Source organism: Acidovorax sp. GW458-11-26-14-TSB4, from assembly GCF_059423865.1.
This window is the reverse complement of the sequence record NZ_JBWKYR010000007.1, coordinates 111,581-301,370: the sequence shown is the minus strand read 5'-3', so window position 1 is coordinate 301,370 and position 189,790 is coordinate 111,581. Positions and strand designations below refer to the sequence as shown.

The window sequence follows — 189,790 nt, the reverse complement described above, 5'->3', positions numbered from 1 at the left end:
GCACTAGTTCCGTAGAACTTGGCATTCGCCATCAAACGCCCACGCTTATCGGCTGTATGTTTTTAAGGATCCTTGTAGATCGAAGCCAAGAACCGAAGCTCTTTTTTTCTTCTTTCTACCGACTTAGCTGCGATCAGCTGAGCCTTGAATTCTAGCACGATTTTTTAAGTTTCGTCAAACTTTTTGGAAGTTTTTGAAACCGCTCAGCGCTTTCAACCACCCCAACGCACCCCCAAGATCAACCGCCTTTCGGCAACCCACTCTTGTCAGCGCAGCCTTAGATTGTATACCGAGAAATCGGCGTCTTTTCCAAAACTTCGAAGTTTTTGCAAACTTCCTTCTTCATCTGCCCAGACATCCAAAAGAAGGACCTCCGTGCAGTGAAGCCCTCGACTATAGCACTGTTTTGGGTGCCGAGACAAGAAGCGACGCACTTTCCCGCGAAAGTTGCTCTTCTCTTCTTCAAGGGCACGGCCTCCTCTATATAGACACCGGTGCACGGGGGCGCCCCGCCAAGGTGCCGTGGCCCCATTGCCCCTGCAAAGCACCCTGCCACATGGAAAGTGTGCGCGCCCTCGATAATCCTCCCCCTATGGCACTTATCACTCTATTGGACGCCCAACTCGCATTCGGGCATGTTGCACTGCTGGACCACGCCGGCTTCTCCCTGGAGGCGAACGAACGCGTGGGGTTGATCGGGCGCAACGGCGCCGGCAAATCGTCCATGCTCAAGATCCTGGGCGGCATGGCCAAGCCCGACGACGGGTCGCTGCAGGTGCAGCAGGGCATCCGCATCGCCTTCGTGGCGCAGGAGCCTTCGCTCGACCCCGAGGCCAGCATCTTCAAGGCGGCCTCCGAAGGCCTGCAGGCCGTGATCGCAGTGCGTGACCAGTACCTTTCGGGCGCCGAAGGGCTGGACCTGGATGCGCTGCAGTCCCAGATCGAGGCCTATGACGCCTGGAACTGGGAGCAGCGCGTGGAAGAGACGCTGCAGCGCCTGCACCTGGATCCGGACGCCATTGTCGGCACCCTGTCGGGCGGCACCAAGAAGCGCGTGGCCCTGGCCCAGGCGCTGGTGGCGCGGCCCGATGTGCTGCTGCTCGACGAGCCGACCAACCACCTGGACCTCGATTCCATCGAATGGCTGGAAGACCTGCTGCTGGATTTCCCGGGCAGCGTGGTCACCATCACCCATGACCGGGCCTTCCTGGACCGTGTCGCCACCCGCATTGTGGAGCTGGACCGGGGCCAGCTGCGCTCCTACCCCGGCAACTTTGCCCAGTACCAGATCCAGAAGGAAGAACAGCTGGCGCAGGAGGCGGTGATTGCCGCCAAGGCCGACAAGCTGCTGGCCCAGGAAGAGGTGTGGATACGCAAGGGCGTGGAGGCCCGGCGCACGCGCAGCCAGAGCCGCATCACGCGCCTGGAGCACCTGCGTGCGCGCCGTGAGGCGCGCCGCGACGTGGTGGGCAGCGTGAAGATGGACGTGGCCACGGGCAGCGGCAATGGCTACCAGGGCAAGATCGTGGCCGAGCTCACAGGCGTGGGCAAGTCGTTCGGCGACCGGACCATCGTGAGCAATTTCACCGGGACCATCCTGCGCGGCGACAAGGTCGGCCTGATCGGCCCCAACGGTGCGGGCAAGACCACGCTGCTCAAGATGATCCTGGGCGAGCTGGCGCCGGATACGGGCACCATCCGCCAGGGTGCGAACCTGCAGGTGGCCTATTTCGACCAGATGCGCCATGCGGTGAACCTCGATGCGACGCTGGAGGACTTCATCAGCCCGGGCAGCGAATGGATCGAGATCGGCAACCAGCGCAAGCACGTCAAGAGCTACCTGAGCGATTTCCTGTTCTCGCCGGCACGGGCGCACTCCCCGGTGCGCTCGCTTTCGGGCGGCGAGCGCAACCGCCTGTTGCTGGCGCGCCTGTTCGCCCGGCCCGCCAATGTGCTGGTGCTCGACGAACCGACCAACGACCTGGACATCGACACGCTGGACCTGCTGGAGGAGCTGCTCGAGAACTACGACGGCACGGTGTTCCTCGTGAGCCATGACCGAACCTTCCTGGATAACGTGGTGACCAGCACCATCGCCTCCGAGGGCAATGGCCTGTGGCGCGAGTACGAAGGTGGCGTGCAGGACTGGCTGCTGCAGTCGCGCCGCAGCCGCGCTGCGGCCGCAGCACTGGCCTCGGCCAAGCCTGCGGCATCTGCCAAGGAAGCAGCGGCGGCACCCGCCCCTGCGCCGGCCGCCCCCTCCAAGACCGAGCAGACCTCGCGCAAGAAGCTGTCGTACAAGGAGCAGCGCGAACTCGACACCCTGCCCGGGCACATCGAGGCGCTCGAAAAGGAACAGGCGGAGCTGCAGGCGGTGCTGGCCGACGGCAGCATCTATTCCACCGACGGTGCGCGTGCCGCCAAGCTCACGGCCCGGTCGGCCGAGATCGATGAGGAACTGATGGCAGCCCTGGAGCGCTGGACGGCGCTGTCGGCCTGACCCACAACGCAGAAGCCGAAAACCGCATGGTGTCTAGTGTCCCGAGTTCGAAATTCGTTGCATAAATCTCCCGACAATCGCCGCCATGCGTCGCAAGCAAATGCTCGCCATGCCACCCGGCATGGCTGTGCTTTGCGCCTAGCCTGGCAGCGATTTCGGCAGATTTCTTTCTTCAACGAACTTCCAACCCAGGACACTCACGCGCAACCGGCACGAAGGCCTACCCCAAGCCAGCGCCACCGTGGAACTGGCTTTGCCAGGCCACGGGTGGCGTCCCCTTGAGGGGGATGGCGCGAAGCGCCGCAGGGGGCTTCAGATTCTATGGTGCAGGCGGTCCGTGGCACCGCGCAGGCGCGTGACCAGCGCCGGAGCGATCTGGTTGAGCGGCAGCACCTCGTCGGCAGCACCGTGGGCAATGGCCTCGCGCGGCATGCCGAAGACGATGCAGGTGGCCTCGTCCTGCACGTAGTTGTAGCTGCCCGCGTCCTTCATCTCGCGCATGGCGGCCGCGCCGTCGTTGCCCATGCCGGTGAGCATGATGCCGAAGGCATTGCGCCCAACCACGGCGGCGCAGGATTTGAACAGTACTTCCACCGAAGGCTTGTGGCGGTTGACCGGAGGGCCATCGTCGACCACGGCGACATAGTTGGCGCCGCTGCGCGCCACATGGAACTGCGTGCCGCCCGGTGCGATGTAGGCATGGCCGGGCAGAATACGCTCGCCGTTCACGGCCTCCTTCACCGTGATCTGGCACAGGCCGTTGAGCCGCGCCGCGAAGCTGGTGGTGAAGCCCGGCGGCATGTGCTGGGTGATCACGATGCCCGGCGAATCGGCAGGCATGTGCACCAGCACCTCCTTGATGGCTTCGGTGCCGCCCGTGGAGGCGCCAATGCAGATCAGCTTCTCGGTGGACAGACGGCCGAGCAGGGTGGTCGGTGCCGCCGGGGCGGCCGTGCCGGAGCCGGACGCATGCGGTGCGGCCGAGGCCTCGCGCGGCGCGGCGCGGCGCACCTGGGCCACCGCGGCCACCCGGATCTTGTCCACGATCTGGCTGGCCAGGTCGTTGAGCCCGCTGGCCAGGCCCACCCGGGGCTTGGCCACGAAATCGATGGCCCCGAGTTCCAGGGCCTTCATGGTCACTTCGGCGCCGCGCTCGGTCAGCGTAGAGATCATCACCACCGGCATGGGACGCAGGCGCATCAGCCGGCCCAGGAAGTCGATGCCATCCATGCGCGGCATCTCGACGTCCAGGGTGATCACATCCGGGTTCATCTCCCGGATCATCTCGCGCGCCACCAAGGGGTCGTTGGCCGTGCCGATGCACTCCATGTCCCGCTGCCGGTTGATGATCTCCGACAGCAGACTGCGGACCAGCGCCGAATCGTCCACCACGATCACCCGGATTTTCCTGCTCATTGTTCGCTCAGGCTTTCTTCGTCTTCGTCAATCAATCAAAACAGGTCCACAGAACCACCCGAGGTGCTCTTGGCCACGGTCGCGGCATTTCCACGCACTTCCTGTTCGACCAGGGTCTCGGGATGTGCATGGGCCAGGCGCTTGACCATGGCCTTGCCGGTGACCGGGAAGAACACCACCTTGCGGGGGTAGATGTCCAGCACGTCTTCGGACACGATGGGGATGCGCTCCGTGTGCAGGTAGTTCAGCACGAAGGTGGTGTTGCGCTCGCCCACGTTCATGGTGGTGAAATTGTGCATCACCTGTGCGCCGCCAAAGATCTTGGCCTGCATGGTTTCGCGCCGGGCGCCCAGCTTGAGCATCTCGTTGATCAGCAATTCCATCGCATACGAGCCGTAGCGGCCCGAGGCATCGGCCAGGTCGCCGTCGGGCAGCATGAAGTGGTTCATGCCGCCGATGTGGGCCCGGCTGTCCCACAGGCAGGCTGCGATGCACGAGCCCAGCACGGTCATGATGACCATGCTTTCGTCGGCCACGAAATACTCGCCAGGCAGCACCTTCACGGCGTTGTGCTGGAAATGGTGGTCCAGGTAGAAGAAGGAGGCTTCGCCGGGCTTCCTGGACCGGGCCTTGAGCTCGTTCAGGGAGGACTCGCGCGGCGCGGCACTGGATGCGTAGATGTCCGCACTCAGCGGCGCGATGCGCGGAGCCCGCCGGCGCTCCGGAGCACCCGAGGCAGCACCGGGCGAGAAGGTATTCGGCGTCAGGCCGGATTGGTTATTGGTCATGGGAGCGGCTTGGAACATGTTCCTACGAGCGAACAGAGGGGCGGGTCACCGGCGTTCATAGACCGTCTTGCCACGCAGGGTGAAGAGATCGCGGGATTCGCTGAAATTCTCCGCATGCCCCACGAACAGCATGCCACCGGGTTTGAGCACGCGGTGGATGCGCTCCAGCACCTTGCGCTGCGTTGGTGCATCGAAATAGATCATCACGTTGCGGCAGAAGACCACGTCGAAAGGGTCCTTGAAGGGCCAGTCGTCGCGGATGAGGTTCACGCTCATGAACTCGATCGCACGGCGCAGTTCAGGCTTGGCCCGCACCATGCCGTCGTTGCCGCCCTTGCCCTTGAGGAAGAACTTCTGCAGCCGCTCCGGGCCCAGGCCCTTCAAGTTGTCGAGCCGGTAGACGCCCTGGCCCGCCGTGGCCAGCACCTTGGAGTCGATGTCGCTGGCCGTGAGCTTGAAGGAGGCATTGGCCCCCAGCGCCTCGAAGGCCGTCATGACGATGGAATAAGGCTCCTCCCCGGTGGAGGCCGCGTTGCACCACACCTTCCAGGGCGTGTTGGCCGGCTTGCTGCGCAGCAAGGTGGCGAAGATCTCGAAGTGGTGCTGTTCGCGGAAGAAGGCCGTGAGGTTGGTCGTGAGGGCATTGATGAACTCCTGCCACTCGGGACCGTCGTGCTTCTCCAGCCAGCTCAGGTAGTCATGGAAGCTGTTGTAGCCCGTGTCGCGCAGCCGGCGCGAGAGCCGGCTGTAGACCATGGCGTGCTTGCCGTCGTGCAGGCTGATGCCGGCGCGCTGGTAGATCAGCGACTGCACGCGTGCGAAGTCGGCGTTGGTCCATACGAACTCCCGCCCCTGCGCCAGCGGCCCCGATGGTGCGGGCGCGCTGGCAGCGGCTGCGGCGGCGGCACGCGCGCCGGCCGAGGAAGTACTGGTGGTCTGGGGCATCATTTTGATCATCCGCTCGGAAGTCCATTTCGCTCCAAAAGGCCTGCAGGCCCCTGCCTGCAGTTTGGCTTGCGGCCACCCACCTGGTTCCAGCCGGCTTCGTCAATCGGCCGCTGTCACCAATCCCATGTCCACGCTGGACATCAGCTTCTCGATGTCCAGCAGGATCAGCATGCGCTCACCCACCGAACCCAGCCCCAGGATGCAGCTGTTGTCGATGGCACTTTCGATATCGGGCGCGGCGCGGATGCTCTCGGGCGTGAGTTCCATCACGTCGCTGACCGAGTCCACCACGATGCCCACCACGCGGTTGCGCAGGTTCAGGATGATGACCACCGTGAAGCTGTTGTAGTCCGCCTGCGCGCAGTTGAACTTCAGGCGCATGTCCACGATGGGCACGATGGTGCCGCGCAGGTTGGTCACGCCCTTGATGAACTCGGGCGCGTTGGCAATGCGCGTGGGCGGCTCGTAGCCGCGGATTTCCTGAACCTTCAGGATGTCGATGCCGTACTCTTCCTGGTCCAGCCGGAAGGTCAGGTATTCACGCGCTCCGGTCGGCGCGCTGTCGGCGGTCTTGCCCATCACACTCATGGTGAGTTCTCCTTGTTAGCGGTGACTTTGCATTCCATGAACGCATCGCACCCGAATCAGTGGCGGGCCCGGCGCACCAGGCCGCCCGTGTCCAGAATCAGTGCCACCGTGCCATCGCCCAGGATGGTAGCGCCCGAGACATTGGGCACCTTGCGGTAGTTGGTCTCCAGGTTCTTCACCACCACCTGGTGCTGGCCCAGGAGTTCATCGACCAGCAACGCCACGCGGCTGCCGTCGGCCTCCACCACCACCATGATGTTGCTCGACTTGTTGAGGTCGAAGCGCGGCACCTGGAAGATCTTCTCCAGCGCGATCACGGGCATGTATTCCTCACGCACCTTGACCAGCTGCGAGCCCTGGGCCACCGTGCTGACGTCGCCGGAATTGACCTGGAAGGACTCCACCACCGAGGACAGCGGCAGGATGTAGACCTCGTCGCCCACACCCACCGACATGCCGTCCATGATGGCCAGCGTGAGCGGCAGGCGCACCGAGACCTTCATGCCGTAGCCTTCGGCGGAGTCCACCTCCACCGAGCCGTTCAGGGCCGCGATGTTGCGCTTGACCACGTCCATGCCCACGCCACGGCCCGACACGTCGGTGACCTCTTCAGCGGTGGAGAAGCCGGGCGCGAAGATCAGTTGCCAGACCTCGGCGTCGCTCATCTGGTCGGAGACGTCGAGGCCGCGTTCCTGCGCCTTGCGCAGGATCTTCTCGCGCGACAGGCCCCGGCCGTCGTCGCGCACTTCGATGACGATGGAGCCGCCCTGGTGCGATGCCGACAGGGTGATGGTGCCCAATTCGGGCTTGCCCTTGGCCAGGCGCTCGGCGGGCATCTCGATGCCATGGTCGCAGCTGTTGCGCACCAGGTGGGTCAGCGGGTCGGTGATCTTCTCGACCAGGCCCTTGTCCAGCTCGGTGGCTTCGCCCAGCGTGACCAGTTCGACCTTCTTGCCCAGCTTGTTGGCCAGGTCGCGCAGCATGCGCGGGAAGCGGCTGAAGACGATGGACATGGGGATCATGCGGATCGACATCACCGATTCCTGCAGATCGCGCGTATTGCGGTCCAGGTCGGCCAGGCCGGCCAGCAGTTGCTGGTAGGCGCCGGCGTCCAGGCCGCGGCTGTTCTGCGCCAGCATGGCCTGGGTGATCACGAGCTCGCCCACCAGGTTGATCAGCTGGTCGACCTTGTTGACGGCCACGCGGATCGTCGTGGACTCCATCTGGGCCTGGGTTGCCGCCTTGGGTTCGGCCGCAGCCACGGCCTTGGAGGCCGAGGGCTTGGCCGCCGCTGCGGGCACGGCGCTCGGAGCGCCAGGGGCATCCGAGAAGAAGCCATAGGACACTTCCGCACCACCCGATGGAGGCTCGCTCTCGTGCACCGCATGGTCGGGATCGATATCGGGCGCTGCGGCCGCTGCCGCTCCTGCAGGCGCTTCGTCACCGTCGCTGAAGCGCACCTGCTCCTTGGACACGTGGAACGCGAACAGGTCGAGCAGGTCGTCCGTGGACGAGGTGGTTTCCACCGCGAACAGGCGCACACCCGCCTGGGGGCTGGGCAGGTCGCTGATCGAGCCCAGGCCGGGAATGTCGCGGAACAGCTCCTTGATGGTGTCGGCCTGCTCGGCCCGCTCCAGCGGGCCGATGTGGATCTGCAGCTTGCGCAGCTGCCCAGGAACATGGGCCTTGAGGGCCGGCGCTGGGGCGGCAGCCACCGGTGCCGGCGCCGGCGCGGGGGCCGCAGCGGGGCCGTCTTCCGGCACCACGCCCGCGGCCAGCTCGCTGATGCGCTTGACCAGCGAGGTGGTGGACACGGCCTCGCCCTGCCCGCCCGCCTGGTGGCGCGCCAGCAGGCTGCGCGATGCGTCGGCCGACTCCAGCAGCACATCGACCATTTGCGGGATGGGCTGCAGCTCGTGGCGGCGCAGCCGGTCCAGCAGGGATTCCATCTGGTGCGTCAGCTCGGCCACGTCGGAAAAGCCGAACGTGGCGGCCCCGCCCTTGATCGAATGCGCGCAGCGGAAGATGCCATTGAGCTCTTCATCGTTCGCCGCGCTCAGGTCCAGGTCGAGCAGCATCTGCTCCATCTGGTCGAGGTTTTCGCCAGCCTCTTCAAAAAAGATCTGGTAGAACTGGCTCAGGTCAAAGTCAGCACCGCCGGCCCCTGATCCCTCTTGATAGCTTTCAGCCATAGTCGGCTCCTTTATACGTGGTGGCGCCCGTGCACCCGTTTCAACGGATCACCTTCTGGATGACTTCGATCAAGCGGTTGGGATCGAACGGCTTGACCAGCCAACCGGTGGCACCGGCCGAGCGTCCCGCCTGCTTCATCTGGTCACTCGATTCGGTGGTCAGGATCAGGATGGGGATGGTCTTGAACTTGGGGTGCTCGCGCAGCTTGCGGGTGAGGCCTATGCCATCGAGCCGGGGCATGTTCTGGTCGGCCAGCACCAGGTGGATGTCATGGCTTTCGGCCTTTTCCAGGGCATCTTGCCCGTCCACCGCCTCCACCACGTGGTATCCGGCACCGGTCAAGGTGAAGGACACCATTTTCCGCATGGACGGTGAATCATCTACGGCAAGTATCGATTGCATTTAGGACTCCAACTGACTTGAATATATAGGTGAACCAGCGATGCCAACTTCAGAATAGATCAATAGAACCGGCATCCATCTCGCTTTGCGTGACGGGATTGGGCCGGTCCGGCGCCATTTCGGCAAATGGCGCCGCCTCCTCGCCTTCCTCGTGCCCCATGGCCTCGGAGGCCAGCCGGAACGCACAGCCCTGCAGCACCTTGGTGGTGTGCCATATCAGCTGCGAGGCCATGTCCTGGAACTGCAGTTCCGTGACAGCACTGCGCAACGCAGCACGGGCGGCCTCGAGCTCGGGCGACTCCCCCACGAAGGCATCGTTCAGTACGGCATTGGCCTCGCCAAAGCGCTCCAGCAGGTTGTCCGTGGCATGGTTCAACAAGCCTTCCAGGCGGTGCAGGTCGTGCATGACGACCAGCAGCGAGTCCTGCAGTTCTGCTGCCACCATGACCGGAACCTGAACTGCCGGCCCAGTTGATGTTGATAGCGTAGATTGCATTGTTTCTCCATAGCAACAAGCAGACCAGGGTCCGGGCCACTATTACAGACGGGCTACGCTGGCAGACCCGCCAACCCTTGCAAAAACCCCGACATTGCGTTCTATTGGACGATAGCCTTCTTACCCACCCTACCGGGACAAACACCCGTTGTTTGTTCCAATTTGTATCCTATGATAGCGCTCATATGGTCATGACAGTAGCAGGCCAGCCCTTACGCCTCCTGCACCTGGAGGATTCGCTGGCAGACCATGTTCTGGCCAAGCTCACTTTGCAGCGCGCCAAGCTGCATTGCACCCTCCAGCAGGTCGACACCCTGCAGGAGTTCTGCACTCGCACCAGCAACGAGCCCTTCGATTTGATCCTTGCCGACTACAGACTGCAAGGATTCACTGCGCTCGATGCATGGGAGCATGTGGCTAAATTAGCAACACCTGTACCATTTGTGTTGCTGTCCGGGGCCATTGGCGAGGCTGCCGCCGTGGACGCCATGCGCCTGGGCTTCTCCGACTACCTGCTCAAGGACGACATTTCCCGCCTGCCGCATGTGGTCACGCGGGCCATCGAAGTGCACCAGGCACGCCAGGACCGCGAGCGCGCCGTGGCCGAGCTGGCCGCCTCCCAGCAGCGCCTGGCGGAACTCACCGAGCACCTGCAGACCTCGATCGAGCAGGAACGCGCGTCCATTGCCCGGGAGATCCACGACGACATCGGCGGCGCCCTCACGGCCGTGCGCATCGACATCGCCTGGATCGGGCGGCATGCGCAGGAGGCGGCCATGCAGGAGCATGTGGCCAGTGCCTCGGACATGCTGCAGCATGCCATCGGGGCCAGCCAGCGCATCATGATGAACCTGCGCCCACCCATACTTGAACAAGGGTTGGTGGCTGCCGTACAGTGGCTTGCGACCGGTTTCGAGCGCCGCAACGGCATACGCACCCAGGTGGCGACCAGCAGCGAAGTGATCGACGTGCCGGCCGACGTTCGCCTGGTGGCCTACCGCACCACCCAGGAGGCACTGACCAACGTGGCCAAGTACGCCCAGGCGGACAAGGTGAACATCGAACTGTCCGACCACGAAGGCGTGCTCACCGTGGAAATCGCCGATGATGGCAAGGGTTTCGAGATGGCAGGGCTGGCCGACAAACCCAAGGCCTTCGGCCTCAAGGGCCTGCACGAGCGGGCGCGCACGGTCGGTGGCTGGCTCGACGTGGGCAGCCAGCCCGGCAAGGGCACCTGCCTGACCCTTTCGGTCCCATTGGCTGCAGCGTCGCAGCCCAGCATTACAGGAGATGTCTGGTGATCAATGTCGTTCTGTGTGATGACCATGCCGTGCTCAGGCGCGGCATCCGCGACACGCTCAACGAAGCCACCGACATCAAGGTGACCGGCGAGGCCGGCGGCTATGCCGAACTGCGCGAGGTGCTGCGCAGCGCCCCCTGCGACGTGCTGCTGCTCGACCTGAACATGCCCGGGCGTGGTGGGCTGGAGGTGCTGGCCACCCTGCGTGAAACCCATTCCACCATCAAGGTGCTGGTGGTCTCGATGTACCCCGAGGACCAGTACGCACTGCGCTGCCTCAAGGCGGGTGCGCAGGGCTATGCGAACAAGGCCTCCGACCCGGTGGAGCTGATCAACGCGGTGCGCGTGGTGATGCAGGGCCGCAAGTACCTGACGGCCGAAGTGGCGCAGATGCTGGCCGAAAGCCTGGCCCAGCCGGTGCTGGAGAGCCCGCATGCCACGCTGTCCGAGCGCGAGCTGCAGACGCTGATCAAGATCGCCTCGGGCCGGCGCCTGGCCGACATTGCCGAAGAGCTGATGCTCAGCCCCAAGACCGTGAGCGTGTACCGCTCGCGCGTGCTCGAAAAACTCAAGCTCTCCAACAACGCCGAACTCACCGTCTACGCCATCCGCAACGAGTTGGTGTAAAGCCCCCTGAGTCGCTTTGCGCCATCCCCCGAGGGGGACGCCACCCGTGGCCTGGCAAAGCCAGCTCCACGGTGGCACCGGCTTCGGGCATGCCCGCGTTGCCGCGGCGCCCCTTTGCAGCGGCCATTACCTCTGGCTGGAGAAGAGGTCGATGGACTGCTGCATCAAGGTGAGGATAGGCTGCTCCAGCATGGGCAGGGTGGCGGCGATGCCCAGCAGGCCCACGGTGAGCGTGACCGGAAAGCCGACCGCATAGATGTTCATCTGCGGCGCCACGCGCGAGATGATGCCCATGGCCAGGTTGACGAACAGCAGCAGCGCGATCATCGGCAGGGCGATCCACAGGGCGCTGGAGAACAGCGAGGTGCCCAGCTCATACAGCCGCATCTGGCCGATGGCCTGCAGGAAGTTGCCGTTCACGGGAAAGCGGTCGAAGCTCTTGACCACGGCCATGATGACCAGCAGGTGGCCGTTGATGACGATGAACAGCAGCGTGGCCATGTGGCCGAAGAAGCGCGCCACGGCGCTCACCTGGCCATTGCTGGCCGGGTCGAAGAAGGAGGCGAAGTTCAGGCCCATCTGCAGGCCGATCATTTCACCGGCCAGCTCCACCGAGGCGAACACCAGGCGCACCGCAAACCCGATGGCCAGGCCCACCGCCACCTGCTGGGCCACGGCGCCCAGCGCTTCGCGCCCATTGATGTCGATCACCGGCGGGGTCGGCAGCACGGCCTGGGCGCACACGGCCACGAAGAAGGCCAGTCCGATCTTCACGCGCATGGGAATGGCGCGCATGGAAAACACCGGCGCCACCGAGAACATCGCCAGCACCCGGAGGAAGGGCCACAGGATGGGCGAGATCCAGGCGACGATCTGCGCCTCGGTGAAGGTGATCACGCAAGTACCGGCCGGGCGCTACCCGACCACCGAAGGAATCGCCTCGATGGTGCGGCGGATGAAATCGACCAGCGTGGTGATCATCCAGGGCCCGGCAATGGCGAACACCACCATCGCGGCAATCAGCTTGGGCACGAAGGCCAGCGTGGCTTCGTGGATCTGCGTCACGGCCTGGAAGATGCTCACCACCAGGCCCACGGCCATCACCACCCCGAGCACGGGCATGGCGATCATCAGCAGCAGCGTCAGGGCATCGCGCCCCATGGTCAATACCATTTGTGAAGTCATGGCAATCCTCCCTACGTCACGAAGCTTGCGGCGAGTGAACCGATCAGCAGGTTCCAGCCATCGGCGAGCACGAACAGCATGAGCTTGAACGGCAGCGCCACCAGTACGGGAGAGAGCATCATCATGCCCAGGGACATGAGGATGCTGGAGACCACCATGTCGATCACCAGGAAGGGGATGAAGATCATGAACCCGATCTGGAACGCGGACTTGAGCTCGCTGGTCACGAAGGCCGGCACCAGCACCCGGAACGGCGCACTCTCGGCCGTCACCTCGGGCGCCAGCCGCGCCAGGCGCGCGAACAGCGCGAAGTCCGACTGCCGGGTCTGCTTGAGCATGAACTCGCGCATGGGCGCCTCGGCCCGGTCCACCGCCTGCTCGAAGGTGATGGCGTTGGTGGTGTAGGGCACGTAGGCTTCCTTGTGCACCCGGTCGAAGGTCGGCCCCATGACGAAGAAGGTCAGGAACAGCGACAGCCCGATGATCACCTGGTTGGGCGGGGCCGACTGGGTTCCGATGGCCTGGCGCAGCAGCGACAGCACGATGACGATGCGCGTGAATCCCGTCATCAGCAGCAGGATGGCGGGCAGGAACGACAGCGCCGTGAAGAACAGCAGCGTCTGGATCGGCACCGAGTAGCTCGACCCGCCGCTGCCGGAGCCTATCAGCACGGGCAGCGTTCCCGGCGCCGAAGGCGGCGTGGCGCCCGTCTGGGCCAACGCCGGCACCTGCCAGGCGAGCAGCGCGAACGCGGCCAGCGCAGCGAACCAAGCGGCGCGTGGCGGCAATGCGGGGCGCGGCGAATCAGACATGCGGCTCCTTGCGTGCCCCGGCGGCCGCCATTTCGCGCGCAAAGGCGGAGGCATCCGGCACCACCACCGCCGGCAAGGCGGCCGGGGTACCGGCGGCCGATGGAACGGCCAGCACATGCAGGCAACTGACATTCTGCGCCGTGACACCGAGCACCAGCCAGGTGCGCGCACCCTCGGGGCCCACCTCCACGGTGACCACCCGCTGCTGCGGCCCCACGGCCACGGCCGACAGCACGCGCGATGCCGCCCCGGCCGGCATGCCGGTCGCCGCATGGTGCTGCTGCAGGCGCTTGATGAGCCAGGGCAGGCAGGCCATGGCCCCCACGAACAGAATGACGACGACCAGGGTCTGGGTCATCCCCATGGCATTGCCCCCATCACCCACGGCTCACGCGCCGCAGACGCTCCGAAGGCGTCACCACGTCCGTCAGGCGGATACCGAACTTGTCGTTCACCACCACCACCTCGCCCTGGGCGATCAGGTAGCCATTGACGAGCACATCCATGGGCTCGCCGGCCAGCGCATCGAGTTCGACGACCGAGCCCTGCGCCAATTGCAGGATGTACTTGATCGGCACCTTGGTGCGGCCCAGCTCAACGGACAGCTGGACGGGAATGTCCAGCACCATGTTGATGTCGTTGACGGTGCCATCGCTGTTGCTCGACGATGACGGGCGCACCGGATCGCCGGTCAGGGGGCCGCCCTGCTCCGCATCGCCAGGCTTGTCGTCCGAGGCTTTCTGCTCTTCGAGCGCCTCGGCCCAGCCCGCAAACGGGTCTTCGGCCGCGCCGTCCTTGTTGTTGTCGTCTTCAGTTGACATCTTTTTCTCCCAGCCAGCTCATGTCCGAAGTGCGCAGGCACTCTTCGATGCGGATGGCATATTTCGAATTGTGGGTGCCATACTGGCACTCGAAGATGGGAACACCGCCGATCGACGCGCGGATGCGCGGCTCCCGGTCGAGCTCGATGAAATCACCGGGCTTCATCGCCAGCAGTTGCTCCACCGTGGCATCGGCCTTGGCCAGCTCGGCCACCAGCACCACTTCGGCGGCCTGGATCTCGCGCGTGAGCACCCGCACCCAGCGCCGGTCCACCTCGATGGAGTCGCCCTGCGTCGAGGAGTAGAGCACATCGCGGATAGGCTCCAGCGTGGCGTAGGGCATGCAGATGTGGATGGCGCCCGACAGGTCGCCGATTTCCAGCTGGAACGCGGTGGACACCACGATTTCGCTGGGCGTGGCGATGTTGGCGAACTGCGGCTGCATTTCCGAGCGCTGGTAGTCGAGCTCCAGCGGGTAGATGCCCTGCCAGGCCTTCTTGTACTCGGCGCAGATCACATCGACCAGCCGGTTGATCACGCGCTGCTCGGTGGGCGAGAAATCGCGCCCTTCGATGCGCGTCTGGAACTTGCCCACCCCGCCGTACAGCGTGTCGATGATGCCGAACACCAGGGACGGTTCGCAGACGATCAGGCCGCTGCCGCGCAGCGGGCGGATGGCCACGATGTTGAAGTTGGTCGGCACGGCCAGCTCGCGCAGGAAGGCGCTGTAGCGCTGCACCGACACGGTGCCCACCGAGATCTCGGGGCTGCGGCGGATGAAGTTGAACAGGCCGATGCGGAAATTGCGCGCAAACCGCTCGTTGACGATTTCCATCGTCGGCATGCGGCCGCGAACGATGCGCTCCTGGCTCGAGATGTCGTAGTTGCGTACGGACCCCGACTCGGCCACTTCCTCGACGGACTTCTGGCTCTCGCCCGTGACGCCTTCGAGAAGGGCATCAACCTCTTCCTGCGATAGGAATGAATCACTCATGGCAGGATTGTCCTTGCGTCACTGGATGATGAAGCTGGAGAAAAGAATGCCTTGCACCGGATTTCTCGGCGGCTTGCGCACCGGGCGGTCCTCTTCATCCTCTTCCTCCGAGGCAGCACGCTTGGGACGGTCGCGCGGCACGGTGAAGCCGAGCGGGCGCGACACTTCGCGCAGGATGTCCTTGGCCAGCTTTTCCTTGCCCTCGCGGACCAGCAGCTCCCCGGAAGTGCGCTGCGAGACCAGCAGCAGCACGCTGCTGCGGATGGAAGGCAGGTAGAGCTTGATCTGCTCGGCCGTCTTGGCATCGGCGACCTCGACGGTGATGCCGATCTGCGCGAACCGGTCGCCGCCCGGGTCGGCCAGATTGACCACCATGTTCTCAAGCGGCAGGAACGTAGGGGGTACCTTGGCGGCCGTGTGGGCCGGCTCCGCTGCGGCGCTCTCCTCTTCGCCCTCGGCAGGCTTTTTCTTGCCCATGAAGAAGAAAGCGCCCGCACCTGCGATGGCCAGCACGAGCACCAGCGCGACCACGATGATCAGCATCTTCTTGCTTTTGGGCTTCTCCTTGGCCGGAGCGGCAGCGTTGGCAGACACGTGGCAGGGTCCTTAGGTGGGATTCGGTGGTGGCATCGCGCCAAAGACGGCGTCTTGCCAGCAGACGCTTCACATTGTGGCGCAGCTGCCATCCCAATAATAGCCAGAATACACCCACGAACAGGGTGCTGACGTCGGCAATCCCCGCGCCAGGCAGCAACCCCGTTACACGAAGACGTCCACGGCGCCGTTGCGCGCGCTGCTTGCCGCCAGCCGCTGGCTGACATCCGTGGGGCCCGCCACCAGCACCTGGGCCTGCTGCCCATCACCCGAACGGTCGCGCTGCTGCCCGCCATCGCCCGCCATGGCGTTCTGGCCTGCCGAAGTGCCCACCGTCATGCCCGACAGGACCAGGCCCTCGCCGCGCAGCAGCTCACTGAGCTGTGCCATGCTCTGGTCCAGCATCTCGCGCGTGTGCTCCTGGTCGCTGCGGAAGGTGACATGGGCCTCGTTGCCGGACAGGGCCACGCTCACGGCCAGGGGCTGGCCGTCGCGGTTCAGGGTCAGCTCGGCGTTCTGGGTCTTCTGGTTGGCCCAGTAGGTGACCTGCTCGGCCAGCAGCTCTTCGGCACCGGTCTGTGCCAGTTCATCGAAGCCCGGGGTGTTCGACGTACCATCCACCGAGAAGCTGGGATCGGCACCACCCTCGCCCAGGCCGCCCGATCCGCCATGCCGGGACGACTCGCCGCCGCCCGCATCCGCGCTGCGCGCACCGGGAGCTGCCACGGCCGCCGATGGATCCGGATTGGCCCGCAGGGCTGCGTCCATCCCGGTGGTGGTGCCGCCTTCGCCCGCCGCACGGTGCAGGCCCGGGCCGGGCTCGCGCACGGTGGTGGCCACAGCGCTGGCCAAGGTCGACAGATCGGCCGTGGAGGCGGCCACCTGCTTGGCATCGCTGCCCGCGGCGCGCGCCGACACGGCGCCCACGCCTCCCGCCGCGCCCAGGCCCGCATCGCTGGCACCGCGCTGCAGGGCTGCGCTGTGCATGCGCGAGAACTGGCGCCCGAAACCCAGTGTGGCCGTGGCCGGCTGCGACGCATCCTGGAGACCGCCATCCAGCGCCGCGGTCTGCGGCACCAGGCCATCGGCCGCCGGCAGGCCCTGGCCGGCCATAAGCGGCCCGGCAAGGGCCTGGGCAGCGCCGGCCGAATCGGCCAGCAGGCCTGCGCCCCGCGCCACGCCGGTCTGGCCCAGCAGGCTGACGGTGCTCATGCCCTCTGCGCCCGCTGTGTTGTCGCCGCCCTGTCCCGCCAGGCCCCTCCATTGCTGGGCCGCGCTGTCGCCCGCGACCAGCGCCTGCCAGCCGACCAGGGCCGAGGGATCGACGGCGGTGCCGGAGGCATCGGCAGCACCGGGAGCCGCTGCCAGCGGATCGCCCCCTTCGGCGAACTCCGGGTCCTGCGCGGCCAGCAGTGCCAGAAAGCTGTCTGGCTGCGCTGCCGCCCCGGCGCCATCGTCCGTGATGCCCTTTTGCTGCGCATGGGCGCGCGTGCGGGCGGTCTGCTGGGAAGACTGCGTTCCCTGGTTGCTGGATATGCGTGCCTGTTCCATGGTCAATTCTCCTGCCCTATCGGTCCTGAACTCGGCGGCTGTACTGCATCGCCGCGCGTTCATCGGTTTGTTTCTGCTCCATGCGGGCCTGGGCCTGCTCCAGCTCGCGCCGCCGCTGCTCGACCACCTTGCGCAGGCTGGCCAGGCGGCGCTCGGCGTCCACCAGTCCGCGGCGTGCGTTCTCGACCCGCGCCGCCTGGTCGCCCACCACGCCGGTCTGCAGGCCCGCCGCATGCCCCAGCCGGTCCATGAACTGGTAGTGGTGGTACATCACCTCGGGCTGCACGCGCGTGTCGGCCTGCAGGCCCCAGCGCTGCTCCGTCTCGCGCGCATAGTCCTGCAGCTGGTTGAGCTGGGCCTGGGCCGCCTGCTGCACGGCCAGGGCCTCCTGCAGCACGTGGCGTGCCTCGTCGCGCTTGCGCGAGGCGATCTCCACGGCGACGGTGAGGGCACTGAGGACGGACATGGAGCGGCCTTGGAATGTTGCTTACTGGTCGAGCACGGACGCCATGGCGTTCACGCTCTGGTCCATGGTGGACGCCTCGAACATGTCCTGCTGCAGGAAGGCCGCCATCTGCGGCTGCAGGTGGATGGCTTCGTCCAGCGCCGGGTCGGAGCCGCTCATGTAGGCCCCCACCTGCACCAGGTCGCGGCTCTTCTGGTAGCGCGAGTACACGGCGCGAAAGCGCCGCGCCACGTCGAAATGGCCGCGCGCGACCACGTTGTGCATCACGCGCGATGCCGACTGCTCGATGTCGATGGCCGGGAAGTGTCCCGACTCGGCCAGCGAGCGCGACAGCACGATGTGCCCGTCCAGGATGGCGCGCGCGGCGTCGGCGATCGGGTCCTGCTGGTCATCGCCCTCCGACAGCACCGTGTAGAACGCCGTGATGGAGCCCACGCCGTGCAGGCCGTTGCCGCTGCGCTCCACCAGCGCCGGCAGCTTGGCAAAGCACGATGGCGGGTAGCCCTTGGTGGCCGGCGGCTCGCCGATGGCCAGCGCGATCTCGCGCTGTGCCATGGCGTAGCGGGTCAGCGAATCCATGAGCAGCAGCACATGCTTGCCCTTGTCGCGGAAATGCTCGGCCACCGCGGTGGCATACGCGGCACCCTGCATGCGCAGCAGCGGGGGCGCATCGGCCGGCGCCGCCACCACGACCGAGCGGGCCCGGCCGTCCGCACCCAGGATGTCTTCCACGAATTCCTTGACCTCGCGGCCCCGCTCGCCAATGAGGCCGACCACGATCACGTCGGCACGGGTGTAGCGCGCCATCATGCCCAGCAGCACGCTCTTGCCTACGCCCGAGCCGGCGAACAGGCCCAGCCGCTGGCCGCGCCCCACGGTCAGCAGCGCATTGATGGCGCGCACGCCGGTGTCCAGCGGCAGGCGCACCGGATCCCGGTCCATGGCATTGATCTGGCGCCGGTCCATGGGCTCGGAGACCACGTCCTGCACCGGGCCGCCATGGTCCAGCGGCAGGCCCTGCGGATCGACCACCCGGCCGAGCAGGCCGTCCCCCATGGGCAGGCGCAGCACGCCGGCCTTCTGGGACGGCCGGGAGGCTTCGCCCAGGCGCGGGCTGGCCACGTAGGGGGCGGCAGGCACCACGCTGGCGCCGCTGGACAGGCCGTGGATGTCGCCCGCCGGCATCAGAAAGGCCCGGTCGGCCGAGAATCCGACCACTTCGGCCAGCACCGGCGTGTGGCCTGGCATCTGCACCATGCACTGCGAACCCACGGGCACGCGGATGCCGGAGGCCTCCAGCACCAGGCCGGTCAGCTTGGTCAGGGTGCCGCGCGTCTCCAGCGGCGCGCGGTTGCGCACACGCTCACGCGCATCGTCCATGAACTGCGTCCAGGCGTTGGAGGCGGGGGCATCAACGCTCATCGCCGCTCTCCTGCCAGGGCGACTCCAGCCCCAGCGAGGCGATGGCACGTTCCCAGCGCTTGTCCACGCTGCCATCGACCACCGTGCCGCCCGATTCGACCAGGCAGCCCCCCGCCGGCACGGCCGCATCGGCCACCCACTGGATGGCCGCTCCCAGTTCTTCGCGCAGCGGCTGCTCCACGGCGCCCATGTCCGCCGGATTGAGGCGCACCATGGCAGGACGCCCTTCGGCCACGAGCATGCCCACCGCTTCGCGGACCACGGGCTCCAGCACATCGGGGCTGACCGACAGCTCCCGGCGCACGACTTCGCGGGCGATGTCGCAGGCCAGCGCCAGCACGTCCTGGGCCATGCGCTGCTGCATGGCGGCCAGCGACTCCTCCAGGGACTTCACGACCCCGGCGATGCTCTGGGACATCTCCTGCGCCTGGCCCGCCACATAGTCGTCCATGCGCTGCTGCCATTCGAGCGCCGTGTCGGACTGGCCTTGCGCCAGGCCTTGGGCAAAGGCCGCGTCGCAGGCCTGCTGCACCAGGGCCAGTTGTGCGGCTTCCACCTCCGCGGGATCGGGTGGCGGCGGCTCCGGCTCGGGCAGGACTTCCGGTTCGGGCTCCTCGGGCTCGGAGCCGTCCACGGCGCCGAACTTCCACTGCGTGACCACCCCCACCTCTTCGCTGGGGATGAAGCGCGAGTACGAGCGCTGGCTAGACGAAGGCATCGTCACCACCAGCGGAGATCACGATCTGCCCTTCATCGGAAAGGCGCCGCACCGTCTTGAGGATTTCCTTCTGCTGCGCTTCGACTTCGGACAGCCGCATGGGACCGCGCGACTCGAGGTCGTCGCGCAGCGCCTCGGCGGCACGCGAGGACATGTTGGACAGGAATTTCTCGCGCAACTCGGGCACGGCGCCCTTGAGTGCGACGATGAGCGTCTCGGACGCCACTTCCTTGAGCACGGTCTGGATGGCCTTGTCGTCGAGCTTGAGCACGTCTTCGAAGACGAACATCTTGTCCATGATCTTCTGCGCCAGATCGGGGTCGTAGCCGCGGATGGACTCGATCACCACGCTGTCCATGTTGGAGCCCAGCAGGTTGATGATCTCGGCCGCCGCCTTGACGCCGCCCAGCGAGCTCTTGCGAATCTTGTCGCCACCGGCCAGCACCTTGAACAGCACCTCGTTGAGGTCCTTGAGCGCCGTCGGCTGTATGCCTTCGAGCGTGGCCACGCGCAGCAGGATCTCGCTGCGCTGGCGGTCGGTCAGGTGCATCAGGATGCCCGAGGCCTGCTCGCTGTCCAGGTGCACCAGGATGGCCGCGACGATCTGCGGGTGCTCGTTGCGCAGCAGTTCGGCCACCGACAGCGGGTCCATCCACTTGAGGCTTTCGATGCCCGAGACGTCGCCGCCCTGCAGGATGCGGTCGATCAGCAGCGAGGCCTTGTCGTCCCCCAGGGCGCGCTTGAGCACTGCGCGCACGTAGTTGCCGGTGTCCGACACCAGCAGGCTCTGCGCGGCCGCGGCGTCGGCAAAGCGGTTGATCACGCTGTCCACCTTCTCGCGCGACACCGACTTCATGCGCGCGATGGTCTCGCCCAGCTTCTGCACCTCCTTGGGCGAAAGGTGCTTGAACACTTCGGCGGCTTCCTCCTCGCCGAGGGACATCAGCATGATGGCTGCGTCGTGTAGGCCTTGGTCATCCATGGGGTTTCAAGCGTGAGCGGATACGATGGGATCAGGCATTTTCGCCATTCACCCAGGATTTGAGAATGTTGGCGACGGCCACAGGGTTTTCCTTGGCCAGCACGCGCGCCTCTTCCAGGCGCAACTGCTCTGGCGTGGCCACCACATTCTCGTCCTTCTTGCCCGGGCCTGGCAAAGCCGGGCGGTCGGGTTGCTCGGCCTCGATGGCATCGAGCTGGCCGCCGGCCATGGGCAGTTCGCCGGCCTTGGACTTCTTGTCCTCGGCGCTCGAGCCCTTGAGCGCCGGACGCACCAGGCCCAGCAGCACCATGGCAGCGAACAGCAGGGCACCCACGGGCCAGGCAAAGCTCTTGGCGATGTCGATCACTTCCGGCTGCTTCCACAGCGGGATGTCCGTCGACGAGGCCGCCTCGACCTGGAACGGCGTGTTCATCAGGTTCACCGAGTCGCCGCGCTCGGCATTGAAGCCGATGGTCTCACGCACCAGGGCCTTCATCTGCTCCAGTTGTTCGGGGGTGAGCGCCTTGGTGACGGTCTTGCCCTTTTCCTCGGTGGACTGGTAGTTCACCACCACGGCAGCGTTCAGGCGCTTGACGGCCCAGTTGTTGCCACGCGTGACCCGAACGGTCTTGTCCACTTCGTAGTTGGTGGTGGACTCGCGCTTGCTCGAGGACTCTTCCGAGCCCTGCTGTCCAGCGGCCTGGGGGGCAGGATTGGCACCGTTGATGGGTGCAGCCGAGGGTGCAGGCGGTTGATTGGCAACGGCACCGGGCACGCCCGTGGCGGTCTTCTGGGCCGTACCGGAAGTCTCCAGCATCTGCTGGCTGCGCACGGCCTTGGCATCGGGGGTCTGGTTGGGGCGGAACTGCTCGGACGTGGACTCGGTGCGGCTGAAGTCCAGCTCGGCCGAGACCTGGGCCTTGACGTTGTTGCGGCCGACCACGGGTTCCAGGATCTCCTGGATGCGGCGCGTGAGCTGCTGCTCGATCTGCTGCACATAGAGCAGCTGCTGTGCATCGACCGCATTGGCGGAGGTGCCATCGGGCGACTGCGAAAGCAGCTTGCCGGTGTCGTCGAGCACGCTGACGGCCGAGGGCGCCAGTTCCGGCACGCTGGAGGCCACCAGGTGGACAATGCCGGCGAGCTGGGCCCGGTCCAGGATGCGACCGGGGTGCAGGCTGACCAGCACCGAAGCCGAGGGCTTTTGCTGTTCGCGGAAGAAACCGTTCTGGTTGGGCAGCGCCAGGTGCACGCGGGCGCTCTGCACCGAGGAGAGGGCCTGGATGGAGCGGGTCAGCTCGCCCTCCAGGCCGCGCTGGAAGTTCAGGCGCTCCTGGAACTGGGTCATGCCGAAGCGGTTGGTTTCCATCAGCTCGAAACCGGTCACGGAACCACGGGGCAGGCCCTGGGTGGCCAGGCGCAGGCGCACGTCGTGCACCTTCTCGGCGGGAATCAGGATCGCGCCGCCGCCTTCGGCGTACTTGTAGGGCACGTTCATCGTGGTCAGCTGGGCCACGATGGCGCCGCCATCCTTGTCGTTCAGGTTGGCAAACAGCACCTTGTAGTCGGGCTGGCGGCCCAGCACGATGGCGGCGACGGCCATGGCCACCAGCAGCGCCACGCCCACCCCCAGGCGCATGCGCTGGGCCCGGTCGAGGCTGCTCAGGCGCTGCAGCCAGTTGGGGGTGGCGGCTGGCGCGGCTGTGGGTGCAAGCGGAGCGAGTGGGACTTCGGCAACTGCAGACATCGTGCTTTCCAATAGGTGAGGCCCGGCAACGGACCTTTGGCGTGGGCTCGATTATTTGGCTCAAGTCGCGGCCATGTTCTGCCGATAAGGCGCCCCTTTGACCATCTATTCCCCATGATGCGCCCCGGGCGCCTGGCTACTATCACAGCATCCCCTATTCCCCCAATGGACACTGCCATGGACCTCCGCATACCCAGCTCCACCACCCCCATGACGGGTGCCGGCATGGCGCGCCGCGCTGCGGCCATGCCGCAGGCCGAAGGCAACGATGTGGGTTTTTCAGGCGCGCTCAAGGGGGCCCTGCAGTCCGTCAGCGCCGCCCAGAACAAGTCGGGCGACCTGCAAAAGGAAGTGCAGCTGGAGAACCCCTCGGTCAGTCTGGAAGAGACCATGGTGGCGATCCAGAAGGCCCAGATCGGATTCCAGGCCACCTTGCACGTGCGCAACCGCATGGTGCAGGCCTATACCGACATCATGAACATGCAGGTCTGAAGGCCCCCCTGAGGCGCTGCGCGCCTTCACCCCCCAGCGCGGCGGGGCGGCCCTTGCGCGGGGGCACTGGCCTGGGGCGCGCCCGTTCCATGCGCCTGGGGACCGCGTACAGCGCCACATGGGCCTTGCATCCGGCACGACCGAGCACTCCCCCTATTGGACTTTGACCTCGAGTCAATTCCGCTACTGAAGCAGCATTCGCCACATCCACAAGGCCATTGATCTTGCGGCAGCATTTCCCACCAGGCGCCTTCTGCAGTAGTCAACAGGCAGCAAAAAGCCACCGGCCGTCTTGCGACGTGCGGTGGCTTTTTTCTTCCCGGCAGAAAGCAGGGCCGTGGACGGAGGCGCCGCCCGGCGGCCTCCTTCCTTCTTCACGCCCCGTTCAGTGCATCATCTGCGGCTGGCCTTCGAACAGGTGCTCGAACTGGGCCAGCCAGGGCTCGGCCAGGCAGCGGATCTGGGCGTCGTTGCGCAGGATGCGCTGCATGATGCGGGTCTTTTCGCGGCGGTGCTCGGGCAGCAACTCGTGCTCCTGGGACTTGAAGCGCAGCTGCTCGATCAGCACGGCGCAGGCGCCCTCGTAGCGCACCACGCCATCCCAGTCCTTGAGCTTGGCGGCCTCCAGCATCTTGGCGCTGCTGTCTTCTATGGCTTTGTAGTAATCAATCAGCATGTGGGACATGGTTCATGCCTCCACCAGCACAGGCTGGCCCGAAGCGGTGGCGGCAGCCGGGGCTGCGCCGTTGTTGCTCTTCTTGATCTCGTTCCAGCCCAGGGCGATGGGTTCGATCAGGCGCATGACTTCTTCCATCATGGCGTCGTCGTTGCGGGCGTTGGCCAGGATCAGGCGGCGGATGCAGTAGTCATACAGGGCACCCAGGTTCTCGGCCAGCTCGCCGCCGTCGACCTTGTCCAGGGCCGTGCTCAGGCCCTCTTCGATGATGCGCACGGCCTTGGAGACCGCGTTGCACTTGCCCAGCACGTCGCCGCGGGCCATGGCACCGCGCGCCGTGGCGATGGAGTTCAGAGCGCCTTCATACAGCAGGCTGACCAGCTGGTGCTGGTCAATCGTGTGCATGCTGGTTTCCACATTGATGCGCTGGTAGGCGTTGGCTGCACGGGGATTGTGGGCGCTGAACATGGGATGGTCCTTACGGTGTGATGCTTTATTTATCGGCCGGCGCCGACAAAACTGAAGGCTTTCCGTCAGGTCGACTTGTTCCAGGTGGTCACCTGCTGGGCGATGTAGGCATTGAGCCCGTTCAGCGATGCCATCTGGGTGTCCAGTGCGTTGTAGCGTGCCGTGATGCGCTTCTCGAAGGCATCGATCTTGTCCTGGGCCGTCACCTGGTCCTTGGCATTGCGCTTGAGCGACAGCTGCAGCGTATCGTCCTTGGATTTGAAGAAGCCATTGGTTCCCAGCAGGTCCGTCGTCAGCGCCTTGACGCGCGCCGCAACACCCATGGACGTTCCCGGCCCCGGGTTGCGGAACAGGTTCTTCACGTCTTCCATGTTCTCATTCATGGCCTTGGTGAACTTGGTGGAATCCACGGCCAGGTCACCGCCGCGCTGCAGCGTGATGCCCACGTCCGCCAGGCGCTGGAAGCCGGCCTTGTCGCCCGTGATGGCCTGGATGGCCGAGCGCAGGGAGTTCTGCAGCGCAACGGCCGTCGTATCCCCCTGCAGCAGGCCCGCGCTCTTGTTGGCCGCATCATATTTGGTGGCCTCGTTGAGGATGCTGTTGACCGCGTTGTAGGCGGTCACGAAGTCGGTCACGTTCTTCTGCAGGGCCGTGTTGTCCTTGGCCACGCCGATCTCGATCGGCGCCGTGGTGACCTGTTCGGCCTTGAAGGTGACGCCGGAGATCGTGTTCTCGAAGGTGTTGGTGGCCGAGGACACGGGGATCCCGTTGACCTTCGCCGTGGCGTTGGCCGCCACCTGCGTCACGGTGCTGCCCGCCACCAGGCGCGACAGGCCGGTCGCATCGGTGTTGCCGGCGCTGGCGATGTCCGTGTCGCCGCCTTCCATCACGCTCAGGCGAAAGCCGGACTCCAGGCCCGTGCTCTTGCTGCGCAGCAGCAGGCGCTCCCCCGATGCATCCTTGAGCACCGAGGCCGTGACACCGGCATTGGTGCCGTTGATCTTGCTGGCGATGTCGTTCACGGTATCGCTGGCGGAAATGCTGATGTCCACTGGCGCACCGGCTCCCGGCGTGAAGGAGGCCGGGGTCACGCTCCATTGGCCCAGTTCCAGGCGCAGAGTGCCTGCGCCCAGGGCACCGCCCACGGGCAGCAGAGCCGCCGACGCGGTGGCCTGCGCCTTGGCCAGCCCCTGGACCTCCACACTGAAGGTGGTTGGCAGCGTGCCGCCAATGGCGGTGGCACTCACATACTTGCTGTCGGAAGAGGTCGTGGCAACGGCGTTCCAGCCAGTCACGCTGGTGAGCTTGCCCGCCGCATCGGCGAGCGTCGAGACGAGGGATTTGATCTGGCCGAACGCGGAAATCTTGGTTTCCACCGTGGCTTTCTGGACCTTGAGCGTATCTAGAGGCTTCTCTTCCAGCTTCACCAGCTGGGCGATGATGCTCTTGACATCCAGGCCGCTCGTGGCGAGGCCGGGTGAAGAAATGGTAGCCATGAGATCCTCCTGAACTGGTCAACGGAAATTATGGCGCCGATCCGACGGCCATAACGCCCTTATTCACACCAGGAAACCCGCCAATTCCAGCGCTCCTGGCACGCGCTGCCGGAAGGTGAAAAGGCGGCGACAGAAAAACTGTCGCCGCCCGGGCATTGCGCAGGGCCCCTTCAAGCCCTGCCCGCCATACCTGCGATCAACGCAGCAGGGCCAACACGCCTTGTGGAAGCTGGTTGGCCTGGGCCACCATCGCCGTGCCGGCCTGCTGCAGGATCTGCGAGCGCGACAGGTTGGCGGTTTCCGAAGCGAAGTCGGCATCCAGGATGCGCGAACGGGACGAAGACAGATTCTCCGACGTCACCTGCAGGTTGGCAATCGAGGTTTCGAAGCGCGATTGCAGAGCACCGAGCTTGGCGCGTTCACCGTTGATGTAGGCCAGGCCGGAGTCCACCGTCTTCAGGGCTTCGGTGGCCTTCTTGAACGTGGTCACATCCAGGTTGGCGACTTCCTGCAGATCGGAGGCCGAGTTCGCGGCAGTAGCCGTGCTGAAGGCGTTCGTCGTGGTGGCCACGGTCGAGAAGGACTTGTCGGAGTCCAGCACGACGTAGCCGCTGACGGTCGAGGAATCGGCACCCGATGCGGCAGCCAGGGTGTCGGCCGCACCGATGGCGGTGCCGTCGGCCTGCAGCTTCTGGATGTTGACCGCACCTGCGTTTACGCCAGAGGCTGCACCCTTGTAGATACCAATGTCCTGGCCCGTGGCATTGGTCAGGATGATGCCGTTGTTGGTGGAATTGAGCGACGCGGTCACACCCGTCTTGGACGACTGCTCGTTGATGGCGGAAATGGCATTCGACAGACCATCCGACGTGGCGAGAGCCGTCACGTTGAACGAAATCGACTGGCCCAGGTTCGTGCCCGTGGGCGTGTTGTCCGAGCGCAGTTCGAAGGTGTAGGCGCCCACCGACTCAAAGCTCAGCTGCACTTCCGTGCGGGCGGAGGCCGTCACGCCGGTGTTCGCAGTCTCCTTGTTGATGCTGTCGGCCATGGTCTTGGCCGTATCGGCAGCCGTGATGGTGATGTTCTTGGAGCCCAGGGCGCCGTTCACCGCCAGCGTACCGCCGGTCACGCCGTTGGCACCCCAGGTACCGGCGTTGGCGCCGCTGCCCGAGCCGTTGGCCGAGGTGTTCTGGTTGTTGCCGTAGACGCTGGTGCGCAGGTTGGCCGTGGCGGCCACGATGGTCTGGTTGGCATTGGCGCCGACCTGGAACTGCTGCGTACCGAAGGTGCCGTTGAGCAGCTTGGCGCCGTTGAATTCAGTGGTTTGCGAGATCCGGTCCAGTTCGCTGACCAGTTGGCCCACTTCCTGCTGCAGGGCTTGGCGGTCACCGGCGCTGTTGGAGGCGTTGGCCGATTGCACAGCCAGCTCACGCACACGTTGCAGGATGTCGCCGGAAGCCTTCAGGGCGCCTTCAGCGGTCTGCGCCAGCGAGATGCCGTCGTTCGCATTGCGAACAGCTTGGTTCAGGCCGCGGATCTGGCTGGTGAAGCGCTCGGAAATCGCCAGGCCGGCTGCGTCGTCCTTGGCGCTGTTGATGCGCAGGCCCGACGACAGGCGCTGGATGGAGGTATTGAGGGACGTCTGGCTCATGCCCAGATTGCGCTGGGCCGTCAACGAAGCGACGTTGGTATTGATGGTGGATGCCATGGCAAATCTCCTGAAAAGAACTGACTGAAATGGCGTTGCCGCCAACCTGGTGCCAGGCAAGGCACCCGGCTATACGGTCCACAGCGCCTACATGGCCTTCTGTTGAACGGCGGAGGGCGGTTTGCCTTCCGTTGTGAGTCTTTTCGACGCCGGCCCGGGAAACTTTAGGGCAACACCAAATAAGTCTTTGGCGATGCGACGCTGCAGGCCGTCCAAGGCCGGGCGCGCGGCGTGCGAGGCACTCCGTACGCGCCGTTTCAGTCCCAAACCTGCAAGTTGGCAGGCTTTTTGGCGCTTTATCGGCCCAACACCCCCCGGGGTCCTTGGACACAATTCTTTCATCGTTCCCGAATCGCCTGCCGGACGGTGGTAGTCCCCCTCAGGCACAAATGTCCACTCAAGCCTCAAGGAGCATTCCATGGCAGCCACGATCAACACCAACGTCGCTTCGTTGACGGCCCAGCGCAACCTGGGCATGAGCCAGACCTCGCTCAACACCTCCATCCAGCGCCTGTCGTCGGGCCTGCGCATCAACAGTGCCAAGGACGACGCAGCCGGCCTGGCGATTTCCGAACGCTTCACCAGCCAGATCCGCGGCCTGAACCAGGCGGCGCGCAATGCCAACGACGGCATCTCCCTGGCGCAGGTCACGGAAGGCGCGATGAAAGCCGCGGGCGACATCCTGCAGCGGGTGCGTGAACTGGCCGTGCAATCGGCCAACGCCTCCAACAGCCCCAGCGACCGCCAGGCGCTCAACCAGGAAGTGGGCCAACTGGTCAGCGAACTGGACCGGATCTCGCAAACCACCGAATTCAACGGCGCCAAGCTGCTCAACGGCACGTTTGGTACGCAGCAGTTCCAGGTCGGTGCCAACGCCAACCAGACCATTGTCGCCGCCACGGCCAACCTGCGCACCAGTGTTTACGGCAACAACCAGAACACCTCGGCCAACGGCTCGGGCAGCGGTGCCAACGCCGGCACCTGGGGTGCCAACGGCGTGACCGGCGGAACGCTGGCGGTGAACGGCGCCCTCGGTTCGCGCAACATCACCATCACGGCTGCCGACACGGCCAAGGCGATGGCCGACAACATCAACCTGCAGACCGCGAACACCGGCGTCACCGCCTCTGCCCGCACCGAAGTGGATCTGTCCTTCACTTCCGTGGGCTCCTACACCTTCGAACTGCGTTCGGAGAACGTGCCCACCGCACCCGCGCTCGGCCAGTCGATCTCCTTCAATGTTTCGGCGATCAACACCTCGGATGGCCTGTCCAACGCCATTTCGGCCATCAATGAGCAGTCCGCCAAGACCGGCGTCACCGCCTCGCTGAACGCCACCAGCACAGGGATCGTGCTGACCAATGCGACCGGCCAGGACATCGGTATCTACAAGGGCGCCGCCTCGGGTGCCAATGCCGGCGCCGTCACCATCCAGAAGCTCCAGGCCGACGGAACCGCCGCCGGAGCGGCGGATACCCTGGCCGCGGCGTCGGGTGCCGACAACTCCACCATCAGCGGCTATGTGGTGCTGGACTCCGAAAAGTCCTTCTCCACCACCGCCACAGGCACCAACGCGTTCGACACGGCCACTCCGGCGAACAGCGCCTCGGACCTGCAGGAAGTGGCCAACCTGGACGTGACCACCTTCAAGAAGGCGACCGAAGCCTTGAAGACCGTGGACTCGGCCCTGGCCTACATCAACGGCGAGCGCGCCAAGCTGGGCGCCTTGCAGGCGCGCTTCGAGACGGCCATCGCATCGCTGAACATCACTTCCGAAAACCTGTCCGCCTCGCGCTCGCGCATCCTGGACGCCGACTTTGCGGCGGAAACGGCCAACCTGTCGCGCTCGCAGATCCTGCAGCAGGCCGGCACGGCGATGGTGGCCCAGGCCAACCAGATCCCGCAGGGTGTGCTGAAGCTGCTGCAGTAATTGCCGTAGCGGGCCGCCCCATGGACGCGGCGCCTGTCTGGGCCACGGTGCGCGCATCCTCCATTGGCTAGACTGGCGCCATTCAGATCGCGAAGGACGCACAGTGCACGGCAGAAAAAAAGCCCCGATGGACGGCCGACTGACAGCAGCCCTGGAGGCCAGCGAATGGGACCTTCTGGTGCGGCTGTGCAAACAGATTCTGCGCAAGAATTCGCGCGACCTGCAGGCCACGCGGCTGCTGGGCTATGCGCTGGACTGCCAGGGCAAGGGCGAGGAAGCGATCGAGGTCTACCGCCGTGCCGCGCTGCTGTGGCCGAATGACGCCGAACTGCTGATCAACTACGGCAACGTGCTCCTCAACCACGCCCAGAATGCGCAGGCCTTGCCCATTCTGGAAAAAGTATGCGAGCTCAGGCCCGAAAAGGCCATCTGCTGGCTCAAGCTGTCGCAATGCTGCTACCTGCTCGCCCGGCACGAAGAGGGCTTCAGCGCGGCACAGAAAGCGGCGGCACTGACCACCAACATCCAGGAACGATCGGCCGCCCTGACGCAGACATCCATCCACCGGCGCGAACTGGGACAGGTCCGTGAGGCGGTGCAGGACTGCCTGGCCGCGATTGCGCTCACCCCGACCGAGGTGTCCAACCACACCAACCGGCTGCTGTTCATGCTGGCAGACCCCGGCGCAGATGCGGGCAGCCTGTCCCGCGCGGCCCGCGACTTCGCGGCCGTATTCGAGCCCCCGCTCAAGCCCCAGTGGCCAGACTACGCCGACCGCCGGGGCAACCCCTGGCGCAAACTGCGCATCGGGTTCCTGTCGCCCGACTTTCGGGTCCACTCCGTGATGTACTTCGTGGAGGGCCTGCTGGCGCAACTGGATCGGCGGCAGTTCGAGGTGTTTGCCCTCTCCCTCTTTCCTCGCGATGACCATGTGACCGGGCGCGTGATGCACCACGCGGACCATTTCGTCCGGCTGGCAGGCCTGGGCGCGCAGCAGCAGGCCCAGGCCATCCGCGCCCAGGGCATCGACATCCTGATCGACCTGGCGGGCCACACGGGTTACAACGGGCTGCTGGCCATGGCCCACAAGGCGGCACCGGTGCAGGTATCGTGGCTGGGCTTCCCTGCCACGACCGGGCTCGACGCCCTGGACTACAAGTTCACCGACGAAGTCACCGACCCGCCGGACGCGCAGGAGCAGTACACCGAGCAGCTCTACCGCCTGCCCACCCTGTTCGCCTGCTACCGCCCCATGAGCCGCAACCCGCTGTGGCGCTACCAGCCGCGCTACCTGGTGCGGCCCACGCCGGCGCTGGAAAACGGCTTCGTCACCTTTGGCTCGTGCAACAACCTGGGCAAGCTCACCGATGACGTGCTGGCCCTGTGGGGCCGCATACTGGAGGCCGTGCCCGGATCACGCCTGCTCATCGAGGGCAAGAACCTCAACCGCCCCGATTTCGCCAACGCCTACCGGGAGCGCTGCCGGGGACTGGGACTGGACCCGGAGCGCCTGGAACTGGTGGCCCTGCACAGCGACAACCAGTACCTGACCTACCATCGCATCGATATTGCGCTGGACCCGTTTCCCCTGACGGGCGGCACCACCACCTTCGACGTGCTGTGGATGGGCGTTCCCATTGTCTCGATGGTGGGCCAGAGTTTCAAAAGCCGCATGGGCGTGGGCCTGCTCACCTACCTGGGACGCTCCGACTGGCTGGCCGAGACGGCTGAGGACTATGTCCGCATCGCCTGCGGCCTGGCCGCCGATATCGAGGCCCTGAACACCCTGCGCCTGGGCTTGCGCAGCGAGGTGGAGGCTTCGGCCCTGATGCGCGAGGACATCTTCAACCACCATTTTGGCGAGGGCCTGCGCGCCATGTGGCTGCAGTGGCTGGCCAGCGCCGAGCACCCGGACGATCATGAAGCGCAGGTTCAGGCCATGCAGGGCTGGCTGTCCGATCTGCCACCTGAATGGATGCAGCCTCCGGTGCCCGGAGTCGGCCTGAAACCCGGCCACCGGATCAGCCTGGCCGAGGCGCACCAGCGCCTGCAGGACCTGGTCGAAAAGGCCAAGAGCTCTGCCCGGCCGGCTGTGGCCGCCGAGGCGTCCGGCACCCAGATTTCGGACCGCCACTGGATTGCCGTGACCTCCCTGGCCGAAATCGTGCTGAACGCGGTTCCCAACGACCCCGTGGCGCTGGCCTGCCTCGCGGAGGTCGAGCATGCGCACGGCCACACCGAGTTCGCCGTGACCTACCTGCGGCATGCCACCCAGGCAATGGGGATGGAACCCCTCAAAATCTGAGGGGCCCGCCGGTTCAGGCTTTTCGGCGCAGGAAGCCCTGCGGAGCGACCGTCACCTGCAGGCGCTGCTCCATCTCGGTGTCGATCTCGAACTCGGCATGCCCGGCCAGCCACTGGCGCACCGCCGTCTTGGGGTTGTTGCCCACGTCCCAGGGCCGATCGGCAAAGAAGCGCGGCGGCATGTCCTCGACAAAGGTGTCGAACACCACGCAGTAGCTGCCCGGCGTCACCAGCGGTGCATAGGCCTCCAGCTCGCCCAGCACATGCTCGTGCGTGTGCATGGAATCCAGGCACACCAGGACGCGCTGGTAACCCTTGGCGAAGTCCCGCACCTGCGCCACCACCTCGGGCGCGATGGCCGAACCCTGGACCATGGCGATGCGGCTGGCCATGGGGTGCGCCTCGATGGCGGCGCGGTTGTGCGCACGGATGTCGATATCGATCCCGAGCACCTTGCGCCGGGACACCCGCGGGTCGAGTGTGGTCCCCGCCTCGATGGCATCGCTCATGTCCAGCAGGGCCAGCAGGGAGGCGCTGAGCACCAGGGAGCCACCGTGGGCAATGCCGGTCTCGATGATGAGGTCCGGCCGCACACGCCACACCAGCTCCTGCATGGCCACCATGTCCTGCGGGTACTGGATGATGGGGCGCCCCATCCAGTCGAAGTTGTACACGTACTGCCGCTGCATGGAGGCCTGCAGCCATTGCTGCGACAGCGCCTGGAAAGGGGCATCCGTGCTGTAAGCCTGCAGGCGGGCCTGCCGCTCTTGGTTGAATTGTTCCAAAGGGGTCATGGGCATTGCCTTACTTGATCAACAAACCTTGCCCAGTGGGCATTTCGAGCACACGGTAACCGTACTTGGCAAACCAGGGGTCTTCGGCCAGCTTCTGCGCACGGTAGGCCAGCCAGCCATAGTCGTCCAGGATGAGGACGGCGCCCGGGACCATGCGCTCAAAAAGAACCTCCAGCGCGCCGACCTCCGCATCCGCATTGTTCATGTCCAGGTGCATGAAGGCGATTTTCTGGGGTGCGACGTCTGCCAGCACCTCGGGCACCTTGCCCTGGGTGACGGTGACGTTGTTGAATCCCGAAAAGCGCTCCTTCACCTGCGCATACAGCTGCTTGCTGTGTTCGGGCATCGCATGGTGGGGCAGGGACGGATCGTGATCGAACAGGTCGTACAGATAGTAATGGCGGTCCGGGCGGTTGGCGAAATCCACCGCATCGCACACGATGCGCGCCGTGGTGCCCTTGTAGCAGGCGCACTCCACAAAATCGCCCTCCAGGCGCAAGCCATTGCGCACCCCCCACAGCACAGTGGACATGCGCCAGAGGACCGCTTTTTCGATATCGGTGCTCGCATGGGCTTCAAAGGCCCGCATCAAGGGCTCGTCGTCCAGAAAGCCCAGATTGCGGTGGTAGGTGAAAAGATTGTCGCCCGCGTAGATCCCGCTCTGGCCACTGATTCCATTGATCGACTGCTGGATGCCCTGGATGAAACCCGGCATGTCGCTCAGTCCAAAAAAGGCCGTGCTCAAATGATTCTTCATGGATAACTTCTTTCTATGTGGGTCCATCAATGGCTGTCGTCGCCCCAGACCGGTCGGGCCACCACCCCCAACTCCGCCTGCAGACGCGCCACGCTGATGGGTGCAAACTGCTGCAAGGGCGCACCTTCCTGCACCTCGAAGGCACTGCCATAGTGCTCGCCCAGCCACTCTAGCCACTGGCCATGGCGGGTCTGCCGGCCACTGGCGACGTTGTAGGTCGTGGACCTGCCGTCCAGCGCAATGCGCGGCAGCCAGCGGACCACGTCGTCTATGTGAATGTAGTCCTTGGCGCTGTCCGGGTGGCTGCGCAGCAGCATGGTCCCCTGTTGCGCCTGGCGCACCAGGTCTGCCACCAGGTTGCCCGACTGCGCGTCCATCCCGGGCCCGACGACGTTGGACAGCCGCGCCACGCGCACGCCCGCACGGCCGCTGGCGTGGCACAGGGATTCGCCGGTCAGCTTGGACAGGTTGTACAGATAGGACGGGTCGCCAGGCACCACGCTCAGCGGCGCATCCTCCTCGGTGCTGGCCGCGCCCAGGTAGACGCGGGTGGAGGACAGGTAGAGCAGCGAATCGAACTGTGCCCGCTGGAGCACCTCGGCCAGCAGCCCGACATGGGCCTCCACGGTGTCGAAGGGACGGGTGCGGAAATCGGCCGTGAGCCCCACGCTGTAGATGGCATGGCCCAGTGGCTGGCTGAAGATGTCCGCATCACCCCTGGCAGGCGCCCGGACCGCATGGCCCTGGCCCCTGAGGTGCGCCACCAGGCGGCTGCCAATGTAGCCCGAAGCCCCCAGCACCGTAAAGGCCGTCACGTGCGCGCCCCCACCGCCCGCAGCGGGTGCCCGGCGTACACGGTATACGGTTTCAGCTCTCCACGCACGATGGAGCCGGCCCCGACCACGCAGCCCTGGCGCAGCACGGCCCCGTCCAGCAGCACGCAGTTGGCACCGATCCACACATCGTCCTCGATCACGATGCCGCCCTTGCTGGCCTGAAAGCCCTGCTCGCGGATCAAACGGCCGCGCTCGGCGTAGGCGTGGTTGACCGGGGCAAAGGTGCAGTTGGCCGCGATCGCGACGGAATTGCCCATGCGGATGCCATTGCCCGTGTACAGGACGCAACCGGAATTGATGACCACGTGCTCGCCCAGGACCAGATCGCCGGTGCCACCGGCAGGCTTGACCTTGACGAAGCTGTCGATCACCGAATGCGCACCCACGACGATGCGCGTGCCGCGCACCGAGTCCTCGATGTCGGCCAGGTGCGATACCTTGGCAGTGGCATGGATCTCGATCACACAAACACCTCCATGCGGGGCACCGCCACGGCAAACTGCCCACCCCAGGCGCGGACATAGTCCAGCTGCGCCGTCACCTCGTCGCGCAGGTTCCAGGGCAGTATGAGCACGCGGTCGGGCCGGTGCGCACGCAGGTGCGCCTCGTCCACGATGGGAATGCGGCTGCCCGGCAGGTACTGCCCCTGCTTGGCGGGATTGCGGTCCACCACATAGGGCAGCAGGTCGGCGCGCACGCCGGCAAAATTGAGCAGGGTGTTGCCCTTGGCCGCCGCGCCGTAGGCGCCTACCTTGAGGCCGCGTGCATGGCAGTCGAGCAGGAAGGCCAGCAGTTCGCGCTTGATGCGCAGCGCCTCCTCCTGCAGGCTGCCATAGAACGCGGCGGAGGAGACCCCCGCTGCGGCCTCGCGGGCGAGCAGACTGGCCACCCGTTCATGCGGCCGTGCACCGGCATCGCTGCGCTGCGCGAACACGCGCAGGCTGCCGCCATGGGTGGGCAGCTCCTGCACGTCGGTCACCGTGAGGCCGTTGGCGGCAAAGATGCGCTGCACGGTCATGAGCGACAGGTAGGAGAAATGCTCGTGGTACAGGGTGTCGAACTGGCACTGCTGCACCAGTTGCAGCAGGTGCGGGAACTCGAAGGTGGCCACGCCCTCCGGCTTGAGCAGCACGGCAAAGCCGGCCACGAAGTCGTTGATGTCGGGCACATGGGCCAGCACGTTGTTGGCCACCGTGAGATCGGCGGCATGCCCCTGGGCCACCAGCTCGCGGGCCAATTCCACGCCGAAGAACCGCTCCACGATCTCGATGCCACGGTCCCGTGCCGCGGCGGCCGTGCTGGCCGTGGGCTCCACGCCCAGGCAGGGAATGCCGCGCGCCACCACGTACTGCAGCAGGTAGCCGTCGTTGGCCGCCACCTCCACCACCTGGCTGTGGGCGCCCAGGGACAGGCGCCCGGCCATATCCTCCACATAGGCACTGGCGTGGGCCAGCCAGCTGCTGGAAAACGAGCTGAAGTACGCGTACTCGGCATCGAACAGCGCATCGGCGGCGGCGAACTCCTCGGCCTGCACCAGCCAGCAGTTCTCGCACACCAGCACCCGAAGCGGGTACCAGCGCTCGGGTGCATGCAGCGCCGGCTCGCGCAGGTAGGCGTTGGAGGGAGGGGCGGTGCCCAGGTCTGCCAGGGGCAGGATCACGGGGGCGGCGCAGTGGCGGCATTTCATGGGGCAGGAACTCGCTCAAGGCAGCGACAGCCCGGCGAACGCGGGTGTCAGCAGGGGGTGTTCGGCATCGCGCGGTGAGCGCTCGGCCACGGGCAAGGGCCAGGTGATGGCAAGGCGCGGGTCGAGCGCATCGAGCCCGCCTTCCGCGGCGGGCGCGTACGGGGCGGAGTGCAGGTAGAACATCTCGCAATCATCGGCCAGGGTCTGGAAGCCGTGGGCAAAGCCGGGTGGGATCAGCAGCGCCTGGTGGTTGGCGGCCGACAGTTCGCGGCCGAACCACTGCAGGAAGGTGGGGGAGCCGGCCCGCAGGTCCACCGCCACGTCCCAGACAGCGCCGCGCAGGCAGCTGACCAGCTTGGCCTCGGCCGCAGGCGGGTGCTGGAAATGCAGGCCCCGCACCGTGCCGCGCTGCAGGGTATGGGTATGGTTGATCTGCGCGATGGGCCACGTCCAGCCGGCGGGGGCCAGGTCCTGCGCGCAGAACATGCGTGCCAGGAAGCCCCGGCTGTCCGCCAGCGGCTGGCGCTGCACGCTCACCAGGCCCGCCAGCGGCGTGGTCTCCACGGCAAAGCGGCTCATGGGGTGGCACCCTCCTGGCAAGCTGCCTCGTAGGCGCCGAGGTCGGACAGGCACAGTGTGCGCGCAGAGGCACCGGCATGGAACTCCCGGTACCAGGCCATGGTGCGGCCCACGGCCTCAGGCAGCGCCCAGCAGGGCACCACGCCCAGCCGGCTGCGTGCCAGGGCCGTGTCCAGCGCCAGCAAACCGGCTTCGTGCGGGTGCTTCACGTCGCTCTGGTAGTGCACGGCGGCCTCGGGGTAGGCACCCTGGGCGATCTCGATGACGCGCCCCACGGTGGCGGCCTCGTGGGGCGCAGGTCCGAAGTTGTAGGCCCCGGCCTTCGAAGCGTCTTCCCAGAGCAGTTCGGCCAGCCGCAGATAGGCCGCCAGCGGCTCCAGCACATGCTGCCAGGGGCGTGTGGCATGGGGGTTGCGCAGCACCAGGGTCTGGCCGGCGGACCAGGCCGCCGCGGCATCTGGCAGCAGGCGCTCGGGCGCCCAATCGCCGCCCCCGATCACATTGCCGGCCCGCGCCGTGGCCAGCGCCACGCCCTGCGCGGACAGGAAGGCATCGCGGTAGCTCGCGGCCACGATCTCGGCCGCGGCCTTGCTGGCGCTGTAGGGGTCGTGTCCTCCCAAGGCATCGTCCTCGCGGTAGGGATAGACCCACTCGCGGTTGCGGTAGACCTTGTCGGTGGTCACCACCAGCGCCACGCGCACGCCGGGCAGACCGCGCAAGGCATCAAGCACATGGGCCGTGCCCATGACGTTGGTGGCATAGGTATCGAGCGGCGCGGTGTAGCTGGCGCGCACCAGTGCCTGGGCGGCCAGATGGAGCACGATGTCGGGCCGGGCCGCCTGGACCAGGGCCGCCGTGGTGCCCGCATCGCGCACGTCGCAGGCATGGCTGTCCATGCCGTCGGCCACGCGCGCCAGCGCAAACAGGCTGGGTACGGTGGCCGGTGACAGGGCAATCCCGGTGACCTGGGCGCCCAGGCGCTGCAGCCACAGGGCCAGCCAGCTGCCCTTGAAACCCGTGTGCCCGGTAAGCAACACGCGCTTGCCGCGCCAGAAATGGGGATCGGGCAGGGCCATGCTCACCAGCACTTCCAGGGCGCCCGGCCGCTTTGCCAGAGCTCTTCGAGCAGGTTCTTCTCGCGCAGCGTGTCCATGGGCTGCCAGAAGCCATGGTGCTCGAAGGCCATCAACTCGCCATCGCGCGCCAGGCTCTCCATGGGCGCCATCTCCCAGGGCGTGTTGTCGCCCTCGATGCGGTCCAGCACCGCAGGCGACAGCACGAAGAACCCGCCATTGATCCAGCCGCCGTCGCCGCGCGGCTTCTCGACGAAGCCGCTCACGCCCTGGCCCTTGCCATCGCCGTCACGCACCAGCGCGCCATAGCGGCCGGGCGGCAGCACCGCCGTCACCGTGGCCAGCTTGCCGTGCGCGGCATGGAAGGCGAACTGCGCCGCCATGTCCAGGTCGGCCACCCCGTCGCCGTAGGTGAAGCAGAAGGGCTCTTCGGGCGACAGGTACTCGCGCACGCGCTTGAGCCGCCCGCCGGTCTGCACGGAGGCGCCCGTGTCCACCAGCGTCACGCGCCACGGCTCGGCATGGCGGTGGTGCACTTCCATGCGGTTCTCGGCCATGTCGAAGGTCACGTCCGACATGTGCAGGAAGTAGTTGGCGAAGTACTCCTTGATGATGTAGCCCTTGTAGCCCAGGCAGATGATGAAGTCATTGACGCCATGGGCGGCATAGGTCTTCATGATGTGCCACAGGATGGGTTGCCCGCCGATCTCGATCATGGGCTTGGGCCGCAGGTGCGACTCTTCGGAGATGCGGGTGCCCAGGCCGCCGGCCAGCAGCACGGCTTTCATGGGCGGCGCTCCAGCGCTACGCGGATGTCCGCAAACGGGCCTGTTGTCATGTTTAGATCACCTGTGTCTCGTTGGGATTTGCGGAAACCGCGATTCTCGAAAGCCCCTGGCATCGCGTAGCATAAACACTCCAGGGGCGTGCGAAATCGGGAAAACCGGCGGAAATCCCGCCCAAGCCGGGCAACCGTTGAAGTGGCGGGCGCTTTACCGCTTGCTCGCAGGACTGGTTCGCGCACAATCAGATACAGTGAAACCAGCGATACGGCCCGGTGCCGTGTTTCCACCGCAACCGCCCAGCCCCGCCTGGCGCCCGCCAAAAACAACTGAATCAGCATGTTCGTCATCATTGGCTACGTCGTCAGCATGGTCTGCATCTTCGGCGTGTACATCGTGCACGGCGGGAACATCCAGGTGATCCTGAAGGCCCTGCCCTTCGAGCTCATCACCATCGGCGGCAGCGCGCTGGGCGCCTTCGTGGTGAACAACCAGCCCAAGGTGCTCAAGGCGACCATGAAGGCCGTTCCGGCCGCCTTCAAAGGATCCAAATACACCAAGGCACGCTACATGGAGCTGCTGGCCATGCTCTACGACATCCTGCAAAAGGCCCGCAAGGAAGGCCTGATGGCGATCGAGAAGGACGTGGAAGCCCCCCATGAGTCGGAGATCTTCAAGAAATACCCCACCGTGGGCAGCGACCACCACGTGATCGAGTTCACCACCGACTACCTGCGCATGATGGTCTCGGGCAACCTCAACTCCCACGAGATCGAGGCACTGATGGACAATGAGATCGACACCCACCACCAGGAAGCCCACGCCCCGGTGGCGGCCATTGCCCGCCTGGCTGGCGCCTTGCCGGCCTTCGGCATCGTGGCCGCCGTGCTCGGGGTGGTGAACACCATGGGCTCGGTGGGGCAGCCCCCGTCGGTGCTGGGCGGCATGATCGCTTCGGCCCTGGTGGGCACCTTCCTCGGGATCCTGCTGGCCTACGGCTTCGTGGAACCCCTGGGCGGTCTGATGGAGCAAAAGAGCGAAGATGCGGCCAAGGAATTCCTGTGCATCAAGTCCACGCTGCTGGCCAGCATGCAGGGCTACAACCCCGCCACGGCCATCGAATTCGGCCGCAAGGTCCTGTTCTCCACCGACCGGCCAACCTTCTCCGAACTCGAAGGGCATGTGAAGGGCAAGAAGTAAGCCCCCACTAGCATCATGGCAGAAAAAAAGCTTCAGCCCATCATCATCAAGCGCGTCAAGAAGGGCGGCCATGCCGCCCATGGCGGCGCCTGGAAGATCGCCTATGCCGACTTCGTGACGGCGATGATGGCCTTCTTCCTGCTGATGTGGCTGCTGGGCTCCACCGCCAAGGGCGAACTGCAGGGTATTTCCGCCTACTTCAGCTCCCCCCTGAAGGTGGCAATGACCGGCGGCGATGGTGCCGGCAACAGCTCCAGCGTGATCCCCGGCGGCGGCAACGATCTCTCGAAGGTGCACGGCCAGGTGCGCCGCTCCGACTCCGACCCCGACAACAACCGCAAGGCCAGCATCGACAACGCCCGCGCCGAGCGCGCCAAGCAGGACCAGGAGCGCATCAAGGCGCTGCAGGCCAAGATCGATGCGCTGATCACCGAAAACCCGCGCCTGAACGAATACAAATCGCAGATCCGCATTGACGTCACGCCCGACGGGCTGCAGATCCAGATCGTGGACGACCAGAACCGCCCCATGTTCGACAGCGGCAGCGCCCTGGTGAAGCCCTATATGCGCGACATCCTGCGCGAGATCGGCGCTGCGCTGGGCGGAGTGGAAAACCGCATCAGCCTGGCCGGCCACACCGATGCCGTGCCCTATGGCAACAGCGAGCGCGGCTACAGCAACTGGGAGCTGTCGGCCGACCGGGCCAACGCCTCGCGCCGCGAGCTGGTGTCGGCCGGCATGCCCGACGCCAAGCTGGGCCGCGTGGTGGGCCTGGCCGCCAGCGACCTGCTCGAACCCACGAATCCCCGCGCACCCGCCAATCGCCGTATTACCATCACGGTGCTGACTCGGGAGGCCGAAGAACGTCTCCTGGGCAAGGGGACTCCTGCGGCCAGTGCTCCCGAACTGCCGACGGAAAAGCGCGAAAATCCAACGACTGGCCGGTGAGGCTCGTTACGACTTGTCACCAAACCTGCCACACTTGACAATACAACCAGCCTATTTCGACCGAAAGGGTCCCAAGTGACCACAGCCCTTCGCTTCCTGATCGTTGACGACTTCTCCACCATGCGGCGCATCGTCCGCAATCTGCTCAAGGAGAGCGGATTTGCCGATGCCGACGAGGCCGAGGACGGTGTCGCCGCACTGAACAAACTGCGCAACAGCAAGTTTGATTTCGTGGTGACGGACATCAACATGCCCAACATGAATGGTTTCCAGCTCCTGGCGGAAATCAAGAAAGACGACAAGCTCAAGCACCTTCCGGTGCTGATGGTGACCGCCGAGGCCCGCAAGGAAGACATCGTCGCGGCCGCCCAGGGCGGTGCTGCCGGCTACATCGTCAAGCCCTTCACCAAGGCCACGCTGGAGGAAAAGGTCCTGCTGATCCTCAAGAAAATGGGAATGTGACGCCATGGAAACACCAGACGCCCCCCAGGGTGAACCCACGGCCGATGTTCACCACAAGATCGGCCTGCTGACCCGCCAGCTGCACGACTCGCTCAACGAACTGGGCTACGCCGACAAGCTGCGCGGCTCCATGGGTGAACTGCCGGACGCGCAGAGCCGCCTGTCCTACATCGCCCGCCTCACGGGCGAGGCCGCGGAAAAGGTGCTCAACCGGGTCGAGCAGGCCAAGGCGCAGCATGATTTCATTGCGGCCGAGACGCGCCGTGTCGTGGCCTCGCTGGTGAAAGACCCCGTGGCCGCCGTGGCCAAGGGCGAAATCATGAACTTCCTGACCGACGTGGAGCGCGTCACCATGGAAGCGGATACGCACCTGACCGAAATCATGATGGCGCAGGACTTCCACGACCTCACGGGCCAGGTGATCGCCCGCGTGGTCAATTTGGCCGCCACCATCGAAGAGCAACTGGTGCAGTTGCTGATCCAGACCGCACCGCCCAACGCCCAGGTGCCCTCGGCGCTGGCGGCCGAATCCCCGCGCGAGCACCTCGCCGGCCCCGTGGTGGATCCGGAGAACACCCCGGACATCGTGACCGACCAGTCCCAGGTGGACGATCTGCTGGCCAGCCTGGGCTTCTGATCCATCGTTCCACCGGCGTGGCGCAGCAGCGCCAGCCCATGACCGCGCGCTCTGCGCTGCGCGGCGGTAAGAACCTGTTCTCACAGCTTACAAGGGAAAAGGGGCCTGCAGCCGCCCTTTATCCGTCTTTAGATTTCCGGGTCGCTCACGACAATGGCAGGACACGAGTTGTCACGCCATCATGGAATCCAGCCAAGAAAAAAGCCTACCGGCGTCCGAACGCAAGCTGCAGAAAGCGCGCGAGGACGGACAGGGTGCGCGCTCGCGCGACCTGTCGCACCTGGCCATTCTGGGTGCGGGCGGCGGCGCCATGCTGGTCCTGGCGCCCACGCTCATGGGGCAGCTGCAGCAGGCGCTGGCGCACCAGCTGGTGTTCAACGCCGACACCGTGATGGCGCCCGCCACCATGCTGGACCGCATGCGGACCGTGGTCATCGTGGGCTTGATCGCCAGCACCGTGTTCGCCCTGCTCACCAGTGGCGCCGCCCTGCTCAGCGCCATCGGCGCTGGTGGCTGGATCTTCAGCATGAAGCCCATCAGCCCCCAGTTCAACCGCCTGAACCCCATCTCCGGGTTCACCAACCTGTTCTCCAAGCAGCAGATGGCCAACGTGGCCAAGATGGTCCTGATGACGGCCATCATCTCTGCCGTGGCCTGGCACTACATGTCCGGCAGCATCGAGCGCGTGGCCATGCTGGTGCTGCAGCCCTCGCCCTCCGCGATCCGCCAGATGTCCGAATGGCTGGTCTCCGGCGTCAGCCTGATGCTGCTGGTGGTCTTCATGGCGGCGCTGATCGACGTGCCGCTGCAGGCCTATTTCTTCAAGTCGCGCCTGAAGATGTCGCACGAGGAAGTCAAGCAGGAGCACAAGGAGTCCGACGGCGACCCGCACACCAAGGGCCGCATCCGCCAGAAGCAGCGTGAAATGGCCGATGGCGCGAGCGTGGCCGCCGTTCCCAAGGCGGACTTCGTGGTGATGAACCCCACCCACTATGCCGTGGCGCTGAAGTATGACGACAAGACCATGGCCGCCCCGCAGGTGATTTCGCGCGGCACCGACCTCGTCGCCATGCGCATCCGCGATCTGGCCAAGGCCCATGACGTGCCCGTGCTGCAGTCGCCCATGCTGGCCCGGGCCCTGTACGCCCACGCCGAGATCGACCAGGCCATCCCCGCCACGCTGTACGCCGCCGTGGCCCAGGTGCTGGCCTATGTGTACCGCCTCAAGGCCGCGCTGCGCGGCGAGGGACAGATGCCGGGCGACCTGGTCGAGCCCTACGTCCCGCCTGAACTCGATCCGCTGAACAAGACATCTTCGTCTTCCACCGTGCAAGGCACCGCGCCATGAACCAATTGAACTCCCTTCGGCAATGGGCGGGCAGCAACAGCGCCGCCCTTCAGGGCATGTCGGCGCCGCTGCTGGTGGTGGCCATCCTGGCGCTGATGGTGCTGCCCATCCCGCCATGGATGCTGGACACCTTCTTCACCCTGAACATCGCCGTGGCGCTGATGGTGATGATGGTCTCGGCCTACATGGTCCGGCCGCTGGACTTCGCGGCCTTTCCCTCGGTGCTGCTGCTGACCACGCTGATGCGCCTGTCGCTGAACGTGGCCTCCACCCGCGTGGTGTTGCTGGAAGGCCACACCGGCCCGGGTGCCGCGGGCGCCGTGATCGAGGCCTTCGGCCACTTCCTGATCGGCGGCAACTTCGCCGTGGGCCTGATCGTGTTCGCCATCCTGGTGGTGATCAACTTCGTGGTCGTGACCAAGGGTGCCGAGCGCATCGCCGAAGTGTCGGCGCGCTTCACCCTGGATGCCATGCCCGGCAAGCAGATGGCGGTGGACGCCGACCTCAACGCCGGCCTCATCGACGAGAAGGAAGCCAAGCGCCGCCGCGCCGAAGTGGCGGAAGAAGCCAACTTCTTCGGCTCCATGGACGGTGCCTCCAAGTTCGTGCGCGGCGATGCCGTCGCCGGCATCCTGATCCTGCTCATCAACATCATCGGCGGTTTCGCCATCGGCGTGCTGCAGCACGACCTCTCGGCCAAGCAGGCCGCCGACAGCTACATTCTGCTGGCCATCGGTGACGCCCTGGTGGCCCAGATCCCCGGCCTCTTGATCTCGGTCGCCGCCGCCATGGTGATCTCGCGCGTGGGCAAGGAACAGGACATGGGCCGCCAGATCGTGCAGCAGCTGTTCATGTCGCCCCGCGTGCTGGGTGTGACGGCCGGCATCCTGATCCTGCTCGGCCTGATCCCCGGCATGCCCCACCTGGTGTTCCTGGTGACCGGCGGCGCCCTGGGCTACTGGGCCTGGACCATGCACCAGCGCCAGCAGGTGCCCGAGGAGGTGGCACCACCGCCCCCCGTGGCCACCGACGGCGAAGCCACCTGGGACGACCTGCAGCCCGTGGACCTGCTCGGCCTGGAGCTGGGCTACCGCCTGATCACGCTGGTGGACAAAAGCCGCCAGGGCGATCTCCTGACCCGCATCAAGGGCGTGCGCCGCAAGTTCGCGCAGGAAGTGGGCTTCCTGCCCCCGGCCGTGCACGTGCGCGACAACCTGGAACTCAAGCCCAGCGGCTACCGCATCACGCTGCGCGGTGTGGTGGTGGGCGAAGGCGAGGCCTTCCCCGGCATGTTCCTGGCCATCAACCCCGGCGGCATCACCACGCCGCTGATCGGCACCCCCACGACCGACCCGGCCTTCGGCCTGCCCGCGCACTGGATCGACGACCGGCAGAAGGAAGCGGCGCAAATGGCCGGCTTTACGGTCGTTGATTCGGAAACCGTGATGGCCACGCATTTGTCACACTTGATGCAAGTGCAGGCAGCCAAGTTGCTGAGCCGCACGGAAACCCAGCAACTGGTGGAACACGTCGCAAAACTGGCCCCCAAGCTCATCGAAGAAGTCGTCCCGAAAATGGTCTCCATCGCCACGTTCCAGAAAGTCCTCCAGCTGCTGCTGGAAGAGTCTGTGCACATCCGCGATATCCGCACCATCATCGAGACCCTGGCCGAGCATGCCGGCGGCATCTCCGACCCCGTGGAGCTGGCACGCCGCGTGCGCATCGCCCTGTCGCCCGCCATCGTGCAGCAGATCTACGGCCCGACGCGCGAGCTCAACGTCATCGCCATCGAGCCCGGCCTGGAGCGCCTGCTGGTGCAGGCCCTGGGCAATACCGCAGCCCCGGCGCTGGACCCCGGCGTGGCCGACATCCTGACCCAGAAGGCCGCCGAAGTGGCCCTGCGCCAGGAAGAAATGGGCCTGCCGGCCTGCCTGCTGGTGCCCGACCAGATCCGCAATGCGATCTCCCGCCTGGTGCGCCGCGTCGCGCCCCGCCTGCAGGTCCTTGCCCACAGTGAAATTCCCGAGACCCACACGATCCGTATCGGGCCCATCCTCAAAGGTGCATCATGAACATCAAACGCTTTCACGCCGCCACGTCCCGTGAAGCACTGGCCAAAGCACGCATGGCCTTTGGCGATGGCACACTGATCCTGTCCAACCGCCCCACCGCCAACGGCGTGGAAGTGATGGCCACGGCCGAGGACACGCTCTCGTCGCTGGACAGTGCCGCGGCCGCCAGGCAGCCGGCGCACAGCGCACCCTCGCCCCTGGTGCAGGCCAGCCAGCGCCAGCAGCAACAGCAGCAGTCGCCGCAGCCCCGCGCGCCCCAGCCGGCCGCCATGAACCGCAACCCGGTCGAGGAAGACACCGAGCAACTGGCCATGAGCACCCTGTCCTTCCAGGACTATGTGCGCGAGCGCATGCTGCGCCGCCGCCACGAGGCCATTGCCGGCCCCTCGGATCCCGTGCCCATGATGCAGCGCAGCCGCGACCGCGCCGAGGAACTGGCGCGCGAGCGCCCCGCCGCCCAGGTGGCGCGCCACAACCCGCTGCGCTCCATCCCCATGGACCTGCCCGAGCCCGCGCCGCGCAAGCAGCAACAACAACAGCGCCACGAGGCCCCTTCGCTCTCGAATGCGCAGGTGAACAACCAGCAGAACCTGATGAGCGAGCTGCAATCGATGAAGGATCTCATCGAGGACCGCTTCAACACGCTGGCCTGGCTGGGCCAGGCGCGCCAGAACCCGATCCAGTCGAACCTGATGCTCAAGATGATCCGGGCCGGCTACTCGCCCGCCCTGGCACGCGCCGTGCTCGAACGCCTGCCCGAGGACCTGTCGGCCGGCGAAGCCGTGCGCTGGCTCATGGACGTGCTGGAGCGCAACCTCAAGACCGATGCCGGCGCCCTGCCCCTGTACGAACAGGGTGGCATCTTCGCCATGGTGGGCTCCACCGGCGTCGGCAAGACCACCACCACGGCCAAGCTGGCGGCCCTGTGCGCCCGCATCCACGGCCCCGGCAGCGTGGGCCTGATCACGCTGGACACCTACCGCGTGGGCGCCCACGAGCAACTGCGCACCTATGGCCGCATGCTGGGCATCGTGGCCCACCTGGCGCACGACCGCGCCGCGCTGCAGGACCTGCTGGGCCTGCTCAGCGGCAAGAAGATGGTGCTGATCGACACCACGGGCGTGGCCCCGCGCGATCCGCGCAAGCGCGACATGCTCGACGTGCTCGACCTGCCCCACGTCAACCGCCTGCTGGTGCTCAATGCCGGCTGCCATGGCGATACGCTGGACGACGTGCTGACCTCGTTCAAGACCAACGGCTCGCAGCAGGCCATCCTGTCCAAGGTGGACGAGGCTGTGAAGCTCGGCCCCTCCATCGATGCACTGATCCGCCACCAGATGGTGCTGCGCGGCGTGACCAACGGCCAGCGCGTGCCCGAGGACTGGGAAGCGGCCGACGCCCACCAGCTCATCGGCACCTCCATGCGCGCCCCGGTCAAGTCGCCGTTCGACCCCAAGGCCAGCGACCTGAATTTCTTCTTTTCGCATTCACCCGAATTGGTAACCGACAGGGGGTTGGTCGATGCTTGATACCGGATTCCACCAGGCCGCGAGCCTGCACAGCTTCACGCCACAGACCGAACTGCGCGTGCTGGCCGTGGCCAGCCAGGAGCAGGCCGGCAGCGGCCTGGAAACCCTGTGGCAGGTCTGCGCCAGCCTGCAGCGCATGGGCTACCCGGTCGTGGTGCTCGATGCCACGGGCTACGAAAGTGAAGATTCGCCCGGCCTGTACCACCTGCTGCGCCGGGCGCCCTGGCACGACGGCCTGGAGGGGGACGCCAGAGCATCCTCGCTGGCGGTGATTCCCGCCGCCCGGGGACTGTGGCAGCTCACCCGCTGCGACCACCCCGCCCATGTCTCGCCGCTGCAGGACATCCAGCCCTACTTCCGCGCCTACAGCATCCTGGTGCTGCATGCGCCTGCCCCCCTGCTGGGCCAATTGCTCACCCATACCCGCACCACCCCGCTGATGGTGATGGAGGGCGGCTCCGCCGGAGTGCTCACCACCTACAAAAGCCTGAAACAGATGGCGCAGTACACCGGACTGTCCTGTACAGTGGCGGCCCTGGTGCGCGGATCTGGCGTACGGGAACGCCGCAAAACCCTTGTCGCGTTGCAGACATTGCAGGACTGTGCCGAGCGCCACCTGGGTGGGCAGGTGCACACTACGGCGGTCTCCACCCAGAACCCGCAGGACCTGCAGCGCCTGGCCTTGCAACTGCTGGAAAACGCGGGCACCATCAATGGGTCGGTGATGGCAGCTGCGGCATCCAGCAGCTACCCATCCACGCCCGCACATCCCGTCCGGAGCCACTGATCTGATGTACACCGCCAAAGGCCAGCTCGACCGTGATGCGATGATTCGCCAGCACGTGCCCCTGGTACGGCGGATCGCGCACCACATGATCGCCAAGCTGCCCCCCAATGTGGAGCTGGACGACCTGATCCAGGTCGGCATGATGGGCCTGGCGGAGGCCCTCTCGCGCTACGAAGCCGCCCAGGGCGTGCAGTTCGAGACCTTCGCCACCCAGCGCATCCGCGGCGCCATGCTCGATGAGCTGCGCGAGGGCGACTGGATGTCGCGCAGCTCGCGCAAGAGCCAGAAGGACATCGAGCAGGCCGTCAACCGGCTGGAGCAGCGCCTGGGCCGCAGCCCACTCGAATCGGAGATCGCCACCGAGATGGGCATGCCCCTGGCCGAGTACCAGAACCTGCTGGGCAAGGTGCGCGGCACCCAGCTCGTGTACCTGGAGGACATGACCCACGGCAACGAGGAGGACGATGGCTTCCTCGACCGCCATGTGGGCGACGAGGCGGCGAATCCGCTCGAGATGCTGCGCGACCACCGCCTGCGCTCGGCCCTGGTCACGGCCATCGAATCGCTGCCCGAGCGCGAACAGCACATCATGGGCATGTACTACGAGCACGACATGAATCTCAAGGAGATCGCCGCCGTGCTGGGCGTCACCGAATCGCGCGTGTGCCAGCTGCACAGCCAGTCCATTGCCCGCTTGCGGGCGAAGATGCGAAGTCATTGAGAGTGCATCCCCCTGAGGCGCCTTCGCGCCTTCATCCCTTCTCTCGAATTACTGCGTAATTCGGGAAGGGGGACGCAGCCAGTGCGGCGGGGCGGCCCTTGCACGGCTGCCCTGGCTTGGGCAGCGCGCTATCCACGGCCTGCTGCTCGCGCGCTTGCGCGCACTGCGCTTATGTACTAATACAAACCGAGAATTGTGGCCATACAAAGCCGCATTGCGGCGCCGTGGCGCGCGGATCAAATCAACCGGCAGAGCGGTAGATCTTGGCGATGCCAGCGGCTTTTTGTTTGCCGCCCAGGCCGTTGCCGTAAGTGGCGTTGGCGGAGCTGTCCTGGGAGGGGACGAGCACGGCGGTCTGGCGGTCGGTGATGGCGGCCAGGCGCGCCAGGCTTTCGCGGTGCACCACCAGGGTGGCGGCGATGGCGTCCATGCGGGCCTTCAGGGCGGGGGTGATGCTGCTCACCTGCTGGCGGGAGAGGTCCAGCGCATACGTAAAACGGGCTGCGGCGTCGCGCAGCCCGGTGCTTGCTTGTTCGAGGGTGGGGGCATCGGCCTTGAGCAGGGCGGCAGACACCGCTTCGATGTGCTGCTCTACGGTCTGCAAGGCATCTTCCAGAGGGGTGGTCACGGCAGGTCTTGGTGGATGCGGGCCAGTGACGCCTGGAAGAAGGAAGTCACGCTAGCCGCGCGAGCGGGAAAAGATCTCTTGCGCATTGGCCAGCAGCTTGTCGGCAATCGCGCCGGCGCTGACCGAGAAAGTACCTTTTTCGATGGCTGCACGCACGGCAGCCACCTTCTTTGTATCGAAATCGCTTGCTGCACGGGTGGTCTGGTCCAGGGCCCGGGCCGCAGTGGAAACCGTCACAGGCACGCCAGGGGCCGAGGCAGCCTTCGTGCCTTGCGCCACTCCTTCGGGTGCCACCGGGGCCGCAGCGGGGGCCTTGGCCTGCTTGGCCTGCCCCGTCTGCGCCAGTGCGCCCGGAAGTTCCGGTTGTTGACCTATCTTCATCGCCTTCTCCAGCGCTCCGATGACACGGAGCTCGTAGCAATGTTTTCGACCTCTTGGCGCTGGACTTTAGCTATTTATGCAGGCGGGATGAATCAAAGGGTAACGTCGACCGTTCCATTTTCACCCACAATACCAGAGATTGTACGGCCATTGTCCATGCGGACTCGCACAGTCTGGCCTGCAGCACCCGCGGTGAGTGCCTGCCCCGCCGAGGTTACCGCAAAACCGGGCCCTTGCGCCACCACCCGCACCTGCGCCCCGGCCTTGAAGATGCTCGGTGCCCGAACCATGGGCTGGCGCAGGGCCTGGCCTGCCACCAGCGGGCGCGAGGCGATCTGGCCGACCCATTGGTCGGGATTGGCCACGATGGGGGCGGCATCGGCCGCCCAGTCCACCTCGGCTTCGGCGGCGTCGCTGGCGGCCAGCACCGCGCCGGAGGCGACGTTGCCCGTGAGCACCCAGGCCGGCCCCCAGGCCTTGACGGTGACGGGCAGGAACACGTTCCAGGCGCTTTGCCCTTCCACACAGCGCAGGCCCAGCCGGGTGCGGCCCCACAGGCGCGACCCCGCCGGCAGGTAGGGCTCGACCCGGGCACAGGGCGCCAGGCGCAGCCGGGTGTCCAGCGCACCGATGCTCACCTCCATGCGCAGCGGCAGGCCTGCGGGCTGGTTGCGCGCGATCGCGTCGTCCAGCCAGCGCTGGGTCAGGGCGGGCAGGTCCGCAGCCGGGTCGGCCACGGCCTGCGCCTGTGCCATGCCGGCCAGCAAGGTGCCGGCAAGGGCGGCCAGTGCGGCGCGGCCGGCGGTGGAAAAGGTGCGGAATGCGGGTGCCATGGGGCGTCTCCTGGTAGACCGGTGCGGCCCTGCAGCGCGCTGCACAGGCCAATTCTCGACCCTCACTGTAGGCCTTCGGGCGGCCGTTGATGCCCCGAACTGCGACCGCAAACGCGGGCTCTTCGCGCTTTAGAAAATCCAGGCGGTTTTCATAATCGAGCCACGCCAGAAAACCGTTTTTCACTGGCGTTTCGCAACCTGGACGTGAGGCAGACATGCTTGACAAGATGACCAACCGGCTGGACTTCCACGGCAACGCACTGATACTGCGTGCCGAGCGCCAGCGCGCCATCGCCAGCAATATCGCCAACGCCGACACCCCCGGCTACGTCGCACGCGACTTCAAATTCTCCGACGCGCTGAGCAACGCCACCGGCGAGCGCTCCTCGTACACCGAATCGCCCGCCAGCCTGTCCACCACCACGCTGGGCAACTCCGGCTACACCACCCAGCGGCCCACCGTCACCATCGGCACCGATCCACGGCACCTCACCGCCTCCACCGCCGACGAGGGCTCCTCGGCCGAGCTGGGGAACAAGGGCAAGCTGGCCTACTCCCTGCAGACCCAGCCCGCCCTGGACAACAACTCGGTCGACCTGGACCGCGAACGCGCCGCCTTCGTGGACAACGCCGTGCGCTACGAAGCCACGCTGCGCTTCATCAACGGCAACGCCAAGACCATGCTCAGCGCCATCCAGGGCCAGTAACGAGCCGCCCCGTATTTCCAAAGGCACACCACCATGTCCATGTTCTCCATCTTCAACGTCTCGGGCAGCGCCATCAGCGCGCAGTCCCAGCGCCTGAACGTCGTGGCCAGCAACCTGGCCAACGTCGATGCGGTGGCCGGCCCCGACGGCAATGCCTACAAGGCCCGCCAGGTGGTGTTTCGCACCACCAACATGGGCCAGGAAGGCTCGGACGGCGTGCGCGTGAGCGCCATCACCGAGAGCAATGTGCCCGGCCGCAAGATCCACGACCCCAGCCACCCCTCCGCCGACGAACAGGGCTACGTGACCCATTCCAACGTCAATGCCGTGGAGGAGATGGTGAACATGATTTCAGCGTCGCGCTCGTACCAGAACAACGTCGAGGTGATGAACACGGCCAAGTCACTTCTGCTCAAGACCCTGCAGATGGGCCAGTAACCCCGGGAGACCCTCACCATGATCCTCAGCGCCACCAATGCCGCCACGACCGCCGACACCGCCAATGCCAAGGCGACGGCGGCCAACGACCCCGCCGCCTCCCAGGACCGGTTCCTCAAGCTGCTCGTCGCGCAGCTCAACAACCAGGACCCGATGAACCCGCTGGACAACGCCCAGATGACCTCGCAGATCGCGCAGATCAACACCGTCACCGGCATCCAGCAGCTCAACACCACCATGCAGAGCATGGCCGCCCAGTTCAACTCGCTGCAGGTCATGCAGGGCACGACCCTGGTCGGACGCAATGTGATGACCGAGGGTTCGGGCATGACCGTTGTGGACAACGTGGGCAAGGCCGGCTTCGAGATCGCCTATCCCGCCACCAAGGTGGAGGTGGAAATCGTGACGCCTGGCGGCCAGGTGGTCGACACCGTGGACCTGGGCCCCAAGGAGATGGGCCGCCACAACTTCGACTGGGACGCTAGCGGCTACAAGGGCAGCAAGGAAGGCCTGCAGTTCCGCGTCAAGGCGGTCAACGGTGCCACCACGCTCGAATACACGGCACTCACCCAGTCCAAGGTCACCGGGGCGGGCGCCACCGATGGCCAGCTCGTGCTCACGCTGGCCAACGGCAAGAACATCAACTACAGCCAGATCAAGTCCATCGTCTGACGACGGACCTCGGCTGCCCCTCCCCCGATTCCCCGCACACGCCCTCTCAAGGAGAACACCATGGGTTTCCAGCAAGGCCTCTCCGGCCTGAACGCCGCCAGCAAGAACCTGGACGTCATCGGCCACAACATCGCCAACTCCAACACCGTGGGCTTCAAGGCGTCGCGTGCGGAATTCGCCGAAATGGTGGCCAATGCCATCGGCTCGGCCGGCGGCTCCAACGCCGGCATCGGCGTGGAGACGGCCGCCGTGGCCCAGCAGTTCACACAGGGCAACCTGACCATCACCGGCAACAGCCTGGACGTGGCCATCAACGGCAACGGCTTCTTCACGCTGCAGCTGCCCGACGGTTCGTCCGCCTACACCCGCGCCGGCAACTTCAAGCTGGACAAGGTGGGCAACATGGTGACCAATGACAACGCCAAGGTCATGGGCTACCCCATCGACCCCACCACCGGCCTGCGCACCGGCACCGACCCGATTCCCATGGTGTTCCCGACCTCGGAGCCGATCCCCGCCAAGCAGACCACCCGGATCGACGCCGCCTTCAGCGCGCCACCGATGCCGCCGGCGACCCGGCCGCCACCCCGCCCGTGCCCGCCACGCCACGCGCCACCTACGGCACCTCGATCAACGTGTTCGACAGCCAGGGCGTGGCCAAGCCGGTCAACCTGTACTTCCAGAAGACCGCCACCGACAACACCTGGGATGTGTACGACGCCCTGGACGATCCCACGGCCGTGCCGCCCGTGGTCGCCACGGCCATCGGCCAGATCACCTTCGACAACAACGGCGTGATCACCGGCCCGGCCGCCACGCCGCCGGCCACCGGCTTTGCGCTGACGCTGAACGTGAACCCCACGCCGCCCAACCCGAACAACCTGCCCGCCTACGACGTCGAGGTGAACCTGGACAACGTGACGCAGTTCGGCCGCAAGTTCTCCGTGTCCGACCTCTCGCAGGACGGCTATACCGCAGGCGACCTCACGGGCATCAACGTCGAGAACAACGGCATGATCATGACGCGCTACTCCAACGGCGTCACCCGCGCCGAAGGGCAGATCGCGCTGTCGAGCTTCCGCAACACCCAGGGCCTGGCCTCGGTGGGCGGCAACAACTGGGTGGCCACCTTCGAATCGGGCCAGCCCGTGATGGGCACGGCCACCGACGGCAACTTCGGTGCCCTGCGCTCGGGCGCGCTGGAGGACTCCAACGTCGACCTCACGGCCGAACTCGTGAACATGATGACCGCGCAGCGCACCTACCAGGCCAATGCGCAGACCATCAAGACGCAAGACCAGGTGATGTCCACCCTGGTGAACCTGCGCTGACACGCCCCTGACCCCCTGACCGGAAGCCGCCATGGACCGCATCATCTACACCTCCATGACAGGGGCCAACGCCGCTGCCCACCGGCAGTCGGTGCTGGCCAACAACCTGGCCAATGCGTCCACCAACGGCTTTCGTGCGGAGATGTCCACCTTCCGCTCCGTCCCGCTGCAGGGCGATGGCTCCACCACGCGCGTGTTTGCGCTGGAGGCCACCTCGGGCTACGTGGACAAGCCGGGCCCGGTGCAGCGCACGGGCCGCGCCCTCGATGCCATGGCCGTCGGCAACGCCTGGTTTGCCGTGCAGGGCCTCGATGGCCTGGAGGCCTACACCCGCAACGGCGGTTTTGAAGTCTCGCCCACCGGCGCCCTGCTCACGAACACCGGGCTGACCGTGCTGTCGGACGGCGGCGGCCCCATCGATGTGCCGCCGAACTCCGAGGTCTCGCTCGGCTCCGACGGCACCCTCACCGCCAAGACCGCGGGCCAGCCGCCCGCCGCCATCGGCCGCCTGAAGCTGGCCACACCCACCGCCGAAGACCCGCTCAAGCGCGGCGACGACGGGCTGTTCCGCGCCACATCGGGCGAACAGATCCCCAACGACCCCAATGCCCGCCTGCTCTCGGGGGCCATCGAAGGCTCCAACGTGAACGCCGTGGAAACCATGGTCGGCATGATCGCCGCCTCGCGCCAGTTCGAGCAGCAGATCAAGATGCTGCAGACCGCAGAAGCCGACGACAAAGCCGCCAGCCAGTTGCTGAGCATCAACGGCTGAACCGCCACCAGCCCCCTCTAGGAAATCGCCATGATCAACTCCCTCTGGATCGCCAAGACCGGCATGGAAGCCCAGCAGACCCAGCTGGACGTCATCTCGCACAACCTGGCCAACGTGTCCACCACCGGCTACAAGCGTGCCAACGCGGTGTTCGAAGACCTGATCTACCAGAACCTGCGCCAAGTGGGCGCCCAGACCACCGAGCAAAGCCAGCTGCCCACCGGCCTGCACCTGGGCCTAGGCGTGCGCACCGTGGCCACGGCGCGCAACTTCATGCAGGGCAGCATGCAGCAGTCCAACAACAACCTGGACGTGGCCATCAAGGGCAATGGCTTCTTCGAGGTCACGCAGCCCGACGGCACCATCGGCTACACCCGCGACGGCTCCTTCCAGCTCGACTCGCAGGGCCGCCTGGTCACCTCCAGCGGCCTGCCCATCGCCAACGGCATCACCGTGCCGGCCAACGCCACCAGCATCTCCATCAGCGCCGAGGGCGCCGTCACGGCCACCGTGCCGGGCAACACCGCGCCGCAGCCGCTGGGCAACATCGCCATGTCCACCTTCGTGAACCCGGGCGGCCTGGAGCCGCGCGGCCAGAACCTGTTCGTGGAAACCGCCGCCTCGGGCCAGCCCCAGCAGGGCACGCCCGGCACCAACGGCCTGGGCACCATCCTGCAGGGCTACCTCGAAACCTCGAACGTGAACGTGGTGCAGGAGCTGGTGACCATGATCCAGACCCAGCGCGCCTACGAAATGAATTCCAAGGCCATCCAGACCTCGGACCAGATGCTGGCCAAGCTCAGCCAGATGTAAGCAGCAGACAGGCCACAAGCCCCATTCTTGCCAGGATTCTTCCCATGACCACGATCCTCCACGCCTTCCAGGGCGCCCGCGCGCGCCTCCTTGCTTGGCCCAGCCTGGCTGCCGCCGTGCTCAGCACCGGCTGCGCCAGCATGTCCCCGCCGCCGCCCGTGGACATCCTGCCCACCACGCCGCCGCCCCTGGCCGCTGTCGCACCGCGCACCCCGCCACCGGTCACCGGCGGCCTGTTCCACACCGCCAGCTACCGCCCGTCCTTCGAAGACCGGCGTGCACGCCTGGTGGGCGACAACGTCACCATCCAGATCGTGGAAAACGTGACGGCGAGCCAGAAGTCCTCGTCCACCGTGGACCGCACCTCCAAGGTCAGCAGCGGGGTGACCGCACTGCCATTCACCGGCCAGAAGTTCACCGACAAGCTGGGCGTGGGCGCGAATTCGGAAAATGCCTTCGAGGGCAAGGGCGGCACCGAAAGCGCCAACACCTTCCAGGGCTCGATCACCGCGACCGTCATCGACGTGCTGCCCAACGGCCACCTGATCGTGGCCGGTGAAAAGCAGATCGGGGTGAACCAGAATGTGGATGTGCTGCGCTTCTCGGGCACCGTGGACCCCCGCGCCCTGCAGCCCGGCTCCATCGTGGCCTCCACCCAGGTCGCCAACGTGCGCGTGGAATCGCGTGGCCGCGGCGCCCAGGGCGAAGCCCAGGTGACCGGCTGGCTGGGCCGCTTCTTCAACACCGTGACACCGTTCTGATACAAAATGTGACCAGGCGCCTGCGGATCGGATGCAGGCCGTGCAGCCAGCGCAGCGCCCTTGTGCATTCAGACCCGAGGTTCACGATGTCCTTTTTTCGCAGCTCCCTGGCATGCGGCCTCACGGCCCTGGCCGCTGCATTTTCGCCCGTTGCCCAGGCGCAGCCCACCACCTACGCCTACTCCGTGGCGCTGAGCCTGGTGGCGCCCAAGGGCTCCGCCTCCGAGGCCGCCTCCAAGAACAAGACCCTGCCCGCAGGCATCAAGTTTTCGCCCTGCGACGCCACGGCGCTGGACCAGTTCGCCTTCACCATCAAGTACGACGCCGGCAAAGCGGCGGTGGGGACCACCCCGGGCACGCTGCAGAACGTGTACGTGATCTTCCACCGGGACAACAGCTTCGTCTTTCCCCTGGTGCGCTCGCCGCTGATCACCACCGGCGCCATCTTCAAGGTCTACCTGGCACCGGGCAACATCCAGACGACGGACGCCTACACCGCCGTGGCCGACAACCTGGGCGGCGCCCAGACCGAGGTGATCCTGGGCGGCAACCTCACCCTGCAGGGGCTGGATTCCGGCGTCTGGATGGTCACGGCCATCATCGCGCCGGCGGCCACGGTCAATTTCGACGATCCGCGCACCTGGAGCGCCTGGGACACCCTGCCCTTCATGCTGCGCAAGCCCTGGAAGGGCTTCACGAACAACTACTGCGAATGATTCGCAGCGGCCGGGCACCATTGCCGGGCCGCCGGCACGGCCTGGGCGCCGGGCGGGTGTGGGAAATGTAACCAGGCCCCACTCCCAAAAGGCGGGTGAATTCGCCTCTTTTTGGGCATTCCCTTGTGCGGCGACAGCCCACAATGAAGCCCATGAAAGCCTTGCCCTCCCCCTTCCTGGCACCCCCCCTGCGCACGCTGTGGCTGTCGGCCATCGCCCTGGCCCTGGCGTGTGCGGCCTGGCCGGCGCATGCGCTGCGCATCAAGGAAATCGCGGCGGTGCAGGGCGTTCGCACCAACCAGCTGACCGGCTACGGCCTGGTCGTGGGGCTGGACGGCACGGGCGACCAGACCACCCAGATGCCCTACACCACGCAGGCCATGTCCAACTACCTGCAGCAGATGGGCATCAGCCTGCCGCCCGGCACGGCCTCGCAGCTGCAGCTCAAGAACGTGGCCGCCGTGATCGTCACGGCCCAGCTGCCCGCCTTCGCCCAGCCCGGCCAGCAGATCGACGTCAACGTCTCCTCCATGGGCAACTCCAAGTCGCTCAAGGGCGGCATGCTCATGGTCACGCCCCTGCGCGGTGCCGACGGCGAGATCTACGCCCTGGCCCAGGGCAACCTGGTGGTGGGCGGCGCCGGCGCCTCCGCTGGCGGCAGCAAGGTGCAGATCAACCACTTGGCCGCCGGGCGCATCCCGCTGGGCGCCCAGGTCGAACGTTCCGTTCCCACGCCCCTGAACGAGGGCGACACCATCAGCCTGGGGCTCAATGCCTCGGACTTCCAGACCGCCCGCCGCGTGGCCCAGGCCATCAACAGCCGCCTGGGCAACAACCTCGCCACGGCCCTGGACGGCCGCACGGTGCAGGTGCGCGCGCCCAGCGACCCCGGCGCCCGTGTGGGCTTCATCGCCGACCTGGAAGAGCTGCCGCTCGAAATGGCGGCCCCAGCCGCCAAGGTGGTGATCAATGCGCGCACCGGCTCCATCGTGCTCAACCAGGCCGTGACCCTGGGCCCCTGCGCCATCGCGCACGGCAACCTGTCCATCACCATCAGCTCGCGCCCCGTCATCAGCCAGCCCAACCCGCTGTCGCAGGGGCAGACCGTGGTCACGCAGCAAAGCGACATCAAGATCAACCAGGAGCCGGGCAACATCATCCAGATGCCGCCCTCGCCGCAACTGGCCGACGTGGTGCGCGCGCTGAACACGCTGGGCGCCACGCCCGGTGACCTGCTCGCCATCCTGCAGGCCATCAAGGCCGCCGGCGCCCTGAACGCCGAGCTCGAAGTGATCTGACCATGGCCCTCACGCTGCCCTCGTCGTCCGCAAGCACCAGTACGTCGAACGCGCTGGCGGCCGACGTCAAGTCGCTGAATGCGCTCAAGTACGAGGCCGGCAACAACAATCCCCAGGCCGCGAAAGAGGCCGCCAAGCAGTTCGAATCGCTGTTCATGCGCGAGATGATCAAGAGCATGCGCGAGGCCACCATGAAGTCCGGCCTGATGGACGGCGCCCAGGGCGACCTGGGCACCGATCTGCTGGACCAGCAGCTGTCAGTGCAGATGGCCGGCCAGCCCGGCGGGCTGTCCGAAGCCATCGCACGCCAGCTCTCGCGCCAGATGGGCGGGCCCGACCCGTCCTTCTCCGTGCCTTCGACGATGAGCCTGTCGCAGGTCCAGCGTCCCGCCGCCGCCAAGGTGAGCGCCAGCCCCGCCGAGGCCGTGGGCCAGGCGCCCAAGGGCCGCGATGGCTTCGTGCAGCACCTGAGCGGCACGGCCGAGAAGGTGGCGCAGGAAAGCGGCATCCCCGCGAGCTTCATGCTCGGCCAGGCTGGCCACGAGACCGGCTGGGGCAAGAGCGAGATCAAGAACGCCGACGGCAGCAACTCCTTCAACCTGTTCGGCATCAAGGCCGGCAAGGGCTGGACCGGCAAGGTCGCCGAGATCACGACCACCGAGTACATCAACGGCACGCCGCGCAAGGTGGTGGCCAAGTTCCGGGCCTACGACTCGTACGAGGATTCGTTCCGCGACTACGCGCGCCTCATCAAGGAAAGCCCGCGCTATGAAAAGGCGGAGTCCGTGGCGCAGTCCGGCTCGGCCATGGACTATGCCTCCGCACTGCAGAAGGCGGGCTACGCCACGGACCCCGGGTACGCCCGCAAGCTCAGCGGCGCCATCAACAGCGTGCAGCGTGCGCAGCAGCAGCGGGCGCAGGCCTGAGGACACGAGGTAAACCATGAGCCTGCTCAACGTCGGTGCCCGCGCCCTGCTCGCCAACCAGGTGGCCCTGCAGACTGCCGGCAACAACATTGCCAACGTCAACACGCCGGGCTATTCGCGCCAGACCGTGGTGCTGCAGACCGTGCAGGGCCAGTTCACCGGCGGCGGCTACATCGGCCAGGGCGTGGACGTGCAGACCATCCTGCGCAACCAGAGCGAACTGCTCACGCGCCAGTCGGCCGCGGCCGGTTCGGTGCAGAGCGGCGACATCGTGCGCGCAGAGCGCCTGCGCCAATTGCAGGACGTGTTCAGTGGCGGGGCCACCGGCCTGGGCGCAGCCATCAACGACATGATGAACGCCTTCTCGGATGTGGTGAGCGCGCCCACCGACATCACGGCCCGCACGCTGGTGCTCACGCGCATCGACGAGACCGCGTCGCGCATGCGCGCGGCCGCGGAACGTGTCGACGAGATCGAGTACACGGTGAAGGAACAGCTGCAAAGCAGCATCACCGCCATCAACAGCCTGGCCGGCCAGATCGCCGCCGTAAATGAGCAGATCGCACGCGCCAAGGGCAATGGCCAGACGCCCAACGACCTGCTGGACCACCGCGACCAGCTGATCCGCGAGGTCAACCAGTACGTGCAGACCACGCAGATCCCGGCCGACGACGGCACCGTGGGCCTGTTCGTGGGCGGCAGCCAGCCCCTGGTGCTGGGCACCACGCCCTCTGAGGTCTCGGTGGACGATGCCACGCAGTTCCCCGGCAGCGGCCAGCTCAAGCTGTTCTTCAACCGCCCCGGCGCGCCGGCCATCGAGGTGGACGAGAACATGATGGGTGGGGGATCGGTCTCCGGCCTGCTGCGCTTCAACAACACCGACCTGTCGGAGAGCCGCAACCTGCTCGGGCGCATGGCCATGGCCATCGGCATGACCATGAACGAGCAGCACAAGCTGGGCCTCACGCTGGACGGCCAGATGGGCAAGGACCTGTTCTCCCTGCCCACATCCATGCCCGGCCTGACCAACGGCGGCGGCGTGGGCAATGTGACCTTCACGGACCCCACCAAGTTCGCGGCGTCCGACTACGAGATCCGGTTCACCACCGGCACGGCCGGCCAGGTGGTGCGCCTGTCCGACGGCAAGGCCACGGCCTTCACCGACGCTGCCAACCTGGCCACGCTGGACATCGACGGGCTGACCTTCAACCTCACCACGCCCGGCGCGCCTGGCGAACGCATGCTGTTCCAGCCGTTCAACTCGGCAGGGGCCAACATCAACGCCCTGGTGTACTCGCCGCGCGACCTGGCGGCCGCCAACCCCATCAACGCGGCCATGGGCACGACCAATGGCGGCACGCTGCAGTTGGCGGGGCTCAAGTCCACCGACGCCCTGGTGACGCCGCCCATCCCCGGCGGCGTGACGCTGACCTTTGCCGCCGGCCCGCCGACCACCTACACGGTGACGGGCTCGACCACGCCGCCTTCGGGCACGGCGGGCATACCCTACACCTCCGGCTCCACCATCACCGTCGATGGCTGGGAGATCAAGCTGCAGGGCTCGCCCAAGACCGGCGACACCGTTCGGGTGGGCAATGCGCTGGACCCGCAGTACGGCGACAACTACACGCGCAACGCCGGCAATGCCACCTCGCTGATGAACCTGCGCGACGTGAAGATGTTCGACGAGTCCACGATGGCAGACGGCTATGCCGGCCTGATGGCCCAGGTGGGCACGCGCACGCAGAGCGCCACCTTTGCCGCCGAGCTGTCGACCACCATCGCCGCCAACCTGGAGCGCGACCGCACGGCAGTCTCGGGCGTCAACCTCGACGAAGAGGCGGCCAAGCTGATCCAGTACCAGCAGGCCTACCAGGCTTCCGCCAAAATGCTGCAGATTGCACAGAGCATCTTCGATACCCTGATTCAAGGATTGACGCGATGACCTGCTCCCCCCTGAGTCGCTTCGCGCCGTCCCCACAGGGGGACGCCCCCAGCGCGGCGGGGCGGCCCTTGCGCGGGGGCGCTTGCCGTGGCCGCGCCGGTGTCGCAGGCCGCAAAGGGTGGTCGGCGCAAGGGAAAACTGAAATGACCACCTTGGAATACAGGTCCAGGAGTTCGACATGAGCAATACCCTCTACCGCCTTGGCACCGCCAACATGTACGACAACGCGCTGCGCAACCTGGGCGCGCGCCAGACCAACCTGTCCAACCTGCAGGAGAACCTGACCTCGGGCAAGCGCGTCGTGCGCGCCAGCGACGATCCGGTCTCGGCCGCACAGGCCGAGCGCGCGCTCACCCGGCTCACCCGCATCCAGACGGAGCAGCGCGCCCTGGAGACCCAGCGCAACGCCATCGCCCAGGCGGAATCCTCGCTCGGCGACGCCATGGGCCTGGTGCAGAGCGCACGCGAACTCATGGTGAGCGCCGGCAGCCCCACCCTCACGTCCAGCGACCGCGCCACCATCGCCAACCAGCTGCAGGGCATCCGCGAACAGCTGCAGGAGGTGGCCAACCGCAAGGACACCAACGGCATTCCGCTGCTGGGCGCGCTGGGCAGTGCGCTGGCCCCCTTCCTGGGACCGCAGTCGGTCTCGCCGGACTACCTGTTCAATGGCCAGCCCGGGCAGACGGGCAGCACCGGCGTGGCCATTCCCAACACGCTGGATGGCGAGTTCGCCTTCATGTTCCAGCCCCAGCGCGATGGCGCCTACAACATCCAGGTCAACCCGGCCACCCTCAACAACAACCAGCAGCTCACGACGACCGGTGCCAAGCCGGTGGACCTGAGCCTGGTGACGGGTGACAACTACACGATCAACTTCACGTCGGTGGTCCCCGGGGCCACCATCGGCACCACCTCGGCGACCTACACCATCACCAACACCACCACCGGCGTGACGTCGGCGCCGGTGGTGGTGCCGGACTACCCGACCGACAAGCCGGTGACGATCGCCGTGACCGGCGTGCCCGGGCTGACCTTCGACATCAAGGGCAACCCGGCCACCGGGGACAGCATCACCATGGCGCCCTCCGCCAGCGTGTTCAGCACGCTGGACAGCGCGATCCGCGACATCCGCGGCGCCGTCAACAGCAACGCCGCGACCCAGGCCGTGGGGCAGGCCCTGACCAACATCGACATCGGCCTGGACCGCATCAGCAACACGCGCAGCTACGCAGGCGAACTGCTCAACCGCGCCGACCGCATCACGGGCGACCAGGAAAAGCGCTCGATCCAGCTCGAGGGCGACCGCTCGCGCGCCGAGGATCTGGATATGATCAAGGGCATTTCAGACTTCCAGAACCAGCAGGTGGGCTATGAGGCAGCGCTCAAGTCCTATGCCCAGGTGCAGAAGCTGTCCCTGTTCAATTTCATCAGTTAAAGCGGGCCTGCCCTGAGCCGCACTCCCTGGCGGGGGGACGGACCCCAACGAGACAACGCCTGAGAGCCCATGGTCCAATCCGTCCTCGGCAGCCTGATCCTGGGGTACCGCCCCCTGTGGAACCGTGCCCGCAAACTCGCTGCCATCCAGCTCTACGTCCAGAACGAATCCCCGGCCGCCGTGGTCGATACCGGCCACCTGCTGCGCACGCTGCAGGAGCTGTGGTCCGCCAGTTCGCCACCGCTGCTGCTGTCGCCCCAGACCCACCAGGTGCTGGCCGACATGCTCGAACATGCGCCCCGCGGCGCCCCCTGGATCGAGGTACGGGGCGACTGGCTGCAGGACTCGGGCATCTATGCCCTGGTGAAGGCCGCGCACCAGCGCGGCCTGAAGCTGGTCTGGCGTGGCGACATCGGCAAGCTGCCCGAGCCCGCCGTGGCGCAGTGTTTCGACAACAGCCTGCTGAGCCTGACCCCGGCCGACGCGGTGGCTACCCTGCAGGCCAACCCCCGGCCCGGCAGCCCGGCAGCCCGGACGCCACCGCGGGCCGTGAGCCCCATCCTGGCCGGGCAGATGTACGAGAACATCCCGAGCCGCGCCCTGATGGAGCATTGCCTGGACAAGCACAATGCCCTGGCCCTGGCCGGCTGGCCGACGGAAGACGTGCTCTACAGCGTGCGCCACACGCCGCAGCAGCCGTCGCACGCCGTGATCGCCAAGCTGCAGAAGGCCATCGACGCGGAGCAGTCGCTCGAGACCTTCGAAGACATCATGGGCGAGGACCCGCTTTTGGCCTACCGCTTCATGGTGTACACCAATTCGGCGGCGCTGGGCCTGCGCACCGGCATCGACTCGTTGCGCCGCGGGCTGGTGATGATGGGCTACGGGTCCATCAACCGCTGGCTGTCGGACCAGCTGCCGCACTCCAACACCGACCCCAACATGCAGCCCGTGCGCGAGTCCATGGTGCTGCGCGCCCGGCTCATGGCACAGCTGCTGGATGCAGGCATCGAAAACGAACTGCGCCGCGAGATCTACCTGTGCGGACTGCTGTCGCAGATCGACGATCTGCTGCAGGAGCCCCTGGGCACCATCCTGCACCGCATCCCGCTGTCCGAGCGCATCTACGATGCCACCGTGCTGCGCACCGGCCCCTATGCCGCCAGCCTGCAGATGGCCTGTGCGCTGGAGAGCGGCGACGCGAGCGCCATCCGCCACCTGTGCGAGACGCAGGAGATGGACCTCGAAGAAGTCAACCGCGGCCTGCTGCGCGTGCTCTCGGACCTTGAGGTGGCACGATAACCATCCCCCTGAGGCGCTTTGCGCGGCGGTCACTGGCCCTGTGCGTGCCAGTTTCGCAGGTCAGCGGGTGAAAGCGAAGCGCTCCAGCGCATGCCATCGCCACGGCCACAAGGTCTCACAGCAACGGTGAGAACAGGCGCGCCGTGGCATCGCCCAGGCGCGGTAAAAAGGCCTGGCGGCGGCGCGTGGGCACGGCCCGGGCATGCCGCATGTCGGCCTCGAACTGGCGCGCCAGGGGCAGGGCCAGCGCCGGCCCGTAGACCACGGCGCAGACCTCGAAGTTCAGGCGGAAACTGCGGTTGTCGAAGTTGGCGGTGCCGATGAAGGCGCAGTTGTCGTCCACCAGCATGGTCTTGGAATGCAGCATGCCGGCCGTGTACTCCCAGACCTTGACGCCAGCGGCGATCAACTCGTCGAAGTAGGAGCGCGCCGCCGCGCTGACCACGAAGGAATCGCTGCGCCGGGGCACCAGCAGGCGCACATCCACCCCGCGCAGCGCCGCGCTGGTCAGCGCCATGAGCGCAGGCTCGCCGGGCACGAAATACGGCGTGGTGAGCCACACGCGCTCGGTGGCCACCTGGATGGCCGCCACGTACATGCGGTGGATGGCCTCGTTGGCATTGTCTGGGCCCGAGGTGAGTATCTGCACCGGGTGGTCACCGGGCTCGGTGGCGGGCAGCAGGTGCCGGCTCTCGCGCGCCACGGCTTCGGGGCCCTCGCCCGTGGTGTAGACCCAGTCTTCCATGAAGGTCATCTGCAACAGGCGCACGGCCCCACCCTCGATGCGCAGGTGCACATCGTGGTAGGCATCGCGCCGGGCGCGCTGGTCTTCCTCGTCGGTGATGTTGATGCCGCCCGTGAACCCCACGGTGCCATCGCAGACCACGATCTTGCGGTGGGTGCGGAAGTTGATCACGGGCCGCACGCGGCGGCCGATGCGCGAGGCATGGAAGAAGGCCACCTGCACGCCGGCGTCGAGCAGCGGCGCCAGGAAACGCCGGCCCAGGCGCTTGGAGCCCAGTGCATCGACCAGCAGCCGCACGATCACGCCCTCGCGCGCCTTGGCCACCAGCAGGTCGCGCAGGGCCGTGCCGATGCCGTCGGGCTCGAAGATGTAGTACTCCAGGTGCACATGGTGGCGCGCGGCACGGATGGCGTCGAAGATCGCATCGAAGGTCTGGGCCCCGTCGACCAGCAGATCCACCTGCGACGCGGTGGAAACGCGCAGCTCGCAGCTGGCCTCGCCCAGCAGCACCAGCTGGCGCAGGGCCTCGGGTGCAGTGGCAGCCGTTTGGCGCAGGGCGGCGAAGTCGGCATGCGCATACAGCGCCGACTGGCTGCGCATGCGCTTCAAGCGCTGCTTGCGCAGGCGCTGCGGCCCGAAGAAGTAGTAGATGACATAGCCCACGAAGGGCAGCAGCGCCATCGACAGGATCCAGCTGAGCGTGGACACCGGGGGGCGCTTTTGCAGCACGATCCAGACCGCCAGCACCGCGATGTACAAGCTCCAGGTCACGGAGATCGCCGTCAGCAGCCCCTCGTGCCCGCCCGGAAAGAACTGCGCCATGGACTGCAGGCCCTCGGTCATGGCGGCCCAGCGCCCTTGTACGTCCATGGTTCCTTTGCGGTAGTGGGATCAGATGGCGATTGTAGGCAGTGCGCCCATCACCGGCTTTGCTTGACGATGCGCTCGAAGGTGCGCCAGAACGTCGCATCCTGCGTGGTCGCGAAGTTGATGCGCATCAGCGTGCTGGGCTTGCGCTCGGCATGGAACAAGGCGCCGGGCGCGAGCAGGTAGCCCTCGTCCAGCATGCGCTGCGACAGCGCATCGGTGTCCACGCCGGTATCCACCCAGCCGAACAGGCCCACCGGGTCGGCTGCGAAGGTGCAGCCCGCGCCCAGCGCGAGCTTGACGCTGCGCGCCCGGGCGGCATCGAGCCGCGTGCGGATGCGCTCGGCATGGCGTCGCAGCTGGCCCTGCTCGATGCACAGGGCCAGCGCCTTTTCCAGCAGTGCAGGCGTGGTCAGGGTGGCCAGCAGCTTGGTGTCCAGCAGCTGCTCCACCAGCCCGGGCGGCGCCGCCAGAAAGCCGATGCGCCAGTTCGGCGCGAGGATCTTGGCGAAGCCGCTCACGTAGATGGTGCGCTGCAGGCCGTCGAGCGCCGTGAGCCGCGTCGCGTGCTCGGGCGCGATGTGGCTGTAGGTGTCGTCCTCGACGATGTGGAAATTGTGCTGGTTGGCCAGCTGCAGGATGCGGTGCGCGCTGCCCGGCGACAGGCAGTAGCCCGTGGGGTTGTGGAACACGCTCACGCTCACGTAGAGCTTGGGCTTGTGCACCTCGCAGTAGCGCGCCATGACCTCCAGGTCCGGCCCGTCGGCACGCCGCGGCACCGGCAGGATGTGCATACCCAGGGCGGCCAGGCGCGCGAACTCCACCGCCCAGCCGGGCTCCTCCACCATCACCGGGTCCCCAGGGCGCAGCAAGGTGCGGCTCACGATGTCCAGGGCATGCGTGGCGCCCACGGTGGTGAGGATGTTCTCGGGCGCGGTGTGCACGCTCAGGGATGCCAGCTTCTTCACCAGCAGGCGGCGCAGGCCGCTGTCACCCAGCGGCTCGCCGTACTGCAGCGAGTATTCCTGCAGCGCCCGGGTGCTGGTGACCTTGCGCACCGCGGCGGGCATGAAGGTGGATTCGAGCCACTGCGGCGGCAGCACGCCCATGCCGGGCTGGGGCTTGTCGCTGATCTTGTGGAACATGCCGCGGATCAGCGCCGTGGCGTTCACCGGCGGCGAACCGCGCCCGGCGCCGCGTGCCGCGAACCAGTGCGCCGTGGTCCAGTTGCCGCCCGCCGCCTCCATGGCCGCGACGTCCACGGCCTGCGGCGCCTCGGCCCCCGCGGGTGCCACTTCGCGCACGAAGAAGCCGCGGTTCTTGCGCGCCTCCACCAGGCCCTGGGCCAGCAGCTGGTCGTAGGCCGCCACCACGGTCGAGGGGCTCACGCGGTGCTGCAGCGCGCACTGGCGCACCGAGGGCAGGCGCGCACCCGGTGCCAGCAGGCGGTTGCGGATGCGCTCGCCAAAACGCGCCGACAGCTGCTCGGTCAGCGACTGGGTGGGGGTTTTCATCAGCATGCCATGGCTCCGGTGTATTGCCGCTTCGGCCAGTACAGATGCACAACTGATCTGCCGTACTGTACTGGTCGTGTACTGGCGGTGAAGATTACAGTGAAGGCCAGACGCTGACAAGCCCACGATTCCAGAGACCGCCCCATGACCGCTGCCGAACTCACTGCCCTGCTGGTCTTCTGCACCGCGATGAGCTTTTCGCCGGGGCCCAATACCACCCTGTCCACCGCGCTGGCCGCCAACCTGGGGCTGCGCCGGGCGCTGAATTTCTGCCTGGCCGTGCCCACGGGCTGGACCTTGCTGATGCTGGTGAGCGGCCTGGGCCTGGGCGCGCTGATCACCGGCGTGCCGGCGCTGCGCATGGCCGTGACCCTGCTGGGCGTGGCCTACATGCTCTGGCTGGCCTGGAAGCTCAGCCGTGCCGGCCAGCTGACCCAGGTGGACAGCACGCGCCTGTCCGTCACCTTCTGGCAGGGCGTGGGCCTGCAGTTCGTGAACATCAAGGCCTGGATGCTGGCGCTCACGCTGAGCGCAGGCTGGGTGGTGAATGCCGCCGGCCAGCCTTCGGCCAACCCGGGCGAGCGCCTGGCCATCATCTGCGTGGTGATGATGGTGTTCGCCTTCACGAGCAATTTCGTCTATGCCCTGGTGGGTTCGCTGCTGCGCCAGTGGCTGGCGCAGGGCACGCGCCTGCTCTGGTTCAACCGCGCGCTGGCACTGGTGCTGGTGGTGACCTCCGCCTGGATGGTGACGCTATGAACCGCAACCAGGAGCGCGAAGCCCTGGTCTGGGGCCTGGTGGGCGTCACGCTGTTTGCTGCGACCCTGCCCATGACGCGGCTGGCGGTGGGCTCCACCGAGGCGCCCCAGCTCTCGCCCTGGTTTGTCACCTTCGGACGGGCGGCCGTCGCCGGCGTGCTGTCGCTGGCCTACCTGGGCTGGCAGCGGTCCCAGGGGCGCCTGCGTGTTCCCACGGTGCAGCAATGGCCGGTTCTGGGCGTCACGGCCTTCGGCGTGATCGTCGGCTTTCCCTTGTTCCTGGCGCTGGCGCTGCGCCACGTGCCCAGCACGCACGGCGCCGTGGTCACCGCGCTGCTGCCGCTGTCCACGGCCGTGCTCGGGGCACTGTGGTACCGGCAGCGCCCCTCGGCCGGCTTCTGGGCCTGCGCCGTGCTGGGCAGCGGCCTGGTGCTGGCCTTCATGGCCTGGCGTGCCGGCGGCTTCTACCTGGGCGCGGCCAACATCTTTCTCATCATCTCCATGACCACGGGCGCTCTGGGCTACATCGGCGGCGCGCGGCTCACGCCCAGCCTGGGCGCCGAGCAGGTGATCTGCTGGGTGCTGGCCTGTGCCCTGCCGCTGACCCTGCCCGTGACCTGGTGGTTCGCGCCGGCCGCACCTGCGGCCATCGGCACCATGGCCTGGCTCGGCTTTGCCTATGTGGCGCTGTTCTCGATGTGGATCGGCTTTTTCGCCTGGTACCGCGCACTGGCCCTGGGTGCCGTGCGCGTCAGCCAGATCCAGCTGATCCAGCCGTTTCTGAGCCTGCTGTTCGCCGTGCCGCTGGTGGGCGAGCGCCTGGACCTGGTCACCGCGGCCTTCGCGCTGGGGGTGATCGCCACCGTGTTCGTGGGCAAGAAGATGCCTATTCACCAGCGCGCTCCCGCATGACGATCCTGTTGCCAACCCGAAAGACCGCCCCGCCATGCAGATGAACAACATCCCCTTCGCCGCCACCGACTGGAGCACGGTCGAGCGCGTCGAAAAGAGCGCCCAGGCCGGTCAGGCCTTCTGGCAGACGCTGCAGTACGGCGCGTTGCGCGTGCGCAAGGTGGAGTACACCCCCGGCTATGTGTCGGACCACTGGTGCACCAAGGGCCATGTGCTGCTGTGCCTGACCGGCGAACTGCACACCGAGCTGCAGGATGGCCGCCGCTTCACCCTTACCCCCGGGATGAGCTACCAGGTGGCGGACAATGCGGAACCGCACCGCTCCACCGCCCCCTTGGGTGCCACACTGTTCATCGTGGACTGAAGGCACCAGGGCGCCGTGAGATGCCATTTTTTCTGATGACTTTGCAACATGGGAGGTCTTAGGGACCGCCCACAGGAGAACGAGAGTGAAACTGAATGACCTGCCCCACACCAGCCCCTGGACCCTGGCACGCCGCGCCGAGCGCATGAACCCCTCGGTGATCCGCGAAATCCTCAAGGTCACCGAAAAGCCCGGCATCATCAGCCTGGCCGGCGGCCTGCCCTCGCCCAAGACCTTCCCGGTCGAGGCCTTTGCCGCCGCATCGGCCGCCGTGCTGGCCAACGATGGCCCTTCGGCCCTGCAGTACGCCGCGAGCGAGGGTTTCGGCCCGCTGCGCGAAGCCATTGCCGAATTCCTGCCCTGGGACGTGAACCCCGACCAGGTGCTGATCACCACCGGCTCTCAGCAGGGGCTGGACCTGATCGCCAAGGTGCTGATCGACACCGACAGCCGCGTGCTGGTGGAGACGCCGACCTACCTGGGCGCGATCCAGGCCTTCACGCCCATGGAACCCAAGGTCGTGGCCGTGGCCAGCGATGACCAGGGCGTGCTGGTGGACGACCTGGTGGCCAAGGTCGGCACCGGTGCGGACAAGGCGCGCTTCCTGTACGTGCTGCCCAACTTCCAGAACCCCACGGGCCGCACCATGAGCGATGCGCGCCGTGCCGAGCTGGTGGCCAAGGCCGCCGAGCTGAACCTGCCGCTGGTGGAAGACAACCCCTATGGCGACCTGTGGTTCGACAGCCCGCCGCCCGCCCCGCTGACGGCGCGCAACCCCGAGGGCTGCATCTACATGGGCTCGTTCTCCAAGGTGCTGGCCCCGGGCCTGCGCCTGGGCTTCCTGGTGGCACCCAAGTCGGTCTACCCCAAGCTGCTGCAGGCCAAGCAGGCGGCCGACCTGCACACCCCCGGCTACAACCAGCGCATGGTGGCAGAGGTGATGAAGGGCGGCTTTCTGGACCGGCACGTGCCCACCATCCGCGCGCTGTACAAAGAGCAGCGCGACGCGATGCTGGCCGCGCTCACCAAGGAGATGCAGGGACTGTCGGTCGAGTGGAACAAGCCGGACGGCGGCATGTTCCTGTGGGTGCGCCTGCCCGAGGGCGTGAGCGCCATCGAACTCTTGCCCAAGGCCGTGGAGCGCAACGTGGCCTTCGTGCCCGGCGCCGCCTTCTACGCCGACGCGGCCGACCACCGCACGCTGCGGCTGTCGTTCGTGACCTCGACGGCCGAGCAGATCGCCACCGGCATCGCGGCGCTGGCCGCGGCCATCCGCGACCACCAGGCCAAAGGCTGAGCGGCATGCTGCACCTGTGGGGACGCATGTCGTCCATCAACGTGCGCAAGGTGGTCTGGGCCGCGCAGGAGCTTGGCATCAGCCTGCAGCGCACCGATGCCGGCGGGCAGTTCGGCCTCGTGCGCGAGGCGCGCTACCTGGCACTGAACCCCAACGGCCTGGTGCCGCTGATCGAGGACGAGGACACCGGTGTGGTGCTGTGGGAGTCGAACCCCATCGTGCGCTACCTGTGCGCCCGGCATGCGCCGGACGGGCTCTACCCCGAGGACGTGGGCAGCCGCTTCATGGCCGAGCAGTGGATGGACTGGCAGCAGACCACGCTGAACCCGGCCGGGCGCGATGCCTTCCTGCAGTGGATACGCACGCCTGCGGAGCAGCGCAACGATGCGCTCATCGCGGCCTCGGTGGCGGCCACCGAGCCGCTGCTGGAGATGCTGGACGCGCACCTGGCGCGCCAGCCCTACCTGGTGGGCGAGCGCTTCACCATGGCCGACATCCCCGTGGGCTGCGAGATCCACCGCTGGTGGGGTCTGCCGCAGGAGCGCCCGGCCCGGCCGCACCTGGAACGCTGGTACCAGGCGGTGAGTTCGCGCCCCGGCGCGCGCGGCGTGCTCGACCAGGCGTTATCCTGACAGGACCATCCGCCCGCAAGACCGCACCATGCAACCACGCCCCTTCAAGCAGATCGATGTCTTCAGCGACCGCCCCGGCGACGGCAACCCCGTGGCCGTGGTGCTGCAGGCCGAGGACCTGGGCGACGCGGACATGCGCCGCTTCGCGGCGTGGATGAACCTGTCGGAAACCACCTTCCTGCTGCCGCCCACCGAAGCGGGCCGTGCGCAGGGGGCTGACTACCGGCTGCGCATCTTCAGCCCGCAGGGCGAGCTGCCGTTTGCCGGCCACCCCACGCTGGGCACCTGCCATGCCTGGCTGCAGGCTGGCCACCAGCCGCGCCAGGAGGGCCTGGTGGTGCAGGAATGCGCGCTCGGCCTGGTGCGCATCCGCCGCGAGGACCACACCCTGGCCTTTGCCGCGCCGCCGCTCACGCGCAGCGCGCCCAGCCCGGCGCTGGTGCCGCTGATCGCCAGCGCCCTTGGAGTGCGCCCGGCGCAGATCCTGGGCACGCAGCTGCTGGACAACGGCCCCGTATGGCTGGGCATGCTGCTGGACAGCGCCGAGACCGTGCTCGGCCTGGAGCCCGACCATGCGCGGCTGATGGACCTGGGCCAGTCGGTCGGCGTGGTGCACGTGGGCAAGCAGGCCAGCGATACCAGCCGCCCCGGGGTGGTGGTGCGCGCCTTTGCCGCCCCCATGGGCAACCGCGAGGATCCGGTGACCGGCAGCCTCAACGCCAGCCTGGCCGAATGGCTGATTACCGAAGGCCTGGCACCGCACCACTACCAGGTGGCCCAGGGCGAATGCCTGGGCCGCGCTGGGCGCGTGCACATCCGCCAGGACGAGCACCAGGTCTGGGTGGGCGGGCGCTCCGTCACCTGCATCGAAGGGACGGTGCTGCTCTGAAACCGCCCTTGCCCCCGATCCGCGCCAGCGGCTGAACCGCCCGCCGGCCCACTGAACCTGGCCCAGGCCAGCCCCCTGGCGTGGCCGCGCCACCCACCACATTTTCTTGTTCAACCCACTACCTACCCGACAGGCTCTCCCATGAAACTGCGCCCCTTCCAGCAAGTCGACGTCTTCACCGCCGAGGCCTACCGCGGCAACCCCCTGGCCGTGGTGCTCGATGGCGAGGGCATCAGCACCGAGGCCATGCAGGAGTTCACGAACTGGACCAACCTGTCCGAGGCCACCTTTTTGCTGCCGCCCACGCCCGAAGGCCGCGCCGCGGGCGCCGACTACCGCGTACGCATCTTCTGCCCCGGGCGCGAGCTGCCGTTTGCCGGCCACCCTACGCTGGGCAGCTGCCATGCCTGGCTGGGCGCGGGCGGCAAGCCACAGACGCCGGGCCGCGTGGTGCAGGAATGCGGCGTGGGCCTGGTGCCGCTGCGCCAGGACGGCGCACGCCTGGCGTTTGCGGCGCCGCAGCGCCTGCGCAGCGGCCCGCTCGATGAGGCCGACGTGGCGCTGATCGCACGCGGCCTGGGCGTGGAGCGCTCCGACATCCTGCACCACGCCTGGTGCGACAACGGCCCCAAGTGGCGCGGCGTGATGCTCAAATCGGCCGAGCAGGTGCTGGCCCTGCGGCCAGATGCGGCCATCCTCGCGGGCCTGGACATCGGCGTGGTGGGCCCGCGCGGCAAGGTGGGCGTTATCGGTGCCAATGCATCGGGCGAGGACATCGCGTTTGAAGTGCGCGCCTTCTTCCCGGGCAACAACGGCCTGGCCGAAGACCCGGTGACCGGCAGCCTCAACGCGGCGCTGGCGCAGTGGCTCATCGGCGAGGGCCTGGCCCCCGCCCATTACGTGGCCAGCCAGGGCACTGCCCTGGCGCGTGCCGGCCGCGTGCACGTGGACCAGGAAGGCAGCGACATCTGGATCGGCGGCCATTCGGTGACCTGCGTGCAGGGCGAGGTGCTGCTGTGACGGCAATCGCTACGGCCTGCATAGACCACCTGGTGGTGCTGGCCCGCGACCTGGCCACGGGTGTTGCATGGTGCGAGCGCACGCTCGGCGTCACGCCCGCGGGCGGCGGCGAGCACCCGCTGATGGGCACGCACAACCGGCTGATCAACATCTCCAGTGCCGCGCATCCGCGCGCCTACCTGGAGATCATCGCCATCAACCCGCAGGGCACGAAGTCCATCCCTGCCACCGACCGGCGTTGGTTCGATATGGACGACGCCGCGCTGCAGCAGCAGGTGGCCGAGCACGGGCCGCAGCTCATCCATTGGGTGGGCTCGGTGCCCGATGTGGCGGCCAGCCTGGCCGCGCTCGCGGCCCTGGGCGTGGACCGGGGCCGTGCCATCGCCGCCAGCCGCCCCACGCCCCAGGGCTTGCTGCAATGGCAAATCACCGTGCGGGCCGATGGCCAGCGCCTGTGGGACGGCTGCCTGCCCACGCTGATCCAGTGGGGTGCCGTGCACCCCTGCGACCACCTGCCCGAAAGCGGCGTGCAACTGCAGTCGCTGCAGCTGCAGCACCCGGACGCGCAAGGCCTGCGTGCGGCCTGCAACGCGGCCGGCCTGCACGCGGTGGCAGCCCCCACGGAAGGCCCGGTGCCCCTGCTGCAGGCGCAGTTGCTCACCCCGCGCGGCGCGCTGGCACTGCAGTCGCGTCTCCTTCCCTCCACCGCTTCTCAGGAGTAGCAATATGCTCACGCCCCAGGAACTGATGCTCTTTGCGCTCGCAGCACTGCTGCTCGTGCTCACGCCCGGGCCCAACATGGTCTACTGCGTCTCGCGCAGCCTCACCCAGGGCCCGCGTGCCGGCCTGCTGTCGCTGGCCGGTGTGCTAGCGGGCTTTGGCGTGCACCTGTTGGCGGCTTCGCTGGGCCTCACGGCCCTGCTGGCGGCCGTGCCCATGGCCTTCGATGCCATCCGCATTGCGGGTGCGGCCTACCTGCTGTGGCTGGCCTGGCAGGCCGTGAAGCCCGGCGGTGCCGCGCCCTTCGAGGCGCGCGACCTGCCGCACGACACGCCGCGCAAGCTCTTCCTCATGGGCTTCATGACCAACCTGCTCAACCCCAAGGTGGCCATGTTCTACCTGTCGTTCTTTCCGCAGTTTTTGCACCCCGAGCGCGGCCAGTGGCTGCTGCAGAGCCTCTCCCTGGGGGCCGTGCAGATCACCATCAGCGGGCTGGTGAATGCCCTGCTGGTGCTGTTCGCGGCGCGCGTGGCGCTGTTCATGAACCGCAGCCAGGGCTGGATGCGTGCCCAGCGCTATGTCATGGGCACCGTGCTGGGCCTGCTGGCCGTGCGCCTGCTCACCGAAAAGAGGCCTGCCGTATGAGTGCCCTGCCCTCCATCCCCCTGCCCTGGCTGCCGAGCCTGGCCGACATCGAGGCGGCGGCCGAAGTCGTGTACCGCGACTTCGCGCCCACGCCGCAGTACCGCTGGGGCCTGCTCAGCGAGCGCCTGGGCACGGACTGCTGGCTCAAGCACGAGAACCACACGCCCGTGGGCGCCTTCAAGATCCGCGGCGGGCTCACCTATTTCGACCAGTTGGCCCGGCGCGGCACCCTGCCGCGCGAGGTGGTCAGCGCCACGCGCGGCAACCACGGCCAGAGCATGGGCTGGGCCGCGCGCCGCCATGGCGTGGCCTGCACCATCGTCGTGCCGCGTGGCAACTCGGTCGAGAAGAATGCCGCCATGCACGCCCTGGGCGTCACGCTGATCGAGCATGGCAGCGACTTCCAGGAAGCGCGCGAGCACGCCATGCATCTGGCGGCCGAGCGCGGCGCGCACATGGTGCCGAGCTTCCATGCCGACCTGCTGCGCGGCGTGAGCACCTACTGGTGGGAGTTCTTGCGGGCGGTGCCGCAGCTCGGCGTCGCCTACGTACCCATAGGCCAGGGTTCGGGCGCGTGCTCGGCCATTGCAGCCAAGTTGGCACTCGGCCACGGCGTGCGCATCGTCGGAGTGGTGAGCAGCCATGCCACGACCTATGCCGATTCGCTGGCGGCGGGCCGCGTGGTCGAGGCGCCCGTGACCACCGAGCTGGCCGACGGCATGGCCTGCCGCGTGGCCGATGCGGACGCGCTGACCCTCCTGGCGCCGCACATCGACCACATCGTGCAGGTCAGCGATGCCGAGGTGGCCGCCGCCATGCATGCGATCTACACCGACACGCACAATGTGGCCGAGGGTGCGGGGGCGGCCGCCCTGGCTGCGGCGCTGCAGGAACGCGACGCCCTGCGCGGCCTTGCAGTGGGCCTGGCGCTCACGGGCGGCAATGTGGATGCGCCCGTGTTCAGCCGCGTTTTGGCTGGCCGCTGACCCCTGCTGTCTCCAAGGCTACTGGCGCCCCGGTTGCGGTCGCTTGGGAGACAAACGGCGGGGCCGGTGCCTGCCCACAATCCGGCGCATGGGAACCCTTTACCTCGTGCGCCACGGCCAGGCCTCGTTTGGCGCAGACGATTATGACCAACTGAGCGCGCGCGGGCGCGAGCAGGCGGTGCGCCTGGGTGAGCACTGGCGCGAGCGCGGCATGGTGTTCGACGCCGTCATCACCGGCACCTTGCGCCGCCACACGCAGACGCTCGAAGGCATTGCTGAGGGCCTGCAGACCACCCCCGAAGTGCTGCAGATGCCCGGTCTCAACGAGTACGACAGCCATGCGCTGATCAGCGCCATCCACCCGCAGCCCCTGGCCAGGCCCGACACACCCGAGCTCTACCGACACCATTTCCGCCTGCTGTGCGATGCGCTCGCGCAGTGGATGGCGGGCGTCATCAGCCCGCAGGGCATGCCGAGCTGGAACGAGTTCAGTGCCGGTGTGCGCGCCGCGCTCGACCATGTGCGCCAGCACCATGTCGGGCACAACGTGCTGCTGGTAAGCAGCGGCGGCCCGATCTCGACCGCCGTGGGCCAGGTGCTGGGCACGGCGCCCGAGGTGACGATTGCGCTGAACATGCGCATCCGCAACAGCGCCGTGACGGAGTTCACCATCAGCCCCAAGCGCCTGATGCTGCAGACCTTCAACACCCTGCCGCACCTGCATGCGCTGGAGCATGCCGACTGGCTCACCCATGCCTGACCGGCGGCAGGCCGCAGGATGGCACGGCTACAGGTCGAGCGCCAGAAAGCGAGTTCCCGGAACCGGGTTGAAGCTCACGGGCTCCGCGGGCAAAAACCCCAGCGATTCGTAGAGCCTTTGGGCCGCTACAAATTCCGCCAGCACATCCAGGCACATGCGCCGATAGCCCGCCTCCCTGGCGGTACGCACCATCTGCTGGACCAATTGCCGCCCCAGCGCCATCCCGCGGGCCTGGGGCCGCACGTAGACGCGCTTGAGTTCGCAGGCGCAAGCATCGACCTGGCGAAGGGCGGCACAACCCACCACTCGGCCTTCGACGACGGCCAGGAGAATGCACCATCGGGCTCGGCATACTGACCGGGCAGCCCTGCGAACTCTTGCCCGTAGTCCTGGAAATCGAGATTGGCCGTCGGGCTTTGGACGTATTCACGAAAGATCGCGGTGACTTCAGCGAGATCGCTGGGGAACGTGGCGTGTCGGATCATGCTCGTTCCATGAATGCACGAGGCCGTGCACCGTGGGGCGACGGACCTCAGAAATCGGCTTGGTCACGCAAGGTGCCCAACGGCAACGCCGCCATTTCCTGCAGCAGTGCCACGAGCTGGGTGGCCGCCGCCTCCACCACGGTGCGGCCCTTGTCGGCCGTGGCAGCAGCGGCATTGCCCACGGCACCGGCGGGGTGGTAGTCCTGCATCTGCCAACCCAGCTTGGCGCTCTTGCCGTTGCCCAGGAGGGCGTACTGCTCCGAGCGGTCCTGCGAGGTGGAGCGAAAATCCTGCGCATGTTCCATGCGCACGGTGCCGGGCGCCAGGTGCAGCATCATCGAGGTCTCGATCTCGCCCGCATGGATGCCGAAGCGGTGCTCCTGTGCACTGAACTGTCCGGCCACCGCGTCGGGCAGGGGCAGGCTGAACCAGCTGGCGCTGTAGACCAGGAGGTCGCAGCGCGTGCGCAGCTCGCGCGCCACGATGTCCATCACGCTGACCTGGCCGCCATGGCCGTTGAACAGCAAGAGCTTCTTCACACCGGCGCGCGCCACGCACTCGCCCAGCTCGGTCCACAGCGCGATGATGGTGGCCGGCGAGAGCGTGAGCGTGCCGGGGTAGCGGATGTGCTCCGGGCTCAGGCCCACGTTCTGCGGCGGCAAGAACAGCACCGGCAGATCCGCCGGCAGCAGCGGCAGCGCGGCATCGATCACGCCCTGCAGCAGCGTGGCATCGACCGACAGCGGCAGATGCGGCCCATGCTGCTCGACGGCCGCCACCGGCAGCACGGCCACGGTCTGCGCCGCCAGGCCAGATGCCTTGCGCTGCGCGAAATCGCGCGTGCCGAGATCGGCCCACCAGCGCGGGGGCGTGGCGGCGGGCGGGGAAGAGGGAGGCACCGGTGGCTGCGTCATGCCCACCATGGTAGCGGTGTCAGCCCAGGACGATCTCGTCCTGGTGGTTCGCGATGTGGAAGGTGTGGGCACGCGCGAAGTCGGCCTTGTCCAGCGCGCCGTACGCAAAATGGGGGCGCAGCGCCCCCGTGTACGCCTGGAATCGGGCAATGGCGGACCGCAAACGCTGGGCCGCCGGCTTCCAGTCGCCCGACATGGTGAGCGCGGGCGCCGCAGGGATGGGTTCGGCCAGGCCATGCGACATGCGCCCGCGCCAGCCGAAGAAACTGAATGCCGCAGCTCCCAGGGTGCGCTGGAACAGGGCGCTGTTTTCCTTGGGAAAGCCGTCCATGCTCATCTCGATGCTCTGCGACAGGTGCTCCAGCACGGCCACCAGCGGCCAGGCGCCCGTGGTGCGGGCCTGGGGCGTGGCCTCCAGCTTGTCGAGCCAGCGCAGCGCGCCCGACAGGTCGGCGACCTTGGGCTCATCGGCCCAACCGAGGGCAGGAACCAGGACCAGGGGAGCGGCGACAAGTGCGGTGCGGCGTTTCATCCGCAGATGGTAGCGCCCTGCAGCCGCACGGCGCTGCCGCTACCATGCAGGGATGACCCACGATCTGTTCCGAGAAGACGGCTACCTGCGCGAATGCAGCGCCCACATCACCGCGATCACCGAGGCCGGCATCGTGCTCGACCGCACGGTGTTCTACCCCCTGGGCGGCGGCCAGGCCGGCGACAGCGGCCAGCTGCTGCTGGCCGATGGCACGGCCATCGCCATTGCCGACACGCGCAAGGGCAAGGACGCCGACGGCAAGCCCACGGCCGACATTGTGCATGTGCCGGCCTCGGGCCAGGAAGAGCGCCTGGCCGCTCTGGCGGCCGGCATGCCCGTCACCGCGCGCATCGACTGGGAACGCCGCCACCGCCTGATGCGCCTGCACACCACCACCCACCTGCTGTGCCACCTGGTGCCGCAACTGGTCAATGGCTGCTCCATCACGCCCGACTACGCGCGCCTGGATTTCTCCATGACCGACCCGCTCGACAAGGACCTGCTGACGGCCGGCATCGCCGCGCTGGTTGCGGCCGCGCACCCGCTCACCGTGGCCTCGATCAGCGACGAGGAACTCGACGCCAACCCGGCCCTGGTCAAGAGCATGAGCGTGCAGCCGCCGCGCGGCTCGGGGCGCATCCGCACCATCCGCATCGGCGGGGATGGCGGGGCCCCGCTGATCGACCTGCAGCCCTGCGGCGGCACGCACGTGGCGAATACCGCGGAGATCAGGGCCATCGTGGTGACCAAGATCGAGAAGAAGAGTGCCACCACGCGGCGGGTGGTGCTGGGCTTCGGCGCCTGAATCCCGAGGGCAGCCCTCGGCCAATCGTCAAAAAACATCAACCCAACCCCTGGATACACCGCGCCGCGCTGCGCGGTGGTACCTTGGGCGGCCTGCCGCCCTTGTCGGCAGGGCACTCCTGACCGCCCGCCTGTTTTCCGCTGCCCATGCCTGTTGCCAAGCTTTCCCTGACCCGCCCCTCTCTGGCAGCCCTGCGCCAGCACCGCTGGGCCCGCCGCGCAGCCATCGCCCTGGCGGCTTTGCTGGCCCTGTGGCTGCTGACCTGGCTGGCCGTGCCGCCCCTGCTCAAGGGGCCGCTGCAGCGCGCGGCCAGCGAGCAACTGGGCCGCGCGGTGACGGTGGGCGCCATCGATTTCCAGCCCTGGTCGCTGGAACTCACGCTGCGCGACATTGCCGTGGCCGGTGCCGGGGACGGCGCCACACCGCAGCTCACCATCGCGCGCGTGCATGTCGATGGCGAACTGCAGTCGCTGCTGCGCCTGGCACCTGTGGTGGACGAGTTCACCGTCGAATCGCCGGTGCTGCACATCGCCCACCTGGGCGAGGGCCGCTACGACGTGGACGACATCATCGCCAAAGTCACTGCCCCGCCCGCCGAGCCAAAGCCCGACACCGGCCCCGCACGCCTGGCCCTTTACAACCTGGCGCTCACCGGCGGCAGCATCGACTACGACGACCGCAGCGTGGGCAAGCAGCACACGCTGCGCGACCTGGCGCTCAAGGTGCCCTTCATCAGCACCCTGCCTTCGCAGCGCGAGGTGAAGGTGGAGCCGCACCTGGCCTTCACGCTCAACGGCAGCCGCTTCGATTCGTCCGCCCAAGGCACGCCGTTTGCCCAGACCGGCAAGACCGACGCCGCCGTGCGCTGGGAAGGCGTGGACCTGGCCCCCTACCTGGCCTACCTGCCCGCCAGCCTGCCGGTGAAGGTGCAGGGCGCGACGCTGGACGTGGACATGAAGATCGCCTTTGAGCAGGCGCCCAAGATGGCCGTGAAGCTCACGGGCAGCGTGCAGGCCAGCCAGGTGCGCGTGGCGGACCGCCAGGGCCAGGACCTGCTGGCCTACGAGCGGCTGAAGATCGACATGGCCGACGTGCGCCCGCTCGACCAGGTGGTGCGCCTGTCGCAGGTGGAGCTCATCGCCCCGGTGCTCAGCGCCAGCCGCGATGCCGCAGGCCAGGTCAACCTGGCGCAGCTGGCGCCGGCCACGCCACCAGCGGATGCCGTGCCGGCCAGCGCTGCCTCCCGGCCTGCCTCGGCCAGCACCGGCAAGGCCGCTGCCGCCAAACCCTGGACCGTGGAGGTCGCCCACACCCTGGTGCGCGGCGGCACGCTGCGCTGGGCCGACCAGACCACCCGCCCCGCCGCGGCGCTGGAGGCGCGCGAATTCACCCTGGACGCCAAGGACCTGGCCCTGCCCTGGGACCACCCCGTCATCTTCGAGGGCGGCTTCAAGCTGCAGGATGGCAGCCTCGCTTTCAAGGGCGAGGCCACGGACCAGAAGGCCCAGGTGCAGGCGAGCCTGACCGCGCTGGCATTGCCCCTGGCTGCGCCCTACCTGGCCCAGGTGCTGGAGCCCACCGTGGCAGGCCAGCTCACGGGCGACATTGGCGTGCAGTGGGCTGCGACCGATGCCCCGGCTGCAACCGGTGTCACGCTGACCGCCGGGCCGCTGGCGCTGGAACAACTGGCCCTGCGCCAGGGCAAGGCGCAGCTGGCCAGCCTGGGCCGGCTGGAGCTCAAGGGCCTGCAGCTGCCCCTGGACAAGCGCAGCGCCACGCTGGAGAGCCTGGCGATCACGCAGCCCAGGATCACGGTGGACCGCGATGCCGAGGGCCGCTGGATGTTCGAGCGCTGGATGAAGGCCCGGCCCGCAGCCGACGAAAGCACCGCCGCCGCGCCTGCTGCCGCAGCCCCGTGGGTGCTGCGGGTGGCCGACTTCGCGCTGCAGGGTGGCGCCGTCTCCCTGGCCGACAAGGCCCAGGGCCGCCCCGTGGCACTGGAGCTGTCGTCCCTGGGCATCATCGCCAAGAACCTGGCCACAAACGGCAGCAAGCCCGAAGCCCTGCAGCTCTCGGCCCAGGTGGCGGCGGGCGGCAAGGGCAATGCCGCTGGCAAGCTCGATTACCAGGGCACGCTGGCACTGCAGCCGCTGGCCACGCAGGGCAAGCTCAACGCCACGCGCCTGCCGCTGCATGCGCTCGACGGCTACCTGGCCAGCCAGCTGTCCATCGAGCTGCTGCGCGCCGACGTGGGTTTCCGCGGCGACCTGGCCTTTGCCCAGGGCGACAAGGGCCCCAGCCTGCGCCTGTCGGGCGATGCCGTCGTCGAGGACCTGCAGGCCAACAGCACCTCGGCCTCCACCCCCAAGACCGAGGCCCAGGTGGGCGAGGAACTGCTGGCCTGGAAAAGCCTGAACCTGCGCGGCCTGGCCCTGGCCACCGCGCCCGGCACGGCACCGCGCATCGAAGTCAAGGAAACCAGCCTGGCCGACTTCTTTGCGCGCATCACCATCAACGAGGCCGGGCGCATCAACCTGGGCGACATTGCCAAGACCCCGGCCGAAGCCCTGGCGGCCAATGCCGCGAGCGCCGCTAAATCGGTGCCGCCCGCGCCGGTACCCGCAGCATCCACCGCGTCGGCTGCCGTCTCGGCAGCGCCGGCCGATCCGCTGGCACCGGTGGTGCAGTTCGGCCCGGTGAGCCTGGTCAACGGCAAGGTGCTGTTCTCGGACTTCTTCATCAAGCCCAACTACTCGGCCGACCTGTCGGAACTCACGGGCAAACTCAGCGCCTTTTCTTCCGAAGCGCCGGGCGGCGCGCCCTTGCTGGCCGACCTGGAGCTGCGCGGCAAGGCCGAAGGCACGGCCTCGCTGGAGATCACGGGCAAGCTCAACCCGCTGGCCAAACCGCTGGCGCTCGACATCGCGGGCAAGGTGCGCGACCTGGAGCTGCCGCCCCTGTCGCCCTATGCCGTCAAGTACGCCGGGCACGGCATCGAGCGCGGCAAGCTCAGCGTGGACGTGGCCTACAAGGTGCTGCCCAGCGGCCAGCTCACGGCCAGCAACCGGCTGGTGCTCAACCAGCTGACCTTTGGCGAACCCGTGGCCGGAGCCCCCAACAGCCTGCCCGTGAAGCTGGCCGTGGCGCTGCTGGCCGACCGCCAGGGCGTGATCGACCTGGACCTGCCGCTCAGCGGCTCGCTCAACGACCCCGAGTTCCGCGTGGGCCCGGTGATCTGGAAGATCATCGTCAACCTGATCGGCAAGGCCCTGACCGCGCCCTTCAGCCTGCTGGCCAATGCCCTGGGTGGCGGCGACGAGCTGAGCAGCGTGCCCTTTGCCCCCGGCAGCGCCACGCTCACGCCCGAGGCGCAGCAGAACCTCTCCAAGGTGGTCAAGGCCCTGACCGACCGGCCCAACCTGCGCCTCACCGTGACCGGCCAGGCCAGCCTGCAGGCCGAGCGCGAGGGCCTGCAGCGCGAGCACCTGCAGCAGTTGGTGCTGGCCGAAAAGCGCCGCGCCAGCCCTGCAGACACCACGCCCGTGCAGGCGGCCGAGTACCCCGCCCTGCTCAAGGAGGTGTACCGCCGCGCCGACATCCCCAAGCCGCGCAACCTGGTGGGCCTGGCGCGCGAGCTCACGGTGCCCGAGATGGAAGCCCTGCTGCTGGCCAATCAACCGGCCACCGAGGCCATGGCGCAGGAGCTGGCCGCCCAGCGCGGCCAGGCGGTGCGCAGCTACCTGCTGGCGCAGAAGCTGCCGGTGGAGCGGCTGTTCCTGGCCGCGCCGCGGACAGGAACCCAGCCGGAAAAATGGTCTCCCCAGGCACAGATGACCTTGGCGACACAATAGGGGCTGAATCCACGCCCAGGAACCAAATGGTTCGTGGGCGCTCACACCCTGCAACATGTTCCATCGCCCGCCCTCCCTGCTCGCCAAAGCTATTCTTTTCATAGCCTTCCTGCTGGCCGGTGCAGGCAGTTGGGCCCAGTTGCCCACGAAGAGTGCCAGCGCCGCCAGCGCGGTGGTCACTACCCCCCATGTGCGCGCCGAGCTGATCGCCCACGCCCCTCAGGGCATTGAGCCCGGCCAACCCCTGTGGCTGGGCCTGCAGATCACGCACCAGCCCGAGTGGCACACCTACTGGAAGAACCCGGGCGATTCGGGCCTGCCCATCGAGATGGCCTGGACCCTGCCCGCCGGGCTGGACGCAGGCGAGATCGCCTGGCCCCTGCCCAAGAAGATCCCCATCGGCACGCTGGCCAACTACGGCTACGAGGGCACGGTGCTGCTGCCCGTGCCCGTCACCGTGGCCAGCAGCTTTGCGCCCAAAGTGCTGTCGGGCGACGCCACGGTGCGCCTGCACGCCACCTGGCTGGTCTGCCGCAAGGAGTGCATCCCTGAAGAGGGCGACTTCACGCTCACCATTCCCGCGCGCAGCACCACGGCCATGCACGGCGCGGCTTTCGACGCGGCCCTGGCGGCCCAGCCCAAACCCGTGGAGACCCAGGACAGCCAGGCGCGCATCGAGGGCAATGCCTTGCAATTGAGCGTGCACGGCCTGCCCGAGGCGCTGCGCGGCAAGGCGCTGGAGCTGTTCCCCGAGACGCCCGAGGTCATCGAGAACGCCGCCGCCTGGACGCAGGCCTGGAAGGGCGCCGTGTGGACCGCCGAGGTGCCGCTGTCAGCCCAGCGCAGCAACAGCCCCGACCCCCTGCCCGTGGTGCTGGCCGCCGATGGCCAGGGCTACCGGGCCGAACTCAGGGTGGCGGGCGCATGGCCTACCGTGGCCGCCGCGGCCACCGTGTCGCCCGCGCTGGAGGCGGCGCTCAAGGCCAATGCCGCCGCTGCCCCGCCCTCAGCCACCACCACCGCGGCACCCACCGCCACGCTGGTCGCGGCCCTGCTCGGCGCCCTGCTGGGCGGGCTGATCCTCAACCTCATGCCCTGCGTGTTCCCGGTGCTGGCCATCAAGGTCGTGGGTTTTGCCCAGCATGCGCAGGACCGGCGCGCCCACCGCCTGAGCGGCATCGCCTACACGGCGGGCGTGGTGCTGTCCTTCGTGGCGCTGGGCGGGCTGATGCTGGGCCTGCGTGCGGCGGGCGAGGCCATCGGCTGGGGCTTCCAGCTGCAGTCGCCGGCCGTGGTGGCGGGCCTGGCAGCCCTGTTCACGCTGATCGCGCTGAACCTGGCAGGGGTGTTCGAGTTCGGGCATTTCCTGCCCTCGTCGGTGGCCAGCCTGCAGGCGCGCCACCCGGTGGCCGATTCCTTTCTCACGGGCGTGCTCGCCGTGGCCGTGGCCTCGCCCTGCACCGCTCCGTTCATGGGCGCCTCGCTGGGCCTCACGGCCACGCTGCCGGGGCCGCAGGCGCTGGCGGTGTTCGCGGCACTGGGCCTGGGCCTGGCCCTGCCCTACCTGGCCGCCGCCTTCGTGCCTGCCGTGGCGCGCGCCCTGCCCCGCCCCGGTGCGTGGATGGACACGCTGCGCAAGTTCATGGCCTTCCCCATGCTGGCCACCGTGGTCTGGCTGGTCTGGGTGCTGGGCCAGCAAAGCGGCATCGATGGTGCGGGCGCGCTGCTGATCCTGCTGGTGGCGCTGGGCATGGTGGCCTGGGCGCTGTCGCTCGCGGGCGCGGCGCGCCGTTTCATGGCCCCCGTCTCCGCGCTGGCGCTGGCGCTGCTGGCCTGGACCTTTGCGCCCCACATCACCAACATCGCAGCCGCCCCTGCAGCGCAAGCAACGACCGGCAGCACCGCCCAATGGCAGGCCTGGACCCCGGGCGCGGCCGAGCAACTGGTGGCCAGCGGCCGCCCGGTGTTCGTGGACTTCACCGCCGCCTGGTGCGTGACCTGCCAGTACAACAAGAAGACCACGCTGGCCGACGCCAGCGTACAGGCCGACTTCGCGGCCAAGAACGTGGCCTTGCTGCGCGCCGACTGGACGCGCCGCGACCCGGCCATCACCGCGGCCCTGGCCCAGCTGGGCCGCAGCGGCGTGCCGGTGTACGTGCTGCACGCCCCGGGCAAGGCACCCGTGGTGTTTTCCGAGATCCTGGGCGAAGCGGAACTGCGCGCCGCCGTAGCGGCGCTGTAAGACCAGCCGGTCGGCAGGGGTTCCGTCTGGAAATCCGAGGCCGCATCACCCATACTGCCCCACCACCGTCCCTCACCTGGAGATCTTTCATCCATGTTGCTGCTTCGACGTACCCTCTTCGCCCTGCCCCTGCTGCTGGCCGCGGCCGGCGCCCAGGCCGCTGCCACCGTGGGCCAGCCGGCCCCCGAGATCACCCTCAAGGACACCACGGGCAAGACCGTGCGCCTGTCGGACTTCAAGGGCAAGCACGTGGTGCTCGAATGGACCAACCCCGGCTGCCCTTTCGTGCGCAAGCACTACGACAGCGGCAACATGCCCGCCACGCAGAAGGACGCCGCGGGCAAGGACGTGGTGTGGCTCGCCGTCAACTCCACCGAAAAGGCCAGCGGCGACTACCTGGAGCCCGCCAAGCTCTCCGGCTGGCTCAAGGAGCGCCAGTCGGTACCCACCGCCATCCTCATGGACGAGGAAGGCACGGCCGGCCGCGCCTATGGCGCGCGCACCACGCCGCACATGTACATCGTGAACCCGCAGGGCCAGCTGATCTACGCGGGCGGCATCGACAGCATCGCCTCGGCCAAGGTCGACGACATCCCGCGCGCCACCAACTATGTGAAGACCGGGCTGGCAGAGGCGCTGGCCGGCAAACCGCTCACTGCATCCACCACGCGCCCCTACGGCTGCAGCATCAAGTACAAAGACCCGGCATAGAAGCGCCCCTTTGACCGCACTAACCTTGGCGTTGCCGTCGGAGGCGACTGCAGCCTCTTTCGCGTGGCCAAGTCGGTGCCGCACACGCGGGCCAGGCTCTCTTGGCTTTCCGCAAAATTCTTGGTGGCAGGCTCCACCTCCCTGGGCGCCTTTTCTCCGCCCTTGTCGATCCGCACCAAGCCTTGACGACCCTCCTGACGCAACCCCTTCGGATGTCGCCGAGGCTCTTGATCGAACGCTCCGCCGTGGCGACATCGGCCTCAACGCAAGCCACAGCGGGGGTCAGGGCAATTTGTGATGCTGAGTCTTCGTTGATGGTGCCCCAGAAATTCGAAGGGCCCGCCGAAGTAAGCCCATAACAAGAAGCCGCCCGAAGGAAGCTGAGGTGTTGAACTGACGGCTACTTCACATCAGCAATTTTGTTGCGGCAGTAACTTGCGTATAGCCTACCGAAATTTTGGTCGTCATCGCCGTCCTGCGTCACGCCGCCGATTGCATCGGCAAAGAACTTGCGGTAGCCGACATGCCCGCCAAAACCATTGCGCGGGTTAATTTCACCGCACAGAACCAGCTTTTTCTCCACAGTGTCCATGTGCACAGTCAATTTGCGAAACCTGGCACCCTCAGGGTCGTACATTCCCTCAGTGATCACGGCTTTGGACTTGGCTACAAAGGACGCATATCGCCCGGTCTGGGCAGCCGCCGGAAGCACGACCAAGGCAGACGCAATGAACAGACCGAAACAACGAAACATCGCACATCCTCTATGGAAGACCCCATGGTAGCCGCTCCTTGCTTCGGCAAGCGAAGGGGCAAAATATGTCAGGGGATGAAACGCTACCGTTTCCATCTACTACTTGGCAAGCATCTGTCAGATTGCTGCCACGGAGGACTAGTCGTCAAGCCGCGCTGGAACGCAGCCACGTCATAGACCACTCGATTGCCGTCTCCTACACTGGTGGCATGAGCACCATCAGCGAACTGCGCCACATCCTCGGAACCTGCCGCACCATCGCGGTCGTGGGCCTGTCGCCGCAATGGCACAGGCCCAGTTTCTTTGCGGCCAAGTACATGCAGGCCCATGGCTACCGCATCGTGCCGGTCAACCCCATGGCGAGCGAGATCCTGGGCGAGCGCTGCTACCCCAGCATCACCGCCGCAGCGGCCGACCACCGCATCGACATGGTGGATTGCTTTCGCAAGAGCGAGGACATCCCGCCCCTGGCCGAGGAGGCCATCGCCATCGGCGCCCAATGCCTGTGGCTGCAGCTCGGTGTGGTTCATGAGGAGGCGGCGGCGCGGGCCCGTGCGGCAGGCCTGGCGGTGGTGATGGACCGCTGCGTGAAGATCGAGCATGCGCGCCTGTTCGGCGGGCTCAACTGGGCCGGTGTGAACACGCGCGTGATCTCGGCCAAGCGCCCGCAGCAACTGCCCTACTGAACAACAGGAACACCAGCGAGACATCCACCCCATGGAAAAGGACAGAGACTACGGCTTCGGCACGCGCGCCATCCATGCGGGCGCCATCCCCGACCCGGTGACCGGCGCGCGCGCCACGCCCATCCACCAGACGACGAGCTTCGTCTTCGACAGCGCCGAGCACGCCAGCAGCCTGTTCAACCTGCAGACCTTCGGCAACGTCTACAGCCGCATCAGCAACCCCACGGTGGCTGTGTTCGAGGAGCGCATCGCCAGCCTGGAGAACGGCCGCGCGGCCCTGGCCTGCGCCAGCGGCATGGCTGCGCAGATGGCGGCGCTGCTGGCCATCCTCAAGACCGGCGACCACATCGTGGCGGCCAGCACACTCTATGGCGGCACGGTGGGGCAGCTCGGCGTGGGATTTGCGCGCCTTGGCATCGAGACCACCTTCGTGGACCCGGCCGACCCGGAGAACTTCGCGCGCGCCATTCGCCCCAACACCCGCGCCGTGTACGGCGAGACCATCGGCAACCCGCTGGTCAACGTGCTCGACATCGCGGCCGTGGCCGAGGTAGCGCACGCGCACGCCGTGCCGCTGGTGATCGACAACACGGTGGCCAGCCCCTACCTGTGCAACCCGCTGGCCTTTGGCGCCGACATCGTGGTGCACAGCGCCACCAAGTACATCGGCGGCCACGGCACGACCATGGGCGGCGTGGTGGTCGAGGGCGGCAAATTCCCCTGGGACAACGGCCAATTCCCCGAGATGGTCGAACCCAGCCGCGCCTACCACGGCGTGAAGTTCTACGAGATCTTCGGCGACTTCGGCTACACGATGAAGGCGCGCATGGAGATCAACCGCACCTTCGGCGGCGTGCTCTCGCCCATGAACGCCTGGCAGCTGCTGCAGGGCGCCGAGACCCTGCACCTGCGCATGCGCGAGCACTGCCGCAACACGCTGGCCGTGGCCAAGTTTCTGCAAAGCCACCCCAGGGTGGCCTGGGTGAACTACCCGGGCCTGGCCGATTCGCCGTACCACGCGCTGGCGCAAAAACAATTCCGCGCGGTGGACGGCGCACCGGGCGCCTCGGGCATCCTGACCTTCGGCATCCAGGGCGGCGCTGCGGCGGGCGAGAAGTTCATCGACGCCTGCGAGTTCCTGAGCCACCTGGCCAACATCGGCGATGCCAAGACCCTGGTGATCCACCCGGCCTCGACCACGCACCGCCAGCTCAACGACGAGGAACTGGCCCGCGCCGGTGTGAGCGCCGACATGGTGCGCCTGTCGGTGGGCATCGAGGACCTGGACGACATCCTCTGGGATATCGACCAGGCGCTCTCGAAAACCTAGCGCTCGCCGGCCTGTGCGGCGCCCAGCCGCTGCGACAGGCTGCGCGCCGTGTCGCGCAGGTGGCCAGCCGCCGCACTGTCCGGTCCGGTGCGCAGCGTGGCACTGGGGCCGATCACGGCCAGGCACAGCACCAGTAGGCCGAAGCCGTCGAAGACCGGCGTGGCCAGGGCGCTGATGCCGGGCAGCAGCTGGTCGGTGACCTCGGCCACCTGGTGGGTGCGCACGGCCTCCAGCTCCGCGGCGAAGGCGGGATCGTCGAGCGCCCCCGCATGGCCGTCGGCCACGAGGGCCGCCGCGATGCGCTCGCGCGGCCCGAAGGCCGCAAACACCTTGCCCGTGGCTGTGTGCCGCACCGAGGCGGTGGTGCCATGGCGCATGGCCACGTAGACGGTGGTCGGCCCCTCCTCCACGCGGATGATGGTGGGCCCGTTGTCCCCCCAAACCGAGGCCGACACGGTGTAGCCGATGCGCTGTGCCAAGCCCGGCAGCTCGGCAATCGCCAGTCGCACCGGGTCCACCTGCTGCAGGCTGATCAAACCGAGTTGCATGGCCAGCGGCCCCAGGCCATAGTGGCCGCTCACGGTGTCCTGCTCGATCAGGCCCAGCTTGCCGAAGCTCACGAGGTAGGGATGGGCCTTGGCGGGCGTCATGTCGGCGGCACGCGCCAGGTCCTTGAGCGCCATGCGCCGGCCGGTGCGGGCCAGCACCTTGAGCAGCTGCCCGCCCACCTCCACGCTCTGGATGCCGCGCGGCGTGCGCGGGCTTTCTTCATCGTCAGCAGGGGAAATGTCACGGGAGAGGTCGTCCATGGCGCCATTGTCCACCGAGCCAGCAGCCATCATGGCCGCCCTGGGGTTTCCACTTAACCAAATGAATTAGACATTGACGAATTTATTGCCTATGATCAAAGCATTCCGTTTAGATGAATTCATTTCACTAAACCAAATCAACCGGTAACCGCCCATGACCACCAAGACCTTCGCCTCCGCCGCCGACCTGGAAGTCAAGAAGGTGAGCTTCGACAAGCTCTCCGACCATGCCTACGCCTACACGGCCGAGGGCGATCCCAACACCGGCATCATCATTGGCGACGACGCCGTGATGGTCATCGACACCCAGGCCACCCCGGTCATGGCGCAGGACGTGATCCGCCGCATCCGCGAGGTGACGGACAAGCCGATCAAGTACGTGCTGCTCTCGCACTACCACGCGGTGCGCGTGCTGGGCGCCAGCGCCTACGGGGCCGAGCACATCATCTCCAGCGAGGACACGCGCGACCTGATCGTCGAGCGCGGCCAGTTCGACAAGGACAGCGAGATCGGCCGCTTTCCACGCCTGTTCCAGAATGTGGAGAGCGTGCCCGAGGGCCTGACCTGGCCGACCATGACCTTCAACAGGAAGATGACGCTGTGGCTGGGCAAGCTCGAAGTGCAGATCCTGCAGCTGGGCCGCGGCCACACCAAGGGCGACACCGTGGCCTGGCTGCCACAGGAGAAGATCCTGTTCAGCGGCGACCTGGTGGAATTCGATGCCACGCCGTATGCGGGCGATGCCTACTTCAAGGATTGGCCGCAGACCCTGGACAACCTGGCGGCCTTGAAGCCCGAGAAGCTGGTGCCCGGACGCGGCGCGGCGCTGCAGACGCCCGAACAGGTGCAGGCCGGCCTGGCCGGCACGCGCGCCTTCATCAGCGACCTGTACGAGAGCGTGAAGGAAAGCGCCGCCAAGGGCGAGGACCTGCGCAAGGTCTACGAGGCAACCTTCGCCAAATTGCAGCCCAAGTACGGCAACTGGGTGATCTTCAACCACTGCATGCCGTTCGACGTGACGCGTGCGTACGACGAGGCCACGCAGTACCCGGACCCGCGCATCTGGACGGCCGAGCGCGATGTGCAGATGTGGAAAGCCCTGGAAGGCTGAGACCGGAGCGGAGGAGACAAGAATGACAGCCGCCACGACGACAGCACCACCCGCCTTCGACGGTACCGGCGCCCAGGTGCAGGCCATCGAGTTTGCCTACCAGCGCTCTCCTGACCAGGATGCGGCCCACCCTGTGCAGCACCCCGTCGTGGTGGTGGGCGCGGGCCCCGTGGGCCTGTCGCTGGCCATCGACCTGGCCCAGCGCGGCCAGCGCGTGGTGGTGCTGGACAACGACTGCAAGCTGTCCACCGGCTCGCGCGCCATCTGCTTTGCCAAGCGCACCCTGGAGATCTGGGACCGCCTGGGCGTGGGCCAGCGCATGGTGGACAAAGGCGTGTCATGGAACGTGGGCAAGGTGTTCTTCCACGACGCCCCGCTGTACGAGTTCAACCTGCTGCCCGAAGAGGGCCACGAGCGCCCGGCCTTCATCAACCTGCAGCAGTACTACGCCGAGGCCTACCTGGTGGAGCGGGCGCTGCAGTTGCCGAACATCGAGCTGCGCTGGCGCAACAAGGTGGCGGGCATTGCGCCCCGTGACGATGGCGCATTGCTGACCATCGAGACCCCTGAGGGCGAGTACCGGATCGACGCGCAGTGGGTCGCCGCCTGCGACGGCTCGCGCTCGCCCCTGCGCCAGATGATGGGGCTGGAGAGCAAGGGCCGCATCTTCCAGGACCGCTTTCTGATCGCCGACGTGAAGATGGCGGGCAGCACGGACTTTCCGACCGAGCGCTGGTTCTGGTTCGACCCGCCCTTCCACCCCAACCAGAGCGTGCTGCTGCACCGCCAGCCCGACAACGTCTGGCGCATCGACTTCCAGCTGGGCTGGAACGCCGACCCCGAGGAAGAGAAGAAGCCCGAGAACATCCTGCCGCGCGTGCGCGCGCTGCTGGGGCCGGATGCGCAGTTCGAGCTCGAATGGGCCAGCGTCTACACCTTTGCCTGCCTGCGCATGGACCGCTTCGTGCACGGCCGCGTGGTCTTCGCCGGCGACAGCGCGCATGGCGTCTCGCCCTTCGGCGCGCGCGGCGCCAACAGCGGCGTGCAGGACGCCGAGAACCTGGCCTGGAAGCTCGACTGGGTGCTGCGCGGCCGCGCCGGGCAGGAGCTGCTGGCCACCTATGGCCCCGAGCGCGAATACGCGGCCGACGAGAACATCGCCAACTCAACCCGCGCCACCGACTTCATCACGCCCAAGAGCGAGATCAGCCGCCTGTTCCGCGATGCGGCGCTGCAGCTGGCGCGCGAGCACCCGTTCGCGCGCCGCATCGTCAACAGCGGGCGCCTGTCGGTACCGGCCACGCTGCATGGCTCGGCGCTCAACACACCCGACGCCGATGCCTTTGCCGGCACCCAGGTGCCCGGCGCCGTGCTGCTCGATGCACCGGTGCAGCACCGTGGCCAGAGCGCCTGGCTGCTGCGCACGCTGGGGCCGGACTTCACGCTGCTCGTATTCGGCAAGGCACCGGCCTGGGCCAGCGCCCTGCCCCAGGTCACCCTGCTGCAGGTGGGCACCGATGTGCAGGACACGGAGGGCCTGCTGGCCCGGCGCCTGGATGCCCAGCCCGGCACGGCCTACCTGGTGCGGCCCGACCAGCATGTGTGCGCGCGCTGGCGCAGCCTGGATGAAGCCGCCGTGCGCGCTGCGCTGGCGAAAGCAACCGCCGGCCGCCAGCCCGTAGTCGCCACCGCCAACCTCGCAACCGCTTGACGAAGGAGCCCTGAGCATGCTCGACACCCAGCCCCACCTGCAGGCCTGCGACGATTTCTACGAGGCCTTGATCGCCAGCCACAACGGCCTGACCCCGCCCGAGAGCCATGCGATGAACGCCCGCCTCATCCTGCTGCTGGCCAACCACATCGGCGACCAGGCCACGCTGCTGCAGGCACTGCAGTTTGCACGCGGCAGCCAGGCCCCCGCCGGCAACGCGGGCCCCGCGCCCGTGACGCCGGTCGCCCCGGTGCACGCCGCGGCCTGACACCCCAGCACCATTCTTGAACCATCCGCCGTGCAAGTCCCGCAAAGACGGGACCTGCGGCGCCGCTGTGCCTCTTTGCAACCTCGACACCCTCAAAACCGGAGACAAATCCCATGCTGCGCAAACACTTCCTCGCCACCCTTGCGGGCCTGGCCCTCACGCCCTTTGCCCTGAACGCCCACGCCCAGGACGCCAAACCGCTCGAATGGGTGGTCGGCTATGCGGCGGGTGGCGGCTCGGACATCGTGGCGCGCACCATCGCCGAATCCATGGGCGCGAGCCTGGGCCGCCCGGTCATCATCAACAACAAGCCCGGCGCGGGCACCAACATCGCGGCCGACTATGCAGCGCGCCACAAGGACTTCGGCAACCTGGTCTTCTCGGCCGACTTCGCCACGCTGGCGGCCAACCCCTTTCTGTTCAGCAAACTGAGCTACAACGCCGAGAAGGACTTCCAGCCCGTGGGCCTGCTGGTGCGCTTTCCGATGTTCCTGGTGGTCTCCAACAACGTGCCCGCCAAAAACCTCAAGGAGTTCACGGCCTGGGCCAAGGGCCAGGCGAATGGCGTGAACTGGGCATCGGCCGGCCCGGGCAGCCCGCACCACCTGGTGGGCGAGCTGTTCCGCGAGCAGAGCGGCCTCAAGCTCACCCATGTGCCCTACCGTGGCGCGGCGCCGGCCATCCAGGACGTGATCGGCGGCCAAGTGCCGGCGATGTGGATCGACAGCGCCACGGTCTACCCCTTCCTGGCCACGAACAAGGTGCGCGCCATCGGCGTGGCCAGCCCGCAGCGCGTGGCGACCATGCCCGATGTGCCCACCCTTCAGGAGCAGGGCTTGCAGGGATTCGAGGGCTATGCCTGGCAGGGGCTGGTCGCCCCCACGGGCACCTCGACCGAGACCGTGACCCAGTTCAGCAAGGCACTGCAGACGGCCCTGGCCGACACGCGCACCCGCGCGCGTCTGCAAGCCCTGGGCGTGGAGCCCTTGCCCGGCACCCCGGCGCAGATGGGCAGCTATGCGAAGGCCGAGCGCGAAAAATGGGGCCGCGTGATCACCAAAGTGGGCGTCAAGCTCGACTGATCCACCTGCTTACGGCGTGCGCTGGGCCCGCGCACGCTGCAGGCGACGTCCACGCTGCAGCACGGGGGCCAGCCACAGGGCCTGCACCGCCGCATAGCCCAGCGCCGCGAGCACCAGGCCGAGCACGGGCAGCCCGACCAACAGCGGCGTACCCAGCGCCTGCATCCACTCGGCCAGGGCCTGCACGCTGAAGGCGCCGGACGGGCCATCGGCATTGAAGGGCGGCAGCGATTGCTCGCCCGGCAGCACCGCCGAGCCCACCTGGAAGGCCAGCACGTAGAGCGGCACGGTGGTCAGGGGGTTGGTGTAGAAGGTGGTGACCGCACCGGCCACCACATTGCCGCGCAGCCAGGCGCAGGCGCCGACCGCCCCCACCAGTTGCAGCGGGCCGGGAATCAGCCCGCAGAACAGGCCCGCCGCCACGCCGCGTGCCAGCGGTTCGCGCTGGAAGCGGAACAGCGCATGCCGCTCCATCCAGGGCACGGCGCCGGCCAGCGCCGTGCGGCCCAGCAGGTCGCGCACGCTGGGCTCCAGGTGGCGCAGCTTGCGGCGCAGGGTGTTCAGCATCTGCACCCGCCGCTTACCAGGTGAAGGCAGCTGCGGTGGCCACGCCCCACAGCGTGGCCAGGGCCGTGAGCAGGCCCACGTCGCGCCGCTCGTTGCCCAGGCACCAGGCCAGCAGGGCCGTGCCGCCCAGGGCCACGAGCATGGTGAGCATCACCGACTCGATCAATCCCAGTTCCATGGAAATGTCCTTTCATCAGGGCTTGGGGGGCAGGGGCGTGGCTTCCTGCCCATGTGCCTTGCCCGCCGAGCTGCGCAGGGACAGGATGATGGAGCCTGCGATCAGGCCCGCAGTGACCAGAAGGGCATAGCCGATCGGGATCTTGACCAGGTCGATGAGCAGCATCTTGCTGCCGATGAACACCAGCACCAGGGCCAGGCCATAGGCCAGCAGGTGGAAGCGGTCGGCCAGGTCGGCCAGCAGGAAGTACAGCGCACGCAGGCCCAGGATGGCGAAGATATTGGCCGTGAGCACGATGAACGGGTCGCTGGTGATCGCGAAGATGGCCGGGATGCTGTCCACCGCGAAGATGATGTCGGTGGTGCCGATCAGGATGAGCACCACGAACAGCGGCGTGTAGTGCTTGACGCCGTTGATGGTGGTGGTCAGCTTCTCGCCGTCGAACACGTCGGCGATGCGGATGCGCTTGCGCAAAAAGCGCAGCACCGGGTTGGTCGCGATGTCGGGCTCCTGGCCGGCAGCGAACCACATCTTGGCACCGGTGAACACCAGGAAGGCGCCGAACACGTAGAGCAGCCAGTGGAACGAGGCCAGCAGCCAGGCGCCTGCCAGGATCAGCAGGGTGCGCAGCACGATGGCACCGATGATGCCGATGATGAGCGCGCGCTTCTGGTGCTGGGCCGGTACCGCGAAGTAGCTGAACAGCATCAGGAACACGAAGATGTTGTCGATGGACAGGCTTTTCTCCACCAGGTAGCCGGTGATGAACTGCATCGACACGGTGTTGGCCACCTCGCGGCCCTGGCTGCCGTCCAGGTACCACCACAGGCCGGCCACGAACACAAAGGCCAGGCTGAACCACAGGGCGCTCCACTTCAGGGCCTCTTTGGTCGTGACCTTGTGCGCGCCCTGGCGCTCCATGACCAAGAGGTCGATGCCGATGGCAACGACCACGAAGACGGCAAAGCCCGCCCACATCCACCAGGTTCCAATGGTTTCCATGATGTTGTTCTCCTTCTTCGCGCAGCGGCGTCAGCGCCGCGAACGCGGCAGGGGTGGCAGGCCCGGGATCGGGGTGGCGGGGGCAATGCGGACAGCGGTGGGGTGCATGAGGGGACTCCTGAGAAATTCAAGGCAAGCCCGCACTGTAGGGATGTCCTTTCATCTTTAAAACCTGCCTTTTCGATACCATTCATCTGGTTTTTACGAACCAAACACCTTTTTACGGATACCCCTTCTCACCGTTGGGACAACCCAGACCATGAGCCAGAGCTTCAACTACCGCCACCTCTACTACTTCTGGGTGGTCGCCAAGGAGGGCGGCATCGCGCGCGCCGCCGAGCGGCTGGACATGGCCGTGCAGACCATCAGCGCGCAGGTGCGCCTGCTCGAGCAGGCACTGGGCACCAGCCTGCTGCGCACCGAGGGGCGCAGCCTGGTGCTCACCGAGGCCGGCGTGGCGGCATTGCACGAGGCCGACCAGATCTTTGCCCTGGGTGAGCAACTGACCCACCGCGTGCGCGAGGCCGCCAGCGGCAAGACGCTGCGGCTGAACCTGGGCATCTCGGACGGCATCGCCAAGCTGGCCATGCACCGGCTGCTCACGCCCGTGCTCGACGAGCCGCACCTGCGCCTGCTGTGCCATGAAGGGGAGTTCCAGCCGCTGCTGGGCGAGCTCGCGCTGCACAAGCTCGATGCGGTGCTGGCCGACCGCGCCGCGCCACCCAACCCGGCCCTCAAGACCACCAGCCAGCTGCTGGGCACGAGTGCCGTGGCCTGGTACGCCCCGCCCGTGTGGGCCGAGGCCGCGGCGCAGCAGTTTCCACAGAGCCTGGCCGTGGTGCCCGTGCTGCTGCCCACCGAGCATGCGGCCATGCGCGCGCGCATCGACCACTGGCTGGAGCGCGAGCGCATCCGCCCGCGCATCGCGGGCGAGTTCGAGGACAGTGCCCTGCTCAGCACCTTTGCCGCCACGGGCATGGGCGTGATGCCGGCGCCGGAGTCGGTGGGCGGGCACCTTGCGCGCACGCACGGCCTGGTGCACGTGGGCACCACACCCGACGTGCAGGAGCAGTTCCACCTGATCTACAACGCGCGCAAGGTCATGCACCCGCTGCTCACGCGGCTGCTGGAATCCTCCGAGGGCGGCGCGCTGCTGAACTCCTGAGAAGCCTACTTCGTGAAACGGCCGTCGCGGCCCATCATCAGCAGGTCGACAAACTTGCCCGAGCTGTGCTGGCCAGGCCCCAGCTCCACCGGGTAGCCGCCCAGGTTGACGCTCTTCATCGACTCCATGGCCTGCACCAGGCCGGCGCGCGTGGGCTTGGCGCCCGCGCGCTGCAGCGCCTCGACCAGGAAGCGGGCGGAGATGAAACCCTCCATCTGGCTGAAGGTGTACTCGGTGATGCCCTTGGCCTTGGCCAGGGTCTGGAACTCGCGCGAGATCGGCATGCTCTGGTTCCAGGGCGAAGGGACCACCTGCGAGACCACCACGCCGCGTGCGCGCTCGCCCAGCGCCTTGACGAGCTGGGCATTGCTGATCACCGAGAGCATGTAGAAGGTGGAGCGGTGGCCCGCGTTGAGGTATGCATCGACGAAATCCACGCTGGGCTTGCCGGCGCTGATCACGATGATGGCCTGCGGCGACTCCTTGGCAACGGCGGCGACCGCATCGGCCATCTTCGAGCCATCGACCTCCAGCGGGGCCTTGGCCACCAGGTTCACCTTGTGGACCTGCACGGACTTCTCGACCGAGGCCAGGCCGCCCGTGCCGAAGGGGTTGTTCAAGTAGACCGCGGCGATGCGCGAGATGCCTACCGAGGCCAGTTGCTTGACCGTGGCGTCAAGCTCTGCCGCGTAGCCGGCCTTGATGTTGAACACGTAGCGGCTGCCGGGCTGGCGCAGGCCGTCCGAGCCGGTGAAGGGCGCGATGAAGGGCACGCCTCGCTCCTCGGCGATGGGCAGCGCGGCCAGCGCGGGCGGGGTGCCGGCGTACTGGAACAGCGCGAGCACCTTGTCCTCGTCGATCAGCTTCTTCGTGTTCTCGGCGGCCTTCTTGGGGTCGTAGGCATCGTCGATGGCGACCACGCGGATCTTGCGCCCGCGCACACCGCCCGCGGCGTTGACGTGGTCGAAGTACAGGGCCGCGCCCTGGCGCACCTCGGTGGTGAGCGCAGCCAGTGGGCCGCTCAGTTGGCAGGACTGGCCGATCACGATCTCGCTGTCGGTCACGCCTGCGCTGTCCTGCGCGAAGGCCGGGCCGCCGGCCAGGCCCAGGGCCGCGCCCCAGCGCAGGAAATCCCTGCGCAAAAAACGGGGTGGAACGCCTGCATCCATGTCTTGTCTCCTGTCGTCTTTATGCTTTTTCACAACGCAAAAACCCTTCCGGTGCCTGCGACGGCTGTGGAAGGGTGGAGAGGAGATCGCCGCTGCGTTACACGGCGGTCCTCGGGTGTGTCAGTGGGCCTCGGCCGCTGCGTGCGCAGCCCCTCCCATGCCCAGGTAGGTGTCGATGATGCGGCGGTCGTTGAGCAGGTCCTGCGCGGCCCCGGTCAGCGCCACGGCGCCCATCTCGAGCACATAGGCCCGGTCGGCCACGCGCAGCGCGGCGCGCGCGTTCTGCTCCACCAGCAGCACCGACACGCCGTGCTGGCGCAGCGAGGAGACGACCTGCAGCACCTCGCGCACGATCAGCGGCGCCAGGCCCAACGAAGGCTCGTCGAGCATCAACAGGCGCGGACGCGCCATCAGCGCGCGGCCGATGGCCAGCATCTGGCGCTCGCCGCCCGAGAGCGTGGACGCCAGTTGCGCGCGGCGCTCGCGCAGGCGCGGAAAGATGCCGAAGACCTCTTCCATGCGCTGGGCCTGGTCGCGCTGGCCCTTGCGCCAGCGCGAGAAGCCGCCGAGCAGCAGGTTGTCTTCCACCGACATCTCGCCGAAGAGTTCGCGCTTTTCGGGCACCAGGGCCACACCGCGCGCCACCATGGCTTCCACGCTGGGACGGGCGATGCGCTCGCCGGCCAGGGTGATGGAACCGGTGGCAGGCAAGAGGCCCATGGCCGCGCACAGCAGCGTGGTCTTGCCGGCGCCGTTGGGGCCGATCACGGTGACGATCTCCCCCTCGTTCACGTCGAGGCGGACCTGGTGCACGGCCTCCACGGGGCCGTAGGACACGGACAGGTCCTGCAGTTGCAGCAAGGCGGTCATGCGGTGGCTCCTTCGGGTGCAGCGGCAGGCAGGTCGTCGTCGGCGCCGCCCAGGTAGGCGTCGAGCACGCGCTGGTTGCTCTGCACCTGTGCGGGTGTGCCCTCGGCGATCACGGTGCCGAACTCCAGCACGGTGATGCGGTCGGCCAGGTTCATCACGAATTCCATGTCGTGCTCCACCACCAGGATGCCCAGGCCCTCGGCGCGCAGCTGGCGCAGCAGGTCGGCCAGGGCCTTCTTCTCCAGGTGGCGCAGGCCGGCGGCCGGCTCGTCGAGCAGCAGGATGGCCGGCTGGCCGGCCAGGGCGCGCGCGATCTCCACGATGCGCTGCTGGCCCAGGGCCAGCGAGGCAGCGGGGGTGTCGGCATGCGCGCCCAGGCCGCAGCGCTCGATCTGGCGGCGGGCTTCGGCCAGCAGGGCGGCTTCTTCGGCGCGGTCCAGGCGCAGCATGGAGGCGATCCAGCCGCGGTGGGCGCGCTGGTGCGCGCCCAGGGCGACGTTCTCGACCACGCTGCGCTGGCCCAAGAGGCGCACATGCTGGAAGGTGCGCGCCATGCCCAGCCTGGCAAAGGCGCGCGAGGGGCGGCGCAGCATGGCCTGGTCCATCAGGCGCACCTCGCCCTCGGTCGCATCGTCCACGCCCGAGATCATGTTGAAGAAGGTGCTCTTGCCCGCGCCGTTGGGGCCGATCAGGGCATGCACCTCGCCGGCCTTCACGTCCATGGAGACGTTGTTGTTGGCGACCAGGCCGCCGAAGCGCTTGGTCACGTTGCGCGCCTGCAGCAGCACGGTGCCTGCCGCCGGCAGCATGCGCTGGACGAGCGGCGCCGCCTCGCGCACGGCGCGCGGCGCCTCGCGGCGCAGCCAGCGCTCGCCCAGGCGCTGCAGCGTGGGCCACAGGCCGTCGGCAAAGCGCTGCAGCACGAAGACCATGAGCAGGCCGAAGACGATGACCTCGAAGTTGCCGCTGGTGCCCAGCAGCGAGGGCAGTACGTCCTGCAGCTTCTCCTTGAGCAGGGCGATCAGCGTGGCGCCCAGCACCGCGCCCCAAAGGTGGCCGGCACCGCCGACCACGGCCATGAACAGGTACTCGATGCCGATGTTGAGGTTGAAGGGCGTTGGGCTGACGAAGCGCTGCAGGTGCGCATACAGCCAACCCGAAATGGCGGCGAGCAGGGCCGCCAGCACGAAGAGCTTGATGCGGTAGTGCGCCGTGTCCACGCCCATGGACTCGGCCATCACCCGCCCACCCTTGAGCGCGCGGATGGCGCGGCCCTCGCGCGAATCGAGCAGATTGTGCAGCAGCCACAGGGCCACCAGCAGCACGGCCCAGATCAGCACGCCGATGGCGCGCGGCGAGGCCAGCGAAAAGCCCGCCACCACCAGCGGTGGGATGCCGGTGATGCCGGTCTGCCCGCCCAGGAACTCCATGTTGCCGAACAGGTAGTACAGCGACAGGCCCCAGGCGATGGTGCACAGCGGCAGGTAGTGGCCCGAGAGCTTGAGCGTGACCGAGCCCAGGCCCCAGGCCACGGCGAAGGTGATCAGAAGGCCAAGCACCAGGCCCACCCAGGGCATGCCGGCCATGCCAACGATGCCCGAGAGCGCCTGAACCGAGGCCGGTGCGGTGCAGATCCAGGCCGTGGCGTAGGCGCCCACGCCCACGAAGGCGGCCTGGCCGAAGGAGGTCATGCCGCCCACGCCGGTGAGCATGACCAGGCCGGCCGCGACGATGGCATACAGGCCGATGTAGCTGAGCGTGACCACGGTGAAGTCGGGCAGCCAGCCCCAGCACAGGGCCAGCAGCGCCACCGCAGCGAGCGTGAGCTGGGTGCGCGTGGCGATGCCGCGCGAGGCGCCGGTGGCGGGCACGCCGGCAGCCGATTCGGTCTTGGTGGGCGCGCTCATTCCTCATCCTCCACATGGCGGCTGTTGAGCGAACGCCACCACAGCACGGGGACGATCAGGGTGAACACGAGAACCTCCTTGTAGGCACTGGCCCAGAACGATGCGAAGGCCTCCAGCTGGCCCACGATGAGCGCGCCGAGCAGCGCCATGGGGTAGCTGCCCAGGCCGCCGACGATGGCCGCGACGAAGCCCTTGAGGCCGATCAGGAACCCCGTGTCGTAGTACACGGTGGTGAGCGGGGCGATCAAGAGGCCCGAGACCGCGCCGATCAGCGCGGCCAGGGCAAAGCTCACGTCGCCCGAGAGTTCGGTGGGAATGCCCATGAGGCGCGCACCTACGCGGTTGAGGGCCGTGGCGCGCAGCGCCTTGCCCACCATGGAGCGGCCGAAGAACAAAAACAGCAGCATCACCAGCGCCAGCGTGACGCCCAGCACCACGAGCGACTGGCCCGAGATGGGGATGCCGCCAAGGTCGAAGCGCGCCTCGGAGAACGGCGGCGTGCGCTGCCCCTCGGCACCGAAGAACAACAGGCCCAGGCCCACGAGCACGCCATGCAGCGCCACCGAGACGATGAGCAGCATCAGCACCGTGGCATCGGCCAGCGGGCGGTAGGCCAGGCGGTACAGCAGCGGCCCCATGGGCGTGATCAGGATCAGCGTGGCGAGCGCCTGCATGCCCAGCGAAGTGGGGCGCAGGCCGATGATCAGCCCTGCGGCAATGAGCGGCAGCACCAGGCACCAGACCACGGTGGCGGGCCAGTTCACGGGGCTGCCGCGCTGGTAGCGCACGGCCTCCACCACCAGCACCACCACCGCCATGCCCAGCAGCAGCCACAGCGTGCCGGGAATGCGCCCGCCCTGCATCATGGCCATGGTCAGCGCCCCGAAGGCCACGAACTCGCCCTGGGGGATGAAGATCACCCGGGTCACGGAAAAAACCAGCACCAGCGCCAGCGCCATCAGTCCATAGATGGCGCCGTTGACAATGCCGTCCTGCCCCAAGAGCAGGGCGATCTGCAAATCCATATTCAGCTTTCTGTCTATTGAAGGCAGGCATGCCGCAGGGCTGCGCAGGCAGCGGGCGCTTCATGCGCCCGCCGCCCCCGCACCTGCGGCATCAGACCTCGCTGCGCTCGGTCAGGGCTGGTACTTCCAGGTGCCGTTTTCGATCTTGACCATCACGCGTGCGCGCTGGTCCAGGCCCAGGTGGTCGTTCTCGGACATGTTGAAGATGCCGTGCGCGCCGGGCACTTCCTTGATCTGCTCGAGCGCATCGCGCAGGGCCGTGCGGAATTCCACCGTGCCGGGCTTGGCCTTCTTCAGGGCCACGGGCACGGCGGCGGCCATCAGCACGCCCGAATCCCAGCCATGGGCGCCGAAGGTGGAGACGCTGTCCTTGCCGTTGGCGGCCTCGTAGGCGGTCACGTAGGCCATGGCGGATTTCTTCACGGGGTGCGAGGCGGGCAGCTGCGCGGCCACAAGCACGGGGCCGGATGGCAGGAAGGTGCCTTCCACATCCTTGCCGCCGACGCGCAGGAAGTCGGCATTGGCCACGCCGTGGGTCTGGTAGACCTTGCCCGTGAAACCGCGCTCCTTGAGCGCCTTCTGCGGCAGCGCGGCCGGCGTGCCGGAGCCGGCGATCAGCACCGCGTCGGGCTTGGCCGAGATCATCTTCAGCGTCTGGCCGGTCACCGAGGTGTCGGTGCGCGCGTAGCGCTCGTTGGCGACGATCTGGATCTTCTTGATGGCGGCGGCCTTGGTGAACTCCTGGTACCAGCCTTCGCCGTACGCGTCCGAGAAGCCGATGAAGGCCACGCTCTTGACGCCCGCATTGGCCATGTGGTCCACGATGGCCAGGGACATCATGATGTCGTTCTGCGGGGTCTTGAAGACCCACTTCTTCTTGGCGTCCATGGGCTCGACGATGCGCGCCGAGGCGGCCATGGAGATCATGGGCGTCTGGGCTTCGGCCACCACGTCGATCATGGCCAGCGAGTTGGGCGTGGTGCTCGAGCCCAGGATGATGTCGACCTTGCTTTCGCTGATGAGCTTGCGCGTGTTGCTCACGGCGGTGGTCGTGTCCGAGGCGTCGTCGAGCACGATGTAGTTGACCTTCTGGCCGCCGATGGTGCGCGGCATCAGGGCCACGGTGTTCTTCTCGGGAATGCCCAGCGAGGCGGCCGGGCCGGTGGCCGAGACCGTGACGCCGACGGTGATGTCGGCCAGGGCGGCGCCGCAGGCCATGGCGGCGGCAACGGCCACGAGCGCGAGGGGGGCAAAACGGGATTTCTTCATGCGGTTGTCTCCTGTGGAAAAGAAAGGATGGTGGTGCCAGCGCTGAGGAACCATTCAGCGCTGGTCCGGCTCTTGTCGGCCGGTATCGGGTATGCGGTAAAGCTGCGCCGCCATTGTCATGGACGCGCAGGCCTTTGGGCCAGTTCAATGGGCATTTGCACGGCAGGAAATCCACCAAAGAACAGATCCGCAACGATCGGAGCCATGGTCTCGTAGTCGAGTTCCCCGTCGGGCCGGAGCCAGGTGAACATCCAGTTGATCATGCCGAACAGCAGCATGGTCAGGGCCTTGGTCAGGCCGGCCGCATCGGTGTCGGGGCGCAGTTGCGCCAGCGCCTGGGCGAACACGGCCACCACGGCGCGCTCCTTGCCCAGAATGCGTTCGCTGTCTTCGGGCTGCAGGAAGCGCACGTCCTCGGTCAGCACCCGGTGGGCGTGCTGGGCCTCGGCGTATTCCTCGACGAAGCGGTGGATCAGCTCGCGCAGCCGGGCCTCGGGTGCGAGCTGCTGGCCCTCGACCTCCTCCACCAGCGCCTGCAGGCGCGAGACATGGCCATCGGCAATGTGCACGAGCAGGTTGTATTTGTCGCGAAAGTAGTGGTAGAGCGTGGGCTTGGACAGGCCGCAGGCCTCGGCCACCTCGTTCATCGACGTCGCGGGATAGCCCCGGCGCGCGAACAGTTCGGCGGCATGGCGCAGGATCATCTCGCGCTGGTCGTCGTAGCCGGGGGATCGTCCTCGGGCCATGGATGGAATTCCTTTGTTGCATGCAGAAGTGAAGGGCCGCCATCTTGCCGCATGCCGGCGCGCCGAAGGCACACACGCGCTGCTTTTCCCACGGAACAGAATGCCGTGTACAGCGGTGGATGCCTGGGTCGCTTGCATCAGCGCTCGTCGAAGGACAGCACCACGTGCTCGGACAGCGGCCGGCACTGGCAGGTGAGCACGAAGCCGGCAGCCACCTCGTTCTTGTCGAGCGCGAAGTTGCGCTCCATGCGCACCTCGCCCTCCACGCACTTGGCACGGCAGGTGCCGCACACGCCCGAGGTGCACGAGAACGGCACCTCCAGCCCGGCGGCCGATGCGGCATCGAGGATGCTGGCCTGCTCGCCCGAGAACGGGAACTCGCGCCGCAGGCCATCGCGCACGATGGCGATGCGGGAGGCCTTGGCGTCGCCCGGCAGCGCCTCGTGCACCACCGCGCCCACCTGCCCGCCGGCCGGCAAGGCCACGCCGAAGCGCTCCACGTGGATGCGCTCGGCCGGCACGCCGCCGGCCAGCAGCGCGGCCTCGGCCTCGTCGTTCATCTGGAAGGGGCCGCAGATGAAGGCCTCGTCGATCTTCTGCGCGGGGATCAGCGCACCCAGGAATTCGGCCAGCTTCTCGCGGTTGACGAAGCCCATGTTCAGCGGTGCGTCGGTCTGCTCGGCCGAGAACACGTGGTGCAGCACCAGGCGCGTGAGGTAGCGGTTCTTGAGGTCTTCGATCTCCTCCTTGAACATGGTGGACTGCAGCGTGCGGTTGCCGTAGATCAGCGTGAAGCGGCTACCGGGCTCGCGCGCGAGCACCGTCTTCATGATGGACAGGATGGGCGTGATGCCGCTGCCGCCCGCGATGCCCAGGTAGTGGCGCTGCGCCTGGGGCTTGATGGGCACGAAGAAGCGGCCCTGCGGCGCCATGACCTGCAGGGTATCGCCCACCCGCAGCTGCGCATTGATCCAGTTGGAGAACACACCGCCGTTGACCTTGCGCACACCCACGCGCAGCTCGGCGTCGTCCACGCCGGCGCAGATGGAGTACGAGCGGCGCAGGTCCTGGCCGCCGATGTCGGTGCGCAGGGTGAGGTACTGGCCCTGGGTGAAGCCGAAGACCTCGCGCAGCTCGGGCGGCACGTCGAAGGAGACGATCACGGCCTCGGCTGTATCGGGCTCGATGGCGCGCACGCGCAGGGGATGGAAGATGACGCTCATGTCGGTGTCTTGTTGTGGGCGGCCGTCACAGCGGCTTGAAATGTTCGAACGGCTCGCGGCAGGCCATGCAGCGGTACAGCGCCTTGCAGGCCGTGGAGCCGAAGGCCGAGAGCCGCTCGGTCTGCAGGCTGCCGCAGCGCGGGCAGGCCAGGGCCGGTGCGGCCGCAGCGCGCGGCATGAAGCGCAGCGGCACCTCGGTGCCCGGCGGCAGCGGGCCGGGCGGCGCGATGCCGTAGGCCAGCAGGCGGGCACGGCCGCGCTCGGTGATCCACTCGGTGGTCCAGGCCGGGGCGCGCTGCAAGGTGGCGTGGGCCGGGCCCAGGCCGGCGGCCTCGATGGCGGCGAGCACGTCGTGCTCGATGGCCTCGGTGGCCGGGCAGCCTGAGTAGGTGGGGGTGAGCACGATCTCCAGGCCATCGCCCGCCAGGCGCACGTCGCGCACGATGCCCAGGTCGCACACGGAGACCGCGGGCACCTCGGGGTCGGGCACGCCGTCGAGCACCGCCCACGCGCGGGCGATGCGCGCGTCGGCAGTTTCAGCGGGAGCCATGGCCTCGGCCATCATCACCACACCCCACCTGGGAAACTGCGCTGCAGGTACTGCATCTCGGTCAGGATGAAGCCCATGTGCTCGCTGTGCACGCCCTGCTTGCCGGTACTGAGGAAGGCCGACTCCTTGGGCGTGGCCAGGCTGGCCGCAGCCAGGATCTGCGCCATCTCGCCGCTCCAGGCGTCCTGGAGGTCGGCCCAGCGAGGGCCCAGGCCGGTGGCGTGGGCGGCTTCGTCCACCGCATCGGCGGCGAACAGCTCGGGCGTGTAGCGCCACAGGGCCTTCAAGGCCGCTTCGGTGCGGCGCCGCGATTCGGCCGTGCCGTCACCCAGGCGCACGACCCAGTCGGCCGCGTGCTGCTGGTGGTAGCGCGCTTCCTTGACGGCCTTGCCCGCGATGGCGGCCAGCTCCGTGTCGCTGGAGCTGAGCAGGCGTTCCCACAGCTGCTTGAGCAGGGTGGCCACCATGGCGTTGCGCACCATGGTGAAGGCGAAGTCGCCGCGCGGCAGCTCCACCAGGGTCACATTGCGGTAGTCGCGCTCATCGCGCAGAAAGGCCAATTGGTCCTCGTCGTGGCCGCGGCCTTCGAGCTGGCCGGCGCGGGTGAGCACGGCGCGCGCCTGGCCCACGAGGTCGAGCGCCATGTTGGACAGGGCGATGTCTTCTTCGAGAACGGGGCCGTGGCCGCACCATTCACCCAGGCGCTGGGCCAGGATGAGGCAGGTGTCGCCGATGCGCAGCAGGTACTGCACGCCTGCGTCCTGGCTGATGGAGATGCTGGTGGCTTGCATGGCGGCGGCGCTCACATGTGGTCCACGGACTCGGGCAGCACGTAGAAGGTGGGGTGGCGGTAGACCTTGTCCTGCGCGGGGTCGAAGTACATGGACTTTTCGCCAGGGTCGCTCGCCACGATCTGGTCGGAGCGCACGACCCAGACGCTGGTGCCTTCCTGGCGGCGGGTGTAGACGTCGCGCGCCAGCTGGATGGCCATGCGCGGATCGGCCGCGTGCAGGCTGCCGCAGTGCTTGTGGTCCAGGCCGGCCTTGCTGCGCACGAAGACTTCCCACAGCGGCCATTCGGTGGCCATCGCGGGATCGGCGGCGGGGGTGGAGGGAGAGGATGGGGTCGTCATGGGGAAATCTCGGATCTCAAGGAAATCAGGCGGCGGCGCGCACCGGGGCGTGCTTGGCGGCATGGGCCAGGGCGGCTTCGCGCACCCAGGCGCCGTCTTCCCAGGCCTTGACGCGGGCGCCCAGGCGCTCTTCGTTGCACGGGCCGTCGCCACCGATCACGCGCCAGAACTCGGCCCAGTCGATGGCGCCGTAGTCGTGCGCCTGGCGCTCCTCGTTCCACTTCAAATCAGGGTCGGGCAGGGTCACGCCGAGCACGCGGGCCTGCTCGACCGTGGCGTCGATGAACTTCTGGCGCAGCGTGTCGTTGGAGACGCGCTTGATGCCCCAGCGCATGGACTGCGCGGAATTGGGCGACTGGTCGTCGGGCGGGCCGAACATCATGATGGAAGGCCACCACCAGCGGTTGACCGCGTCCTGCACCATGGCGCGCTGGGCATCGGTGCCCTGCTGCATCATGGTGAGCAGCGCGTCGTAGCCCTGGCGCTGGTGGAAGCTCTCTTCGCGGCAGATGCGCACCATGGCGCGCGCGTAGGGCGCGTACGAGCAGCGGCAGATCGGCACCTGGTTCATGATGGCCGCGCCATCGACCAGCCAGCCGATGGTGCCCATGTCGGCCCAGGTCAGCGTGGGGTAGTTGAAGATGGAGCTGTACTTGGCGCGCCCGGTGTGCAGCGCGTCCAGCATCTGGTCGCGCGAGGTGCCCAGGGTCTCGGCCGCGGCGTACAGGTACAGGCCGTGGCCGCCCTCATCCTGCACCTTGGCCAGCAGGATGGCCTTGCGCTTGAGCGTGGGCGCGCGCGTGATCCAGTTGCCCTCGGGCAGCATGCCGACGATCTCCGAGTGCGCGTGCTGGCTGATCTGGCGCAGCAGGGTCTTGCGGTAGTGCTCGGGCATCCAATCCTTGGCCTCGATGAATTCGCCCGCGTCGATGCGCGCGTCGAAGGCCTCCTGGCGCTGCATCTCCTCTGCGCTGCGCAGGGCCTTGCCGTCGCCGGCTTCCTTGCCCATGGTGTCCATGGCCTGGGTGTACATGGTTTACTTCCTTTCGTGCGGGTGTGCGCGGCTTCAGCGCGCGCGCTGGTCGATCACGCGGCGGGCCTTGCCCACCAGCGTGCGTTCGATGGAGTCGGTGGCCAGCACTTCGACCTGGCAGGTGATGCCCACCAGGGTCTTGATGCGGTGCTGCACCCAGCCGGTGAGTTCGTGGCGCTCGCCGTCGGCCACGCCGGGCTGCAGCTCGCAGCGCACGGTCACCTGGTCGAGGTTGCCGTCGCGCGCCACCAGGATCTGGTACTGGCCCGAGAGCTTCTGGTTCTGCAGCACGATCTCTTCGATCTGCGTGGGGAACACGTTGACGCCGCGGATGATGAGCATGTCGTCCGAGCGGCCCACGATCTTGCCCATGCGGCGGAAGGCGCGCGAGGTGGGCGGCAGCAGGCGCGTGAGGTCGCGCGTGCGGTAGCGGATGATGGGCAGCGCCTCCTTGCTCAGCGAGGTGAAGACGAGTTCGCCCTCCTCGCCGTCAGGCAGGACCTCGCCCGTCTCGGGGTCGATGATCTCGGGGTAGAAATGGTCTTCCCAGACCACCGGGCCGTCCTTGCTCTCGATGCACTCGCTGGCCACGCCCGGGCCCATCACTTCGGACAGGCCATAGATGTCCACCGCGTCGATGCCGGCCTTGGTCTCGATCTCGCGGCGCATGGCCTCGGTCCAGGGCTCGGCCCCGAAGATGCCGACCTGGAGCGAGCTCTCGCGCGGGTCCATTCCCTGGCGCACGAACTCCTCGTTGATGACCTGCATGTACGACGGCGTCACCATGATGATGCTGGGCCCGAAGTCGCGGATCAGCTGCACCTGCTTTTCGGTCTGGCCGCCGGACATGGGAATCACCGTGCAACCCGCGCGCTCGGCACCGTAGTGCGCGCCCAGGCCGCCCGTGAACAGGCCGTAGCCGTAGGCCACGTGGATCAGATCGCCCGCGCGGCCGCCGGCCGCGCGGATGGAGCGCGCCACCAGGTCGGCCCAGGTGTCGATGTCCTTGAGGGTGTAGCCTACCACCGTGGGCTTGCCCGTGGTGCCCGAGGAGGCGTGGATGCGCGCCACCTTTTCGCGCGGCACGGCGAACATGCCGAAGGGGTAGTTGTCGCGCAGGTCCTTCTTGACCGTGAAGGGGAACTTCGAGAGATCGGACAGCTGTTTCAGGTCTCCCGGATGTACGCCCTTGGCGTCGAAGGCCTTCTTGTAATGCGGCACGTTGTCGTAGGCGTGCTGCAGCGTCCAGCGCAGGCGCTGCAGCTGCAGAGCCTGGACCTCGTCGCGGCTGGCGGTTTCGATGGGCTCCAGGTCGCCTGGGGCGGGGTGGCGCACGGCCATGGATGTCTCCTGTAATGGTGTGTGGGGTCAGCGGCCGGCGTCATCGGCAAGCGGCACGGTGTGCTTGCCCTTCATGCAGTACGAGCGACCGCGGAACACGGCGATGGCCTCGCCGCGCTGGTTGTGCACGTTCACGTCGTACACGCCGGTGCGGCCGGCAAGCGAGACCTCGGTGGCCACGGCGGTGAGGCGGTCGCCCTCGCGCGCAGGCGCCAGGAAGTCGATGGACAGGCCGGAGGCCACGGTCATGTCGTTGCGCGCATTGCACGAGAAGGCGAACGCCGAATCGGCCAGCGTGGTGATGAAGCCGCCGTGGCAGATGTCGAAGCCGTTGAGCATGTCGGCGCGCACGGTCATCTCGAGCGTGGCCTGCCCTGGTGCGATGGCGGTGATGGCGATGCCCAGGCCCTGCGTGGCGCGGTCGTTGGCGAGCATGCCGGTGCGCACGTGCTCGGCGATGGCCTGGGGGTCCATGGAAGCGATGGTGGAGTCCATTGGGATGCGGGGTTCAGCGGTCTTTGAACACGGGGGGGCGCTTGCCGATGAAGGCTTCGACTCCCTCGCGGTAGTCGGCCGATGCACCCAGCGTGCGCTGCACCGCGGCCTCCTGGGCCAGGGCCTGGCCATAGTCCATCTGTGCGGCGGCGTCCATGGCCGTGCGCGTGGCGACGAGTGCCTTGACGGGCATGGCGGCCAGGCGCTGGGCCAGGGCCTGGGCTTCGTCCTGCAGGGCGGCGTCGTCCACGCAGCGCCAGATCAAGCCCAGGCGATCGGCGTCGGCTGCGGGCAGCTTGTCGCCCAGCAGCGCCAGGCCCAGGGCCTGGGCGCGGCCCACCAGGCGCGGCAGCAGCCAGGTGCCGCCGGTGTCGGGCACCAGGCCGATCTTGGTGAAGGCCTGGATGAAGCTGGCCGAGCGCGCGGCCAGCACCAGGTCGCACGAGAGCGCCAGGTTGGCACCCGCGCCTGCGGCGACGCCATTGACGGCGGCCAGCACCGGGATGGGCATGCTGCGGATGCGCAGGCACAGGGGGCCGTAGAGCTTGTCGATCACGCCGCCCAGGTCCTTGGGTGCGGCGCCGGGCGTGAGGTCGGGCGCCACGGCCGGGTCGGCCAGGTCCTGGCCCGCGCAGAAGGCCCGGCCCGTGCCTGTGAGTACCACGCAGCGCACCTCGGCGTTGGCGGCGGCGGCTTCGAGCGCGGCCAGCAGCTGGGCATGCAACTCGGCCGTGAAGCTGTTGAGCGCTGCGGGCCGGTTGAGCGCCAGCGTTTGCACGGCGCCCGACTGCGTCACAAGGACCAGGGGTTCAGACATGGATGCTCCTGCCTATCGAGGTGGGGGAAACCTGTTTTGATTGATCGCAAACATTATTGACCGACCGTTCGGTAGAGAATAAACTTTCCCGAATCCTGATGCAAGTCAAACCCATCAGGGCAAACCCTAGCGGAGACAAATTGATGACCCTGTTCGCAACCCACCGTGCCCTCCTGGAGGGAGCCCTCGACGCCCTGGCCACCCGTGGCCACTGGACGCCCTTCCCCGAATCGCCGTCGCCCAAGGTCTATGGCGAGACCGGACAGGCCGACGGCCAGGCGGCCGTGAATGCCCTCTTGGGCAAGGACTTTGCGCTGCAGCAGCCCGGCGAGCAGGGCCGGCTGGCGACCGAGCGCTCGCCCTATGGCGTGGCGCTGGATGTGCGCTACCCCGACTGCGATGTGCAGGCCCTGGTGGAAGCCGCCCAGGCGGCCGAGCCCGCCTGGCAGGCACTGGGCGCACAGGGCCGCGTGGGCGTGCTGCTGGAGGCGCTCATGCGCATCCACCGCCGCAGCCACGAGATCGCGCACGCCGTGATGCTGACGACCGGCCAGGGCCCGATGATGGCGTTCCAGGCCGGCGGCCCGCACGCGCAGGACCGCGCGCTCGAAGCCATCGCCTACGCCTGGAAAGCCATGGCCGACGTGCCCGGTGAAGCGCTGTGGGACAAACCCCAGGGCAAGAACCCCGCGCTGGTGATGCGCAAGCACTACGAGATCGTGGGCCGCGGCATCGCGCTGGTGGTGGGCTGCGCCACCTTCCCCACCTGGAACACCTACCCCGGCCTGTTCGCCGCGCTGGCCACGGGCAACCCGGTCATCGTCAAACCCCACCCCAACGCCGTGCTGCCGGCCGCGATCTCGGTGAACATCCTGCGCGAGGTGCTGGCCGAGCAGGGGCTGGACCCGAACACCGTGACCCTGGCGCTGAGCCCCCGCCCCGAGAGCACGCAGGCCCTGGCCACGCACAGCGCGGTGGCCAGCATCGACTTCACGGGCAGCAATCAGTTCGGCCGCTGGCTCATCGACAACGCCCGCCAGGCGCGCGTGTATGCCGAGATGGCCGGCGTGAACACGGTGATCATCGAATCCACCGACCAGTACGCGGCGCTGATGCGCAACCTGGCATTCACGCTTTCGCTGTACAGCGGCCAGATGTGCACCACCACGCAGAACATCCTGGTGCCGCGCGACGGCATTGCCACCGACGAAGGGCACAAGAGCTTCGAGCAGGTGGGCGCGGACCTCGCCGCCGCGGTGACCGAGCTGGCCTCAAACCCGCGCGTGGCCACCTCGGTGCTGGGCGCCGTGGGCTCACCCGAGACCGTGGCGCGCATGCAGCAGGCCGCGGGCAAGGGCCGCCTGGTGCTCGCATCCCGCGCCCTTCCCCACCCCGAGTTCGCCAACGCGCAGATCCACACGCCCGTGATCGTGGCGCTGGAGCAGGCCGACAGCGCCATCTATGGCGAGGAATGCTTCGGCCCCGTGTCCTACCTGGTGGCGACCGATTCGGCCGCCGCCAGCCTGCAGGTGGCCGAGGCCACGCTGCGCGCGCACGGCGCGCTGACGCTGGGCGTGTATTCCACCGACCGCGCCTACATCGACGCCGCCATCACCCTGGGCCGGCGCACGCGCGTGGCCCTGTCCATCAACCTCACGCAGGGCGTGTTCGTGAACCAGTCGGCCTCGTTCTCGGACTACCACGCCACGGGTGGCAACCCGGCCGCCAATGCCAGCTACACCAACCTGGCCTTCGTGGCCGACCGCTTCGTGATCGTGCAGCGGCGCGAGCACGTGGCTGCGCCGGCTGCACAGTAGAGCGGACTATCGCTGTGGCATGTCCTTGGTTGAATAACCAAGGCTTACCGTGGCGTCTTCGGGGATGGCCGGCATGGTGGCGTTCCACGCCTCCCATGCCGCGCGCATGGACGCCAGGCGCTCCGGGTCCACCTGGGCGCGGTTGGCGCGTTCGCGCTCGTCGTCGGCCAGATTGAAAAGGTAGTCGTTGCCGCCCACGCGCAGGTACTTCCACTCGCCCAGGCGCATGGCGCGCTGGCCGCGGTGGTTCATGCGCCAGAACAGGGGGCGCTCGCACTCCCACTCCGCATTGCGCAGCAGCGGCATCAGCGAGACACCGTCCAGCGGGTAGTCCACATCAGCCTGCACACCCGCCGCGTCGAGCATGGTGGCGGACCAGTCCATGGTCATGCAACTGTGCGCGCTTTCGCCGCCCGGGGCGATCACCGCGGGCCAGTGGGCGATCCACGGCACGCGGATGCCGCCCTCGGTCAGGTCCATCTTGCCGCCCACCAGGGGCCAGTTGTCCGAGAAGCGCTCGCCGCCGTTGTCGCTGGTAAAGACCACCAGCGTGTCGCGGTCCACGCCGTGGCGGGCAAGCGCCTCCATGATGCGGCCGATGCCTTCGTCCATGTGGTGGATCATGCGGCGGTAGGTCTCGATGTTGCCGCCGTGCAGATGGAACAGGTTGTTCTTCACCTCCTCGGCCAGGGCCGCATCGTCGCGCGTCTCCCAGGGCCAGTGGGGAGCCGTGTAGTGCAGGCTCAGGAAGAAGGGCGTGCCGGCCTGGGCGCCGGGGGCCATGCGCTCCACGAAGTCGAGCGCATGCTCGGTGATCAGGTCGGTGAGGTAGCCGTCCTCCTGCTTTTCGGCCTCTCCCAGGTACAGGTCGTGGTGGCCGGCGGAACTGCAGTGCGTGAAGTAGTCCACCCCGCCCGACATGGGGCCGAAAAACTCCTCGTAGCCCGACTGCAGCGGCCCGAAGGCCGGCGGGTAGCCCAGGTGCCATTTGCCCATGAGCGCCGTGCGGTAGCCGCCGGCGCGCAGCAGCGAGGGCAGCGTGGGGTGCGAGGGCGGCAGGCCCAGCGTGCTGCTGCCCCGGCTCTTGCTGTTGATGGGTTCTTCGGCCGCGCCGCGCAGGCGGTACTGGTAGCGCGCCGTCATCAGCCCGAAGCGGGTGGGCGAGCACACGGGCGAGTTCGAATAGCCCTGGGTGAGCTTGAGGCCCTGCGCGGCCAGGCCGTCGAGCACGGGTGAGACCGGGCCGAAGGCGGCCTCGCGCCCGCCGTAGCAGCCCAGGTCGGCGTAGCCCAGGTCGTCGGCGACGATGAAGATGATGTTGGGGCGTGGATGGCTCATCGAAGGCACCTCAGGGTTTGAAGCCCGAACGCTGCACCACGGGCGCCCACTGGGCGCGGTAGGCCTTGAGCATGGCCTCGGTCTGGGCCATGGTGGCGGCCACGGGCTCCATCTTGGCGGCCTCGAACTTGCGGCGGGTGTCGGGGTCCTTCATCACTTCATGGATCAGGCCGGCCAGGCGCTCGGCCTGGGCCTTGGGCATGCTCATGGGCGCGAAGAAGGTGTTCCAGCCCGTGGCGGCCAGGTCCAGGCCGCCTTCCTTGAAGGTGGGGATCTTGGCATCGAGCGGGCTGCGCCTGGCGCCGGACACGGCGAGGATGCGGATCTTGCCCGCCTCGTGCTGGGGCAGCAGGGTGTCGAAGGTGTCAAAGGCCACGGGCACCTGGCCGCCGATCAGGTCGTTGAGCAGCGGGGCCGAGCCGCGGTAGCCGACCACCTCGGCGTTGACCTTGGCGGCATCGCCGACCATGAGGCCGAAAAAGTGCGGCAGGCTGCCCGTGGCGGGCACGCCGAAGTTGGCCTTGTCGGGGTTGGCGCGCAGCCAGGCGATCAGGTGGGGCAGTTCGCGCACCGGCACAGCGGCGGAGACGGCCACGCCGAACTCGTAGCTGTTGACGTGGCTCACGGGGCGGAAGTCGCGCTCGGCGTCATAGCCGGCGTCAGGGAACACCAGCGGCGCGACCAGCATCACGGCCGGGTTGGCCAGCAGCAGCGCGGGCTGGTTGGCCGGGGCGCTCTTGACGGCCTGGGCCGAGAGGCGGCCGCCGGCGCCGGTGCGGTTTTCCACGATCACGGGCGAGCCGAGCTTGGCCTGCAGCTTGTCGGCCACGATGCGGGCCACGCGGTCGCTGGAACCGCCGGGCGCATAGCCGACGATGATGCGCAGCGGGGCTTCCTGGGCCTGGGCCAGCGTGGCCGAGAGCGCCAGCACGGCGGTGATCACGGCGGCGAGGGGTTTCCACATGGCAATGCTCCCGAATGGATGAAGGAATGAATGGATATCGATAGAAGGAATGGCGCACTGTAGAAGGGCCACAATCGATTGATCTAAACAATCCTTGCCCGTGTTTACCCTGATGCCCGCACCCGACGATGACCCGCTGCGGCTGGCCGACCCCGAGGCCGCCCGGCACCTTCTGATGTACCGGCTCAACCGCCTGCTGGCCGTGGCCGGCAGCCTGGTGGTGCGGCTGTGCGAGGGCGGCTACGGCATCACCCGGCGCGAATGGGGCCTTCTGATGTGGCTGGCCGAGCGCCCCGGCATGCCCCCGGCCGAGCTGGCCGAGCGCCTGGGGCTGGACCGGGCGCGCACCTCGCGCGCAGTCACCTCGCTGCTGGGCAAGAAGCTCATCACGCGCGAGGCCATGCCCGGGGACCGGCGCCAGGTGCAGCTCATGCTCACCCCGGCTGGCCAAGTTGTGCACGACGCCCTGTTCCCGCAGATCAAGGCGCTCAACCAGGCCCTGCTGACCGGGCTGGATGCCCAGGCGCTCGACACGCTGGACGCCAGCCTGGCCCACATGCAGCGCCAGGCCGAGGCGCTGGTGGCCACCCGCACCGACGTGCCGCGCACCTACCGGCTGCGCGGCGGGCGCCACCCGGAGTAGCAGCCACCCCACACGCCATTGGCCGCCGTACAGGAAAAACGGACTTTGGCGTACCGCAAGCTGGCCGGTGCCGCTATCCTGTGGCGGCAGGGCGCTGTGCGCGCCCTTTCTTCCCATCGACACGATACGCCCCCACGCCACCCATGTCCTCAGCCAACTCGCTCTGGAGCCCTTTGCGCCAACCTGCATTCCGGGGCCTGTGGATCTGCGGCGGGGTGTTCTTCATCGGCAGCGGCATGCAGACCATGGCGGCCGCCTGGCTGATGGTGGAGCTGTCGGGTTCGTCCTTCCTCGCCGCCCTGGTGCAGACGGCCGTGTTCATGCCCATGTTTTTGCTGGCGCTGCCGGCCGGTGTGCTGGCCGACACCACGGACCGGCGCCGGCTCATCTCCGGGGCGTTGATCGCGCAGATCGCCGCCTGCAGCCTGCTCGCGCTGCTGGTGCTGCTGGGCAAGGGCGGGCCGGCCTCGGTGCTGTTCCTGGTGTTCGTGTGCGGCTGCTGCACGGCGGTGCTCACGCCGGCCTGGAACTCCTCGGTCATCGACCCGGTGCCGCGCGACGAATGGCCGCAGGCCATCACCGCGGTGAGCATCGCCTACAACGCGGCGCGTGCCGTGGGCCCCACCTTGGCCGGGCTGGTGTTCGCGCAACTTGGGGCGGGCTGGGTGTTCGCCATCGCGGCGGTCACCACCCTGGTGATGTGGGAGTCCATCCGCCGCTGGCCGCCGCGCCCGCATGCGCCCACCCGGCTGCCGGCCGAGCGCCTGTGGGGAGGCACCCTGAGCGGGCTGCGCTTTGCCTGGCATTCGCACATGATCCTGGCGCAGCTGGTGCGGGTGACGGCCTTCAGCGCCGCCGGCTCGGCCCTGTGGGCGCTGCTGCCGGTGATCGCCCAGCGCCAGCTGGGCGCGGGGGCCCAGGGTTTCGGCCTGCTCATGGGCTGCCTGGGCACGGGCGCCGTGGCCGTGGGCCTGGTCATCGGCAAGCTGCGCGCGCGCTTCGGGCTGGAGGTCATCGTCAACGTGGCCTGCGTGGTATTCGCGGGCGCCATGCTGGTGGCCGCTTTCTCGCACAACGCCATCGTGGTCTACCTGGCGATGATGCTCGGCGGCGCGGCCTGGATGTCGGCCATGTCCACCTTCAACACCGCCACGCAGGCCAGCGCGCCGCCCTGGGTGCGCTCGCGCGCGGTGGCCATGCACATGGTGACCGCGCTGGGCGCTTTCGCCATGGGTTCGGCCATCTGGGGTGCGGCCTCGGACATCGTGGGACTGGCGCCGACCCTGGTGGCCGCAGCTGCCTGCATGGGGGTCGGCCTGCTGCTCGCGCGCCCCATGCCGCTGCGCATGGGTGCCCTGCATGAGGTGACCCAGGCCACGCCCTGGGACGAGCTGTTCATCGAGGCCGAGCCCCTGCCCGAGGCCGGCCCGGTGGCCGTGGAGGTGAGCTACCGCATCGCAGAAGGCTCGGATACCGCCTTCCTGGACACCATCAGCCGCATGAAGGCGCCGCGCCGGCGCGATGGCGCGACCTTCTGGCGCGTGTACAAGGACCTGGGCGACCCCACACGCTATGTGGAGCGCTTCATCGTCGAGTCCTGGGCCGACTACCTGCACCAGCGCGCGCGTGCCACCATGGCCGACCAGGCGCTGGAGACCGAGGTGCGCGCCTTCCTGGCGCCCGGCGAGGTGGTGCGCATGTCGCATTACATTGCGGAGCGCTGACCGCATACGGATGCCGGCGCCGGCAGGATGCGCCGGTCGGGGACAATGCCCGGCAACCCGGCAGGTAGCCCCTGGCCGCTTTTTTTTCCAACCTTCTCTGTGAATCACCTTGCCATGAACCTCTACGATGCCCTGCCCAAGGAGTCCCTGAACACCGTCGGACTCCATGAGGACCTGGAACAGTTCAAACAGGTCGGCCGCATTGTCAAGGAGCAGTTGCTCGCCCATTGCGCACTCGCACCCGAGAGCGCGGTACTGGACATCGGCAGCGGCATCGGCCGCATTGCCATTGCCCTGACCGAGGTGCTGTCCAGCCAGGGGTTGTACCGCGGGTTCGACATCACCCCCGATGCCATCGCCTGGTGCGAACGCGAGATCACGTCCCGCCATCCGCAGTTCCAGTTCGCGCTGTCGGACGTGTTCAACAGCTCCTACAACCCCGGTGGGCAACTGAAGCCTGAAAGCTATGCGTTCCCCTACGAAGAGGGTGTTTTCGACGTGGCCATCGCCACCTCCGTGTTCACCCACCTGCCCTACCGGGAAATGCGCAACTATGTGCAAGAGATGCACCGCGTGCTCAAGCCGGGCGGCAAGGTGCTGGCCACCTTCTTCCTGCTGGATGCCACCGCGCGCGAGCACATTGCAAGGGGCCAATCGACGCTGAACTTCGTCCACGCCCTGGAGGGATGCCAGGTCATCGACCCGGCGGTCCCCGAAAAGGCCGTGGCCTTCGACCATGCCGAGATGCTGGCTATCCTGCAGCAACAGGGCTTGCACGTAGAACGCCTGCAGCTGGGAGGCTGGTCCGGCCGGGCCATCGAGGGGCCAGACTTTTACCAGGACCTGTTCATCCTGACCAAGGCCTGAGCAGCAAGCCCCTCCGGATGGGCCCGTCGCAGCCCTGCGACAATCGGGGCATGAGCTTCGCCCCCCTCTCCAACGACACCTTCCTGCGCGCCTGCCGCCGCCAGGCCACCGACTACACGCCCCTGTGGCTGATGCGCCAGGCGGGCCGCTACCTGCCCGAATACAAGGCCACGCGCGCAAAGGCCGGCAGCTTCATGGGCCTGGCCACCAATGTGGACTATGCGACCGAGGTCACGCTACAGCCCCTGGAACGGTTTCCGCTGGACGCGGCCATCCTGTTTTCCGACATCCTCACCGTGCCCGACGCCATGGGCCTGGGCCTGTCGTTCGCCGAGGGCGAGGGCCCGCGCTTTGCCAGGGTCGTCCGCGATGAAGCTGCGGTGGCCGAACTGGCCGTGCCCGACATGGACAAGCTGCGCTACGTGTTCGACGCCGTGGCCAGCATCCGCAAGGCATTGAATGGCCGGGTGCCGCTGATCGGCTTTTCGGGCAGCCCCTGGACGCTGGCCTGCTACATGGTCGAAGGCAAGGGCAGCGACGACTACCGCCTGGTCAAGAGCCTCATGTATGCGCGCCCGGACCTGATGCACCGCATCCTGACGACCAATGCCGACGCCGTGGCCGCCTACCTGAACGCCCAGATCGATGCGGGCGCCCAGGCGGTGATGGTTTTCGACAGCTGGGGCGGCGTGCTGGCCGACGGCGCCTTCCAGGAATTCAGCCTGGCCTACACGGCCCGGGTGCTGGCGCAGCTCAAGCGCACCGGCGTGGATGGCAGCGATGTGCCGCGCCTGGTCTTCACCAAGGGCGGTGCCCTGTGGCTGGAAGACATGAAGCCGCTGGACTGCGAGGTGCTGGGCCTGGACTGGACGGCCAACCTGGGCCGTGCCCGCGCCCTCGTGGGCGGTGCGGCCGGCGGCCCGGGCAAGGCCCTGCAAGGCAACATCGACCCGAATGTGCTGTTTGCACCGCCCGAGCAGATCGCCACCCAGGCGCGCCGCGTGCTGGACAGCTTTGGCACGCCGCACACCGACCACAGCACCACCGGGCCCACGCACATCTTCAACCTGGGCCATGGCATCAGCCAGTTCACCCCGCCCGAGCATGTGGCGGCGCTGGTGGAAACCGTGCACAGCCATTCGCGTGCGCTTCGCCAGAAGGGCTGACCAAGAACGTGTTTACGATCTTTTCGAGGCCGAAAAGATCGTAAACACGTTCTAAGACCCGGGGCGCTGAAAATCGCCTGGGTTGTGCACACAAACGGTGCATCGTTAAAAAATCCAAAAGAGCCGTCTTCGCGACGGCTCTTTTTTTGCGCGAACGCGCAAGTGCTTGATTCATATGGCCATCCCGCAGTTGCCCTTTTGCTGGGCAACACACCCAAAAGCACGAATTGGCGGGGCCCGGCGGCCGGCATGGTGTGGATATCAACAAAGTTATCCACAGAAATGCTGGGTTTGTGAAAAATCCGTGACAAATCAACCACTTGCAGCCTGAACTACAGAAAATGCTGGACGTCGTCCTACACCACGGGATCGAAACGGCGGCAACGCGCCCCTTGACGAACCAGGCCCACTGCACTTATGCACACAAAACGTCGCGCGCCGCAGCAAATAAACCTCCTCCATTCCTAGCACGAGAAAGTGCTCCGAAATCCTTCAGATGATTGATTCATATGGATTTTTTGGCATTGCTCTTTTGGCAGGCATTGTGTCGGGCCCCAGTATCCATGCGGCCTGCGGCACTCCCGCGACAGGATGTCAACAAAGTTATCCACATAAATTGTGGGATAGCAGGGGAAACCCGGATCACCATGGTTGCTGCTGATCATCCAGGCACCCGCCCGGTGGGGCGCACCGCGCATCGCCCAAAAGGCCTGCATGTGCTCGCCTGGAAGCATGAACCAGGGGTCGACGGGCGCGAAGAAGGCATTTGCCGGGCCGGGAATAGCCTGGGTTGTGCACACCGGCACGGCATCCATGAAAAACTCAATCGCGCAAAGCCTGCTGCGGAACTTTTTCCGCTCCAATCTGCAAGTGGTTGATTTGTATAGGCATTCGAAGCTTGCACTTTTGGCGGGCAACCTAGCGGAAGCACGGTTTTTCAAGGCTTGGCGGGCCGCAAGCAAGGGATATCAACAAAGTTATCCACAGAATTCGTGGACTTCCCAAGAAAACCTTGACGAATCAAGCACTTGCAGCCCACATCGCAGAAATCAGTGCAAATCGCCTCGCGCAAGCTAGCACAAAAGGCGCGGGCAATGTCCTCTTGACGAACGCTGCCAACTCCACTTATGCACACAAAACGTGATGCGGCGCAGCAAAAAAACCGCTCGGACAGCTAGCACAAAAATACCGCCCGAAAATCGTCAGATGGTTGATTCATATGGATTTTTTGCGCCTGCTGGATTTACAGGCACTCTGTCCAGGCCCAGCATCCATGCGGCCTGCACGGCGGTGAAGACAGGATGTCAACAAAGTTATCCACAAAAATGTGGGATGACTTGGAAAACGCAGTGCCATCAGCCACTTAGCGCCAAAACCACCACAGCACATGAAGTAAGGCTCGCAACCGGCGCCACAGGCCGCCGCGGCCAGTCCGGCACGGCGCCGCGCTGGAGGATTCGCGTACGATCCCCGCTCGCCCCAGTCGCCGCGCCTCCCTGATCGCCTGACCTTGCTGCCAGCCCCCTCCACCATTGTCCAAGTTGCCCTGCAGACGCCATCGCACAGCGGCGTGGGGGATCTGCTGAGCTACACCAGCGCCGAGCCCCTGCCCCCCGGAACGCTGGTGCGCGTGCCCTTGGGCACGCGCGAAGTGCTGGGGGTGGTCTGGGACCCCGACGAAGCCACCGGCGAGCTGCCCGAAGGCGCCACCATGCGGGCCATTGCCGGGGTGCTGGCCGGTGTGGCCCCGCTCGATGCGCCCTGGCGCCGCCTGGTGGGTTTCGCCGCCCGCTACTACCAGCGGGCCCTGGGCGAGGTGGCGCTGGCCGCCCTGCCGCCCCAGCTGCGCGACCTGGGCCCGGAACAGCTGGCCCGGCGCCTGCGCCGCCCGGCCGCGCCCGCTGGCGACACCGGGCAGGCCATTGCCACCGTCGCGCTGACGCCCGAGCAGGAGCACGCGCGCGCGCAGATCGCCGCCGAAAAAGGCCCGTTCGTGCTGTTCGGCAGCACGGGCAGCGGCAAGACCGAGGTCTACCTGCGCTGCGTCCAGGAGGTGCTGGACGCCGACCCGAACGCCCAGGCCCTGGTGATGGTGCCCGAGATCAACCTCACGCCGCAGCTCGAAGAGCGCTTCATCCACCGTTTTGGCCCGCGGGCCGTCGTATCGCTGCACAGCGGCATGACCAACCCGCAGCGCCTCAAGAGCTGGCTGGCGGCCCACAGCGGCGCCGCGCGCATCGTGCTGGGCACGCGCATGGCGGTGTTCGCCAGCCTGCCGGGCCTGCGCATGATCGTGGTGGACGAAGAGCACGACCCCAGCTACAAGCAGCAGGAGGGCGCCCGCTACTCGGCGCGCGATCTGGCCGTGTGGCGCGGGCGCGAGCAGGGCGCCAAGGTGCTGCTGGGCTCGGCCACCCCGTCGCTGGAGAGCTGGCACGCCAGCCGCCCCCCCACCCCGGAGGACCCCGAGGGCGGCCGCTACCTGCGCCTGCACATGCCCAGCCGCATCGGCGCCGGGCAATTGCCGCGCGTGCGGCGGGTGGACATGAACCAGCAGCCCAAGCGCGCGGTGTTCACCGCCCCGCTGCTGGCCGCCATCACCGAGCGCGTGCAGCGCGGCGAGCAGTGCATGGTGCTGCTCAACCGCCGCGGCTACGCCCCGGTGCTGCACTGCGCCGACTGCGGCTGGAAGAGCGACTGCCCCCATTGCAGCGCCCACCAGGTGTTCCACAAGACCGACCGCACCCTGCGCTGCCACCACTGCGGCTACACCGTGCGCGTGCCGCGCCATTGCCCGACCTGCGGCAGCCCCGACATCCTGTCCATGGGCCGAGGCACGGAGCAACTGGAAGAGCAGTTGGCCGACCTGCTGTCGGAGGTGCTGCGGCCCGATGGCGCGCCTGCGCGCATCGCGCGCATCGACGCGGACACCACCAAGGCCAAGGGCGCGCTCGAAGCCCAACTGGCCCAGGTGCACTCGGGCGAGGTGGATGTGCTGGTGGGCACGCAGATGATCGCCAAGGGCCACGACTTTCGCCGCATCACCCTGGTGGCGGCCGTGCAGCCCGACGGCGCGCTGTTCTCCAGCGACTTCCGCGCGGCCGAACGGCTGTTCGCCCTGCTGATGCAGGCCGGGGGGCGGGCCGGGCGCGACGCGGCCTACGTGACGGCCCAGGGTGGCGCCCCCTGCGAGATGTGGGTACAGACTTACCACCCGCAGCACGCGGTGTTCGAGGCGCTGCGCCGCCACGACTACCCGGCCTTCGCGGCCCAGCAACTGACCGAGCGCCAGGAGGCGGGCATGCCCCCCTTCGCCTACCAGGCCCTGGTGCGGGCGGACGCGCGCACCCAGGAGGTGGCCCAGGGCTTCCTCACCGCCGCCAGTGCTGCCGCCCGGGAGCACGGCCTGCCAGGGCTCCCCCATGTGACCCTGTACCCGCCCGTGCCGCTGGCCATCCAGCGGGTGGCGAATGTGGAGCGCGCCCAGATGCTGCTGGAGAGCGGCAGCCGTGCCGCGCTGCAGCGCTTTCTGGCGGCATGGCATCCCGTTCTGCATGCCGAACGCGGCGATCCCGCCCACAGGGGCCTGATCCGCTGGCTGGTGGATGTGGACCCTCTGGCGATCTAGGGCGTGTCATCACTCATTTCACCCCCGCGAAAGCCTGCAGCGCGGTGCAGTGCAAGGCGCCCTGAGTGCCGTGTAGCACGGCTACACAAGCAAAGGGCAACGCCGCAATGCGCCGCGCTGCAGGCTTTCCCTTCGGGCTGGCCCCGGCATGCGGCGTCTGCTTTGTCGCACGGCTTGCCAATAGCCCGCTATTGGCTGCACCGCGCTTCGCGCATCCATCCGCATGCCGGGGCCAGCGCGGGGGTGAAATGAATGATGACACGCCCTAGCCCCGTTAACACGCACTGATCTTTGTTACGCGAGCCCGTACAAGCCCACCCATGCAGGGGGTGCCCCGGGAAATGCGAACAAACTACAATGCCGGGTGGTGCCAGAACACCCCCAGCCGGAGGCTGCAGGGGTTGATCAGCGCCCACCCTGCAGGCCATGGGCCGCCGGCAATCCCCTTTTTACACTCCGAGCCCCCCGTGCCGAACCGGCCATTCCCACAGCAACTATGAGCAGTCTCCCCATCGGCACCGATGACGCCGGCAACCAGGAAGCCGAGCTTCTGGCCCAGTTCGCGCGCAACCTCAAGGTGCCGCTGCTCAACACCATGACGCATGCGCTGCAGGACGTGTCGCCCATCGAGGGCCTGTCGCCGGCGTTTCTGCGCAGCAACTCGCTGCTGCCTTTTTCGGTGACCGACGAGGCGGTGCACATCGCCTCCAGCGTGCCCGTGCAGCTGGCCGCGCTCGATGCCCTGAAGCAGTTCTTCACCGTGCCCACACGCCTGCACCTGGCGCCGCGCATGTGGATCCATTCGGGCCTGGACCAGGTCTACCGCCCCGAGAACGCCAACCTGGCCGCCTTCGACGACGAGAACGCCTCGGGCTCCGAGAACCCGGACGACGACCTCGAAACCCTCAAGGCCCTGGCCGAGGATGCGCCCGTGGTGCGCCTGGTGCAGTCGCTGCTGCTGCGCGCGGTGGACAGCCGCGCTTCCGACCTGCACCTGGAGGTCAGCCAGCAGAAGTTCCGCGTGCGCTACCGCATCGACGGCGTGCTGTTCGACGCAGAATCGCCGCCGCGGCGCATGTACATGGCGTCCATCTCGCACCTGAAGCTGCGCGCCAAGATGAACATCGCCGAGCGCCGTCTGCCGCAGGACGGCCGCATGAAGATGGAAGTGGGCGGCCGCCAGATCGACATGCGCGTCTCCACCGTGCCCACGGTGTACGGCGAGAGCATGGTCATCCGCCTGTTGGACCAGGGCCCCGGCATGATGGGCATGGACTCGCTCGGCCTGAACGCCGAGGCGCTGGCCATGCTGGAGGCGGCCATCGTGCAGCCGCACGGCATGATCCTGGTGACCGGCCCCACCGGCAGCGGCAAGACCAGCACGCTGTACGCCTCGCTGGGCCAGGTGAACCTGCCGGGCAACAAGATCATCACGGTGGAAGACCCGGTCGAATACCAGATCGACGGCATCAACCAGATCCAGGTCAAGTCGCAGATCGACCTGACCTTTGCCAGTGCCCTGCGCTCCATCGTGCGGCAGGATCCGGACATCATCATGGTCGGTGAAATCCGCGACCGCGAGACGGCCGAGATCTCCATCCAGTCCGCCCTCACGGGCCACCTGGTGTTCTCGACCCTGCACACCAACGACTCGTTCGGCGCGCCGCACCGGCTCATGGAGATGGGGGTGGAGAGCTACCTCATCGCCTCCTCGGTGGTGCTGATCGTGGCGCAGCGCCTGGTGCGCGTGATCTGCCCGCACTGCAAGGAAAGCACCACGCCGACCTCGGCCGACCTGCTGTTCCTGGCCGAAGAAGGCGTCGAGGCCCACCAGGTGACCGAGCTGTTCCACGGCAAGGGCTGCCACCACTGCGGCCAGTCGGGCTACATCGGCCGCACGGGCATCTATGAAATGCTGCCCATGACCACGGCGATCAAGGAAGCCATCATCCAGAAGATGCCGGCCGAAGGCGTACGCCGCAAGGCCATCGAGCAGGGTGTGCGCACCATGCGGGCCGACGGCATCAGCAAGGTGCTGGCCGGCATCACCACCCTCGAAGAGCTGGCGCGCGTGACCCGCCAGGAAATGACGTGAGGCCGCGTCCCGGTGCGGCGGGTGGGAAGGGCTCCGGCCAGGCCACCCTGGTCGAAGCCGCCACCCCGCTGCCCGCCGATCCGGCCCTGCAGCCGCCGCTGGCAAGCGACCAGAAGCCCGCGTCGTCTTCCGGCATCAACTGGACCGCCTCGCTTGGCGGCGGCAGCAAGCGCGTGGGCATCAAGCATGTGCTGGCCATGACGGAGCAGCTGCTCACCCTGCTCGATGCCGGCCTGCCGCTGGACCGGGCGCTGCACATCTGCCAGAGCAGCATCGAGCAGCCGTTCTTCCGGGGTGTGATGCAGGCCGTGGTGGTGGATGTGGAAAAGGGCAACTCGCTGGGCGATGCCTTCATGCGCCACCCCTCGGTGTTCCCGCGCCTGTACGTGAACATGGTGCGCGCGGGCGAGGAAGGCGGCGTGCTGCCCGTGGTGATGCAGCGGCTGGTGGAGTTCTACACGCGCAGCATCGAGTTCCGCTCGTTCCTGGTCACCTCGTCGATCTACCCGGTGCTGCTGTTCTTCTTCGGCGTGAGCGCGCTGCTCGGGCTCACGGTGTTCGTGCTGCCCAAGTTCGGCCAGATCTTCACCGACATGCACCAGGAGCTGCCCACGGCCGCGGCCGTGCTGATCGGCACCGGCGAGTTCCTCAAGACCTATGGCCTGTACATCCTGGGGGTGCTCGCCCTCGCCCTCACCGGCTTCGTGATGGCGCTGCGCGACGAGAAATGGCGCGAGCGCTGGCAACTGCTGCTGCTGCGCGTGCCCGTGCTCGGCCCCCTGTTGCTCAAGATCCAGCTGGCCCATGTGTGCCGCACCTGGGGAACTCTATTGGCCAGCGGGGTTCCGATACTCACCGGCATGCGCATCGTGCGCGAGCTGACCGAGCACATCCCCTTGCGAAAGGCGCTCGACCGGCTGGTGCGCGCCGTGCAGGAAGGCAAGGGCGTGTCGGGCCCGGTGCGCGCCGACCCGTTCTTTCCCCGCCTGCTGGGCCAGTTGGCCGCGGTGGGGGAGGAGTCGGGCGCGCTCGACGCCATGCTCGTGAAGGTGGCCGACCAGTATGAAAAGGATATCCAGAAGGCCACCCGCAACCTGGTGGCCCTGTTCGAGCCCATGATGATCCTGCTGATGGGCGGGCTGATCGGCACCATCGTGGTGTCGATGCTGACCGCCATCTTCTCGATCAACGACATGCCCCTGTGAATGAACAAGTGACGCAAGTAGTAGGTTTTTCAATGCATATGCCTTTCAAGTTCCCCCCGCGCACGAGCGCGCTGCGCCGCACCCGCGGCTTCACGCTGATCGAGCTGCTGATCGTCATGGTCATCCTGGGCCTTCTGGCCTCGCTGGTCGGCCCACGCCTGTTCGGTCAGCTCGATGCCTCCAAGGTCAAGGCCGCGCGCACGCAGATCGAGATGGTGGGCGCCGCCATGGACACCTACCGCCTGGACATGTCGCGCTACCCGAGCACCGAACAGGGTATCGCCGCCCTGTCGGACAAGCCCGCCGACGCGGCAGAAGCCGCCCGTTGGCGCGGCCCCTACCTCAAGAAGAAGGTGGACAAGGACCCCTGGGGCAACAGCTATGTCTACCGCTCGCCCGGCGAAAAGAGCGACTACGAGCTCCTGTCCCTGGGAGCGGACGGCAAGGAAGGCGGCAGCGGGGACGACGCCGACATCCGCAGCTGGGAATAAATCCCTGTCTGGGATTCCGTGCGGTTGCTTGATCACGCATGAAGAAAACCGCCGGGTTCACGCTGCTCGAACTGCTCTTGGTGCTGGTGCTGGTAGGCATCGGCACGGGCCTGGCCATGGTGTCGGTGGACCAGTTGGCCGGCCGCGCCGAGGAGCGCCGCTGGCTCGACCGCACGCAGCAGGAGCTCAAGCGCCTGCGCAACCGGGCCGTGCTTGGCGGCTCGCCCGTGCAAGCCACGGTGTACTTTGATGCGGGGCGCATTGCCTCGGGCGGGGGCAATGTGCTGGAGCTGCCCGAGAGCTACCGCTTCATCGCGACCGAGGCGCCCCGCCCGCGCACGGTGGCCGCACGCACCGACGAGAACGAGACCCTGGCGCTGACCTTCTACCCCGACGGCACCATGCAGGAAGCCGCCTTCCTGGTGCGCACGCCTTCGGGCGTGCAGCAGCAGTTCCGCCTGGCCCGCATCAGCGGCCGCATCGAGAGAAAAGATGCCGCACCGACGGAACCGTAGCACGCGGCTGCCGGCCCGGCCACGCCCACCCTTCCAGCACGGCTTTACCCTGCTGGAGGTGCTGGTGGCCATGGTGCTGATCGGCTTTGGCCTGGCCATCGCCTTCACCGCGATCTCGGGCACGGCACGCCTGGACGACAAGATCAACGGCCACACGGCCGCCATGGCGCTGGCACAGGCCAAGCTCGACGAGGCGCTGGCCAGCCCCACCTTCGCGGTGGCGGATGACGCCGTGGACCAGGGCTATGCCGGCACCGATTTCGGCTACCGCATCCACCTGCGCCCGTTCGAGGCGCTGACCCGGGCGCAGCAGGAGCGCATCCCCGCGTTCCGGCAAAAGCTCGAAGAGGTGGAGGTCGAGGTCTTCTGGGGCCCCAAGGGCAACCAGCAGGTCTACCGCCTGAGCAGCTACCGCATGGCACCGCCCCCGCCGGGCGAGCGCACGGCAGGCGGCGCGGCGGCGCCGACCTCGTCGACACCGCAGAACCCCGTGCGGCCCGCGCCATGAGGAGCCAGCGACGCTTATCCGCCCCGGGCATCCAGGCCGGCTTCACGCTGCTGGAGCTGATGGTGGCGCTCGCCATCTCGGCCGTGGTGGCCGTGATCGGCGCCTCGGCCATGTCCACGGCGCTCGACTTCTATGGCCGCAACGGCGACCGCGCGCGCTCGCGCGAGGAGGTGCGCGGTGCCGAGCGCATCCTGCGCCATGAATGGACCACGCGCGGCATCGCCGTCAAGGGCAGCGCCACCACACTGGAGTTCGACACCCTGCACCCGGTGATGGGCACGCCCGGTGCGGCCCCGGCCATCGCGCGTGTGGAGTACGCCTGCGAAACCGCAGAAGGCAGCAGCACCATGACGCTGGTGCACCGCGTGAGGACGCTGCCACCCGCCACCGCCGCCAACACCACCGCCCGGCCGCCAACCCCGACCTTGCTCGACACCCAGGTGCTGGCCTCGGGCCTGCGCATGTGTGCCTTCTCGTACCTGACCCGCCTGCCCAACCGCGAGGGCAAGCCCATCCCCACCTGGCTGGCCAAGTGGGAGCAGCTGCGCCAGCCACCGGACCTGCTGCGCATGGGCCTGTCGGGCGTGCGCGACGACATGCCGGCCCTGGTGTACAAGGCCCGCAGCGAGGCGGGCGCACCATGAACCGCCGCAACCCATCGCTGCGCCGCCCCCTGCGTGGCCCAGGCCAGGAGCATGGCTACATCCTGCTGTTTGCGCTGGGCCTGATGGCCGTGGTGACCACGGTGGTGCTGGGCGTCTCGGTCTCGCTGCGCCTGGATGCACAGCTGCTGGCACGCGAGAAGGACGCGCTGCAGGAAAGCTACATGCTGCAGTCCGCCGCCACCTATACCGCCCTGCAGCTGGGCATTGCCTCGGCCGTGGCCGGTGCCAACCCGCCGTTGCCCGAAGAAGTGCGCCGCAACTGGCCGCTGTGGCGCCTGCCGGAGCCTGGCGCACCGCCAGCCGCCGCGCCCAACACCGCACCTTCGGCCCAGGGCACGGCTGCGGCAGCCGCCGCCGGCTCCACGCCCACGGCGCGTTATGAAGCCACGCTGGGCCGCCAGCCGTTCACCGCCGAGCTGCAGGACGCCAGCGGCCTGCCCGATGCCAACGACCTGACCGCCCAGGAATGGGAGCGTCTGTATGCCTTGCTGGGCACCGCCCCCGAACGCGCGCGAGAGCTGGCGCTTCTGACCATGGAGTTCAAGAACCGGGTGATGGACACGCGCGGAACGGCCGGATTTTCAAGCATGCGAGAATTGACGGATTGGAACGAGATACCGCGCACCCTGGTGCGGGGTGGCACCACCCAGGTTCCCGTGGGCTTGCAGGACCTGCTGGTGGTCGGCACCAAGAACCGCAAGGTGCGGCTGGACACCACGCCCATTGTGCTGCTGCGGGCCCTGGGCAATCTCACGGACGAGCAGCTGCAGCGGCTGGCAGCCATGCGCCGCTCGGGCACGCCCATCACGGCGGCGCTGGCCCAGCAATGGACTGCCGGCACGGGGCTGATTGCGGCCGACATGGCGGGCCCGCCCACGGCCGTCACAGCGCGCTTGCGCCTGGGCGGGGCCCGGTCCACCGGTGCCGCGCTGGTGGCGACCCTGGTTCAGCAGGGTGGAAAGTTCAGCGTGGTGGACTCCATGATCGATGTAAGCGCCCGCTGACCACTGCCAACCCTGTGACCGAACGAACACCCGAAGGCTGCCTGAAAAGAAGCTCCCGACCCGATTGAAACCTCCACCGATGCGCAATTTTTCTCCCTCAGCCAGCTGGCGGCACCAGCTGGTGCTCTCCCTCTCACCGCACAGCCTGTGCATCCTGCATTTCTACCGCGGGATGCTGGGCTGGAAGCGTGCGCACGAGCTCGTGGTGCCCCTGCCCGAGGGAGACGGCTTTGCGTCGCAATTGCAGCAGCAGCTGGCCGACAGCGTGACGCGCTGGAAGATTCCGGCCGGCACGCGCGCGCACTGGGTTCTGGCCGGCGACATCCTGGGCATCGTTCCGCCCAATACCCAGGGGGCGGGCGCGCCGCCCTCGCTGCCCTTTCCGGCCAGCGACACGCGCACGCAGGTGGACGGCTTCGGCGGGGCCGAGGGCGCCTCGCTGATGTGGATGCACAAGGACTGGGTGACCGAGATCGAGCGCATCAGCAGCGCCTGCCGCCTGGCACTGGTGGAGCTGTATGCGCGTGCGCAGCTGTTCCAGCGCATCGCGGCCAAACAACCGGCCTCGCTGCGCGCCGTGGTCGAGGCCGATGCCACAGACCAGTACCTGCACGTGTACGCCGCCAACGGCACCATGCTGCGCACGCGCGTGCTCGAAGCACACGATGGCAACGAGCACCTGGCGCAGACCCTGCAGGTGGAGCTGGCCGCGCTGGGCGCGCCCGCCGACGCGGCCCCCGGCCACCCGGTGCAGCTGAGCACGCCCAGGGGCTATGCGGCCGAACCCCGAACCTGGGCCGGCTACCAGCACCATGTGCTGCCTGCGGCGTCCCATGCCGACCTGCTCGAAAAACTCTGGCGCTCGGACCAGGGTGGCATCGTCGTGCGCCACACGCACAACGACATGGTGCAGGCGCTCAAGGTGCTGAGCCTCGGGCTGGGTGCCGTGGGCATGGCGGGCCTGGCGCTGATGGTCTGGCACGATGGCCGGCTGGTGCGCCAGATCGAGGAGGGCCGCGAGCGCGTTCGCAAGGACCTGCCCAAGGTGGAAGCCGCCAAGCTGCTCAAGGCCCGCACCCTGCGCATGGCCGATGCGGTGCAGGCCGTGAACACGGCGCGCGAGGCGCCTTCCGCGCTGGGCCCTTTCTCGCAATTGGTTGCGTATTTCCCGCCGCCGCCCGCCACCTTGCAGTACTTCAGCTCCGACAATGGCGTCGTCGCGCTGGCAGGCCAGGGCAACGAGGGCAGCGTGAAATGGCTGCAGGAGCGGCCGCTGGCCGGCTTTGGCGCCTGGACCGACTTCCCCGTGCCCGAATACCTGGCCGCCAGCACCCCGCAGATCCACCTGCAGGCGCGCAAGGAAGCGCCCCAACCCATTGCCGCACCCGCCCCAGCCCAGCCACCCGCATCGGGGGCATCCCAACCATGATGAAGCGTGATCTCAAGCGGGTGCATGCCGCCCATGGCATCAAGTACTTTGCCTTTCCCGTCATCGTGCTGCTGCTGATTGCCGCCCTGGTGGACCAGCGCCTGACCGGCTACCTGGAGCACCGCGAGCAGGCCAGCGACCTGCAGACGCTGCTGGAAAGCAACCAGAACACCCTCGACCTCGACAAGAAGGTGCAGGCCAACAGCGAGCAACTGGGCGGCAGCTACACGCCCATCCAGGAGCAGCTGTTCGTGGCGAACGACATCACCGAGTCCGTCAATGCCATGCAACAGCAGGTGACCAAGCTGCTGCAGGGGCTGTATTTCGACAACATCGACCTGTCGGAATTCTCGGATGCCCCCAAGGGCAGCGTCTCGCGCATGTCGCTCACGGCGCGCTTCAACGGCGTGCCCCAGCAGCTGCCGCGCCTGCAGATCGCCCTGGCGCAATCGCCCAAGCTGCTGGTGATGGACAGGGTCGAGATCAAGGTGGTGGACGACACCCAGCGCGGCGGGCAGCAATTGCACATCGTGGCCCGCTTTTCCGGCCTGCACATGAAGCCGCTGCCCGAAGCCGCCGCCCCGGCCGCGCCTGCGGCCCCCCGCAAGTAAAACGAACACGGCTGAATTTCAGAAGACTGCAATGAAAAAATCCATTCCTCCCATGCTGCGCAAACTGACCGCTGTGAGCGTTGCGCTCTTGCCCACGCTGACGGCAACGCACCTGGTAATGGCCCAGCAGCCACCGATCAACCCCTTCACCGGTCAGCCCATGCCCGTGGTGCCCGGCGGCGGCGGCACCCCCGTGCCCGGCGGCTTCAGCATGCCCGGCATCACCTTGCAGCCGTCCCAGGCAGCGGGCACCGGGGCTGCGCCGGCCGCAGCGCCTGCGGCACCGCCCACGGCACCCGCAGCCGCACCAACGGCAGCGCCCGCCGTGCCCGCCCCGATGGCCACCATGCCCACCCCCGGCGCAGCGCCAGCAACCGCGGCCACCGCCCCCGCCAGCGGCAACCCCGGAGTGGTGCTGTCCAACACGCCCAACCCGGGCGTGACGCTCAAGTTCGACAACGCCGACATCTACGAGGTGATCCAGGTGGTGCTCGGCGAAGTGCTCAAGCTCGACTACGTGATCGACCCCACCGTGCAGGGCCGCGTCACGCTCAAGAGCACCGGGGCCATCAGCATGGCCGACATCTACAGCACGCTGGAGACGGCGCTTGCCGCGAGCAACATCTCCATCGTGCGCCAGGGCAAGCTGTACAAGGTGCTGCGCGACGCCAACGCGGTGCGCGACGCCGGCCTGGGCCCGGGCGTGGGCGCGGCCTCGTCGGTGATGCAGATCATCCCGGTGCAGTTCGTGCAGGCCAACCAGCTGGCCAACACGCTGCGCGGTTTTGTAGGCGCGCAGGCGGCCATCACCAACGACCCCTCCAACCGCTACCTGATCGTGGTGGACAAGGCCGCCAACGTCGAGAAGATCGTCGAGATGGTCAAGACCCTGGACTCGGACTACGTGAGCCAGGTGCAGATCAAGCTGTTCCCGCTCGCCCACAGCGAAGCGGCCGACGTGGCCAAGGAACTGGACGCCATCTTCAAGACCTCGGGCATCCTCAACCGGCCCGGCACCGACGCGAACAAGACCTACTTCCTGCCTGTGGCGCGCATGAATGCCGTGATGGTGGCTGCCGCCAACCCTGCCCTGCTGCAGACGGCGGAGCAGTGGATCAAGACGCTGGATGCCGAGCCGCGCAATGGACTGGGCTCGTTCGTGCATGTGTACCCGGTGGCCAACGGAAATGCGGCCAATCTGGCGAGCCTGGTGACGCAGATCTTTGGAGGGGCGGCACCGACCCAGAACAATGCGAACACGGGGGCTTCCGGGTTGCCATCAGCGTCGAGTTCCGCGTTCAATTCGGCTACGGGGGCCACGGGTACCAGTACTGGACTGGCCGGTGCTGCAACGGGCACCAACAGCCAGAACAACAGCTCTGCAGCGCGCACCATCGAACGGGGGAACACGCCCTCGCAAGGCACCACCGGCACCGCACCCGGCCTCGGTGGCTCGGTGCAAGTGATTGCAGACACGGAAACCAACACCCTCATCGTTCGCGCCTCTCCTCAAGATTATCAACAGGTGCGCAAGGTATTGGAGCGCCTGGATTCATCACCGCGCCAGGTTTTAGTTCAAGTGATGGTCGCTGAAGTAGGTCTCACCGATGCGCTGCAGTACGGTGTGGAGTGGTGGATCAAATCTGCCTTGAGCACCGGTGGCAAGAGTTGGCCCGGCTTTGCAGGTCTAGAAGGCGCGATCAAGGGGTCCGATGTCATAAGCCAAGCAGCAACAGGCGCCACGCCGAGCGTCATGGGAACAGGAACCGGCTTCAACTACGCAGTTCTTGGAGGTTCTGGCCAGGTCATCGGGTTGCTGAATGCCCTGGGGAAAGATACCAATGTGAACGTACTGTCGACACCTCATGTGCTCGCCAGTGATGGCAAGGTTGCGAAGATCGAGGTGGGTAATGAAGTTCCCATCATCACGCAGACGGTTTCCACGCCGAGCAACAACCTGATCGGCAGCAACCAGTTCTCCACGTCTAATTCGGTGCAATACCGACCTACCGGCATTCTGCTTGAGGTCAAGCCCAGCATCACTTCCACCGGCCGGATCACCCTGAGCATTGCGCAGGAGGTCAGCAGCCTCGGAGGAAATGTTTCCGCTGGAGGGGCCTTGTATCCAAGCTTTCAAAAACGCAAAGTCACAACCGACGCAACCATCGAGGATGGCAAGACGATCATGCTCGCCGGCCTCATAGAAGAGCGTCGGGATGACACCGTGAATGGCATCCCGCTTCTGAAAGATATCCCAGTGGTGGGAGCGCTTTTTGGCAACACCAGCAAGTCAAAGACCAAGACCGAATTGCTGATTACGATTACCCCCTATATCGTCAGCAACCGTGATGAAGCTGACCGCTTGGCAGGTACTTTCCAGGACAGTCTTCAGAAGCTGCGTGTGATGCTCCAAGACAAAGACAGCGCAGTAGCACCGAACCTCAGCCGCGACGCACCCGCGCGCACTCAGCAAAAACCTGCCGCCTTGAAGGCCCCACAGATCCAGAACAGCGAAGCCTTCGTCAACTGATCCCGCTGGCCCCACAACAAAACAGCCCACCTCGGTGGGCTGTTTTGCTTCGGGGGTGGCCTCAGGTCAGCAGTGCCACCGCCGCTGAAAAACTCACAAACGCCAACGCCGTCGACACCAGAATGATGCGCGCCACGCGCCCGTTGTTGGCGCCAAAGCGCTCGGCCAGCAGCGAGACATTGCTGGCGCTGGGCAGGGCCGCGACCAGCACCAGCACGGTGAGCGCAAACGGCGTGAGCGGCACGCCGGCGGCGATGGCGGCCGTGCCCACGGCCCAGACCAGCACCGGGTGCACCAGCAGCTTGGCCAGGGCCACGGGCACATACTCGCCCGCGGGCACCTGCTCGTGCTGGTTCATCTGCGAGCGCGCCAGCACGGCGCCGATGGTGAACAGCGCCACGGGCGAGGCGGCATCGGCCAGCATGGCCACGGTGCGGTCCACCGGGCCGGGGAGCTTGAAACTGAGGGCCGAGGCCAGCGCGCCCAGGGCGATGGACCAGGGCATGGGATTGGTGGCCATGCCCTTGAAGGCATTGCGCAGCGCCACGCCCACGCCGTGCGTGCCCGCGCCGTCCATGCGCGACAGGGCGATGCACAGCGAGCTGGTGACCAGCATGTCCACCGCGATGGTGACGATGGCGGGCCCCGCGGCCTGCGCGCCGAGCAGCGCCACGAGCAGCGGCACGCCCATGAAGCCGGTGTTGGGGAACGCGGCCACCAAGGCGCCGAAGGCCGCGTCGTTCCAGCCGATGCGCCCGCGGCGCGTGAGGGCAACGGTGGCCGCCACCATGATGAGCGCGCACAGCACATAGACGCCGACCACGGCCGGGTCGAGCAGTTGTGCAATGGGCGTGCTGGCGCCAAAGCGGTACAGCATGCAGGGCAGCGCAAAGTACAGCACGAAGGCGTTGAGCCCCGGAATGGCCGGCTGCGGCAGGATGCCGCGCCGGGCGGCCAAGTAGCCGCACAGTACGAGCGCAAAGAAGGGGAAGGTGACGAGCAGGACGGAGAGCACGGGGATATTGTCGGGCGGCCCGGGCCTTGCCGGGCCGCAGCGCCAGCGCAGAGTCAGACGGGGGCCCTCGCCTGCGGCGAGGCCACGCCCAGGGTCATTGCTTGCGCTGGATGATGAGATTGCGCTTGGCATCCTCGGGGTAGGCAAAGGTGATGGCGCCGTTCTTCACCGCGCCGATCACCAGCATGTTGCGCGTGATGGCGTCCTTGTCGGTGGCGCTGAACGGTTTGTCGTAGGTAGCCACCACGCCGTAGTAAGTCTTCATCTTGCCCTCCAGCGACTCCTTGAGCACCGGGCCGTTGAGGTTGCCATCGCGGATGCCCAGGAAGGCATACATCAGCAAATAGGTCGCATCGTAGGCATTGGCCGCCGCCATGGGCACGGCCAGCTTGCGCTGGAACTTGCGCGTGTAGCTCGACAAAAAGGAGGCGCGGCGCTCGTTGCTGGGCTCGGCGATGAAGGTCTGCACCATGAGCGCGCCCTCGGCCGCATCGCGCGCACCGTCGAGGAAGAACGGGAACGACAAGGTCCACGGCCCGACCTGCGGCACCTTCCAGCCCAGGGTCTTCTTGCCGTTGGCGATGACGGCATTCTCCTGCCCGACGGTGTAGCTGAAGACCACGTTGGCACCGGCACTGCGCGCGGCCGTCAGCTCGGCGGTGAGGTCCTTCACCCCGAGGTCGAACCGCGCCACGTGCACGGGTTTGAGGTTCTTGGCGGCGAGCGCGGCCACCACGTCGTTGTAGCCGCCTTCGCCGTAGCCGGTCTTGTCGGCGAAGATGGCCACCTTGTCCCAGCCGCGCTTGACGATGTCTTCCACCATGAAGGGGGCCTGCAGGGCATCGCGCCCCTGCACGCGGAAGATGTAGCTCTCGGCCGGCGGGTACTTGGCCGTGACGGCCGTGCCCGAGGAGCAGGGCACGATGAGCGGTGATTTGGCGTCCTGGAACAGGTCGATGGCCTTCATGGCCACCCCGGTGTTGCAAAAGCCGATGGTGGCGACGACCTTCTCGGCCAGCAGTTCCTGCGAGACCTTGCGCCCCTGGTCGGGGTTGGCGGCGTCGTCCTTGACCACCAGTTCCAGCGGCCGGCCCAGGTAGCCGCCGCCGGCATTGATCTCGTCCACCGCCATGCGGATGCCGTTGAGCATGGGCACGCCGAAGTCGGCCGAGGCACCGGTGAACGGCCCGACCACGCCGATGCGTACGGGCGCGGTGCTGCCGATCTGTGCCCGCGCAGGCAAGGCGGCCAGTGCGGTCGCAACCAGTGCGCCCACGAGAAGAAACGCGCCGTTCCACCAGGCACGTTGCTGCAAGGTGGCGGCGGCGCTGGCGCGCGATGGCGCGAGGCTCTTGATCGGCATGGCACGGCCTTTCGGGCTTGTCTCGTTGGTCCGTGCAGTATCAAAGTGCCCACAGACCAGGGACAGCGGGGTTTCCCGCAGGAAGGCGCGTGCCAGCGCGCGCCGTCAGAATTCGATCAGCTTTTCGACATCCTGCACCTTGCGGCGGGCCAGGGCCAGGTTGGCGCGCGCCTTGTCGAGCACCACATAAATGAAGATGCCTTCCTTGGACGCCATGGGACGGATGATGTGGTACTGCTTGCCCAGCGTGATCAGGATGTCGTCGATGGTGTCCTGCAGGCCCAGCGCCTGCATGGTCTTGTTCTTGGCTCGCACCACCTCGGTGTTGCCGGCGGCGGCCAGTTCCATGTCCACCCCCGTGCCGATGCTGCCCAGCAGCATGCCGCTGCCGCTGTCGACGATGGCGGCGCACAGTGCGCCTTCCACGGCCTGCAGTTGGTTCAGGGATTCATTGAGAGTCGCCATTTTTGGGGGTTCCTAGGGGTTCTATTCGCACTGGCTGGAAGGGTGAGTGGGCGCAGGCTGCCAATGAAACGCCCGCGCCCGGAAATCGGTCGCAAGAGCGTTCGTCAGGCCCGGGACATCTCTTGCATCACTTCGCCCGCAGCCCACAGGGCACGGCCCAGCAAGGCATCGCTGCCCAGCACCAGGCACAGGATGCAGGGCACGGGCGCATCGATGGACTGGAAGACCACGGTGCTGCCCTCGGCCTCGAAGGTCAGGCGCTTGCACTGCGGGCTCTGGATCTCGCGGCCCACGGCACGGGCCATGGCCATGAGCGAACTGGCCATGGCCGAGAGGCGGCCCGCCTGCAGCTCGCTGCGGTTGCGCAGGCAGGCGATCTCGAAACCGTCTGGCGTGGCCAGCAGCGCCAGCTGCAGGCCGGAGATGGGGGCGGCATGGGTTTCAAGCGCACGCTGGGCGGTCTGCGCCAGCGCTTCGGAAATCAGGGAGGAACTTCTGCTGTTCATGGGGATTCGCTGCGAAGGGACAACATCGACACCAGCACGCTCAGGGCCTGGAGCACATCGGCGCGCTTTCTCACATCGACCTGGAGCACGGGCACCACGCCATGGCCTGCGGCCTGCAGCCCGTCCGCAAAGGCCTGGGTGGCGGCAGCCGAGGCGGGGCGGGCGCTCAGCACCAGGGCCATGGGCGGGTTCTGGGCCGCGGCGGCCTCGGCAAGCAGCGCCCCGGCTGCCTGCACGGCATGGGCTTCATTCACGTCGACCATCACGAACACGCCCACCGAGGCGGACACCACCCACTGGCGCAGGAAGTCGAAGCGGTCCTGCCCGGGGCAACCGCAGACCTGCACGAACTCGCCATCGCCCAGGTCGATCTGGCCGAACTCGGCGCCCACGGTGGTGAATTCCTTGGCATGGGACTGGCGGTCCATGTTGGGCACGTCGGTGGCCACCATGTCATCGCCGCACAGCGCCCGGATGGCCGTGGTCTTGCCCACGCCCATGGGGCCCATGAAGGCGATGCGTGGCATCGGGGAGGTGCTGGAATAGGACATCAGTTCTCCATGGTGCTATATGCCACCGTAGCCTCTGCAACTGGCGCAGCCCAGGCCAGTGTCACCGCGCAAGGGCCGCCCCGCCGCGCTGGGGACGTCCCCCTCCCGACTCGCGCAGCGAGGAGAGAGAGGGGTGAAGGCGCAAAGCGACTCAGGGGGTGCTTCACGGCCTGCTGGCCCCGCTGATCCAGTGGGAGAGGCGGCGCACCAATCCTTTGTTCACTGGTGCCGGGCGGCGGGATTCGGCAGCAGTTGACGGGGGCGCCACCGGCTGCGCAGGTGCGATCACCTGCAGCACCTTGCGGCGCGCCAGTTCCTTGAGCAGCTCGGCCAGTTCCGTCGGCGCCAGGCCGCTGTGGGTGTGCAGCTGCTGCGCGGTCACGGGCTGGCGCGCAAGCAGGGCCAGCGCGCTGATGCATCCGGAGCTGTCGAACGGCGGACCCAGGAACACCCAGGCACCGAGCCGGTAGCGGCTGCCCTGGGCTGCGGCCATGGCGGCTGTGCCAGCGGCCGCAGGGGGTGTGGGCTGGATGGTGCTGTGGGCAAATGCACGCGACGGCGTCGATACGGGGACCACGGGAGGAATGGCCGCAGGTTGCGCCGCCACGCCGACCACGGCTGGCGCGGCGGGCCGGCGTGCCTTCCAGTCCAGCAGGAAGACGGCGGCGCGGTCCAGGATGTCGATCAGGTCGGCCACGGTGTAGTCCTGCGGCAGGCGCCCCACCCAGGCATCGGCAAAGCGCACGGCCGCCTGCTCGCGCCCGATCCAGATCACGCAAGGCGGCAAGGGCTGCAGGCGCACCAGGTTCGACGACACGTCGAGCATGGCCACCTGGGCTTGCTCCAGAGGCGATTCGCGCCAGGCAAAGACGGATTTGCGGGCCGCGACACCGAACAGCTCGGAAAACCGGGCGCGCAATGCGGGGGCCAGCAAGCCGGTCGCCAGATCCCCCTTCAGATTGGTCTTCACGCAAAATACTCCGCAGTGCAGGGTGTAACCGGTCAGTTTAAGTGAGCACTCCATTCGCAACCAGTACAAAACCGTATCAGTCAGGTTTTGTGACAGTAGTTGACCTTTCTGTTGCCAATTGTTCACATCAAGCCCCGAGATGTGCCCAAGGTATGATCTGCCATCCCCGTGCTGCAAACCACGCCGCGCGCCTTCGGCGCATGCGCGTCACCCCTCCCTGGTCGCTGCCTCCCCCATGTCTTTCGGTCTCAACCTCGCCCAGCTCCAGGCTGTTCACTACACCGACGGGCCCTGCCTCGTGCTGGCCGGTGCCGGTTCGGGCAAGACGCGGGTGATCACGCAGAAGATCGCGCACATGATCGAGCGCGGGCTCGAGCCCAAGCGCATTGCGGCCATCACCTTCACGAACAAGGCAGCCGCCGAGATGCGCGAGCGTGCCAAGGGCCTGATCGGCAAGCGCGCCAAGGATGTGCTGATCTGCACCTTCCACGCACTGGGGGTGCGCATGGTGCGCGAGGACGGCGCGGTGCTGGGCCTCAAACCCCAGTTCAGCATCCTCGATGCGGACGACGTGACCGGCATCCTCAAGGACGCGGCCGGCGGCACGGTGGACATGGCCACGGCGCGCCAGTGGCAGTGGACCATCAGCGCCTGGAAGAACAAGGGCCTGACTTCCGAACAGGCGCTGGCCGCGGCGGCGGACGACAACGAGCGCAGCATTGCGGTGCTGATGACGCGCTACGAAGAGCGCCTGGCGGCCTACCAGAGCGTGGACTTCGACGACCTGATCGGCATGCCGCTGCGCCTGCTGCGCGACTTCCCCGAAGTGCGTGCCAAGTGGCAGGCGCTGCTGGGCCATGTGCTGGTGGACGAGTACCAGGACACCAATGCCACGCAGTACGAGCTGCTGAAGCTGCTGGTGGGCGAGCGCGCGCACTTCACGGCCGTGGGTGACGATGACCAGTCCATTTACGGCTGGCGCGGCGCCACGCTCGACAACCTGCGCAAGCTGCCGCTGGATTTCCCGGCGCTCAAGGTCATCAAGCTGGAGCAGAACTACCGCTCGACCAGTGCCATCCTGCGCGCGGCCAACAATGTGATCGGGCCCAACCCCAAGCTCTTTCCCAAGACGCTGTTCAGCGAGCTGGGCGAGGGCGAGCCGGTGCGCGTGATCGACGCGGACAGCGAGGAGCACGAGGCCGAACGCGCCGTGGCGCGCATCCTGAGCCTGCGCGCCGCCGCCAACCCGCCGCCTGACTGGAAGCAGTTCGCCATCCTGTACCGCGCCAACCACCAGGCCAAACCCTTCGAGAAGGCGCTGCGCCGGGTGAACATTCCCTACAAGGTCTCGGGCGGCACGAGCTTCTTCGACCGCGCGGAGATCAAGGACCTGTGCGCCTGGTTCCGGCTGTGGATCAACAACGACGACGATCCGGCCTTCCTGCGCTGCATCACCAGCCCCAAGCGGGGCATCGGCCACACCACGCTGGGCGCCCTGGGTGCATTTGCCACGCAGCACAAGCAAAGCATGTTCGCGGCGCTGTTCAACAACATGCTGCCGGCGGCGGTGCCCAAGCGCGCGCTGGAAAGCCTGCACGAGTTCGGCCGCTACATCAACGACCTGGAATACCGCGCCCGGCACACCCATGGCGCCGAGGCCTCGCGCACCTTCCTGGGCGAGTGGCTCAAGGAGATCGGCTACGAGCAGCACCTGTACGACGGCGAAGACAGCGAGACGGTGGCGGCTGCGCGCTGGACCAATGTGCTCGAATTCTGCGACTGGATGGCCCAGCGCGCGGGCGGGCAGATCGACGACAGTTCGGGCACGCCCATCGCGGCCGAAACCAAGAGCCTGCTGGAGGTCTCGCAGACCATCGCCCTGCTGTCCACCATTTCCGAACGCGAGCAGGACCAGGACATGGTGGTGCTCTCGACCCTGCATGCGTCCAAGGGCCTGGAGTGGCCGCACGTGATTCTGGTGGGGGTGACCGAGGGCATGCTGCCCTTCAAGCTCGACGACGACGAGGGCCGCCAAAAGGTGGTGGCCGAGGACACGCAGCAGCGCCTGCAGGAAGAGCGGCGCCTGATGTACGTGGGCATCACCCGGGCGCAGCGCACGCTGGCCGTGAGCTGGACCAAGCGGCGCAAGAAGGGCCGCGAGATGGTGCAGGCCCGGCCGAGCCGCTTCATCGCCGAGATGGGGCTGGACCGCACCACCGCCCGCGAAGACCCGCGAGAAAAGCTCAGGGCCCTGCGCGCGGAGTTCGCGGCCAAGGCCAAGGCCAGCAGCGACGCTGCACCTATGTGACGCGCGCACGCAACACCCGCATGTAGGTCAAGATCGCCACCGACATCCGGCGGCGGCCCGTCTCTGGAAAAATGGGCACCGGCAAGCAATCCAGCGACCTGGCCCCGTCAGGTCGCCCACTGCCATCGCGGCAAGAATCACCATGTACATGCATCTACCTCACAGCACCCCTCTCCTGTCCCTTCGCCGTGCCCATGCTGGTGCACCGGGCATGGCGGCCACCCGCCGCACGGTGGCGCTGGCGCTGGCGGTGCTGGCACCGGCCGGTGCAGCTTTCGCACAAGGGACCCCCACTCCGGGCATGGCCCCTGGCAGCACCACCGCGGGCGACCAGGCCGCCTGGCGCCGCTGCGCCGCACTGTCCGACGACAATCAGGCCCGCCTGGCCTGCTTCGACCAATGGGCCGGCCAGCAGGCCTGGCAGTCGCCCGCCGCCACGGCCGAAGCCAACAATGCCGTGCCGCCCCCGGTGGACACCACGCTGCCGGCCACGCGCATCATCGAGGTGGCGCGCACCGAGGGCTGCCGCGACCCGCAGTACAGCGATCTTTCGCGCTTCTGGGAGTTGGAGTCGGGCAGCGATTGCGGCACCTTCAGCTTCCGCGGTTACCGGCCCATCACGGCGTCGGTGGTGGGTGCGAGCAACGTCAACCGGCAGCCCACCTCGGGCAACGATGGCAACTCTGCCACCGAATCGACGCCCTACCGGCGCGCCGAAACCCGCATCCAGCTGTCGGTGCGCACCAAGATTGCGCAGGGCCTGCTCACCCAGGGCCACCCGACCCTCAAGGACTCGGTCTGGTTCGGCTACACGCAGCAGTCGTACTGGCAGCTGTTCACCTCCGACATCTCGCGCCCCTTCCGCACCACGGACCACGAGCCGGAAGTCATGTATGTCTACCCCACCGACGCCAAGCTGCCCTTCGGCTGGCGCTGGCGCTACAGCGGCATCGGCCTGGTGCACCAGTCCAACGGCCAGAGCAAGCCGCTGTCGCGCAGCTGGAACCGCGCCTACCTGATGACCGGCCTGGAACTGGGCAACGACATCAACGTGCGTGCGCGCCTGTGGAAACGCTTCTCCGAAAGCGCAGGCAGCGACGACAACCCCGGCATCAGCGACTACGTGGGCCGCGCCGAGCTGGCCGCTTTCTGGAACTACGACAAGGACAACACACTGGGCGCCACGATGCGCCATTCGCTGGGCAACAGCGACCGCGGCTCGCTGCGGGTGGAGTGGCTGCAGACGCTGGGCTCGGGCTTTCTGGGCAGCAAGAGCAACCTGCGCCTGCACACCCAGCTGTTCAGCGGCTATGGCGACAGCATGATCGACTACAACCGCAAGCGGACGGTGTTCAGCCTGGGGTTGAGTCTGGTGGATTTCTAGCAGGGTACATCCCGCTGAGTCGCTGGCGCGCCTCGCCACCGCCGCCAGAGGCGGCGGCTCTTCGGGCACGTCCAAGCCTGCGCAGGCAGGCTTGGAGCCGCGGCCCTCAGCCCCTTCTCTCGAATCGCTGCGCGATTCGGGAATGGGGAGCGGCGGGGCGGCCCTTGCGCGGTGGCCCTGGCCCAGGCTGCGCGCGTTCGGCCAGCAGCAGCAAGAACGCGGTCCAGGCACAGGGCGCTCACCCTCTCACAAACCGTTACTCAATTGCGGTCAAGTTTCATTTGCAGTTGCCGAGGGGCCGCGCACAATGGCACGCGCACCGACTGGCATGCCAGTGCGGATCACGCGCCGATAAGAGGCGTTTTCCGGCCCCATTCCCTGCGATTGCCCTGTGGTGCGCCCTCGACAATGCCCCCAGAGAGGAACCACCATGGACATGCAATACCAGCTCAAGGCCGGCAGCTATTACCTGTACGACATGCGCGAGGCGCCCAGCGCCGTGACGGGTGAGCGCAGGTTCAAGCTCAAGACCGATACCGTGGCCATTGCCTTCGATGCGCACACCGGCCAGGTGCACCAGCATGGCAGCCCCACGCGCATCCAGTCCTGGGCCAACAACACGCGCCGCCGCCTGCGCGCTGCCGGTGCGCAGGACATGGCCAACGACATCGTGGTGGTGTCAGGCCCGCTGCCGGTGGACGAGCTCAACAAATGCCTGTGGGTCAACGGCTACGTGCGGCGCATGTTCTCGCGCCTGGCCAGCCTGCCGCATGGCAAGCTGCAGCGCGGCACCACGGCAGAGCAGCCCTTCCGCAAGGCGGCCTGAGCCGCCAGCGAACGGCGATGCCCAGGGGCCGCTCACGCGGCCCTTTTCGCGTCAGCGCGGCATGCAGCCAGCGGTCAGAGCGAGGCCTCGGCCGTTCCGTCTTCCGATTCCGCTTCAGGCTCCAGCTGGCGCGCCACGTCCACATGCTTGACGATGGTTACGGGTACGGGGCTGGCATGGGCCACCTCCTGCGACACCGAACCCAGCAAGGCACTGCTGATGGCGCCCTGCCCGCGCGCACCGATGACGACCAGGTCGCAGCCGCTGCGCTCGATCATGTCCACCAGGGTGTGGGCCACGTCGCCCACGCCGATGTCGGTTTCGTAGGAGACACCGGCCGCATCGAGCAGGGCCCGGGCCGGTGCCATGAGGTGCTCGCCGGCCTCCAGGCTGGCGGCGGCGATCAGGTCGGCATCGCGCGCGGTCACCATTTCGTAGAGCGTGGCGGGCTCCTGCACATTGGCCAGCACGATGCTGGCCGTAAGGCCCTGGCGCACCAGGCCCAGGGCATGGTGCACGCCGTCCAGGGAGAGGTCCGAGCCGTCCACGGCGATCAGGATCTTGAACATGGGTTCTCCTTCCGTTGGTTTACGGACCAGTGTACCGATGCACGGTGCGCACAGGCACCCATGGCCTCACGTCCCGTGCGGTCTGGGACAATGCAGCCCATGCTGCAGTTCGACCTTCTCACCACCGACCCTACCAGCCACGCGCGGAGGGGCACGCTCACGCTCAACCACGGCGTGGTGCAAACACCGATCTTCATGCCCGTGGGCACCTATGGCACCGTCAAGGGCGTGATGCCGCAGAGCCTGCACGACATGGGCGCGCAGATCATCCTCGGGAACACCTTCCACCTGTGGATGCGCCCGGGCCTGGACGTGATGGAGAGCTTTGGCGGGCTGCACGGCTTCGAGCAGTGGAACAAGCCCATCCTCACCGATTCGGGCGGTTTCCAGGTCTGGAGCCTGGGCGCCATGCGCAAGATCACCGAGGAGGGCGTGACCTTCGCGAGCCCCGTGAACGGCGACAAGCTGTTCATGTCGCCCGAGGTGAGCATGCAGATCCAGACCACGCTCAACAGCGATATCGTGATGCAGCTCGACGAGTGCACGCCTTACGAGACCAAGGGCCACCTCACGACGGAGCGCGAGGCGCGCCAGTCGATGGAGATGAGCCTGCGCTGGGCCAAGCGCAGCCAGGACGAGTTCCACCGCCTGAACAACCCCAACGCGCTGTTCGGCATCGTGCAGGGCGGCATGTACGAGAACCTGCGCGCCGAGTCGCTCGCGCGCCTGGTGGAGATGGACTTCCCCGGCTACGCCGTGGGCGGTGTGTCGGTGGGCGAGCCCAAGGACGAGATGCTGCGCATCATGGCGCACACGCCGCACCTGCTGCCCGCGAACAAGCCGCGCTACCTGATGGGCGTGGGCACGCCCGAGGACCTGGTCGAGGGCGTGGCCCAGGGCGTGGACATGTTCGACTGCGTGATGCCCACGCGCAATGCACGCAACGGCACCATGTTCACGCGCTATGGCGACCTCAAGATCCGCAACGCACGCCACAAGAGCGACCACCAGCCTCTGGACACCAGCTGCACCTGCCACGCCTGCGCTGGCAAGAGCGGCATCTCGTGGGAGGCCGGCGGGCGCGAGGGTTTCAGCCGCGCCTACCAGCACCACCTGGACCGCTGCGGCGAGATGCTGGGCCCCATGCTCACCAGTATCCACAACCTGCACTACTACCTGAACCTGATGCGCGAGGTGCGCGAGGCGCTGGACGCGGGCAGCTTTGCCCAGTTCCGCGCACAGTTCAAGGCGGACCGGGCGCGCGGCGTCTGACTACCATTCCCCGGCAGCCGTGCACCCGTCCCTGCGCAACGTGCTGCTGTGGCCGCTGCGGCTGATCGGCCATCTGGCCGGCTGGCTGCTGGCGCTGGTCATCGTCTTCGAGGAATGGGGCTGGGAGCCGCTGCAGCGGGTGCTGGCGCGCATCGGCCGCTGGCCCGGACTGCGCTGGATCGAAGGCGCCGTGCGCAGCCTGCCGCCCTGGGCCGCGGTGCTGGTGTTCGCGCTGCCCTCGCTGATGCTGCTGCCCATCAAGCTGCTGGCGCTGTGGACCATCGGCCAGGGGCATGTGCTGCTGGGCATGCTCATCATCGTGGCGGCCAAGCTGGTGGGCACGGCGGTACTCGCCCGCCTGTTCACGCTGACCCAGCCGGCACTGCTGCAGCTGCGCTGGTTTTCCTGGCTCTATGGCCACTGGACGCGCATCAAGGCGGCGCTGCTCGCCCGTGTACGGGCCTCATGGCCGTGGCGCGTGGGCCGGGTGCTCAAGCGCCAATGGCGCCAGCGGTGGCAAGCGTGGCGCGCCAGGTAGCCAGAAGCCATGTCCGGCCCGCCGGGCACCCGCCCGCGCTGAAAGCGCGGCGGCCAGAGCAGCGTCACGGTGCCCCTCGATAATCGGCGCGACACATCTGCGCACACGACTCCATGGACTTCCAGCTCGACCTGGCCACCGTTCTCCTTCTCTACAACACCTCTCTCATCGCCGGTGCCCTGAGCATCTTCCACATCCGCCGCCACTCGTGCCGACCCCAGGGCCTGGCATCGCTGGCCGCGGCCTATGTGATGCTGGCGGTGGGAGCGGTCCTGGCCTGGCGCGGCGAAAGCGCAGCCCTGCCGATGTGGATGTGGACGCATGGCAGCCTGCTCTTGGGCACTGGAGGGTATGCCCTTTTCTGGGCCGGGGTGCGCGGCTTCAGCGGGCGCAGGCGAGTGCCCTGGCGGGCCGTGGTGCTGCTGCCGCTGGCATGCCTGGCGGTGGGCATCGCCACGGGGTTTCCCCTGCAGAACCTGCTGCGCGCAGGCGTCTTCCACGCCACGGCCACGCTGGTACTGGCGGCCTGCACGTTCGAGATACTGCGCGACCGCCGCGCCGAGCCCCTGCCTTCGCGCACGCTGATGGCCGCCTTTCTGGGATTGAGCGCCAGCATCTATGCCTTGCGGCTCGCCTACATCCTCAGCGGCACGGCAAGCTCGGCCGGCTTTGCCTGGGCCTTCTCCGTGCAGATGTTCTGCCACTTCGGCATGGCGCTCATGGTGGCGGCACTGTCCAATGAGCGCGCCGAGATCCGTCTGGAGCAGGCGGCCCACACCGACCCACTGACCGGCACTGGCAACCGGCGTTGGCTGGAATCGCGGTTGCCTGCCCGGCTGCCACCCCAGAGTGCCATCGCCCAACTGGACCTTGATCGCTTCAAGCAGATCAATGACCGCTATGGCCATGCCGTTGGTGACCGGGTGCTGGTGGAGTTTGCACGGTGCCTGCAAGGGCAGTTGCGCAGTTCGGATCTGCTGGCGCGAATGGGCGGCGAGGAGTTCGTGGTCTACCTGCCGGCGGTGACACAGGCGGAAGCCCAGGCAATTGCCGAGCGGCTGTGCTCCAGCGTTGCCATGTTGCACATCGAGGCACAGGGGTCGCGGATTCCGGTCACGGTCAGCATCGGCCTGGCCTGGGTACATGGCACGCCCATCGCTGCGGAGATTTGGTTCAAGAGGGCGGACGATGCCCTCTACAGGGCCAAGCAATCGGGGCGCAACCAGGTGGTTCTGGCGGCAAACACTGCAGTGCAAGGAGTCTGACCGCCTGAAAAACATGCCGCCCGGACACCACTGCCCACCGTTGCCAGAGTGGTCTGCACCCAGGCCTCCAAGGGCGCTGGGAGATTTCACAGCTACAGTGGGTGCCAATTGCCTCGCGGCCCTGAACCTCAACGCATGCCGTCTCTGCTTCGCCCCCCCTCCCCCGGCACCGCCGCCGGCCCGCTGAAGGGCTGGGGCTTGTGCACGGCCATCGGCTTGCTGGTCTTTGCTGCGTCGCTGCTGGGCATTATGACCCGGCCCCTGGGTTACATGGCCGCCTTCTGGCCCGCCAATGCGCTGCTGCTGGGCCTGCTGGTGCGCTATCCGCGCCTGGCCGCGTCGGGCACCTGGGCCGCCGCCGCCGTGGGCTACGCGGCCGCGGACCTGGTGACGGGCACCGCGCCCCTGGTGACGCTGTGGCTGGCCGCCGCCAACCTGTGCGGCGTGGCCACGGGCTGGTGGCTGTTCGGCCAAGTGCCGGTGGCCACGCGCTTCCTCAAGCGGCAGATGTCGGCGGTGCTGATGTTCGGCATCTGCGTGGCCGCCAGCGCGGCTGCCGCGCTGGCGGGCTCGGGCACGGGCCCGCTGCTGTTCAGCACCACCTGGCCCACGGCCCTGGGCATGTGGTTCTGCACGGAGCTGATCAACAGCGTGCTGATCCTGCCGGTCATGCTCAGCCTGCCGACCCCGCAGGAGGCACGGCGCACGCTCAAGAAGCGCCGCTGGTCCCGGCGCCGCTGGAAGTACGCGGCGCCCCTGCTGGCGCTGGCGGCCAGCGAGGCGGCGGCGATCGCCATCGGCGGCCCCGGGGCGCTGGCGTTTCCGGTTCCGGCGCTGCTGTGGTGTGCACTCACTTATGGTGTGTTTGCCACCAGCGTTCTCTCCATGCTGACCTGCTTCGGCCTGGCGATTGCGGCCGGCGCGGGCATGCTGGACCTGGCGTTCGCACCCGCCAACGCCTGGGCCGTGTTCTCGCTGCGCGTGGGCATCTCGCTGCTGGGCCTGGGCCCGCTGTCGGTCGCCACGGCCAAGGCAGCCAGTGTCGAGGCCATGCGCCGGCTGCACCGCGCGGCCAGCCACGACTTCCTGACCGACGCCCTGGCGCGCCGCGCCTTCATGGCCCAGGGCAGCAAGCTGCTGGCCCGGCTGGCGCGCGAGCGCAGCAGCGTGGCCGTGCTGATGCTGGACCTGGACCACTTCAAGCGCGTGAACGATACCTATGGCCACGCCCAGGGGGACAAGGTGCTGCACGGTTTTGCCGCGACGGTCAGCGAGGCGCTGCGGCCCGGTGACCTGTTCGGCCGGCTGGGTGGGGAGGAGTTCGCCGTGGTGCTGCCGCGCATCCGCCAGGCCGATGCCATGGCCGTGGCACGCCGCCTGTGCAAGCAGGTGCGCAACCACCCATTCGCCCTGGCGGGGCAGCGCGAGCCGCTGCACGCCACGGTGAGCATCGGCCTGGTGGTGCGCACCGGCGTGTCGGCCCAGGACTCGCTGGGCGCCCTGATGTCCGATGCCGATGCCGCGCTGTACCAAGCCAAGGCGACCGGCCGTGACCGCACCCACTTGTACGAGCCCGGATCCACGCCAGGCCCTTGAGGGCGGGTTGGCTTTATCGCATCAGGACACGCCGCCGGGTGCCACAGGTCCTGGCGCTACGGGCGGCGCGGGCGGGATCACCGGCAAGACCTGGGGTGCCGGTGCGCCGGCCGCGGCGGCGCCGCAGGCATGGCAGAAACGGGCGAAGGCGCTCTTGCGCGTGGTGCACACGCCGCAGTGGTCAAACAGGCCGATGCCGCAGTGCGGGCAGAAGTCGATCGCCTCGTTCTTGAGGTCCACCGGCCGCTCGCAGCCCGGGCACACGCTCTTGGCCAGGCGCGCCAGGGCCACGTCGTAGCTCAGTTCCTTGCGGCGCTCCTGGTCGGGCAGGGCCTCGGCCAGCTTCTGGCGCTCCAGGTAGCGGTTGAGGGCCAGGATGGCGTAGCGCCCGACCAGCACCGTGATGCCGATGCCCACCACATAGCGCACATAGCCGCCGTAGCTGGGCAGGTAGGGCACCAGCTCCACGAAGAAGGCGAACAGCGCGAAGAAGATGAAGCCCCAGACAAAGGGCCAGTAGGTGCCCTTGCGCTTCTTGACGAACAGCCAGCCGGCAATGGCCAGGAGCGGCAGGGTGAGCGCCAGCCGGTACAGGAAGACGCGCAGTTCGAGCTTGCGCTGCTCGATGGACATGCGGCCATAGCCCTCGCGCTCCATCTCGCTCTGGCGCTGCTGGGCGGCACTGGCGGCCTGCTGCGCATCGAGCGCGGCCTGCTGCTGCGCCTCGACCGCCTGCTGGGTCTTGCGCTCGGCGAGCTTGAGCACATCGAGCTTCTGCGTGCGGGCGATGACCTCGGGGTCCTGGTCGGCACGCTGCGTGGCGCTGCGCGTGGCCAGCCAGTTGTTGAAGGTCTCGCGCTCGGCCGCGCTTTCGCTGCGCGCCTTGCTGCGCTGCAGCTGGGCCTGCTGCAGCGCGGTCTCGGCGTCTTCCTCGGCCTTGCGCGAGCTGCGCACTTCCTCGCGCACCCGGTCGTAGGCGGCCTTGTCGACGAAGTCCTCGACCACCAGGCGCTTTTCGACCTGGGGCAGGTCGCCGACGATGGTACCGCCCAGGCCGATCAGGAAGCCGGCGAAGACGAAGGCCACCAGCCACAGGCCGCGGCGGAACCACTTTTCGGAAAGCCGCAAGGATTTGCTCATGGATCGTTCTCCCTCTTGCCAATGGCGCACCCGGGCAGCACGCCCAGGCGCAGTGTCACGTCACTTCAGGACCAGCGTCGCAGGGGCCGCGCCCAACTGGGCGCGCTGCAGCCACGTGAGCATCGAGTCCACCGTCACGGTCTCGATGCGGTCGGAGAAACGCTTGTCGTTGGGGTGGTCGTCGAAGGCGATGTTGGCCGAGCCCACGCGCCCGCCCATGCGGGTCAGCGGCCCGATCTTGAGCGTGGTGGGCTCGTAGCCCTTGAACTTGAGCCAGGCCTGCGCCTGTTCGCGGCTGTTGACGGTGGCCGGCTCCATGGCGGCGGCCAGGGTCTCCAGTGCCCACTGGTTGGACTGCTGGTACTTGGTGCCCCAGACATAGCTCACCATGCTGTAGGCCGGCTGGTTCATGGCCTTGGTGCGGCCCTTGTCCTGCAGCAGCGCGACCAGGCGCTGTTGCACCTCGGGCGTGGGCACGGCCCACACGGCCTCGTAGCGCCACAGGTCGTCGAGGAAGAACTCGCCCAGGCCCTGGCGGTACAGGTGGCCCACGGCGGTGCCGCATTCGTTGAGCTTGTGCGCCACGCGCCAGGGGCCCTCGGGGGTCTTGTAGGCCCAGCCCAGGTGCGAGTAGCGCAGCCCGTACTTGCTGAGGTCCTGGCCCGCGCGGCCCAGCATCACGACCTGGGCACCGGTCGCGTCCAGGGCCTGGGAGGTGCGCTCGGCCAGCTGCATGCCGCGCTCCACGGTCTTGGCCGACGGCGGCTTCTGGGCCTCGCAGGAGCGGCCCGCATGGGCCTGGGTGGCAGGGAACAGTGCAGCGCCGGTCAGCAGAGCGGCGCCCAGGACCCGGCGCAGGCCGGGCGGGTGCAAGGTGGCTTGTGGGTGCATGGCTGCGTTCTCCCTCACAGGCGCTCGTTGTACAGCAGCGCGCGGCCGATGGCGTTGGGCACGAAGGCCAGGGCCTCGCCGGCCACGGACAGCACCACGCCCGAGCCGATCACGGTGCAGACCACCACCGTGCCCACGGCATGGGCCGAAGCGCCGATGCCACGGCCCAGCACCTCGACGCTGACGCGGGCACCGTCCGAGGCGCGTTCGAGCACGTACACGGTGCCCACGGCCGAGACCTCCACGGCGCGCACCGAGAGCACGGCACCACCGACCGACAGGGCTGCTGGCAGGGCCACGGCGGCGCCGGCAGCGGTCGAGGCGACCGAGGCCGTGCCGACCACGGAGGCCACCGGCAGCAGGGACAGCGCGGCCGAGGCCTCGCTCTGGGCGCGGGCCGGCAGGCTGGCCAGGGCCGCAAGGAAGGTGGCGGCCAGCAGTGTGCTGGCAAGGGTGCGTTGCAGGGTTCTCATGGTCATTCACTCCTCAGAGGTTGGCGCCCCGGCACTCGGTGTGCCGGGGAATGGCATTTGGACAGTATCAGTTGCTGCTGTTCTGGGCAGCCGACTGGGCGGCTTCGCGGCGGCCCTGCAGCCGGGCTTCGGCCAGGTCGGCTTCATGGCGGTCACGCAGCATCTTGGCCAGCGTGAAGGCGGTGGTGATCAGGTACAGCCAGCTCACACCGAGGAAGGCCTTGTAGGTCACGTTGATCTCCATGCCGAACAGGCCCCAGCCCGTCAGGCCCATGGCGACCGCAAAGCCGCCCCAGACCACCAGCTTCCACATGGGGGTGTCGCCAGCGCCGCGGCGCACGGCGCTTTCGTTGTCCCGCACGAACTTGGCCAGCACGAAGGCGGCCGAGAGGCAGAACACATAGCCCATCACCATGAACGCGCGCTCCAGCTGCTCCCCGGGCAGCCAGGCCAGGCCGACTGCGCACAGGAACACGGCAATGCCGAACGAAATCCACACCTGGAGCTGCCAGGCCTTGGTATCACGCTGAACGACGAAGGAAGATGCGGACATACAGGTGGTGTGGCCCTGGGGCCGTTGTTGAACACGGAACGCATGGTCGCAAAGCGCCAGCCGGGTGTCCGCATTGAACCACCACAGTGGCGTTGCGCCGGCTCTTCAGTATCGTTTTACGGTACTTGGTCACACTTTGACACCCTTATCCGAGCCGAAAGTTGCTTGCAAACTACCACCGGCAGCGCATCGGCGACAGCCAAGGCAGCCCGGGTCTTTGACAATTCCGGCGATTGCGGGACCTGCCCGCGCGACCCATTCCCTGGAGACCCCCATGACCAAACCCTATGACATCGTCGTCCATGGCGCCACCGGCTTCACCGGCCGCCTGGTGGTGGAATACCTGCTGCAGCGCTACCCCGCCGGCAGCGGCCTGCGCTGGGCCATGGGCGGGCGCAGCGCCGAGAAGCTGGCCGCCGTGCGCGACGAACTGGGCGCCCCGGCTGACATGCCCCTGGTGGTGACCGACAGCGCCAGCACGGAGAGCCTGCAGGCGCTGATGGCGCAGACGCGCCTGGTGCTGACCACCGTGGGGCCCTACCAGCTCTACGGCAATGAGCTGGTCGCCGCCTGCGCCGCCGCCGGCGTGGACTATGTGGACCTGTGCGGCGAGCCTGCCTGGATGCGCCACATGATCGACGCGCACGAGGCCGCGGCCAAGGCCAGCGGCGCGCGCATCGTGTTCTCGTGCGGCTTCGACTCCATCCCGTTCGACCTGGGCGTGTTCATGCTGCAGCGTGAGATGAAGGCCCGCTTCGGCCACCCCGCCAGCCGCGTGCGCGGCCGGGTGCGCAAGCTCAAGGGCACGTTCTCGGGTGGCACGGCCGCGAGCCTGCAGGCCACCATGGCCGCCTCGGCGGCGGACCCCAAGGTGCTGGAGCTGCTGAAGAACCCGTTCTCGCTCACGCCCGGCTTCGAGGGCCCGCGCCAGCCCACGGGCCACAAGCCCATGGAGGACGAAGCCCTGGGCATGTGGGTCGCGCCCTTTGTAATGGCGGCCATCAACACGCGCAACGTGCACCGCTCCAACCTCCTCCTGCAGCACGCCTACGGCACGGACTTCGTCTACGACGAGATGCTGGTCACCGGCCCGGGCGCCAAGGGCGAGGCCATTGCGAATGCGGTGGCGGGCGACAAGTCCATGGGCTCCAAGGAAGGCCCGAAACCCGGCGAAGGCCCGTCGCGCGAGGAGCGCGAGGCAGGGTCCTACGACGTGCTGTTCCTCGGCGAAGACAGCCAGGGCAACACCCTGCGCGTGGGCGTCACAGGCGACCGCGACCCGGGCTATGGCTCGACCAGCAAAATGATCGCCGAGTCGGCCGTCTGCCTGCTGCAGGAGGCTGCGGCCACCCCGGGCGGCATCTGGACCACCGCGCCCGCCATGGGCGAGCCGCTGATCACCCGGCTTCAGGAGAATGCAGGGCTGACGTTCGCGGTCGAGGCATCGTGACGACCTCCCCCTAAATCGCCAGCGGCAGCTCCGTGGTGGACAGCACGTTGCGCAACACCATGAAGGAGCGCACCTGGCGCACGCCCGGCAGGTAGATCAGCTGCTCGGCATGCAGGCGGTTGAAGCTGTCGCTGTCGCGCGTGCGCACCAGCATGAAGTAGTCGAACTCGCCCGTGACCACGTGGCATTCCATGCAGCCCGAGATCTTCACGGCGGCCTTCTCAAAGGCAGCGAAGGACTCGGGCGTGGAGCGGTCGAGCACCACGCCGATCATCACCAGCATGCCGGCCCCCACGGCCTTGGGGTTGAGCAGCGCCACCACCCCGTCGATGAGCCCCAGGCGCTTGAGCCGTTCCACCCGGCGCAGGCAGGCCGGCGGGCTCAGGTGCACCTTCTCGGCCAGGGCCACGTTGGACAGCGAGGCATCGCGCTGCAGCAGGCGCAGGATGGCCTTGTCGATGCGGTCCAGATCGTCCGTGACCGCGGCGCTGGCGGGCGCGCTCTTGCCGTGAACTTTTGTTGCGCACATGGCTTGTTTTTTGGAATCAATGGATTCGGATTGGCATTTTTACATACCAAACCTCCGAAATTCAATCCACATTCACAACCACGTTAGCCACGGCTTTTCCTACGATGGAGGCATTGCAGGCGAGGTGCCCCCTGCAAGCGATTCCCCCTCTTCCATTGCCTACGAGAGCCGCCATGAACCTGCAGAAATTCGCCCGCCACCCGCTGACCTTCGGCCCCTCGCCGATCACGCCGCTGAACCGCCTGTCGGCCCACCTGGGCGGCAAGGTGCACCTGTATGCCAAGCGCGAGGACTGCAACAGCGGCCTGGCCTTCGGCGGCAACAAGACGCGCAAGCTCGAATACCTGATCCCCGAGGCGATCGCGGGCGGCTACGACACGCTGGTCTCCATCGGCGGCATCCAATCCAACCAGACGCGCCAGGTGGCCGCCGTGGCCGCGCACCTGGGCATGAAGTGCGTGCTGGTGCAGGAGAACTGGGTCAACTACTCCGACGCGGTGTACGACCGCGTGGGCAACATCGAGATGTCGCGCATCATGGGTGCCGACGTGCGCCTGGATGCCGCAGGCTTCGACATCGGTATCCGCCCCAGTTGGGAACAGGCGATGGACGATGTGAAGAAGGCCGGCGGCAAGCCTTTCCCCATCCCCGCAGGCTGCTCGGAGCACCCCTACGGCGGCCTGGGCTTCGTGGGCTTTGCCGAGGAAGTGCGCCAGCAGGAAAAGGAGCTGGGCTTTGCGTTCGACTACATCGTCGTCTGCTCGGTCACGGGCAGCACACAGGCCGGCATGGTGGTGGGCTTCGCGGCCGACGGCCGGGCACGCAAGGTGATCGGCATCGACGCCTCGGCCAAGCCCGCGCAGACGCACGCGCAGATCCTGCGCATCGCCCAGAACACCGCCCAGCTCGTGGAGCTGGGCCAGGACATCACGGCCGAGGACGTGGTGCTGGACACGCGCTACGGCGGCCCCGAGTACGGCCTGCCCAGCGAGGGCACGCTCGAAGCCATCCGCCTGTGCGCACGCCAGGAGGGCATGCTCACCGACCCAGTGTACGAAGGCAAGTCCATGCACGGCATGATCGACATGGTGCGCAAGGGCGAATTCCCCGAAGGCTCCCGTGTCCTGTACGCGCACCTGGGAGGGGTGCCGGCGTTGAACGCCTACAGCTTTCTTTTTCGCAACGGCTGAGCGCAGCGAGACCGACGCACAGCGGCTGGCGCGGCTGGCGGGCCTCTCGGTGATCTGATCGTGTCAGTGACTCATGGCGCTGCGCGCCACCCGCGACGCATGAAACTGGCGTGGCCAAGGCCAGTGCCCCCGTGCAAGGGCCGCCCCGCCGCACTGGGGGTGTCCCCCTCCCGACTCGCGCAGCGAGGAGAGAGAGGGGGGAAGGCGCGAAGCGCCTCAGGGGGTGTTTCACTTCAAGCTCGCAGCCAGGCCAGCATGTGCGGGTAAGGCACCACGCCCAGGGCGGCGGCCTGCCCAGGCGATGCGGTGAGCCCCGCCGCGACGAGCCCTGGCAAACCCGGGTACACGCCCAGCTCGAAGGTGGTGCGCAGGCCCGCGGATTGGCCGTGGTAGCCACCGTCGTGGAACAGCACGGCGGACGGCAGCCGCAGGTGCTGCAGGGCTGCCCAGGCCCACACCGTGGCCTCGATCTCGCCCCCGTGCGGCACGGGGGGCAGTTCGGCCAGCGCATCGCCCATGCCGCCGCGCAGTGCGGCAGGCACCACGGCCAGGTGCCCCGCTTCGTGCAGCAGATCACCCGGCCAACGCAAGCGTTCCAGGTCCACCCGCAAACCACCCTGCACGATGCGCAGGCCGGGCAGGAAGCTGTCGGCAGGCACCGCGGCCTCGCTCACCGCCAGCCCGACTTCATGCAGGAAAGCCATGATGCGGCGCGCCAGCACGACCCGCTCCTGCATCTCCAGGTGGCTTTCGGTGCCCTGCATCAGGCGGCCAGCAGATCGGCCACGCGCGAGCGCAGGGATGCGGGCTGCACTTCGGAGGCTGGCACCGCCGGGCCCACGTTGAGCCCCACCCGGCTGTAGAAGCCGCGGCGGAAGGGCCGCACCATGGCACCGCCCTGTTCGATGCGGCTGAAGTACGAGCCCCAGAGATTGGTCAGCGCCATGGGGATCACGGGGGCGTGGATGCCCTCGTCGCGCGCGCGGTCGAGGATCTTCATGATGCCGCCCTTGAACTCCTGCAGCTGCCCATCCTTGGTGATGCCGCCTTCGGGGAAGATGGCCAGCAGGTCGCCCTCGCGCAGCACCTGGTTTGCGCGCTCGAAGGCGGCTTCGTAGGTGGCGGGGTCTTCCTTGTAGGGCGCAATCGGGATGACCTTGGCCAGGCGGAACAGCCAGCCGAGCACGGGCACGCGGAAGATGCGGTGGTCCATCACGAAGTAGATGGGTCGCGGGCTGGCCGCCATGAGCAGCACGGCGTCGATGAAGCTCACGTGGTTGCAGGCCAGGATGGCCGCACCCGTGGTGGGCAGGTTCTCGTCGCCCTGCACCTTGAAACGGTAGACAAAGCGCGAAGAGACCCAGGCCACGAAGCGCAGCAGGTATTCGGGCACCAGCATGAAGATGTAGAACGCCACCACGGCGTTGGCCAGGCCGGTGAACAAGAAGATCTGCGGCACGGTGAAGCCTGCGCCCAGCAGGGCGCCGGCGATCAGCGAGCTGGCGATCATGAACAACGCGTTCAGGATGTTGTTGGCGGCGATGATGCGCGCGCGGTGCGTAGGCTGGCTGCGCATCTGGATCAGCGCGTACATGGGCACGCTGTACAGGCCGGCGAACAGGCTGAGCAGCGCCAGGTCGAGCATCACGCGCCAGTGCGGCGCCTGGGCCAGGAAGGCACCGAGGCCCATGATCTCCGCGGGCGGCAGGCTGCGCGCGGCGAAGTACAGGTCGATGGAGAACACGCTCATGCCGATGGCGCCCAACGGCACCAGGCCGATCTCGACATGGCGGCGCGAAAGCACCTCGCACAGCAGCGAGCCGATGCCGATGCCCACCGAGAACACCACCAGCAGCAGCGAGGCCACCTGCTCGTTGCCGTGCAGCACCTCCTTGGCGAGGCTGGGGAACTGCGACAGGAACACCGCGCCGAAGAACCACATCCAGCTGATGCCCAGCAGCGAGCGGAAGACCACGATGTTGCCGTGCGCCAGCTTGAGGTTGCGCCAGGTCTCGGTGATGGGGTTCCAGTTGATCACCAGGCCCGGGTCGGTGGCCGGTGCCGAAGGAATGGCCTGGGCCACCAGGCGCCCGACCAGGGCCAGCGCCACGCAGGCAATCGCCACCGTGGTGTGGCCGATGCCCGGCAGGGCCACCAGCAGGCCGCCGGCCACGTTGCCCAGCAGGATGGCGACGAAGGTACCCATCTCCACCATGCCATTGCCGCCCGTGAGCTCCCGCTCGGTCAGCACCTGGGGGAGGTAGGCGAATTTCACCGGCCCGAACAGCGTGGAGTGCATGCCCATGAGGAAGGTGCACAGGAGCAGGATGGGCACGTTGCCCGCCACGAAGCCCACGGCCGCCACCAGCATGATGGCGATCTCCAGGTTCTTCACGAAGCGGATCATCTTCGTCTTGTCGTACTTGTCGGTGAGCTGGCCCGAGGTGGCCGAGAACAGCAAAAACGGCAGGATGAACAGCGCACCGATCACCAGCCCGGCCATCGCTGGCGGCAGCCAGCCCACGCTGAGCTGGTAGGTCACCATCACCGTGAAGGCGAACTTGAACAGGTTGTCGTTGGCGGCACCCGAGAACTGCGTCCAGAAGAAGGGCGCGAAGCGGCGCTGGCGCAGCAGGGCGAATTGGTTGGGATCCTCGTGGCCGCCATGGCCTGCGTGGCTGCCCTGGGCGCCGGGGCTGCCGTGCAGGGGGCGTGCGCCCGCAGAAGGGGTCTCGGTGCTCATGCGTCTCTCCTCGTTGGCATCTTGGTTTGCAGGAACGGCATTTCGGGCGCGGTGATCGGCCTGCTTGCGGACCGGTGCTGGGCGCCATTCTGCCCGGTTGTGGCGACAGGGCCATGGCCCGCGTTGCGTGGCAGCAGGCCCGCCAGGGCGGACAGCACCGGCAGCGCCGCTGCGGCGGCGGCCAGGTGCTTGAGGCTGTGGCCCGACACCCATTGGCCCGTGGCCTCCAGGACCGCATGGTCGGCCGCCTCGAACAGCTTGGCCACGCCATAGAAGGCGATCACCGCGCCCAGGTGCACGGCCAGAGCGCCACCCCGTCGCGGCAGCATGGCCAGCGCCAGCACCACCAGCATTCCGCCCAGCTGTACCACGGCCCAGGGCAACACGTTGCCCGACAGCGCCCACCACAGCACGGCCAGCGTGCCGCCCAGCAGCACGGCCCCCGCAGTGGCAATGCCGGCACGCTGGCTAACGCGGCCCGCCGCCGCCAGCCCGAGCAGGCCCGCGAACGGCAGCACCATGCCCAGCCGGTCCCACATCAGGCCGAAGTCGCTGGGGCGCCAATGGTAGAAGGCCGAGCCCGCTGCGGTGCAGACCAGGCCGGCGAAGAACAGGCCCGCCAAGGCGCGCGACACGCCATCCACGGCTCCCGACGGCAGCCGGGCCAGCCACGCCAGGCCCAGGGCCCCGGCCATGGCGAACGGGAGGTTGCTCAGCACGTCCAGGGCGCTGGGAATGCCCAGCAGCGTGCGCTGGTCGGCAAAGCCGTGCTGGTGGGCGCTGTCGTGCAGCACCGGGCCGAACACGGCCAGCGCCAGCAGCGCGCCGGCAGCGAGCAGCAGTGCGGCCTCCAGGCGTGACGGGCCCGTGGCGCGGGGAGGAATTGGCAGTGGCATGGTTCGGGTTCCGGGAGTGGTTGGTGGGGCGCAGTGTGGGAATGCCGAGGGCGAAATCGGTACCGAAATCTGTGCAAAGGGCTGCCAAATGCACCACAGGTACCGATAATCGATACCCATGAGCACCACCGCCGACCTCGTCACCGCCCTCAAGAAGGAACTCAAGACCGCGCAGATGACCTACGCCGACCTCGCGCAGCAGCTGGGCATGGCGGAGTCCAGCGTCAAGCGCATGCTGGCCAAGGGGGACATGCCGCTGTCGCGCATCGACGCGATCTGCCGCGCGCTGGCGCTGGACTTTGCCGACCTGGCACGCCGCGTGGCCGAGAGCCAGCCCCTGCTCAAGGAGTTGACACAGGAGCAGGAAAAGGCCGTGGTGGCCGACAAGCGCCTGCTGCTGATGGCCATCTGCGTGCTCAGCCAGTGGACGCTGGAGCAGGTGACCAGCACCTACCGCCTCTCCGAGGCCGAGGGCATCAAGTACCTGGCCCAGCTCGACCGCATCGGCATCATCGAGCTGCGCCCGCTCAACCGCTACCGCCTGAAGCTGGCCAAGACCTTCCGCTGGCGCCCACACGGGCCTGTGATGAACTACTTCCGCGAGCACGCGCTGCTCGACTACTTCGCGGGCGGCTTTGACGGCGCGGGCGAAGGCGTGCTGCTGGTGCACGGCACCATCAGCCGCAGCCTGGCCCCGGCCTTCATGGAACGCATGCAGCGCGTGGCCCAGGACTTTGCCCAGCAGCATCTGGCGGACCAGAAGCTGCCGCCGCGCGAACTCGAGGGCTACACCCTGCTGCTGGCGCTGCGCAGCTGGGAGTTCGAGGCCTTCACCGGAATGCGACGCCAAGGCCTCTCCTGAACATGCGCTGGCGTCTCGGTATGCCAGGCGGCGCTGTGCCTGCTTGACGCTTTAAACAAAATTTACTATTCTTTAAATTACAAATTCATTGAATTTAAAGATAGCAAATGAAAACCACCCGCCAACAGCAGGATGCGACGCGCCGCCAGATCGTGGCCAGCGCAGTCGATCTGATGACGCGCCAGGGCTTCGACGGCACGACGATGAAGGACATCGCGCGCGCGGCGGGCATTGGCGACGCCACCATCTACAAGTACTTCCCCACCAAGGACCGCGTGGTGCTGGGCTTTGTGGACGAGGCCGTGCGCGGTGCGCTGGAAGACACCCTGGCCACGCCGGGCCTGGCGGACTATGGGCTGCAGGAAAAGCTGCAGCGCCTGGCCGATGCGCTGCTCGAACGCCTGCTGCCCGACCGCGAGTTCGTGGCCGAGGTGATGGCCCTGGCCAGGCGCTCGCCCCTGTCCATGTGGGCCGAGCCCCTGGCCTCGCGCCAGGCGCTGCGCGAGGCCGTGGCGGACTTCCTCACCGCGGCCGAGGACAGTGGCGAGATCGAGCCCTGCGACTTCAAGGGCGTGGCCAGCGGCCTGTTCGGCGACTACCTGGCCGGCGTGGTGGCCTACTGGCTGGCCGACACCTCGGACGAATTCGCAGAGACCACGCAACTGGTAGATCTGTCGCTTGGGGTGCTGGTTACCGCGCTGCGCGCGGGCCTGGTCAACCGCATGCTGCAGTTGGGCGGCTTCGTGCTGCGCAGCCAGATGGCGCGCTTCATGCAGCATGGCAGCGGGCTCATCGGCGTGCTGCGCATGGCCAAGGCCTCGCTGGGCGACGGCGCCGCGGCGGGCCGGCCGCGCAGGCCGCAGGCGCCCGAGCCCACCCCCGCCGAGCCGAAAGCCAAAGCCGCCCGCAAGCCCCGTACCCGCAAGGCCGCGCCATGAGCATGCGACGCACCATCCGCGCCACGCCACTGCCCACCGGCAGCGTGATCGAAGCCCGCCTGCCCGGCGCCCAGTTCGCCGACTGCTATGAAACCGCCGACCCTGCGCCCGGCCACAGCGCGCTGCAATCGTGGCTCGACGTGGTGGCCCGCACGCCGGGCTGGACGCGGGCGCTGATGGCGCTGCGCAACCGCCTGGTGCGCCTGGTCGGGCTCAAGGGCCTGGGCCAGTTGAACGATGGCACGCGGCGCGACGCCAGCGGCTACCGCGTGGGCGACCGGGTGGGCATCTTCGAGATCCGCCACCTGTCGGACCGCGAGGTGGTGATGGGCCAGGACGACAAGCACCTCGATGTGCAGGTCTCGCTGCACAAGCGCATGCAGGGTGGGCAGGCCGTGCTGGCCCTGGGCACGGTGGTGCACATCCACAACCCGCTGGGCCATGCCTATATGGCCGTGGTGGCGCCATTCCACCGCCGCATCGTGCGGGCCATGCTGGCACGGGCATGACGCGCGGCACCAAGGCCCCGCGCACCGGCGCCCTGGCGCGCGGCACCATCACCGGTGTGGCGGCCGCGCGCCTGGGCCTGGCCCGGCTGGGCGAACGCATGCGTCCCGCCGCCGCCGACGAGGCAGCCAAGGCCGATGCCCAGGCCCGCCACGAAGCGGCCATGGGCCGCATCCTGTTCCAGGCCATGGGGCAGCTGCGCGGCACCGCCCTCAAGGTCTCGCAGATCCTGAGCATGGACAGCAGCTTTCTGCCCGAGGGCGTGCGGCGCGAGTTGGCGCGCGCCTGCCACCAGGCCACGCCGCTCAACCGCGCGCTGGTGGGCCGGGTGTTCCGCCAGTCCTTCGGGCAAGAGCCCGAGGCCCTGTTCACCCGCTTCGAGCCCCAGGCCTTTGCCGCGGCCAGCCTGGGCCAGGTGCACCGCGCCGAACTGGCGGGGCATGGGGCCGTGGCGGTCAAGGTGCAGTACCCGGGCATTGCCGCCACCATCGCCTCGGACATGCGCCTCTTGCGCACCAGCCTGCGCGCCCTGGCGCACAGCGACCTGCCACTGCCCGACGATGTGGTGGTGGAGCGGGTGCTGGAGGAAATCGAGCGCACGCTGCGGCACGAGGTGGACTACCTGCACGAAGCCCGCCAGCTGCAGTGGTTCGCCGAGCATGCGGCGCTGCCCGGCATCGTGCTGCCGCGGCCCATCGCCTCGCACACCCGTGCGCAGGTGCTCACCCAGCAGTACCTGCCGGGCCTGCACCTGGGCGAATGGCTGCGCAGCGAGCCCCCGCAGGCCGCACGCAACCAGGCCGGCCAGTTGCTCTGGGACTGGTTCATGCACTGCACCTTCGGCCTCGGTCACATGCATGCGGACCTGCACCCGGGCAACTTCCTGTTCCTGCCCGACGGGCGGCTCGGCGTGCTCGATTTCGGATGCACGCGCGAGCTGTCGCCCGCATTCCGCAGCGGGGTGCTGCAGGCCTGGCGTGCACTGCTGCAGCCCGCATCGACCGAGCGCAGCCGGGACGTGCTGCAGGCCTATGGTGCGCTGGGGCTGGTCGGTGCGTCGATGGACCTCGCCACCTTCACCAGTGAGCTGGTGCCCGCCCTCTCGATCACGCAGGCCTGGCAGGTCGAGCCCTTCACGCAGCCGGTCTTCGACTTCGCCGGCAAGAGCCGGCCGCCCGCACCGGTGGCGGCGCAGCAGAAGGTGCTGGCCCGGCACCTGGCTGCCGTGCCGCCGGAGCTGCCGGCGTTCGAACGCGCCTGGCTCGGGCTCATGCACCTGCTGACCGAGATCCGGGCCCAGGTGCACACCCGGGCCGGGCACTGGATCGGCTGACCCCCCATCCCACCTCCCAGGAGAACTCCATGCACACCCTGCCTCCCTCCCTTGCCCTGCTGGCCACCCGCCCCTGGAAAGGCCGCTGGCTGCTGGCCGTGGCTCTGCTGCACACGGTGGTGGCCGCCATCCTGTTCGCGCCGCAGTGGCAACTGCTGTGGCAACGTGGCGTGTTCAACGCCGTGGCCGGCGATGTACACATCGGCAACGCCATCTGGTTCCTGCTGTTCGGCGCCGTGCTGGCCCTGTTGGCCTGGGAGGTGACGGCACTCGAACGCAGCCAGCCGGCCGTAGCGCTGCGGCCCATGGGCTGGTGCCTGCTGGCCCTGGTGGCAGCCGGCGTGGTGCTGATGCCGGTATCTGGCTTCTGGCTGGTGCTGCCGCCGGCCCTGGCCTTGCTCGTGCGCTGATGTGACATAAATCACGCTTTGGGTGCGCAGGCCGGCCCGCAGCAACACCCGCTTACAACTCTTCGCACCGCCACTACACCGGCTTGACGCAAAGCGACCACGATCAAGGCTCCGGTTCCGCAAGGAATCATTTGCAAGGAGACCTTCATGGCCCGTATTGCCCTCGCCGCCGCTTCCCTGGCCTTGCTGTCGCTGGGCGCTGCTGCCCCGGCGCTGGCATCGCCCAGTGCCACCGTCGTCATCCAGACCGGCGCCCCCTCGTACCACCCCCCCGTGCAACGCCCTGCGCTCGCCCCTCTGCAGGTCGTGCCCGTGCAATACCACCACGCGCCCCCACCGCCCCGCTACGAGGCCGTGCCGCCCCACCGCCGCGGCATGGCCTGGGTGCCCGGCCACTGGGAGTGGCGTGGTGGCCGCCACGTATGGATCGGCGGCCACTGGGTGAAGGCCCGCCCGGGCTACTACTACCGCGAGCCGCGCTGGGAAGAGCGTGGCGGCCGCCACTACATGCGCCCCGGCGGCTGGGACCGCGATGGTGACGGCGTGCCCAACCGCCACGACCGCCGCCCGGACAACCCGTATCGCAACTGATGGTGGCCGAGGCCGCCGAGAGCGGCCCCACACGCCTACAGGCGGCGAGGCGCGGCGCCTACAGACCCCGCGCCCCGGCCTCGCCACCATACAGAGGCGAAACCACAACATTGAAAAAGGAGTCACTCATGACCTACAAAACCATTTCCGCCGCCGCCCTGATCGCCAGCACGCTGGCCCTGGGCAGCTTTGCCCCTGTGGCCGTTGCACAGACGGTGGTGATCCAGTCCGGCCAGGTGATCCCCGCCCCACCCCCACCCCGCCGTGAAGCGGTGCCTGCCCCGCGCCGCGGCATGGTCTGGGAAGAAGGCCACTGGGACTGGCGTGGCGGGCGCCATGTGTGGGTGGCCGGCCACTGGGTCAAGGCCCGCCCCGGCTATGCCTACCGCCAGCCCACCTGGCAAGAACGTGATGGCCGCTGGGAAATGCGCCGTGGCGGCTGGGACCGTGACGGTGACGGCATTTCCAACCGCAACGACAGGGACCGCGATGGCGATGGTGTGTCGAACCGCCGCGACAGCAACCCTGACAACCCCCGCCGCAACTGACGCCTGACGGGCCAGCGCCTGGCCTTTTATCAGCAACGAACGCCGCACATTAGCTGCGGCGTTCGTCTTTCTGCGCCCTAGAATGGACACCGCAGGAGAGCAGGTGGCGACAGCCATCTCACCGAAGGCGCAAACTCCCATGCACGCTCAGGTCCCGTACTGCACCATCCATCATCATCAAGGCCGTCTGGAGAGCCGCTGCACCATGCAGCGCACCGAAGGAGCAAGCCGCAGCCCATGAGGGGCCCGCGGTGAATCTCTCAGGTACCAAGGACAGGGGGAGCGGCAGCCGGGCGACATGCGTCGTGCCTGCTGCGTGCTCCGGACATTGCGCTCCGGCGCCGTGCTGCACACGCGCCGCCGCCCGGTGATTGCCCTTTCAAAGGCTTTCAAATGCGTGTGATCGTTCTTGGTGCCGGCCTGCTCGGCGTGACTTCGGCCTATTTCCTGCAACAGCTCGGCCATGAGGTGACCGTCATCGACCGCCAGGGTGCGCCCGGCGCGGAAACCAGTTTTGCCAATGGCGGCCAGATCTCGGTGAGCCACGCCGAGCCGTGGGCCAACCCGAGCGCCCCGCTCAAGGTGCTGCAGTGGCTGGGCAAGGAAGATGCCCCCTTGCTGTTCCGCCTGCGCGCCGACATGCGCCAGTGGCTCTGGGGCCTGTCCTTCCTGCGCAACTGCACGCCGGCACGCACGCGCCACAACATCGAGCAGATCGTGCGCCTGGGCACCTACAGCCGAGACACGCTGCAGCAACTGCGCGCCGCCACGGGCATCGCCTACGAGCAGCGCACGCAGGGCATCCTGCACTTCTACACCAGCCAGAAGGAGTTCGACGGCGCCCTGGCGCCGGCCGAGCAGATGCGCGCCCTGGGATGCGAACGCCAGGTGGTGAGCGCCGACGAGGCCGTGCGCATCGAACCCGCACTGGCCCACATCCGCCCGCAACTGGCGGGGGCCACCTACACGGCCGAGGACGAATCGGGCGATGCCAATGCCTTCACGCGCGAGCTGGCGCGCCTGTGCGAGGCGGCGGGCGTGCAGTTCCGCCTGGGCCACCACATCACAGCGCTGCGCGAGGCCGGCGGGCGCATCGACCATGTGGAAGTGACCAACGCCGAAGGCCGCTTCGAGCGCGTGCACGGCGATGCCTTCGTGCTCGCAATGGGCTCGTTCAGCCCGCTGCTAGCGCAGCCGCTGGGCATCCGCCTGCCCATCTACCCGGCCAAGGGCTATTCGGTGACCATGCCGGTCAAGGATGCAAGCATGGCCTACCAGGTGAGCCTCACGGACGACGAGTACAAGCTGGTGTTTTCGCGCTACACCAGCGAGCGCGGCGACCGCCTGCGCATCGCCGGCACGGCCGAGCTCAATGGCTACCAGCGCGACCTGAACCAGGTGCGCTGCGAGGCCATCGTGCGCCGCGTGGAGCAGCTGTTCCCGGGCGCCGGCGATGCCAGCCAGGCCCAGTTCTGGACCGGCCTGCGCCCGGCCACGCCGAGCAATGTGCCGCTGATCGGCAAGACGAAACTGGCCAACCTGTTCCTCAACACCGGCCATGGCACGCTGGGCTGGACGCATGCCTGCGGCTCGGGCAAGTCGGTGGCACGCATCGTGAGCGGGCTGGCGCCCGAGCTGGACTTCGCCTTCACGGGCATGCCCCAACGCAGCACGGCCGGCCTGTTCCCTGCGGCGTCGAAGGCCTGAGCAACGCGCCTAGGGCGCGGCGCCCGAGGCCTGAGCGACAAAGCTGGCCAGTGCCCGCATGTCCTTGTCGCTGAGCTTGTCGGCGTAGGACGGCATGATGCCGATGCCCGCCTTCAGGGCGCGCAGCACGCGCTCGGCATTGGGCTTGAGCTCGTCCAGTGCGGGGCCGATCTGCCCCTCGGCCCCTGCGGCCTGCAGCGTGTGGCACACGGCGCAGGCGGGCTGGACCTTGCTGAACAGTTCCTTGCCGCGCGCTAGTTCGCCGGCATCCGCGGCCCAGGCGCCGCAGGCGGCCAGCGCCAGCAACCCGGCAGCGGCGGCGGTGCGCAAGGTGCGCACCGCCTCAAGCGACCACCACGGTCACGCCGTGGTCGCGCCAGCTCGCGTTGTTGTAGCCACCCAGGTTTTCCTCGCGCTGCTCGGGTTGCACGTTGCCGGCGGTGTCGGTGGCACGGCTGAGCAGCTCATGCGAGCCGGCCGCCAGGCGCACCGGCAGCACGAACTGGCGCCAGGCAAAGCGGCCCAGGTCGGGCCCGATGAGCTGCGCGGCCTGCCAGGTCTTGCCGCCGTCCACCGAGACGTCCACGCCCTTGATGCCGCGCGTGCCGCCGAAGGCCACGCCGTGCACCTGCACCAGGCCGGCCTTGAGCGTGCCTTGCTCGGGCAGCGGGCCGTTGATCCAGGATTTCGTCGTCATCTCCCAGACCGAGGGCTGGTCCGGGCCAGCCTTGGTGCCCGGGGGCGACATGCGGTAGCCGTGCGACATGATGCGCGCCTGCGACTGCTCGGCACCGAAGGCCACGCGCTTGACGTACTTGATGTTGTTCACGCCCTGGTAGCCCGGCACGATGAGCCGCAGCGGGCCCCCATGCGCCAGCGGCATGGGCTCGCCATTCATCTCCCATGCCAGGATGGCATCGTCCAGTGCCTTGACGGGCACCGAGCGCTCGACCACCACGGTGAGCGGGTCCACGCCCTCGGGCAATTTCTCGCCGCCGGTGCCCGTGAGGTAGGCCGCACCGCTGGCCAGCCCGCCCAGTGCGGCCACCACGTTGCGCAAGGGCACGCCGCTCCACACCACGCAGCCGGCCGCGCCCACGGTCCAGGGCGTGCCGCTGGGCTTGCTTGGGAAAAAGCCGCGCCCGTTGCCCGAGCATTGCAGCACGGTGGTCACGGTCTCCAACCCCAGGGTCTTGAGTTCGGCCACGGTGAGCGCGCGCGGATTCTTCACCCCTTCGATGGACACGCTCCAGCCGTCACGGTCGGCCACGACAGCGGCATCCGGCGCAGGCAGGTTGTTGCGGATGTAGAGCTGGCTCGCGGGCGTGACAACGCTGGTGCCGAAGACCGAGCGCCGCGTCTCCAGCGTGCTGCTGCTGTGCACGATGAGCGCGTCGGGATTCTTCCAGGCGACATAGGACGGCAGGGGCTTGGCCGCTGGCGCCGCGGCCGCCGGTGCGGGCGCAGACTGCGCATGCGCCCCCTTGCCCAGGGCAGCGAATCCCAACGCACTGAGCGCTGCGGCGCTGCCGGCAAGCATCTGGCGGCGGGGCAAGGTAGCGGGATGGGACATGGACGCGTTCTCCTCCGGTGGGGGTTGATGGACTGGCGAAAAAGCGGGCATGCCCTGGGCCTGCCCTCTGCAGATTCTGGAGGGAGCGCCCTGATTTGCCCTCAGGGTTTTGCAGGGCACGTGTAAGAAATGGCAACAGACGCACCGGTAACGTGACCTTCGTAGCGCGTTGGTGCATATTTGACATGGGTTCACAGACTCCACGAGGAGAAGCCATGTACCGCCCTGCGTTTCTGCCATCCACTCTTGCCTTGTTTTGCGCCCTTGCCGCTTCTTCGATCGTGCAGGCGCAGCAGCTCACCGCGATCGTCGCGGTGGAGCCCACCGCGAAGAAAGCGGCGAACACCATCCTGCGCAGCAGCTTCGAGTCGGGCCTGTCCAAGGCCGCCGGGCAGCCCGCCACCGTGGCCACCAGCGAAGACCTGGCCGACGTGATGCGGGCCACGCGCAGTGCGGGCTACGACGTGTTCATCGGCCCCGCCCAGGTGGCCGCCTCGGCCCTGCAGCGCGGCTACGAGCTGGTGGGCGCCACGCAGAAGTCGGAGCAGTACGTGCTCGTGGCTGCGGGCTCGGTAGCCAATGTCGGGGCGATGAAGGGTCGCCGTCTGTACCTGCCCCAGCAGGACTCGATCTACACCTACATGGCGCGGGGCATGCTCAACGAGGCCGGCCTGTCGTTCCAGGACCTCAAGGGCGTGCAGCACGAAAAGCTGCCGCAGGCGGGCCTGAGCGCCCTGGTGCTAGGCACGACCGATGCCACCGTGGTGCGTGCCGACGAATGGGCCGAATGGACCGCCACCCACAAGAGCGACGCACGCGTGTTGGCCACCTCGCAGCCCGTTCCGGGCGGCTTTTCCATCGCCGTGAAGAAAGATCTGCCCGCCGACGTGAAGACACGCCTGGCGCAATGGTTCGGCAACGGCTCCAGTGCTGCCGGCCTGGGTACCGTGGCGCTCAAGCCCGAGGCGGGCGAGTACCGCCGCGTGGCCGAACTCGGCCTGTTCACGCCCAACAGCCTGCCCGGGGTGAGCCGCATCACGGCACGCGAGGCGCAAAAGCTGCAGGCCGAAGGCGCGGTGGTGGTCGACACCCGCACAGAGAAGGAATTCAAGACCAAGCGCATCCGTGGCGCCGTGCTCGCCGCCTACGGGGAAAAGAGCCTCAAGGACGTGGCCTTCAACGCCGCGCAGGACGACTTCCAGGCGCTGGAAAAGGTGGACCGCAACAAGCCCGTGATCTTTGCCTGCAACGGGGCCGAGTGCTGGAAGTCGTACAAGGCAGCCAAGGTGGCTGCCTCCAAGGGCTACAAGACGGTGTACTGGCTGCGCGGCGGCCTGCCGGAGTGGGATGCCGATGGCCTGCCCACGGAAAGCAACGGGCCGGCCGGTTGAAGCAGCCATGCCTGCGGCGCCTGCCTGCGCGCGGTCAGGTGAAGACCGTGAGCACGCCGGTGTAGCCGTACAGGTGGTGGTGGGCGATCTCGCCCCCCGCGAAAAAGCCGACCAGCGGCACGTCGCCCAGCGCATGCCGCACGATCTGCAGTTCGGCACTGGGGCCGCCGAAATGCGGGCCGCCACGGCCTGAACAGCTGACGTAGATGGCGCCGCGGATGCGCCGCCCGGGCAGCGTCGCCGCCCGGCCTGGGGCGCCCGTTCCGGGCGCAGGGGCTGCCGCTGCTCCGGCATGGCCCGCCCCCAGCGACGCGGGCTCCAGTTCCTCGGGTTCCAGCTCTTCGCGGATCTCGGCACAGATGCGCATCAGGTCGGCACGCGCCGCCGCCGCGTTGCGCTGGCAGAACGCCAGGTGCATGCCGGGCTCCACCTTGTCAGCGAGGGCCACGCCGCGGCGCGCTCCGTCGAGCCCCACGATGTGGCGCACGCGCGTGTCGGTGCCGAAATGGCCCGTGCGCTGCAGGCCCCGGGGCTGCGCCCCGGCATCCACCAGCCCGGCCAGTGTGGCGCGCACCTTGCGCAGCGCGGGCTGCGGATCGCCGTCGAGCGATACCTCCAGCGTGTCGAGCAGCACATCGAGCGCGGGTTCGCCGTCGAGCTGCAGCACCACGTTCTCGTGCGCAGCGGTCACGCTGCGCAGAGGCCCCACGGGCTGGCAGCCCTGCGTGACGCGCGAAACCAGGGCCACGCCACGGCCGAAGGCCACGCCGGACAGGCCGCCATCGAAGACGCCGCTGGCGCCGCCCTGTCCGGCCATGTTGCCGTCGCCGGCAATGGCGAACTGCACGTCCGCGCCCCGGCTCGCGCTCAGGCCGCCGAACAGGTAGCCGGATTCGGTGCGAGCGGCCATCTCGTCCAGCAACTCGGCGAGCTCGGGCACATGCCCATCGGCATGCACCAGGGCCGTGTGGGCGACAAAGCCACTGGCGGGGTGGCGCTGCAGCGGTGCCACGCCCGAGAACACCCGGTACTGGTCGGCCGGCAGGTCGAGCAGCATCACCGACAGCGCGGGCTCGTCGAAATACTCGGCGTTGTTGGCGGACACCCCCACCCCGACGGTGCCGCTCCAGTCCGTCACCTCGGGCAGTTCGCTGGCCAGGAAGTCCAGCAGGGCCTGGGCCTCGCTGGCGTAGTGGTCGGTGATGTAGAGCAGCCCCAGCGTGGGGCTGCCCGCGTACTGGGGCAGCGCCATCTGCGCGCGCAGTTGCGCCAGGACCAATGCCGCCGCCATGCGCCACTGGGGATGGGTGGCGTGGCCACTGGGAAAGAGTGTCATGGTGCGTTCTCGCAGGCCGGGGCACAAGACCCGGCCGGGGTGCTTCAACCAGTGCGTTTGCGCGGCGCGCGCTTGGCCGCGGCCGGGGTGGTCTTGCGTGCCTTGGCGGCGGGTTTGGCGGTGGGGGCCTTCTTCGCGGCCGCGGGCTTGCGCGTGCCCGACACGGTTTTCATGCCCTTGGCGGCGAATTGGCTGGCCATGCCGGTGGCCGTCTTGATGGCCTCCTTGGCCAGGCCGGTGGCCATGTTCTTGGTGGTATCGAGGGCGGTCTGCTTGGCAGCGTCCTTCATGGCATTGGCGGCGATCTGCTGGAACTGGCCGGTGAGTGCGCCCCACCATTGCAGCGGGTCGACCACCGAAGCCTCGGGCGCCGCAGCGGCGGCCTTGCCGCCCTTCTTCGCCTTGGGGGCCGCGGCCTTGGCAGGTGCCTCCTCGGGCTCGGCATCGTCGTCCTGTTCTTCCTCTTCCTTCGCGCGGCCCGTGACGCGGGCGGCGGCGCCGGCCACGGCCTCGGCCGCACCGCTCACGGTGTCAGCGGCCTTCTGCACACCGCTCATCACGGTGTCGGCCGTCTTGAGCTTGAAGGCATTGGCCACGTCGCCCATGCTGAAGTTCATGCCCTTCAAGGTGGCCAGGGTCATCTTCTGCACCTCCAGCGCCTGGATGGTGGCGGCCAGTGCGCGCGAGTTCTGCTCCAGCCAGAACTGCACGGCCTTGAGCTCCTCGATGCGCTTGTCCAGCTCTTCGACGCTGATGGTCGGCGCCACCCAGTTGGACAGGTTGGGCAATTGCGGAATGCTGTTGGTCGCCCCCTTGGCCAAGCTCTGCAGGAAATCGAAACCGGGGACGAATTTGCCGAAACCGAAATTGGATGTGTCGCTCATGGCCGCTCCGCAAGATGGGTGGGGGATCTCTCCTGACAGCTTACCCCAATGGGTGGCCGCTGGCGATGGCGGGCAGGGTCCTCGCGCCTCAGTGTTTGTGCCCATGCGCAGGGGCAGCCGGCGCCTGGGCGGCCACGGGCACGGTCAGGTCGAGCCGGCTTTCCGTGCCCTTGGCGTCCTTGAAGGTCAGGGTGAGCGGCACAGTGCTGTCCTTGGCCAGGGGCGCCTTGAGGTCCAGCAGCATGACGTGGTAGCCGCCTGGCTTGAGTTCCACGGGCTTGCCGGCCGGCAGTTCCAGCACCGGCACGGCACGCATGCGCATCACGTCGCCGTCGAGCTTCATCTCGTGCACCTCGGTCACGCCAGCGGCGGGGGACGAGGCCGCCACCAGGCGGGCACCCTGCGGCGCGGTGAGCGTCATGAAGGCGCCGGTGCCCTTCTGGCCGGGCACGCTGGCGCGGGCCCAGGCGCCATCGACCTTTACTGCGGCGGGGGCCTGGGCCCACGCAGCACCTGCAAAAAGGGTCGACAGTGCCAGGCCGGCAAGGGTACTTGTACGGAACGTCATGGGGGAAACTCCTGAAAACGGGAAAGAGGGCCGCGCACCAGGGATCGCAAACCCATTCAGGATGGCGCCTTGCGTCATCTGCGCGACGCGGCGCAGTCTGCCACGCCCCTAATATCCACAGAAAGGACACTGGAAGGAGACCACCCCATGCTCACCCTCTGCGGCTTTTCAGCCAGCAACTACTACAACAAGGTCAAGCTCGCGCTGCTCGAAAAGGGCGTGCCCTTCGAGGAGGAACTGGCCTGGATCGGCGAGACCGACCGCAGCGCCAGCCCGCTCGGCAAGGTGCCCTACCTGCGCACGCCGAACGGCACGCTGTGCGAGTCGGCCGTGATCGCCGACTACATCGAGTCGGCCTACCCCGCGCACCCGCTGATTCCGGCCGACCCGCTGGCCGCCGGCAAGGTGCGCGAGTTGATCACCTTCATGGAGCTGCACCTGGAGCTGGTGGCACGCAACCTCTACCCGCAGGCCTTCTTCGGCGGCACGGTGAGCGAGGCGGCGCGCGAGAAGGTCGGCGCGCAACTGGCGAAGAACATTGCAGCCTTCGCCCAGCTCACGAAGTTCGCCCCCTACATCGGTGGCGACAGCTTCACCGCAGCGGACTGCGCGGCCATCGTGCACCTGCCGCTGGTGTCCTCGGCCACCAAGATCATCTACGGCCGCGACTTCCTTGCCGACCTGCCGGTGCGCGAGTACCTCACCCGCATGAACGAGCGCCCCCACGTGGCGCGCGTGAATGCCGACCGCAAGACCAACACCGCCGAAATGCTCGGCAGGCCGAAAGGCTGACGTCGCCAAAGGGGTGCGTATCGGCTGCTATCCTGCGCCGATGCACAGCCTTTTCCACCTTGCCTTCAACGTCACCGACCTCGACGCAGCCCGCCGCTTCTATGGCGGCGTGCTGGGTTGCCGCGAAGGCCGCAGCACCGACACCTGGGTCGATTTCGACTTCTTCGGCCACCAGATCTCGCTGCACCTGGGCACGCCGTTCACCAGCGCCGCCACCGGCCATGTGGGCGAGCACCTGGTGCCCATGCCGCACTTCGGCGCCATCCTCGAACTGCCCGCCTGGAAGGCCGTGGCCGAGCGCCTGAAGGCGGCCGGCACGCAGTTCGTTCTGGCGCCGCAGGTGCGCTTCGAGGGCGAGCCCGGCGAGCAGTGGACGATGTTCTTCTACGACCCGAGCGGCAACCCGATCGAGATGAAGGGCTTCAAGTCCATGGAGCAGGTGTACGCGGCATAGGCCGCCACCTCCCCAGGCACCGGGCAACCGGGGCGGCCTGGCCGCCCCTGTCCCACGTCAGCGCCGCTGCATCAGCGGCATGCTTCCCAGTGCGAACACCGAGTTGGGCACACCCAGTCCTGCCAGGCGTGGCTTGGGCTTGGCGCTGGGCACGGCACGGGCGCGCTGCTGCGGCGCGGGCTCGCCGGACTCCACGACCACGCCCCGGGCCAGCTCCTGCGTCACCAGTTCCGCCAGGGTCACGGACTGCAGGTACTCCATCACCCGGCTGTTGAAGGTGATCCACAGCTCGCCCGTCATGGCCTTCATCTGCGCCGCCTGGCCCTGGGCCAGGCTCTGGGTGTCATCGCCCTTGAGGTTTTCCACCGCCAGGATGATGTCGGCCACGGACACCTGGTCCGCGCGGCGCGCCAGCGTGTAGCCGCCGCCAGGGCCGCGCGTGCTGTCCACCAGCCCGGCGCGCCGCAGCGCGCTGAACAGCTGCTCCAGGTAGGACAACGAAGTGCCCTGGCGTGCACTGATGGTCGACAGTGCCACAGGACGCATTTGTTGGCGCAGCGCGAGATCGGTCATGGCCGAAACGGCGAGCTGGCCTCGTGTAGTGATGCGCATCATTGACTCCTTGTGAACGTTGCATGGCCAGGTTTCGGTGCCCGGAATGGGCGTGGCGCGATCTGTCCATGTAGGTACTGTAGGGACATTGACACTTCGCGTATATTCGATTTATTGAGATTTTTTCTTCGTTTTTTACGAAGTATTGGAATGCCATGAATTTCAAGCACCTGCGCTACTTCTGGACCACGGCCAAGGCGGGCGGCATCATGCGCGCCGGGGAGCAGCTCAACACCACGCCGCAGACACTGTCGGGCCAGATCAAGCAGCTGGAGGAATGGCTCGGGCATGACCTGTTCAAGAAGCGCGGCCGGGGCCTGGAGCTGACCAGCGAAGGCCGGGTGGCGCTGGGCTATGCCGAGCAGATCTTTGCGCTGGGGGACGAGCTCGAAAAATCCATCCGCCTGGCGCGCGGGCAGTCGCGTCCGCTCGAATTCCGCGTGGGGGTGGCGGACTCGGTGGCCAAGTCGGTGGCCTACCACCTGCTGGAACCGGCCCTGGGCCTGGCCGAGCAGGTGCACATGACCTGCCACGAAGGCAAGTTCGCCGAGCTGGTGGCGCAGTTGAGCCTGAACCGGCTGGACCTGGTTCTGGCGGACGAGCCGGTCTCGAAGAAGATCGGCGTCAAGGCCTTCAACCACGGCCTGGGCAGCAGCGGCATGAGCTTTTTCTGCGCGCCGGCGCTGCGCCGCCAGCTTGACGGGCCGTTTCCCCGGTGCCTGCATGGCGCGCCCATGCTGATCCAGGGCCCCCAATCCTCGGTGCGCCAGCAACTGGACCACTGGTTCAACAAGCACCAGCTGCAGCCGCGCCTGGTGGGCGAGTTCGACGACAGTGCGCTCATGAACGCCTTTGGCCGCGAGGGGCGCGGGGTGTTCACCTCGCCCACGGTGCTGGAGGAAGAGACCCAGGCCCAGTTCGGCGTGGAGGTGATCGGCCGCTCGGGGGAGCTGGTGGAGGAGTTCTTCGCGATCTCGGTGGAGCGGCGCATCAGCCACCCCTGCGTGGCTGCGATCACCAAGGCAGCGCGTTCGGACCTGTTTGCAGCGTAATGGGTAGCCCCCTGAGCCGCTTCGCGTCTTCCCCCAAAGGGGAACGCCCCCAGCGCGGCGGGGCGGCCCTTGCGCGGGGGCACTCGCCCAGGTCGCGCCAGTTTCCTGACGCTGCGACTATTGCCACGCTCCCCTTACATCAAGCCGCCACCTGCACCTGGCACGCGTACGGCAGCGGCGCCACGGCGCCATAGCCCTGCACGGCCAGGGCGGCGGCGGCGTTGGCATAGCGTGACGCGGTGAACACATCATCGCCCTGGGCCAGGCGGGCCAGCAGGTTGCCGCAGAAGCAGTCGCCCGCCCCCGTGGCGTCCACGGGGGTCACGCACAGGCCGGCGATGCGCTCCCTGCGCTGGCCGTCGCTGGCCAGGGCCCCCTCGGCACCGAGCTTGAGCACCACGGTGGCGGCGCCACGCGCGTGGCCCCAGTCGACGATGGCATCGGGATCGGACAGGCCGGTCAGGGCCTGCATGTCCTCCAGGCTGGGCAGGAAGATGTCGCACAGTGACACGGCCTGCGCGATGCAGGCCTGGGCGCGCGCCAGCGGCCAGAGTTTCAGGCGCAGGTTGGAATCGAAGGCCACCCGGGTGCCGGCCTCGCGTGCCAGGCGCATGGCCTCGAAGGCGGTGTCGCAGGCCTGCGGCGAGATGGCCAGCGAAATGCCGGACAGGTGCAGGATGCGCGCGGCGCGCAGCACAGCCGCAGGTTCGCCGGCCAGCCACTGCGGCGCCATGCGGCTGGCGGCCGAGCCGGCGCGCAGGTAGCTGAACTCGTGCCCATTCGCTCCGTGCGTGACGAAGTAGATGCCGGTGGGGTGTTCGGCGTCGCTCTGCACGGCGCGGGTGTCCACCCCCTCGGTGCGCCACAGCGTGGTGAGGGCCTGGCCGAAGCTGTCCTGCCCGATGCGGGTGAGGTAGGCCGTGCGGGCGCCGGCCCTTGCCGCTGCGATCACTGCGTTGCTGGTGTCGCCACCAAAGCCACGCAGGTACTGCGGCTGGCCGGGGTGGACCTGGTTGAACTCGACCATGGCCTCGCCGAGCGCAGCCACGTCGAAGATCTTGCCCGCAGAGGAGTTGGCGTGTTCAGGCACGGGGCTTGTAGGCAGTGACGTCGATCTCGACCTTGGCGTCGATCATGAGGCGCGACTCCACGGTGGAGCGTGCCGGGCGGTGATCGCCGAAGCACTCCATGTAGACGCGGTTGAAGCTGCCGAAGTCGCGCGCATCGGCCAGCCAGACGCTGACCTTGGCCACATCGGCCAGGGTGCAGTCGGCCAGGGCCAGGGCGTCCTTGACGCGCTGGAACACCTGGCGCGTCTGCGCCTCAATGCCGCCGACGATGACCTGGCCCTGGTCGTCCGTGGGCACCTGGCCCGAGACAAAAACGAAGTCGCCGGCGCGCGTGGCGGGCGACAGGGGCCGCGCCTGGCGGTCGGAGGCGATGGGGGATTGGCCCAGCAGTTCTACATGGCTCATGGATCAAACTCCTTGTGTAAATTATTTACACCAAACATTCTAAAAAACCCGTTTGACTTTCACAAAAGGGTAATCTACGATGAAAAATGTAATGTTATTACTTATGGAGCCACGATGCAATCCTCATCCATCCGCGATTGGTTGACGCCCGGAATGCCTGTCCAGGCCGCCAGGCGCAGTGTTCTGGGCCTGGCCGCCAGTGCGGCCGTGCTCGTGGCCCTGGGATCGGGCCAGCCCGCCCTGGCGGCGCCCGCCAAGGGCGGCGCGGCCAACCTGGCCATGGTCGGCGAGCCCCAGGGGCTGGACCCCATGGTGAGCACGGCCGACCTGGTCGGCACCATCATGCAGCACGTCTACGAGCCGCTGTACACCTTCGATGCGAACTGGGCCGTGGCGCCCATGCTGGCCGAGGGCCTGCCCACCGTGTCGAAGGACGGGCTGACCTACACCATCGCCCTGCGCAAGGAAGTGAAGCTGCACAACGGCCGCGACCTGAATGCCGAGGACGTGGTGGCCTCGCTGCAGCGCTGGATGGAGCTGTCGCCCCGCGGCAAGGCCGTGGGCAAGGAAGTGGCCTCGCTCACCGCCAAGGGCCCGCTGACGGTGGAGCTCAAGCTCAAGGCCCCCTACGCGCCGCTGCTGGCCCAGCTGGCCCTGCCCAGCGGCATGGCGGCCGTCATGGCCAAGGAGAGCATCGCGCCGCAGCTCAAGGAATTCGTCGGCACCGGTCCCTACAAGTTCAAGGAGCGCCGCCCCGACCAGTTCACGGTGCTGGTGCGCCACGACACCTACAGCGCCCGCAAGGAGGCCCCGAGCGGCTATGCCGGCCGCCGCGAGGCCCTGCTCGACGAACTGCGCTTCGTGCCCGTGCCCAATGCCAACACGCGCGTGGAAGGCGCGCTGTCGGGCCAGTTCCAGTACGCCGACCTGCTGCCCGTGGAAGCTGCGGGCCGCATCGACAAGGGTGCCCCGGCCGTGGTGCCCATCGTGACCAAGAACTTCGGCTTCCCCTACATCGTCTTCAACACCAAGGAAGGTGTGCTCGCCGCGCAGCCACTGCGCCGCGCCGTGCAGACCGCCGTGGGCTCGGGCGAGCTGCTGGCAGCGGGCTTTGGCGACAACCGCTTCTTCGTGGTGGAGCCCAACTTCTTCCCCAAGGGCACGCCCTACTACTCGGATGCGGGCGGCAAGCTGTACAACGAGCGCAACCCGCAGGCTGCCAAGGACCAAGCGGCCAAGGCCGGCTACAACGGCCAGCCGGTGCGCATCATGGCCAGCCGGCAGTACGAGTTCCACTACAACATGGCCCTGGTGATGGCCGAGCAGCTCAAGAAGGCAGGCTTCAAGACCGAGCTGCAGGTGGTGGACTGGGCGACCCTGGTGCAGCGGCGCAACGACCCCAAGCTGTGGGACGTGTACTTCACGCACTCGGGCCTGTTCCCCGAACCCATGCTGTCGCCGCCGCAACTGGGTGATGGCGCACCGGGCTGGTGGGATTCGCCCGCCAAGAAGGCCACGCTCACGGCCTTCAACCAGGAGACCAATGTCGCCAAGCGCGGGCCGCTGTGGGGTGCCGTGCAGCAGGTGGTGTACGACGAGGTGCCCTTCATCGAGGTGGGCAAGTTCAACAGCCTGTCGGCCCGCTCGGCCAAGCTCGAAGGCTACACGCCGGCGATCTGGCCGTTCTTCTGGAACACGGGCCTGGCCAAGTAAGCCCCCACTGCACGAAGGTTCGTTGCCATGCGTTTTCTGATGACCCGCCTGGGCGGCGCCCTGGTGGTGCTGGCCCTCGTCGCGGTGCTGGTGTTCGCGCTCACGCGCCTGGCCTCGGGCGACCCGGTGGCGCTGCTGCTGGGCGACCAGGCCACGGCCGCCGACATTGCCGCGGCGCGCACGCAGTACGGGCTGGACAAGCCCCTGCCCACGCAGTTCGTGCTGTGGGTGGGCGAGCTGCTGCAGGGCAACCTGGGCCAGTCCATCTTTCTGCAGCGCCCGGTGGCGCAGGCGCTGCTGGAGCGCGCCGAGCCCACGCTGTTCCTGGCGCTGTTCGCGGTGGGCATCGCGGCACTGATCGGCATCCCCTGCGGCATGGCGGCCGCCATCTGGCGCGGCAGCCCCGGTGACCAGGCCCTGAGCGGCGTGGCCATGCTGGGCGCCAGCGTGCCCAGCTTCTGGCTCGGGCTGATCCTGATCCAGCTGTTCGCGGTCAAGCTCGGCTGGTTCCCGGCATCGGGCTATGGCGACCCGGCCTCGCCGCTGGCCGAGCGCCTGTCGCACCTGCTGCTGCCGGCACTGGTGCTGGGGCTGCTGAACTCGGCGCTGATCATCCGCTTCACACGCGCCTCCATGCTCGACATCCTGGGCGAAGACTATGTGCGCACCGCACGCGCCAAGGGCCTGGCCGAGGGCACGGTGATGGTCAAGCACGTGCTGCGCAATGCGCTGGTGCCCATCGTCACGGTGCTGGGCCTCACGCTGGCGCTGATGATCGGCGGCACCGTGGTGACCGAGACCGTGTTCAACCTGCCCGGCGTAGGCAACCTGGTGGTGCGCGCCGTGCTGCGCCGCGACTACCCGGTGATCCAGGGCACGCTGCTGGTCATCGCGGCCATCTATGTATTCATCAACCTGGCCATCGACTTCCTGTACACGCTGGTCGACCCACGCATCCGGCTGGAGGGCAAGTGACATGGTGCAAGGCCTGATTCGCAATCTCAAGGACTACTGGCTGCCACTGGCACGCCGCCTGTTCGCACGCAAGGTGGTGCTGGCCTCGGCCATCGTGCTGGCCCTGGTGGTCGCGGTGGCCACGGTGTTCCCCTGGGTGTCGGACGCCGACCCCAACGCCATCTCGATCAGCGAGCGCCTGAACGCTCCCTCGGCCGCGCACTGGGCCGGCACCGATGAGTTGGGGCGCGACGTGATGCTGCGCATCGTGCACGGTGCGCGCTATTCGCTGCTGATCGGCGGGCTCACCGCGGCGGGGGCCGTGCTGTTCGGCACGCTGCTGGGCATGTTCGCAGGCTTCTTTCGGCGCCTGGACGCGCCGCTGATGCGCGTGGTGGACGCGATGATGTCCTTCCCCGACATCCTCTTGGGCATCGCGCTGGTGTCCATCCTGGGCGCCTCGCTGTGGAACGTGATGCTGGCGCTGGTCATCGTCTACACGCCGCGCGTGGCGCGCGTGGTGCGGGCCAGCACCCTGGTGCTGCGCGAGCTGCTGTTCGTCGATGCCGCGCGCGCCCTGGGCGTGCGCACACCGCGCATCCTGCTCAAGCACATATTGCCCAACCTGGTTTCGCCCATCCTGGTGCAGGTGACCTTCATCTTCGCCTATGCCATCCTGGCCGAGGCGGGCCTGTCCTTCCTGGGCGTGGGCGTGCCGCCCGACATCCCCACCTGGGGCACCATGATCGCTGGCAGCCTGGAGTCGGCAGACCGCGCGTTCTGGACCATTCTCTACCCGGGCCTGGCCATCGTGTTCACCGCCCTGTCGCTGCAGATGCTGGGCGACGGCGTGCGCGACCTGCTCGACCCCAAGCTCAAGAAGGCCGCATGAGCTTCTTTCACCGACCCACGCAAGCGCCCGCCCCAGGCGAGCGCGTCACGAAGGTACCCACCCCATGACCACCCCCACGGTTGCCCGGCTCGAAGTGCAGGGCCTGTCCACCTCGTTCGCCACCGACGCCGGCCGCATCCAGAGCGTGGCCGACGTGTCCTTTGCCATCCACCCGGGCCAGACGCTGGCGCTGGTCGGAGAGTCGGGCTCGGGCAAGTCCGTCACCAGCCTCACGCTGATGGGCCTGCATGCCAAGACCTCGCAGGCGCAGGTGGGCGGCCAGGCCTGGTTCACCCGGCGCGACGGCCGGCGCGTGGACCTGCTGGCCCTGCCCGAGGCCGAGCGCCGGGCGCTGCGCGGCAACGAGATCGCGATGGTCTTCCAGGAGCCCATGACCAGCCTGAACCCGGTGCTGACCGTGGGCGAGCAGATCGCCGAATCGGTGCGCCTGCACCTGAAGCTCGACCGCAAGGCGGCTCTGGCCCATGCCCAGCGCATGCTGGAGTTGGTGGAGATACCGGCCGCCAAGCAGCGCGTGCACGAGTACCCGCACCAGCTGTCGGGCGGCATGCGCCAGCGCGTGATGATCGCGCTGGCCATGGCCTGCAACCCCACGCTGCTGATCGCCGACGAACCCACCACCGCGCTGGACGTGACCATCCAGGCGCAGATCCTGGCGCTGATGGGCCGGCTGCAGAAGGAGACGGGCATGGGCATGCTGTTCGTGACCCACAACCTGGGCGTGGTGGCGCAGTACGCCGATGCCGTGGCCGTGATGTATGCGGGCCGCATCGTCGAGTCGGCCCCGGTGCACGAGCTGTTCGCACAACCCGAGCACCCCTACACCCGCGGCCTGCTGGCCTGCCTGCCCGGCGTGGCGCGGCGCCATGCCACCAGCGTGGCCGGGCAGCGGCCGCGCCTGGTGGCCATACCGGGCCAGGTGTCGAGCCCTCTGGCGCCGCCGCCGGGCTGCGCCTTTGCGCCGCGCTGCGAGCGCCGCATCGCGGCCTGCGACGCACGCATGCCCGCCCTGTCCGACGATGGCGGCGCCAACCGCAGGGTGCGCTGCATCCGCGTGGGCCAGGAAACGCACGAAGAGGTGGCCGCATGAGCGCCGTTGCCAGCGAGAACCTTATCGAGGTGCGCGGCCTGCGAAAGTACTTCGGCAGCGGCACGCACCCGGTGCGGGCGGTGGACGACGTGAGCTTTGCCATCCGGCGCGGTGAGACACTGGGCCTGGTGGGCGAGTCAGGCTCGGGCAAGAGCACCATCGGCCGGCTGCTGACCCGGCTGGTGGACCCGACGGCAGGGCAGATGCTGTACCACGGCGGCGAGGCCGCTGGGCAGGACCTGGCGGGAATGAGCCAAGGCCAGTTCCGCCCACTGCGCTCGAAAATACAGATCATCTTCCAGGACCCGTATGCCAGCCTGAATCCGCGCATGCGCATCCGCGAGGTGCTGGGCGAGGCGCTGGACACGCACAAGCAGGCGCGCGGCGCGGCGCGCCAGCCGCGCATCCAGGAGCTGCTGGCGCAGGTGGGCCTCAGGCCCGAGCATGCAGACCGGTTCCCGCACGAGTTCTCGGGCGGGCAGCGCCAGCGCATAGGCATTGCGCGCGCGCTGGCGGTGCAGCCGAACTTCATCGTGGCGGACGAGCCGCTGTCGGCGCTGGATGTGTCGATCCAGGCGCAGGTGGTGAACCTGCTGGGCGACCTCAAGGAACAACTGGGCCTGACCTTGCTGTTCATCTCGCACGACCTGGACGTGGTGGAGTACCTGTGCGACCGCGTGGTAGTGCTCTACCTGGGCCGGGTGATGGAGATCGCGCCCACCAGCGCGCTGTATGCGCGGCCGGCCCATCCTTATACGCGCGCCCTGCTCGCGGCCGCGCCCATACCCGACCCGGCGCAGCGGCGTACCATCCCCCTGCTGCAGGGCGACCTGCCCAGCCCCGCCAACCCGCCCTCGGGCTGCGTGTTCCGCACACGCTGCCCGCACGCGGTGGCCGAATGCGCCAGCGCCGACATGGCCCTGCGCCCCGTGGGCACCGAGCACTGGAAGGCCTGCTGGCGCGATGACATCTGACCTGCGCGGCCCCGCCGCGCCCTCAACCAACGAGATTCCATGACCACCACCGACTTCACCCTGGACTCCACCTGCAAGAGCTATCCCATCGCCGCAGCGCCCTGCCGCGCCAGCGAGATTGCCGCGCGCGGCTGGAACGTGCTGGCCGATGACCTGGCGTTTCCGCTGGCTGTGCTGAGCCGCACAGCGCTGGCGCACAACCTGGCCTGGATGCAGGATTTCGCCAAGCGCAAGGGCATTGCCCTGGCGCCGCACGGCAAGACCACCATGTCGCCCGAGCTGTTCGCGCAGCAACTGCAGGCGGGAGCCTGGGGCCTGACCTTCGCCACGGCCTTCCAGGTCGCCACGGGGGTGCAGGCCGGTGCGCGCCGCATCATCATCGCCAACCAGGTGGTCTGCGATGCGGACCTGGATGCGCTCGATGCGCTGCTGGTGCGTCATGGTGACCTGGCAGTCTGGTTCCTCGTGGATTCGCTGGCGCAGCTGGCCCTGGTTGAGGACTGGAAGCAGCGCCGCGGGAGCGCCCGGGTGTTCAACGTGCTGCTGGAGATGGGCATCCCGGGCCAGCGCACCGGCTGCCGCACACTGGACGAGGCCCTGGCCCTGGCGCGCGCGCTGGCGGCGTCGAAGGCTGTGCAGCTCGATGGCATCGAGTGCTACGAGGGCGGCGTGGCGCGCTGCGACAACGAGCACGACGCCCGAGAAGTGACTGCGCTGGTGCGCCGCGTGATGGAGGTGGCACGCGCCTGCGACGGCGAGCACCTGTTCGCCAGCGAACGCATTCTACTCACGGCCGGCGGCTCGGCCGTGTTCGACCTGGTGGTGCCGCTGCTGCAGGCGCAGGGCCTGTCGCGCCCCATCGAGGGTGTGCTGCGTTCGGGCTGCTATGTGACGCACGACCATGGCAACTACCAGCGCTTTCTCAGGAACGTGGAGCAGCGCGAAGGGCTCGATGCCTCGCTGCGCCCTGCTCTCACGGTCTGGGCCATGGTGCAGTCGGTGCCCGAGCCGGGCCTGGCCTTGCTGACCTGTGGCCGCCGCGACATCTCTTACGACCTGGAGATGCCGATCGCCGTGCAACTGGCCCGGCGCGGCGAGCGCACGGCTGTGGATGCACCGGCCGGCTGGAGCGTGAGCGCATTGAACGACCAGCATGCCTATCTGCGCTTCGATGCCGCGGCCGGCGATGCCGTCGCGCCCCGTGTGGGTGATCGCGTGGCCCTGGGCATTTCGCACCCCTGCACCACCTTCGACAAGTGGCGCTGGCTGCCGGTGGTGGAAGACGATGGGGCCGTGACCGGTGCCATCAGCACCCGTTTCTGATGCAGGGCCGCGCATGAACACCAGCAGCGTGCCCAACCCTCTGCCCCCCAGCCCGGCCCCCGGGCTGCTGCAGCAATTGCGCGAGCGCCAGGACAGTCTGCCCGAAGCGCAGCGCAGCGTGGTGCGCGCCGTGCTCGAAGACCCGCGCGCCGCCGTGGCGGCCACGGTGGAGCAGTTGGCGCAGCAGGCCGGCGTGTCCATGCCGACCATCGTGCGCACCTGCCGCAGCTTCGGCTACGACTCGGTGCGCGAGTTCATGCTGGCGCTGGCGCAGGACCTGGCGGTCTCGGGCTCCTACCTGCACCGCAGCGTGCTGGCCGAGGACACGGCGCAGGACGTGTCGAGCAAGATCATCCACGCGGCCGTCTCGTCGCTGACCGAGCTGGGGCGGCGCATCGATGTGGACGTGATCGACCAGGTGGCCGCCAAGCTCGCCAAGGCGCGGCGCATCGATTGCTACTCCGTTGGCGCGGCCTCCACCTTTACGGCGAGCGAATTGCAGAGCCGGTTGTTCCGCCTGGGCCTCACGGCCAATGCAATCTTCGACGCGCACCAGCAACTGGTCTCGGCCAGCACGCTGGGGCCCGAGGGCGTGGCCTTCGTGGTCTCGCACGTGGGGCGCATGCCCTACACGGTGGAAGCAGCGCGCTTCGCACGCTCGCAAGGTGCCACGGTGGTCGCGCTGACCCAGCCGGGCACGCCGCTGGCCGAGACGGCCGACCTGGTGCTGGCCGTGTCGGTACCGCAGGACGCGGTGATGCGCGTGGGCACCGAGGCCTACCTAGCCCACCTGGTGGTGATCGAGATCCTGATGGTGCGCCTGGCGCAGCAGCTGGGACCGGTGGCCACGCGGGGGCTGCAGCAGTTCAAGCAGTTGCTGCACAAGCACGGATTCGACAGCGCCGAGTATTCGGGCGCCATGGACCACGGCCCGGGCATGCACAAGCCGGGCCAGAAAGACAACTGATTGATGGCAGCGACCCAAGCAACCCTGCTCAAGAACGGAACCATCATCGACGGCACGGACCAGCCCGGTTGGACCGGCGATCTGCTGATGGTGGGCGAGCGCATCGCGGCCCTGGCGCCCCCCGGCGCCATCGACCCGGCCCTGCTGGCGGGCATGGCGGTGGAAACCATAGACTGCGCCGGCCTGGTGGTCGCGCCCGGTTTCATCGACGTGCACACGCACGATGATGCAGCCGCCATCGACGCTCCGGACATGCTGCCCAAGCTCTCGCAGGGCGTGACCACGGTGATCGTGGGCAACTGCGGCATCTCGCTGGCGCCCGTGGTGACCGATGCCCCGGCGGCCCCGCTGTCGCTGCTGGGAAAGCGCCAGTTCCGCCACGCCGGCATGGCCGACTACGCGCGCGCCGTGGATGCCGCGCAGCCCAGTGTGAACGTGGCCGCGCTGCTGGGTCACACGGCCCTGCGCATGCGCCACCTGCGCGACCTGGGCCAGGCAGCCACGGCCGATGAGCGTGCCGCCATGGCGGCCGACATGCAGGAGGCCATGGATGCAGGTGCGCTGGGGCTGTCTTCCGGCGTGTTCTACAAGGAGGCCTATGCGGCCGACCTTGTCGAATTGACTGAGCTGGCCAGCGTGGCGGCACGCAATGGCGGGGTCTACGCCACGCACATCCGCGACGAGCTGGCGGGCATTCTGCCGGCACTGCAGGAGGCGGCGCGGACGGCGCGCCAGGCCGGGTTGCCGCTGGTGCTGTCGCACCACAAGTGCGCCGGCGCCTCGAACTGGGGGCGCACGCGCGAGACCCTGCCGCTGATCGAATCGCTGGCCCAGGGCCAGCCCATCAGCCTGGACGTGTACCCCTACACCGCGGGCTCCACGGTGCTGCGCACCGACCTGGTGGACGGGGTGATCGACATCCTGATCACGGGCAGCCAGCCGCATCCCGAGATGGTGGGCCGCTACCTCAAGGACATCGCGCGCGAATGGGACATGACCGAGCAGGCGGCCTGCGACCGGCTGCAGCCCGGTGGCGCCTGCTACTTCCAGATGCGCGAGGACGATGTGGAGCGCGTGATATCGCACCCGCTGGCCATGATCGGCTCGGACGGCCTGCCGCACGACGAGCGCCCCCATCCGCGGCTGTGGGGCGCCTTCCCGCGCGTGCTGGCCTGCTACTGGCGCGAGAAGGGTCTGCTGCGGTTGGAAGAAGCCATCCACAAGATGACAGGCCTGTCGGCCCAGCGCTTTCACATCGGCGAGCGGGGGCGCCTGGCCGCAGACCACATGGCCGACGTGGTGGTGTTCGACCCGGCGCGCGTGCGCGATACCGCAAGCTACGAGAAGCCCGTGCAGTTCAGCGAAGGCATCGAGCGCGTGTGGGTGAACGGGGTGCTGAGCTACACCGCCGACGGCCGCGCCACAGGAGCACGTGCCGGGCGCTTCATCCGCCGGCAGGCCATGACGCCCGTCTGAGGCTTGCCAAGGACGGGCTTTGCAGCGATTGCAAAGCCGCTTCCCGCGGGCCGCCGTGTCCGAAAACCGGGCCGAAAACTACAGTGGAGGCACCTACCAAGGCATTCACTGAACAGGAGTTTTCCATGCCCATCATCAACGTCAAAGTCTCTGCCGAACGCTCTGCCGCCCTGTCGCAGCGCATCTCGGACACGCTGCTCGACCTGAGCACCCGCATCCTGGGCAAGAACCCGAAGATCACGGCGGTCACGGTTTCGTATGTGCACCCCGAGGACTGGATCGTGGGCGGCAGCAGCCTGGCCGCCCAGGGCAAGAGCAGCGTCTACCTCGACATCAAGGTGGTCGACGAGACCAACACCAAAGCCGAGAAGGCGCGCTACATCGCCGAGGTGTTCGCGGCGTTCCAGGGCCTGCTGGGCGAGCTGCACGAAGAGAGCTACATCTACGTGCAGGACGTGCGTGCCACGGCCTATGGCTATGGCGGCAAGACCCAGGAGTTCCGGCACCAGCATCCCCAGTGACCTGACAGCGCCCAAAACAAAAAAGCCCACTCGAAAGTGGGCTTTTTGCAATATTGGTTGCGCGAGGAGGATTTGAACCTCCGACCTTTGGGTTATGAGCCCAACGAGCTACCAGACTGCTCCATCGCGCGGCAAGATTGAATTATATACCTTATTCAGCGGCTGCGGCCGAAGAATTTTCAGTTTTTTCTTCAGCGCGGTCGACCAATTCAACCAGGGCCATGGGCGCGTTGTCGCCAACACGGAAGCCCATCTTCAGGATGCGGGTGTAGCCGCCTGGACGCGCGTTGAAGCGGGGGCCCAGGTCGTTGAACAGCTTGGTCACGCTGTCGCGGTCGCGCAGGCGGTTGAAGGCCAGGCGGCGGTTGGCAACGGTGTCGACCTTGGCCAGGGTGATCATGGGCTCGATCACGCGGCGCAGTTCCTTGGCCTTGGGGACCGTGGTCTTGATGGCCTCGTGCTCGATGATCGAGTTCATCATGTTCTGCAGCATCGCAAGGCGGTGCGAGCTGGTGCGGTTGAGTTTGCGGAGGCCGTGTCCGTGGCGCATGGTGCTTTCCTTCTACTGTCTTAGTAATTAATCGGGCAAGCCGTATCAGGTACTTCCCGAGGCACTGTTCCCTCGGGGGGAACGAAAAGTCCCCCTTGCGGGGGACCCTGAAAAACCGGGTTCCCCTGTTTTGGGGAACTCAGGATTATAGGTTTTGGCTTAGCGCTTGTCCAGGCCTGCTGGTGGCCAGTTCTCGAGCTTCATGCCCAGCGTGAGACCACGCGAGGCCAGCACTTCCTTGATTTCGTTGAGCGACTTGCGGCCCAGGTTGGGCGTCTTGAGCAGCTCGTTCTCGGTGCGCTGGATCAGGTCACCGATGTAGTAGATGTTCTCGGCCTTCAGGCAGTTGGCGGAACGCACGGTCAGCTCGAGCTCGTCCACAGGGCGCAACAGAATCGGATCGAAGGTGGCATTGCCGCGTGGGCCTGCAGGTGCGTCGAACGCAGCCAGCTCGCCGCCTTCCAGCTGTGCGAACACGGCCAGCTGTTCCACCAGGATCTTGGCCGATGCGCGCACGGCGTCTTCGGCGGTGATGGCACCGTTGGTCTCGATCTCGACGACCAGCTTGTCCAGGTCGGTACGTTGCTCCACGCGGGCGCTTTCCACGGTGTAGCTCACGCGCTTGACGGGGGAGAACGAGGCGTCCAGAACGATGCGACCGATCGATTTGGTGGATTCGTCGGCGTAGCGGCGCAGGTTGCCCGGCACGTAGCCACGGCCCTTTTCGACCTTGATCTGCATGTCCAGCTTGCCACCGGCCGACAGCGTGGCGATCACGTGGTCGGGGTTGACGATCTCGACGTCATGGGGCGTCTGGATGTCGCGCGCGGTCACCACGCCTTCACCATCCTTGCGCAGGCTCAGCGTGACTTCGTCACGGTTGTGCAGCTTGAACACTACGCCCTTGAGGTTCAGGAGGATGTTGACCACATCTTCCTGGACGCCATCGATGGACGAGTACTCGTGCAGAACGCCTGCAATGGTGACTTCCGTCGCTGCGTAACCCACCATGGACGAGAGCAGGACGCGCCGAATGGCGTTGCCCAGCGTGTGGCCGTAGCCACGCTCGAACGGCTCCAGCGCGACCTTGGCACGGTTGTGGCCAAGCTGCTCGACATTGATCGCCTTGGGTTTCAGCAAATTGGTTTGCATTCAGACTTCCTCTCAATACCCCCAGCTCGTTACACCGGTAAGGCTGGTGAAGCGCCTAAACCGCGATGCCTCGCGGTTCAGGTACGGTTTTCTCGAAATGTGATTCGAACTAGCGATTAGCGCGAATACAACTCAACGATCAGCGATTCGTTGATGTCGGCACCGAACTCGTCGCGGTCAGGCACCTTCTTGAACACGCCTTCTGCCTTGTCGGCATTGACGTCCACCCATGCGGGCATGCCCACTTGTGCGGCCAGTTGCAGCGCTTCGACGATGCGGTTCTGCTTCTTGGACTTTTCGCGCACGGCCACGACATCGCCGACCTTGACCAGGTACGAAGGGATGTTGACCGACTTGCCGTTCACGGTGATGGCGCAGTGCGACACCAGCTGGCGGGCTTCTGCACGCGTGGAGCCGAAGCCCATGCGGTACACGACGTTGTCCAGGCGCGATTCCAGCAGGAACAGCAGATTGGCACCGGTGTTGCCCTTACGGCTGTCAGCGGTCTCGAAGTAGCGGCGGAACTGCTTTTCCAGGATGCCGTACATGCGCTTGACCTTCTGCTTTTCGCGCAGCTGCAGGCCATAGTCGGACGTGCGGGCACCGGAGGTGCGGCCGTGCTGACCAGGCTTGGAGTCGAACTTGCACTTGTCCGCAATGGAGCGACGGGCGCTCTTGAGGAACAGGTCGGTGCCTTCACGGCGGGAGAGTTTGGCCTTGGGGCCGAGGTAACGTGCCACTTGAACTTCCTTTATGTCATCTACCGCAAACCATTGCGGGAGCCGCCTGTGTCGCTCTCGCGTACGCAGGCGGCGGTGGGCTTGTGAAAATCAGATACGACGGCGCTTTTGAGGGCGGCAGCCGTTGTGCGGGACTGGCGTCACGTCGGAGATCGACGTGATGCGGATGCCCAGGGCACCCAGAGCGCGCACCGAGGATTCGCGACCAGGACCGGGGCCCTTGATCTCGACGTCCAGGTTCTTGATGCCTTGGTCGATGGCGGCGCGGCCAGCCACTTCCGAAGCCACCTGGGCTGCGAAAGGCGTGGACTTGCGCGAGCCCTTGAAGCCTTGGCCACCCGACGAGGCCCACGACAGGGCATTGCCCTGGCGGTCCGTGATCGTGATGATCGTGTTGTTGAACGAAGCATGCACGTGGGCAATGCCGTCCGACACGTTCTTGCGAACCTTCTTGCGAACGCGCTGTGCTGCGTTATTGGCTGGAGACTTGGCCATATTGATCTTTCAATCTCTTTATTTCTTCAGTGCAGCAGCACCCTTGCGCGGGCCCTTGCGGGTGCGTGCATTGGTACGGGTACGCTGACCACGCATCGGCAGACCACGACGATGGCGGAAACCACGGTAGCAGCCAATGTCCATCAAACGCTTGATGTTCATGGTGGTTTCGCGGCGCAGATCACCTTCGATGGTGAATTGCTCGATCTGCTCGCGAATCTTTTCCAGATCGCTGTCCGTCAGATCCTTGATCTTCTTGGAGTAAGCGATGCCGGTGGCTTCGCAAATCTTGCGAGCGCGTGTGCGACCAATCCCGAAAATGGAGGTCAAACCGATTTCCGCGTGCTTGTGGGGCGGAATGTTGATGCCAGCGATACGTGCCATATGCGTCCTCTAATACTTTCCAATCAACCCTGGCGCTGCTTGTGACGCAGATCCGTGCAGATCACGCGCACCACACCCTTGCGGCGGATGATCTTGCAGTTGCGGCAGATTTTTTTGACCGAAGCCGAAACTCTCATTGCATTCTCCTAAAACTTTTCCATCCGTCCCGGCTGTCTTGCACGGAACACAATCTTTGTGCCCGCTACAAAATCGTGGGGCGCCAACTAACCTAAACCTTGCTTGCAGGGACCAGGCGCTGCATGCGCCCAGACCCTTCCTACCCGTCAACCGCCTTGATTGCCTTTGAAATTGGCTTTCTTGAGCAGCGACTCATACTGTTGCGACATCATGTAGTTCTGCACCTGGGCCATGAAGTCCATGGTCACCACCACGATGATCAACAGCGAAGTTCCACCAAAGTAAAACGGTACGTTGTACTTCAGGATCAAGAACTCGGGCAGCAGGCAGACGAAGGTGATGTAAACCGCCCCCGCCAGTGTCAGTCGCACAAGAATCTTGTCGATATAACGGGCCGTCTGTTCACCAGGACGGATCCCGGGAATGAACGCACCGCTCTTCTTCAGGTTGTCTGCCGTTTCACGGCTGTTGAAGACCAGCGCCGTGTAGAAGAAGCAGAAGAAGATGATCGCCGCAGCGTAGAACATCACATACACCGGTTGACCAGGCGTCAGGGCCGCGGAGATGTCGCGCAACCAGCGCATCGACTCCCCGGCACTGAACCAGTTCACCACGGTGGCTGGCAGCAGGATGATGGACGAAGCGAAGATGGGAGGAATCACACCTGCCATGTTCAGCTTCAAGGGCAGGTGCGACGATTGTCCACCGTAGACCTTGTTCCCCACCTGCCTGCGCGCATAGTTCACGAGGATCTTGCGCTGACCGCGTTCCACATACACCACGAAGTAGGTCACTGCAGCGACCACCAGCACGATGAAGATGGCTGCCAGGATGCTCATCGCACCCGTGCGCACCAGCTCCAGCAGGCCGCCGATGGAGCTTGGCAGACCGGCCGCGATACCTGCAAAGATCAGGATCGAGATGCCGTTGCCAAGACCACGTTCCGTGATCTGCTCACCGAGCCACATCAGGAACATGGTGCCAGCCGTCAGGCTGACCATGGCCGTGATGCGAAAACCCATGCCGGGACTGAGCACCAGGCCGGCCGAGCTTTCCAGCGCCACGGCAATGCCGAGCGACTGGAAAATGGCCAGGCCCAGCGTGCCGTAGCGCGTGTACTGGGTGATCTTCCTGCGGCCGGCTTCGCCTTCCTTCTTCAACTGCTCGAATGTCGGGACCACGTAGGTCATCAGTTGCATGATGATCGATGCCGAGATGTACGGCATGATCCCCAGTGCAAAGACGGTAAAGCGCGAGAGCGCTCCACCCGAGAACATGTTGAACAGGTTCAGGATGCCGCCTTGCTGGCCGCTGAAAAGCTGCTGAAGTTGGGCTGGATCGATACCGGGCACGGGGATATGCGCCCCGATGCGGTACACGATCAGCGCAAGCAACAGAAAAACCAGGCGACGACGCAAGTCGCCGAACTTGCCGGTTTTTGCAATTTGAGCCGCGCTAGTAGCCACAGGTACCTTCTTTCAGAACCAAAATCAGGCCAGGCTGCCGCCGGCAGCTTCGATAGCCGCCTTGGCACCTGCGGTAGCGCCCACGCCCGTCAGCTTGACAGCCTTGGACAGAGCGCCGCTCTTGATGACCTTGACCACCTTGGCCAGCTCGCCGATCAGGCCGGCTTGCTTCAGAGCAAGCACGTCCACTTCGGCCAGGCCCAGCTTGTCCAGATCGGTCAGCGTGACTTCGGCGTTGAACTTGAGCGATTGCGACTTGAAACCGCGCTTGGGCAGACGGCGTTGCAGAGGCATTTGACCGCCTTCGAAACCCACCTTGTGGTAGCCGCCCGAACGCGACTTCTGGCCCTTGTGACCACGGCCAGCGGTCTTGCCCAGACCGGAGCCGATACCGCGGCCTACACGGCGCTTGGCATGCTTGGCGCCGTCTGCGGGCTTGATGCTATTGAGTTCCATGATCTATCTCTCAGACGATTTTGACCAGGTAGCTGATCTTGTTAATCATGCCGCGCACTTCGGGCGAATCCTTCAACTCGCTGACGCTGTTCAGCTTGCGCAGACCCAGGCCACGGACGGTGGCGCGGTGCGATTCCTTGGTGCCGATGGGGCTGCGCACCAGTTGAATCTTGACGGTTTGTTGCGTAGTCATTTACAGCTTCCAATCAGGCGAAGATGTCTTCGACCGTTTTGCCGCGCTTGGCTGCCACTTGCGAAGGCGTCGTGGAGTTCACCAGGGCGTCAAAAGTGGCGCGGACCATGTTGTAGGGGTTGGACGAACCATGGCTCTTGGCCACGATGTCGGTCACGCCCAGCACTTCGAAGACAGCGCGCATCGGGCCGCCGGCGATGATACCGGTACCCTTGGGAGCGGGAGCCATCATCACAACGGCAGCGCCGTGGTGGCCGGTCACATTGTGGAAGATCGTGCCGTTCTTCAGCGAGACCTTCACCATGTTGCGGCGAGCTTCTTCCATTGCCTTCTGCACGGCAGCAGGCACTTCCTTGGACTTGCCCTTGCCCATGCCCACGCGGCCGTCACCGTCGCCGACCACAGTCAGTGCGGCGAAGCCGAGGATACGGCCGCCCTTCACGACTTTGGTCACGCGGTTGACCGCGATCATTTTTTCGCGCAGACCGTCGTCACGACCTTCGTCTTGCACCTTGGGTTGAAATTTAGCCATTTTGTATTCCGTTCCGCTTAGAACTGCAGACCCGCTTCGCGGGCTGCATCGGCCAGGGCCTTGACGCGACCGTGGTAGGCAAAGCCCGAGCGGTCGAACGCAACCTTCTCGACACCGGCTGCCTTCGCCTTTTCAGCGATGCGCTTGCCGATGGCCGTGGCAGCGGCGGCATTGCCACCCTTGCCAGAGCCGCCGAGTTCCTTGCGGACGTCGGCTTCTGCGGTGGAGGCACTTGCCAGCACCTTGCTGCCGTCGCCGGAGATGACGCTGGCGTAGATATGGAGATTCGTGCGGTTCACGGTCAGACGGGCCACGCCTTGCTGGGCAATGCGGATGCGGGT

Annotated in this window: 191 protein-coding genes, 1 tRNA gene, 2 pseudogenes and 2 riboswitches (1 of these 196 only partly in view); of the genes and pseudogenes, 96 read left to right on the top strand and 98 right to left on the bottom strand. The window is 67.4% G+C overall.

The window, feature by feature from the left end:
* Positions 1-592: 592 nt before the first annotated feature.
* Positions 593-2,500 (top strand): ATP-binding cassette domain-containing protein, encoded by a 1,908-nt coding sequence (locus AC07X5_RS17410; RefSeq protein WP_494771161.1) that lies wholly within the window; start codon positions 593-595, stop codon positions 2,498-2,500.
* Between the two features lie 312 nt (positions 2,501-2,812).
* Here the strand turns inward: AC07X5_RS17410 and AC07X5_RS17405 are convergent, their stop codons facing one another.
* The 8 genes from AC07X5_RS17405 to AC07X5_RS17370 form a co-directional block, all read right to left on the bottom strand.
* Entirely contained in the window at positions 2,813-3,916 is a 1,104-nt protein-coding gene (locus AC07X5_RS17405; protein ID WP_494771160.1) for a protein-glutamate methylesterase/protein-glutamine glutaminase, read from the bottom strand.
* A gap of 35 nt (positions 3,917-3,951) precedes the next feature.
* Positions 3,952-4,704: a chemoreceptor glutamine deamidase CheD gene (gene cheD, locus AC07X5_RS17400; RefSeq protein ID WP_409957769.1), complete on the bottom strand. Its 753-nt coding sequence runs from the start codon at positions 4,702-4,704 to the stop codon at positions 3,952-3,954.
* A 45-nt stretch (positions 4,705-4,749) separates the two neighbouring features.
* A complete protein-coding gene (locus tag AC07X5_RS17395; RefSeq protein WP_409957770.1) occupies positions 4,750-5,649 on the bottom strand; it encodes a CheR family methyltransferase in 900 nt (299 codons plus the stop codon).
* A gap of 102 nt (positions 5,650-5,751) precedes the next feature.
* On the bottom strand, positions 5,752-6,240 hold the full coding sequence (locus tag AC07X5_RS17390) for a chemotaxis protein CheW (RefSeq protein ID WP_409957771.1): 489 nt from the start codon (positions 6,238-6,240) through the stop codon (positions 5,752-5,754).
* Between the two features lie 56 nt (positions 6,241-6,296).
* On the bottom strand, positions 6,297-8,432 hold the full coding sequence (locus AC07X5_RS17385; RefSeq protein ID WP_494771159.1) for a chemotaxis protein CheW: 2,136 nt from the start codon (positions 8,430-8,432) through the stop codon (positions 6,297-6,299).
* Positions 8,433-8,472: 40 nt separating this feature from the next.
* The gene (locus tag AC07X5_RS17380) at positions 8,473-8,835 is read right to left on the bottom strand and encodes a response regulator (protein ID WP_007853722.1); all 363 of its coding nucleotides are present in this window, start codon (positions 8,833-8,835) and stop codon (positions 8,473-8,475) included.
* A 49-nt stretch (positions 8,836-8,884) separates the two neighbouring features.
* Complete coding sequence (locus tag AC07X5_RS17375; RefSeq protein WP_409957773.1) at positions 8,885-9,331, bottom strand: hypothetical protein; 447 nt, start codon at positions 9,329-9,331, stop codon at positions 8,885-8,887.
* 212 nt (positions 9,332-9,543) lie between these two features.
* Positions 9,544-9,714, bottom strand: coding sequence for a hypothetical protein (locus tag AC07X5_RS17370; RefSeq protein ID WP_409957788.1), 171 nt, complete (start codon positions 9,712-9,714; stop codon positions 9,544-9,546).
* On the opposite strand from AC07X5_RS17370, the gene AC07X5_RS17365 reads away from it, so the two are divergent.
* On the top strand, positions 9,646-10,632 hold the full coding sequence (locus AC07X5_RS17365; protein WP_409957786.1) for a hybrid sensor histidine kinase/response regulator: 987 nt from the start codon (positions 9,646-9,648) through the stop codon (positions 10,630-10,632). The genes AC07X5_RS17370 and AC07X5_RS17365 overlap by 69 nt on opposite strands.
* Complete coding sequence (locus AC07X5_RS17360; protein ID WP_409957774.1) at positions 10,629-11,258, top strand: response regulator; 630 nt, start codon at positions 10,629-10,631, stop codon at positions 11,256-11,258. The genes AC07X5_RS17365 and AC07X5_RS17360 overlap by 4 nt, the downstream gene beginning before the upstream one ends.
* Before the next feature lie 126 nt (positions 11,259-11,384).
* On the opposite strand, the gene fliR is transcribed toward AC07X5_RS17360, so the two are convergent.
* From fliR to fliF, 13 genes are all read right to left on the bottom strand, one after another.
* Complete coding sequence (gene fliR / locus AC07X5_RS17355; protein ID WP_494771158.1) at positions 11,385-12,155, bottom strand: flagellar biosynthetic protein FliR; 771 nt, start codon at positions 12,153-12,155, stop codon at positions 11,385-11,387.
* 18 nt (positions 12,156-12,173) lie between these two features.
* The gene (fliQ, locus tag AC07X5_RS17350) at positions 12,174-12,443 is read right to left on the bottom strand and encodes a flagellar biosynthesis protein FliQ (RefSeq protein WP_409957776.1); all 270 of its coding nucleotides are present in this window, start codon (positions 12,441-12,443) and stop codon (positions 12,174-12,176) included.
* 11 nt (positions 12,444-12,454) lie between these two features.
* A complete protein-coding gene (gene fliP, locus AC07X5_RS17345; RefSeq protein ID WP_494771157.1) occupies positions 12,455-13,255 on the bottom strand; it encodes a flagellar type III secretion system pore protein FliP in 801 nt (266 codons plus the stop codon).
* Positions 13,248-13,613, bottom strand: a complete 366-nt coding sequence (locus AC07X5_RS17340) for a FliO/MopB family protein (protein WP_494771156.1) — start codon at positions 13,611-13,613, stop codon at positions 13,248-13,250. Before AC07X5_RS17340 ends, fliP begins: the two co-directional genes overlap by 8 nt.
* A gap of 19 nt (positions 13,614-13,632) precedes the next feature.
* Positions 13,633-14,076, bottom strand: coding sequence for a flagellar motor switch protein FliN (gene fliN, locus AC07X5_RS17335; protein ID WP_409957779.1), 444 nt, complete (start codon positions 14,074-14,076; stop codon positions 13,633-13,635).
* Complete coding sequence (gene fliM / locus AC07X5_RS17330) at positions 14,066-15,070, bottom strand: flagellar motor switch protein FliM (RefSeq protein WP_409957780.1); 1,005 nt, start codon at positions 15,068-15,070, stop codon at positions 14,066-14,068. The genes fliN and fliM overlap by 11 nt, the downstream gene beginning before the upstream one ends.
* An 18-nt stretch (positions 15,071-15,088) precedes the next feature.
* On the bottom strand, positions 15,089-15,664 hold the full coding sequence (locus tag AC07X5_RS17325) for a flagellar basal body-associated FliL family protein (RefSeq protein ID WP_494771155.1): 576 nt from the start codon (positions 15,662-15,664) through the stop codon (positions 15,089-15,091).
* 165 nt (positions 15,665-15,829) lie between these two features.
* A complete protein-coding gene (locus tag AC07X5_RS17320) occupies positions 15,830-17,215 on the bottom strand; it encodes a flagellar hook-length control protein FliK (RefSeq protein ID WP_494771154.1) in 1,386 nt (461 codons plus the stop codon).
* A gap of 16 nt (positions 17,216-17,231) precedes the next feature.
* Positions 17,232-17,681, bottom strand: a complete 450-nt coding sequence (gene fliJ, locus AC07X5_RS17315) for a flagellar export protein FliJ (RefSeq protein WP_494771153.1) — start codon at positions 17,679-17,681, stop codon at positions 17,232-17,234.
* Positions 17,682-17,702: 21 nt separating this feature from the next.
* On the bottom strand, positions 17,703-19,061 hold the full coding sequence (fliI, locus tag AC07X5_RS17310) for a flagellar protein export ATPase FliI (protein ID WP_494771166.1): 1,359 nt from the start codon (positions 19,059-19,061) through the stop codon (positions 17,703-17,705).
* Between the two features lie 31 nt (positions 19,062-19,092).
* Entirely contained in the window at positions 19,093-19,821 is a 729-nt protein-coding gene (locus AC07X5_RS17305; RefSeq protein WP_494771152.1) for a FliH/SctL family protein, read from the bottom strand.
* A complete protein-coding gene (gene fliG / locus AC07X5_RS17300; RefSeq protein ID WP_494771151.1) occupies positions 19,808-20,803 on the bottom strand; it encodes a flagellar motor switch protein FliG in 996 nt (331 codons plus the stop codon). Before fliG ends, AC07X5_RS17305 begins: the two co-directional genes overlap by 14 nt.
* Before the next feature lie 31 nt (positions 20,804-20,834).
* Positions 20,835-22,550, bottom strand: a complete 1,716-nt coding sequence (gene fliF / locus AC07X5_RS17295; protein WP_494771150.1) for a flagellar basal-body MS-ring/collar protein FliF — start codon at positions 22,548-22,550, stop codon at positions 20,835-20,837.
* Between the two features lie 177 nt (positions 22,551-22,727).
* On the opposite strand from fliF, the gene fliE reads away from it, so the two are divergent.
* Complete coding sequence (gene fliE, locus AC07X5_RS17290) at positions 22,728-23,042, top strand: flagellar hook-basal body complex protein FliE (RefSeq protein WP_409955769.1); 315 nt, start codon at positions 22,728-22,730, stop codon at positions 23,040-23,042.
* Positions 23,043-23,427: 385 nt separating this feature from the next.
* Here fliE and AC07X5_RS17285 read toward each other — a convergent pair whose 3' ends face one another.
* The 4 genes from AC07X5_RS17285 to AC07X5_RS17270 form a co-directional block, all read right to left on the bottom strand.
* On the bottom strand, positions 23,428-23,727 hold the full coding sequence (locus tag AC07X5_RS17285; RefSeq protein ID WP_007860919.1) for a flagellar protein FliT: 300 nt from the start codon (positions 23,725-23,727) through the stop codon (positions 23,428-23,430).
* A gap of 3 nt (positions 23,728-23,730) precedes the next feature.
* Positions 23,731-24,186: a flagellar export chaperone FliS gene (fliS, locus tag AC07X5_RS17280; RefSeq protein ID WP_409955767.1), complete on the bottom strand. Its 456-nt coding sequence runs from the start codon at positions 24,184-24,186 to the stop codon at positions 23,731-23,733.
* A gap of 65 nt (positions 24,187-24,251) precedes the next feature.
* Positions 24,252-25,682: a flagellar filament capping protein FliD gene (gene fliD / locus AC07X5_RS17275; RefSeq protein WP_494771149.1), complete on the bottom strand. Its 1,431-nt coding sequence runs from the start codon at positions 25,680-25,682 to the stop codon at positions 24,252-24,254.
* A 196-nt stretch (positions 25,683-25,878) separates the two neighbouring features.
* Entirely contained in the window at positions 25,879-27,390 is a 1,512-nt protein-coding gene (locus tag AC07X5_RS17270) for a flagellin N-terminal helical domain-containing protein (protein WP_494771148.1), read from the bottom strand.
* A gap of 418 nt (positions 27,391-27,808) precedes the next feature.
* On the opposite strand from AC07X5_RS17270, the gene AC07X5_RS17265 reads away from it, so the two are divergent.
* On the top strand, positions 27,809-29,320 hold the full coding sequence (locus AC07X5_RS17265) for a flagellin N-terminal helical domain-containing protein (RefSeq protein ID WP_494771147.1): 1,512 nt from the start codon (positions 27,809-27,811) through the stop codon (positions 29,318-29,320).
* A gap of 127 nt (positions 29,321-29,447) precedes the next feature.
* Complete coding sequence (locus AC07X5_RS17260; RefSeq protein ID WP_494771146.1) at positions 29,448-31,625, top strand: O-linked N-acetylglucosamine transferase, SPINDLY family protein; 2,178 nt, start codon at positions 29,448-29,450, stop codon at positions 31,623-31,625.
* A gap of 13 nt (positions 31,626-31,638) precedes the next feature.
* On the opposite strand, the gene AC07X5_RS17255 is transcribed toward AC07X5_RS17260, so the two are convergent.
* From AC07X5_RS17255 to rfbF, 8 genes are read right to left on the bottom strand one after another with little or no spacing between them, the layout of a single operon-like run.
* A complete protein-coding gene (locus AC07X5_RS17255) occupies positions 31,639-32,418 on the bottom strand; it encodes a cephalosporin hydroxylase family protein (protein WP_409960499.1) in 780 nt (259 codons plus the stop codon).
* A gap of 10 nt (positions 32,419-32,428) precedes the next feature.
* A complete protein-coding gene (locus AC07X5_RS17250) occupies positions 32,429-33,175 on the bottom strand; it encodes a class I SAM-dependent methyltransferase (RefSeq protein ID WP_494771145.1) in 747 nt (248 codons plus the stop codon).
* 26 nt (positions 33,176-33,201) lie between these two features.
* Entirely contained in the window at positions 33,202-33,990 is a 789-nt protein-coding gene (locus AC07X5_RS17245; RefSeq protein WP_494771144.1) for an NAD-dependent epimerase/dehydratase family protein, read from the bottom strand.
* On the bottom strand, positions 33,987-34,475 hold the full coding sequence (locus AC07X5_RS17240) for an acyltransferase (RefSeq protein WP_409960502.1): 489 nt from the start codon (positions 34,473-34,475) through the stop codon (positions 33,987-33,989). Before AC07X5_RS17240 ends, AC07X5_RS17245 begins: the two co-directional genes overlap by 4 nt.
* Complete coding sequence (locus AC07X5_RS17235; RefSeq protein ID WP_494771143.1) at positions 34,472-35,698, bottom strand: methyltransferase domain-containing protein; 1,227 nt, start codon at positions 35,696-35,698, stop codon at positions 34,472-34,474. The genes AC07X5_RS17240 and AC07X5_RS17235 overlap by 4 nt, the downstream gene beginning before the upstream one ends.
* A gap of 15 nt (positions 35,699-35,713) precedes the next feature.
* The gene (locus AC07X5_RS17230; RefSeq protein ID WP_494771142.1) at positions 35,714-36,277 is read right to left on the bottom strand and encodes a dTDP-4-dehydrorhamnose 3,5-epimerase family protein; all 564 of its coding nucleotides are present in this window, start codon (positions 36,275-36,277) and stop codon (positions 35,714-35,716) included.
* Positions 36,274-37,353, bottom strand: a complete 1,080-nt coding sequence (gene rfbG, locus AC07X5_RS17225) for a CDP-glucose 4,6-dehydratase (RefSeq protein ID WP_494771165.1) — start codon at positions 37,351-37,353, stop codon at positions 36,274-36,276. The genes AC07X5_RS17230 and rfbG overlap by 4 nt, the downstream gene beginning before the upstream one ends.
* A 2-nt stretch (positions 37,354-37,355) precedes the next feature.
* Complete coding sequence (rfbF, locus tag AC07X5_RS17220; RefSeq protein ID WP_494771141.1) at positions 37,356-38,138, bottom strand: glucose-1-phosphate cytidylyltransferase; 783 nt, start codon at positions 38,136-38,138, stop codon at positions 37,356-37,358.
* A gap of 333 nt (positions 38,139-38,471) precedes the next feature.
* Between rfbF and motA the strand changes: the two genes are divergently transcribed.
* The 9 genes from motA to AC07X5_RS17175 all read left to right on the top strand — a co-directional run bounded on the left by motA (position 38,472) and on the right by AC07X5_RS17175 (position 47,836).
* On the top strand, positions 38,472-39,332 hold the full coding sequence (gene motA, locus AC07X5_RS17215; protein ID WP_409960506.1) for a flagellar motor stator protein MotA: 861 nt from the start codon (positions 38,472-38,474) through the stop codon (positions 39,330-39,332).
* Positions 39,333-39,347: 15 nt separating this feature from the next.
* The gene (motB, locus tag AC07X5_RS17210) at positions 39,348-40,280 is read left to right on the top strand and encodes a flagellar motor protein MotB (protein WP_494771140.1); all 933 of its coding nucleotides are present in this window, start codon (positions 39,348-39,350) and stop codon (positions 40,278-40,280) included.
* A gap of 75 nt (positions 40,281-40,355) precedes the next feature.
* The gene (cheY, locus tag AC07X5_RS17205) at positions 40,356-40,742 is read left to right on the top strand and encodes a chemotaxis response regulator CheY (RefSeq protein ID WP_007852233.1); all 387 of its coding nucleotides are present in this window, start codon (positions 40,356-40,358) and stop codon (positions 40,740-40,742) included.
* 4 nt (positions 40,743-40,746) lie between these two features.
* The gene (locus AC07X5_RS17200) at positions 40,747-41,379 is read left to right on the top strand and encodes a protein phosphatase CheZ (protein WP_409960508.1); all 633 of its coding nucleotides are present in this window, start codon (positions 40,747-40,749) and stop codon (positions 41,377-41,379) included.
* Positions 41,380-41,560: 181 nt separating this feature from the next.
* Complete coding sequence (locus tag AC07X5_RS17195; protein WP_409960509.1) at positions 41,561-42,727, top strand: EscU/YscU/HrcU family type III secretion system export apparatus switch protein; 1,167 nt, start codon at positions 41,561-41,563, stop codon at positions 42,725-42,727.
* Positions 42,724-44,799 (top strand): flagellar biosynthesis protein FlhA, encoded by a 2,076-nt coding sequence (gene flhA / locus AC07X5_RS17190; protein WP_494771139.1) that lies wholly within the window; start codon positions 42,724-42,726, stop codon positions 44,797-44,799. Before AC07X5_RS17195 ends, flhA begins: the two co-directional genes overlap by 4 nt.
* Positions 44,796-46,328 (top strand): flagellar biosynthesis GTPase FlhF, encoded by a 1,533-nt coding sequence (gene flhF / locus AC07X5_RS17185; protein WP_494771138.1) that lies wholly within the window; start codon positions 44,796-44,798, stop codon positions 46,326-46,328. Before flhA ends, flhF begins: the two co-directional genes overlap by 4 nt.
* A complete protein-coding gene (locus tag AC07X5_RS17180; protein WP_409960512.1) occupies positions 46,321-47,115 on the top strand; it encodes a hypothetical protein in 795 nt (264 codons plus the stop codon). The genes flhF and AC07X5_RS17180 overlap by 8 nt, the downstream gene beginning before the upstream one ends.
* 4 nt (positions 47,116-47,119) lie before the next feature.
* On the top strand, positions 47,120-47,836 hold the full coding sequence (locus AC07X5_RS17175; RefSeq protein ID WP_409960513.1) for an RNA polymerase sigma factor FliA: 717 nt from the start codon (positions 47,120-47,122) through the stop codon (positions 47,834-47,836).
* Positions 47,837-48,077: 241 nt separating this feature from the next.
* On the opposite strand, the gene AC07X5_RS17170 is transcribed toward AC07X5_RS17175, so the two are convergent.
* The 3 genes from AC07X5_RS17170 to flgA all read right to left on the bottom strand — a co-directional run bounded on the left by AC07X5_RS17170 (position 48,078) and on the right by flgA (position 49,678).
* The gene (locus AC07X5_RS17170) at positions 48,078-48,464 is read right to left on the bottom strand and encodes a hypothetical protein (RefSeq protein WP_409959570.1); all 387 of its coding nucleotides are present in this window, start codon (positions 48,462-48,464) and stop codon (positions 48,078-48,080) included.
* 51 nt (positions 48,465-48,515) lie between these two features.
* The gene (gene flgM, locus AC07X5_RS17165) at positions 48,516-48,845 is read right to left on the bottom strand and encodes a flagellar biosynthesis anti-sigma factor FlgM (protein ID WP_494771137.1); all 330 of its coding nucleotides are present in this window, start codon (positions 48,843-48,845) and stop codon (positions 48,516-48,518) included.
* 92 nt (positions 48,846-48,937) lie between these two features.
* The gene (gene flgA, locus AC07X5_RS17160) at positions 48,938-49,678 is read right to left on the bottom strand and encodes a flagellar basal body P-ring formation chaperone FlgA (RefSeq protein ID WP_494771136.1); all 741 of its coding nucleotides are present in this window, start codon (positions 49,676-49,678) and stop codon (positions 48,938-48,940) included.
* Positions 49,679-49,893: 215 nt separating this feature from the next.
* On the opposite strand from flgA, the gene AC07X5_RS17155 reads away from it, so the two are divergent.
* From AC07X5_RS17155 to AC07X5_RS17095, 13 genes and pseudogenes are all read left to right on the top strand, one after another.
* A complete protein-coding gene (locus AC07X5_RS17155) occupies positions 49,894-50,385 on the top strand; it encodes a flagellar basal body rod protein FlgB (protein WP_494771135.1) in 492 nt (163 codons plus the stop codon).
* 33 nt (positions 50,386-50,418) lie between these two features.
* On the top strand, positions 50,419-50,823 hold the full coding sequence (gene flgC / locus AC07X5_RS17150) for a flagellar basal body rod protein FlgC (RefSeq protein WP_409959578.1): 405 nt from the start codon (positions 50,419-50,421) through the stop codon (positions 50,821-50,823).
* An 18-nt stretch (positions 50,824-50,841) separates the two neighbouring features.
* A complete protein-coding gene (locus AC07X5_RS17145; protein ID WP_494771134.1) occupies positions 50,842-51,495 on the top strand; it encodes a flagellar hook assembly protein FlgD in 654 nt (217 codons plus the stop codon).
* Positions 51,496-51,555: 60 nt separating this feature from the next.
* Positions 51,556-52,826: pseudogene (gene flgE, locus AC07X5_RS17140) on the top strand (flagellar hook protein FlgE).
* 31 nt (positions 52,827-52,857) lie between these two features.
* Positions 52,858-53,598 carry a flagellar basal-body rod protein FlgF gene (gene flgF / locus AC07X5_RS17135; RefSeq protein ID WP_409959584.1) on the top strand — a complete coding sequence of 247 codons (741 nt, stop codon included), beginning with the start codon at positions 52,858-52,860 and terminating at the stop codon, positions 53,596-53,598.
* A gap of 30 nt (positions 53,599-53,628) precedes the next feature.
* Positions 53,629-54,411, top strand: a complete 783-nt coding sequence (gene flgG / locus AC07X5_RS17130) for a flagellar basal-body rod protein FlgG (protein WP_494771133.1) — start codon at positions 53,629-53,631, stop codon at positions 54,409-54,411.
* Between the two features lie 44 nt (positions 54,412-54,455).
* Complete coding sequence (locus AC07X5_RS17125) at positions 54,456-55,172, top strand: flagellar basal body L-ring protein FlgH (RefSeq protein WP_409959588.1); 717 nt, start codon at positions 54,456-54,458, stop codon at positions 55,170-55,172.
* Positions 55,173-55,258: 86 nt separating this feature from the next.
* Positions 55,259-55,888 carry a hypothetical protein gene (locus AC07X5_RS17120; protein ID WP_409959590.1) on the top strand — a complete coding sequence of 210 codons (630 nt, stop codon included), beginning with the start codon at positions 55,259-55,261 and terminating at the stop codon, positions 55,886-55,888.
* Between the two features lie 143 nt (positions 55,889-56,031).
* The gene (locus AC07X5_RS17115) at positions 56,032-57,186 is read left to right on the top strand and encodes a flagellar basal body P-ring protein FlgI (protein ID WP_494771132.1); all 1,155 of its coding nucleotides are present in this window, start codon (positions 56,032-56,034) and stop codon (positions 57,184-57,186) included.
* A gap of 2 nt (positions 57,187-57,188) precedes the next feature.
* Positions 57,189-58,112: a flagellar assembly peptidoglycan hydrolase FlgJ gene (flgJ, locus tag AC07X5_RS17110; protein ID WP_494771131.1), complete on the top strand. Its 924-nt coding sequence runs from the start codon at positions 57,189-57,191 to the stop codon at positions 58,110-58,112.
* Positions 58,113-58,128: 16 nt separating this feature from the next.
* Complete coding sequence (gene flgK, locus AC07X5_RS17105; RefSeq protein ID WP_494771130.1) at positions 58,129-60,057, top strand: flagellar hook-associated protein FlgK; 1,929 nt, start codon at positions 58,129-58,131, stop codon at positions 60,055-60,057.
* Positions 60,058-60,235: 178 nt separating this feature from the next.
* Positions 60,236-61,495, top strand: coding sequence for a flagellar hook-associated protein FlgL (gene flgL / locus AC07X5_RS17100; RefSeq protein WP_494771129.1), 1,260 nt, complete (start codon positions 60,236-60,238; stop codon positions 61,493-61,495).
* Positions 61,496-61,564: 69 nt separating this feature from the next.
* On the top strand, positions 61,565-62,797 hold the full coding sequence (locus tag AC07X5_RS17095; protein WP_409959600.1) for an HDOD domain-containing protein: 1,233 nt from the start codon (positions 61,565-61,567) through the stop codon (positions 62,795-62,797).
* Positions 62,798-62,912: 115 nt separating this feature from the next.
* On the opposite strand, the gene cls is transcribed toward AC07X5_RS17095, so the two are convergent.
* Together cls and AC07X5_RS17085 are read right to left on the bottom strand one after the other, a co-directional pair.
* Positions 62,913-64,364: a cardiolipin synthase gene (gene cls / locus AC07X5_RS17090; RefSeq protein ID WP_494771164.1), complete on the bottom strand. Its 1,452-nt coding sequence runs from the start codon at positions 64,362-64,364 to the stop codon at positions 62,913-62,915.
* 98 nt (positions 64,365-64,462) lie between these two features.
* Positions 64,463-65,929, bottom strand: coding sequence for an aminotransferase-like domain-containing protein (locus AC07X5_RS17085; protein ID WP_494771128.1), 1,467 nt, complete (start codon positions 65,927-65,929; stop codon positions 64,463-64,465).
* Positions 65,930-66,067: 138 nt separating this feature from the next.
* On the opposite strand from AC07X5_RS17085, the gene AC07X5_RS17080 reads away from it, so the two are divergent.
* The 11 genes from AC07X5_RS17080 to AC07X5_RS17030 all read left to right on the top strand — a co-directional run bounded on the left by AC07X5_RS17080 (position 66,068) and on the right by AC07X5_RS17030 (position 74,906).
* Complete coding sequence (locus AC07X5_RS17080; RefSeq protein WP_494771127.1) at positions 66,068-66,682, top strand: LysE family translocator; 615 nt, start codon at positions 66,068-66,070, stop codon at positions 66,680-66,682.
* Positions 66,679-67,593, top strand: coding sequence for a DMT family transporter (locus tag AC07X5_RS17075; protein WP_494771126.1), 915 nt, complete (start codon positions 66,679-66,681; stop codon positions 67,591-67,593). Before AC07X5_RS17080 ends, AC07X5_RS17075 begins: the two co-directional genes overlap by 4 nt.
* Before the next feature lie 34 nt (positions 67,594-67,627).
* Entirely contained in the window at positions 67,628-67,957 is a 330-nt protein-coding gene (locus tag AC07X5_RS17070) for a DHCW motif cupin fold protein (protein ID WP_409959608.1), read from the top strand.
* 85 nt (positions 67,958-68,042) lie between these two features.
* Positions 68,043-69,254 carry an aminotransferase-like domain-containing protein gene (locus AC07X5_RS17065; RefSeq protein WP_409959610.1) on the top strand — a complete coding sequence of 404 codons (1,212 nt, stop codon included), beginning with the start codon at positions 68,043-68,045 and terminating at the stop codon, positions 69,252-69,254.
* A gap of 5 nt (positions 69,255-69,259) precedes the next feature.
* Entirely contained in the window at positions 69,260-69,886 is a 627-nt protein-coding gene (locus AC07X5_RS17060; protein WP_494771125.1) for a glutathione S-transferase, read from the top strand.
* A 28-nt stretch (positions 69,887-69,914) separates the two neighbouring features.
* On the top strand, positions 69,915-70,775 hold the full coding sequence (locus tag AC07X5_RS17055) for a PhzF family phenazine biosynthesis protein (RefSeq protein WP_494771124.1): 861 nt from the start codon (positions 69,915-69,917) through the stop codon (positions 70,773-70,775).
* Positions 70,776-70,916: 141 nt separating this feature from the next.
* Positions 70,917-71,795, top strand: a complete 879-nt coding sequence (locus tag AC07X5_RS17050; RefSeq protein WP_494771123.1) for a PhzF family phenazine biosynthesis protein — start codon at positions 70,917-70,919, stop codon at positions 71,793-71,795.
* Complete coding sequence (locus AC07X5_RS17045; RefSeq protein ID WP_494771122.1) at positions 71,792-72,517, top strand: VOC family protein; 726 nt, start codon at positions 71,792-71,794, stop codon at positions 72,515-72,517. The genes AC07X5_RS17050 and AC07X5_RS17045 overlap by 4 nt, the downstream gene beginning before the upstream one ends.
* 4 nt (positions 72,518-72,521) lie before the next feature.
* Positions 72,522-73,160 (top strand): LysE family translocator, encoded by a 639-nt coding sequence (locus AC07X5_RS17040; RefSeq protein WP_494771121.1) that lies wholly within the window; start codon positions 72,522-72,524, stop codon positions 73,158-73,160.
* Positions 73,157-74,146 carry a threonine dehydratase gene (locus AC07X5_RS17035; RefSeq protein ID WP_494771120.1) on the top strand — a complete coding sequence of 330 codons (990 nt, stop codon included), beginning with the start codon at positions 73,157-73,159 and terminating at the stop codon, positions 74,144-74,146. Before AC07X5_RS17040 ends, AC07X5_RS17035 begins: the two co-directional genes overlap by 4 nt.
* A gap of 88 nt (positions 74,147-74,234) precedes the next feature.
* A complete protein-coding gene (locus AC07X5_RS17030; protein ID WP_494771119.1) occupies positions 74,235-74,906 on the top strand; it encodes a histidine phosphatase family protein in 672 nt (223 codons plus the stop codon).
* 27 nt (positions 74,907-74,933) lie between these two features.
* On the opposite strand, the pseudogene AC07X5_RS17025 reads toward AC07X5_RS17030, so the two are convergent.
* The 3 genes and pseudogenes from AC07X5_RS17025 to AC07X5_RS17015 all read right to left on the bottom strand — a co-directional run bounded on the left by AC07X5_RS17025 (position 74,934) and on the right by AC07X5_RS17015 (position 76,837).
* A pseudogene (locus AC07X5_RS17025) lies at positions 74,934-75,391 on the bottom strand (GNAT family N-acetyltransferase).
* 47 nt (positions 75,392-75,438) lie between these two features.
* Positions 75,439-76,305 (bottom strand): creatininase family protein, encoded by an 867-nt coding sequence (locus AC07X5_RS17020; RefSeq protein WP_494771118.1) that lies wholly within the window; start codon positions 76,303-76,305, stop codon positions 75,439-75,441.
* A 19-nt stretch (positions 76,306-76,324) separates the two neighbouring features.
* Positions 76,325-76,837, bottom strand: a complete 513-nt coding sequence (locus AC07X5_RS17015; RefSeq protein ID WP_494771117.1) for a DUF1569 domain-containing protein — start codon at positions 76,835-76,837, stop codon at positions 76,325-76,327.
* Between the two features lie 52 nt (positions 76,838-76,889).
* Here AC07X5_RS17015 and AC07X5_RS17010 point away from each other — a divergent pair, with 52 nt between their 5' ends.
* The 4 genes from AC07X5_RS17010 (at position 76,890) to AC07X5_RS16995 (ending at position 84,446) form a co-directional block, all read left to right on the top strand.
* Positions 76,890-77,642, top strand: coding sequence for an alanyl-tRNA editing protein (locus tag AC07X5_RS17010; RefSeq protein ID WP_494771116.1), 753 nt, complete (start codon positions 76,890-76,892; stop codon positions 77,640-77,642).
* Between the two features lie 146 nt (positions 77,643-77,788).
* Positions 77,789-81,493, top strand: coding sequence for a DUF748 domain-containing protein (locus AC07X5_RS17005; protein WP_494771115.1), 3,705 nt, complete (start codon positions 77,789-77,791; stop codon positions 81,491-81,493).
* A 55-nt stretch (positions 81,494-81,548) separates the two neighbouring features.
* Entirely contained in the window at positions 81,549-83,735 is a 2,187-nt protein-coding gene (locus AC07X5_RS17000; RefSeq protein WP_494771114.1) for a protein-disulfide reductase DsbD family protein, read from the top strand.
* A 93-nt stretch (positions 83,736-83,828) separates the two neighbouring features.
* Positions 83,829-84,446: a thioredoxin family protein gene (locus AC07X5_RS16995; RefSeq protein WP_494771113.1), complete on the top strand. Its 618-nt coding sequence runs from the start codon at positions 83,829-83,831 to the stop codon at positions 84,444-84,446.
* Positions 84,447-84,846: 400 nt separating this feature from the next.
* Here the strand turns inward: AC07X5_RS16995 and AC07X5_RS16990 are convergent, their stop codons facing one another.
* Complete coding sequence (locus tag AC07X5_RS16990; protein WP_494771112.1) at positions 84,847-85,200, bottom strand: hypothetical protein; 354 nt, start codon at positions 85,198-85,200, stop codon at positions 84,847-84,849.
* Positions 85,201-85,409: 209 nt separating this feature from the next.
* On the opposite strand from AC07X5_RS16990, the gene AC07X5_RS16985 reads away from it, so the two are divergent.
* Together AC07X5_RS16985 and AC07X5_RS16980 are read left to right on the top strand one after the other, a co-directional pair.
* A complete protein-coding gene (locus AC07X5_RS16985; RefSeq protein ID WP_494771111.1) occupies positions 85,410-85,886 on the top strand; it encodes a CoA-binding protein in 477 nt (158 codons plus the stop codon).
* Positions 85,887-85,917: 31 nt separating this feature from the next.
* Positions 85,918-87,216: an O-acetylhomoserine aminocarboxypropyltransferase/cysteine synthase family protein gene (locus AC07X5_RS16980; RefSeq protein WP_494771110.1), complete on the top strand. Its 1,299-nt coding sequence runs from the start codon at positions 85,918-85,920 to the stop codon at positions 87,214-87,216.
* Here the strand turns inward: AC07X5_RS16980 and AC07X5_RS16975 are convergent.
* The gene (locus tag AC07X5_RS16975) at positions 87,213-88,025 is read right to left on the bottom strand and encodes an IclR family transcriptional regulator (protein ID WP_494771109.1); all 813 of its coding nucleotides are present in this window, start codon (positions 88,023-88,025) and stop codon (positions 87,213-87,215) included. The two genes, AC07X5_RS16980 and AC07X5_RS16975, sit on opposite strands and share 4 nt — an antisense overlap.
* A 154-nt stretch (positions 88,026-88,179) precedes the next feature.
* Here AC07X5_RS16975 and AC07X5_RS16970 point away from each other — a divergent pair, with 154 nt between their 5' ends.
* From AC07X5_RS16970 to AC07X5_RS16955, 4 genes are all read left to right on the top strand, one after another.
* Positions 88,180-89,136 carry an MBL fold metallo-hydrolase gene (locus AC07X5_RS16970; protein ID WP_494771108.1) on the top strand — a complete coding sequence of 319 codons (957 nt, stop codon included), beginning with the start codon at positions 88,180-88,182 and terminating at the stop codon, positions 89,134-89,136.
* A gap of 22 nt (positions 89,137-89,158) precedes the next feature.
* On the top strand, positions 89,159-90,847 hold the full coding sequence (locus AC07X5_RS16965; RefSeq protein WP_494771107.1) for an FAD-dependent oxidoreductase: 1,689 nt from the start codon (positions 89,159-89,161) through the stop codon (positions 90,845-90,847).
* Between the two features lie 16 nt (positions 90,848-90,863).
* Positions 90,864-91,115 carry a DUF2783 domain-containing protein gene (locus AC07X5_RS16960; RefSeq protein ID WP_494771106.1) on the top strand — a complete coding sequence of 84 codons (252 nt, stop codon included), beginning with the start codon at positions 90,864-90,866 and terminating at the stop codon, positions 91,113-91,115.
* Between the two features lie 113 nt (positions 91,116-91,228).
* Positions 91,229-92,197 (top strand): Bug family tripartite tricarboxylate transporter substrate binding protein, encoded by a 969-nt coding sequence (locus AC07X5_RS16955; protein ID WP_494771105.1) that lies wholly within the window; start codon positions 91,229-91,231, stop codon positions 92,195-92,197.
* Between the two features lie 9 nt (positions 92,198-92,206).
* Here AC07X5_RS16955 and AC07X5_RS16950 read toward each other — a convergent pair whose 3' ends face one another.
* The 3 genes from AC07X5_RS16950 to AC07X5_RS16940 are packed head-to-tail and all read right to left on the bottom strand — an operon-like array spanning position 92,207 to position 93,944.
* Positions 92,207-92,764, bottom strand: a complete 558-nt coding sequence (locus AC07X5_RS16950; protein WP_494771104.1) for a DUF2062 domain-containing protein — start codon at positions 92,762-92,764, stop codon at positions 92,207-92,209.
* 13 nt (positions 92,765-92,777) lie between these two features.
* Complete coding sequence (locus AC07X5_RS16945; RefSeq protein WP_409957287.1) at positions 92,778-92,942, bottom strand: hypothetical protein; 165 nt, start codon at positions 92,940-92,942, stop codon at positions 92,778-92,780.
* A 15-nt stretch (positions 92,943-92,957) separates the two neighbouring features.
* Positions 92,958-93,944, bottom strand: coding sequence for a TerC family protein (locus tag AC07X5_RS16940; RefSeq protein ID WP_409957289.1), 987 nt, complete (start codon positions 93,942-93,944; stop codon positions 92,958-92,960).
* Between the two features lie 259 nt (positions 93,945-94,203).
* Between AC07X5_RS16940 and AC07X5_RS16935 the strand changes: the two genes are divergently transcribed.
* Complete coding sequence (locus AC07X5_RS16935) at positions 94,204-95,109, top strand: LysR family transcriptional regulator (protein WP_494771103.1); 906 nt, start codon at positions 94,204-94,206, stop codon at positions 95,107-95,109.
* A gap of 5 nt (positions 95,110-95,114) precedes the next feature.
* Here AC07X5_RS16935 and AC07X5_RS16930 read toward each other — a convergent pair whose 3' ends face one another.
* The 14 genes from AC07X5_RS16930 to AC07X5_RS16865 form a co-directional block, all read right to left on the bottom strand.
* The gene (locus tag AC07X5_RS16930) at positions 95,115-96,278 is read right to left on the bottom strand and encodes an ABC transporter substrate-binding protein (RefSeq protein WP_409957293.1); all 1,164 of its coding nucleotides are present in this window, start codon (positions 96,276-96,278) and stop codon (positions 95,115-95,117) included.
* Positions 96,279-96,398: 120 nt separating this feature from the next.
* Complete coding sequence (locus tag AC07X5_RS16925; protein ID WP_494771102.1) at positions 96,399-97,148, bottom strand: ABC transporter ATP-binding protein; 750 nt, start codon at positions 97,146-97,148, stop codon at positions 96,399-96,401.
* Entirely contained in the window at positions 97,145-99,055 is a 1,911-nt protein-coding gene (locus AC07X5_RS16920; RefSeq protein ID WP_494771101.1) for a branched-chain amino acid ABC transporter ATP-binding protein/permease, read from the bottom strand. The genes AC07X5_RS16925 and AC07X5_RS16920 overlap by 4 nt, the downstream gene beginning before the upstream one ends.
* The gene (locus tag AC07X5_RS16915; RefSeq protein WP_494771100.1) at positions 99,052-100,080 is read right to left on the bottom strand and encodes a branched-chain amino acid ABC transporter permease; all 1,029 of its coding nucleotides are present in this window, start codon (positions 100,078-100,080) and stop codon (positions 99,052-99,054) included. The genes AC07X5_RS16920 and AC07X5_RS16915 overlap by 4 nt, the downstream gene beginning before the upstream one ends.
* A gap of 111 nt (positions 100,081-100,191) precedes the next feature.
* A complete protein-coding gene (locus tag AC07X5_RS16910; protein WP_409957300.1) occupies positions 100,192-101,349 on the bottom strand; it encodes an ABC transporter substrate-binding protein in 1,158 nt (385 codons plus the stop codon).
* Positions 101,350-101,465: 116 nt separating this feature from the next.
* Complete coding sequence (locus AC07X5_RS16905) at positions 101,466-102,095, bottom strand: TetR/AcrR family transcriptional regulator (protein WP_409957301.1); 630 nt, start codon at positions 102,093-102,095, stop codon at positions 101,466-101,468.
* 137 nt (positions 102,096-102,232) lie between these two features.
* A complete protein-coding gene (paaE, locus tag AC07X5_RS16900) occupies positions 102,233-103,318 on the bottom strand; it encodes a 1,2-phenylacetyl-CoA epoxidase subunit PaaE (RefSeq protein WP_494771099.1) in 1,086 nt (361 codons plus the stop codon).
* Positions 103,319-103,343: 25 nt separating this feature from the next.
* Positions 103,344-103,868, bottom strand: a complete 525-nt coding sequence (paaD, locus tag AC07X5_RS16895; RefSeq protein ID WP_409957305.1) for a 1,2-phenylacetyl-CoA epoxidase subunit PaaD — start codon at positions 103,866-103,868, stop codon at positions 103,344-103,346.
* 14 nt (positions 103,869-103,882) lie between these two features.
* A complete protein-coding gene (gene paaC, locus AC07X5_RS16890; protein WP_494771098.1) occupies positions 103,883-104,659 on the bottom strand; it encodes a 1,2-phenylacetyl-CoA epoxidase subunit PaaC in 777 nt (258 codons plus the stop codon).
* 11 nt (positions 104,660-104,670) lie between these two features.
* Entirely contained in the window at positions 104,671-105,000 is a 330-nt protein-coding gene (gene paaB / locus AC07X5_RS16885; RefSeq protein WP_186457925.1) for a 1,2-phenylacetyl-CoA epoxidase subunit PaaB, read from the bottom strand.
* 25 nt (positions 105,001-105,025) lie between these two features.
* Positions 105,026-106,033 carry a 1,2-phenylacetyl-CoA epoxidase subunit PaaA gene (gene paaA, locus AC07X5_RS16880; protein ID WP_494771097.1) on the bottom strand — a complete coding sequence of 336 codons (1,008 nt, stop codon included), beginning with the start codon at positions 106,031-106,033 and terminating at the stop codon, positions 105,026-105,028.
* Positions 106,034-106,066: 33 nt separating this feature from the next.
* Positions 106,067-107,374: a phenylacetate--CoA ligase PaaK gene (gene paaK, locus AC07X5_RS16875; protein WP_494771096.1), complete on the bottom strand. Its 1,308-nt coding sequence runs from the start codon at positions 107,372-107,374 to the stop codon at positions 106,067-106,069.
* A gap of 27 nt (positions 107,375-107,401) precedes the next feature.
* Positions 107,402-107,869, bottom strand: coding sequence for a hydroxyphenylacetyl-CoA thioesterase PaaI (paaI, locus tag AC07X5_RS16870; RefSeq protein ID WP_409957313.1), 468 nt, complete (start codon positions 107,867-107,869; stop codon positions 107,402-107,404).
* A 13-nt stretch (positions 107,870-107,882) separates the two neighbouring features.
* Positions 107,883-108,686, bottom strand: coding sequence for an enoyl-CoA hydratase-related protein (locus tag AC07X5_RS16865; RefSeq protein ID WP_494771095.1), 804 nt, complete (start codon positions 108,684-108,686; stop codon positions 107,883-107,885).
* Positions 108,687-108,829: 143 nt separating this feature from the next.
* Here AC07X5_RS16865 and paaN point away from each other — a divergent pair, with 143 nt between their 5' ends.
* Complete coding sequence (gene paaN / locus AC07X5_RS16860; protein WP_494771094.1) at positions 108,830-110,503, top strand: phenylacetic acid degradation protein PaaN; 1,674 nt, start codon at positions 108,830-108,832, stop codon at positions 110,501-110,503.
* Between the two features lie 6 nt (positions 110,504-110,509).
* Here paaN and AC07X5_RS16855 read toward each other — a convergent pair whose 3' ends face one another.
* Entirely contained in the window at positions 110,510-111,841 is a 1,332-nt protein-coding gene (locus AC07X5_RS16855; protein WP_494771093.1) for a sulfatase family protein, read from the bottom strand.
* Positions 111,842-111,851: 10 nt separating this feature from the next.
* Entirely contained in the window at positions 111,852-112,805 is a 954-nt protein-coding gene (locus AC07X5_RS16850; RefSeq protein WP_494771092.1) for a tripartite tricarboxylate transporter substrate-binding protein, read from the bottom strand.
* A 100-nt stretch (positions 112,806-112,905) separates the two neighbouring features.
* Between AC07X5_RS16850 and AC07X5_RS16845 the strand changes: the two genes are divergently transcribed.
* The 4 genes from AC07X5_RS16845 to hemE all read left to right on the top strand — a co-directional run bounded on the left by AC07X5_RS16845 (position 112,906) and on the right by hemE (position 117,205).
* Positions 112,906-113,448: a MarR family winged helix-turn-helix transcriptional regulator gene (locus tag AC07X5_RS16845; RefSeq protein WP_409957362.1), complete on the top strand. Its 543-nt coding sequence runs from the start codon at positions 112,906-112,908 to the stop codon at positions 113,446-113,448.
* A gap of 143 nt (positions 113,449-113,591) precedes the next feature.
* Positions 113,592-115,172 (top strand): MFS transporter, encoded by a 1,581-nt coding sequence (locus AC07X5_RS16840; RefSeq protein ID WP_494771091.1) that lies wholly within the window; start codon positions 113,592-113,594, stop codon positions 115,170-115,172.
* A gap of 114 nt (positions 115,173-115,286) precedes the next feature.
* Positions 115,287-116,039: a class I SAM-dependent methyltransferase gene (locus tag AC07X5_RS16835; protein WP_494771090.1), complete on the top strand. Its 753-nt coding sequence runs from the start codon at positions 115,287-115,289 to the stop codon at positions 116,037-116,039.
* Positions 116,040-116,089: 50 nt separating this feature from the next.
* Positions 116,090-117,205 carry a uroporphyrinogen decarboxylase gene (hemE, locus tag AC07X5_RS16830; protein WP_494771089.1) on the top strand — a complete coding sequence of 372 codons (1,116 nt, stop codon included), beginning with the start codon at positions 116,090-116,092 and terminating at the stop codon, positions 117,203-117,205.
* A 464-nt stretch (positions 117,206-117,669) separates the two neighbouring features.
* On the opposite strand, the gene AC07X5_RS16825 is transcribed toward hemE, so the two are convergent.
* The gene (locus AC07X5_RS16825) at positions 117,670-118,020 is read right to left on the bottom strand and encodes a hypothetical protein (RefSeq protein ID WP_494771088.1); all 351 of its coding nucleotides are present in this window, start codon (positions 118,018-118,020) and stop codon (positions 117,670-117,672) included.
* Positions 118,021-118,718: 698 nt separating this feature from the next.
* On the opposite strand from AC07X5_RS16825, the gene priA reads away from it, so the two are divergent.
* The 11 genes from priA (at position 118,719) to gspD (ending at position 131,886) form a co-directional block, all read left to right on the top strand.
* Entirely contained in the window at positions 118,719-120,833 is a 2,115-nt protein-coding gene (priA, locus tag AC07X5_RS16820) for a replication restart helicase PriA (RefSeq protein ID WP_494771163.1), read from the top strand.
* 496 nt (positions 120,834-121,329) lie between these two features.
* Positions 121,330-122,928, top strand: a complete 1,599-nt coding sequence (locus tag AC07X5_RS16815) for a GspE/PulE family protein (RefSeq protein ID WP_494771087.1) — start codon at positions 121,330-121,332, stop codon at positions 122,926-122,928.
* Positions 122,925-124,133 (top strand): type II secretion system F family protein, encoded by a 1,209-nt coding sequence (locus AC07X5_RS16810; RefSeq protein ID WP_494771086.1) that lies wholly within the window; start codon positions 122,925-122,927, stop codon positions 124,131-124,133. Before AC07X5_RS16815 ends, AC07X5_RS16810 begins: the two co-directional genes overlap by 4 nt.
* Before the next feature lie 32 nt (positions 124,134-124,165).
* A complete protein-coding gene (gene gspG / locus AC07X5_RS16805) occupies positions 124,166-124,624 on the top strand; it encodes a type II secretion system major pseudopilin GspG (protein ID WP_409957332.1) in 459 nt (152 codons plus the stop codon).
* Between the two features lie 38 nt (positions 124,625-124,662).
* Positions 124,663-125,139, top strand: a complete 477-nt coding sequence (locus AC07X5_RS16800) for a prepilin-type N-terminal cleavage/methylation domain-containing protein (RefSeq protein WP_494771085.1) — start codon at positions 124,663-124,665, stop codon at positions 125,137-125,139.
* Positions 125,117-125,647 carry a type IV pilus modification PilV family protein gene (locus tag AC07X5_RS16795; RefSeq protein ID WP_494771084.1) on the top strand — a complete coding sequence of 177 codons (531 nt, stop codon included), beginning with the start codon at positions 125,117-125,119 and terminating at the stop codon, positions 125,645-125,647. The genes AC07X5_RS16800 and AC07X5_RS16795 overlap by 23 nt, the downstream gene beginning before the upstream one ends.
* On the top strand, positions 125,644-126,291 hold the full coding sequence (locus AC07X5_RS16790) for a PulJ/GspJ family protein (protein WP_494771083.1): 648 nt from the start codon (positions 125,644-125,646) through the stop codon (positions 126,289-126,291). The genes AC07X5_RS16795 and AC07X5_RS16790 overlap by 4 nt, the downstream gene beginning before the upstream one ends.
* Complete coding sequence (locus AC07X5_RS16785; RefSeq protein WP_494771082.1) at positions 126,288-127,316, top strand: hypothetical protein; 1,029 nt, start codon at positions 126,288-126,290, stop codon at positions 127,314-127,316. The genes AC07X5_RS16790 and AC07X5_RS16785 overlap by 4 nt, the downstream gene beginning before the upstream one ends.
* A gap of 79 nt (positions 127,317-127,395) precedes the next feature.
* Positions 127,396-128,745 (top strand): hypothetical protein, encoded by a 1,350-nt coding sequence (locus AC07X5_RS16780; RefSeq protein WP_494771081.1) that lies wholly within the window; start codon positions 127,396-127,398, stop codon positions 128,743-128,745.
* A complete protein-coding gene (locus AC07X5_RS16775; protein ID WP_409957343.1) occupies positions 128,742-129,356 on the top strand; it encodes a hypothetical protein in 615 nt (204 codons plus the stop codon). The genes AC07X5_RS16780 and AC07X5_RS16775 overlap by 4 nt, the downstream gene beginning before the upstream one ends.
* A 31-nt stretch (positions 129,357-129,387) precedes the next feature.
* Positions 129,388-131,886, top strand: a complete 2,499-nt coding sequence (gene gspD / locus AC07X5_RS16770; RefSeq protein WP_494771080.1) for a type II secretion system secretin GspD — start codon at positions 129,388-129,390, stop codon at positions 131,884-131,886.
* A 61-nt stretch (positions 131,887-131,947) separates the two neighbouring features.
* On the opposite strand, the gene AC07X5_RS16765 is transcribed toward gspD, so the two are convergent.
* From AC07X5_RS16765 to AC07X5_RS16740, 6 genes are all read right to left on the bottom strand, one after another.
* Positions 131,948-132,901: an AEC family transporter gene (locus AC07X5_RS16765; RefSeq protein ID WP_494771079.1), complete on the bottom strand. Its 954-nt coding sequence runs from the start codon at positions 132,899-132,901 to the stop codon at positions 131,948-131,950.
* 94 nt (positions 132,902-132,995) lie between these two features.
* Positions 132,996-134,264 carry an ABC transporter substrate-binding protein gene (locus tag AC07X5_RS16760; protein WP_494771078.1) on the bottom strand — a complete coding sequence of 423 codons (1,269 nt, stop codon included), beginning with the start codon at positions 134,262-134,264 and terminating at the stop codon, positions 132,996-132,998.
* A 105-nt stretch (positions 134,265-134,369) separates the two neighbouring features.
* Positions 134,370-134,729: a hypothetical protein gene (locus AC07X5_RS16755; RefSeq protein ID WP_494771077.1), complete on the bottom strand. Its 360-nt coding sequence runs from the start codon at positions 134,727-134,729 to the stop codon at positions 134,370-134,372.
* Positions 134,730-134,833: 104 nt separating this feature from the next.
* Positions 134,834-135,235, bottom strand: coding sequence for a roadblock/LC7 domain-containing protein (locus AC07X5_RS16750; RefSeq protein WP_494771076.1), 402 nt, complete (start codon positions 135,233-135,235; stop codon positions 134,834-134,836).
* Complete coding sequence (locus tag AC07X5_RS16745; protein ID WP_494771075.1) at positions 135,232-135,786, bottom strand: GTP-binding protein; 555 nt, start codon at positions 135,784-135,786, stop codon at positions 135,232-135,234. The genes AC07X5_RS16750 and AC07X5_RS16745 overlap by 4 nt, the downstream gene beginning before the upstream one ends.
* A 163-nt stretch (positions 135,787-135,949) precedes the next feature.
* The gene (locus AC07X5_RS16740; RefSeq protein WP_494771074.1) at positions 135,950-136,756 is read right to left on the bottom strand and encodes a hypothetical protein; all 807 of its coding nucleotides are present in this window, start codon (positions 136,754-136,756) and stop codon (positions 135,950-135,952) included.
* Positions 136,757-136,991: 235 nt separating this feature from the next.
* Here AC07X5_RS16740 and AC07X5_RS16735 point away from each other — a divergent pair, with 235 nt between their 5' ends.
* The 3 genes from AC07X5_RS16735 to AC07X5_RS16725 all read left to right on the top strand — a co-directional run bounded on the left by AC07X5_RS16735 (position 136,992) and on the right by AC07X5_RS16725 (position 141,274).
* The gene (locus AC07X5_RS16735) at positions 136,992-139,064 is read left to right on the top strand and encodes an ATP-dependent helicase (protein WP_494771073.1); all 2,073 of its coding nucleotides are present in this window, start codon (positions 136,992-136,994) and stop codon (positions 139,062-139,064) included.
* A 211-nt stretch (positions 139,065-139,275) separates the two neighbouring features.
* A complete protein-coding gene (locus AC07X5_RS16730) occupies positions 139,276-140,448 on the top strand; it encodes a phospholipase A (protein ID WP_494771072.1) in 1,173 nt (390 codons plus the stop codon).
* A gap of 430 nt (positions 140,449-140,878) precedes the next feature.
* Positions 140,879-141,274, top strand: coding sequence for a hypothetical protein (locus AC07X5_RS16725; protein WP_409960601.1), 396 nt, complete (start codon positions 140,879-140,881; stop codon positions 141,272-141,274).
* 74 nt (positions 141,275-141,348) lie between these two features.
* On the opposite strand, the gene AC07X5_RS16720 is transcribed toward AC07X5_RS16725, so the two are convergent.
* Positions 141,349-141,843 carry a universal stress protein gene (locus AC07X5_RS16720; protein WP_409960602.1) on the bottom strand — a complete coding sequence of 165 codons (495 nt, stop codon included), beginning with the start codon at positions 141,841-141,843 and terminating at the stop codon, positions 141,349-141,351.
* 99 nt (positions 141,844-141,942) lie between these two features.
* On the opposite strand from AC07X5_RS16720, the gene tgt reads away from it, so the two are divergent.
* The 4 genes from tgt to AC07X5_RS16700 all read left to right on the top strand — a co-directional run bounded on the left by tgt (position 141,943) and on the right by AC07X5_RS16700 (position 146,514).
* Positions 141,943-143,115 carry a tRNA guanosine(34) transglycosylase Tgt gene (tgt, locus tag AC07X5_RS16715; protein WP_494771071.1) on the top strand — a complete coding sequence of 391 codons (1,173 nt, stop codon included), beginning with the start codon at positions 141,943-141,945 and terminating at the stop codon, positions 143,113-143,115.
* 19 nt (positions 143,116-143,134) lie between these two features.
* A complete protein-coding gene (locus AC07X5_RS16710; protein ID WP_494771070.1) occupies positions 143,135-143,653 on the top strand; it encodes a hypothetical protein in 519 nt (172 codons plus the stop codon).
* A gap of 113 nt (positions 143,654-143,766) precedes the next feature.
* Positions 143,767-144,918, top strand: a complete 1,152-nt coding sequence (locus AC07X5_RS16705) for a GGDEF domain-containing protein (RefSeq protein ID WP_494771069.1) — start codon at positions 143,767-143,769, stop codon at positions 144,916-144,918.
* 135 nt (positions 144,919-145,053) lie between these two features.
* Positions 145,054-146,514, top strand: a complete 1,461-nt coding sequence (locus AC07X5_RS16700) for a GGDEF domain-containing protein (RefSeq protein ID WP_494771068.1) — start codon at positions 145,054-145,056, stop codon at positions 146,512-146,514.
* A 21-nt stretch (positions 146,515-146,535) separates the two neighbouring features.
* On the opposite strand, the gene AC07X5_RS16695 is transcribed toward AC07X5_RS16700, so the two are convergent.
* The 4 genes from AC07X5_RS16695 to AC07X5_RS16680 all read right to left on the bottom strand — a co-directional run bounded on the left by AC07X5_RS16695 (position 146,536) and on the right by AC07X5_RS16680 (position 149,571).
* Positions 146,536-147,654, bottom strand: a complete 1,119-nt coding sequence (locus tag AC07X5_RS16695) for a serine endopeptidase (RefSeq protein ID WP_409960608.1) — start codon at positions 147,652-147,654, stop codon at positions 146,536-146,538.
* A gap of 60 nt (positions 147,655-147,714) precedes the next feature.
* Positions 147,715-148,545: a DUF2145 domain-containing protein gene (locus tag AC07X5_RS16690; protein WP_494771067.1), complete on the bottom strand. Its 831-nt coding sequence runs from the start codon at positions 148,543-148,545 to the stop codon at positions 147,715-147,717.
* A 14-nt stretch (positions 148,546-148,559) separates the two neighbouring features.
* Positions 148,560-149,018, bottom strand: coding sequence for a hypothetical protein (locus AC07X5_RS16685; protein WP_494771066.1), 459 nt, complete (start codon positions 149,016-149,018; stop codon positions 148,560-148,562).
* Positions 149,019-149,085: 67 nt separating this feature from the next.
* Positions 149,086-149,571: a YiaA/YiaB family inner membrane protein gene (locus AC07X5_RS16680; RefSeq protein WP_494771065.1), complete on the bottom strand. Its 486-nt coding sequence runs from the start codon at positions 149,569-149,571 to the stop codon at positions 149,086-149,088.
* Positions 149,572-149,845: 274 nt separating this feature from the next.
* Between AC07X5_RS16680 and AC07X5_RS16675 the strand changes: the two genes are divergently transcribed.
* Positions 149,846-151,021, top strand: coding sequence for a saccharopine dehydrogenase family protein (locus AC07X5_RS16675; RefSeq protein WP_494771064.1), 1,176 nt, complete (start codon positions 149,846-149,848; stop codon positions 151,019-151,021).
* Positions 151,022-151,031: 10 nt separating this feature from the next.
* Here AC07X5_RS16675 and AC07X5_RS16670 read toward each other — a convergent pair whose 3' ends face one another.
* A complete protein-coding gene (locus AC07X5_RS16670) occupies positions 151,032-151,550 on the bottom strand; it encodes an Lrp/AsnC family transcriptional regulator (protein WP_494771063.1) in 519 nt (172 codons plus the stop codon).
* A gap of 173 nt (positions 151,551-151,723) precedes the next feature.
* Here AC07X5_RS16670 and AC07X5_RS16665 point away from each other — a divergent pair, with 173 nt between their 5' ends.
* Positions 151,724-152,740, top strand: a complete 1,017-nt coding sequence (locus tag AC07X5_RS16665; protein ID WP_494771062.1) for a 1-aminocyclopropane-1-carboxylate deaminase — start codon at positions 151,724-151,726, stop codon at positions 152,738-152,740.
* A 233-nt stretch (positions 152,741-152,973) separates the two neighbouring features.
* Here the strand turns inward: AC07X5_RS16665 and AC07X5_RS16660 are convergent, their stop codons facing one another.
* Genes AC07X5_RS16660 through AC07X5_RS16650 form a run of 3 tightly spaced genes read right to left on the bottom strand, consistent with a single transcriptional unit; the run spans position 152,974 to position 156,379 of the window.
* Positions 152,974-153,504 (bottom strand): hypothetical protein, encoded by a 531-nt coding sequence (locus AC07X5_RS16660; protein WP_494771061.1) that lies wholly within the window; start codon positions 153,502-153,504, stop codon positions 152,974-152,976.
* Positions 153,504-155,483 carry an MFS transporter gene (locus AC07X5_RS16655; RefSeq protein WP_494771060.1) on the bottom strand — a complete coding sequence of 660 codons (1,980 nt, stop codon included), beginning with the start codon at positions 155,481-155,483 and terminating at the stop codon, positions 153,504-153,506. Before AC07X5_RS16655 ends, AC07X5_RS16660 begins: the two co-directional genes overlap by 1 nt.
* Positions 155,480-156,379, bottom strand: a complete 900-nt coding sequence (locus AC07X5_RS16650; RefSeq protein ID WP_494771059.1) for a hypothetical protein — start codon at positions 156,377-156,379, stop codon at positions 155,480-155,482. The genes AC07X5_RS16655 and AC07X5_RS16650 overlap by 4 nt, the downstream gene beginning before the upstream one ends.
* 118 nt (positions 156,380-156,497) lie before the next feature.
* On the opposite strand from AC07X5_RS16650, the gene AC07X5_RS16645 reads away from it, so the two are divergent.
* From AC07X5_RS16645 to AC07X5_RS16610, 8 genes are all read left to right on the top strand, one after another.
* Positions 156,498-157,241: a helix-turn-helix domain-containing protein gene (locus AC07X5_RS16645; RefSeq protein WP_494771058.1), complete on the top strand. Its 744-nt coding sequence runs from the start codon at positions 156,498-156,500 to the stop codon at positions 157,239-157,241.
* A 107-nt stretch (positions 157,242-157,348) separates the two neighbouring features.
* Positions 157,349-158,179 carry a TetR/AcrR family transcriptional regulator gene (locus AC07X5_RS16640; RefSeq protein WP_409956750.1) on the top strand — a complete coding sequence of 277 codons (831 nt, stop codon included), beginning with the start codon at positions 157,349-157,351 and terminating at the stop codon, positions 158,177-158,179.
* Positions 158,176-158,688, top strand: coding sequence for a DUF2867 domain-containing protein (locus AC07X5_RS16635; protein WP_494771057.1), 513 nt, complete (start codon positions 158,176-158,178; stop codon positions 158,686-158,688). Before AC07X5_RS16640 ends, AC07X5_RS16635 begins: the two co-directional genes overlap by 4 nt.
* Positions 158,685-160,019 (top strand): ABC1 kinase family protein, encoded by a 1,335-nt coding sequence (locus tag AC07X5_RS16630; protein WP_494771056.1) that lies wholly within the window; start codon positions 158,685-158,687, stop codon positions 160,017-160,019. The genes AC07X5_RS16635 and AC07X5_RS16630 overlap by 4 nt, the downstream gene beginning before the upstream one ends.
* 29 nt (positions 160,020-160,048) lie before the next feature.
* Positions 160,049-160,429, top strand: a complete 381-nt coding sequence (locus tag AC07X5_RS16625; RefSeq protein ID WP_494771055.1) for a DUF6463 family protein — start codon at positions 160,049-160,051, stop codon at positions 160,427-160,429.
* A 147-nt stretch (positions 160,430-160,576) separates the two neighbouring features.
* Positions 160,577-161,020, top strand: coding sequence for a YXWGXW repeat-containing protein (locus AC07X5_RS16620; RefSeq protein ID WP_494771054.1), 444 nt, complete (start codon positions 160,577-160,579; stop codon positions 161,018-161,020).
* 128 nt (positions 161,021-161,148) lie between these two features.
* Entirely contained in the window at positions 161,149-161,568 is a 420-nt protein-coding gene (locus AC07X5_RS16615; RefSeq protein ID WP_494771053.1) for a YXWGXW repeat-containing protein, read from the top strand.
* A gap of 82 nt (positions 161,569-161,650) precedes the next feature.
* A riboswitch (glycine riboswitch) is annotated at positions 161,651-161,740 on the top strand.
* Positions 161,741-161,745: 5 nt separating this feature from the next.
* A riboswitch (glycine riboswitch) is annotated at positions 161,746-161,855 on the top strand.
* 106 nt (positions 161,856-161,961) lie between these two features.
* On the top strand, positions 161,962-163,275 hold the full coding sequence (locus AC07X5_RS16610) for a D-amino acid dehydrogenase (protein ID WP_494771052.1): 1,314 nt from the start codon (positions 161,962-161,964) through the stop codon (positions 163,273-163,275).
* A 9-nt stretch (positions 163,276-163,284) separates the two neighbouring features.
* On the opposite strand, the gene sorU is transcribed toward AC07X5_RS16610, so the two are convergent.
* A complete protein-coding gene (gene sorU, locus AC07X5_RS16605; protein ID WP_409959514.1) occupies positions 163,285-163,605 on the bottom strand; it encodes a SorU family sulfite dehydrogenase c-type cytochrome subunit in 321 nt (106 codons plus the stop codon).
* A gap of 13 nt (positions 163,606-163,618) precedes the next feature.
* A complete protein-coding gene (sorT, locus tag AC07X5_RS16600) occupies positions 163,619-164,848 on the bottom strand; it encodes a SorT family sulfite dehydrogenase catalytic subunit (protein ID WP_494771051.1) in 1,230 nt (409 codons plus the stop codon).
* A 251-nt stretch (positions 164,849-165,099) separates the two neighbouring features.
* Here sorT and AC07X5_RS16595 point away from each other — a divergent pair, with 251 nt between their 5' ends.
* Positions 165,100-166,239, top strand: a complete 1,140-nt coding sequence (locus AC07X5_RS16595; protein ID WP_494771050.1) for a rhodanese-like domain-containing protein — start codon at positions 165,100-165,102, stop codon at positions 166,237-166,239.
* A gap of 34 nt (positions 166,240-166,273) precedes the next feature.
* On the opposite strand, the gene AC07X5_RS16590 is transcribed toward AC07X5_RS16595, so the two are convergent.
* The 3 genes from AC07X5_RS16590 to AC07X5_RS16580 form a co-directional block, all read right to left on the bottom strand.
* The gene (locus tag AC07X5_RS16590) at positions 166,274-167,575 is read right to left on the bottom strand and encodes an FIST signal transduction protein (protein ID WP_494771049.1); all 1,302 of its coding nucleotides are present in this window, start codon (positions 167,573-167,575) and stop codon (positions 166,274-166,276) included.
* A gap of 44 nt (positions 167,576-167,619) precedes the next feature.
* On the bottom strand, positions 167,620-168,459 hold the full coding sequence (locus AC07X5_RS16585) for a PhaM family polyhydroxyalkanoate granule multifunctional regulatory protein (protein ID WP_494771048.1): 840 nt from the start codon (positions 168,457-168,459) through the stop codon (positions 167,620-167,622).
* A gap of 88 nt (positions 168,460-168,547) precedes the next feature.
* Positions 168,548-169,027 carry a copper chaperone PCu(A)C gene (locus tag AC07X5_RS16580; RefSeq protein WP_494771047.1) on the bottom strand — a complete coding sequence of 160 codons (480 nt, stop codon included), beginning with the start codon at positions 169,025-169,027 and terminating at the stop codon, positions 168,548-168,550.
* 147 nt (positions 169,028-169,174) lie between these two features.
* Here AC07X5_RS16580 and AC07X5_RS16575 point away from each other — a divergent pair, with 147 nt between their 5' ends.
* The gene (locus AC07X5_RS16575; RefSeq protein ID WP_494771046.1) at positions 169,175-169,819 is read left to right on the top strand and encodes a glutathione S-transferase; all 645 of its coding nucleotides are present in this window, start codon (positions 169,175-169,177) and stop codon (positions 169,817-169,819) included.
* A 40-nt stretch (positions 169,820-169,859) separates the two neighbouring features.
* Positions 169,860-170,273 (top strand): VOC family protein, encoded by a 414-nt coding sequence (locus AC07X5_RS16570; protein WP_409959500.1) that lies wholly within the window; start codon positions 169,860-169,862, stop codon positions 170,271-170,273.
* A 57-nt stretch (positions 170,274-170,330) separates the two neighbouring features.
* Here AC07X5_RS16570 and AC07X5_RS16565 read toward each other — a convergent pair whose 3' ends face one another.
* Positions 170,331-170,885, bottom strand: a complete 555-nt coding sequence (locus tag AC07X5_RS16565) for an Rrf2 family transcriptional regulator (protein WP_409959498.1) — start codon at positions 170,883-170,885, stop codon at positions 170,331-170,333.
* 155 nt (positions 170,886-171,040) lie between these two features.
* Here AC07X5_RS16565 and nhaR point away from each other — a divergent pair, with 155 nt between their 5' ends.
* The gene (gene nhaR, locus AC07X5_RS16560; RefSeq protein WP_494771045.1) at positions 171,041-171,937 is read left to right on the top strand and encodes a transcriptional activator NhaR; all 897 of its coding nucleotides are present in this window, start codon (positions 171,041-171,043) and stop codon (positions 171,935-171,937) included.
* Positions 171,938-172,076: 139 nt separating this feature from the next.
* Here the strand turns inward: nhaR and AC07X5_RS16555 are convergent, their stop codons facing one another.
* Together AC07X5_RS16555 and AC07X5_RS16550 are read right to left on the bottom strand one after the other, a co-directional pair.
* Positions 172,077-173,027: a sugar kinase gene (locus tag AC07X5_RS16555; protein ID WP_494771044.1), complete on the bottom strand. Its 951-nt coding sequence runs from the start codon at positions 173,025-173,027 to the stop codon at positions 172,077-172,079.
* Positions 173,020-173,412, bottom strand: a complete 393-nt coding sequence (locus AC07X5_RS16550; protein WP_492228671.1) for a RidA family protein — start codon at positions 173,410-173,412, stop codon at positions 173,020-173,022. Before AC07X5_RS16550 ends, AC07X5_RS16555 begins: the two co-directional genes overlap by 8 nt.
* Before the next feature lie 114 nt (positions 173,413-173,526).
* Between AC07X5_RS16550 and AC07X5_RS16545 the strand changes: the two genes are divergently transcribed.
* The 9 genes from AC07X5_RS16545 (at position 173,527) to AC07X5_RS16505 (ending at position 183,343) form a co-directional block, all read left to right on the top strand.
* Positions 173,527-175,125, top strand: a complete 1,599-nt coding sequence (locus tag AC07X5_RS16545) for an ABC transporter substrate-binding protein (protein ID WP_494771043.1) — start codon at positions 173,527-173,529, stop codon at positions 175,123-175,125.
* Positions 175,126-175,152: 27 nt separating this feature from the next.
* Positions 175,153-176,100, top strand: coding sequence for an ABC transporter permease (locus AC07X5_RS16540; RefSeq protein WP_494771042.1), 948 nt, complete (start codon positions 175,153-175,155; stop codon positions 176,098-176,100).
* A gap of 1 nt (position 176,101) precedes the next feature.
* Positions 176,102-176,971: an ABC transporter permease gene (locus tag AC07X5_RS16535; protein ID WP_007849605.1), complete on the top strand. Its 870-nt coding sequence runs from the start codon at positions 176,102-176,104 to the stop codon at positions 176,969-176,971.
* A 64-nt stretch (positions 176,972-177,035) separates the two neighbouring features.
* Positions 177,036-178,082, top strand: a complete 1,047-nt coding sequence (locus AC07X5_RS16530) for an ABC transporter ATP-binding protein (protein ID WP_494771041.1) — start codon at positions 177,036-177,038, stop codon at positions 178,080-178,082.
* Complete coding sequence (locus AC07X5_RS16525; protein ID WP_494771040.1) at positions 178,079-179,056, top strand: ABC transporter ATP-binding protein; 978 nt, start codon at positions 178,079-178,081, stop codon at positions 179,054-179,056. The genes AC07X5_RS16530 and AC07X5_RS16525 overlap by 4 nt, the downstream gene beginning before the upstream one ends.
* Before the next feature lie 39 nt (positions 179,057-179,095).
* Positions 179,096-180,379: an amino acid deaminase gene (locus AC07X5_RS16520; protein WP_494771039.1), complete on the top strand. Its 1,284-nt coding sequence runs from the start codon at positions 179,096-179,098 to the stop codon at positions 180,377-180,379.
* Positions 180,380-180,392: 13 nt separating this feature from the next.
* Positions 180,393-181,346, top strand: coding sequence for a MurR/RpiR family transcriptional regulator (locus AC07X5_RS16515; RefSeq protein ID WP_494771038.1), 954 nt, complete (start codon positions 180,393-180,395; stop codon positions 181,344-181,346).
* 3 nt (positions 181,347-181,349) lie between these two features.
* Positions 181,350-182,822 (top strand): N-acyl-D-amino-acid deacylase family protein, encoded by a 1,473-nt coding sequence (locus AC07X5_RS16510; protein ID WP_494771037.1) that lies wholly within the window; start codon positions 181,350-181,352, stop codon positions 182,820-182,822.
* A 125-nt stretch (positions 182,823-182,947) separates the two neighbouring features.
* Positions 182,948-183,343, top strand: a complete 396-nt coding sequence (locus AC07X5_RS16505) for a tautomerase family protein (protein WP_409959475.1) — start codon at positions 182,948-182,950, stop codon at positions 183,341-183,343.
* A gap of 54 nt (positions 183,344-183,397) precedes the next feature.
* Here the strand turns inward: AC07X5_RS16505 and AC07X5_RS16500 are convergent.
* The 12 genes from AC07X5_RS16500 to rplR all read right to left on the bottom strand — a co-directional run.
* Positions 183,398-183,474, bottom strand: a tRNA-Met gene (locus AC07X5_RS16500).
* A gap of 20 nt (positions 183,475-183,494) precedes the next feature.
* Complete coding sequence (gene rplQ, locus AC07X5_RS16495) at positions 183,495-183,893, bottom strand: 50S ribosomal protein L17 (protein WP_409959473.1); 399 nt, start codon at positions 183,891-183,893, stop codon at positions 183,495-183,497.
* Between the two features lie 159 nt (positions 183,894-184,052).
* Positions 184,053-185,045, bottom strand: a complete 993-nt coding sequence (locus AC07X5_RS16490; RefSeq protein WP_007861735.1) for a DNA-directed RNA polymerase subunit alpha — start codon at positions 185,043-185,045, stop codon at positions 184,053-184,055.
* Between the two features lie 116 nt (positions 185,046-185,161).
* On the bottom strand, positions 185,162-185,785 hold the full coding sequence (rpsD, locus tag AC07X5_RS16485) for a 30S ribosomal protein S4 (protein WP_409959469.1): 624 nt from the start codon (positions 185,783-185,785) through the stop codon (positions 185,162-185,164).
* A 90-nt stretch (positions 185,786-185,875) separates the two neighbouring features.
* On the bottom strand, positions 185,876-186,280 hold the full coding sequence (gene rpsK, locus AC07X5_RS16480) for a 30S ribosomal protein S11 (protein ID WP_005793662.1): 405 nt from the start codon (positions 186,278-186,280) through the stop codon (positions 185,876-185,878).
* An 18-nt stretch (positions 186,281-186,298) separates the two neighbouring features.
* The gene (gene rpsM, locus AC07X5_RS16475; RefSeq protein WP_035206424.1) at positions 186,299-186,664 is read right to left on the bottom strand and encodes a 30S ribosomal protein S13; all 366 of its coding nucleotides are present in this window, start codon (positions 186,662-186,664) and stop codon (positions 186,299-186,301) included.
* A 23-nt stretch (positions 186,665-186,687) separates the two neighbouring features.
* Positions 186,688-186,801: a 50S ribosomal protein L36 gene (rpmJ, locus tag AC07X5_RS16470; RefSeq protein ID WP_005793651.1), complete on the bottom strand. Its 114-nt coding sequence runs from the start codon at positions 186,799-186,801 to the stop codon at positions 186,688-186,690.
* A gap of 147 nt (positions 186,802-186,948) precedes the next feature.
* Positions 186,949-188,268 (bottom strand): preprotein translocase subunit SecY, encoded by a 1,320-nt coding sequence (gene secY, locus AC07X5_RS16465; protein WP_409959466.1) that lies wholly within the window; start codon positions 188,266-188,268, stop codon positions 186,949-186,951.
* A gap of 24 nt (positions 188,269-188,292) precedes the next feature.
* On the bottom strand, positions 188,293-188,724 hold the full coding sequence (gene rplO, locus AC07X5_RS16460) for a 50S ribosomal protein L15 (protein WP_007861727.1): 432 nt from the start codon (positions 188,722-188,724) through the stop codon (positions 188,293-188,295).
* Positions 188,725-188,734: 10 nt separating this feature from the next.
* Positions 188,735-188,917, bottom strand: a complete 183-nt coding sequence (gene rpmD, locus AC07X5_RS16455) for a 50S ribosomal protein L30 (RefSeq protein ID WP_005793644.1) — start codon at positions 188,915-188,917, stop codon at positions 188,735-188,737.
* A 13-nt stretch (positions 188,918-188,930) separates the two neighbouring features.
* The gene (rpsE, locus tag AC07X5_RS16450; RefSeq protein ID WP_409959464.1) at positions 188,931-189,449 is read right to left on the bottom strand and encodes a 30S ribosomal protein S5; all 519 of its coding nucleotides are present in this window, start codon (positions 189,447-189,449) and stop codon (positions 188,931-188,933) included.
* Between the two features lie 17 nt (positions 189,450-189,466).
* On the bottom strand, positions 189,467-189,790 hold the 3' portion of the coding sequence (gene rplR, locus AC07X5_RS16445; protein ID WP_007861721.1) for a 50S ribosomal protein L18. Its footprint extends 42 nt past the window's final position; the window shows 324 of its 366 coding nt (coding positions 43-366); the start codon falls outside the window, past its right edge; it ends in the stop codon at positions 189,467-189,469.

Bases quoted from the DNA above. Each gene is read 5' to 3' on its own strand.
- AC07X5_RS17410 (WP_494771161.1), top strand. From the start codon at position 593: ATGGCACTTATCACTCTATTGGACGCCCAACTCGCATTCGGGCATGTT.
- AC07X5_RS17405 (WP_494771160.1), bottom strand. From the start codon at position 3,916: ATGAGCAGGAAAATCCGGGTGATCGTGGTGGACGATTCGGCGCTGGTC.
- cheD (WP_409957769.1), bottom strand. From the start codon at position 4,704: ATGACCAATAACCAATCCGGCCTGACGCCGAATACCTTCTCGCCCGGT.
- AC07X5_RS17395 (WP_409957770.1), bottom strand. From the start codon at position 5,649: ATGCCCCAGACCACCAGTACTTCCTCGGCCGGCGCGCGTGCCGCCGCC.
- AC07X5_RS17390 (WP_409957771.1), bottom strand. From the start codon at position 6,240: ATGAGTGTGATGGGCAAGACCGCCGACAGCGCGCCGACCGGAGCGCGT.
- AC07X5_RS17385 (WP_494771159.1), bottom strand. From the start codon at position 8,432: ATGGCTGAAAGCTATCAAGAGGGATCAGGGGCCGGCGGTGCTGACTTT.
- AC07X5_RS17380 (WP_007853722.1), bottom strand. From the start codon at position 8,835: ATGCAATCGATACTTGCCGTAGATGATTCACCGTCCATGCGGAAAATG.
- AC07X5_RS17375 (WP_409957773.1), bottom strand. From the start codon at position 9,331: ATGCAATCTACGCTATCAACATCAACTGGGCCGGCAGTTCAGGTTCCG.
- fliQ (WP_409957776.1), bottom strand. From the start codon at position 12,443: ATGACTTCACAAATGGTATTGACCATGGGGCGCGATGCCCTGACGCTG.
- fliP (WP_494771157.1), bottom strand. From the start codon at position 13,255: ATGTCTGATTCGCCGCGCCCCGCATTGCCGCCACGCGCCGCTTGGTTC.
- AC07X5_RS17340 (WP_494771156.1), bottom strand. From the start codon at position 13,613: ATGACCCAGACCCTGGTCGTCGTCATTCTGTTCGTGGGGGCCATGGCC.
- fliN (WP_409957779.1), bottom strand. From the start codon at position 14,076: ATGTCAACTGAAGACGACAACAACAAGGACGGCGCGGCCGAAGACCCG.
- fliM (WP_409957780.1), bottom strand. From the start codon at position 15,070: ATGAGTGATTCATTCCTATCGCAGGAAGAGGTTGATGCCCTTCTCGAA.
- AC07X5_RS17320 (WP_494771154.1), bottom strand. From the start codon at position 17,215: ATGGAACAGGCACGCATATCCAGCAACCAGGGAACGCAGTCTTCCCAG.
- fliJ (WP_494771153.1), bottom strand. From the start codon at position 17,681: ATGTCCGTCCTCAGTGCCCTCACCGTCGCCGTGGAGATCGCCTCGCGC.
- fliI (WP_494771166.1), bottom strand. From the start codon at position 19,061: ATGGACGATGCGCGTGAGCGTGTGCGCAACCGCGCGCCGCTGGAGACG.
- AC07X5_RS17305 (WP_494771152.1), bottom strand. From the start codon at position 19,821: ATGCCTTCGTCTAGCCAGCGCTCGTACTCGCGCTTCATCCCCAGCGAA.
- fliG (WP_494771151.1), bottom strand. From the start codon at position 20,803: ATGGATGACCAAGGCCTACACGACGCAGCCATCATGCTGATGTCCCTC.
- fliF (WP_494771150.1), bottom strand. From the start codon at position 22,550: ATGTCTGCAGTTGCCGAAGTCCCACTCGCTCCGCTTGCACCCACAGCC.
- fliE (WP_409955769.1), top strand. From the start codon at position 22,728: ATGGACCTCCGCATACCCAGCTCCACCACCCCCATGACGGGTGCCGGC.
- AC07X5_RS17285 (WP_007860919.1), bottom strand. From the start codon at position 23,727: ATGTCCCACATGCTGATTGATTACTACAAAGCCATAGAAGACAGCAGC.
- fliS (WP_409955767.1), bottom strand. From the start codon at position 24,186: ATGTTCAGCGCCCACAATCCCCGTGCAGCCAACGCCTACCAGCGCATC.
- fliD (WP_494771149.1), bottom strand. From the start codon at position 25,682: ATGGCTACCATTTCTTCACCCGGCCTCGCCACGAGCGGCCTGGATGTC.
- AC07X5_RS17270 (WP_494771148.1), bottom strand. From the start codon at position 27,390: ATGGCATCCACCATCAATACCAACGTCGCTTCGTTGACGGCCCAGCGC.
- AC07X5_RS17265 (WP_494771147.1), top strand. From the start codon at position 27,809: ATGGCAGCCACGATCAACACCAACGTCGCTTCGTTGACGGCCCAGCGC.
- AC07X5_RS17260 (WP_494771146.1), top strand. From the start codon at position 29,448: ATGGACGGCCGACTGACAGCAGCCCTGGAGGCCAGCGAATGGGACCTT.
- AC07X5_RS17255 (WP_409960499.1), bottom strand. From the start codon at position 32,418: ATGACCCCTTTGGAACAATTCAACCAAGAGCGGCAGGCCCGCCTGCAG.
- AC07X5_RS17250 (WP_494771145.1), bottom strand. From the start codon at position 33,175: ATGAAGAATCATTTGAGCACGGCCTTTTTTGGACTGAGCGACATGCCG.
- AC07X5_RS17235 (WP_494771143.1), bottom strand. From the start codon at position 35,698: ATGAAATGCCGCCACTGCGCCGCCCCCGTGATCCTGCCCCTGGCAGAC.
- AC07X5_RS17230 (WP_494771142.1), bottom strand. From the start codon at position 36,277: ATGAGCCGCTTTGCCGTGGAGACCACGCCGCTGGCGGGCCTGGTGAGC.
- rfbG (WP_494771165.1), bottom strand. From the start codon at position 37,353: ATGGCCCTGCCCGATCCCCATTTCTGGCGCGGCAAGCGCGTGTTGCTT.
- rfbF (WP_494771141.1), bottom strand. From the start codon at position 38,138: ATGAAAGCCGTGCTGCTGGCCGGCGGCCTGGGCACCCGCATCTCCGAA.
- motA (WP_409960506.1), top strand. From the start codon at position 38,472: ATGTTCGTCATCATTGGCTACGTCGTCAGCATGGTCTGCATCTTCGGC.
- motB (WP_494771140.1), top strand. From the start codon at position 39,348: ATGGCAGAAAAAAAGCTTCAGCCCATCATCATCAAGCGCGTCAAGAAG.
- AC07X5_RS17200 (WP_409960508.1), top strand. From the start codon at position 40,747: ATGGAAACACCAGACGCCCCCCAGGGTGAACCCACGGCCGATGTTCAC.
- AC07X5_RS17195 (WP_409960509.1), top strand. From the start codon at position 41,561: ATGGAATCCAGCCAAGAAAAAAGCCTACCGGCGTCCGAACGCAAGCTG.
- flhA (WP_494771139.1), top strand. From the start codon at position 42,724: ATGAACCAATTGAACTCCCTTCGGCAATGGGCGGGCAGCAACAGCGCC.
- flhF (WP_494771138.1), top strand. From the start codon at position 44,796: ATGAACATCAAACGCTTTCACGCCGCCACGTCCCGTGAAGCACTGGCC.
- AC07X5_RS17180 (WP_409960512.1), top strand. From the start codon at position 46,321: ATGCTTGATACCGGATTCCACCAGGCCGCGAGCCTGCACAGCTTCACG.
- AC07X5_RS17175 (WP_409960513.1), top strand. From the start codon at position 47,120: ATGTACACCGCCAAAGGCCAGCTCGACCGTGATGCGATGATTCGCCAG.
- flgM (WP_494771137.1), bottom strand. From the start codon at position 48,845: ATGAAGATAGGTCAACAACCGGAACTTCCGGGCGCACTGGCGCAGACG.
- flgA (WP_494771136.1), bottom strand. From the start codon at position 49,678: ATGGCACCCGCATTCCGCACCTTTTCCACCGCCGGCCGCGCCGCACTG.
- AC07X5_RS17155 (WP_494771135.1), top strand. From the start codon at position 49,894: ATGCTTGACAAGATGACCAACCGGCTGGACTTCCACGGCAACGCACTG.
- flgC (WP_409959578.1), top strand. From the start codon at position 50,419: ATGTCCATGTTCTCCATCTTCAACGTCTCGGGCAGCGCCATCAGCGCG.
- AC07X5_RS17145 (WP_494771134.1), top strand. From the start codon at position 50,842: ATGATCCTCAGCGCCACCAATGCCGCCACGACCGCCGACACCGCCAAT.
- flgF (WP_409959584.1), top strand. From the start codon at position 52,858: ATGGACCGCATCATCTACACCTCCATGACAGGGGCCAACGCCGCTGCC.
- flgG (WP_494771133.1), top strand. From the start codon at position 53,629: ATGATCAACTCCCTCTGGATCGCCAAGACCGGCATGGAAGCCCAGCAG.
- AC07X5_RS17125 (WP_409959588.1), top strand. From the start codon at position 54,456: ATGACCACGATCCTCCACGCCTTCCAGGGCGCCCGCGCGCGCCTCCTT.
- AC07X5_RS17120 (WP_409959590.1), top strand. From the start codon at position 55,259: ATGTCCTTTTTTCGCAGCTCCCTGGCATGCGGCCTCACGGCCCTGGCC.
- AC07X5_RS17115 (WP_494771132.1), top strand. From the start codon at position 56,032: ATGAAGCCCATGAAAGCCTTGCCCTCCCCCTTCCTGGCACCCCCCCTG.
- flgJ (WP_494771131.1), top strand. From the start codon at position 57,189: ATGGCCCTCACGCTGCCCTCGTCGTCCGCAAGCACCAGTACGTCGAAC.
- flgK (WP_494771130.1), top strand. From the start codon at position 58,129: ATGAGCCTGCTCAACGTCGGTGCCCGCGCCCTGCTCGCCAACCAGGTG.
- flgL (WP_494771129.1), top strand. From the start codon at position 60,236: ATGAGCAATACCCTCTACCGCCTTGGCACCGCCAACATGTACGACAAC.
- AC07X5_RS17095 (WP_409959600.1), top strand. From the start codon at position 61,565: ATGGTCCAATCCGTCCTCGGCAGCCTGATCCTGGGGTACCGCCCCCTG.
- cls (WP_494771164.1), bottom strand. From the start codon at position 64,364: ATGGCGCAGTTCTTTCCGGGCGGGCACGAGGGGCTGCTGACGGCGATC.
- AC07X5_RS17085 (WP_494771128.1), bottom strand. From the start codon at position 65,929: ATGCTGATGAAAACCCCCACCCAGTCGCTGACCGAGCAGCTGTCGGCG.
- AC07X5_RS17080 (WP_494771127.1), top strand. From the start codon at position 66,068: ATGACCGCTGCCGAACTCACTGCCCTGCTGGTCTTCTGCACCGCGATG.
- AC07X5_RS17075 (WP_494771126.1), top strand. From the start codon at position 66,679: ATGAACCGCAACCAGGAGCGCGAAGCCCTGGTCTGGGGCCTGGTGGGC.
- AC07X5_RS17070 (WP_409959608.1), top strand. From the start codon at position 67,628: ATGCAGATGAACAACATCCCCTTCGCCGCCACCGACTGGAGCACGGTC.
- AC07X5_RS17060 (WP_494771125.1), top strand. From the start codon at position 69,260: ATGCTGCACCTGTGGGGACGCATGTCGTCCATCAACGTGCGCAAGGTG.
- AC07X5_RS17055 (WP_494771124.1), top strand. From the start codon at position 69,915: ATGCAACCACGCCCCTTCAAGCAGATCGATGTCTTCAGCGACCGCCCC.
- AC07X5_RS17050 (WP_494771123.1), top strand. From the start codon at position 70,917: ATGAAACTGCGCCCCTTCCAGCAAGTCGACGTCTTCACCGCCGAGGCC.
- AC07X5_RS17040 (WP_494771121.1), top strand. From the start codon at position 72,522: ATGCTCACGCCCCAGGAACTGATGCTCTTTGCGCTCGCAGCACTGCTG.
- AC07X5_RS17035 (WP_494771120.1), top strand. From the start codon at position 73,157: ATGAGTGCCCTGCCCTCCATCCCCCTGCCCTGGCTGCCGAGCCTGGCC.
- AC07X5_RS17030 (WP_494771119.1), top strand. From the start codon at position 74,235: ATGGGAACCCTTTACCTCGTGCGCCACGGCCAGGCCTCGTTTGGCGCA.
- AC07X5_RS17020 (WP_494771118.1), bottom strand. From the start codon at position 76,305: ATGACGCAGCCACCGGTGCCTCCCTCTTCCCCGCCCGCCGCCACGCCC.
- AC07X5_RS17015 (WP_494771117.1), bottom strand. From the start codon at position 76,837: ATGAAACGCCGCACCGCACTTGTCGCCGCTCCCCTGGTCCTGGTTCCT.
- AC07X5_RS17010 (WP_494771116.1), top strand. From the start codon at position 76,890: ATGACCCACGATCTGTTCCGAGAAGACGGCTACCTGCGCGAATGCAGC.
- AC07X5_RS17005 (WP_494771115.1), top strand. From the start codon at position 77,789: ATGCCTGTTGCCAAGCTTTCCCTGACCCGCCCCTCTCTGGCAGCCCTG.
- AC07X5_RS17000 (WP_494771114.1), top strand. From the start codon at position 81,549: ATGTTCCATCGCCCGCCCTCCCTGCTCGCCAAAGCTATTCTTTTCATA.
- AC07X5_RS16995 (WP_494771113.1), top strand. From the start codon at position 83,829: ATGTTGCTGCTTCGACGTACCCTCTTCGCCCTGCCCCTGCTGCTGGCC.
- AC07X5_RS16990 (WP_494771112.1), bottom strand. From the start codon at position 85,200: ATGTTTCGTTGTTTCGGTCTGTTCATTGCGTCTGCCTTGGTCGTGCTT.
- AC07X5_RS16985 (WP_494771111.1), top strand. From the start codon at position 85,410: ATGAGCACCATCAGCGAACTGCGCCACATCCTCGGAACCTGCCGCACC.
- AC07X5_RS16980 (WP_494771110.1), top strand. From the start codon at position 85,918: ATGGAAAAGGACAGAGACTACGGCTTCGGCACGCGCGCCATCCATGCG.
- AC07X5_RS16975 (WP_494771109.1), bottom strand. From the start codon at position 88,025: ATGGACGACCTCTCCCGTGACATTTCCCCTGCTGACGATGAAGAAAGC.
- AC07X5_RS16970 (WP_494771108.1), top strand. From the start codon at position 88,180: ATGACCACCAAGACCTTCGCCTCCGCCGCCGACCTGGAAGTCAAGAAG.
- AC07X5_RS16965 (WP_494771107.1), top strand. From the start codon at position 89,159: ATGACAGCCGCCACGACGACAGCACCACCCGCCTTCGACGGTACCGGC.
- AC07X5_RS16960 (WP_494771106.1), top strand. From the start codon at position 90,864: ATGCTCGACACCCAGCCCCACCTGCAGGCCTGCGACGATTTCTACGAG.
- AC07X5_RS16955 (WP_494771105.1), top strand. From the start codon at position 91,229: ATGCTGCGCAAACACTTCCTCGCCACCCTTGCGGGCCTGGCCCTCACG.
- AC07X5_RS16950 (WP_494771104.1), bottom strand. From the start codon at position 92,764: ATGCTGAACACCCTGCGCCGCAAGCTGCGCCACCTGGAGCCCAGCGTG.
- AC07X5_RS16945 (WP_409957287.1), bottom strand. From the start codon at position 92,942: ATGGAACTGGGATTGATCGAGTCGGTGATGCTCACCATGCTCGTGGCC.
- AC07X5_RS16940 (WP_409957289.1), bottom strand. From the start codon at position 93,944: ATGGAAACCATTGGAACCTGGTGGATGTGGGCGGGCTTTGCCGTCTTC.
- AC07X5_RS16935 (WP_494771103.1), top strand. From the start codon at position 94,204: ATGAGCCAGAGCTTCAACTACCGCCACCTCTACTACTTCTGGGTGGTC.
- AC07X5_RS16930 (WP_409957293.1), bottom strand. From the start codon at position 96,278: ATGGATGCAGGCGTTCCACCCCGTTTTTTGCGCAGGGATTTCCTGCGC.
- AC07X5_RS16925 (WP_494771102.1), bottom strand. From the start codon at position 97,148: ATGACCGCCTTGCTGCAACTGCAGGACCTGTCCGTGTCCTACGGCCCC.
- AC07X5_RS16920 (WP_494771101.1), bottom strand. From the start codon at position 99,055: ATGAGCGCGCCCACCAAGACCGAATCGGCTGCCGGCGTGCCCGCCACC.
- AC07X5_RS16915 (WP_494771100.1), bottom strand. From the start codon at position 100,080: ATGGATTTGCAGATCGCCCTGCTCTTGGGGCAGGACGGCATTGTCAAC.
- AC07X5_RS16910 (WP_409957300.1), bottom strand. From the start codon at position 101,349: ATGAAGAAATCCCGTTTTGCCCCCCTCGCGCTCGTGGCCGTTGCCGCC.
- AC07X5_RS16905 (WP_409957301.1), bottom strand. From the start codon at position 102,095: ATGGCCCGAGGACGATCCCCCGGCTACGACGACCAGCGCGAGATGATC.
- paaE (WP_494771099.1), bottom strand. From the start codon at position 103,318: ATGAGCGTCATCTTCCATCCCCTGCGCGTGCGCGCCATCGAGCCCGAT.
- paaD (WP_409957305.1), bottom strand. From the start codon at position 103,868: ATGGCTCCCGCTGAAACTGCCGACGCGCGCATCGCCCGCGCGTGGGCG.
- paaC (WP_494771098.1), bottom strand. From the start codon at position 104,659: ATGCAAGCCACCAGCATCTCCATCAGCCAGGACGCAGGCGTGCAGTAC.
- paaB (WP_186457925.1), bottom strand. From the start codon at position 105,000: ATGACGACCCCATCCTCTCCCTCCACCCCCGCCGCCGATCCCGCGATG.
- paaA (WP_494771097.1), bottom strand. From the start codon at position 106,033: ATGTACACCCAGGCCATGGACACCATGGGCAAGGAAGCCGGCGACGGC.
- paaK (WP_494771096.1), bottom strand. From the start codon at position 107,374: ATGGCCGTGCGCCACCCCGCCCCAGGCGACCTGGAGCCCATCGAAACC.
- paaI (WP_409957313.1), bottom strand. From the start codon at position 107,869: ATGGACTCCACCATCGCTTCCATGGACCCCCAGGCCATCGCCGAGCAC.
- AC07X5_RS16865 (WP_494771095.1), bottom strand. From the start codon at position 108,686: ATGTCTGAACCCCTGGTCCTTGTGACGCAGTCGGGCGCCGTGCAAACG.
- paaN (WP_494771094.1), top strand. From the start codon at position 108,830: ATGACCCTGTTCGCAACCCACCGTGCCCTCCTGGAGGGAGCCCTCGAC.
- AC07X5_RS16855 (WP_494771093.1), bottom strand. From the start codon at position 111,841: ATGAGCCATCCACGCCCCAACATCATCTTCATCGTCGCCGACGACCTG.
- AC07X5_RS16850 (WP_494771092.1), bottom strand. From the start codon at position 112,805: ATGTGGAAACCCCTCGCCGCCGTGATCACCGCCGTGCTGGCGCTCTCG.
- AC07X5_RS16840 (WP_494771091.1), top strand. From the start codon at position 113,592: ATGTCCTCAGCCAACTCGCTCTGGAGCCCTTTGCGCCAACCTGCATTC.
- AC07X5_RS16835 (WP_494771090.1), top strand. From the start codon at position 115,287: ATGAACCTCTACGATGCCCTGCCCAAGGAGTCCCTGAACACCGTCGGA.
- hemE (WP_494771089.1), top strand. From the start codon at position 116,090: ATGAGCTTCGCCCCCCTCTCCAACGACACCTTCCTGCGCGCCTGCCGC.
- AC07X5_RS16825 (WP_494771088.1), bottom strand. From the start codon at position 118,020: ATGGATGCCGTGCCGGTGTGCACAACCCAGGCTATTCCCGGCCCGGCA.
- AC07X5_RS16815 (WP_494771087.1), top strand. From the start codon at position 121,330: ATGAGCAGTCTCCCCATCGGCACCGATGACGCCGGCAACCAGGAAGCC.
- gspG (WP_409957332.1), top strand. From the start codon at position 124,166: ATGCATATGCCTTTCAAGTTCCCCCCGCGCACGAGCGCGCTGCGCCGC.
- AC07X5_RS16800 (WP_494771085.1), top strand. From the start codon at position 124,663: ATGAAGAAAACCGCCGGGTTCACGCTGCTCGAACTGCTCTTGGTGCTG.
- AC07X5_RS16795 (WP_494771084.1), top strand. From the start codon at position 125,117: ATGCCGCACCGACGGAACCGTAGCACGCGGCTGCCGGCCCGGCCACGC.
- AC07X5_RS16790 (WP_494771083.1), top strand. From the start codon at position 125,644: ATGAGGAGCCAGCGACGCTTATCCGCCCCGGGCATCCAGGCCGGCTTC.
- AC07X5_RS16785 (WP_494771082.1), top strand. From the start codon at position 126,288: ATGAACCGCCGCAACCCATCGCTGCGCCGCCCCCTGCGTGGCCCAGGC.
- AC07X5_RS16780 (WP_494771081.1), top strand. From the start codon at position 127,396: ATGCGCAATTTTTCTCCCTCAGCCAGCTGGCGGCACCAGCTGGTGCTC.
- AC07X5_RS16775 (WP_409957343.1), top strand. From the start codon at position 128,742: ATGATGAAGCGTGATCTCAAGCGGGTGCATGCCGCCCATGGCATCAAG.
- gspD (WP_494771080.1), top strand. From the start codon at position 129,388: ATGAAAAAATCCATTCCTCCCATGCTGCGCAAACTGACCGCTGTGAGC.
- AC07X5_RS16760 (WP_494771078.1), bottom strand. From the start codon at position 134,264: ATGCCGATCAAGAGCCTCGCGCCATCGCGCGCCAGCGCCGCCGCCACC.
- AC07X5_RS16755 (WP_494771077.1), bottom strand. From the start codon at position 134,729: ATGGCGACTCTCAATGAATCCCTGAACCAACTGCAGGCCGTGGAAGGC.
- AC07X5_RS16750 (WP_494771076.1), bottom strand. From the start codon at position 135,235: ATGAACAGCAGAAGTTCCTCCCTGATTTCCGAAGCGCTGGCGCAGACC.
- AC07X5_RS16745 (WP_494771075.1), bottom strand. From the start codon at position 135,786: ATGTCCTATTCCAGCACCTCCCCGATGCCACGCATCGCCTTCATGGGC.
- AC07X5_RS16735 (WP_494771073.1), top strand. From the start codon at position 136,992: ATGTCTTTCGGTCTCAACCTCGCCCAGCTCCAGGCTGTTCACTACACC.
- AC07X5_RS16730 (WP_494771072.1), top strand. From the start codon at position 139,276: ATGGCGGCCACCCGCCGCACGGTGGCGCTGGCGCTGGCGGTGCTGGCA.
- AC07X5_RS16725 (WP_409960601.1), top strand. From the start codon at position 140,879: ATGGACATGCAATACCAGCTCAAGGCCGGCAGCTATTACCTGTACGAC.
- AC07X5_RS16720 (WP_409960602.1), bottom strand. From the start codon at position 141,843: ATGTTCAAGATCCTGATCGCCGTGGACGGCTCGGACCTCTCCCTGGAC.
- tgt (WP_494771071.1), top strand. From the start codon at position 141,943: ATGCTGCAGTTCGACCTTCTCACCACCGACCCTACCAGCCACGCGCGG.
- AC07X5_RS16705 (WP_494771069.1), top strand. From the start codon at position 143,767: ATGGACTTCCAGCTCGACCTGGCCACCGTTCTCCTTCTCTACAACACC.
- AC07X5_RS16700 (WP_494771068.1), top strand. From the start codon at position 145,054: ATGCCGTCTCTGCTTCGCCCCCCCTCCCCCGGCACCGCCGCCGGCCCG.
- AC07X5_RS16695 (WP_409960608.1), bottom strand. From the start codon at position 147,654: ATGAGCAAATCCTTGCGGCTTTCCGAAAAGTGGTTCCGCCGCGGCCTG.
- AC07X5_RS16690 (WP_494771067.1), bottom strand. From the start codon at position 148,545: ATGCACCCACAAGCCACCTTGCACCCGCCCGGCCTGCGCCGGGTCCTG.
- AC07X5_RS16685 (WP_494771066.1), bottom strand. From the start codon at position 149,018: ATGAGAACCCTGCAACGCACCCTTGCCAGCACACTGCTGGCCGCCACC.
- AC07X5_RS16680 (WP_494771065.1), bottom strand. From the start codon at position 149,571: ATGTCCGCATCTTCCTTCGTCGTTCAGCGTGATACCAAGGCCTGGCAG.
- AC07X5_RS16675 (WP_494771064.1), top strand. From the start codon at position 149,846: ATGACCAAACCCTATGACATCGTCGTCCATGGCGCCACCGGCTTCACC.
- AC07X5_RS16670 (WP_494771063.1), bottom strand. From the start codon at position 151,550: ATGTGCGCAACAAAAGTTCACGGCAAGAGCGCGCCCGCCAGCGCCGCG.
- AC07X5_RS16665 (WP_494771062.1), top strand. From the start codon at position 151,724: ATGAACCTGCAGAAATTCGCCCGCCACCCGCTGACCTTCGGCCCCTCG.
- AC07X5_RS16660 (WP_494771061.1), bottom strand. From the start codon at position 153,504: ATGCAGGGCACCGAAAGCCACCTGGAGATGCAGGAGCGGGTCGTGCTG.
- AC07X5_RS16655 (WP_494771060.1), bottom strand. From the start codon at position 155,483: ATGAGCACCGAGACCCCTTCTGCGGGCGCACGCCCCCTGCACGGCAGC.
- AC07X5_RS16650 (WP_494771059.1), bottom strand. From the start codon at position 156,379: ATGCCACTGCCAATTCCTCCCCGCGCCACGGGCCCGTCACGCCTGGAG.
- AC07X5_RS16645 (WP_494771058.1), top strand. From the start codon at position 156,498: ATGAGCACCACCGCCGACCTCGTCACCGCCCTCAAGAAGGAACTCAAG.
- AC07X5_RS16640 (WP_409956750.1), top strand. From the start codon at position 157,349: ATGAAAACCACCCGCCAACAGCAGGATGCGACGCGCCGCCAGATCGTG.
- AC07X5_RS16635 (WP_494771057.1), top strand. From the start codon at position 158,176: ATGAGCATGCGACGCACCATCCGCGCCACGCCACTGCCCACCGGCAGC.
- AC07X5_RS16630 (WP_494771056.1), top strand. From the start codon at position 158,685: ATGACGCGCGGCACCAAGGCCCCGCGCACCGGCGCCCTGGCGCGCGGC.
- AC07X5_RS16625 (WP_494771055.1), top strand. From the start codon at position 160,049: ATGCACACCCTGCCTCCCTCCCTTGCCCTGCTGGCCACCCGCCCCTGG.
- AC07X5_RS16620 (WP_494771054.1), top strand. From the start codon at position 160,577: ATGGCCCGTATTGCCCTCGCCGCCGCTTCCCTGGCCTTGCTGTCGCTG.
- AC07X5_RS16615 (WP_494771053.1), top strand. From the start codon at position 161,149: ATGACCTACAAAACCATTTCCGCCGCCGCCCTGATCGCCAGCACGCTG.
- AC07X5_RS16610 (WP_494771052.1), top strand. From the start codon at position 161,962: ATGCGTGTGATCGTTCTTGGTGCCGGCCTGCTCGGCGTGACTTCGGCC.
- sorT (WP_494771051.1), bottom strand. From the start codon at position 164,848: ATGTCCCATCCCGCTACCTTGCCCCGCCGCCAGATGCTTGCCGGCAGC.
- AC07X5_RS16590 (WP_494771049.1), bottom strand. From the start codon at position 167,575: ATGACACTCTTTCCCAGTGGCCACGCCACCCATCCCCAGTGGCGCATG.
- AC07X5_RS16585 (WP_494771048.1), bottom strand. From the start codon at position 168,459: ATGAGCGACACATCCAATTTCGGTTTCGGCAAATTCGTCCCCGGTTTC.
- AC07X5_RS16580 (WP_494771047.1), bottom strand. From the start codon at position 169,027: ATGACGTTCCGTACAAGTACCCTTGCCGGCCTGGCACTGTCGACCCTT.
- AC07X5_RS16575 (WP_494771046.1), top strand. From the start codon at position 169,175: ATGCTCACCCTCTGCGGCTTTTCAGCCAGCAACTACTACAACAAGGTC.
- AC07X5_RS16570 (WP_409959500.1), top strand. From the start codon at position 169,860: ATGCACAGCCTTTTCCACCTTGCCTTCAACGTCACCGACCTCGACGCA.
- AC07X5_RS16565 (WP_409959498.1), bottom strand. From the start codon at position 170,885: ATGCGCATCACTACACGAGGCCAGCTCGCCGTTTCGGCCATGACCGAT.
- nhaR (WP_494771045.1), top strand. From the start codon at position 171,041: ATGAATTTCAAGCACCTGCGCTACTTCTGGACCACGGCCAAGGCGGGC.
- AC07X5_RS16550 (WP_492228671.1), bottom strand. From the start codon at position 173,412: ATGAGCCATGTAGAACTGCTGGGCCAATCCCCCATCGCCTCCGACCGC.
- AC07X5_RS16545 (WP_494771043.1), top strand. From the start codon at position 173,527: ATGCAATCCTCATCCATCCGCGATTGGTTGACGCCCGGAATGCCTGTC.
- AC07X5_RS16540 (WP_494771042.1), top strand. From the start codon at position 175,153: ATGCGTTTTCTGATGACCCGCCTGGGCGGCGCCCTGGTGGTGCTGGCC.
- AC07X5_RS16535 (WP_007849605.1), top strand. From the start codon at position 176,102: ATGGTGCAAGGCCTGATTCGCAATCTCAAGGACTACTGGCTGCCACTG.
- AC07X5_RS16530 (WP_494771041.1), top strand. From the start codon at position 177,036: ATGACCACCCCCACGGTTGCCCGGCTCGAAGTGCAGGGCCTGTCCACC.
- AC07X5_RS16525 (WP_494771040.1), top strand. From the start codon at position 178,079: ATGAGCGCCGTTGCCAGCGAGAACCTTATCGAGGTGCGCGGCCTGCGA.
- AC07X5_RS16520 (WP_494771039.1), top strand. From the start codon at position 179,096: ATGACCACCACCGACTTCACCCTGGACTCCACCTGCAAGAGCTATCCC.
- AC07X5_RS16515 (WP_494771038.1), top strand. From the start codon at position 180,393: ATGAACACCAGCAGCGTGCCCAACCCTCTGCCCCCCAGCCCGGCCCCC.
- AC07X5_RS16510 (WP_494771037.1), top strand. From the start codon at position 181,350: ATGGCAGCGACCCAAGCAACCCTGCTCAAGAACGGAACCATCATCGAC.
- AC07X5_RS16505 (WP_409959475.1), top strand. From the start codon at position 182,948: ATGCCCATCATCAACGTCAAAGTCTCTGCCGAACGCTCTGCCGCCCTG.
- rplQ (WP_409959473.1), bottom strand. From the start codon at position 183,893: ATGCGCCACGGACACGGCCTCCGCAAACTCAACCGCACCAGCTCGCAC.
- AC07X5_RS16490 (WP_007861735.1), bottom strand. From the start codon at position 185,045: ATGCAAACCAATTTGCTGAAACCCAAGGCGATCAATGTCGAGCAGCTT.
- rpsK (WP_005793662.1), bottom strand. From the start codon at position 186,280: ATGGCCAAGTCTCCAGCCAATAACGCAGCACAGCGCGTTCGCAAGAAG.
- rpsM (WP_035206424.1), bottom strand. From the start codon at position 186,664: ATGGCACGTATCGCTGGCATCAACATTCCGCCCCACAAGCACGCGGAA.
- rpmJ (WP_005793651.1), bottom strand. From the start codon at position 186,801: ATGAGAGTTTCGGCTTCGGTCAAAAAAATCTGCCGCAACTGCAAGATC.
- rplO (WP_007861727.1), bottom strand. From the start codon at position 188,724: ATGGAACTCAATAGCATCAAGCCCGCAGACGGCGCCAAGCATGCCAAG.
- rpmD (WP_005793644.1), bottom strand. From the start codon at position 188,917: ATGACTACGCAACAAACCGTCAAGATTCAACTGGTGCGCAGCCCCATC.
- rpsE (WP_409959464.1), bottom strand. From the start codon at position 189,449: ATGGCTAAATTTCAACCCAAGGTGCAAGACGAAGGTCGTGACGACGGT.